Source organism: Arthrobacter sp. D1-17 (assembly GCF_054130535.1).
This window is the reverse complement of record NZ_CP096382.1, coordinates 1,024,818-1,254,419: the sequence shown is the minus strand read 5'-3', so window position 1 is coordinate 1,254,419 and position 229,602 is coordinate 1,024,818. Positions and strand designations below refer to the sequence as shown.

General features: G+C 64.5%; 213 protein-coding genes, 4 tRNA genes and 4 pseudogenes (1 of these 221 cut by a window edge). 80 read left to right on the top strand and 141 right to left on the bottom strand.

All coding sequences use genetic code 11. From position 1 onward, the window contains the following. The 5 genes from glgX (M1E01_RS05910) to M1E01_RS05890 form a co-directional block, all read right to left on the bottom strand. Positions 1–618 carry the 5' portion of a glycogen debranching protein GlgX gene (gene glgX, locus M1E01_RS05910; protein ID WP_457974150.1) on the bottom strand. Its footprint begins 1,881 nt before the window's first position, so 618 of the gene's 2,499 nt are visible here — the first part of the coding sequence; the start codon lies at positions 616–618; its stop codon lies beyond the left edge, outside the window. 68 nt (positions 619–686) lie between these two features. After that, on the bottom strand, positions 687–2,258 hold the full coding sequence (locus tag M1E01_RS05905) for an NAD(P)H-hydrate epimerase (RefSeq protein ID WP_457974149.1): 1,572 nt from the start codon (positions 2,256–2,258) through the stop codon (positions 687–689). Between the two features lie 14 nt (positions 2,259–2,272). Beyond that, on the bottom strand, positions 2,273–2,620 hold the full coding sequence (locus M1E01_RS05900) for a holo-ACP synthase (RefSeq protein ID WP_457974148.1): 348 nt from the start codon (positions 2,618–2,620) through the stop codon (positions 2,273–2,275). Between the two features lie 4 nt (positions 2,621–2,624). Beyond that, positions 2,625–4,517 (bottom strand): glutamine--fructose-6-phosphate transaminase (isomerizing), encoded by a 1,893-nt coding sequence (glmS, locus tag M1E01_RS05895; RefSeq protein WP_457974147.1) that lies wholly within the window; start codon positions 4,515–4,517, stop codon positions 2,625–2,627. Positions 4,518–4,594: 77 nt separating this feature from the next. Then, positions 4,595–5,248, bottom strand: coding sequence for a S26 family signal peptidase (locus tag M1E01_RS05890; RefSeq protein ID WP_457974146.1), 654 nt, complete (start codon positions 5,246–5,248; stop codon positions 4,595–4,597). Positions 5,249–5,511: 263 nt separating this feature from the next. Here M1E01_RS05890 and coaA point away from each other — a divergent pair, with 263 nt between their 5' ends. Beyond that, positions 5,512–6,477 (top strand): type I pantothenate kinase, encoded by a 966-nt coding sequence (gene coaA, locus M1E01_RS05885; RefSeq protein WP_457974145.1) that lies wholly within the window; start codon positions 5,512–5,514, stop codon positions 6,475–6,477. On the opposite strand, the gene M1E01_RS05880 is transcribed toward coaA, so the two are convergent. Then, complete coding sequence (locus M1E01_RS05880; RefSeq protein ID WP_457974144.1) at positions 6,464–6,913, bottom strand: hypothetical protein; 450 nt, start codon at positions 6,911–6,913, stop codon at positions 6,464–6,466. The genes coaA and M1E01_RS05880 overlap by 14 nt on opposite strands. Between M1E01_RS05880 and M1E01_RS05875 the strand changes: the two genes are divergently transcribed. Both M1E01_RS05875 and mscL read left to right on the top strand, forming a co-directional pair. Further along, positions 6,903–7,472, top strand: a complete 570-nt coding sequence (locus M1E01_RS05875; RefSeq protein WP_457974143.1) for a M15 family metallopeptidase — start codon at positions 6,903–6,905, stop codon at positions 7,470–7,472. The two genes, M1E01_RS05880 and M1E01_RS05875, sit on opposite strands and share 11 nt — an antisense overlap. A 62-nt stretch (positions 7,473–7,534) precedes the next feature. After that, the gene (gene mscL / locus M1E01_RS05870; protein ID WP_457974142.1) at positions 7,535–7,930 is read left to right on the top strand and encodes a large conductance mechanosensitive channel protein MscL; all 396 of its coding nucleotides are present in this window, start codon (positions 7,535–7,537) and stop codon (positions 7,928–7,930) included. 100 nt (positions 7,931–8,030) lie between these two features. Here the strand turns inward: mscL and glmM are convergent, their stop codons facing one another. From glmM to rplM, 3 genes are all read right to left on the bottom strand, one after another. After that, positions 8,031–9,386 carry a phosphoglucosamine mutase gene (gene glmM, locus M1E01_RS05865; RefSeq protein ID WP_457974141.1) on the bottom strand — a complete coding sequence of 452 codons (1,356 nt, stop codon included), beginning with the start codon at positions 9,384–9,386 and terminating at the stop codon, positions 8,031–8,033. A 233-nt stretch (positions 9,387–9,619) separates the two neighbouring features. Beyond that, on the bottom strand, positions 9,620–10,126 hold the full coding sequence (gene rpsI / locus M1E01_RS05860) for a 30S ribosomal protein S9 (RefSeq protein WP_457974140.1): 507 nt from the start codon (positions 10,124–10,126) through the stop codon (positions 9,620–9,622). 38 nt (positions 10,127–10,164) lie between these two features. Beyond that, positions 10,165–10,608, bottom strand: coding sequence for a 50S ribosomal protein L13 (gene rplM, locus M1E01_RS05855; protein ID WP_011692756.1), 444 nt, complete (start codon positions 10,606–10,608; stop codon positions 10,165–10,167). Between the two features lie 306 nt (positions 10,609–10,914). On the opposite strand from rplM, the gene M1E01_RS05850 reads away from it, so the two are divergent. The 18 genes from M1E01_RS05850 to M1E01_RS05765 all read left to right on the top strand — a co-directional run bounded on the left by M1E01_RS05850 (position 10,915) and on the right by M1E01_RS05765 (position 26,964). Next, positions 10,915–11,580: a prepilin peptidase gene (locus tag M1E01_RS05850; protein ID WP_457974139.1), complete on the top strand. Its 666-nt coding sequence runs from the start codon at positions 10,915–10,917 to the stop codon at positions 11,578–11,580. Positions 11,581–11,850: 270 nt separating this feature from the next. Further along, entirely contained in the window at positions 11,851–12,063 is a 213-nt protein-coding gene (locus M1E01_RS05845) for a Flp family type IVb pilin (RefSeq protein WP_457974138.1), read from the top strand. Positions 12,064–12,149: 86 nt separating this feature from the next. After that, a complete protein-coding gene (locus M1E01_RS05840; RefSeq protein WP_457974137.1) occupies positions 12,150–12,539 on the top strand; it encodes a TadE family protein in 390 nt (129 codons plus the stop codon). After that, the gene (locus tag M1E01_RS05835; protein WP_457974136.1) at positions 12,527–13,624 is read left to right on the top strand and encodes a pilus assembly protein TadG-related protein; all 1,098 of its coding nucleotides are present in this window, start codon (positions 12,527–12,529) and stop codon (positions 13,622–13,624) included. The genes M1E01_RS05840 and M1E01_RS05835 overlap by 13 nt, the downstream gene beginning before the upstream one ends. Positions 13,625–13,644: 20 nt before the next feature. After that, positions 13,645–14,412, top strand: a complete 768-nt coding sequence (gene cpaB / locus M1E01_RS05830) for a Flp pilus assembly protein CpaB (RefSeq protein ID WP_457974135.1) — start codon at positions 13,645–13,647, stop codon at positions 14,410–14,412. Next, positions 14,409–15,614, top strand: coding sequence for an AAA family ATPase (locus tag M1E01_RS05825; RefSeq protein WP_457974134.1), 1,206 nt, complete (start codon positions 14,409–14,411; stop codon positions 15,612–15,614). Before cpaB (M1E01_RS05830) ends, M1E01_RS05825 begins: the two co-directional genes overlap by 4 nt. Next, positions 15,611–17,104, top strand: a complete 1,494-nt coding sequence (locus M1E01_RS05820; protein WP_457974133.1) for a CpaF family protein — start codon at positions 15,611–15,613, stop codon at positions 17,102–17,104. Before M1E01_RS05825 ends, M1E01_RS05820 begins: the two co-directional genes overlap by 4 nt. Positions 17,105–17,250: 146 nt before the next feature. After that, positions 17,251–18,051 carry a type II secretion system F family protein gene (locus tag M1E01_RS05815; RefSeq protein ID WP_457974132.1) on the top strand — a complete coding sequence of 267 codons (801 nt, stop codon included), beginning with the start codon at positions 17,251–17,253 and terminating at the stop codon, positions 18,049–18,051. Positions 18,052–18,067: 16 nt separating this feature from the next. Beyond that, entirely contained in the window at positions 18,068–18,946 is an 879-nt protein-coding gene (locus M1E01_RS05810; protein ID WP_457974131.1) for a type II secretion system F family protein, read from the top strand. Positions 18,947–19,220: 274 nt separating this feature from the next. Then, entirely contained in the window at positions 19,221–19,460 is a 240-nt protein-coding gene (locus tag M1E01_RS05805; protein WP_457974130.1) for a Flp family type IVb pilin, read from the top strand. A 99-nt stretch (positions 19,461–19,559) separates the two neighbouring features. Continuing rightward, positions 19,560–19,964 carry a TadE/TadG family type IV pilus assembly protein gene (locus tag M1E01_RS05800; RefSeq protein ID WP_457974129.1) on the top strand — a complete coding sequence of 135 codons (405 nt, stop codon included), beginning with the start codon at positions 19,560–19,562 and terminating at the stop codon, positions 19,962–19,964. A 2-nt stretch (positions 19,965–19,966) separates the two neighbouring features. Next, positions 19,967–20,983 carry a Tad domain-containing protein gene (locus M1E01_RS05795; protein ID WP_457974128.1) on the top strand — a complete coding sequence of 339 codons (1,017 nt, stop codon included), beginning with the start codon at positions 19,967–19,969 and terminating at the stop codon, positions 20,981–20,983. Positions 20,984–21,024: 41 nt separating this feature from the next. Beyond that, the gene (gene cpaB, locus M1E01_RS05790; protein ID WP_457974127.1) at positions 21,025–21,807 is read left to right on the top strand and encodes a Flp pilus assembly protein CpaB; all 783 of its coding nucleotides are present in this window, start codon (positions 21,025–21,027) and stop codon (positions 21,805–21,807) included. Then, positions 21,804–22,997, top strand: coding sequence for an AAA family ATPase (locus tag M1E01_RS05785; protein ID WP_457974126.1), 1,194 nt, complete (start codon positions 21,804–21,806; stop codon positions 22,995–22,997). The genes cpaB (M1E01_RS05790) and M1E01_RS05785 overlap by 4 nt, the downstream gene beginning before the upstream one ends. Further along, the gene (locus tag M1E01_RS05780) at positions 22,998–24,575 is read left to right on the top strand and encodes an ATPase, T2SS/T4P/T4SS family (protein WP_457974125.1); all 1,578 of its coding nucleotides are present in this window, start codon (positions 22,998–23,000) and stop codon (positions 24,573–24,575) included. Between the two features lie 5 nt (positions 24,576–24,580). Beyond that, a complete protein-coding gene (locus tag M1E01_RS05775; RefSeq protein WP_457974124.1) occupies positions 24,581–25,513 on the top strand; it encodes a type II secretion system F family protein in 933 nt (310 codons plus the stop codon). A 5-nt stretch (positions 25,514–25,518) separates the two neighbouring features. Beyond that, positions 25,519–26,403, top strand: a complete 885-nt coding sequence (locus M1E01_RS05770; RefSeq protein ID WP_457974874.1) for a type II secretion system F family protein — start codon at positions 25,519–25,521, stop codon at positions 26,401–26,403. A 105-nt stretch (positions 26,404–26,508) separates the two neighbouring features. Continuing rightward, positions 26,509–26,964, top strand: coding sequence for an Hpt domain-containing protein (locus M1E01_RS05765; RefSeq protein ID WP_457974123.1), 456 nt, complete (start codon positions 26,509–26,511; stop codon positions 26,962–26,964). 66 nt (positions 26,965–27,030) lie between these two features. Here the strand turns inward: M1E01_RS05765 and M1E01_RS05760 are convergent, their stop codons facing one another. Beyond that, entirely contained in the window at positions 27,031–27,822 is a 792-nt protein-coding gene (locus M1E01_RS05760) for a response regulator transcription factor (protein WP_457974122.1), read from the bottom strand. A gap of 270 nt (positions 27,823–28,092) precedes the next feature. On the opposite strand from M1E01_RS05760, the gene M1E01_RS05755 reads away from it, so the two are divergent. Beyond that, positions 28,093–29,763 carry a sensor histidine kinase gene (locus M1E01_RS05755; protein ID WP_457974121.1) on the top strand — a complete coding sequence of 557 codons (1,671 nt, stop codon included), beginning with the start codon at positions 28,093–28,095 and terminating at the stop codon, positions 29,761–29,763. A gap of 14 nt (positions 29,764–29,777) precedes the next feature. Here the strand turns inward: M1E01_RS05755 and M1E01_RS05750 are convergent, their stop codons facing one another. The 33 genes from M1E01_RS05750 to rpsJ form a co-directional block, all read right to left on the bottom strand. Continuing rightward, on the bottom strand, positions 29,778–30,260 hold the full coding sequence (locus M1E01_RS05750; protein WP_457974120.1) for a sensor histidine kinase: 483 nt from the start codon (positions 30,258–30,260) through the stop codon (positions 29,778–29,780). Between the two features lie 88 nt (positions 30,261–30,348). Continuing rightward, positions 30,349–31,095: a response regulator transcription factor gene (locus tag M1E01_RS05745; protein WP_457974119.1), complete on the bottom strand. Its 747-nt coding sequence runs from the start codon at positions 31,093–31,095 to the stop codon at positions 30,349–30,351. Between the two features lie 106 nt (positions 31,096–31,201). Then, positions 31,202–32,092: a tRNA pseudouridine(38-40) synthase TruA gene (truA, locus tag M1E01_RS05740; RefSeq protein ID WP_457974118.1), complete on the bottom strand. Its 891-nt coding sequence runs from the start codon at positions 32,090–32,092 to the stop codon at positions 31,202–31,204. Between the two features lie 31 nt (positions 32,093–32,123). Further along, entirely contained in the window at positions 32,124–32,708 is a 585-nt protein-coding gene (gene rplQ / locus M1E01_RS05735) for a 50S ribosomal protein L17 (RefSeq protein ID WP_457974117.1), read from the bottom strand. Between the two features lie 74 nt (positions 32,709–32,782). Next, entirely contained in the window at positions 32,783–33,793 is a 1,011-nt protein-coding gene (locus M1E01_RS05730; RefSeq protein ID WP_003803733.1) for a DNA-directed RNA polymerase subunit alpha, read from the bottom strand. Positions 33,794–33,923: 130 nt separating this feature from the next. After that, complete coding sequence (rpsK, locus tag M1E01_RS05725) at positions 33,924–34,325, bottom strand: 30S ribosomal protein S11 (RefSeq protein ID WP_102973678.1); 402 nt, start codon at positions 34,323–34,325, stop codon at positions 33,924–33,926. A 101-nt stretch (positions 34,326–34,426) separates the two neighbouring features. Further along, positions 34,427–34,801 (bottom strand): 30S ribosomal protein S13, encoded by a 375-nt coding sequence (rpsM, locus tag M1E01_RS05720; protein ID WP_090950898.1) that lies wholly within the window; start codon positions 34,799–34,801, stop codon positions 34,427–34,429. A gap of 180 nt (positions 34,802–34,981) precedes the next feature. Beyond that, entirely contained in the window at positions 34,982–35,095 is a 114-nt protein-coding gene (gene rpmJ, locus M1E01_RS05715) for a 50S ribosomal protein L36 (protein WP_009358722.1), read from the bottom strand. 71 nt (positions 35,096–35,166) lie between these two features. Further along, positions 35,167–35,388, bottom strand: a complete 222-nt coding sequence (gene infA, locus M1E01_RS05710) for a translation initiation factor IF-1 (protein ID WP_011775571.1) — start codon at positions 35,386–35,388, stop codon at positions 35,167–35,169. Between the two features lie 305 nt (positions 35,389–35,693). Next, a complete protein-coding gene (locus M1E01_RS05705; RefSeq protein WP_457974116.1) occupies positions 35,694–36,659 on the bottom strand; it encodes a P1 family peptidase in 966 nt (321 codons plus the stop codon). Positions 36,660–36,806: 147 nt separating this feature from the next. After that, the gene (map, locus tag M1E01_RS05700) at positions 36,807–37,634 is read right to left on the bottom strand and encodes a type I methionyl aminopeptidase (RefSeq protein ID WP_457974115.1); all 828 of its coding nucleotides are present in this window, start codon (positions 37,632–37,634) and stop codon (positions 36,807–36,809) included. A gap of 136 nt (positions 37,635–37,770) precedes the next feature. Continuing rightward, a complete protein-coding gene (locus tag M1E01_RS05695) occupies positions 37,771–38,340 on the bottom strand; it encodes an adenylate kinase (RefSeq protein WP_400479056.1) in 570 nt (189 codons plus the stop codon). Between the two features lie 5 nt (positions 38,341–38,345). Beyond that, positions 38,346–39,656 (bottom strand): preprotein translocase subunit SecY, encoded by a 1,311-nt coding sequence (gene secY / locus M1E01_RS05690; RefSeq protein ID WP_400479004.1) that lies wholly within the window; start codon positions 39,654–39,656, stop codon positions 38,346–38,348. Between the two features lie 213 nt (positions 39,657–39,869). Beyond that, positions 39,870–40,361, bottom strand: coding sequence for a 50S ribosomal protein L15 (gene rplO / locus M1E01_RS05685; RefSeq protein ID WP_457974114.1), 492 nt, complete (start codon positions 40,359–40,361; stop codon positions 39,870–39,872). After that, positions 40,362–40,568, bottom strand: coding sequence for a 50S ribosomal protein L30 (gene rpmD, locus M1E01_RS05680; RefSeq protein ID WP_267275868.1), 207 nt, complete (start codon positions 40,566–40,568; stop codon positions 40,362–40,364). A 3-nt stretch (positions 40,569–40,571) separates the two neighbouring features. Then, a complete protein-coding gene (rpsE, locus tag M1E01_RS05675) occupies positions 40,572–41,291 on the bottom strand; it encodes a 30S ribosomal protein S5 (protein WP_457974113.1) in 720 nt (239 codons plus the stop codon). Beyond that, positions 41,288–41,671 (bottom strand): 50S ribosomal protein L18, encoded by a 384-nt coding sequence (gene rplR / locus M1E01_RS05670; protein ID WP_457974112.1) that lies wholly within the window; start codon positions 41,669–41,671, stop codon positions 41,288–41,290. Before rplR ends, rpsE begins: the two co-directional genes overlap by 4 nt. A 2-nt stretch (positions 41,672–41,673) precedes the next feature. Next, positions 41,674–42,210, bottom strand: a complete 537-nt coding sequence (gene rplF, locus M1E01_RS05665; RefSeq protein ID WP_309076383.1) for a 50S ribosomal protein L6 — start codon at positions 42,208–42,210, stop codon at positions 41,674–41,676. An 18-nt stretch (positions 42,211–42,228) separates the two neighbouring features. Next, on the bottom strand, positions 42,229–42,627 hold the full coding sequence (gene rpsH / locus M1E01_RS05660; protein ID WP_457974111.1) for a 30S ribosomal protein S8: 399 nt from the start codon (positions 42,625–42,627) through the stop codon (positions 42,229–42,231). Positions 42,628–42,709: 82 nt separating this feature from the next. After that, a complete protein-coding gene (gene rplE, locus M1E01_RS05655) occupies positions 42,710–43,291 on the bottom strand; it encodes a 50S ribosomal protein L5 (protein WP_457974110.1) in 582 nt (193 codons plus the stop codon). Further along, positions 43,291–43,650 carry a 50S ribosomal protein L24 gene (gene rplX / locus M1E01_RS05650; protein ID WP_400479011.1) on the bottom strand — a complete coding sequence of 120 codons (360 nt, stop codon included), beginning with the start codon at positions 43,648–43,650 and terminating at the stop codon, positions 43,291–43,293. Before rplX ends, rplE begins: the two co-directional genes overlap by 1 nt. A gap of 3 nt (positions 43,651–43,653) precedes the next feature. Next, positions 43,654–44,022, bottom strand: a complete 369-nt coding sequence (gene rplN, locus M1E01_RS05645; RefSeq protein WP_003803789.1) for a 50S ribosomal protein L14 — start codon at positions 44,020–44,022, stop codon at positions 43,654–43,656. Between the two features lie 507 nt (positions 44,023–44,529). Beyond that, complete coding sequence (gene rpsQ, locus M1E01_RS05640; RefSeq protein WP_400580287.1) at positions 44,530–44,835, bottom strand: 30S ribosomal protein S17; 306 nt, start codon at positions 44,833–44,835, stop codon at positions 44,530–44,532. Next, a complete protein-coding gene (gene rpmC / locus M1E01_RS05635; protein ID WP_457974109.1) occupies positions 44,832–45,167 on the bottom strand; it encodes a 50S ribosomal protein L29 in 336 nt (111 codons plus the stop codon). Before rpmC ends, rpsQ begins: the two co-directional genes overlap by 4 nt. A 2-nt stretch (positions 45,168–45,169) precedes the next feature. Continuing rightward, entirely contained in the window at positions 45,170–45,586 is a 417-nt protein-coding gene (gene rplP, locus M1E01_RS05630; RefSeq protein WP_003803795.1) for a 50S ribosomal protein L16, read from the bottom strand. Then, complete coding sequence (rpsC, locus tag M1E01_RS05625; RefSeq protein ID WP_457974108.1) at positions 45,587–46,429, bottom strand: 30S ribosomal protein S3; 843 nt, start codon at positions 46,427–46,429, stop codon at positions 45,587–45,589. Then, a complete protein-coding gene (gene rplV, locus M1E01_RS05620; protein WP_009358304.1) occupies positions 46,430–46,795 on the bottom strand; it encodes a 50S ribosomal protein L22 in 366 nt (121 codons plus the stop codon). Between the two features lie 38 nt (positions 46,796–46,833). Then, a complete protein-coding gene (rpsS, locus tag M1E01_RS05615; protein WP_003803803.1) occupies positions 46,834–47,115 on the bottom strand; it encodes a 30S ribosomal protein S19 in 282 nt (93 codons plus the stop codon). A gap of 12 nt (positions 47,116–47,127) precedes the next feature. After that, the gene (gene rplB, locus M1E01_RS05610; protein ID WP_457974107.1) at positions 47,128–47,967 is read right to left on the bottom strand and encodes a 50S ribosomal protein L2; all 840 of its coding nucleotides are present in this window, start codon (positions 47,965–47,967) and stop codon (positions 47,128–47,130) included. Positions 47,968–47,996: 29 nt separating this feature from the next. Further along, positions 47,997–48,302 carry a 50S ribosomal protein L23 gene (gene rplW, locus M1E01_RS05605; protein WP_400479015.1) on the bottom strand — a complete coding sequence of 102 codons (306 nt, stop codon included), beginning with the start codon at positions 48,300–48,302 and terminating at the stop codon, positions 47,997–47,999. Continuing rightward, positions 48,299–48,919: a 50S ribosomal protein L4 gene (gene rplD, locus M1E01_RS05600; RefSeq protein ID WP_457974106.1), complete on the bottom strand. Its 621-nt coding sequence runs from the start codon at positions 48,917–48,919 to the stop codon at positions 48,299–48,301. The genes rplW and rplD overlap by 4 nt, the downstream gene beginning before the upstream one ends. Before the next feature lie 4 nt (positions 48,920–48,923). After that, the gene (rplC, locus tag M1E01_RS05595; RefSeq protein WP_354215548.1) at positions 48,924–49,574 is read right to left on the bottom strand and encodes a 50S ribosomal protein L3; all 651 of its coding nucleotides are present in this window, start codon (positions 49,572–49,574) and stop codon (positions 48,924–48,926) included. 17 nt (positions 49,575–49,591) lie between these two features. Beyond that, positions 49,592–49,900, bottom strand: coding sequence for a 30S ribosomal protein S10 (gene rpsJ / locus M1E01_RS05590; RefSeq protein WP_003803825.1), 309 nt, complete (start codon positions 49,898–49,900; stop codon positions 49,592–49,594). A gap of 416 nt (positions 49,901–50,316) precedes the next feature. On the opposite strand from rpsJ, the gene M1E01_RS05585 reads away from it, so the two are divergent. Then, on the top strand, positions 50,317–51,828 hold the full coding sequence (locus M1E01_RS05585) for a GH1 family beta-glucosidase (protein WP_457974105.1): 1,512 nt from the start codon (positions 50,317–50,319) through the stop codon (positions 51,826–51,828). A gap of 34 nt (positions 51,829–51,862) precedes the next feature. Here the strand turns inward: M1E01_RS05585 and M1E01_RS05580 are convergent, their stop codons facing one another. The 8 genes from M1E01_RS05580 to rpoB form a co-directional block, all read right to left on the bottom strand. After that, positions 51,863–51,988, bottom strand: a complete 126-nt coding sequence (locus M1E01_RS05580; RefSeq protein ID WP_457974104.1) for a hypothetical protein — start codon at positions 51,986–51,988, stop codon at positions 51,863–51,865. A 59-nt stretch (positions 51,989–52,047) separates the two neighbouring features. Then, positions 52,048–55,986 (bottom strand): hypothetical protein, encoded by a 3,939-nt coding sequence (locus M1E01_RS05575; RefSeq protein WP_457974103.1) that lies wholly within the window; start codon positions 55,984–55,986, stop codon positions 52,048–52,050. A gap of 405 nt (positions 55,987–56,391) precedes the next feature. Continuing rightward, positions 56,392–57,582, bottom strand: a complete 1,191-nt coding sequence (gene tuf, locus M1E01_RS05570) for an elongation factor Tu (RefSeq protein WP_400479021.1) — start codon at positions 57,580–57,582, stop codon at positions 56,392–56,394. 252 nt (positions 57,583–57,834) lie between these two features. Next, on the bottom strand, positions 57,835–59,949 hold the full coding sequence (fusA, locus tag M1E01_RS05565; RefSeq protein WP_457974102.1) for an elongation factor G: 2,115 nt from the start codon (positions 59,947–59,949) through the stop codon (positions 57,835–57,837). A 69-nt stretch (positions 59,950–60,018) separates the two neighbouring features. Then, positions 60,019–60,489 carry a 30S ribosomal protein S7 gene (gene rpsG, locus M1E01_RS05560; RefSeq protein ID WP_003803829.1) on the bottom strand — a complete coding sequence of 157 codons (471 nt, stop codon included), beginning with the start codon at positions 60,487–60,489 and terminating at the stop codon, positions 60,019–60,021. 1 nt (position 60,490) lies between these two features. After that, entirely contained in the window at positions 60,491–60,865 is a 375-nt protein-coding gene (gene rpsL, locus M1E01_RS05555; RefSeq protein WP_018773658.1) for a 30S ribosomal protein S12, read from the bottom strand. Between the two features lie 439 nt (positions 60,866–61,304). After that, positions 61,305–65,204 (bottom strand): DNA-directed RNA polymerase subunit beta', encoded by a 3,900-nt coding sequence (locus M1E01_RS05550; protein WP_457974101.1) that lies wholly within the window; start codon positions 65,202–65,204, stop codon positions 61,305–61,307. Positions 65,205–65,322: 118 nt separating this feature from the next. Continuing rightward, complete coding sequence (rpoB, locus tag M1E01_RS05545; RefSeq protein ID WP_457974100.1) at positions 65,323–68,838, bottom strand: DNA-directed RNA polymerase subunit beta; 3,516 nt, start codon at positions 68,836–68,838, stop codon at positions 65,323–65,325. Between the two features lie 492 nt (positions 68,839–69,330). Between rpoB and M1E01_RS05540 the strand changes: the two genes are divergently transcribed. Both M1E01_RS05540 and M1E01_RS05535 read left to right on the top strand, forming a co-directional pair. Continuing rightward, on the top strand, positions 69,331–70,530 hold the full coding sequence (locus M1E01_RS05540) for an acetyl-CoA C-acetyltransferase (RefSeq protein ID WP_457974099.1): 1,200 nt from the start codon (positions 69,331–69,333) through the stop codon (positions 70,528–70,530). Next, complete coding sequence (locus M1E01_RS05535) at positions 70,530–71,066, top strand: aminoacyl-tRNA deacylase (protein ID WP_457974098.1); 537 nt, start codon at positions 70,530–70,532, stop codon at positions 71,064–71,066. The genes M1E01_RS05540 and M1E01_RS05535 overlap by 1 nt, the downstream gene beginning before the upstream one ends. A 62-nt stretch (positions 71,067–71,128) precedes the next feature. On the opposite strand, the gene rplL is transcribed toward M1E01_RS05535, so the two are convergent. The 9 genes from rplL to M1E01_RS05490 all read right to left on the bottom strand — a co-directional run bounded on the left by rplL (position 71,129) and on the right by M1E01_RS05490 (position 77,811). Then, positions 71,129–71,506 (bottom strand): 50S ribosomal protein L7/L12, encoded by a 378-nt coding sequence (rplL, locus tag M1E01_RS05530; protein ID WP_457974097.1) that lies wholly within the window; start codon positions 71,504–71,506, stop codon positions 71,129–71,131. Between the two features lie 74 nt (positions 71,507–71,580). Beyond that, positions 71,581–72,165, bottom strand: a complete 585-nt coding sequence (gene rplJ, locus M1E01_RS05525) for a 50S ribosomal protein L10 (protein ID WP_457974096.1) — start codon at positions 72,163–72,165, stop codon at positions 71,581–71,583. 296 nt (positions 72,166–72,461) lie between these two features. Further along, the gene (locus M1E01_RS05520; RefSeq protein WP_457974095.1) at positions 72,462–73,577 is read right to left on the bottom strand and encodes an N-acetyltransferase family protein; all 1,116 of its coding nucleotides are present in this window, start codon (positions 73,575–73,577) and stop codon (positions 72,462–72,464) included. Positions 73,578–73,667: 90 nt separating this feature from the next. Continuing rightward, entirely contained in the window at positions 73,668–74,759 is a 1,092-nt protein-coding gene (locus tag M1E01_RS05515; protein ID WP_457974094.1) for a GNAT family N-acetyltransferase, read from the bottom strand. A gap of 152 nt (positions 74,760–74,911) precedes the next feature. Further along, on the bottom strand, positions 74,912–75,619 hold the full coding sequence (gene rplA / locus M1E01_RS05510; protein ID WP_457974093.1) for a 50S ribosomal protein L1: 708 nt from the start codon (positions 75,617–75,619) through the stop codon (positions 74,912–74,914). 192 nt (positions 75,620–75,811) lie between these two features. Further along, positions 75,812–76,243, bottom strand: coding sequence for a 50S ribosomal protein L11 (gene rplK, locus M1E01_RS05505; protein WP_003803853.1), 432 nt, complete (start codon positions 76,241–76,243; stop codon positions 75,812–75,814). 130 nt (positions 76,244–76,373) lie between these two features. Beyond that, the gene (gene nusG, locus M1E01_RS05500; protein ID WP_457974092.1) at positions 76,374–77,255 is read right to left on the bottom strand and encodes a transcription termination/antitermination protein NusG; all 882 of its coding nucleotides are present in this window, start codon (positions 77,253–77,255) and stop codon (positions 76,374–76,376) included. A gap of 115 nt (positions 77,256–77,370) precedes the next feature. Next, entirely contained in the window at positions 77,371–77,640 is a 270-nt protein-coding gene (gene secE / locus M1E01_RS05495; protein WP_457974091.1) for a preprotein translocase subunit SecE, read from the bottom strand. 98 nt (positions 77,641–77,738) lie between these two features. Next, positions 77,739–77,811: transfer RNA gene (locus tag M1E01_RS05490), tRNA-Trp, on the bottom strand. 289 nt (positions 77,812–78,100) lie between these two features. Here M1E01_RS05490 and M1E01_RS05485 point away from each other — a divergent pair. After that, positions 78,101–79,318, top strand: a complete 1,218-nt coding sequence (locus M1E01_RS05485; protein ID WP_457974090.1) for a pyridoxal phosphate-dependent aminotransferase — start codon at positions 78,101–78,103, stop codon at positions 79,316–79,318. A 106-nt stretch (positions 79,319–79,424) separates the two neighbouring features. On the opposite strand, the gene M1E01_RS05480 is transcribed toward M1E01_RS05485, so the two are convergent. Together M1E01_RS05480 and M1E01_RS05475 are read right to left on the bottom strand one after the other, a co-directional pair. Beyond that, complete coding sequence (locus tag M1E01_RS05480) at positions 79,425–80,114, bottom strand: LuxR C-terminal-related transcriptional regulator (RefSeq protein WP_457974089.1); 690 nt, start codon at positions 80,112–80,114, stop codon at positions 79,425–79,427. Then, complete coding sequence (locus M1E01_RS05475; RefSeq protein WP_457974088.1) at positions 80,111–81,532, bottom strand: ATP-binding protein; 1,422 nt, start codon at positions 81,530–81,532, stop codon at positions 80,111–80,113. The genes M1E01_RS05480 and M1E01_RS05475 overlap by 4 nt, the downstream gene beginning before the upstream one ends. Before the next feature lie 124 nt (positions 81,533–81,656). Between M1E01_RS05475 and M1E01_RS05470 the strand changes: the two genes are divergently transcribed. The 5 genes from M1E01_RS05470 (at position 81,657) to M1E01_RS05450 (ending at position 86,140) form a co-directional block, all read left to right on the top strand. Further along, a complete protein-coding gene (locus M1E01_RS05470) occupies positions 81,657–83,309 on the top strand; it encodes a PspC domain-containing protein (protein WP_457974087.1) in 1,653 nt (550 codons plus the stop codon). A gap of 1 nt (position 83,310) precedes the next feature. After that, the gene (locus M1E01_RS05465; protein WP_457974086.1) at positions 83,311–83,664 is read left to right on the top strand and encodes a hypothetical protein; all 354 of its coding nucleotides are present in this window, start codon (positions 83,311–83,313) and stop codon (positions 83,662–83,664) included. Positions 83,665–83,667: 3 nt separating this feature from the next. Then, on the top strand, positions 83,668–83,922 hold the full coding sequence (locus M1E01_RS05460) for a PspC domain-containing protein (protein WP_457974085.1): 255 nt from the start codon (positions 83,668–83,670) through the stop codon (positions 83,920–83,922). Between the two features lie 289 nt (positions 83,923–84,211). Next, positions 84,212–85,237 (top strand): 6-phosphofructokinase, encoded by a 1,026-nt coding sequence (locus M1E01_RS05455; RefSeq protein ID WP_457974084.1) that lies wholly within the window; start codon positions 84,212–84,214, stop codon positions 85,235–85,237. Between the two features lie 186 nt (positions 85,238–85,423). After that, on the top strand, positions 85,424–86,140 hold the full coding sequence (locus tag M1E01_RS05450; RefSeq protein WP_457974083.1) for a GNAT family N-acetyltransferase: 717 nt from the start codon (positions 85,424–85,426) through the stop codon (positions 86,138–86,140). A 47-nt stretch (positions 86,141–86,187) separates the two neighbouring features. Here M1E01_RS05450 and M1E01_RS05445 read toward each other — a convergent pair whose 3' ends face one another. From M1E01_RS05445 to M1E01_RS05420, 6 genes and pseudogenes are all read right to left on the bottom strand, one after another. Next, positions 86,188–87,669, bottom strand: coding sequence for a DHA2 family efflux MFS transporter permease subunit (locus M1E01_RS05445; RefSeq protein WP_457974873.1), 1,482 nt, complete (start codon positions 87,667–87,669; stop codon positions 86,188–86,190). 78 nt (positions 87,670–87,747) lie between these two features. Continuing rightward, the gene (locus M1E01_RS05440; RefSeq protein ID WP_457974081.1) at positions 87,748–88,152 is read right to left on the bottom strand and encodes an ankyrin repeat domain-containing protein; all 405 of its coding nucleotides are present in this window, start codon (positions 88,150–88,152) and stop codon (positions 87,748–87,750) included. Beyond that, complete coding sequence (gene ygfZ / locus M1E01_RS05435; RefSeq protein WP_457974080.1) at positions 88,149–89,234, bottom strand: CAF17-like 4Fe-4S cluster assembly/insertion protein YgfZ; 1,086 nt, start codon at positions 89,232–89,234, stop codon at positions 88,149–88,151. The genes M1E01_RS05440 and ygfZ overlap by 4 nt, the downstream gene beginning before the upstream one ends. 70 nt (positions 89,235–89,304) lie before the next feature. After that, a pseudogene (locus M1E01_RS05430) lies at positions 89,305–89,805 on the bottom strand (flavodoxin family protein); the annotation flags it as partial. Positions 89,806–89,974: 169 nt separating this feature from the next. After that, entirely contained in the window at positions 89,975–90,604 is a 630-nt protein-coding gene (locus M1E01_RS05425) for an FABP family protein (protein WP_457974079.1), read from the bottom strand. A gap of 168 nt (positions 90,605–90,772) precedes the next feature. Further along, positions 90,773–91,507 carry a permease gene (locus M1E01_RS05420; protein ID WP_457974872.1) on the bottom strand — a complete coding sequence of 245 codons (735 nt, stop codon included), beginning with the start codon at positions 91,505–91,507 and terminating at the stop codon, positions 90,773–90,775. A gap of 394 nt (positions 91,508–91,901) precedes the next feature. Here M1E01_RS05420 and M1E01_RS05415 point away from each other — a divergent pair, with 394 nt between their 5' ends. The 8 genes from M1E01_RS05415 to asd all read left to right on the top strand — a co-directional run bounded on the left by M1E01_RS05415 (position 91,902) and on the right by asd (position 100,372). Further along, a complete protein-coding gene (locus M1E01_RS05415; RefSeq protein ID WP_400479470.1) occupies positions 91,902–92,603 on the top strand; it encodes a winged helix-turn-helix transcriptional regulator in 702 nt (233 codons plus the stop codon). A 304-nt stretch (positions 92,604–92,907) separates the two neighbouring features. Beyond that, positions 92,908–93,879 (top strand): mycothiol synthase, encoded by a 972-nt coding sequence (mshD, locus tag M1E01_RS05410; protein WP_457974078.1) that lies wholly within the window; start codon positions 92,908–92,910, stop codon positions 93,877–93,879. 100 nt (positions 93,880–93,979) lie between these two features. Further along, positions 93,980–96,229, top strand: a complete 2,250-nt coding sequence (locus M1E01_RS05405) for an RNA degradosome polyphosphate kinase (protein ID WP_457974077.1) — start codon at positions 93,980–93,982, stop codon at positions 96,227–96,229. A 9-nt stretch (positions 96,230–96,238) separates the two neighbouring features. Continuing rightward, the gene (locus tag M1E01_RS05400; RefSeq protein ID WP_457974076.1) at positions 96,239–97,210 is read left to right on the top strand and encodes an NUDIX hydrolase; all 972 of its coding nucleotides are present in this window, start codon (positions 96,239–96,241) and stop codon (positions 97,208–97,210) included. Positions 97,211–97,236: 26 nt separating this feature from the next. Next, the gene (locus M1E01_RS05395; RefSeq protein ID WP_457974075.1) at positions 97,237–98,040 is read left to right on the top strand and encodes a thymidylate synthase; all 804 of its coding nucleotides are present in this window, start codon (positions 97,237–97,239) and stop codon (positions 98,038–98,040) included. Continuing rightward, positions 98,037–98,621 (top strand): dihydrofolate reductase, encoded by a 585-nt coding sequence (locus M1E01_RS05390; protein WP_457974074.1) that lies wholly within the window; start codon positions 98,037–98,039, stop codon positions 98,619–98,621. The genes M1E01_RS05395 and M1E01_RS05390 overlap by 4 nt, the downstream gene beginning before the upstream one ends. A 4-nt stretch (positions 98,622–98,625) precedes the next feature. After that, complete coding sequence (locus M1E01_RS05385; RefSeq protein WP_457974073.1) at positions 98,626–98,844, top strand: NF038396 family protein; 219 nt, start codon at positions 98,626–98,628, stop codon at positions 98,842–98,844. 397 nt (positions 98,845–99,241) lie between these two features. Then, positions 99,242–100,372, top strand: a complete 1,131-nt coding sequence (gene asd, locus M1E01_RS05380; RefSeq protein WP_457974072.1) for an aspartate-semialdehyde dehydrogenase — start codon at positions 99,242–99,244, stop codon at positions 100,370–100,372. A 643-nt stretch (positions 100,373–101,015) separates the two neighbouring features. Here the strand turns inward: asd and M1E01_RS05375 are convergent. The 5 genes and pseudogenes from M1E01_RS05375 to M1E01_RS05355 all read right to left on the bottom strand — a co-directional run bounded on the left by M1E01_RS05375 (position 101,016) and on the right by M1E01_RS05355 (position 105,489). Beyond that, positions 101,016–102,140 carry a winged helix DNA-binding domain-containing protein gene (locus tag M1E01_RS05375; protein WP_457974071.1) on the bottom strand — a complete coding sequence of 375 codons (1,125 nt, stop codon included), beginning with the start codon at positions 102,138–102,140 and terminating at the stop codon, positions 101,016–101,018. A 59-nt stretch (positions 102,141–102,199) separates the two neighbouring features. Further along, positions 102,200–103,267, bottom strand: coding sequence for a UDP-N-acetylmuramate dehydrogenase (locus M1E01_RS05370; protein ID WP_457974070.1), 1,068 nt, complete (start codon positions 103,265–103,267; stop codon positions 102,200–102,202). A gap of 47 nt (positions 103,268–103,314) precedes the next feature. Further along, positions 103,315–104,576: pseudogene (locus M1E01_RS05365) on the bottom strand (MFS transporter). 11 nt (positions 104,577–104,587) lie between these two features. Beyond that, positions 104,588–105,025, bottom strand: a complete 438-nt coding sequence (locus M1E01_RS05360) for a MaoC family dehydratase (RefSeq protein WP_457974069.1) — start codon at positions 105,023–105,025, stop codon at positions 104,588–104,590. 2 nt (positions 105,026–105,027) lie between these two features. Continuing rightward, a complete protein-coding gene (locus M1E01_RS05355) occupies positions 105,028–105,489 on the bottom strand; it encodes an FAS1-like dehydratase domain-containing protein (RefSeq protein WP_457974068.1) in 462 nt (153 codons plus the stop codon). 169 nt (positions 105,490–105,658) lie between these two features. On the opposite strand from M1E01_RS05355, the pseudogene M1E01_RS05350 reads away from it, so the two are divergent. Further along, positions 105,659–106,016, top strand: a pseudogene (locus M1E01_RS05350) (ArsR/SmtB family transcription factor); the annotation flags it as partial. Positions 106,017–106,169: 153 nt separating this feature from the next. Here M1E01_RS05350 and M1E01_RS05345 read toward each other — a convergent pair. The 7 genes from M1E01_RS05345 to M1E01_RS05315 form a co-directional block, all read right to left on the bottom strand. Then, positions 106,170–106,394, bottom strand: a complete 225-nt coding sequence (locus tag M1E01_RS05345) for a DUF3188 domain-containing protein (RefSeq protein WP_457974067.1) — start codon at positions 106,392–106,394, stop codon at positions 106,170–106,172. 182 nt (positions 106,395–106,576) lie between these two features. Further along, positions 106,577–107,440, bottom strand: coding sequence for an HpcH/HpaI aldolase/citrate lyase family protein (locus M1E01_RS05340; protein WP_457974066.1), 864 nt, complete (start codon positions 107,438–107,440; stop codon positions 106,577–106,579). A 106-nt stretch (positions 107,441–107,546) separates the two neighbouring features. Further along, entirely contained in the window at positions 107,547–108,527 is a 981-nt protein-coding gene (locus M1E01_RS05335) for an aldo/keto reductase (protein ID WP_457974065.1), read from the bottom strand. A gap of 109 nt (positions 108,528–108,636) precedes the next feature. Then, on the bottom strand, positions 108,637–110,346 hold the full coding sequence (locus M1E01_RS05330) for a glycoside hydrolase family 13 protein (RefSeq protein WP_457974064.1): 1,710 nt from the start codon (positions 110,344–110,346) through the stop codon (positions 108,637–108,639). A gap of 52 nt (positions 110,347–110,398) precedes the next feature. Beyond that, on the bottom strand, positions 110,399–111,265 hold the full coding sequence (locus tag M1E01_RS05325; protein WP_457974063.1) for a carbohydrate ABC transporter permease: 867 nt from the start codon (positions 111,263–111,265) through the stop codon (positions 110,399–110,401). Beyond that, positions 111,265–112,218 (bottom strand): carbohydrate ABC transporter permease, encoded by a 954-nt coding sequence (locus M1E01_RS05320; protein ID WP_457974062.1) that lies wholly within the window; start codon positions 112,216–112,218, stop codon positions 111,265–111,267. The genes M1E01_RS05325 and M1E01_RS05320 overlap by 1 nt, the downstream gene beginning before the upstream one ends. Before the next feature lie 26 nt (positions 112,219–112,244). Beyond that, on the bottom strand, positions 112,245–113,570 hold the full coding sequence (locus M1E01_RS05315; RefSeq protein ID WP_457974061.1) for an ABC transporter substrate-binding protein: 1,326 nt from the start codon (positions 113,568–113,570) through the stop codon (positions 112,245–112,247). 226 nt (positions 113,571–113,796) lie between these two features. On the opposite strand from M1E01_RS05315, the gene M1E01_RS05310 reads away from it, so the two are divergent. Continuing rightward, positions 113,797–114,999 carry an ROK family transcriptional regulator gene (locus tag M1E01_RS05310; RefSeq protein ID WP_457974060.1) on the top strand — a complete coding sequence of 401 codons (1,203 nt, stop codon included), beginning with the start codon at positions 113,797–113,799 and terminating at the stop codon, positions 114,997–114,999. 184 nt (positions 115,000–115,183) lie between these two features. On the opposite strand, the gene M1E01_RS05305 is transcribed toward M1E01_RS05310, so the two are convergent. Then, positions 115,184–115,843 carry an NAD(P)H-binding protein gene (locus M1E01_RS05305; RefSeq protein ID WP_457974059.1) on the bottom strand — a complete coding sequence of 220 codons (660 nt, stop codon included), beginning with the start codon at positions 115,841–115,843 and terminating at the stop codon, positions 115,184–115,186. A 42-nt stretch (positions 115,844–115,885) separates the two neighbouring features. Further along, positions 115,886–116,467: a dihydrofolate reductase family protein gene (locus tag M1E01_RS05300; protein ID WP_457974058.1), complete on the bottom strand. Its 582-nt coding sequence runs from the start codon at positions 116,465–116,467 to the stop codon at positions 115,886–115,888. Positions 116,468–116,815: 348 nt separating this feature from the next. Between M1E01_RS05300 and M1E01_RS05295 the strand changes: the two genes are divergently transcribed. After that, on the top strand, positions 116,816–117,490 hold the full coding sequence (locus tag M1E01_RS05295; protein WP_457974057.1) for an HNH endonuclease family protein: 675 nt from the start codon (positions 116,816–116,818) through the stop codon (positions 117,488–117,490). A gap of 105 nt (positions 117,491–117,595) precedes the next feature. On the opposite strand, the gene M1E01_RS05290 is transcribed toward M1E01_RS05295, so the two are convergent. The 5 genes from M1E01_RS05290 to M1E01_RS05270 all read right to left on the bottom strand — a co-directional run bounded on the left by M1E01_RS05290 (position 117,596) and on the right by M1E01_RS05270 (position 122,374). Continuing rightward, positions 117,596–118,489: an LssY C-terminal domain-containing protein gene (locus M1E01_RS05290; RefSeq protein WP_457974056.1), complete on the bottom strand. Its 894-nt coding sequence runs from the start codon at positions 118,487–118,489 to the stop codon at positions 117,596–117,598. Between the two features lie 140 nt (positions 118,490–118,629). After that, positions 118,630–118,706 (bottom strand) — tRNA-Met (locus tag M1E01_RS05285). 60 nt (positions 118,707–118,766) lie between these two features. Then, positions 118,767–118,838: transfer RNA gene (locus M1E01_RS05280), tRNA-Thr, on the bottom strand. 422 nt (positions 118,839–119,260) lie between these two features. Continuing rightward, complete coding sequence (locus M1E01_RS05275) at positions 119,261–121,321, bottom strand: DEAD/DEAH box helicase (RefSeq protein ID WP_457974055.1); 2,061 nt, start codon at positions 121,319–121,321, stop codon at positions 119,261–119,263. A gap of 399 nt (positions 121,322–121,720) precedes the next feature. Next, positions 121,721–122,374: an MOSC domain-containing protein gene (locus tag M1E01_RS05270; RefSeq protein WP_457974054.1), complete on the bottom strand. Its 654-nt coding sequence runs from the start codon at positions 122,372–122,374 to the stop codon at positions 121,721–121,723. Between the two features lie 179 nt (positions 122,375–122,553). Here M1E01_RS05270 and M1E01_RS05265 point away from each other — a divergent pair, with 179 nt between their 5' ends. From M1E01_RS05265 to M1E01_RS05250, 4 genes are read left to right on the top strand one after another with little or no spacing between them, the layout of a single operon-like run. Beyond that, positions 122,554–123,177, top strand: coding sequence for a Tat pathway signal protein (locus M1E01_RS05265; protein WP_457974053.1), 624 nt, complete (start codon positions 122,554–122,556; stop codon positions 123,175–123,177). A gap of 2 nt (positions 123,178–123,179) precedes the next feature. Continuing rightward, positions 123,180–124,391 carry a glutathionylspermidine synthase family protein gene (locus M1E01_RS05260; RefSeq protein WP_457974052.1) on the top strand — a complete coding sequence of 404 codons (1,212 nt, stop codon included), beginning with the start codon at positions 123,180–123,182 and terminating at the stop codon, positions 124,389–124,391. Further along, on the top strand, positions 124,388–125,911 hold the full coding sequence (locus M1E01_RS05255) for an APC family permease (protein ID WP_457974051.1): 1,524 nt from the start codon (positions 124,388–124,390) through the stop codon (positions 125,909–125,911). The genes M1E01_RS05260 and M1E01_RS05255 overlap by 4 nt, the downstream gene beginning before the upstream one ends. A gap of 27 nt (positions 125,912–125,938) precedes the next feature. Next, complete coding sequence (locus M1E01_RS05250; RefSeq protein ID WP_457974050.1) at positions 125,939–127,159, top strand: acyl-CoA dehydrogenase family protein; 1,221 nt, start codon at positions 125,939–125,941, stop codon at positions 127,157–127,159. Positions 127,160–127,318: 159 nt separating this feature from the next. Here M1E01_RS05250 and M1E01_RS05245 read toward each other — a convergent pair whose 3' ends face one another. The 6 genes and pseudogenes from M1E01_RS05245 to M1E01_RS05220 all read right to left on the bottom strand — a co-directional run bounded on the left by M1E01_RS05245 (position 127,319) and on the right by M1E01_RS05220 (position 133,691). Further along, positions 127,319–128,158 (bottom strand): SDR family oxidoreductase, encoded by an 840-nt coding sequence (locus M1E01_RS05245; RefSeq protein ID WP_457974049.1) that lies wholly within the window; start codon positions 128,156–128,158, stop codon positions 127,319–127,321. A gap of 80 nt (positions 128,159–128,238) precedes the next feature. After that, positions 128,239–129,040, bottom strand: a pseudogene (locus M1E01_RS05240) (MFS transporter); the annotation flags it as partial. Positions 129,041–129,254: 214 nt separating this feature from the next. Next, positions 129,255–130,610, bottom strand: coding sequence for a glycosyltransferase 87 family protein (locus M1E01_RS05235; protein WP_457974048.1), 1,356 nt, complete (start codon positions 130,608–130,610; stop codon positions 129,255–129,257). Further along, positions 130,607–131,770: a cystathionine gamma-synthase gene (locus M1E01_RS05230; protein ID WP_457974047.1), complete on the bottom strand. Its 1,164-nt coding sequence runs from the start codon at positions 131,768–131,770 to the stop codon at positions 130,607–130,609. Before M1E01_RS05230 ends, M1E01_RS05235 begins: the two co-directional genes overlap by 4 nt. A gap of 33 nt (positions 131,771–131,803) precedes the next feature. Continuing rightward, positions 131,804–133,189 carry a cystathionine beta-synthase gene (locus tag M1E01_RS05225; protein ID WP_457974046.1) on the bottom strand — a complete coding sequence of 462 codons (1,386 nt, stop codon included), beginning with the start codon at positions 133,187–133,189 and terminating at the stop codon, positions 131,804–131,806. 37 nt (positions 133,190–133,226) lie between these two features. Further along, the gene (locus M1E01_RS05220) at positions 133,227–133,691 is read right to left on the bottom strand and encodes a VOC family protein (protein ID WP_457974045.1); all 465 of its coding nucleotides are present in this window, start codon (positions 133,689–133,691) and stop codon (positions 133,227–133,229) included. Between the two features lie 184 nt (positions 133,692–133,875). On the opposite strand from M1E01_RS05220, the gene M1E01_RS05215 reads away from it, so the two are divergent. Both M1E01_RS05215 and M1E01_RS05210 read left to right on the top strand, forming a co-directional pair. Continuing rightward, positions 133,876–134,856 carry a DNA-3-methyladenine glycosylase family protein gene (locus M1E01_RS05215; protein WP_457974044.1) on the top strand — a complete coding sequence of 327 codons (981 nt, stop codon included), beginning with the start codon at positions 133,876–133,878 and terminating at the stop codon, positions 134,854–134,856. A gap of 156 nt (positions 134,857–135,012) precedes the next feature. Beyond that, the gene (locus tag M1E01_RS05210; protein WP_457974043.1) at positions 135,013–135,291 is read left to right on the top strand and encodes a putative quinol monooxygenase; all 279 of its coding nucleotides are present in this window, start codon (positions 135,013–135,015) and stop codon (positions 135,289–135,291) included. A gap of 89 nt (positions 135,292–135,380) precedes the next feature. Here the strand turns inward: M1E01_RS05210 and trxA are convergent, their stop codons facing one another. Continuing rightward, a complete protein-coding gene (gene trxA / locus M1E01_RS05205; RefSeq protein WP_309109004.1) occupies positions 135,381–135,818 on the bottom strand; it encodes a thioredoxin in 438 nt (145 codons plus the stop codon). Positions 135,819–136,661: 843 nt separating this feature from the next. On the opposite strand from trxA, the gene M1E01_RS05200 reads away from it, so the two are divergent. Continuing rightward, a complete protein-coding gene (locus M1E01_RS05200; protein ID WP_457974042.1) occupies positions 136,662–137,150 on the top strand; it encodes a hypothetical protein in 489 nt (162 codons plus the stop codon). 138 nt (positions 137,151–137,288) lie between these two features. Here the strand turns inward: M1E01_RS05200 and M1E01_RS05195 are convergent, their stop codons facing one another. Then, on the bottom strand, positions 137,289–137,987 hold the full coding sequence (locus tag M1E01_RS05195; protein WP_457974041.1) for a hypothetical protein: 699 nt from the start codon (positions 137,985–137,987) through the stop codon (positions 137,289–137,291). A 34-nt stretch (positions 137,988–138,021) separates the two neighbouring features. Here M1E01_RS05195 and M1E01_RS05190 point away from each other — a divergent pair, with 34 nt between their 5' ends. Beyond that, positions 138,022–138,207, top strand: a complete 186-nt coding sequence (locus M1E01_RS05190) for a hypothetical protein (RefSeq protein WP_457974040.1) — start codon at positions 138,022–138,024, stop codon at positions 138,205–138,207. 577 nt (positions 138,208–138,784) lie between these two features. Here M1E01_RS05190 and M1E01_RS05185 read toward each other — a convergent pair. The 4 genes from M1E01_RS05185 to M1E01_RS05170 all read right to left on the bottom strand — a co-directional run bounded on the left by M1E01_RS05185 (position 138,785) and on the right by M1E01_RS05170 (position 142,380). Then, a complete protein-coding gene (locus M1E01_RS05185; protein ID WP_457974039.1) occupies positions 138,785–140,203 on the bottom strand; it encodes an ABC transporter substrate-binding protein in 1,419 nt (472 codons plus the stop codon). 214 nt (positions 140,204–140,417) lie between these two features. Continuing rightward, complete coding sequence (locus M1E01_RS05180; protein ID WP_457974038.1) at positions 140,418–141,461, bottom strand: hypothetical protein; 1,044 nt, start codon at positions 141,459–141,461, stop codon at positions 140,418–140,420. Between the two features lie 442 nt (positions 141,462–141,903). Continuing rightward, positions 141,904–141,985, bottom strand: a tRNA-Tyr gene (locus tag M1E01_RS05175). 116 nt (positions 141,986–142,101) lie between these two features. Then, positions 142,102–142,380 carry a hypothetical protein gene (locus M1E01_RS05170; protein ID WP_457974037.1) on the bottom strand — a complete coding sequence of 93 codons (279 nt, stop codon included), beginning with the start codon at positions 142,378–142,380 and terminating at the stop codon, positions 142,102–142,104. Positions 142,381–142,569: 189 nt separating this feature from the next. On the opposite strand from M1E01_RS05170, the gene M1E01_RS05165 reads away from it, so the two are divergent. Further along, complete coding sequence (locus tag M1E01_RS05165) at positions 142,570–143,061, top strand: YajQ family cyclic di-GMP-binding protein (RefSeq protein WP_457974036.1); 492 nt, start codon at positions 142,570–142,572, stop codon at positions 143,059–143,061. Positions 143,062–143,141: 80 nt separating this feature from the next. Here M1E01_RS05165 and htpX read toward each other — a convergent pair whose 3' ends face one another. Together htpX and M1E01_RS05155 are read right to left on the bottom strand one after the other, a co-directional pair. Further along, complete coding sequence (gene htpX, locus M1E01_RS05160; RefSeq protein WP_457974035.1) at positions 143,142–144,011, bottom strand: zinc metalloprotease HtpX; 870 nt, start codon at positions 144,009–144,011, stop codon at positions 143,142–143,144. Between the two features lie 135 nt (positions 144,012–144,146). Continuing rightward, entirely contained in the window at positions 144,147–145,418 is a 1,272-nt protein-coding gene (locus M1E01_RS05155) for an MFS transporter (protein WP_457974034.1), read from the bottom strand. Between the two features lie 76 nt (positions 145,419–145,494). On the opposite strand from M1E01_RS05155, the gene M1E01_RS05150 reads away from it, so the two are divergent. The 3 genes from M1E01_RS05150 (at position 145,495) to M1E01_RS05140 (ending at position 148,034) form a co-directional block, all read left to right on the top strand. Then, positions 145,495–145,962, top strand: a complete 468-nt coding sequence (locus tag M1E01_RS05150) for a Fur family transcriptional regulator (RefSeq protein ID WP_457974033.1) — start codon at positions 145,495–145,497, stop codon at positions 145,960–145,962. Positions 145,963–146,021: 59 nt separating this feature from the next. Beyond that, entirely contained in the window at positions 146,022–147,521 is a 1,500-nt protein-coding gene (locus tag M1E01_RS05145) for a catalase (RefSeq protein WP_457973541.1), read from the top strand. A 216-nt stretch (positions 147,522–147,737) separates the two neighbouring features. Then, the gene (locus M1E01_RS05140) at positions 147,738–148,034 is read left to right on the top strand and encodes a DUF2461 family protein (protein WP_457974032.1); all 297 of its coding nucleotides are present in this window, start codon (positions 147,738–147,740) and stop codon (positions 148,032–148,034) included. Between the two features lie 55 nt (positions 148,035–148,089). Here the strand turns inward: M1E01_RS05140 and M1E01_RS05135 are convergent, their stop codons facing one another. The 4 genes from M1E01_RS05135 to M1E01_RS05120 all read right to left on the bottom strand — a co-directional run bounded on the left by M1E01_RS05135 (position 148,090) and on the right by M1E01_RS05120 (position 158,611). Continuing rightward, positions 148,090–149,649 (bottom strand): amino acid permease, encoded by a 1,560-nt coding sequence (locus M1E01_RS05135; RefSeq protein WP_457974031.1) that lies wholly within the window; start codon positions 149,647–149,649, stop codon positions 148,090–148,092. Positions 149,650–149,907: 258 nt separating this feature from the next. After that, complete coding sequence (locus tag M1E01_RS05130) at positions 149,908–155,526, bottom strand: peroxidase family protein (RefSeq protein WP_457974871.1); 5,619 nt, start codon at positions 155,524–155,526, stop codon at positions 149,908–149,910. Between the two features lie 583 nt (positions 155,527–156,109). After that, on the bottom strand, positions 156,110–157,543 hold the full coding sequence (locus tag M1E01_RS05125; RefSeq protein WP_457974030.1) for an FAD-dependent oxidoreductase: 1,434 nt from the start codon (positions 157,541–157,543) through the stop codon (positions 156,110–156,112). Positions 157,544–157,612: 69 nt separating this feature from the next. Continuing rightward, positions 157,613–158,611 (bottom strand): DNA topoisomerase IB, encoded by a 999-nt coding sequence (locus M1E01_RS05120; RefSeq protein ID WP_457974029.1) that lies wholly within the window; start codon positions 158,609–158,611, stop codon positions 157,613–157,615. Between the two features lie 273 nt (positions 158,612–158,884). Here M1E01_RS05120 and rarD point away from each other — a divergent pair, with 273 nt between their 5' ends. Further along, positions 158,885–159,817: an EamA family transporter RarD gene (rarD, locus tag M1E01_RS05115; RefSeq protein WP_457974028.1), complete on the top strand. Its 933-nt coding sequence runs from the start codon at positions 158,885–158,887 to the stop codon at positions 159,815–159,817. A gap of 53 nt (positions 159,818–159,870) precedes the next feature. On the opposite strand, the gene M1E01_RS05110 is transcribed toward rarD, so the two are convergent. From M1E01_RS05110 to M1E01_RS05100, 3 genes are all read right to left on the bottom strand, one after another. Next, a complete protein-coding gene (locus M1E01_RS05110; RefSeq protein ID WP_457974027.1) occupies positions 159,871–160,737 on the bottom strand; it encodes a universal stress protein in 867 nt (288 codons plus the stop codon). A gap of 321 nt (positions 160,738–161,058) precedes the next feature. Next, the gene (gabT, locus tag M1E01_RS05105) at positions 161,059–162,414 is read right to left on the bottom strand and encodes a 4-aminobutyrate--2-oxoglutarate transaminase (RefSeq protein ID WP_457974026.1); all 1,356 of its coding nucleotides are present in this window, start codon (positions 162,412–162,414) and stop codon (positions 161,059–161,061) included. Between the two features lie 72 nt (positions 162,415–162,486). After that, entirely contained in the window at positions 162,487–163,917 is a 1,431-nt protein-coding gene (locus tag M1E01_RS05100) for a gamma-aminobutyraldehyde dehydrogenase (RefSeq protein WP_457974025.1), read from the bottom strand. Between the two features lie 144 nt (positions 163,918–164,061). Here M1E01_RS05100 and M1E01_RS05095 point away from each other — a divergent pair, with 144 nt between their 5' ends. Next, positions 164,062–165,492 (top strand): PucR family transcriptional regulator, encoded by a 1,431-nt coding sequence (locus M1E01_RS05095; RefSeq protein ID WP_457974024.1) that lies wholly within the window; start codon positions 164,062–164,064, stop codon positions 165,490–165,492. A gap of 6 nt (positions 165,493–165,498) precedes the next feature. Here the strand turns inward: M1E01_RS05095 and M1E01_RS05090 are convergent, their stop codons facing one another. After that, the gene (locus M1E01_RS05090) at positions 165,499–167,091 is read right to left on the bottom strand and encodes a CYTH and CHAD domain-containing protein (RefSeq protein ID WP_457974023.1); all 1,593 of its coding nucleotides are present in this window, start codon (positions 167,089–167,091) and stop codon (positions 165,499–165,501) included. Between the two features lie 142 nt (positions 167,092–167,233). Here M1E01_RS05090 and M1E01_RS05085 point away from each other — a divergent pair, with 142 nt between their 5' ends. The 3 genes from M1E01_RS05085 to M1E01_RS05075 all read left to right on the top strand — a co-directional run bounded on the left by M1E01_RS05085 (position 167,234) and on the right by M1E01_RS05075 (position 170,503). Next, entirely contained in the window at positions 167,234–168,466 is a 1,233-nt protein-coding gene (locus M1E01_RS05085) for an MFS transporter (RefSeq protein ID WP_457974022.1), read from the top strand. A 6-nt stretch (positions 168,467–168,472) separates the two neighbouring features. After that, positions 168,473–169,153: a FadR/GntR family transcriptional regulator gene (locus M1E01_RS05080; protein ID WP_457974021.1), complete on the top strand. Its 681-nt coding sequence runs from the start codon at positions 168,473–168,475 to the stop codon at positions 169,151–169,153. 156 nt (positions 169,154–169,309) lie between these two features. Continuing rightward, the gene (locus M1E01_RS05075) at positions 169,310–170,503 is read left to right on the top strand and encodes an AI-2E family transporter (RefSeq protein ID WP_457974020.1); all 1,194 of its coding nucleotides are present in this window, start codon (positions 169,310–169,312) and stop codon (positions 170,501–170,503) included. A 181-nt stretch (positions 170,504–170,684) separates the two neighbouring features. Here the strand turns inward: M1E01_RS05075 and M1E01_RS05070 are convergent, their stop codons facing one another. Further along, positions 170,685–171,224, bottom strand: a complete 540-nt coding sequence (locus M1E01_RS05070) for a hypothetical protein (protein ID WP_457974019.1) — start codon at positions 171,222–171,224, stop codon at positions 170,685–170,687. A gap of 169 nt (positions 171,225–171,393) precedes the next feature. On the opposite strand from M1E01_RS05070, the gene M1E01_RS05065 reads away from it, so the two are divergent. The 3 genes from M1E01_RS05065 (at position 171,394) to M1E01_RS05055 (ending at position 174,062) form a co-directional block, all read left to right on the top strand. Next, complete coding sequence (locus tag M1E01_RS05065) at positions 171,394–171,684, top strand: hypothetical protein (protein ID WP_457974018.1); 291 nt, start codon at positions 171,394–171,396, stop codon at positions 171,682–171,684. A gap of 7 nt (positions 171,685–171,691) precedes the next feature. Then, positions 171,692–172,519 (top strand): DUF1206 domain-containing protein, encoded by an 828-nt coding sequence (locus M1E01_RS05060; protein ID WP_457974017.1) that lies wholly within the window; start codon positions 171,692–171,694, stop codon positions 172,517–172,519. A gap of 82 nt (positions 172,520–172,601) precedes the next feature. Continuing rightward, a complete protein-coding gene (locus M1E01_RS05055) occupies positions 172,602–174,062 on the top strand; it encodes an SRPBCC family protein (protein WP_457974016.1) in 1,461 nt (486 codons plus the stop codon). 120 nt (positions 174,063–174,182) lie between these two features. On the opposite strand, the gene M1E01_RS05050 is transcribed toward M1E01_RS05055, so the two are convergent. The 7 genes from M1E01_RS05050 to M1E01_RS05020 form a co-directional block, all read right to left on the bottom strand. Then, positions 174,183–175,649, bottom strand: coding sequence for an FAD-dependent oxidoreductase (locus M1E01_RS05050; RefSeq protein WP_457974015.1), 1,467 nt, complete (start codon positions 175,647–175,649; stop codon positions 174,183–174,185). Between the two features lie 101 nt (positions 175,650–175,750). Then, entirely contained in the window at positions 175,751–177,031 is a 1,281-nt protein-coding gene (cobA, locus tag M1E01_RS05045; RefSeq protein ID WP_457974014.1) for a uroporphyrinogen-III C-methyltransferase, read from the bottom strand. A gap of 116 nt (positions 177,032–177,147) precedes the next feature. Next, positions 177,148–178,059 (bottom strand): PLP-dependent cysteine synthase family protein, encoded by a 912-nt coding sequence (locus tag M1E01_RS05040; protein WP_457974013.1) that lies wholly within the window; start codon positions 178,057–178,059, stop codon positions 177,148–177,150. A gap of 240 nt (positions 178,060–178,299) precedes the next feature. Beyond that, a complete protein-coding gene (locus M1E01_RS05035) occupies positions 178,300–179,307 on the bottom strand; it encodes an ABC transporter permease (RefSeq protein ID WP_457974012.1) in 1,008 nt (335 codons plus the stop codon). Then, positions 179,297–180,022, bottom strand: coding sequence for an ABC transporter ATP-binding protein (locus M1E01_RS05030; RefSeq protein ID WP_457974011.1), 726 nt, complete (start codon positions 180,020–180,022; stop codon positions 179,297–179,299). Before M1E01_RS05030 ends, M1E01_RS05035 begins: the two co-directional genes overlap by 11 nt. A gap of 52 nt (positions 180,023–180,074) precedes the next feature. Next, positions 180,075–181,208, bottom strand: coding sequence for an ABC transporter substrate-binding protein (locus M1E01_RS05025; RefSeq protein ID WP_457974870.1), 1,134 nt, complete (start codon positions 181,206–181,208; stop codon positions 180,075–180,077). Between the two features lie 147 nt (positions 181,209–181,355). After that, positions 181,356–182,537 carry an RtcB family protein gene (locus M1E01_RS05020; RefSeq protein WP_457974010.1) on the bottom strand — a complete coding sequence of 394 codons (1,182 nt, stop codon included), beginning with the start codon at positions 182,535–182,537 and terminating at the stop codon, positions 181,356–181,358. Between the two features lie 79 nt (positions 182,538–182,616). Here M1E01_RS05020 and M1E01_RS05015 point away from each other — a divergent pair, with 79 nt between their 5' ends. Next, positions 182,617–183,075: an SRPBCC family protein gene (locus tag M1E01_RS05015; RefSeq protein ID WP_457974009.1), complete on the top strand. Its 459-nt coding sequence runs from the start codon at positions 182,617–182,619 to the stop codon at positions 183,073–183,075. Between the two features lie 99 nt (positions 183,076–183,174). Here M1E01_RS05015 and M1E01_RS05010 read toward each other — a convergent pair whose 3' ends face one another. The 5 genes from M1E01_RS05010 to M1E01_RS04990 form a co-directional block, all read right to left on the bottom strand. Further along, complete coding sequence (locus M1E01_RS05010) at positions 183,175–184,590, bottom strand: sulfate adenylyltransferase subunit 1 (RefSeq protein ID WP_457974008.1); 1,416 nt, start codon at positions 184,588–184,590, stop codon at positions 183,175–183,177. Next, positions 184,590–185,537 (bottom strand): sulfate adenylyltransferase subunit CysD, encoded by a 948-nt coding sequence (gene cysD, locus M1E01_RS05005; protein ID WP_457974007.1) that lies wholly within the window; start codon positions 185,535–185,537, stop codon positions 184,590–184,592. The genes M1E01_RS05010 and cysD overlap by 1 nt, the downstream gene beginning before the upstream one ends. Continuing rightward, positions 185,534–186,325 carry a phosphoadenylyl-sulfate reductase gene (locus tag M1E01_RS05000; RefSeq protein WP_457974006.1) on the bottom strand — a complete coding sequence of 264 codons (792 nt, stop codon included), beginning with the start codon at positions 186,323–186,325 and terminating at the stop codon, positions 185,534–185,536. The genes cysD and M1E01_RS05000 overlap by 4 nt, the downstream gene beginning before the upstream one ends. Then, a complete protein-coding gene (locus tag M1E01_RS04995; RefSeq protein ID WP_457974005.1) occupies positions 186,322–188,061 on the bottom strand; it encodes a nitrite/sulfite reductase in 1,740 nt (579 codons plus the stop codon). Before M1E01_RS04995 ends, M1E01_RS05000 begins: the two co-directional genes overlap by 4 nt. Positions 188,062–188,230: 169 nt before the next feature. Next, entirely contained in the window at positions 188,231–188,995 is a 765-nt protein-coding gene (locus M1E01_RS04990) for a sirohydrochlorin chelatase (protein WP_457974004.1), read from the bottom strand. Positions 188,996–189,055: 60 nt separating this feature from the next. On the opposite strand from M1E01_RS04990, the gene M1E01_RS04985 reads away from it, so the two are divergent. Together M1E01_RS04985 and M1E01_RS04980 are read left to right on the top strand one after the other, a co-directional pair. Beyond that, entirely contained in the window at positions 189,056–189,727 is a 672-nt protein-coding gene (locus M1E01_RS04985) for a trimeric intracellular cation channel family protein (RefSeq protein WP_457974003.1), read from the top strand. Positions 189,728–189,741: 14 nt separating this feature from the next. After that, positions 189,742–190,167 (top strand): hypothetical protein, encoded by a 426-nt coding sequence (locus tag M1E01_RS04980; RefSeq protein ID WP_457974002.1) that lies wholly within the window; start codon positions 189,742–189,744, stop codon positions 190,165–190,167. A gap of 298 nt (positions 190,168–190,465) precedes the next feature. Here the strand turns inward: M1E01_RS04980 and M1E01_RS04975 are convergent, their stop codons facing one another. The 3 genes from M1E01_RS04975 to M1E01_RS04965 are packed head-to-tail and all read right to left on the bottom strand — an operon-like array spanning position 190,466 to position 193,721. Then, the gene (locus M1E01_RS04975) at positions 190,466–191,566 is read right to left on the bottom strand and encodes a polyprenyl synthetase family protein (protein WP_457974001.1); all 1,101 of its coding nucleotides are present in this window, start codon (positions 191,564–191,566) and stop codon (positions 190,466–190,468) included. A gap of 9 nt (positions 191,567–191,575) precedes the next feature. After that, a complete protein-coding gene (locus M1E01_RS04970) occupies positions 191,576–192,937 on the bottom strand; it encodes a geranylgeranyl reductase family protein (RefSeq protein WP_457974000.1) in 1,362 nt (453 codons plus the stop codon). Between the two features lie 4 nt (positions 192,938–192,941). After that, positions 192,942–193,721, bottom strand: a complete 780-nt coding sequence (locus tag M1E01_RS04965; protein WP_457973999.1) for a demethylmenaquinone methyltransferase — start codon at positions 193,719–193,721, stop codon at positions 192,942–192,944. A 131-nt stretch (positions 193,722–193,852) separates the two neighbouring features. Here M1E01_RS04965 and M1E01_RS04960 point away from each other — a divergent pair, with 131 nt between their 5' ends. The 4 genes from M1E01_RS04960 to M1E01_RS04945 all read left to right on the top strand — a co-directional run bounded on the left by M1E01_RS04960 (position 193,853) and on the right by M1E01_RS04945 (position 197,975). Continuing rightward, complete coding sequence (locus M1E01_RS04960; protein ID WP_457973998.1) at positions 193,853–195,274, top strand: isochorismate synthase; 1,422 nt, start codon at positions 193,853–193,855, stop codon at positions 195,272–195,274. A 175-nt stretch (positions 195,275–195,449) separates the two neighbouring features. Then, entirely contained in the window at positions 195,450–196,259 is an 810-nt protein-coding gene (locus M1E01_RS04955; RefSeq protein WP_457973997.1) for an ABC transporter substrate-binding protein, read from the top strand. A 105-nt stretch (positions 196,260–196,364) separates the two neighbouring features. Beyond that, positions 196,365–197,159, top strand: a complete 795-nt coding sequence (locus M1E01_RS04950) for an amino acid ABC transporter permease (protein WP_457973996.1) — start codon at positions 196,365–196,367, stop codon at positions 197,157–197,159. Positions 197,160–197,171: 12 nt separating this feature from the next. Continuing rightward, the gene (locus M1E01_RS04945; RefSeq protein ID WP_457973995.1) at positions 197,172–197,975 is read left to right on the top strand and encodes an amino acid ABC transporter ATP-binding protein; all 804 of its coding nucleotides are present in this window, start codon (positions 197,172–197,174) and stop codon (positions 197,973–197,975) included. Between the two features lie 118 nt (positions 197,976–198,093). Here M1E01_RS04945 and M1E01_RS04940 read toward each other — a convergent pair whose 3' ends face one another. The 7 genes from M1E01_RS04940 to M1E01_RS04910 form a co-directional block, all read right to left on the bottom strand. Beyond that, entirely contained in the window at positions 198,094–199,047 is a 954-nt protein-coding gene (locus M1E01_RS04940; RefSeq protein WP_457973994.1) for a hypothetical protein, read from the bottom strand. A 227-nt stretch (positions 199,048–199,274) separates the two neighbouring features. Then, the gene (menD, locus tag M1E01_RS04935; protein ID WP_457974869.1) at positions 199,275–200,954 is read right to left on the bottom strand and encodes a 2-succinyl-5-enolpyruvyl-6-hydroxy-3-cyclohexene-1-carboxylic-acid synthase; all 1,680 of its coding nucleotides are present in this window, start codon (positions 200,952–200,954) and stop codon (positions 199,275–199,277) included. Positions 200,955–201,433: 479 nt separating this feature from the next. Beyond that, positions 201,434–203,527: a PhoX family protein gene (locus M1E01_RS04930; protein WP_457973993.1), complete on the bottom strand. Its 2,094-nt coding sequence runs from the start codon at positions 203,525–203,527 to the stop codon at positions 201,434–201,436. A 107-nt stretch (positions 203,528–203,634) separates the two neighbouring features. Next, positions 203,635–204,567 carry an o-succinylbenzoate synthase gene (locus tag M1E01_RS04925; RefSeq protein WP_457974868.1) on the bottom strand — a complete coding sequence of 311 codons (933 nt, stop codon included), beginning with the start codon at positions 204,565–204,567 and terminating at the stop codon, positions 203,635–203,637. Between the two features lie 325 nt (positions 204,568–204,892). After that, a complete protein-coding gene (locus M1E01_RS04920) occupies positions 204,893–205,549 on the bottom strand; it encodes a class I SAM-dependent methyltransferase (RefSeq protein ID WP_457973992.1) in 657 nt (218 codons plus the stop codon). A 211-nt stretch (positions 205,550–205,760) separates the two neighbouring features. Beyond that, the gene (locus tag M1E01_RS04915) at positions 205,761–207,221 is read right to left on the bottom strand and encodes a sensor histidine kinase (RefSeq protein WP_457973991.1); all 1,461 of its coding nucleotides are present in this window, start codon (positions 207,219–207,221) and stop codon (positions 205,761–205,763) included. Further along, complete coding sequence (locus tag M1E01_RS04910) at positions 207,214–208,788, bottom strand: response regulator (RefSeq protein ID WP_457973990.1); 1,575 nt, start codon at positions 208,786–208,788, stop codon at positions 207,214–207,216. The genes M1E01_RS04915 and M1E01_RS04910 overlap by 8 nt, the downstream gene beginning before the upstream one ends. Before the next feature lie 498 nt (positions 208,789–209,286). On the opposite strand from M1E01_RS04910, the gene M1E01_RS04905 reads away from it, so the two are divergent. The 4 genes from M1E01_RS04905 to M1E01_RS04890 all read left to right on the top strand — a co-directional run bounded on the left by M1E01_RS04905 (position 209,287) and on the right by M1E01_RS04890 (position 212,587). Further along, positions 209,287–210,885 (top strand): sensor histidine kinase, encoded by a 1,599-nt coding sequence (locus M1E01_RS04905; protein ID WP_457973989.1) that lies wholly within the window; start codon positions 209,287–209,289, stop codon positions 210,883–210,885. Further along, complete coding sequence (locus M1E01_RS04900) at positions 210,882–211,640, top strand: response regulator transcription factor (protein ID WP_457973988.1); 759 nt, start codon at positions 210,882–210,884, stop codon at positions 211,638–211,640. The genes M1E01_RS04905 and M1E01_RS04900 overlap by 4 nt, the downstream gene beginning before the upstream one ends. 105 nt (positions 211,641–211,745) lie before the next feature. Beyond that, positions 211,746–212,222 carry a hypothetical protein gene (locus M1E01_RS04895; protein ID WP_457973987.1) on the top strand — a complete coding sequence of 159 codons (477 nt, stop codon included), beginning with the start codon at positions 211,746–211,748 and terminating at the stop codon, positions 212,220–212,222. A gap of 41 nt (positions 212,223–212,263) precedes the next feature. Next, the gene (locus M1E01_RS04890) at positions 212,264–212,587 is read left to right on the top strand and encodes a hypothetical protein (RefSeq protein WP_457973986.1); all 324 of its coding nucleotides are present in this window, start codon (positions 212,264–212,266) and stop codon (positions 212,585–212,587) included. Between the two features lie 36 nt (positions 212,588–212,623). Here M1E01_RS04890 and M1E01_RS04885 read toward each other — a convergent pair whose 3' ends face one another. The 3 genes from M1E01_RS04885 to M1E01_RS04875 all read right to left on the bottom strand — a co-directional run bounded on the left by M1E01_RS04885 (position 212,624) and on the right by M1E01_RS04875 (position 213,644). Continuing rightward, positions 212,624–213,019 carry a hypothetical protein gene (locus tag M1E01_RS04885; RefSeq protein WP_457973985.1) on the bottom strand — a complete coding sequence of 132 codons (396 nt, stop codon included), beginning with the start codon at positions 213,017–213,019 and terminating at the stop codon, positions 212,624–212,626. A 67-nt stretch (positions 213,020–213,086) separates the two neighbouring features. Continuing rightward, a complete protein-coding gene (locus M1E01_RS04880) occupies positions 213,087–213,332 on the bottom strand; it encodes a hypothetical protein (RefSeq protein ID WP_457973984.1) in 246 nt (81 codons plus the stop codon). 48 nt (positions 213,333–213,380) lie between these two features. Continuing rightward, positions 213,381–213,644, bottom strand: coding sequence for a hypothetical protein (locus tag M1E01_RS04875; RefSeq protein WP_457973983.1), 264 nt, complete (start codon positions 213,642–213,644; stop codon positions 213,381–213,383). Between the two features lie 90 nt (positions 213,645–213,734). Here M1E01_RS04875 and M1E01_RS04870 point away from each other — a divergent pair, with 90 nt between their 5' ends. From M1E01_RS04870 to M1E01_RS04860, 3 genes are all read left to right on the top strand, one after another. Next, entirely contained in the window at positions 213,735–214,670 is a 936-nt protein-coding gene (locus M1E01_RS04870; RefSeq protein ID WP_457973982.1) for a phosphatase PAP2 family protein, read from the top strand. Between the two features lie 269 nt (positions 214,671–214,939). Continuing rightward, complete coding sequence (locus M1E01_RS04865) at positions 214,940–215,758, top strand: class I SAM-dependent methyltransferase (protein ID WP_457974867.1); 819 nt, start codon at positions 214,940–214,942, stop codon at positions 215,756–215,758. Beyond that, positions 215,755–217,029, top strand: coding sequence for an aminotransferase class I/II-fold pyridoxal phosphate-dependent enzyme (locus M1E01_RS04860; RefSeq protein WP_457973981.1), 1,275 nt, complete (start codon positions 215,755–215,757; stop codon positions 217,027–217,029). The genes M1E01_RS04865 and M1E01_RS04860 overlap by 4 nt, the downstream gene beginning before the upstream one ends. 161 nt (positions 217,030–217,190) lie before the next feature. Here M1E01_RS04860 and M1E01_RS04855 read toward each other — a convergent pair whose 3' ends face one another. The 5 genes from M1E01_RS04855 to M1E01_RS04835 all read right to left on the bottom strand — a co-directional run bounded on the left by M1E01_RS04855 (position 217,191) and on the right by M1E01_RS04835 (position 223,859). Further along, positions 217,191–219,071: an ATP-binding cassette domain-containing protein gene (locus tag M1E01_RS04855; protein ID WP_457973980.1), complete on the bottom strand. Its 1,881-nt coding sequence runs from the start codon at positions 219,069–219,071 to the stop codon at positions 217,191–217,193. Next, on the bottom strand, positions 219,064–219,912 hold the full coding sequence (locus tag M1E01_RS04850) for an ABC transporter permease (protein ID WP_457974866.1): 849 nt from the start codon (positions 219,910–219,912) through the stop codon (positions 219,064–219,066). The genes M1E01_RS04855 and M1E01_RS04850 overlap by 8 nt, the downstream gene beginning before the upstream one ends. A 52-nt stretch (positions 219,913–219,964) precedes the next feature. Beyond that, complete coding sequence (locus M1E01_RS04845; protein ID WP_457973979.1) at positions 219,965–220,906, bottom strand: ABC transporter permease; 942 nt, start codon at positions 220,904–220,906, stop codon at positions 219,965–219,967. Positions 220,907–220,949: 43 nt separating this feature from the next. Further along, complete coding sequence (locus M1E01_RS04840; RefSeq protein ID WP_457974865.1) at positions 220,950–222,473, bottom strand: ABC transporter substrate-binding protein; 1,524 nt, start codon at positions 222,471–222,473, stop codon at positions 220,950–220,952. Positions 222,474–222,644: 171 nt separating this feature from the next. Further along, positions 222,645–223,859, bottom strand: coding sequence for an MFS transporter (locus M1E01_RS04835; protein WP_457973978.1), 1,215 nt, complete (start codon positions 223,857–223,859; stop codon positions 222,645–222,647). 212 nt (positions 223,860–224,071) lie between these two features. On the opposite strand from M1E01_RS04835, the gene glgX (M1E01_RS04830) reads away from it, so the two are divergent. From glgX (M1E01_RS04830) to M1E01_RS04815, 4 genes are all read left to right on the top strand, one after another. Further along, positions 224,072–226,210 (top strand): glycogen debranching protein GlgX, encoded by a 2,139-nt coding sequence (glgX, locus tag M1E01_RS04830; protein WP_457973977.1) that lies wholly within the window; start codon positions 224,072–224,074, stop codon positions 226,208–226,210. A 289-nt stretch (positions 226,211–226,499) separates the two neighbouring features. Continuing rightward, the gene (locus tag M1E01_RS04825) at positions 226,500–226,730 is read left to right on the top strand and encodes a hypothetical protein (RefSeq protein ID WP_457973976.1); all 231 of its coding nucleotides are present in this window, start codon (positions 226,500–226,502) and stop codon (positions 226,728–226,730) included. A gap of 71 nt (positions 226,731–226,801) precedes the next feature. Next, a complete protein-coding gene (locus M1E01_RS04820) occupies positions 226,802–227,545 on the top strand; it encodes an MBL fold metallo-hydrolase (RefSeq protein WP_457973975.1) in 744 nt (247 codons plus the stop codon). A gap of 269 nt (positions 227,546–227,814) precedes the next feature. Continuing rightward, positions 227,815–228,759, top strand: a complete 945-nt coding sequence (locus M1E01_RS04815; protein ID WP_457973974.1) for a hypothetical protein — start codon at positions 227,815–227,817, stop codon at positions 228,757–228,759. A 53-nt stretch (positions 228,760–228,812) separates the two neighbouring features. Here M1E01_RS04815 and M1E01_RS04810 read toward each other — a convergent pair whose 3' ends face one another. Further along, positions 228,813–229,559, bottom strand: a complete 747-nt coding sequence (locus M1E01_RS04810) for a GAF and ANTAR domain-containing protein (protein ID WP_457973973.1) — start codon at positions 229,557–229,559, stop codon at positions 228,813–228,815. Between the last annotated feature and the right edge of the window lie 43 nt (positions 229,560–229,602).

The window sequence follows — 229,602 nt, the reverse complement described above, 5'->3', positions numbered from 1 at the left end:
CTGGTGCACGGGAAGGAGTTCAATGGCGGTGACGCCCAGCTTCTGCAGGTGCGAGATGACGGCCGGGTGTGCCACGCCGGCGTAGGTGCCGCGCTGCTCCTCCGGAATTTCCGGGTGGAGCTGCGTCAGGCCCTTCACGTGGGCCTCGTAGATGACCGACTGGTGGTACGGGATCCGGAGGTTCTGGTCCCCGGCCCAGTCGAAGAACGGGTTGATGACCACGCCCATCATCATGTGCGGCGCGGAGTCGGCGTCGTTCCGCGAGCTGGGGTCTCCCATGTTGTAAGAGAACAGGGCAGGGTCCCAGTCGATCTGGCCGTGCACTGCCTTGGCATACGGGTCCAGGAGGAGCTTGTTGGGGTTGAAGCGGTTACCGGAGGCCGGGTCGTAGGGCCCGTGCACGCGGTAGCCGTATTTTTGTCCGGGCTGCACGTGCGGCAGGTAACAGTGCCAGACGTATCCGTCCACTTCTGCGACATCAACCCTGGTTTCGGTGCCGTCGTCGTCGAAGAGGCACAGCTCAACTTTCTCTGCCCGTTCGCTGAACAACGCGAAGTTGGTTCCGGTTCCGTCGAAGGTGGCGCCAAGGGGATACGCCGATCCGGGCCAGATTTCCATTCGTGCTCCTATGCTTGTCCAACAGTGTTTCCAGCAGGTATGAAGTCCCACCCACGGGGAACTTGGTTTTACCGTAGCGGGCGGGACTGACTATTTCGGTCTCCCGCTCGCTGTTTGCTAAGCATGCTGACTTTACCCCAAATTTGGGGAAGCGCGTCGGCGATTCGCCCCGCCGTCAGCGGTGCGCCCTCTGCTGCGGCCGCTCCGGCACGGGCATGCAGGCTCGCGGCCATGGCTGCAATGGCCGCCCAGCGCTCGTCCGGATCGATGCCCGCGGCACGGAAACGCCCGACGTCGGACCCCACCTGCGCGAGGAGCGCGCCGATGACGCCGGCCAGCACGTCGCCGCTTCCGGCTGTGGCCAGCCAGGGGGTCCCGTCGGACTGGCTGTAGAAGTCCTGGTACGGGGAGGCCACCAGGGTTGTGGCCCCTTTGAGCAGGACGGTCGCCTCCGTCAGGCCCGCGGCCTGACGGGCCGCTGCGAGTGTTGAGGCCTCCACAGCCCCGCGTTCCAGTCCTGCTCCGAGGCGCTTGAGCAGGGTGGCGAGCTCGCCGGCGTGCGGGGTCAGCACCACCTGGGGCGCCAGGACGTCCGGCAGCACCGGGAGGGCGCCTGCGTCAGCCACGGTGGGCAGCCCTGATTCGGCTGCATCCCGTACGCGCTGCATCTGCTCGCGGTCCGCGCCGTCCATTCCGGATCCCACGAGCCACGCCTGCACGTGGGTTTCGGCCACGGTGCCGTTGCTGCAGACGACTTCCGGGCAACTCTGCCGGATCAAGTCGGCGACGCCGGGCGGGCCGACGTAGCGCACCATGCCCGCACCGGCGGCAAGGGCTCCCCGGCAGGCGAGCACGGCAGCCCCGGGGTAAGCGGACGATCCTGCAATGATGCCCAGGACGCCGCGGGAGTACTTGTGTGAGCGGCGTTCAGGGGCAGGCAGCAGCGCAGCGAGGTCATCCGTTTCGAAGCGGCGCAGCGCGGGCCAGGGAAGGTGGTCCTCGATCCCGATCGGAACCACCCGGACGGCGCCTGAATAGTCGGCCCCGGGGTCCGTCAGGAGCCCCGCTTTGGCGCCGCCGAAGGTGACAGTGAGGTCGGCCGGTAACACCGGCCCTTCAGCTTCCCCAGTGTCAGCGTTCACACCGCTCGGAACGTCGCAAGCTACCACCAGTCCGCGCGGCCGGCGGGAAAGCACGGACACGAGTTCCGCGGCGGGTCCGCGGAGCCCTCCCCGGGCGCCGGTCCCCAGCAGGGCATCAATAACGACGTCGGCCCGGGCGGCTAGCGCCGTCAGCTCAACCGCGTTGGCACCGGTCAGGTAGAGGACCCGGCCGCCGGCCCGCTCAAAGGCGGCCAGGCCTTCCGGATGGGCGCTGTCCGAGGCGAGTAACGCCGTCGTACGCATTCCCCGTCCGGCAAGGCGGGCGGCGGCGAACAGGCCGTCCCCGCCGTTGTTGCCCTTGCCGGTGAGCACCACAACGCTGCTGCCGTACAGCCGCCGGCCGCGGGAACGCAGCTCCGTGGCCACGGCGTTGGCCAAGCCGTAGGCAGCCCGCTGCATGAGAACAGCGCCCATACCTGAGTCCAGCAGGGGCTTTTCAGCCTCCCTGATCTGGGTTCCGGTATAGGCGCTGATCATGGGTCAGTCCGGGGTCAGCCCTCGGCCAGGACCGTTGCGGTGGCGATGCCGCCATCGTGGCTCATAGACAGGTGCCAGCGTTTGACGCCCTTGGCCTCGGCCACGGCCAGCACGGTGCCCTTGACCTGGATGGTGGGGCCGTTCTGGTCGAGCCCGATCCAGCAGTCCTGCCAGTTCATGCCCGCCGGCGCGCCGAGCACCTTGGCCACCGCTTCCTTGGCCGCAAACCGCGCCGCCAGGGAGCGCGTGTGCAGCTCCCGCTCGGCCGGTACGAACAGCCGGTCGCGCAGCCCGGGCGTGCGCTCGAGCTGGCGGCCGAAGCGGTCAATGTCCACGACGTCAACGCCGATGCCAATAATCATGGGCTTACTCTACGGTGACGCTCTTGGCCAGGTTGCGCGGCTGGTCCACGTCATAACCCTTTGCGCCGGCCAGCTCAGCGGCAAAAATCTGCAGCGGAACGGTGGTGAGCAGCGGCATCAGCAGGGTCGGGGTCTCCGGGACGTAGAACACGTGCTCAGCGTAATCCTTGACCGACTCGTCGCCTTCCTCGGCGACCACCAGGGTGCGGGCACCACGGGCACGGACTTCCTGGATGTTGCTGACAACCTTGGAGTGCAGCGAGTCCCGGCCGCGCGGGGACGGCACTACCACGAAGACCGGCTGGCCGTCATCGATCAGGGCGATCGGGCCGTGCTTGAGCTCGCCCGCAGCGAAGCCCTCAGCATGGATGTAGGCGATTTCCTTCAGCTTCAAAGCACCCTCAAGGGCAACGGGGAAGCCAACGTGGCGGCCCAGGAACAGCACGGACTTCTCGTCCTTCATGCTCCGCGCGAGCTCACGCAGGGGCCCCGCGTTGTCCAGGATCTTCTGGATCTTGGCCGGGATCTTGCCCAGGTCCGCCAGTACGTCCTTGATCTGCCCGGAGAAGATGTTCCCGCGCAGCTGGGCCAGGTACAGGCCCAACAGGTACGCGGCGGTGATCTGCGCCAGGAACGCCTTCGTGGAGGCGACGGCGATCTCAGGACCGGCGTGCGTGTACAGCACGGCGTCGGACTCACGCGGAATGGTCGAGCCGTTGGTATTGCAGATGGAGATCGTTTTGGCGCCCTGCTCACGCGCGTAGCGCACGGCCATCAGCGTGTCCATCGTTTCACCGGACTGGCTGATCGAGACCACCAAGGTGTTCGAATCCACGATCGGGTCCCGGTAACGGAACTCGTGCGCGAGCTCGACCTCGGTGGGGATCCGGCACCAATTCTCGATCGCGTACTTCGCCACCAGGCCCGCGTAGGCTGCAGTGCCGCACGCAAGCACAATGATCTTGTCCACCTGCTTGAGCAGCTGCGGATCAATACGGACCTCATCCAGCGTGAGCTTGCCGTTCAGGTCCGAACGCCCAAGGAGGGTCTGTGCCACGGCATCAGGCTGGTCGTGGATTTCCTTCTCCATGAAGGAGCTGAAGCCACCCTTCTCGGCCGAGGCAGGGTCCCAGTCCACGTGGTATTCCTTACCCGAGGCCGGGGCACCGTAAAAGTCGGTGATCTCCACCGCGTCCGCGGTGATCGTCACGATCTGGTCCTGGCCAAGCTCCACCGCGCGGCGGGTGTAGTCAATGAACCCGGACACGTCCGAGCCCAGGAAGTTCTCGCCCTCCCCCAGGCCGACCACCAGCGGGGAGTTCCGGCGCGCAGCGACCACCACGTCCGGCTGGTCAGCATGCACCGCAAGGAGCGTGAACGCACCCTCAAGACGCTGGCAGGCCAGCTCCATCGCCCGGGTCAGGCCGCCGTTGGAGACGTCACCGCCGAGCTTGTTCCGGAAAATGTCACCCAGTAGCGCCGCGGCTACCTCGGTGTCCGTCTCCGACGCGAAGACAACACCCTTGGACAAAAGCTCCTGCTTCAGCTCCGCGAAGTTTTCAATGATGCCGTTGTGGATCACCGCAAGCTTCCCGCCATCAGACAGATGCGGGTGCGCGTTCTGATCCGTCGGGCCGCCGTGCGTAGCCCACCGCGTGTGCCCGATCCCGGTCAGCGATTCCGGCAGCGGCCGCGCCTCCAGCTCGGCGAGCAGATTGCTCAGCTTCCCGGACTTCTTCCGTGAGGAAATCTCCCCGTCAGCCACCACCGCCACACCCGCGGAGTCATACCCCCGGTACTCCAGACGGCGCAGCCCCTCAAGAACAACGTCCAACGCACCATGGCCGGCGTTAGCCCGGCCAGACGAACTGCCTACATAACCCACGATTCCACACATGGGTATAAGCCTAACCGGCTTTGGGAAGAACCGACGTCGGACCACCTCTGTTACGGGGGTCTTGCCGGCTGCCCCTTTCACCGCCCAATGCTGGCGTATGCAGCCCGTCGGCGCCGGCTGGCAAGGAGAGCCGCGAGCGCAGCCTGAGCTGCGAGACCGGCTGCGGCAAGCCCAAGCCAGAGCTTCCGGTCGGCGGTGGACACAGCGTCGGTAAGGTAGCCGACGACCGGAACCGCGTACAGCAGCTTCCCCCTGACCTGGCGGGCACGGACAGGCACGCCATCGTTATTCACCCCCCGGGTGATCAGCACCTGCTCACCGTCGAGACGTGCCCCCACGCCAGTGATCCGGCGCACCCCCACCTCGGGGCGACCAGGTGTGAGCTGGAAGGCCACGGTGTCGCCGTTCCTGAGCTGGCTGAACGCCGCTGGCTGCACCACGAGGAAGCTGCCGGCGGGATGCGTCGACGTCATGGCACTGGCCGGCAGCGTATAGGTCTGCCAGCCGAGGGCTTGAGGCATGACAACAAGGACTATCGCGGTGAGAACCAGGAGCAGAAGCACCAGAAGGCTGGTGGCACGGCCGGCACCGGTGAAGCGGAACCGCCCACGTTTTTCGACAACTGCGGTGGAACGGACACTGCCGCGCCTTCCGCCGAAGTCCCGGGCTGTCCGCTTCGTTTCCTCCGTGCCTCCGGCCCCGCTTCCCTTAGTTACTGACTTGTCCCCCATGAATGATCCTTCCGACCCGGCGGCAGATCCGCATTCTGCTCAGAACCCTTGCGTGCCAAGCTCAGGATTAGGTGGCGGAAAGGATCAAGATTCGGCCAAGAAACGGGAGTGAGTGCCTGTCCAGGTGGTGCGCCTCCGGACCCGCCCCCGCTGCCCGGTCCGCAGGAGCACCCCTGCCGACGCCCGCGTGTACGCCGGCTCAACAGGCACGTTACGTTCAGCCCCATTTCGCTCTGGGCGTTGCGAGGGGCAGAATCTCTAGGGTGACTTCGCAACGCAACGAAGCGAACGGGGAGGGTGTATCGCCGTTCGTGGAGCTGGACCGGCAGACCTGGTCCCGGCTCGCAGCCCAGATGGAGCAGCCCCTTAACGAAGAGGACGTGCTGCGCCTTCGCGGGCTCGGTGACCCCTTGGACATCAATGAGGTCCGGGACGTCTACCTGCCGTTGTCCCGCCTGCTGCACCTGTACGTGGAGGCCGCCGGCCAGCTGCATGCCGCCACCACCACGTTCCTCGGTGAACAGACCCAGCGGACGCCCTTCGTGATCGGCGTGGCAGGGTCCGTTGCGGTGGGCAAGTCCACCATCGCCCGCGTGCTGCGCGAAATGCTCCGCCGCTGGCCCGGAACCCCGAACGTTGAGCTCATCACCACCGACGGCTTCCTTTATCCTCTGGCCGAGCTCAAGCGCCGCCAGCTTCTGGAGCGCAAGGGCTTCCCGGAATCGTATGACCGCCGTGCACTCCTGCGGTTCGTGAGCGAGATCAAGGGCGGAGCGGAGGAAGTGCGGGCGCCTTGGTATTCCCATGTCACCTACGACATCGTCCCCGGCAAGGAAGTGGTGGTCCGCCGCCCCGACGTCCTCATTGTGGAAGGCCTGAATGTCCTGGCTCCCGCACGCCCTCGGCATGACGGCCGCCAGGGCCTGGCGCTGAGCGACTTCTTCGACTTCTCCATCTACGTGGACGCCAAGACGTCCTATATAGAGGAGTGGTATGTGGACCGCTTCCGCAAGCTCCGCTCCACGGCCTTCGCACAGCCGGAATCCTACTTCCACCGCTACGCCACGCTCTCTGACGAGGAAGCCGAGCACACCGCGCGCGACATTTGGAAGCGGATCAACGAGCCCAACCTTGAGGAGAATGTGCTGCCCACCAGGGGGCGCGCACAGCTTGTCCTGACCAAGGAAGCGGACCACTCTGTCCGCCGCATGCTGCTCAGGAAGGTCTAGCCCACATGTGCGGTGACTGCTCCCCCACCCCGGGCCGGCGCACCGTCACCCGGCTCCTTCTCTCGGGAGCGGGACTGACTGCGCTGGCGGCCTGCACGCCGGTCGGTTCCGGCCCGTCACCGTCAGGTTCCAACGCGTTACAGTCCGCAGCGGAAAGTACGACGTCGGCACCTCCGTCGCCTACCGGCTCACCGGCGGTGCCCCGCGGGACAGCGTCGCCGACGGGAGCCGCGTCCACGGCACCTTCCGCGCGCCCTGCGGAGTCGTCGGCCCCGCAGGCCACCCGCCCGGCGCCAGCACCGGGCACGGCGAAAGCCTCAGCGTCGCCGTCGGCCACCGCCCCCGCAACCGGCGCGGCAGCTCCGCCGTCGGCCGCGTCCCGTCTCTCGAGGCAGTATTCGCTGACGGATCCAGCCAGCCCCTGGGTGGTGGTCAACAAGCGGCGGCCGTTGAAGCCCGCGAACTTTGCGCCGCGGAACCTGGTGCAGCCACGGGTCGCCCTGGCCGTTTCCGGCGAGGCGGCGCTGCTGAACCGGACCACGGCGGCGGCAGCCGAGAAAATGTTTGCCGCAGCGGCCGCCGAGGGCGTGTCCATGACGCTGGCCAGCGGCTACCGCTCCTATGCCTCCCAGACGGCCACGTACAACGGCCATGTCAGTGCGCGGGGACAGGCCGCGGCGGATACCGTCTCCGCGCGCCCGGGGTTCTCCGAGCACCAGACCGGCTGGGCCTTTGACATCGGTGACGGCGGAGGCGCCTGCGCATTCCAACCCTGCTTCATTGAACAGCCCGCAGCCATATGGGCCAGGGCAAATGCCCACCGGTTCGGCTTCGTGGTGCGCTACCCCTGGACGTTCCACCAGATCACGGGGTACTACTACGAGCCCTGGCACCTGCGGTACGTCGGGGTCGAGGCGGCCACCGATATGAGGAAGCGCGGAATCGCCACGTTGGAGGAGTATTTTGACGTGGGGCCTGCGCCGGCGTATTCCTGACCTCCCTCACCGCGGTACCCGTCCCCGGAGATCCGCGGTGCTCGTGCGATAGTTTGGATCCCATGCTCTCTGGATTCAAAAAGTTCATTCTCAAAGGCAACGTGATCGACCTGGCGGTAGCCGTGGTTATTGGCGCGGCCTTCAGCTCCGTTGTGGACGCACTCGTCAAGAGCGTGCTGATGCCGCTCATTTCCCTGCTGGTAGGCCAGCCGAACTTTGACGACTTCCTGGCTTTCGGGGACGTCCGCTTCGGGGTCCTGCTGACCGCAGTGGTCAACTTCCTGTTGGTCGCCGCCGCAATTTACTTTGTCATTATCGTTCCCATGAACCACCTGATTGAACGCCGCAACCGCAGGTTGGGCATCAACCAGGACGTCAAGGAGGAATCCGCCGAAGACCCGCAGATCGCGCTTCTGAAGGAGATCCGCGACGAGCTGCGCAATCTGCCGACTAAGTAGGCACTGACTCTTACACTGCTGGGCCAACAAAAGCGGTCCGCCTCCCCTGCGGGAAGGCGGACCGCTTTTGTAGTTTTCGCTCAGTCACCAGTTGGCTGGCCTAGGCTGCGGTGAGGGCCAGCTCAGTCTGGACAACCTGCGCCAGGCGCTCGGCAATGACCTGGGCCGTACCCTGGTCCCCGGCCTCCACCATGACGCGGACAACGGGCTCCGTGCCGGAGGGTCGGAGCAGTACGCGGCCGGTGTCGCCGAGCTCGGCCTCAGCGGCCCTAACTGCGTCCGCGAGCACTGCGTCACCGCTTACCCTGCTGCGGTCCACGCCCTTCACGTTGATGAGCACCTGGGGGAGCTTGGTCATCACCGTCGCGAGTTCCTTGAGCGGCTTGCCGGTGAGGGCCACCTGCGCCGCGAGCTGCAGGCCGGTCAGGACGCCGTCGCCGGTTGTGGCGTAGTCGGCGAGAATCACGTGGCCGGACTGTTCGCCGCCGAGGTTGAACCCGCCGTCGCGCATTTCCTCCAGGACGTAGCGGTCCCCCACGCCCGTCTCGCGGACTTCGATGCCGGCGCCCTTCAGGGCGATCTTCAGGCCGAGGTTGCTCATTACTGTTGCCACCAGGACGTTGTCCGTGAGCTTGCCGGCCTTTTTCAGGGCGATGGCGAGGATGGCCATGATCTGGTCGCCGTCCACCTCGTTGCCTTCGTGGTCCACGGCGAGGCAGCGGTCGGCGTCGCCGTCGTGGGCGATGCCGAGGTCAGCGCCGTGGGCCACCACGGCAGCCTTCAGGGGGCCAAGGTGGGTGGAGCCCACGCCTTCGTTGATGTTCAGGCCGTCGGGCTCGGCGCCGATGACCACGACGTCGGCGCCGGCGTCTTTGAAGACCTGGGGTGAACAGCCGCTGGCGGCGCCGTGGGCGCAGTCCAGGACCACTTTGAGGCCCTCGAGGTTGTGCGGAAGGGTGCCCAGGAGGTGAACGATGTACCGGTCCTCGGCGTCGGAGAAGCGCTGGATACGTCCCACCTCACCGCCCTGCGGACGGACAGGTTCCTTGCCCATCTGTGCCTCGATGGCGTCCTCCACCTCGTCGGGCAGCTTCTGGCCGCCACGGGCGAAGAACTTGATGCCGTTGTCCGGGGCAGGGTTGTGGGAGGCGGAAATCATCACGCCGAAGTCCGCGTCCAGGTCCGCCACAAGGTAGGCCGCAGCAGGGGTGGGAAGGACGCCGGCGTCGTAGACATCGATTCCCGAGCTTGAAAGCCCTGCTTCCACGGCTGCGGCGATGAATTCGCCGCTGGCCCGCGGGTCCCTCGCCACCACGGCGCGGGGGCGTGCACCGCTGCTGGTGCGTTCATGGCCGAGCACGACGGCGGCGGCCTGGGCCAACCGCATTGCGAGCTCGGCGGTCAGCAGCCCATTCGCCAGGCCCCGGACACCGTCTGTTCCAAATAATGTAGACATCGGGTCAAGTTTAGACGATCTGGGTCCGCCTCCCTGCCCCGGGCCGCCTGCACTTAGCCATGTGGCGGCGTTTGCCCTGCTCAGGCGCTTCTTCGCCGGATCACGTAGCGCCGCCGGCCCCGATCTCGGCTGGGGACCGAGCGGGTTCCCCGACTGCGTTTAACGGCAGAAGCCCGCCCCGCAACATGGCGGAACGGGCTTCTCTGAAGCGGAATTGCGCTTCGAAAGCGGGATTAGCGCTTGGAGTACTGCTGGGCCTTGCGGGCCTTCTTGAGACCGGCCTTCTTACGCTCGATGACGCGGGCGTCACGGGTGAGGTAGCCGGCCTTCTTCAGCGTCGCGCGGTTGTTCTCGACGTCAATCTCGTTCAGCGAACGGGCGATGCCGAGACGCAGTGCACCGGCCTGGCCGGAGGGGCCACCGCCATGGATGCGGGCAATGACGTCATAGGCGCCTTCGAGATCGAGGATCTTGAAGGGCTCGTTGACGTCCTGCTGGTGCAGCTTGTTCGGGAAGTAGTTCGACAGCTCGCGGCCGTTGATGATCCACTTGCCGGAGCCCGGCACAACGCGGACGCGTGCAACGGCTTCCTTGCGGCGGCCAACAGCTGCGCCGGCAACGGTCAGCGCCGGGCGCTCCTTCTTCGGGGCGGCAGCTTCGGCAGCGCCGCTTTCCGAGGTGTAGCTGGTCAGGTTTTCCTCAGCCTCAACGGCTTCGGTGGTCTCTTCGTTCTGAGCCACGGTTCTCCTTGTATAGATAAGTTGTTTGGTGGCCAGGACTACTGGGCGACCTGGGAAATTTCGAAAGTCTTGGGCTGCTGGGCGGCGTGCGGGTGCTCTGCACCGCGGTAAACCTTCAGCTTGCCCAGCTGCTGTGCAGCGAGGGAGTTCTTGGGAAGCATGCCCTTGATGGCCTTCTCCACGGCGCGAACCGGGTTGGATTCCAGCAGTTCCGCGTAGTTGACGGAGGTCAGGCCGCCCGGGTAGCCGGAGTGGCGGTAGGCGCGCTTCTGCTCGAGCTTGGCGCCGGTGAGGGCAACCTTCTCGGCGTTGATGATGATGACGAAGTCGCCCATGTCCATGTGGGGAGCAAAGGTGGCCTTGTGCTTGCCGCGCAGCAGGATTGCGGTCTGGCTGGCAAGACGACCAAGGACAACGTCTGTGGCGTCAATGACGTGCCACTGGCGGTTGATATCGCCGGGCTTCGGGGTGTACGTACGCACGGTGTTTGCCTCGTTCTTGTTCTGGCGTTCTTGTCTAGGTGTCACGTAAGGGTGTGCACCTACTATCTATGCGCTACCGGAACAGAGGTGAGGGCTCTATGTATCCAGTGGTCCTGGAGTCCCGAATATGCCCGAGGAGTAGTTATCCTGCAACCGGATTCTCAGCGGGCACGCATCATCGAGAAAGGACACGCACAACGACTGTCAAATATACCGTGGGAGGACGGTCCGGGTCAAAATGGTGTATCCGGTGGCGGGGGCTGGGAGGCCCGCCAGCGCGCCGGGCCGGTCCAGCAAGGAGATTTCGTGCCGACAGTAAGCATCGCCGCAGGATCCGAGCCACTTTTCGCCGTCGCGGCCGGCCTGCTCGGCGTGCTCCTCTGCACGGTCACGGAAGTGCTCATCGCCCGGTCACTCCCCCGCCTGGGCGGCCTTCCGTCTGGAAGGACAAGAATCACGACGGCGGCCCTCACCGGCGCCCTTTGTGTTGCCTTGGCGCTTCGCGTGGGGAGCGACTGGTCCCTGCCGGCCTTCCTGGCTCTTGCGGTGCTCGCCGTGCAGCTGGCGCGGATCGATCTTGCCCACCACCTACTCCCCAATCCCCTCGTTTTGGCTCTGCTCATCGCCGGCGTTGCACTCTTCGCCATGAGCAGCACGGCCTCCGCAGACTGGTCCCCGCTGCTGCGGGCAGCCATCGGAGGGGTCATTTTGTTCCTCGTCTACCTGATTCTTGCCCTTATTTCTCCCAGCGGCATTGGAATGGGCGACGTGAAGCTCGCCGCGCCCGTAGGCCTGTACTTGGGCTACTTGGGCTGGAGCCACCTGTTCTACGGAGGCGCCCTGGGCTTCGTGCTGGGCGGTATTTTCTCCGCCGTTTTGATTTCGCTAAAGTGCGCGGAGAAATCCTCGGAAGTCGCCTTCGGGCCATCGATGCTGGCCGCGACGCTCGGCGTCGTCTTATTCACCGCCTAAGCATTTGCCCGCCTGATGTAAGGGCGATTTTCACAGCATAGAAGCCAGCTTGGCTTACCAATCCAAGTATTTTTCGTACCTTGGAGTTTCCCGACTGAGTACTTTCTTGGGGGGATTACTTATGATCCCCCTGACGAAATCGGGTATAGCTACGCATTGTTGCTTTTCCGCCTCGGTGCAATTCTTTTGCTATCGAAGCGCCGGCCCTTCGCGGATATGGGGGGAGCCGGAATTCGATGAAATTATTCCATCGAATTTAAGGAAATCACAATGACTACTCTCATGGTCTCGGTTCTTGCTTTCGTTTCTGGAGTTAAGGACCGTCTCTCATCCGAAAAGGGCGCCACGGCGACAGAATACTCGTTGCTCATTGCCTTCATCGCCTTCCTCATCATCGGCGGCGTGACGGTGTTCGGCAACGCGCTCGATAAGTGGTTCACCGACCTCGGCGGCGAAGTCGCCAAATGGAAGATCGTCCCTTAGTCCAGGGCCCCTAGGGTGTGCCAATTCCTCTGTCCTGGAAGCGGCACACCCTACACCGTCCTTGACACAACTACTTCTGGGGACCAATGAAAATCAAACCATGGCGCAGGGCGGAAAAGTCCCGGGGTGCTGTTGCCGTCGAGTTCGCCCTTGTTGCACCTGTTCTTCTGGCTCTGGTCGCCGGCATTGTTGAGTTCTCCCACGCCTACAACCTGCAGATTTCCGTCACCCAGGCAGCGCGTGAGGCAGCTCGGACCATGGCGATCAAGGACGACCAGAGTAAAGCTGCACTGGCTGCTATTGCCGGAGCCCCTGGATTGAGCGGCGAGGACTTCGAGCTCATCTTCACACCATCCACCTGCAGCGACGAGGACGACATGACGGTGACTGTCACGTATCCAGCAGCCACCATGACCGGCCTCTTTGGCAGCACCGTCACCGTCACTGGAGTAGGAGCAATGCGATGCGGCGGCTGAAAGAAACGCCACGCCTACCCGAGAATGAACGCGGCGCGGCCGGCGTCCTCGTTGCGGTCACGATGCTGGTGCTCATCGGCGCCGGCGCCTTGGCAGTGGATGTGGGTCAGATCTATGCCGAACGTGCGCAATTGCAAAATGCCGCGGATGCCGGCGCACTCGCGGTGGTTGAAGCGTGCTACGAGACTCCCTGCAGTCAAGGTGACGCGGAATCCATTGCGGAAAGCCTGGCCAACGCCAACTCCAATGACGGCGAATCAAGCGTTGCCGAGGTCGACATGACCGTGGCGAACCACGTGACGGTCCGGACCACAACTCAGAGCGGCGGCAACAGCTTCCTCACAAAAATGTTTGCGAGTGCTCTGGATGCACCGGCGGTGACCGTCGGTGCGCACGCCACCGCTACCTTCCGTTATCCCCCAACCGGTGTCTCCGTCCTGCCGCTGGTGTTCGCTACCTGCGAGTTCGTAGAGGACGGACAGCCGCACAAGATACTCACTCACAGCGGTTCTGGCGGCGGCCCAAGTCCGGACAAGGAAAGCCCGGCCAAGGAAAGCGACGACAAGGGCAAGGGCAAGGCTAAAGACGACAGTTCCGGATCCGGGCCCAAGAACCCAGCGGACTGCAACTCCACGAATCCCTCCGGGCAAATCGTCCCGGGAGGCTTCGCCTGGCTCAACCCTAATCGCGACGTGGAGTGCGAAGTGCGAGCCACCGTCGGTCAGTGGAGTGACGGCAGCGAGGGGCTGGCAATACCTACCGAGTGCAAAGACCTTTTCGATCCTGACGCGACACCCTCGCTGAAGGACCAGACGGTGGCACTCCCCGTCTATGCCTACACCTGTGAAGGAATGGCTAAATGCACCGGCAGCCACACGAAATACATGATCGAAAAATGGGCCGGATTCAAAATTGAACGCTGGAACTTTCCAGGGCACAGTTATGACCCATCCCCTGGAGTATTTGCAGGCGGGGAGACCGGGCTATACGGAACATTCGTTGGATACGCTGCAGACCCCGCTCTTTTCACTGGTGGGTCATCAACTCCAAATGGCAACGTCGTTGCCATTGATCTCATCGACTAATCCTTTTCAAGGGGGATAAAGTGAAAGCTCGCCTACTGGGAGGTATCGCCGCATTAATTGTGGCAATAATTGGAACGGTATTTTTGGTCAATTACGTCCAGAGCGCGGACAAGCGTGCCTTGGCCGACACCGAAACGGAAACCGTCTACGTCGTCGAAAAAGCCGTTGCTGCAGGCACCGGCGTGGACAAGATGTCAGACGCCGTGGTCAAGAAGGAAGTCCCTAAGCTAGCCATCGCAGCCGGTGCGGTGACTGACCTGAACGACGTCAACGAGAAAGTCACGGCAGTGGCCCTGGTGCCGGGCGAGCAGCTCCTCACCACCCGCTTCGTGGAGGCCAGTGCCTTCCTCGGCCCTTCCAGGGTGCAGGTGCCGAACGGAATGCAGGAAATCACTCTTAAGCTCCCCATTGAGCGCGTTGTCGGTGGCAAGATTGCCGCTGGTGACACTGTAGGCGTCTTCCTCTCAGCAGAGGCCGCCGCTGGCGGCGCCAGAGGGACGCAGCTGACGTTCCACAAGGTTCTGGTGACCGCGGCCCAGTTCAGCAATGGCAGCACAGCGAAGGTGCAGGAAGAGCCGGCAGAAGGCGAAAAATCGGCCGGCGCCCTGACAGCCAAGAAATCAGATACCTCGGATGACACGTACCTCATCACCCTGGCCCGCAGCTCCGCCGATGCAGAACGCATTGTCTACGCGACCGAATTTGGCAGCGTGTACCTCTCGAAGGAACCGGCCAACGCCCTCGAAGCGACCTCGGGCGTCGTCACCAGCGCAAGGTTGTTCCGATGAGCCGCTTCGTCCTCATCACGCCAAGCGCTGACTTCGAACACCGGATGCAGTTGGCCGTAGCTGGCATGCACGGTTCCCTCCAGGTGTTTCAGGCGGATTATCTTCCCGATGGTCCCCAGGAATTCCTCCGCCAAATGGTGGGCGAACCTCCCGAAGTTCTCATACTGGGACCGGGACTTAACGAGGAGGGCTCCCTCAAACTCGCTGCAGTCATGGACCTGCAGTACCCGGAGATCAGTGTGATCCTCGTTGTCCCGGAGTCCACCGAAGTGGTTTTGCAGGCCATGAGGTCCGGGGTCCGGGACCTCCTTGATCCCATGGCAGACCCTGACTCCGTCCGGATCATGCTGGAGCGCGCCAGTCTGGCGGCTGCCGGTCGCCGTCGGGGTCTGGCGCCTGGAACGTCGGAGCACGCCGACCACGGAGCGGGCGGAAGAGTCATCGCGGTCATGTCCCCCAAGGGTGGGGTCGGCAAAACGACCGTGGCGACGAACTTGGCGGTTGGTCTTGGGAAATCCGCTCCGATGAGCGTGGTGATTGTAGATCTGGACCTGCAGTTCGGCGATGTCGCCAACGGGCTGATGCTTGACCCGGAACACACCATTACCGATGCCGTCGTGGGTGCGGCCAGCCAGGACTCCATGGTTCTAAAGACCTACTTGACGGTGCACCCGGCCGGGATCTACGCCCTCTGCGCCCCGCGGAACCCTGTGGAGATGGACAGGATTTCCGGTGAGCACGTCACCCGGCTCCTCAATCAGCTCCGTGAGGAGTTCCACTACATCGTGGTGGACACCGCTCCCGGTCTGGGAGAGCACGTTCTGGCAACGCTCGAGCAGGCGACCGACGCTGTATGGATCTGCGGGATGGATGTGCCAAGCATTAAGGGTCTCAAGACCGGATTCCACATCCTGACAGAGCTCAACTTGCTGCCCGAAAAGCGCCATGTGGTCCTCAACATGACGGACCGCCGCGCTGGGCTCACGCTGCAGGACGTCGAAGCGACCATCGGGGCCCCTGTCGACGTCGCGTTGCCCCGCTCCAAAACGCTGCCCTTTTCTACGAACAAAGGCGTTCCCATTCTGCAGGACGGCAGCCGGGACTCGGCCGCAAAAGGTCTCCGGCAGTTGGTGGAGCGGTTCAAGCCCGACTGGGAAGAAAGACCCCATAAGAAGCTCCACCGAAGGGCGGTAGTGCAGTGAGCCTCACAGACCGGTTTCAGCTCCTCCGCGGTGAGGCGAAGACCGAACCCCAATCACCCAAGCCCTTCGAAGGCGTCTATGAACCGAAGCTGGCTCCGGCCACCCTTGGGCAAAAGCATGAGGCGCAGACCGCCGAAGCAGCTGCGAGCGCCACAGCAGTCTTGGAACAACCGCAAACCGCTTCCGCCGCCAGTGAAGCCTTGAATGCCCTCAAGGAACGAGCAACCCAAGCCCTGTTTGAGCGGCTTGGCTCACGAATCACCGATTCATCACTTGAGGACGAGGAGCTCCACCAATTCGTCCGTGGCGAACTCAAGATCGTAGTAGACGAGGAACAGGTTCCGCTGTCTACGTCCGAGAGGCAACGGCTGATGCGTGAAATTATTGACGACGTGCTGGGCCACGGACCCATTCAGCGTTTCCTGGATGATCCAACCATCACTGAGGTAATGGTGAATCGCTACGACCAGGTGTACGTGGAACGTCAAGGACGCCTCCTGATGACGGACACGAAATTCAGTTCGGATGGGGCGCTCCGTCGTGTGATCGAGCGCATCGTCTCGAAGGTGGGCCGGCGCATCGACGAATCGTCGCCTTTGGTGGATGCCCGGCTTACGGATGGTTCCCGCGTCAATGCGATCATTCCGCCACTTGCTGTCAACGGGCCAGCCCTCACCATCCGCAAGTTCGGCCGTGATCCCCTGACTGTGCAGAATCTGATCGCATTGGGCAGTCTCTCCCCCGAGATGGCGGAGCTCCTCCAGGCCTGCGTGCTGGCCCGGATGAACATCATCGTTTCCGGCGGTACCGGTACCGGAAAAACGACTCTCCTCAATGTGCTGTCCTCATTCATCCCAACGGACGACCGCATTGTGACCATCGAGGACGCCGTGGAGCTCCAACTGCAGCAGGAGCACGTCGTGCGGCTCGAGAGCCGGCCTCAAAACATTGAGGGCAAAGGTGAGGTGTCCATCCGGGACCTGGTCAGGAATTCCCTTCGCATGCGGCCGGACCGGATCGTGGTGGGCGAAGTCCGTGGCGGCGAGTGTCTGGACATGCTGCAGGCCATGAACACCGGCCACGACGGCTCCATCTCCACAGTGCACGCCAACTCCCCCAGGGACGCGATTGCCCGTCTTGAAACTCTGGTCCTGATGGCCGGCATGGACATCCCGCTTCGCGCCATCCGCGAGCAGGTTGCTTCTGCCGTGAACCTGATCGTACAGATCACAAGGCTCCGTGACGGCTCGCGCAGGGTCACCCACATCACGGAAGTCCAGGGCATGGAGGGTGACATCGTAACTCTTCAAGATGCCTTCGTTTTTGACTACTCGGCAGGCGTCGACGCCAACGGGCGCTTCCTCGGCAAGCCGGTGCCCACCGGTGTGCGTCCCAGGTTCACTGATCGCTTCGCCGAGCTGGGCATTGAGATCTCGCCAACGGTGTTCGGGGCTGCATTGTCCGCTCGAGCGCCCGCAAGGGGGCGGTAACGGTGGCAAGCGACACCACCTTTTTAGTCGTCGGCTTGGTCCTGCTGTATCTAGCGATTTTCCTGGTCTTCGGCGTGGCATTGCGGTCAAGATCCGCCTTGCCATTGTCCCGTCGGCGACCCGATGCACCGGCGGAGCGGTCGGTATTGAACCGGCTGACCGAACAGGCCGTGGGAGCGTTGGGCAACGGCATCAAGAGGCGGGGTCCCGGGCCGCTGAGCCAGGACCGGCTGGATGAATGCGGACTGAAGAAAGAACCTGGGGACTATTTGCTGATGGCAGGCGTCATCACCCTGACTCTTGCAGTCCTCGGATTCTTCCTGGGTGGTTTCTTCGCGGCTTCCTTGCTCGCCCTGCTGACCCCCGCTGCACTCCATCTCCTGCTGAACGTTTTGGCCGGCCGCCGCCGAGCCCAGTTCGCCGGCCAGATCCCGGACACCCTGCAGATGTTCTCCGGAGGCCTGCGGGCCGGGCACAGCCTCCTCCGCGCTGTCGACGCCGCCGCCCAGGAAAGCCAACCTCCCATGTCAGAGGAACTAAGCCGGGTCGTCAATGAGACCCGTATTGGCCGCGACTTGGGGGAATCGCTGGAAGATGTGGCAAGGCGGACACGAAGCGAGGATTTCCTCTCCATCTCCCAGGCCATCGATATCCATAGGGAGGTAGGCGGTGACCTGGCAGAGGTGCTGGACCACTTGGGCGATACCGTCCGTGACCGTAACCAGGTGCGGGGCCAGATCCGGGCCCTTAGTGCCGAAGGACGAATGTCAGCCATTGTTCTCATGGCGCTCCCCGTCGTGATGTTCATCGGACTCACGATGTTCAATGACCTCTACTCCCGCGTCTTCACCAGCACCCTCCCCGGCTACTTGATGATTGTCGCCGCCTTGTTACTCCTTACCGCTGGCGGATTTTGGCTCAGCCGCATCGTCAAGCCCAGGTTCTAGAAAGGACGTGATTCGAATGCAACCACTTGCTTACGCGGCGATCTTGGCAGTAGTCGCACCAGTTACGGCCATGACATGGTTTGCCTTCACCGGCGACCGCGCCGGCCTTCGCAATATCCAAGCCAACCTCGGCAAGACGTCAAAAGCTAAGGGTCCGGCGCTCAGCACCAACGAGAAGCTGGTGCTTGCCAGCCAGCGGATGATGCCCAAGGGCTACGCCGGCTGGCTGGACAAACAACTCGCAGGTGCCGGACGCCCGAAGGATTGGCCGCTGGCCAGGCTCGTCATGGTCAAACCACTCCTGGCCTTTGCCGGGGCAGTCGTGGGGTACCTGCACTTTGCTGGCTCTCCTTCTCCTCCCCGATTCCTCGCACTGCTGTGTGTCACCGCCTTGTGCTACTTCACGCCTGATTTTCTGGTGCGGAACCGTGCCCAGAAACGCCGGGCCGCTATCCGCCTGGAGCTGCCTACTGCACTGGATCAGATGCTCATTTCCGTTCAGGCCGGCTTGGGATTCGAAGCGGCCATGGGACGGGCCGGTGCGAACGGCTCGGGACCAATGGCGGAGGAGCTCATCAGGACCCTTCAGGACATCCAGGTAGGACTCTCCCGCAAGGATGCATATCTTGCCATGGCAGAACGCGTAGATGTACCCGACGTACGTAGCTTTATCCGGGCGGTAGTCCAGGCCGATACCTATGGCGTGGCCATCGCAGGAGTTCTGAAGGCACAAGCAGGCGACATGCGCATTAAGCGGAAGCAGCGGGCAGAGGAACATGCCATGAAAATGCCGGTGAAAATGCTCTTCCCTCTGATCTTCTTCATCCTGCCGACCCTTTTCATCGTGGTGCTCGGACCGACCGTGATGAGCATTATTTCGATTTTCAGCGGCTGATCATGGTTATTGGGCGCAACGCGGTCATCGTTGCCGGCCTGATACCAACTCCAGAGACCGGACCCCTCGGACCCCAGCACCGAGGGGTCCTTTGGTGTGTGCCAAAGGCGCAGGTAAATGCAAGGTTGCCGCAGTTAAACCGCAGGAAATGCAAGGATTCGTAAATCTTGGCACAAGATGTGGCAAATTCCGTGCCGTGGGAGGAAATAACGTTGCATGCTGTTTACAGAGCTGGTGACGGACCAGCTTCCCTTCACTCGCTCAGGAGTTCAAAATGATTTCTCTCTACACCAACCTCTCTGCCCGCCTTCGTCGCGAAGAAAAGGGTGCCACCGCAGTCGAGTACGGCCTCATGGTCTCCCTCATCGCAGTCGCCATCGTCCTCGCCGTCACCTTCCTTGGGGGGCAGATCGCCACCATGTTCCAGACCGCTGCCTGCGGCGTCCAGGGCAAGACTTACACGGCCGCCAGCACAACCAATGGCACCACCACTCCGGCTGCATGCAACGCTTAATCATTACCTAAGCTGCGGGTGGCGGAAGTCTCAAAGCTTCCGCCACCCTTTCGCTGGTTCCTAGTCGACCGACAAGGGCGCACTTTGAAAGGCATCAGGATGGAGAAGGCAACTGAACGCGGGGCGGTTGCCGTCGAGTTTGCATTGTTAACGCCTGTCCTGGTGATGTTGCTCCTCGGCATCATGGAATTCGGCCGCGCCTACAATGTCCAGGTTGCGCTGACCAATGCAGCCCGCGAAGGTGTTCGTAACATGGCGATCAACAACAGCCAAAGCGCTGCCATTAGCGCAACCAAGAACGCTGCCGACGCCCTTAACCCCAAACTAAAAGATTCGGATATCGTATTCTCCTTTCGGAATATACCCGAAACGACTCCCGCGCCCACGTCTTGCTCCGTTGGGCGGCAAGTTACAGTAACCGTCAATTACAGCCTCACCACGATGACGGGTGTCGCGGGCCCGTTTGCCATGTCGGGAACTGGGGCAATGCTGTGCGGCGGGTAGCAGTGTCCGTCCATGGGGAGCGCGGCGGCGTTGCCGTCCTCGTCGCAATGGTCATGGTGGTGCTGCTCGGATTTGCCGCCATCTCCATCGACGTCGCCATGCTCTACTCAGAGCGTGCGCAACTGCAGAACGGAGCGGACTCAGCGGCCTTCATGCTGGCCCAAAAATGCGCCAAGGACGAAAGTGATCCTGAATGCTCTCCGTCTTCACCGCTGGCAACAGATTTGGCCAACAGAAATGCAGTGGATGGCCTTAGCAATGTGAAATCTATCACCCTCGATAAGGTCAGCCGCACTGTGGTTGTGACAACAGGTGCAAAAGAGCTCGGCGGTACCACGAACAGCGTGTCCCTTTTGTTTGCCCGTGCTCTCGGCTTTCCCAGCAGTGAAGTAAACGCCAGGTCAAGCGTACGGTGGGGTAGCCCGGAAAAAGGCATAACACCCTTCCCCATAACTGTTTCCATTTGTCAGGTGCGCGACAAGAGCGGAACGATGCAGCTACTACAGCTGCATGGCAAAATGAAGAATGAGGGTTGCAACTATGGCCCTTCGGGCGCCCCAGTCCCCGGTGGATTCGGCGGCCTGAACCAAGACACCGGCGGCTGTGGGGCGATTATCGACATAGCAGCCAGCGAAAGTGGCGGAGACACTGGCAACAATCCGCCTCCATATTGTGAAGCTCTGCTTAATTCTTGGGCGGCAGACATCAATGCGGGACGCGACGTCATTGTGCTGCTGCCAGTTTTCAATGCCGTTACTGGCACCGGGGCTGGCGCCGTGTACAAGCTAAAGACACTAGCCGCTTTCAAAGTAGCTGGTTGGAAATTCAGCGGCGGCAGCACACTTCCATATACCTTTCGTAATCGTTTCCCAGACGTCCCTGCCGAGTTTGAGTGCCGCGAGGCTACTCAGTGCAAGGGGATCATTGGGACGTTTGTAGAGTATGCGTCCCTGGTCGACGGATATCAGTTGGGGGACGTAGACCCAGACGGTGCGACCGTCGTCGAACTCGCCAGCTAGACCTATGCAATTCCATGAATCAAGATCCTCAGGAGAAGTAAGTGAAGTCTCGGTTGTTGGCGGGAGCGGCAGCAGTTATCCTCGCCATCTTCGGCGCACTGTTAGTCATTTCCTATGCCCAAGGCGCAGACCAGCGGGCCGTCGAGAATCTCGAGCCGGTGGACGTCTTGGTGGTCAAGGCGGCCATTCCTGCCGGCACACCTGTTGAGTCCATGGCTGCTTCCCTGGTTACAGAACAGGTACCAGCCTCTGCCGTAACTGGCTCTTCCCTAAAGTCCTTGGACTCCTTTAAAGGCAAGGTTGCCGCAGTTGACTTGGTTCCCGGGGAGCAGCTGGTTTCCGAGCGACTTGTTGCTCGGGAGGATGTCAAGGTTGGGGGCACTGTAAAGATCCCCTCCGGGCTGCAGGAAGTCTCCTTCAAGCTGGAACCGGACCGCGTCGTCGGAGGCCGGCTGGTTCCCGGCGACCACGTCGGCGTCTTCGTCTCCATGGATAAAGGCGGCCTTGAGGACAGGGCGGATAAGGAAACCACCAAACTGACCGTGCGCAAGGCCCTCGTAACGGCAGTGCAGCGAGCGCCGGAAGCGGCCCCCACTGCCTCCCCGGCTCCGACGGCCACCGCCGGCGCTGACGCCAATGCAGCCGATCCCCGGGATACCACCCTTCCCGTGGGGTCGCTCATGCTCACTGTTGCCGTCAGTGATGTGGATGCAGCCAAAATCGTATTCGCCGCCGAATACGGCAAGATCTGGCTCAGCAAGGAACCCATCAACGCCAAGGACAGCGGTCCCCGGATCATTGAGCGAAGTGAGGTCTACAAGTGAGCCGCTTCGTCCTGATCACGCCGAACGCAGATTTCGACGGACGCCTGCGGCAGGCAGTGGCGGGCGGGCTGCAAGGCGGAGTGCAAACGTTTTTCACGAATGTCCTGCCTGCCGGCCCCTACGATTTGTTCGCCCAGCTGAACCAGGAACAGCCCGAGGTCCTCATCCTCGGCCCGGATGTGCCCATCGACGAAGCGCTGCGCCTAGCCACCGTGCTCGACGTGCAGGTTCCGGACCTTACAGTTCTTCTCGTCAGCGAGCCTGACCCGGAACTCATTCTGCAGGCAATGCGGGCCGGCGTGCGGGATATCCTCAATCCGTCTGCCGATCCCGCCCAGCTGCGCGTGTTGTTGGAACGAGCTTGCCAGTCCTTCGCCAGCCGTCACCGAATGGGACAGCCGCAGCAGGTCCAAAGCAGCAAGGGACGTGTGATTGGCATCTTCTCGCCCAAGGGCGGGGTAGGCAAGACGACTATCGCTACCAACCTCGCCGTGGGGCTGGGCAAAGTTGCACCGATGAGCGTGGTGGTGGTGGACCTCGACCTCCAGTTCGGTGATGTTGCCTCAGGGCTCTACCTCAATCCGGAGCACACCGTTACGGACGCGGTCTCCTCAGCAGCCAGCCAGGACACGCTGGTGCTCAAAGCATTCCTCACGGTGCATCCTTCGAGCATCTACGCCCTGTGCGCGCCGGACAACCCGGTCGAAGCCGACCACATCACCCCCGAACAGGTCACCCGCCTGCTGGAACAACTGGCTGATGAATTCCAGTATGTAGTTGTGGATACCGCACCCGGACTGCCTGAGATAGGACTGGCGGCCATGGAAGCATGCACCGACGTGGTCTGGGTCAGCGCCATGGACATTCCCAGCGTCCGCGGCCTGCGCTCGGGCTTGGATGTCCTCCGCCAGCTCGACATCCTGCCCGAGGGGAGGCACGTGGTGCTCAACATGGCGGACCCCAAATGCGGCCTCACTGTCCAGGACGTTGAATCGACCATTGGCGCTCCGGTCGATGTCAGTGTCCCGCGCTCACGTGGGGTTGCCTTTTCCACGAACCGTGGGGTTCCGGTCCTCCAGGAACGTATGAAGGATCCCGCGGTGAAAGGACTTGCCCAGCTCGTGGAACGGTTTAGCCCTGCCGGTCAGGCCAAGGGCCAACGGAAAAGCCACCGACGGGTGGTTGTTTAGATGAAGCTGTCCGAACGCATCCGAGCCGCCCAAGCGAAGTCACAACCCGCCCTTGCCCCGGCCGCAGCAGTGGCCTCCATTGCTGTTCCTGCCCCGGCACCTGCGGTGACAGCCCTCCGGCCCAGAACGCGGGCAATCCCTGAGTCACAAGCACAGCCTGTGCCAGTCCCGCCAGCGGTGCGCCGTGAACCAAACCAGCCAAGAGCGGCGCGGCACGAGCCAACTGCGAGGCCCTCACAACCTACAGCCACACAGAAGGAAGGCTTCAAGCCTAAGGTTCAGCAGCCGGTTGACGCCTTCGCGGCACTCAAGCAGCGGGCGGCGACCGCGCTCTTTGAACGTATGGGAGCACGCTTCAATGATTCCGGCGTCACCGAGAGTGAGCTGCGCAGCACTGCACGGGAGGAGCTTATCCGCATTATTGATGCCGAGCAGGTGCCGCTGACACTTGAGGAGCGCTCGCGCCTAGTCGCAGACGTGGCCGATGATGTGCTGGGTTACGGTCCTCTGCAGCGATTGCTGGACGACCCGGCTGTCAGCGAGATCATGGTGAACCGGATGGACCAGATTTATGTGGAGCGCAAGGGCAAGCTGACGTTGACTGAATCCCGATTCAGCTCGGAGGAGCACCTGCGCAAGGTTATTGAGCGCATTGTGTCAAAGGTGGGACGGCGCATCGACGAGTCATCTCCATTGGTCGATGCGCGTCTGGAAGACGGCTCTCGTGTAAACGCCGTGATTCCTCCCCTGGCCGTAGGCGGTTCCTCCTTGACCATCCGTAAGTTCAGCAAAGTGCCTCTGACTGTTCAGAACTTGATTGAGTTTGGTACGCTCACCCCTGAAATGGCCGAGTTGCTGAACGCTTGTGTCAAGGCGAAGCTGAATATCATCGTCTCAGGCGGCACGGGAACCGGTAAGACCACCCTCTTGAATGTGCTGTCATCGTTCCTCCCTGCCAACGAGCGTATCGTGACCATAGAGGACGCCGTGGAACTGCAGATCCAGCAGGACCACGTGGTGCGTCTGGAAAGCCGGCCGCCTAACACTGAGGGCAAGGGCGAAGTGACGATCCGCGAGCTGCTTCGCAACTCGCTCCGCATGCGGCCGGACCGCATCGTAGTGGGCGAGGTTCGTGGCGGGGAGTCCCTTGACATGCTTCAAGCAATGAACACCGGCCACGACGGCTCCCTCTCCACTGTGCACTCGAACTCACCACGCGATGCGATCGCCCGTCTTGAAACCCTGGTCCTCATGGCCGGAATGGATTTGCCGCTGCGTGCCATCCGGGAGCAGATCGCGTCGGCTGTCAACTTGATCATCCAAATTTCCCGTCTGCGAGACGGCACCCGCCGCATAACTCATGTGACCGAGGTCCAAGGCATGGAGGGCGACATTGTCACCCTCCAGGACGCCTTCGTGTTCGACTATTCTGCGGGCGTGGATCAGCACGGCCGTTTCTTGGGAACTCCGGTCCCCACCGGCATTAGGCCACGGTTCATCGACCGTTTCGAGGATATGGGCATTCGCGTCTCGGCGGGCGTCTTCGGTTCCCCAGTGGTCTCTAGCGGAAAGCACTGACGTTCATGGTCCTAGCCCTTGGAATCTTCCTGGTGATCACCGCTATTGCGTTAGCAGGCCTCGCGGTCATGATCCCAGGCACCCCGACTGTCCCGTTGGACCGTCGTCGGCCGTTCCGTACAGAAGCAGACTCACAGCTGACGCGGTTTGCCGATTCAGCCGTGCAGGGAGTTCAGAGACTCCTTGCCAAACGGAACGTTCGTTTCTTCAATCGGGACGTGCTGGAGAACGCGGGTCTGCGCCTCAGCCAGGCAGAATTCGTTCTCCTCGTCATTTTCGGCGCATTAGTTACTGCGTCGATGGGACTCCTCGTCGCCGGCCCACTGCTGGCGTTCTTGCTCGCTACGGCCGCACCGTTCATAGCCAATTTCTTGCTCAATGTCTTAGCCGCTAAGAGGCGAGCAAAATTCGACGAACAGCTCGGTGACACGCTGCAGCTGCTATCCGGCAGCCTTCGCGCGGGCCACAGCATTCTCCGCGCGATTGATGCGGCGGCCACTGAATCGCAAGCTCCCACCTCGGAGGAGATGCGCCGGGTCATCACGGAGACAAGCCTGGGGCGCGACCTGCTCGTTTCGCTCAACGACACTGCAGAACGCATGAAAAACGAAGACTTTGTCTGGATAGCGCAGGGGATTCAGATCAACCGCGAAGTCGGCGGAAACCTTGCGGAAGTTCTGGATCAGGTCAATGAGACCATCCGTGAACGCAGCGAGATCAAGGGCCACATCAAGGCGCTAGCTGCCGAAGGGAAATTTTCTGCTTACATCCTCATGGCACTGCCGGTTGCAATCGTAGTCCTACTCCTGGCAACAAACCCCTCTTACATGAACAAGATGTTCACCACGCCGCTGGGGTGGATGATGGTTGTCGCAGCTGCTGTACTCATGACCATTGGCGGTCTTTGGATGCGCAAGATTATTGACCTGAAGTTCTGACCGTGATGGATCCCCTGATACTCATCGCCATCCTGCTAATCTGCCTGCCATTCGGCTACCTGACCTGGATCCTGCTCTCTTCAGACAATAAGGGCCAGTCGATTGCTCGCGAGATCCTGTCCAGAGGTGCCCACCGCGCCGACGTGGAGAAGACAACCAACGCAGGCTTGCTGGAAACGATCGGCCGCCGGCTCACTCCTGTCAGTTATGTACAAAAGATCGACCACTTGCTGTCCCTCGCTGGGCGCCCCACAAACCTGCCCCTAGGCCACGTGCTTTCAGCCAAGCCCGCGCTCGGCCTCGTGGGGGGTTTGGTGGCGCTGTGGCTTAACTCCATTGGCACAACACCGATCATCAAGCTGGTGGGACTGTTCATTCTCTTCCTGGGCTACTTCATTCCCGATCTGCTGCTCTACAGCAAGGGACAGGAACGACAGAAAGCCATGCAGCTGGAGCTCGCGAACACTCTGGACCAGATGCTCATTTCCGTGGAAGCGGGCCTGGGCTTCGAAGGTGCCATGGCACGGGCAGGCGAAAACGGCAAAGGCCCGTTGGCGGAGGAACTGGTGCGCACCCTGCAGGACATGCAGGTGGGCCGCAGCCGACGGGAGGCGTATATTGCACTGGCCGAGCGCACCAACATCCCCGAATTGCGCAGCTTCGTTCAGGCGGTGGTTCAGGCTGATACATATGGCATCGCCATCAGCCGTGTACTAAGAGTCCAAGCAAAAGTAATGCGAGTTAAGCGGCGCCAGCGGGCCGAAGAGAAGGCGATGAAACTACCCATCAATATTTTGTTCCCACTCCTGTTCTTCATCTTTCCCGTGCTCTTCATTGCTGTATTGGGCCCTGCCGTCATCAACATGATCGAAACCTTCAGCGGTCAGTAGGCCGGGGATTCCGCAGGTATTCCCCCAACACAAGGAAGCCGCAGGGTTTCCACAGGATCCAAGGTAGATCAGCCTTTTCACAAGGTCAGAAAGTAGCCTTAAGCCATGTCCACTTCAGGTTCCAGCACAGGCGACGGCGGCGCTAACGGCGTCTGCATGCCAGAGGCCGGGGCCCCCGCCGAGGACGAGCCGGAACAGCCGCAGGGCCTCCCCGTCCTGGACCTTGCAGTCCTTCACGAGCTGGAGGAGGACATGGGCGGCGCCGGCGCCGCCCGCGCCTTCGCCAAGGACTACCTCGGCATCTGGGAGAAACGGCTGGGGTATTTGGAGCGATCAGTCCGGAATAACGATCCCGAGCTCGCGATGGACGCGGTCCTGAGCATGAAGAATTCGGCGTTCATGGTGGGAGCATTGCGTCTCGCCAGCCTGGCAGTGGAACTGGAGCGCCTTCTCAGGACAGGTGACCTGCCCGCCGTGAAGGGGCTGTTGCCGGTGGTCGCGCAGACCGGCCAGGACACAGTCGCCACGCTGAGGAAAAACTATCTTCGGCACGGGCGCTAATTAGCAGCCTGATCGGGGGCAGGACCGGAAGCGGTGCGGCAGGACAGCACCAGATAGCAAGGAGAGTCAGTCCGCCTGCTGAGGCGCCAGCCGGTACCCCACGCCGCGGACGGTGACGAGCCAGCGCGGATTGGTAGGATCTTCGCGGAGCTTGCGGCGCAGGTTGCCGATATGCACCTCAACTGCCCGTTCGTCTGCTTCGCTGATATAGGTGTCCTCGCCGTAGTATTCCCCACGGACTACCCGGACCAGGTCGCCACGGGTGCGTACGGCCCCGTTCCCCTTGAGCAGCTCCTGCAGAAGGTCGAACTCGCTTCTCGTCAGGCCCACCGGCGTCCCTCGCAGGGCGACCGTCCGGGTTTCCGTGTCGAGGACCAGACCGTTGTGCTGGAGCACCTTGCCCCGCCGCAAGGTTCCGGTTCCGCCAACGCCGGCAGACCGCGACACCGGGACGACGGCTTCTTCGGTGGCTTCCTCTGCCGCGCCCTGCCGGGGCCGGCGCATCATCGCCGAAATGCGCGCCCGAAGTTCACGTGGCCGAAAGGGCTTGGTGATGTAGTCATCAGCCCCGCCCTGCAGCGCCGTAATCGTATCCAGTTCCTCGTCCCTGCCCGTGAGCATGACGACGTAAGCATCACTGAACTGCCTGATTCTGCGCAGCACCTCAAAACCGTCGATGTCCGGAAGTCCCACGTCAAGCGTGATCACATTGACCCGTTGCTGACGCGCGACGTCTACACCGTCACGTCCCGTGGCTGCCGAGCGCACCTCGAAGCCAGCCTGCTGAAGGACCGCATCAAGCAAATTACGGACGTCCTCGTCATCCTCAATCACCACGGCCACGCCAAGATCGCCCACGACTACCCCATATCAGGTAAAACCACCGCATCGCCCAGCGCAATGCGGGAAGCACTACCAGATTACCTAGGCTACAACGTTCAGACAGCAAGAGATCGTAAATTCTGCATATCTTTTGCAAACAACGGCCGGAAGCTATTGCCGGGGAAGGGCGGGAAGCAGCAAGGCACTGCAAACTAAGAAGAATTGGTGTGCATAATGGCACTATGGGTGGGTATAAAAAAATACGGTCTCTCGCTGCACAAAACCGCCCCAAGGGTGGGTGCCCCGGTGGGTGAACATGTACTGGTCGGTGACACTGACCGCTTTTTCAGACGGCTTCGGCGGAGAGTCCAGGTTGCGCTCTGCCAGCTTCCGGTGACGCTTATTCTTGCTGCCTTCGCCATTGCCGCGCCTGCCGTCTGGCCCACGCTTATTGAAAGCCCCGTCTTCATCGCCTCCATTATCCTGATGGTTGGGTTGTTCCTCGCCTGTTTCTTAATTCCGTGGGAGCGGCTTCCGGCCAACGCCTATCTGGTCATCCCAATTCTTGACCTGCTGGTCATCGGACTGGCCCGCAACGGTGCCGTGCCGGCAGTCCCAGGGCTGGGTGTGCTGGCCATCTTCCCTGTCATTTGGCTTTCAGCCTCCGGGTCATATGCACGCACCAGTGTCTTCCTGAGTTTCTTCGGAACCCTGCTCATCACAGCGCCGTCGGTGGTGCAAAAGTTTCCCAACATTTCACCTTCGGACATCGCCACGGCAATTCTGTTGCCATTGATGATGCTCGCGGTATCCCTGGCAATCCGGTTTGCCAGCGCCAACGTCCGCATCCAGCGCCGGCGGCTGGAAATAAAGGACGCGGAACTCCGCGGACTGCTCGTTCAGAGCAGGAACCGTGAAAGGCTCCTCAAAACCATCCTGGACACCATCGACGTGGGCATTGTCGCCATCGATGCCGACGGCCGTAAAGTGCTTGTCAACGATCAGCAAAAGGCGTTCCAGCAGGCCGCTTCCCCAGCCGGTTCGGTCCAAGCAATGCAGGAATCCCGCCAGCTGATGTTCGGCCAGGACAAGGTCACCCCGCTACCCGAGGACAGACGCCCCATCCAGCGAGCCGTTGCCGGTGAGACGTTTGCGGACTACCTGGTGTGGCTCGGTGAGGGCCGTTCCCGCCGCGCCGTTTCCACGGCTGCACGGATGATCAAGAACGACGATGGCGGGTTCAGCGGCGCTGTTATCGTCTACACCGATGTGACGGGACTTGTGGAGGCCCTCGCTGCCAAGGAAGAACTGATCTCCAACGTCTCCCATGAATTCCGCAGCCCGCTGATGTCCATCTTGGGCAACGTTGACCTGGTGCTGGACGAAGCGGATGCCCTGCCTGCGGCAGCAGCGCAGCGGCTGGAGGTTGTGCAGCGAAATGCCGAACGACTCCTCGAACTCGTCTCTGACCTGCTCGTCTCAGCCTCCACGGTGCTGGCGGTCCACCCACGGCGAACGGATCTGGCCAGCCTGGTCCAGACAACCATAGGATCGGCCCAGGCGCAGGCCGACGCGTCCCACGTGTCCCTGCACACCGACGTTCCGGCCCCCCTCTGGGCGAACGCGGATCCCCTTCGCATCTCGCAGGCCCTGGACAACCTCGTATCCAATGCCATCAAGTACTCGCCCGACGGCGGCGAGGTCACCGTCAGTGCCAGAACCGGCGATGACTGGGTGCAGCTGCAGGTCCAGGACACGGGGATGGGAATCAGCGAAGAGGAAGCGTCCCGGATCTTCACGCGATTCTTCCGGACAAAGGCAGCCCGCCAGGCAGCAATCCCCGGAGTGGGCCTGGGCCTTTCCATCACCAAGACCATCGTGGAACGCCACGGGGGCAATATCACCTGCCAAAGCAAACCCGGAGCCGGGACCACGTTCACCATGACGCTGCCGGCCGAAGACGCCCCGCTCTCCTAGAACACCAGCGGGACCTAGTCCAGCGGCAGCGTAATGCTCACCCTCGTTCCGGCGGAGGATGAGTCAATCGCCATGCGGCCGCCGGCGGTTTCCACGGCAAGCCGCATCAGACGAAGTCCCATCCCGGAATGCCTGCCCTGCGTCGCAGCCTGCACATCGAATCCGCTGCCGTCGTCGATCACTTTGAGCTGAACCTCGTGGGAGAGGGCAGGATGGCAGACAAATCCCAGACAAACGGTCACGGCTGAGGCTTGGGCGTATTTGTGGACGTTGCTCAGCAGCTCCTGCGCCGCCCGGTAGAGCAGGGTGGCGGACTTCCGATCCACTTCCATGCCGTGGTGTGGAGCCTCCACGTGCACCACGGTCCCGCGCTCCCGCAGCGGAAGGGTCAGACGGTCAATCGCCCCCGCGACGCCAAGCACATAGAAATCGACTGGATGCGTATCGGTGAGAACGCCTCGGACTGCAACAACCTCGTTGCTTGATACTGCTTTCATGCTTCTACGGTGCTCCCGCACCCTTGGCATTTTCCTAGGGTTTTCCGAGCCGCTCCCCCGTTTGCAGGGGCCGGGATCCAGCCAACTCCTACGTCAGCGTGTACCCCAGCCCACGGACAGTTTTCAGCCACTTCGGTGACCGCGCGTTGTCCCCAAGCTTGCGCCGCAGATTTCCGATGTGGACTTCGATAACGCGGTCCGGATCGACTTTCCGGGGGCGTCCCGGGCCCAGATCCTCGAGCTGCAGGTGGCGGGCCAGCTCGGCCTTCGTCACCACCCGCTTCCCCTGCCGCAGGATGATGTGGAGCAGGTCGAACTCAGTCCTGGTTAGCTCCAAAGGCCGGCCCGCGAGGCGCACAGAACGCGTGACGGCGTTGACCTCCAGGCCGTTGTGCTGCAGGCGGAGATCCCGGGGCGAGACCGCAGGCGGCACCCGCGGCGTCACGATCGGAGGGAGAATGAGCTTCGGTGGCCTTCGCAGCATTCCGTCGACGCGGACCCGGAGTTCGCGGGGCCGGATCGGCTTGACCACATAATCGTCAGCGCCGGCGTCAAAGGCCTCCACTGTTGCTGCAAGATCACTGCTTGCACTGACAACCAGCAGGTAAGCGTGGCTGAACTTCCGGATGCGCCGTGCCGCCTCAACGCCCTCCATGTCCGGCAGCCCCATATCCAGCATGACGGTGTCCGGCTGTTTCGCGCGCACCAGCGCAATCCCCTCTTCGCCGGAGGCTGCAGAAAAAACTTCAAAGCCGGCATCACCAAGGGTCGCGTACAACAGTGCGCGGACATCCCTGTCCGGTTCGATAACGACAACAACGCGGCGCTCATCCATCCCTTACCCCCTGTAAGGACCACATGACTTTAAGACTGCGCACCAGCCTAACTCGCCACAGCGCCGTAAGTGAGGCCGGACCCTCAGAAGGGGTTAATGTAGGGACTTACTCGCGCAGGGCGCGTGTCCGTTCCGCCCGGGCCAGCAGTTCAGCGTCTGACGGATAAGCCACTTCTTCCAGCACCAGCGGGTGGGGGGCGGCCAACACGGAACGGGCATCGCGTTTCCTGGCCAGCAGCCGCTCCTGCAGCCACTCCGGGCGCTCCTGTCCCTCCCCCACGTACAGGGCGGAGCCCACGAGGGCGCGCACCATGTTGTGGCAGAACGCGTCAGCCTGGACTGTGGCTACGATGACGCCGTCTGTGCCACGCGCGAACTCGAACCGCTGCAGTTCGCGAATGGTGGTGGAGCCTTCGCGCGGCTTGCAGTAGGACAGGAAGTTGTGCAGGCCCAGCAGCTGTGCCGCCCCTGCATTGAGCAGCTCCACGTCCAGCGATGTTTTGTGCCAGAGTGTGTCATAGCGGCTGAGCGGATCCCACCTTTCCAGCCCGTCCGCAATCCGGTAGCTGTAGCGGCGCCACAGGGCGGAGAAGCGCGCGTCGAACCCCTCCGGAGCCACGGCAACCTCATGCACCACGATGGCACCGGTGAGGTCCCCCAGTCCTCGGCTCAGGGCACCCCGGAGCCGGCGCAGGAGTGCGACGGCGGGATCAAGGTCAGCGCCGCGGTTCAGTCCCAGCCACTCGGCGTCGGTCAGGTCGAGGTGGACCACCTGCCCCCGGGCGTGGACGCCCGCGTCGGTGCGCCCGGCGACGGTGACTCGCACCGGGCGGCGGACCAGCAGCTCCAGCGCAGCTTCCAGGGTGCCCTGGACTGTGCGCCGCCCGGGCTGGACTGCCCAGCCGCTGAACGGCCCGCCGTCGTACGCCAAATCAAGCCGGATACGCAAAAACCCGCCGCCCCCCAAAACGGGGGCCGCGGGTTTTTGGTCGTTCATAGACTCAAGTCTATGCGAAGGAACTAGCGAATTACTTCGCGTCCTTTGCCTCGTCAGCTGCAGGCTCTTCGGCCGGGGCCTCTTCGGCAGCAGCTTCCTCAGCGGCCGGGGCCTCTTCGGCAGCAGCTTCGGTCTCAACAGTCTCAGTCTCTGCAGCTTCGGTTTCAGCAACCTCGGCCTCGGGAGCTTCTTCAGCCGCAGGGGCAGCAGCAGCGGCGGCCTGGGTGGCCTCGGCTACAACGGCCTGCTTGGCGGAAACCGGCTCAAGAACCAGCTCGATGACAGCCATGGGAGCGTTGTCGCCCTTGCGGTTGCCGATCTTGGTGATGCGGGTGTAGCCACCGTCGCGGTTCTCGACTGCCTGCGCGATGTCGGTGAACAGCTCGTGGACAACGCCCTTGTTGCTGATCAGGCCGAGAACGCGGCGGCGGGAAGCGAGGTCGCCGCGCTTGGCGAAGGTGACCAGACGCTCTGCGTACGGCTTCAGGCGCTTGGCCTTGGTGACCGTGGTGGTGATCCGCTTGTGCTCGAACAGGGCGGAAGCCAGGTTCGCGAGCATGAGACGCTCGTGAGCCGGGCCGCCACCGAGGCGCGGGCCCTTAGTGGGGGTAGGCATAATTGTTTCTCCTCATATGGAAGCCGGTGGGGCTGGCACACCATGGTGCATCCCTGCCGGCCAAGATCTGCTTGTTAGAGCTCGTCGTCGCTGAACGCGGCGTCGTCCTCTTCGATGGCTGCGGCGCGGGCGGCAAGATCGAAACCGGGAGGCGAGTCCTTGAGGGACAGTCCCAGTTCAACCAGCTTTGCCTTGACCTCATCGATGGACTTGGCACCGAAGTTACGGATGTCCATCAGGTCAGCCTCGGAGCGGGCAACGAGTTCACCCACGGTGTGGATGCCCTCACGCTTGAGGCAGTTGTAGGAACGGACGGTGAGGTCCAGATCCTCGATCGGCAGTGCCATGTCTGCTGCCAGGGCAGCATCCGTCGGCGACGGGCCGATCTCGATACCTTCAGCTGCGGTGTTCAGCTCGCGGGCCAGACCGAACAGCTCCACCAGGGTGGTGCCTGCCGAAGCAACCGCATCGCGCGGGGCGATGGCCTGCTTGGTCTCGACGTCGACAATGAGCTTGTCGAAGTCAGTGCGCTGCTCAACACGGGTGGCTTCCACGCGGAAAGTAACCTTCAGCACCGGCGAGTAGATGGAGTCAACCGGGATACGGCCGATCTCTGCGTCGCCGGACTTGTTCTGAGCTGCCGAAACGTAGCCGCGGCCGCGCTCGATGGTCAGTTCGAGTTCGAACTTGCCCTTCGAGTTCAGCGTGGCAATGTGCAGATCCGGGTTGTGGAATTCGACGCCGGCCGGCGGAGCGATGTCCGCGGCGGTGACGACTCCGGGTCCCTGCTTGCGCAGGTAAGCAACAACCGGCTCGTCGTGCTCGGAGGACACGGACAGGTTCTTGATGTTCAGGATGATCTCGGTGACATCTTCCTTGACACCCGGAACCGTGGTGAACTCGTGCAGCACGCCATCGATCCGGATGCTGGTTACAGCGGCACCGGGGATGGAGGAGAGCAGGGTACGGCGGAGGGAGTTTCCGAGGGTGTAACCGAAGCCCGGCTCCAGCGGTTCAATGATGAAACGGGAGCGGTTTTCGGAGACGACCTCTTCGGAGAGGGTGGGGCGCTGTGCAATGAGCACTTAGGTTTCCTTTCGGCGAGCATCCGCTATATGACGCAACACAGGTGGTGGAAAATCGGTCTGAGACTTAACGCGCTGGGCTTGCCCGGACCCTAGGAGGGTCCGGGCAAGCTCAAGGCAGCGGAAAAGCTTAGACGCGGCGGCGCTTCGGCGGACGGCAGCCGTTGTGGGCGGCGGGGGTGACGTCCTGGATGGAGCCAACCTCGAGGCCGGCAGCCTGCAGCGAACGGATCGCGGTTTCGCGTCCGGAGCCCGGTCCCTTCACGAACACGTCAACCTTCTTCAGGCCGTGCTCCTGTGCACGCTTGGCGGCAGCTTCGGCAGCCATCTGTGCAGCGAACGGGGTGGACTTACGCGAGCCCTTGAATCCAACCTCACCGGCGGAAGCCCAGGAGATGACAGCACCGCTCGGGTCCGTGATGGACACGATGGTGTTGTTAAAAGTGCTCTTGATGTGCGCCTGGCCAAGCGCGATATTCTTCTTGTCCTTCTTACGCGGCTTGCGAACCGCGCCACGAGTCTTCGGGGGCATTTCTTCTCCTACAGAAAGTTATTTGGGGGAAGCCATCGCTTGGTCCCACATGTGCCTTGTTCCTGGAAACCGCACCAGCGGCGTCAGGGGGCAGATGGGATTTAGCGAGCCTTCTTCTTGCCGGCGACGGTGCGCTTCGGGCCCTTGCGGGTACGAGCGTTGGTCTTCGTACGCTGACCGCGTACGGGCAGGCCCTTGCGGTGACGCAGGCCTTCGTAGCTGCCGATCTCAACCTTGCGGCGGATATCTGCTGCCACTTCGCGGCGAAGGTCACCCTCAACCTTGTAGTTGCCTTCAATGTAGTCACGCAGCTGGACCAGTTCAGCGTCGCTCAGGTCCTTAACGCGGACGTCAGCGCTGATGCCGGTGGCAGCCAGGGTTTCGTGTGCACGGGTCTTGCCCACGCCGTAGATGTAAGTAAGCGCAATTTCCAGCCGCTTTTCGCGGGGAATGTCTACGCCAGCGAGACGAGCCATAGTGGCGGTACTCCTTGAATAAACCGGAGGTCGTAGGCAGTACACCCGCACTGTCAGTGCGGCCCCAGCCTCCGACCGGGGGTTAGCTGTCCGGACTCTTTAGAGCTCAATGTTCCAGTTCAGCTTGTGCTGCCTTTATTTACTTGCGTGGGTTGCAACCCAGGATTCCCCTAAGGGAAATTAGCCCTGGCGCTGCTTGTGGCGCGGGTTCTCGCAGATCACCATGACCCGGCCATTACGGCGGATCACTTTGCACTTTTCGCAGATCTGCTTGACGCTCGGCTTGACCTTCATGGCGTTCCTTTGCGTGATAGCAGTTGGGTCCGATAGACCGGCCTTCGGCAGTTCCTCTGGCCGCCCAACGTTTACTTGTAGCGGTAGACGATACGACCACGCGTAAGGTCGTAAGGGCTCAGCTCCACCACTACCCGGTCCTCAGGGAGAATCCTGATGTAGTGCTGACGCATTTTTCCAGAGATGTGTGCGAGGACGACGTGCTTGTTGGTGAGCTCAACACGAAACATCGCGTTGGGCAGCGCCTCAGTCACTACGCCCTCGATCTCTATGACCCCGTCCTTCTTGGCCATATCCTCCGCTAACTGTTGGTTGCCTCAGCCTGCCGGTTTGCACCGGGCATGGCTGCGGACGTTTTTGATGTGATTTCGGCTGGCGCCCCTGCCCGCAAAAGGGCGTGGCGGGGCAGACAACCAACAAGCAACTTTACGGCATTTGCCCCCGAATGTTAAATCCAGCAATGGTAGCGCACAACGCGCCTCCGCGCATCAACTATCCTCGCCTTCACGGTACGGGCCCATCCGGGTTGAGGCCATCGGGTCCGCATCACTGCCCTCAGGCAATAATTTGCCCGTAGGCAATCACTGTCCGTAGGCAATCACTGTCCGTAGGCAGGAAAGGTGCCTGCCGGAGTCGTGACTGTCTCCGCACTGATGATTCCGTCCAGGATCGCCAAGCGGACGACGTCGGCTGCCGCACTTTGCAGGGTGATGAGACTTACGTATCGGGCTTCATCTGTGCTTCGGTCCAGTGGCAACTGGCCCGTCGCCAGCGCAAAGACGACGTCGCCGTCGGCGAGGGTGTGGGACGGGTTCAACGCCCGGGCGATGCCGGCATGGGCCGCCGAAGCGGTGCGCTTGCACTCGGCCTTGTCCAGAACCGCATTGGTGGCGACGACAGCAAGGGTGGTGTTCAGCGGGGGAACCCCTCCCCCCTGATTGAGCTTGCCGGTCTCAGGCTCAACCGGCGGACTGAACCACATCCCGAGTGCATTGACCACCGCGAGGGCGCCGACGACCACGCCATCCTCCAGCGTCATCGATGCTGTACCGACTCCCCCTTTAAACTGGCGGCGCCCGAGCAGGGCGCCGGTGCCCGCGCCCACGTTGCCACGTCCGACGTCGTGCCCCTCCGTCTCGGCGCCGGCGGCGGCGGCAGCGGCGTAGCCCATGGCCTCATCCGGGCGGGCGGTAAACTCCCCGCCGCGCCCCAGATCGAATATCGCGGCCGCCGGGACAATAGGGACCACACCGCCCTCGACGGCGAAGCCCCTGCCCTGCTCCTCGCACCAGCGCTGGGCGCCGCTGGCCGTGGCGAGGCCATAGGCGCTGCCACCGGTCAACACCACGGCATCCACGGTGGGGACCAGACCGGTGGCGTCCAGGGCATCGGTCTCATGGGTGGCGGGGCCGCCGCCGCGGACATCGACCGAACCGACTGTTTCCGGCGGCGGCAGGACCACGGTCACTCCGCTCAGCCAGCCGCCGTCGGTCCTGTGCCGGTGCCCGACCCGCAGGCCCGGCACATCCGTGATCTTTCCCCGCGCTCCAGCCGTCGTTCCCATGGCTCCCATTCTGGCCCACCTGCTGCCCTACAACACGGGAATCTATCCATGACACGCAAAATCCCTGGCACTACGGGAATTCCGGTAGCGCCAGGGATTTTGCGCGTCGTCAGGGAGAAAGCGTGTCGTCAGCGAGAATGCACGTGGTCAGGGAATCGGGACGGGCACAACGCCCAGCGGCGCGAGCTGGGCCACACCGCCGTCGGGCGCTGAAAGGACCCAGATGCCCTTCTCGTGAACGGCAACCGAGTGCTCCCACTGGCAGGAGCGGCTACCGTCGGTGGTGACCACGGTCCACTCATCATCCAGGACGGCGGTTTCGATGCTGCCGCGGACGAGCATGGGTTCGATGGCCAGGCACAGGCCGGGACGGATCTTCGGCCCGCGGTGGCTGGTGCGGTAGTTGAGAACGTCCGGGGCCATGTGCATCTCGGAACCGATGCCGTGGCCGACGTAGTCCTCGAGGATCCCCAGCGGCTTGCCCGGAACGGAGGAGACGTAGTCGTCCACGGCGCAGCCGATGTCCCCCACGAACTTGCCGGTCGCCAGCGCGGCGATTCCCCGCCACATGGCCGCCTGGGTGACGTCGGACAGGCGCTGGTCCTCGGGGTCCGCCGTACCGACGATGACCGTCCGGGCCGAATCCGAGTGCCAGCCGTCCACAATGGCCCCGCCGTCGATGGAGATGATGTCACCGTCGTTCAGTACACGGCTGCCCGGGATGCCGTGCACCACTTCCTCGTTGACCGAGGTGCAGATGGTGGCGGGGAACCCGTGGTAGCCGAAAAAGTTCGACTTGGCGCCCGCCTCGAGGAGCACCGCCGCGAACACGTCGTCGAGGTGCTTTGTGGTGACGCCGGGGACGGCGGCCGCAACCGCTGCGTCCAGGGCACGGCTCAGGACCAGCCCGGCCTCGTGCATGGTGCGCATCTGGGCGTTGGTCTTGTACTCAATCCGTGGCTGGCCGAATGCCATCTGGTTTTCCTCTCAATGGTGCCCCAGCCGCATGGTTGCCGGCGGGGCAGGCCCTGTAAGGCCATTGGCCGTATAGGCCAAAAACCGTAAGGCCCCTCCCGATGAACCGGGAGGAGCCTCGTGGCGTGGATCTGGCTCAGGCTGCCTGAGCGGACTTGATGGCCTGCATGACGCGGTCGGTGACTTCGTCGATCGCGCCGATGCCGTCAACCTGGGTCAGGATGCCGCGCTCGGCATACTTGGCCACAACGGCCTCGGTCTGCTCGTGGTACAGGTCCAGCCGGTGGCGGATGACGGCCTCGTTGTCGTCGCTGCGTCCGGTTTCCTTGGCGCGGCCCAGGAGCCTGGCGACCAGTTCCTCGTCGTCAGCAGTGAGCTGAAGGACCACGTCGAGCTTCTGGTCACCGTTGGCCAGGATCTGATCAAGGTAGTCAACCTGCGCGGTGGTGCGGGGGTAGCCGTCCAGCAGGAAGCCGTCCTCGACGTCGGCCTCGCTGAGACGGTCGCGGACCATCTTGTTGGTCACGCTGTCCGGAACAAAATCTCCGGCATCCATGTACTTCTTGGCTTCGACGCCCAGTGGGGTCTCGCCTTTAACGTTGGCACGGAAGATGTCGCCGGTGGAAATCGCAACGACGCCGAGGCGCTCCGAAATGCGTTCCGCCTGTGTACCCTTGCCGGAACCCGGAGGTCCGATAATCAACATTCTGGTCATCGCAATAGCCCTTCGTAGTGACGCTGCTGTAGCTGCGCGTCAATTTGCTTGACGGTTTCCAAGCCAACGCCCACCATGATCAGGATCGAGGTGCCACCGAACGGGAAGTTCTGGTTTGCGTTGATCAGCACGAGCGCCACCAACGGGATCAGTGCCACGAAGCCAAGGTAGATGGCGCCGGGCAGCGTGATCCGAGACAGGACGTACTGCAGGTAATCCGCGGTCGGCTTGCCGGCACGGATACCCGGGATAAAGCCGCCGTATTTCTTCATGTTGTCCGAGACCTCTTCAGGGTTGAAGGTGATCGCGACATAGAAGTATGTAAAGAAAACAATCATGGCGAAGTAGAGCGCCATATAAATCGGGTGGTCCCCGCGGGTCAGGTTGTTGTTGATCCACTCAACCCACGGCTGCACCTGCTCCCCCGCCCTCGGCTGGTTGAACTGGGATATCAGCGCCGGCAGGTAGAGCATTGAGGAGGCGAAGATTACCGGGATAACGCCGGCCATGTTCACCTTGATGGGAATGTAGGTGCTGGTGCCGCCCACAGTCCTGCGTCCGATCATCCGCTTCGCATACTGCACCGGAATACGGCGCTGCGACTGCTCCACGAAGACAACCAGGGCCACCGTCAGGAGGCCGATGGCCAGGACGATGAAGAAAGTGCCGGGACCCTGAGAGGTCCAGATGGCGCCCAGCGAGGTGGGGAAGCCGGCAGCGATGGCCGTGAAGATGAGGAGGGACATGCCGTTGCCGACACCCTTTTCGGTCACCAGCTCGCCCATCCACATGATGAGGCCGGTGCCGGCCGTCAGCGTGATGATGAGAAGGATGGTGGTGATGACGCTGTTATCGGGGATGATCGGCAGCGCACAGCCTGGCAGCAGCTGGCCGGAGCGCGCGAGGGACACCAAAGTGGTGGCGTTCAGCAGGCCCAGGGCGATGGTGAGGTAACGCGTGTACTGCGTCAGCTTTGACTGGCCGGAAGCACCCTCTTCATGCAGCTGCTGGAAGCGGGGAATGACCACCCGGAGCAGCTGCACGATGATGCTTGCCGTGATGTACGGCATGATTCCCAAAGCAAAGATGGAGACCTGCAGCAATGCACCGCCGCTGAAAAGATTGACGAGCTGGTAGATCCCGCCCGAGGTCTGCCCGGTCGACAAGCATTGCTGGACATTCTGGTAGTTCACACCAGGCGAGGGGATGAAGGCTCCCAAGCGGAAGATTGTGATGATTCCCAGCGTGAACAACAACTTGCGTCGCAGATCAGGCGTTCGAAAAGCCCGGCCGAATGCGCTAAGCAAGCGTCCTCCTCAGAAATTAATAAGTCATGTGGTGCGGAACAATAAACCCAACAACCGAGTCTAACGGTTGTTTGCACCATGCGGAGAATCCGCAGTAGTGAACATGCGCCGAATGGCGGCCGATATACGCCCGGCGGATGTGAAAAACTCCCGGTGACCGGGGCCGTGGCCCCGGTCACCGGGAGTTTAACAACGGGCTTTCGCCCACCGGCTCTAGAGAGCGGTGGTGCTTCCGCCTGCTGCAGCGATCTTCTCAGAAGCGCTGGCGGAGAATGCGTGGGCGGTGACGTCAACCTTGACGGTGATGTCGCCGGTGCCCAGCACCTTCACGGGCTGGTTCTTGCGAACGGCGCCCTTTGCAACCAGATCCTCGACGGTGACAGTGCCACCTTCCGGGAACAGCTCGTTGAGACGGTCCAGGTTAACAACCTGGAACTCAACCCGGAACGGGTTCTTGAAGCCGCGCAGCTTCGGCAGGCGCATGTGCAGCGGCAGCTGGCCGCCGGCAAAGCCAGCCTTGATCTGATAACGGGCAGCAGTACCCTTGGTACCGCGACCGGCGGTCTTACCCTTGGAACCTTCACCACGACCCACACGGGTCTTGGCGGTCTTGGCACCCGGGGCGGGACGCAGGTGGTGAACTTTCAGTGCGTTCTGCTTCTCAGCAGCGCCCTGTGCCTCTTCGGCGGTGTTCTTCTCAGCCATTTACTTCGCCTCCTCTACCTTTACCAGGTGCGGAACCGTGTTGAGCATTCCAACGGTCACGGCGTCTGCGGTGCGGACAACGGTGTGTCCAATCCGCTTCAGGCCGAGGGACCGCAGGGTGTCGCGCTGGTTCTGCTTGCCGCCAATGACGGACTTGATCTGAGTGATCTCCAACTGGGCGTCGGAGGGAATCAGGTTCTTAGCCATTGCTTAGACACCCGCCTTCTGGTTCATCAGACTGCGCACCAGAGCGGCCGGAGCGATCTCGTCCAGCGGCAGGCCACGGCGTGCTGCCACGGCTGCCGGCTCTTCGAGGCGCTTCAGGGCATCAACGGTCGCGTGAACGATGTTGATGGCGTTGGAGGAACCGAGCGACTTGGAGAGGATGTCGTGGATGCCCACGCACTCCAGTACTGCACGGACCGGGCCACCGGCGATAACACCGGTACCGGCGGAAGCCGGACGCAGCATTACGACGCCTGCGGCAGCTTCGCCCTGGACGCGGTGAGGGATGGTGCTGCCAACGCGGGGAACGCGGAAGAAGGACTTCTTGGCCTCTTCAACGCCCTTCGCGATAGCAGCGGGAACTTCCTTGGCCTTGCCGTAGCCGACGCCGACCATGCCGTTACCGTCACCAACGACGACGAGTGCGGTGAAGCTGAAGCGACGACCACCCTTGACGACCTTGGAAACGCGGTTGATGGTGACAACGCGCTCTACGAACTGGCTCTTCTCGGCTTCACGGCCGCCGTCGCGGCCGCCACGGCCACCACGGTCGCCGCGGCCCTGGCCGCGGTCGCCACGCTCGCCGCGACGGGCACCGCCACGACGGTCGTCGCCAGCGGCGGGAGCGGTGGCCTCAGCAGCTACGGCTTCAGGCGCCTTCTGATCTGCAGACACAGTGTCCTTTTCCTTGTTTGCTTCCGTCACAGTGACAGCCCACCTTCACGTGCACCGTCAGCGACGGCGGCGATCCGGCCGTGGTACTTGTTACCACCACGGTCGAAGACAACCGCTTCGACTCCGGCAGCCTTGGCGCGCTCGGCTACGAGCTCACCAACGCGCTTGGCCTTGGCGGTCTTGTCACCGTCGAATGCACGAAGGTCAGCTTCCAGTGTGGATGCGCTCGCTACGGTCTGGCCGATGGTGTCGTCGACAACCTGGACAAATACGTGGCGTGCGGAGCGGTTCACAACCAGACGGGGACGTGCAGGCGTTCCGGAGATGCGCTTGCGGATACGAAGCTGGCGGCGGCTGCGCGAAGCAGACTTGCTCTTGTTCGTGCGCTTCTTGTTAATTGAGATGGCCATGGTTACTTACCAGCCTTTCCGACCTTGCGGCGGATGACTTCGCCGGCGTAGCGAATGCCCTTGCCCTTGTAGGGGTCCGGCTTGCGCAGCTTGCGAATGTTGGCAGCAACCTCGCCGACCTGCTGCTTGTTGATGCCTGAGACAGAGAGCTTGGTCGGCCCCTCTACTGCAAAGGTGATGCCGGCCGGTGCCGTAACGCTGACCGGGTGGCTGAAGCCGAGAGCGAACTCAAGGTCAGATCCCTTGGCCTGAACGCGGTAACCGGTACCAACGATTTCAAGCTTCTTTTCGTAGCCCGCCGTGACGCCCTGGATCATGTTGGAGATCAGGGTGCGGGTCAGGCCGTGCAGCGAACGGGAGGCGCGCTCGTCGTTCGGGCGGGTGACGGTCAGGGTGTTGTCTTCCAGGGCAACCTCGATCGGGCTGGCCACAGTGTGGCTCAGCTCGCCTTTGGAACCCTTGACGCTGACGACAGAGCCGTCAACCTTGACCTCAACGCCGGCAGGAACGGTGATGGGGAGACGTCCAATACGTGACATTATTCTCTTCCTTTCCCGTTACCAGACGTAAGCGAGGACTTCGCCGCCCACGCCCTTCTTGCCGGCCTGCTTGTCAGTCAAGAGGCCGGAAGAGGTGGACAGGATTGCGATACCCAGGCCACCCAGCACGTGCGGCAGGTTGGTGGACTTCGCGTAGACGCGGAGACCTGGCTTGGAGATGCGACGGACACCGGCGATCGAACGCTCGCGGTTGGGACCGAATTTCAGCTCGAGGGTCAGCTTCTTGCCGACTTCAGCTTCCTCTTCCTTCCAGCCGGCGATGTAACCTTCGGCCTTGAGGATGTCGGCAACGCGTGCCTTGAGCTTGCTGTAAGGCATAGACACGGAGTCGTGGTATGCCGAGTTTGCGTTGCGCAGACGCGTGAGCATGTCTGCGACAGGATCTGTCATTGTCATTTGGGCTCTTGCCCTTCCTCGTAACGGTTTCCTTCGCGCCGATCCTCGCGGATCAGTGCAACCGGACCTTTTACGTAGCTAATTAAGCTTCGGTCTTAAACGGGAAACCAAGCGCCTTGAGCAGCGCGCGGCCTTCGTCGTCGGTCTTGGCGGTGGTCACAACCGTGATATCCATACCGCGGGTGCGGTCGATCTTGTCCTGGTCGATCTCGTGGAACATAACCTGCTCGGTCAGACCGAAGGTGTAGTTGCCGTTGCCATCGAACTGCTTGCCGCTAAGGCCGCGGAAGTCACGGATACGCGGCAGGGCCAGCGTGACCAGACGGTCCACGAATTCCCACATGCGGTCGCCACGCAGGGTTGCGTGTGCGCCGATGGGCATGCCTTCGCGCAGCTTGAACTGTGCGATCGACTTACGGGCCTTGGTTACCTGCGGCTTCTGGCCGGTGATCAGGGTGAGGTCGCGGACAGCGCCGTCGATCAGTTTGGAGTCCTTGGCGGCATCTCCAACACCCATGTTCACAACAACCTTGACCAGACGGGGAACCTGGTTGACGTTCTCGTACTTGAATTCATCCTGCAGAGCAGATTTGATGGTTTCTGCGTACTTGGTCTTCAGACGAGGAACGATCTTCGTTGCCGGAGTCTCGAGAGTCTCAGTCATTAGATGTCCTTCCCGGAGCTCTTGGCCACGCGGATACGGACGGTCTTCTGGACGCCGTCCTTCTCAACGGTGTCGAGGCGGAAACCGACGCGGGTCGGCTTCTTGGTCGACGGGTCCACGAGAGCCACGTTGGAGATGTGGATCGGGGCCTCAACGACCTCGATGCCACCGGTCTTGGTGCCGCGCTGCGACTGACCGACCTTGGTGTGCTTGGTTACGCGGTTGATGCCCTCAACCAGCACGCGGTTGGTGTCGGGGAAGACGCGCAGAACCTTGCCCTGCTTGCCACGGTCACCGCCGCGCTCAGCCTTGGCGCCAGTGATGACCTGAACGAGGTCACCCTTCTTGATCTTAGCCATGGACTAGAGCACCTCCGGAGCCAGAGAAACGATCTTCATGAACTTCTTGTCACGGAGCTCACGACCAACCGGTCCGAAGATACGGGTGCCGCGGGGGTCACCGTCGTTCTTCAGGATCACAGCTGCGTTCTCGTCAAACTTGATGTAGGAACCATCCGCACGGCGGCGTTCCTTCTTGGTACGGACGATGACAGCCTTGACCACATCGCCCTTCTTTACGTTGCCGCCCGGGATTGCATCCTTGACGGTGGCGACGATGACGTCACCGATGCCTGCGTAGCGACGGCCAGATCCACCGAGAACGCGAATGGTAAGGATTTCCTTAGCACCCGTGTTGTCGGCGACCTTGAGTCGCGACTCCTGCTGAATCACTATTTACTCCTTGCGTCGCGCCGGTTCTCAGACCGAAAATCTTCCTACGGAATGAGCCTTGCGGAACGGTTGATCGGGGTGTCTCTTGACCTGCCTGGATTTTGCCAGACCAGGCCTAAACGCCCGTGCCAAAAACATTTGCTTCCCAAGCGGCCCGGACGGAGTCCAGACGCAAGGGGGCACTATGCCGTGGCACGATTGTTTACGAGGTTTGCTGACGGCGCACGAAAGGCGCCATACAAACTCAAAATCTTAGCACAGTTTGCGCCCATCCCCATATCACAGCTGACGCCGTGCTGTTAAGCCGGCGGGCCGCCGTCGGACATCCACGCACCCAACCTAAGAGCGCGCGAACGTACACTTGGGGCCCCAGATAGCGCGTGCTTTGGGGCCACAAGTGTACGTACGCGCGTTCGACGGCGGGATCCCCGCTTAACGAGGAAGCCCCCGCTCCCAACGGGAACGGGGGTTTCCGGCGCAGCTACTGCAAACAGCCGGCTGCAGGTATTACTTGGCCTTTTCGAGGATCTCGACCAGGCGCCACCGCTTGCTGGCGGACAGCGGGCGGGTCTCGGCGATCACGACGAGGTCGCCGATGCCGGCAGTGTTCTCTTCGTCGTGGGCCTTCACCTTCGACGTGCGGCGGATGACCTTGCCGTACAGGGCGTGCTTCACGCGGTCCTCAACCTGGACAACGATGGTCTTTTCCATCTTGTCCGAGACCACGTAGCCGCGACGCGTCTTACGGTAACCGCGCTCGGCAGCTGCCGTTGCGGAACCAGTTTCCGTCACGTTCTCGTCCTTTTCACTCACTTGGCGTCCTCCTCAGTCTCAGCTTCGGCCGGCTTCTCAGCCTTCTCAGCCTTGGCTTCGGACTTCTTGGACTTCTTCTCTTCCTTGGCTTCCGCAACCGGTGCGGCAACCTCGGCACGAATGCCCAGCTCGCGCTCACGGAGAACGGTGTAGATGCGTGCGATGTCCTTCTTTACCGCGCGCAGACGACCGTGGTTCTCCAGCTGACCGGTGGCGGACTGGAAACGCAGGTTGAACAGCTCTTCCTTGGACTTGCGGAGTTCTTCAACGAGACGCTCGTTGTCGAAACCGTCCAGCTGTGCGGGTGCGAGATCCTTCGACCCTACTGCCATTTCTATTCACCACCTTCGCGACGCACAATGCGTGCCTTCAACGGCAGCTTGTGGATTGCCAGGCGCAGGGCCTCGCGAGCTACCTCTTCATTGACACCGGAGAGTTCGAAGAGAACCCGGCCCGGCTTGACGTTGGCGACCCACCACTCCGGAGAACCCTTACCGGAACCCATGCGGGTTTCGGCCGGCTTCTTGGTCAGCGGACGGTCCGGGTAGATGTTGATCCAGACCTTACCGCCACGCTTGATGTGGCGGGTCATCGCGATACGTGCAGACTCGATCTGACGGTTCGTGACGTATGCCGGGCTCAGAGCCTGGATACCGTACTCACCGAAGGAGACCTTGGTGCCGCCCGTGGCAGCGCCGGAACGACCCGGGTGGTGCTGCTTACGGTGCTTGACTCGACGTGGGATAAGCATTTAAGCCTGTCCTCCTTCTGCTGCCTGTGCCGGAGCGGCAGAAGCAGCCTCGGCTGCCGGAGCTGCAGCAGCAGGAGCTGCGTCGGCTGCCGGACGGTCGGTACGACGGCGGCGGTCACCGCGGTCGGCGCCACCCGGGCGGCCCGGACGGTCGCCGGCACGTCCGCGGGACGGGGCAGCAGCTGCCTGCTGTGCCAGTTCCTTGGAGGTGACGTCGCCCTTGTAGATCCAGACCTTCACGCCGATGCGGCCGAAGGTGGTCTTGGCTTCGTAGAAGCCGTAGTCGATGTTCGCACGGAGGGTGTGCAGGGGCACACGGCCTTCGCGGTAGAACTCCGAGCGGGACATTTCTGCGCCACCCAGACGGCCCGAGCAAGCGATACGGATACCCTTGGCACCGGCACGCTGTGCGGACTGCATGGCCTTCTTCATCGCACGGCGGAAAGCCACGCGGGAAGTCAGCTGCTCAGCAACGCCCTGGGCAACAAGCTGGGCTTCCATCTCGGGGTTCTTGACCTCGAGGATGTTCAGCTGGACCTGCTTGCCGGTGAGCTTTTCGAGCTCGCCGCGGATGCGGTCTGCTTCTGCGCCGCGGCGGCCGATGACGATGCCCGGACGTGCCGTGTGGATGTCCACGCGGACACGGTCACGGGTGCGCTCGATCTCGACCTTGGCGATGCCGGCGCGCTCCATGCCCGTGGACATGAGCTGGCGGATACGGATGTCTTCGCGAACGAAGTCCTTGTACCGCTGACCGGACTTAGTGCTGTCAGCGAACCAGTGCGATACGTGATCGGTGGTGATGCCGAGTCGGAACCCGTGCGGGTTTACTTTCTGTCCCACTTAGCGAGCCTCCTCTTTCTCAGGGGTAGCGACTACCACGGTGATGTGGCTGGTGCGCTTCTTGATCTGAAATGCGCGACCCTGAGCACGCGGCTGGAACCGCTTCATGGTCGGGCCTTCATCAACAAACGCTTCGCTGATGATGAGGTCGCCTTCGTCAAACGCCACGCCGTCGCGGTCCGCGAGGACGCGGGCGTTGGAGATTGCCGACTGAACTACCTTGAATACCGGCTCCGAAGCTGCCTGGGGGGCAAACTTCAGAATTGCCAGAGCCTCATTCGCTTGCAAACCACGAACAAGGTTGACGACGCGCCGGGCCTTCATAGGCGTTACGCGGATGTGACGCGCAATTGCCTTGGCTTCCATTGCTTTCCTTCTCTCGTCTTTGACGTAAGTGCAGGCGCCTAGCGGCGCTTGCCCTTACGGTCGTCCTTGACATGGCCGCGGAATGTCCGCGTCGGAGCGAATTCGCCGAGCTTGTGCCCGACCATCGACTCGGTGACAAACACCGGGATGTGCTTGCGTCCGTCGTGCACGGCGATCGTGTGCCCGAGCATGTCGGGGATGATCATCGAACGGCGGGACCAGGTCTTGATGACGTTCTTGGTGCCCTTTTCGTTTTCCCTTGCTACCTTCACAAAGAGGTGCTGGTCAACGAAAGGACCTTTTTTCAGGCTGCGTGGCATGTGTCCAGGCTCCTATCGCTTGTTCTTGCCAGTACGACGGCGACGAACAATAAGCTTGTCGCTCTCTTTGTTGGGACGGCGGGTACGGCCTTCAGGCTTACCGTTCGGGTTGACCGGGTGACGACCACCGGAAGTCTTACCTTCACCGCCACCGTGCGGGTGATCGACCGGGTTCATGGCGACACCACGGACGGTCGGGCGAACGCCCTTCCACCGCTTACGGCCAGCCTTACCCCAGTTGATGTTCGACTGCTCGGCGTTGCCGACCTCGCCGACCGTTGCGCGGCAGCGCACGTCGACGTTGCGGATTTCGCCGGAGGGCAGGCGCAGCTGGGCGAAGCGGCCTTCCCGGGCGACAAGCTGAACAGAAGCACCGGCGGAACGGGCCATCTTGGCGCCGCCACCCGGGCGCAGTTCAACTGCGTGGATGACGGTACCGACGGGGATGTTGCGCAGGGGCAGGTTGTTGCCGGGCTTAATGTCAGCGTCGGCGCCGGCCTCGACGAAGTCGCCCTGGGCGAGCTTGTTCGGGGCGATGATGTAACGCTTGGTGCCATCAACGTAGTGCAGGAGGGCGATGCGAGCCGTACGGTTCGGATCGTACTCGATTTCGGCAACGCGGGCGTTGACGCCGTCCTTGTCGTGGCGGCGGAAGTCGATCAGACGGTACTGACGCTTGTGTCCACCACCCTTGTGACGGGTCGTGATCTTACCGGTGTTGTTACGGCCGCCCTTTTTGGGCAGCGGACGTACCAACGACTTTTCCGGCGTCGAACGCGTGATTTCGGTGAAGTCCGCTACGCTCGAGCCACGACGGCCCGGGGTAGTCGGCTTGTATTTACGGATTCCCATAATTCATTTCCTCGTTAAAGTGGTCTCCGCTACGCGAGCGGACCGCCGAAGATGTCGATAGTGCCTTCTTTGAGGGTGACAATCGCACGCTTGGTGTTCTTGCGGGTTCCCCATCCGAATTTGGTGCGCTTGCGCTTACCGGCACGGTTGATGGTGTTGATCGATTCGACCTTGACGGAGAAAATCTTCTCCACGGCCAGCTTGATCTCGGTCTTGTTCGAGCGGGGGTCCACCAGGAAGGTGTACTTGCCCTCGTCGATCAGGCCGTAGCTCTTTTCCGACACGACGGGTGCAATGACGACGTCGCGGGGGTCTTTGATGGTGGCTGCGCTCACTTGGCATCCTCCTCGTTCTTTGCAGCCTTGTCAGCAACGAATGCTTCGTAGGCAGCCTTGGTGAAGACTACGTCGTCAGAAACGAGAACGTCGTAGGTGTTCAGCTGATCTACATACAGAACGTGAACTTCCTCGATGTTGCGCACGGACAGTGCAGCAACATCGTTGGCGCGCTCAATGACAACGAGCAGGTTTTTGCGCTCGGAAACGCCGCGCAGCGTTGCCAGTGCTTCCTTGGTGGACGGCGTGGAGCCGGCAACCAGATCAGCAACGACGTGGATGCGTCCGTTACGGGCGCGGTCAGACAGTGCTCCGCGCAGTGCAGCAGCAATCATCTTCTTGGGGGTGCGCTGGCTGTAGTCACGCGGGGTCGGACCGTGGACAATGCCACCGCCGGTCATGTGAGGAGCACGGATCGAACCCTGACGGGCGCGGCCGGTACCCTTCTGCTTGAACGGCTTGCGGCCTGCACCGGAAACTTCGGCGCGTGTCTTGGTCTTGTGGGTACCCTGGCGAGCAGCAGCGAGCTGTGCAACGACGACCTGGTGCAGCAGCGGCACGTTGGTCTGAACGTCGAAGATCTCTGCAGGCAGGTCAACCTGGACAGTGTTAGCCATTGAACTAGGCTCCCTTCACGGCGGTGCGTACGAGTACGACCTGGCCGCGGGCACCGGGAACGGCGCCCTTGATCAGGAGCAGCGACTTCTCGACGTCAACCGCGTGAACGGTGAGGTTCAGCGTGGTGTGACGAACGGCGCCCATGCGGCCGGCCATTTTCATGCCCTTGAAGACGCGGCTCGGGGTGGATGCGCCACCGATAGAACCGGGCTTACGGTGGTTCTTGTGGGCACCGTGGGAAGCTCCAACGCCGTGGAAGCCGTGACGCTTCATAACACCGGCGAAGCCCTTACCCTTGGTGGTGCCGATAACGTCGATCTTCTGGCCGGCTTCGAAGACCTCAACAGAGAGCTCCTGGCCCAGCTCGTACTCTGCAGCATCTGCGGTACGAAGTTCGACGACGTGGCGGCGAGGCGTGACGCCTGCCTTCTCAAAGTGACCAGCCAGCGGCTTGGTGACCTTGCGGGGATCGATCTGGCCGTAGCCGATCTGAACGGCGACGTAGCCATCAGTGTCTGCATTGCGCAGCTGGGTGATGACGTTCGAGTCAGCCTGGACGACAGTGACGGGGATGAGCTTGTTGTTCTCGTCCCAGACCTGGGTCATGCCGAGCTTCGTGCCCAGCAGGCCCTTTACGTTACGGGTTGCGGTCATAGTTTCTCAGCACCTCCCTACAGCTTGATTTCGATGTTCACGTCGGCCGGCAGATCGAGACGCATGAGCGAGTCAACAGCCTTGGGCGTGGGGTCAATGATGTCGATAAGACGCTTGTGCGTGCGCATTTCGAAGTGCTCGCGGCTGTCCTTGTACTTGTGGGGAGAGCGGATTACGCAGTAAACGTTCTTCTCCGTCGGCAGCGGCACGGGGCCGACTACCGTTGCGCCTGCGCGCGTGACCGTCTCAACGATCTTCCGTGCTGAAACGTCAATGACCTCGTGGTCGTATGACTTCAGCCGGATGCGGATTTTTTGTCCCGCCATGTCGCCTGACTCTCTTTCAGTCTGTGCTTCCCCTGATTAGGGCTGCCCTGTTTACTTACTCGTTGTGTGGCTGCCGAAGCATTTGAAGTCTGAACTACCACCCGCCGCACAAGCTGAATCCGGATTAATCCGGGTTCCTCAACCTGCCGGCGTAACCGACCCCCGCGGTCGGGCGTGTCGCACTTTTTATAACATGCAAGCCCGCAGTTCCATGGGGAGTGGGTTATGTTTGGGCTTCGACCTGGACCCTGGCACCCGGCATTATCCGGATCGGGACGCGAAGAAGCGCTTGAACAACTCATCTAGTATGCCGGAATTTGTCCGCGGATGCGAATCCGGCCCCTTGCGTGGTCCCTGACGCGCGTGCAGCCGTGCCCGCCAAACCCATTACCCTCATTGCTCCAGCTCATTACCGAATGGATGATAGATCCATGGCCGGGCAGAACGCTCACCCCGTAGGTGGCTCTTCTCAGCACGATGCTGCGCACGAGGCTGACCACGAGTCTGTGTTGGACACTGTGAAGGACCTTGCCGGACGGCTCCGGCCGGGCTTCACCCTGGGTGTTGCGGCGGCTGCGTTCCAGATCGAAGGCTCCCTGACCGCTGGCGGCCGCGGACCATCTGGCTGGGACGCGTTCGCCCAGAAGCCAGGGAGTATCGTGAACGGCCACTCCCCCGCAGTTGCCTGTGACCACTTCAACCGGTCCTCGGAAGACGTCGCTCTGATGCAGGAGCTCGGCGTCGATTCCTACCGCTTTTCGCTCTCCTGGCCGCGGATCCAGCCCGACGGCCGCGGTGCCATTAACACCCAGGGCCTGGACTTCTATGACAGGCTGATCGACCAATTGCTGGCCGCTGGGATCTCCCCTATGGCGACCCTCTACCACTGGGACACCCCGCTCCCCCTTGAGTACAGCGGAGGCTGGATGAACCGGGTCACAGCCCAGCATTTCGCGGAGTACGCGGCAGCAGTCGGCAAACGGCTGGGCGACCGCGTGGCGCAGTGGGTCACCCTCAACGAGCCGGTCTCCGTGACCCTGAACGGCTATGCCCTCGGCGTGCACGCGCCCGGGCGGGACCTGCTGTTCAAAGCCCTTCCGTCGGTGCACCACCAGCTGCTGGCACATGGACTTGCCGTTCAGGCACTGCGCGCGGTGGGAGTAACCGGCGGGGTCGGTGTCACCAACCTGCATTCACCTGTGCGTCCGGCCTCAAGGGCACTCGTGGACCGGCTGCTGGCCAAGGTGTTCGATCTGGTGCTCAACCGCATCTACGCCGACCCCATTCTCCTCGGCCGTTATCCCAGGCCACCCGCCGCTGCCCGGCCATGGTTCAAATACCTCGCCAAGGCGTCCGACGACGACCTCCGCCTCATCAGCCAACCGCTGGACTTCTACGGGGTGAACTACTATTACCCGGTCAGGGTGGCAGCCGGCCAGGGCCCCGCCACCAGCCCTGCCGGCACCGCCGAGGCCCTGACCAGGGTACCGTTCCACCTGGCTGCCTTCCCGGAGTATGGCACCACGGGCTTCGGCTGGCCCGTTGCGCCCGAGCACCTGGGGATCCTGCTCCGTGAGCTCAAGGACAGGTACGGGCCTGCGCTTCCGCCGCTCTACATCACGGAGAACGGCGCCAGCTTCCCGGAACCGGAACACGTCTCTGGCCCGCTGGCAGATGCCGGGCGCATCGACTACCTCGCGCACCACCTGCACCAGGCGATGGTGTCCACCTCGCCCGGCGGGATCGCGCACGATGTGGAGCTGCTGGGTTACTACGTCTGGACGCTGATGGACAACTTTGAATGGGCGGCCGGATATTCGCAGCGTTTCGGATTGGTCCACGTCGACTTTGACACGCTTAAGCGCACGCCGAAGAAGTCCTATTACTGGTTGCAGGCCTTGAGCCGCGCGCGCAAGGCAGGGGCCTAAAAGGCCCGGCACGCGGCGGTTCAGCTTCCTTGGACTATTTCCTCTTGTTGGACCGGTTAATGCGCTTTGCGCGGTCAATCTCGCGGCGGAAGTACTTCCTGGCCCGGACAAGACCGAACACAACGGCAGCGGCCACAACCAGGAAAATCAGAAATTCCATGACGCGCCTCCTCTCTTTTCAGCAACGATAGCAGGGGCCCAGGGCTCTCCATGGTGTCCTTATTCTGGTCCCGCCGGCTTGCTGCGGCTGAGTTTCCACAGCGCCAGCGCGATCAGTGCGCCCGCGATTATGGCGAGCAGCATGTACGTGTAGTGGCGCACCGCCCACAGGATGCACAGTGCCACACCGGCTGCTCCCCACCAGACAAACATCCGCTCGCTGAATGTCAGTCCAGCCACCAGCAGCATCGCGAAAAGCGCCAGTACCCAGAGCTGCTGGTTGCCGTCACCGCTGAAGATCACCAGCAGGCCACTCACCGAGAGCAGTCCGGCAGCAATACCGAGGTATAACTTGCCGGCGTCGCGCTGGCCTACGCCGTATCTAAGTACGCCGAGCATCGCGGCGAGGACCACGTACCATTGCACAGTCCAGAAAGGATCGGGCCCCGTGGCGTAGTACCAGGGGCCATCCGGGATGATTCCCGGAAGGCCAGGCTCCGGCTCTGCCCGATATAACGCTGCCCGCTGGACGGCAGCGGTAACGGCCAGCGCACCAACTTCCGCTGCCCGCCGGCGCGCCGCGGTCGGAACTTCCAGCCAGACCACTACGGCGGCAACGGCTACCAGCGCTGCTCCTGCCCACGATGTTGTGCTGTGGAGCAGCCCCCCAAACCCGGTGACCGCCAGGCCCAGCACCGCAGCCCCGACCAGGGAGCGGTAGCGGTCGTCTCCGCCGCCCACAGCCGGCCAAAGGATGCCCCCGCGGATCCTTGCTGCCGCGTACATCGCTGCGGCCGCAATTCCGCCGCCCGCCAACCACGGAAGGTATGAGCCCCAAGGCCCCTCTGCGTCCCCGACGACGCCCTCCGCCGTCCTGACGGCACCGGCCAGGGCAGCCAGGGCAGCCGGCCGGTAGAACCAGGGCCTCTGTTCCACATGTGAGGCTGCGAAGCATGCCCCCGAAAGGGCGAGCACGGCGGCACCAATGATCCAGTCCGAGGACGACGGGGCCAGACCGGCTGATGCAGTTCCGAAGGAACCCGCCGCTGCCAGCCACAGCCAGTGGTCCGCGCCGCCGGTGTTTCTGCGCCGGAACACTATTCCGGTGGCGGTGGCCACCAGGGACATTCCAAGAAGTGCCAGGGCCACTCCTGCATGGGTCAGAACCGGCGCGGCGAGGAATGTTGACGGGGAAGACTCCGGAAAGGACGTTAGCGGCCCCAGAGCTACAGCTCCGAACAGCGCCGCGTAGACGGCCAGATAGGCAGCGCCCAGCGCTGCGAACAGGCGGCTGGCCGCAACGGCGGAGAGCAGCAACAGAAGCAGAGACAGCAGCAGCACCCAGCGGCCGCCGTCGTCCGCCCGGAGTTCCGCTCGAAAAGGCTGGGCCAGGTACACGAGCGGAAGAACCGCCTGGCCCGCGAGCGTGATCCAGACGGCCGCCTGTTGGAAGGGCACTTCCAGCAGGCGGTGCCGCATGAGCCAGCGAATGATGTGTTGCACGGCGAAAACGACCGCGAAAGTGACTGTGACAGCCGTGGGCGAGGCTGCAACGTCATAGCTCAGCACAAGGGCCAGCACAGCCGTGAGTACCCGGGCAGCTGCAAAATAGGAGCCCCTCAGAATGCGGGATCCCACAGCCGCCACCATCGCTGCGCTGAAGACCGCGAAGATGGCCAGGGAGATCTCGACGTGCCGAAGTGTCTCACCGCGCAGCATCACCAGCACTACCAGGGCAGCCGGAGCAAAGGCGGCGGCCAGGTGCTGCCGGCGCAGCAGATATCCTGTCCCGGCAGCACCGCCCGCCAGGAGCACCGTCGTCAGCGTGGACTGCCAGGAAGCCGGCGGGGAATCGAATGCCCTGGCCGATACCTCTGTGATGGCCATCGGCACCGCCTGCAAGGCCAGGAGTACGCCCGCATCCACTGCATCGGGTCCCCCCTCCCTTCCCCGGAACGCCATCCACAGGGGAAAGGCGAGTTGAAGGGACAGCGCGGCAGCGAAGACCGTAGACGGGCTGATCATCTCACCGCCCACCAGCACGGGGCCGGCGTCGCGCTGCACCTGGTGGAACACAGTAAGTGCAAGCACTGTGCCTGCGGCCCGGCAGAGCCACCAATAGCAGCGCTGCCGCATTGGCACGGCCGGCAGGGCTGGCCCGGTGATTCCCCACACCGGCGTCCCGGGAACAGGCACCCGCTTGGAGCGGACCGCCGACGCAGCAAGGTACCCGGTGACGAACATCAGGAGCGTGTTTCCCACCGGAAGCGAAAGGGCGTCAAAGGCCAGGGGCAGGGCGGCGAGTGAGACTCCGAGCGGTACAGCCTCGCCAACCGTGGGGCGCCATTGCCCGTTATTTCCATCGACGGGAAACAATATGAGCCCGACGACCAGCGCTGCCACGAACTGAACGCCGATTGCCACTGCCCCATAGTGTTCCGCGGGCGGAAGGAACGCAGCCTGAGGCGTGGCGCGAATGTGGTCGACCAGCGTCAGGATGGTCATCGCCCCTACACCGGAGGCGGCAAACAGGGCAAGGCTCAATTGTGGCGCCAGCGCTCGTTTCTGCCAGCGGATCTGGACAGCGGTGACCAACTGCTGGACTACGAGGGCAAGGCACAGAACCAGGACTGCTGCCGAGAAGCGGGAGTCATCATCCGCGACAGCTGCCGCCGTCATGGTGGGCGCTGCCACTGTAAGCGCAAGGCGGCCCGCGAGGACGAAATGGAGCCGCAACGGCTCAGTGGCGGGCATGGACCGTGCCAGCCAGAAGACCGCTCCGGCGACGAGCAGTCCGGTCAGCATCCAGGCACCCAGCGCATCCGCCAGCAGGATGCCCAGGCATAGGGCGGCAACAGGAGCCCACTCCGCGGCCGCCCTATGCCGGACTGCGAGCACCATGCCTGTCAGCAGTGCGAGCACGGCGAGGCCTCCCGGGGGAACGTTCAGCTCAGCCCCAGATGATTCCGGCAAGACTTCCAGCTGGTGCCCCATTGCAAAGCCGGCGGTCATCAGCAGCTGCAGCGCGAAGGTGAGCGCCACATCGAGCCGCCACCGGCTGTGGCGCAGGACGCTGGCGAACACAGCCGGGAGCCGTCCGGGTCCCGGGAACGTCAGGAGAACCTGGAATGCCAGCAGTACGGCGGCAACGGCCAGGCCGGCGCTCCCCCGGCCGGTCTGGTTCCAGACAGCCACTGCGGCAGCAACTGTCAGGCTGGCCCGGGCTGCCAGGAACTGTCCGCTTCTGAACCGGACCCCTGGTGCCACAGACGATGCCGCAAAGTAGAACCCGGAGATGGCCATGATCAGTGCATAGTCCGCGCGCTCCAGCACTTGCGGGACCACCGTGGCGGCCATGGCTACCGCCGGAACCATAAAGGGATGCAGCCTCGCGAGGGGCCTGAGGTACAGCGGCGGCAGCCAACGCGGCTTCACTACGGCCAGAAGGGTGAAGAGCGCCGCCACCCCGATGACGGCCGTGAAGTACCACATGAGCGCCCCGCCCAGAACGGAGACGCCCGACCATGCAGTGGAGGCGACGAACGTCAGCGACAGGTATACGAGGACCCTGCTGTCCAGCCGGACTGCCGCGAGGACGTAGGCCGCGGTACCCGCAAGCGATGTCAGCAGCCACGCGAGCGGAGCGTGGTGAAGTACAAGGGTATGCAAGGCCAAGCCTGTAACAGGGACCAGGGCCAGGCCCGTTCCGGAGAATGCAACGGCTGCGGGCTTCAGCCGCGGGGCACGTGCATGCAGCAAAAGGCCTGCCGTGTAAAACAGCGCGGTGACGGCGCAGACGCCCGCAAACCGCAGGGGCACCGGAAGGCCCGCGCCAATGAACAAAGCACCGGCCGCGACCAGGAGCAGGCTGGCGACGTAGAGCGTGACATTGATGTTTTGCTGCTCGCGCCGCTCCCGCGCCTTCTCCCGCTCGGCGTGCAACTGGGCGGTCGTCTTCACCGGGACGGACGACTGCGCCGCCGCGGCCGGCGCCCACATGGGAGGAAACGCCGGGCTCCGGTGCGCAGGTTCCGCCTTGGACGCTGCCGGTAATGGCGGTGGCGGCGCAGGCCGCGCAGTCACCGGCTCAGCAGGCTCCGCCGCTGGGCGTGGAGGGACTGCCGGCGCCGGCGCCGGGGCTCCAGCGGTCGCGGCGGCTGCAGCCAAGGCATCTTGCCACCCCTGGTAATGCCCTGCCCGGTAGCCATCCTTGTATGCCTCGCCTATGGAGCTCCACATTTTGCAGCCTTCCGTCCGTCGCCAGGCACAGCAAGCAGTGGCGGGGGTTAATCCAACGAATGGATGAATAGTAGCAAAAAACAGCCCCGCTGCAATAGCAGCGGGGCTGTCTCTAGGTTCATCGAGCCGTTAGCTGGCCGTCAGATCTATAAACCAGTCAAGTAGTTACTTGATGATGTTGGTGACACGTCCCGAACCAACGGTGCGGCCGCCTTCACGGATAGCGAAGCCGAGGCCCTCTTCCATAGCGATCGGCTGGATGAGCGCAACGGTCATCTCAGTGTTGTCGCCAGGCATAACCATTTCGGTGCCTTCCGGCAGCGTGATAACGCCGGTCACGTCCGTGGTACGGAAGTAGAACTGCGGGCGGTAGTTCGAGTAGAACGGGTTGTGACGTCCGCCTTCGTCCTTGGAGAGGATGTAGACGTTAGCCTCGAAGTCGGTGTGCGGGGTGATGGAACCCGGCTTGACGACAACCTGGCCACGCTCTACGTCATCGCGCTTCAGACCGCGGAGCAGGAGGCCACAGTTCTCGCCGGCCCATGCTTCGTCGAGCTGCTTGTGGAACATCTCGATACCGGTGACCGTGGTCTTCTGGACCGGGCGGATACCGACGATCTCGACCTCGGAGTTGATCGCGAGGGTACCGCGCTCGGCGCGGCCCGTAACAACGGTGCCACGGCCGGTGATGGTGAAGACGTCTTCGATCGGCATCAGGAACGGCTTGTCGCGGTCACGTACGGGGTCCGGAACGGACTCGTCGACAGCAGCCATCAGGTCCTCAACGGACTTGACCCACTCGGGGTCGCCTTCCAGGGCCTTCAGGCCGGAAACGCGGACAACCGGAGCTTCGTCGCCGTCGAAGCCCTGCGAGCTCAGGAGCTCACGAACTTCCATTTCGACGAGGTCGAGGAGCTCCTCGTCGTCAACCATGTCTGCCTTGTTCAGCGCGACCAGCAGGTAGGGAACGCCAACCTGGCGGGCAAGCAGAACGTGCTCGCGGGTCTGGGCCATCGGACCGTCAGTGGCGGCAACCACGAGGATTGCACCGTCCATCTGAGCAGCGCCGGTGATCATGTTCTTGATGTAGTCAGCGTGACCCGGAGCGTCTACGTGTGCGTAGTGACGCTTTTCGGTCTGGTACTCAACGTGGGAGATGTTGATGGTAATGCCGCGCTGACGCTCTTCGGGAGCAGAGTCAATCGACGCGAAGTCACGCTTCTCGTTGAGAGTCGGGTACTTGTCGTACAGCACCTTGGAAATGGCGGCCGTCAACGTCGTCTTACCGTGGTCAACGTGACCAATGGTACCGATGTTAACGTGCGGCTTAGTCCGCTCGAACTTTGCCTTTGCCACAGGTTCCTCCTAGAACGTTTTTCAAATGACTTACCCTTCGACCGCGCTTGTCGCGGCAGAAACTCCAGTAAGTCTACTTGGGGGGCTTTGGATTGGTGAAATTGCAGATTCAGGAACTAATACTAGTCCAGTCCCTAGAGCCTGTTCGCGCAGACGGCCGGATCCGGTCTGGACCGGTGGCCGGCCGCCTGCGCCAGGCGGGCTTCCGTTACCGGAAACGCACCCGAGTTTGTCGCTGGAAGAGTCGGAAGACTATTCGCCGCGGGTCTTCTGGATGATCTCGTCGGCAACTGCCTTCGGGACCTCGGCGTAACTGTTGAACGTCATGGAGTACACAGCGCGGCCCTGGGTCTTCGAACGCAGGTCACCGATGTAGCCGAACATGCCGGACAGCGGGACGTGCGCGCGGACAACCTTGACGCCCTGGGCATCCTCCATGGACTGCATCTGGCCACGGCGGGAGTTGAGGTCACCGATAACTTCACCCATGTATTCCTCAGGGGTGCGGACCTCGACATCCATCAGCGGTTCGAGCAGAACAGGGTTCGCCTTGCGTGCGGCTTCCTTGAAAGCCATACGGCCGGCGATCTTGAACGCCATTTCCGAGGAGTCAACATCGTGGTAAGCGCCATCAATCAGCGTTGCCTTGATGCCGACGACCGGGTAACCGGCCAAGACGCCGTCGTTCAGCGCGTCCTGGATACCGGCATCGACCGACGGGATGTACTCGCGCGGAACGCGGCCACCGGTGACCTTGTTCTCGAACTCGTACAGCTCGCCTTCAGCGGTGTCCAGCGGCTCGATCGCAATCTGGATCTTTGCGAACTGGCCGGAACCACCGGTCTGCTTCTTGTGCGTGTAGTCGTGACGCTCTACAGCACGCTTGATGGTTTCGCGGTAAGCAACCTGCGGCTTGCCAACGTTCGCCTCAACCTTGAACTCGCGGCGCATGCGGTCCACCAGGATGTCCAGGTGGAGCTCGCCCATGCCGGCGATGATGGTCTGGCCGGTGTCTTCGTTGAGGGAGACCTGGAAGGTCGGGTCCTCAGCGGAGAGCTTCTGGATGGCCGTGGAGAGCTTCTCCTGGTCACCCTTAGTGTTGGGCTCGATGGCAACCGAGATCACGGGCTCCGGGAAGCTCATGGACTCGAGGACGATCTGGTTGCTGGCATCGCACAGGGTGTCGCCCGTGGTGGTGTCCTTCAGACCGATGGCTGCGTAGATGTGGCCGGCGGTAGCGCCCTCAACGGGCATTTCCTTGTTGGCGTGCATCTGGAACAGCTTGCCGATGCGCTCCTTCTTGCCCTTGGTGGAGTTGACCACCTGTGCGCCTGCTTCCACGTGACCGGAGTACACGCGAATGAAGGTCAGCTGACCGAAGAACGGGTGAGCAGCAATCTTGAACGCCAGAGCTGAGAACGGCTCTTCCGAGGAAGGCTTGCGGGTCAGCTCCTTCTCTTCGTCGCGCGGATCGTGACCGATCATCGGCGGGACGTCGAGCGGGTTCGGCAGGTAGTCCACGACGGCGTCGAGCATCGGCTGGACGCCGCGGTTCTTGAATGCAGAACCACAGAAGACCGGGTAGATCTCGGAGTTGATCGTCATCTTGCGGATGCCGGCCTTGAGCTCGTCGATGCTGATTTCTTCACCTTCGAGGTACTTGTCCATGAGTTCCTCGGAGGACTCAGCAACAGCCTCAACGAGGTTGGCCCGGTATTCCTCGGCCTTGGCCTGGAGGTCTGCCGGGATTTCGCGGATCTCGTACTTGGCGCCCATGGTGACATCACCCTTGGCATCGCCGGGCCACACCAGTGCGCGCATGTAGAGCAGGTCCACGACGCCGATGAAGTCGTTCTCGGCACCGATCGGCAGCTGCATAACCAGCGGCTTGGCACCGAGGCGGCTGATGATGGTGTCAACGGTGAAGTAGAAGTCAGCACCGAGCTTGTCCATCTTGTTGACGAAGCAGATGCGCGGAACGTTGTACTTGTCAGCCTGGCGCCAAACGGTCTCGGACTGCGGCTCAACGCCTTCCTTGCCGTCGAAGACGGCAACTGCACCGTCGAGGACGCGCAGGGAGCGCTCAACCTCAACCGTGAAGTCCACGTGGCCCGGGGTGTCGATGATGTTGATCTGGTTGTTTTCCCAGAAGCAGGTCACGGCGGCAGACGTGATGGTGATGCCGCGTTCCTTTTCCTGTTCCATCCAGTCAGTGGTCGACGCGCCGTCGTGCGTTTCGCCGATCTTGTGGTTCACACCTGTGTAGAACAGAATGCGCTCGGTGGTGGTGGTCTTGCCGGCATCGATGTGGGCCATGATGCCGATGTTGCGGACCTTACTAAGGTCTGTAAGCACGTCCTGTGCCACGGTGTCTCCCTTTCGGATGGACTACGCGTTCGCCGCCGGCTCATCTGAGCCGGCGGCGTACGGGAAGTTTTACCAGCGGTAGTGGGCGAAGGCCTTGTTGGACTCGGCCATCTTGTGGGTGTCTTCGCGACGCTTCACAGCGGCACCGAGACCGTTGGAGGCATCCAGGATTTCGTTCTGGAGGCGCTCGGTCATCGTCTTTTCACGGCGGGCCTTGGAGTAGCCGACCAGCCAACGCAGGGCGAGGGCGGTGGAGCGGCCCGGCTTGACCTCAACCGGAACCTGGTAGGTTGCGCCACCGACACGGCGGGAGCGGACCTCGAGGGAAGGCTTGACGTTGTCCATGGCCTTCTTGAGGGCTGCAACGGGGTCGCCGCCCGACTTCGCGCGTGCACCTTCGAGGGCACCGTAGACGATGCGCTCAGCGGTGGACTTCTTGCCGTCAACCAGCACCTTGTTGATCAGCTGAGTGACCAGCGGGGAGCCGTAAACGGGATCTGATACGAGCGGCCGCTTGGGGGCCGGACCCTTGCGAGGCATATTACTTCTTCTCCATCTTTGCGCCGTAGCGGCTGCGGGCCTGCTTACGGTTCTTGACACCCTGGGTATCGAGGGCGCCACGGACGATCTTGTAGCGGACACCGGGGAGGTCCTTCACACGACCACCACGAACGAGCACAATCGAGTGCTCCTGGAGGTTGTGGCCTACACCGGGGATGTAGGCGGTAACTTCAATGCCACCGTTGAGGCGCACACGTGCAACCTTACGCAGAGCCGAGTTCGGCTTCTTCGGGGTCGTGGTGTAGACGCGGGTGCAAACACCGCGGCGCATCGGGCTGCCGTTAAGCGCGGGAGCCTTGGTCTTTTTGACCTTCGGCGTGCGGCCCTTGCGGACCAGCTGGTTAATCGTAGGCACTTTCGTGTTCTCCGTTTTATCCGGAACGGCCTCTGACAGCCGCTCTCCTGTTTCTTTGCCCCGCCGCCCGAGCTTTGAAGAAGTCTCCAGAGCAGCTGAGGCGAAGCCTTAATAGTCGGATCGCACTCGTAGAGGATAATGTGGCTCTTCGCCTCAAATATCCCTAGGCATGCGAAAATGTGGCATACGTTGCACAAGAACCCTGCAAACCGGAAACGTCGCCCTGGTTCCACCTTTCGGCTGATACAGCCGTCTAGCAAATACCGGGCGCACTCATCCACTGCCACAATAACAATTGGTCTCAAGTCTAGCATGGACGGCTCCCAGCCCTTAATCGGCGCAGAAGCACCGCCTTGAGCAGTAGCACTGCCTTAAACGGGGATGGTCCCGCACCTTTCGGTGCGGGACCATCCCTTGTCAGGCTGGGTCTATCCGGCTGTTACCGGAAGTCATTGCCCAGGTCGTAGTCATCCAGCGGGATGGCGTGGAACTCAGGAGCTCCGTCGCCGCCCAGGGAATCGTAGGAGAAGTCGCTGAACGCGCTCGGGCCGGTGAACAGGTTGGCCTTTGCTTCTTCAGTCGGCTCCACCGTGATCTCGGTGTAGCGCGGGAGGCCCGTGCCGGCCGGGATCAGCTTACCGATGATGACGTTCTCCTTGAGGCCGAGCAGCGGGTCGCTCTTGCCTTCCATGGCCGCCTGCGTCAGGACGCGGGTGGTTTCCTGGAAGGAAGCGGCGGACAGCCAGGACTCGGTGGCCAGGGAGGCCTTGGTGATACCCATGAGCTCGGGACGTCCGGAAGCCGGAGTCTTGCCCTCGGATACGACGCGGCGGTTGGCGTCCTCGAACCGGCTGCGCTCGGCCAGCTCACCGGGGAGCAGGTCGGAGTCGCCGGATTCGATGACCGTGACGCGGCGCAGCATCTGGCGGACGATGACTTCCACGTGCTTGTCGTGGATGCCAATGCCCTGGCTGCGGTACACGCCCTGCACTTCGTCCACGAGGAACTTCTGTGCCGCACGCGGACCCATGATGCGCAGGACCTGCTTCGGGTCGACCGGACCGTTGATGAGCTTCTGGCCCACCGTGACGTGCTGGCCGTCCTCGATCAGGAGGCGCGACCGGCGCAGGACCGGGTAGGCGATCTCTTCGGAACCGTCGTCCGGAGTGATCACGAGTCGCATCTGGCGCTCGGACTCTTCGATGGTGATGCGGCCGGCTGCTTCCGCAATCGGCGCCACACCCTTCGGAGTACGGGCTTCGAAGAGCTCCTGGATACGGGGCAGACCCTGGGTGATGTCGTCGCCACCGCTGGCGGAAACAGCACCACCGGTGTGGAACGTACGCATGGTCAGCTGGGTACCGGGCTCACCGATGGACTGTGCGGCGATGATGCCCACAGCTTCACCGATGTCTACGGTCTTGCCGGTGGCCAGCGAACGGCCGTAGCACAGGGCGCAGGTGCCGACGCTGGACTCACAGGTGAGCACAGAGCGGACCTTGACCTCGGTGATGCCGGCTGCGAACAGCTCGGCGATCACGACGTCGCCGCAGTCGGTGCCGGCCGGAGCCAGGACGTTGCCCTTGGAGTCGACGACGTCCACGGCCAGCGTGCGGGCGTAGGCGCTGTTCTCGACGTTCTCGTCCAGCATCAGTTCACCGTTTGCATCCGCGACGGCGATCGGGGTCACCAGGCCGCGCTCGGTACCGCAATCCTCTTCGCGGACGATCACGTCCTGCGAAACGTCCACCAGACGACGGGTCAGGTAACCCGAGTTGGCGGTACGCAGAGCCGTGTCAGCCAGACCCTTACGGGCACCGTGCGTGGCGATGAAGTACTCCAGCACCGACAGGCCCTCGCGGTAGGAGGACTTAATCGGACGCGGGATGATCTCACCCTTCGGGTTGGCCACCAGGCCACGGATACCCGCGATCTGACGGACCTGCATCCAGTTACCACGTGCACCGGAGGACACCATGCGGTTGATGGTGTTCATCGGCGACAGGCTGTCACGCATGGCCTGGGCAATCTCGTTGGTTGCCTTGTTCCAGATTTCGATCAGTTCCTGGCGACGCTCGTCGTCGTCGATCAGGCCCTTGTCGTACTGGCCCTGGATCTTCGCGGCGCGCTCCTCGTAACCGGCAAGGATCTGCGGCTTGGCAGCGGGCACCTCGATGTCCGAGATGGCAACGGTGACGCCCGAGCGGGTGGCCCAGTAGAAACCGGCGTCCTTCAGGTTGTCCAGCGTTGCCGCGGTAACAACCTTCGGGTAGCGCTCGGCCAGATCGTTGACGATGCGGGACAGTTCGCCCTTGTCGGCAACAGCCTCAACCCAGGGGTAGTCCTCAGGCAGGGTCTCGTTGAAGAGCACCTGTCCCAGCGAGGTTTCCACCAGCGCGGGCTGGCCCGGCTCCCAGCCTTCCGGAGCCTCCCAGCCGGCGTACGGCACGAAGCCGTCGAGGCGGATCTTGACCTGGGAGTTCAGGTGCAGCTCGTGAGCGTCGAACGCCATGATGGCCTCGGACACCGAACCGAAGAGGCGGCCTTCACCTGCTGAACCGACACGCTTGGTGGTCAGGTGGTACAGGCCGATGATCATATCCTGCGAGGGCAGGGTCACGGGACGGCCGTCGGACGGCTTCAGGATGTTGTTCGAGGACAGCATCAGGATGCGGGCCTCAGCCTGAGCTTCGGGGCTCAGCGGCAGGTGGACTGCCATCTGGTCGCCGTCGAAGTCTGCGTTGAAGGCGCCACAAACCAGCGGGTGAAGCTGGATGGCCTTGCCTTCAACAAGCTGCGGCTCGAACGCCTGGATGCCGAGGCGGTGCAGGGTAGGTGCACGGTTCAGCAGCACGGGGTGTTCGGTGATGATCTCTTCGAGCACGTCCCAGACCTGCGGGCGGTAACGCTCGACCATGCGCTTGGCCGACTTGATGTTCTGGGCGTGGTTGAGGTCAACCAGGCGCTTCATCACGAACGGCTTGAAGAGCTCCAGGGCCATCTGCTTGGGCAGACCACACTGGTGCAGCTTCAGCTGCGGGCCGACGACGATGACCGAACGGCCGGAGTAGTCAACACGCTTGCCGAGCAGGTTCTGGCGGAACCGGCCCTGCTTGCCCTTGAGCATGTCGCTCAGGGACTTCAGGGGACGGTTGCCGGGCCCGGTGACCGGGCGGCCGCGGCGGCCGTTGTCGAAGAGGCTGTCAACAGCTTCCTGAAGCATGCGCTTCTCGTTGTTGACGATGATCTCCGGAGCACCCAGGTCAAGCAGTCGCTTGAGCCGGTTGTTGCGGTTGATCACGCGGCGGTACAGGTCGTTGAGGTCGGAGGTCGCGAAGCGGCCACCGTCCAGCTGGACCATCGGGCGCAGTTCCGGCGGGATCACCGGGACGGCGTCAAGCACCATGCCAAGCGGGCTGTTGTTGGTGGTCAGGAAAGCGTTGACCACCTTCAGGCGCTTCAGGGCACGGGTCTTGCGCTGGCCCTTGCCGTTGGCAATGACGTCGCGCAGCGTGTCGGACTCAGCCTGCATGTCGAAGTTCTCAAGACGCTTCTTGATGGCTTCGGCACCCATGGAGCCTTCGAAGTAGATGCCGTAGCGGTCGCGCAGTTCGCGGTACAGGCCTTCGTCACCTTCGAGGTCGGCGACCTTAAGGTTCTTGAAGCGGTCCCAGACCTGCTCGAGGCGCTCGATGTCGGCGTCGGCGCGCTTGCGGACGTTCGCCATCTGGCGGTCAGCGGAGTCGCGGGCCTTCTTCTTGTCGGCAGCCTTGGCGCCTTCACCTTCAAGACGGGCAAGCTCGTTCTCGAGGTCGCGGGCGATCGTCGCGATATCGGAGTCGCGGTTGTCGATCAGCTGCTTCTTCTCGATGTCGTGCTCAACCTGCAGGTTGGGCAGTTCCGCGTGGCGGCTTTCCTCATCGACGCTGGTGATCATGTAGGCAGCGAAGTAGATGACCTTTTCGAGGTCCTTCGGAGCCAAGTCAAGGAGGTAGCCCAGACGGGAGGGCACGCCCTTGAAGTACCAGATGTGGGTTACGGGAGCAGCCAGTTCGATGTGGCCCATGCGCTCACGGCGGACTTTGGCACGGGTGACCTCAACGCCACACCGCTCGCAGATGATGCCCTTGAAGCGCACGCGCTTGTACTTACCGCAGTAGCATTCCCAGTCACGGGAAGGGCCGAAGATCTTCTCGCAGAAGAGGCCGTCCTTCTCGGGTTTGAGCGTGCGGTAGTTGATGGTTTCCGGCTTCTTAACCTCGCCGTACGACCAGCCGCGGATGTCTTCCGCGGTGGCGAGGCCGATCTGCATGAGGCCGAAGGAGGATTCGCTGGACATATGGTCCCTGTTCTCTCTTGTTCTCTAAATTCTGAAGTCTTGGGTGCGGGATGAGGGAGGTGGTTACCGGGAAAAGTCAGCGCGGCGGGGCCGCTTGCTTTTCCCGGTAAACCCCCTGCTAAACCTCTTCTACAGAACTGGGCTCTGCACGTGACAGATCGATGCCCAGTTCTTCCGCAGCCGTGAAGACTGCGTCATCAGAGTCACGCATTTCAATTGTGGTTCCGTCCGTGGAAAGCACTTCCACGTTCAGGCACAGCGACTGCATTTCCTTGATCAAGACCTTGAAGGACTCAGGAACGCCCGGCTCGGGGATGTTTTCGCCCTTGACGATCGCTTCGTAGACCTTCACACGACCGTGGATGTCATCGGACTTGATCGTGAGGAGTTCCTGGAGCGTGTAGGCGGCGCCGTAAGCTTCGAGCGCCCACACTTCCATTTCACCGAAGCGCTGGCCACCAAACTGTGCCTTACCACCCAGCGGCTGCTGCGTGATCATGGAGTACGGGCCGGTGGAGCGCGCGTGGATCTTGTCGTCCACCAGGTGGTGGAGCTTCAGGATGTACATGTAGCCGACCGAGATCGGATCCGGGAACGGCTCGCCGGAGCGGCCGTCAAACAGGCGGGTCTTGCCCGAGGAGTCGATCAGGCGGTCGCCGTCACGCGTCGGGTTGGTGGAGTCGAGCAGGCCCGTGATTTCCTCTTCGCGGGCACCGTCGAAGACCGGCGTTGCAACAGTGGTCTGGCCACTTTCGCGCGGCAGGTTCGGCAGCTGCTTGGCCCACTCGGGGTCGCCTTCGATCTTCCAACCGGTCTTGGCTACCCAGCCGAGGTGCGTCTCGAGAACCTGGCCGACGTTCATACGGCCTGGGACACCCAGCGGGTTCAGGACGATATCGACGGGGGTGCCGTCGGCAAGGAAGGGCATGTCCTCGACCGGAAGGATCTTGGAGATAACGCCCTTGTTGCCGTGGCGGCCGGCGAGCTTGTCGCCGTCGGTGATCTTGCGCTTGGCAGCCACATAGACACGGACCAGCTGGTTGACACCCGGGGGCAGCTCGTCGTCGTTGTCGCGGTCGAAGACGCGCACGCCGATGACCGTGCCGGACTCGCCGTGCGGCACCTTCAGGGAGGTGTCGCGCACTTCGCGGGACTTCTCACCGAAGATGGCGCGGAGCAGGCGCTCTTCCGGGGTCAGTTCGGTTTCACCCTTCGGGGTGACCTTTCCGACCAGAATGTCGCCGGCTTCTACCTCGGCACCGATGTGGATGATGCCGCGCTCGTCCAGGCCTGCCAGGACTTCCTCGGACACGTTGGGGATATCACGGGTGATTTCCTCGGCACCAAGCTTGGTGTCGCGGGCATCGATCTCGTGCTCCTCGATGTGGATGGAGGAAAGGACGTCCTCAGCGACGATGCGCTGGGACAGGATGATGGCATCCTCGAAGTTGTGGCCTTCCCATGACATGAATGCCACGAGCAGGTTCTTACCAAGGGCAAGCTCGCCCTGGTCCGTTGCCGGGCCGTCGGCGATGATGCCGCCGACTTCCAGGCGCTGGCCTTCGTTCACCAGAACGCGGTGGTTGTAGCAGTTGCCCTGGTTGGAGCGGGCGAACTTGTTGATGCGGTAGTTGGTTTCCGTGCCGTCGTCGTTGAGCATGACAACGAGCTCAGCGGAGACCTCGGTCACCACACCGGCCTTCTTGGCGATGACAACATCACCGGCGTCAACAGCAGCGGCGCGCTCCATGCCGGTGCCCACGAACGGGGCCTCGGAACGGACCAACGGCACAGCCTGGCGCTGCATGTTGGCACCCATGAGTGCGCGGTTGGCGTCGTCGTGCTCAAGGAACGGGATCAAGGCGGTTGCCACGGACACCATCTGGCGCGGGGAAACGTCCATGAACTGCACATCCTCGGCGGGAACGAGCACGGGCTCGCCTCCACCACCGCGTGCACGGACCAGGACGGTCTCTTCAGCGAAGCGCTTGTTCTCGTCGAGCGGAGCGTTGGCCTGTGCAATCAGGACCTCGGCCTCGTCGTCGGCCGTCAGGTACTGGACGTCATCGGAAACGACGCCGTCCTTGACGAGCCGGTAAGGCGTCTCGATGAAACCGAACGGGTTGATGCGTCCGTAGGATGCCAGCGAGCCGATCAGACCAATGTTGGGGCCTTCAGGGGTTTCGATGGGGCACATACGTCCGTAGTGGGACGGGTGGACGTCTCGAACTTCCATGCCTGCGCGGTCACGGGACAGACCGCCCGGGCCCAGCGCCGAAAGACGGCGCTTGTGGGTCAGACCCGAGAGCGGGTTGTTCTGGTCCATGAACTGGGACAGCTGGGACGTTCCGAAGAACTCCTTGATGGCTGCCACCACGGGACGGATGTTGATCAGGGTCTGCGGCGTGATGGCCTCGACGTCCTGCGTCGTCATGCGTTCGCGGACGACGCGCTCCATGCGGGACAGGCCGGTGCGGACCTGGTTCTCAATGAGTTCGCCTACAGCGCGGATGCGGCGGTTGCCGAAGTGGTCGATGTCATCGATCTCGACACGCAGCTCGTGGTCCTGGCCGTCGCGCTTGCCCATGAGGGTCTTCTCGCCGGCGTGCAGCGCGACGAGGAACTTGATCATGGCGACGATGTCTTCAACATGCAGGACCGAAGCTTCCTTGTCGCCAAGGGAGCGGTCGATGCCAAGCTTGCGGTTGATCTTGTAACGGCCAACCTTGGCCAGGTCATAGCGCTTGGAGTTGAAGTACAGGTTGTCCAGCAGGGACTGGGCAGCCTCAACGGTGGGCGGCTCGCCCGGACGCAGCTTGCGGTAGATGTCCAGCAGGGCGTCTTCGCGGGTTTCGGTGGCGTCCTTCTCCAGCGTGGCACGCATGGAGTCGTACTGGCCGAACTCCTCGAGGATCTGGCCTTCGGTCCAGCCGAGGGCCTTCAGCAGCACCGTGACGGACTGCTTGCGCTTGCGGTCGAGGCGAACGCCGACCTGGTCGCGCTTGTCGATTTCGAGCTCGAACCAGGCACCGCGGGACGGAATGATCTTTGCGGTGAAAATGTCCTTGTCGCTGGTCTTGTCAGCGGCACGCTCGAAGTAGGCGCCCGGGGAACGGACCAGCTGGGAAACGACGACACGTTCGGTGCCGTTGACAACGAAGGTGCCCTTCTCGGTCATCAGCGGGAAATCACCCATGAACACGGTCTGCTGCTTGATTTCGCCCGTGTTGTTGTTCATGAATTCGGCCTTGACGTACAGCGGTGCCGAGTACGTAGCGTCCCGGTCCTTGCATTCGGCCATGGTGTACTTCGGGTCAGCGAACTCCGGATCGGAGAAGCTCAGGGACATGGTGCCCTGGAAGTCCTCAATCGGGGAGATCTCTTCGAAGATGTCGGAAAGACCGGAGGTGGTGGCGACGCTCAGGTCGCCTTCTTCGACGGCTTTCGCTACACGGGCCTGCCAGCGTTCGTTTCCGACCAGCCAGTCGAAGCTGTCCGTCTGCAGGGCGAGCAGATTCGGAACGTCAAGAGGTTCGTGAATCTTTGCGAATGAGAGCCGGCGAGTGGCACCGTCGGTGCTTTCGGCATTGATAGCGGTAGCGTTGTTTTCATTAGAGGTGCTCGAGGCGACCAAGAGGGATCCTTCCACAGACCTTCAGGCGTTTTCAGATCTCCCCCGCTTTCACCCTGCGAAGTGACTTCGCAGTGCTACCATCCGGTTCCGCTATATGACCCGGGACCTGGTCTGCCCATGCTGGTGACGTTGTATACGGCACATTGATGGAGCAGCTGCCAAGAGAAGCCCACCGCTATATGAAGGCTGAAGGTAAACAGGGAAGACGCAAATATCTACGATACGGCAAAACCCCACACGTGTCTACCCCACTTCGGTTCGTATTGCAAGCACCGATTCGCCGGGCACGTCTTGCAGCCGCGATCTTGCATCCGCGATCTTGCATCCGCGATCTTGCAGCCACGTCTTGCAGCGTGCAGTCGTGCAGCCACACCTTGCAGCGTGCAGCCTCCAAAGCACTTGCTGCCAGTCTGATGTCGGGGTGATTCGCGTCACGATAATCTATACCTATATCGCCTCAGATACCGCCCCAGATCGGAAGAGATAAAAACAATGAGCAACTCCGCAGACAACAGCGACGTTGTCATTCTGTCCGGTGCACGCACCCCGCAGGGCCGTCTCAACGGGCAGCTGGCGAGCTTCACCGCCGTCGAGCTCGGGACACATGCGATCACTGCGGCCCTGGCCGCCAGCGGACTCCGCGCCGACCAGGTCGAGGCAGTCATCATGGGCCAGGTGCTGCAGGCCGGCGCCGGCCAGAACCCTGCGCGCCAGAGTTCGATTGGTGCCGGCATCGGCTGGAACGTGCCCGCGGTGACCGTCAACAAGGTGTGCCTGTCAGGGCTGACGGCGGTGATCGACGCGGCGAGGATGATCCGCAGCGGTGATGCCCGCGTCGTCGTCGCCGGCGGCCAGGAGTCCATGACCCGGGCCCCGCATCTGCTGCCCGGATCGCGCCAGGGCTGGACCTACGGTGCCATTCAGGCGCTCGACGTCGCCGCACATGACGGCCTGACCGACGCCTTCGACGGGCAGTCCATGGGCCTCTCCACTGAAAGCAAAAATCTCGTCCTCGGCATCGATCGGACCTCGCAGGACAACGTCGCCGCACACTCCCACCAGCGCGCAGCCATCGCGTCCAAGAACGGTGTTTTCGACGAGGAGATCGCGCCGATCAGCGTCAAGCAACGCAAAGGCGATCCCTTGGTGGTTTCCACCGATGAGGGCGTCCGCCCGGACGCCTCCATCGAGTCCCTCGCCGGGCTGCGCGCCGCGTTCGTGACAGACGGCACCATCACCGCCGGAAACTCCTCTCCCCTGTCTGACGGCGCCTCCGCCCTGGTGCTGACCTCCCGCAAATATGCGGAAGCCAACGGGCTGGACTACTTGGCGGTTGTAGGCAAACCGGGCCAGGTGGCCGGGCCGGACAATTCCCTGCACTCCCAGCCCTCCAACGCGATCCGCAACGCCCTGGAGCGGGCTGGCTGGACCACAGCGGAACTGGACTTCATCGAAATCAACGAGGCATTCGGCTCAGTTGCCGTGCAGTCCCTCAAGGATCTCGACTACCCCTTGGAACAGTGCAACCTGCACGGCGGCGCAATCGCCCTCGGCCACCCGATCGGCGCCTCCGGCGCCCGGCTTGCACTGCACGCCGCCCATGAGTTGCAGCGCCGCGGCCAGGGCAAGGCGGCGGTTGCGCTATGCGGTGGCGGAGGCCAGGGCGAAGCCCTGCTGCTGTACAGGGACTGATGGAGGCCCTACCTGCGGGCAGTCCGGGCACAGGCGGTTCGGGCACAGGCGGCGGCTCCGGCGGAATCGGCTCCGGCAGGGAGCGGTTCCTTGCCGACGCCGCCGCGCGGGGGCTCGACGTCGAAATCGTGGAGCGGCTCGCCGCCCACAGCCTGGAGGAGGCCGCGTTTATCCTCGGCATCACGCCGGCCGACATCGTGAAGTCCCTCGTGGTGAAGCACAAGGACGGCAGCTTCCTGTTCGCTCTGATTCCGGGCGACCGCCAGATTTCCTGGTCCAAGCTGCGCGGCCTCGTGGGAGTGAACAAACTCTCCATGCCCCCGGCGGACGTGGCGCTGGAAGCCACCGGTTACGAGCGGGGAACTATCACTCCGCTCGGGAGCACCACGGCCTGGCCGGTCTATGCCGATCAGACCATTGCCGGCCGGCGCATTTCCATGGGCGCAGGCCAGCACGGCTACAGCGCGTTCGTGGACGCCGATGCCCTTGTCGCCGCGCTCGGAGCCGTGGTGGCTGACATCAGCGATCCAAACTAGGTCACTGTTAACGCAGGAATCCCCGCCCACCGAAGTGGACGGGGATTCCTTTGAAGCAGTTGTTACTTGAGGGTAACGGTGGCGCCAGCTTCTTCGAGCTGAGCCTTTGCCTTCTCGGCGGCTTCCTTGGTGGCGCCTTCGAGAACAGCCTTGGGAGCGCTGTCAACCAGGTCCTTGGCTTCCTTGAGGCCGAGGGAGGTGATGGCGCGGACTTCCTTGATCACTGCGATCTTCTTGTCGCCAGCAGCTTCGAGGACGACGTCGAAGTCAGTCTTCTCTTCAGCTTCTTCTGCAGCGCCGCCGGCAGCGGGGCCAGCAACAGCAACAGCAGCAGCGGTGACGTCGAAGGTTTCTTCGAAGAGCTTGACGAACTCGGAGAGCTCGATGATGGTCAGTTCCTTGAAAGCTTCAATGAGCTCTTCGTTGGTGAGCTTCGCCATGGTTGGCGTCCTTCCTATAGTGGTGGGCGGCGGCGTGATGCCGATCGTTCCACCGGAGTCTGTTTGGGAGAGAGTTAGTTCTCTTCGGCGGCGGCTTCGGCCGGAGCCTCAGCTGCTGCGTCTGCGGCGGGAGCTTCTTCAGCGGCGGGAGCTGCGGCTTCAGCCGGAGCACCGTTCTCTTCTTCAAGCTTGAGGCGCAGTGCGTCGATGATGCGTGCAGCAGCGGCAGCAGGGGCCTTGAGGACGCCTGCAACCTTGGCGAGCTGCAGCTCGCGGGACTCGAGTGCTGCCAGGGCGGCAACTTCGCTGGCGTTCAGTGCCTTGCCCTCGAAGTAACCGGTCTTGATGACCAGCTGCTTGTTGGCCTTGGCAAAATCCGTCAGGCTCTTGGCAGCTGCAACTGCGTCACCCTTGATGAACGCGATTGCAGTGGGGCCGGCAAGCTGGCCGTCGAATGCTTCGACACCAGCTTCCTTGGCTGCAATGGCGGTCAGGGTGTTCTTAACGACCGCGAACTTGGTGTCCTGGCCGAGAGAAACACGCAGCTGCTTGAGCTGTGCAACGGTGAGCCCACGGTATTCGGTCAGGACAGCGGCGTTCGATTCCTTGAAATCGTTAGTGATCTCAGCTACTGCTGAAACCTTGGTAGGCGTTGCCATAACCCTCCTTCCGGGGATAGTGCCGGTATTCCGGGTCCCCGCTCAGGTGAGCTAAAACTAAAAACGCCCCGCGCAGATGCACGGGGCTTGGCTCAACGCGGTCAGAACCGCGGAGCTTTGCTTCGTTCACCTGCGCCGGCCGCCCTATGTTCAGGGTCCTTCGTCCAGAAACCCACTGGCTCTTCCGCACACAACTGCAGAGTTGAGCTGAGCTCGAAAGAGTGGATTTCCAACAACCGACGGTCTTTGGTAGTTCAAGCTTACGGGACAGCACTGCGGACCACCAAATCGCCGGGCTAGCTCCTGCTGGGGCCGAGATCGGGAAGTTCCTTCTGCCAGATCCCGGTGACACCCGCCGTCGTAAATCCCAACTGGCGGTTGACGGTCAGGAGGTACCGGTTTTCCGGTGCATTCCAGGTATAGATCACGCGCGCATCCGGGAACTGCTCCGTGAGCCGTTCCATGTTGGCCACCTTGATGAGCAGGCCGAGCTTGTTGCCGCGGTGTTCCTGCAGCACCACCGTGTCGTCCTGGAAGACGACGTCCTGCCGCTGCGCCAGGACACTGATGGTGGTCAGCCCCACCAGAGTTCCGGTGGCGATATGTTCGACGGCGGTCACCACCGTCCGACGTCCCTGCGCTATGGTCGCGGCTTCCGCTTCCCGCAGAATGCGGGCGTCCATCACCATGCCGTCGTCCCCGCCGCCGGCAATGGGCAACGCGCCCCCGCCGGCCTGGTTCTCGAGGGCAGCAACAGATTCCAGCCAGCGGTCCGGGCAGCGGTCCGTCCAGTGATGCAGGCGGTACCTGCCGTTGTTGGCCTCCTGCGCCTCAGCCTCCAGCTCCGCCACGAGCTTCGTATCAAGCGGCAGTGCGCAGGAACTGAACTGCTCGATGTGCTGGAGCGTGTAGCCGGTACGCCGGGCGAACTCCACTTCCCTGCTGCCCAGCGGCACGAAACCCTGGCCGGACCCCGGCACCAGCTGGTCGACGTCGAACTCATGCAACGACGCCCCGGGGTGGTTTGTGTCGATCAGGATCATGGTCCGCCCCTCGTCGCGGGCAAAGGCCTCCGCGGCTTCCAGCAACTGCCGCCCCACGCCCTGGCCCTGGTACTCCGGCAGGATGTCGAGCGTGAACTCGGCCAAGTCCAGGTTGTCGGTCAGGGGCAAGGCGATATCCGCGGTGCCGACAATCTCGCCGTCGACCTTGGCCACCAGGATGACCTGGCGCTCGTAGGGATCGTCCAACTCAAGGAGCTTCTCCAAGGGTGCGTAGGCGAGGTCATCACTCCCCCACGTCTGCATCCGGACCTTGCGGCTGACTTCCACTGCGGCAAGAAAATCCGCAGCGTCGGGCGCATCGATGGAGTTCGGTATGAACAGCTGCTCAATCCGCACATCGCTAGTCACAGGGGCATCTTCCCAGCCGCTTCCGCCTCTCACCCTCCTAGGCTACGGCCTGAGCCGCCGCGAAGTACCTGTTGCCCGTATAAAGGTTGGTTAACGGCGGCGCTGCCACTCACCGTCGTACCCGGCAGGCCGGAAACCGAGGGACTCGTTGATGGCCAGCATGTGCTGGTTCTCGGAGGCGTTGAACGTCAGGACGCGTTCCACTGAAGGGTGTTCCCGCGCCAGCCGCCGCAGGTTGAGGATCTTGACCAGCATGCCCAGCCGGTTTCCCCGGTGCTCCTTCGTCACCAGGGTGTCCTCCTGTTCAGCGGCCCAGGGCTTTAATGCGGAATACTGCAGCACGGAGTAAGCGGCGGGTTCGCCGCTTGCCTTATGCCTCGCCATAGCAACAAGGGACTCCAGTCCCGTCTGCTCCCACTCTTCCTCGGCATGGCGTACCCGCTTGGCATCCCAGACTTCCGGATCATAATGGAGGGCACCGGCAGGGCTGTCGGTGCTCATCCGCGACATGAGCACGGCGAACTGGTCCACATAGTCATCCGGGCAGCGGTCCGTCCAGGTGAGGAGTTCGTAGCGTTCCCCGGCGACGGCGGACGCCTCGCGTTCCAGCGCGTCAAGGACCGCGTCCGACGGCGGCATGTCCAGTGCGCTGAAACGCGTCACCTGCTCAAGCGCGTAGCCGGCCGCCAGGGCGAATCGTGCCGCCCTGGATCCCGCCGGAATCCCTCCCGTGCCCGTTCCGGGTTTGAGGATTCCGGGCCCATCGGGGTCGAAGCCGGGAGCATGTTCAGTGAAGCTCTGCAACGTGGTCCGGCCGTGGCGGGCGGCGAATTCTTCGAGGTGGCGCAGCATCAGCCGTCCGATCCCCCGGCCGCTAAACCTGTTCAGCACGTCAACCCGGAGCAAGGCGTCCTGGAGGTTCTCCTGCAGCGGCAGCCTGATCCAGGACCTCGCCACCATGCGGCCGTCCAGCCGGAGGAAGAAGAGCCGCGCCTGCTGGTACTGGTTGTCGCGCCAGCCTTCGAGTCGCGCTTCGCGGGGAGTGGCACGGTCGAGGTTGCCCCAGGTTTCCATGATCAGGGCGTCGGTAAGCTCGCTGTACTCCAGGAAGTCGCCGGCGTCGGCAGCATCCACAGCGGCAGGGAGGGTGAGCGGTTCTATGCGGTAGGACGTCGTCGTCACGGGCCCAGCGTAGCTTTATGGCCCGTGTGGTTCCAGAGTGGCTTCCTCAAGGCACCCCCGGCGTGAATCGCTGCCAGCAAGACGTCGGCCACCAAGACAAAAGACCGCCCGGCGTGATGCCGGACGGTCTTTTTGCCAGTGGTTCACGAGGATTAGGCCTCGGCCAGCACCTTGGTGACGTTGGGATCCACGGTGATGCCGGGACCGAACGTGGTGGCAACCGTAGCCTTCTGGATGTAGCGGCCCTTGGAAGCGGACGGCTTCAGACGAAGCACCTCTTCCAGGGCGGCTGCGTAGTTCTCCGCCAGCTTGACGGCATCGAACGAGACCTTGCCGATGATGAAGTGCAGGTTGGAGTGCTTGTCGACGCGGAAGTCGATCTTTCCACCCTTGATGTCGTTGACGGCCTTGGTGACGTCGGCGGTCACGGTGCCGGTCTTCGGGTTCGGCATCAGGTTACGCGGGCCGAGGACCTTACCGAGGCGGCCAACCTTGCCCATGAGGTCAGGGGTGGCAACGGCGGCATCGAAGTCGGTCCAGCCGCCGGAGATCTTTTCGATCAGGTCGTCGGAACCAACGAAGTCAGCGCCGGCAGCGATTGCTGCTTCAGCCTTGTCACCGGTTGCGAAAACGAGGACGCGGGCGGTCTTACCGGTGCCGTGCGGCAGGTTGACGGTGCCACGGACCATCTGGTCGGCCTTACGCGGGTCAACGCCCAGGCGGAAAGCGACCTCAACGGTTGCGTCGAACTTGGAAGGGTTGATTTCCTTCGCCAGGCTAATGGCCTCGAACGGGGCGTAAACCTTGTTTGCCTCGATCTTGGCTACGGCTGCCTCATATGCTTTGCTGCGCTTTGCCATGCTGCTTATTTCTCCTTGTGCAGTTGTGGTCTGCGGACCGCGCTGGGCCCTGCCACAGCCGCAAGTCCGGCTGTACGTATCCGTACTGGACGTGCGGCATTTCAATGTTTCAGTGGTGCCGGTTATCCCGGCGGTGCTGCCCGGCGTCGTTCTCGGTGTTCCGAAACCGGCGCCGCGTCAGCCGTGAGGAAATTAACCCTCGACGGTGATGCCCATGGAGCGGGCGGTGCCGGCGATGATCTTCGCGGCGCCTTCGAGGCTCGTGGCGTTGAGGTCTTCCATCTTGGTGGAGGCGATCTCGTTGACCTGGGCCTGGGTCAGCTTGGCAACCTTGACGGTGTGCGGGGTTGCTGAACCCTTGGCGACGCCTGCAGCCTTCTTGATGAGCTCTGCAGCCGGCGGGGTCTTGGTGATGAACGTGAAAGAACGGTCTTCGTAGACCGTGATTTCAACAGGAATAACGTTTCCGCGCTGGGCTTCCGTCGCAGCGTTGTACGCCTTGCAGAATTCCATGATGTTGACACCGTGCTGGCCAAGCGCAGGACCGATCGGCGGGGCCGGGTTAGCGGCACCTGCCTGGATCTGCAGCTTGATGAGGCCGGTGACCTTCTTCTTGGGAGCCAATGTAGGGTCCTTCTCTCAAATACGTCCTGGGACACAGGAGCGTGCCTCAGGTGGTTGGCCGCCATGGCGAGGCGGCCGGCCGTCCCGGAACTGCTAAAGCGGACAGTCCGGGACGAAATCTGTGGTGGAACTAGATCTTGGTGACCTGGTTGAAGCCCAGCGTGACCGGCGTCTCGCGCTCGAAGATGGACACCAGGACCACGAGGGTCTGGGAATCCACCTTGATTTCGGAGATCGTGGCGGGAAGGGTCTCGAACGGGCCTTCCTTGACGATGACAGACTCGCCAACCTCGAAGTCGACGTTCACCGGAGCGGAAGGCTGCTTGGCGGGCTTGCCCTTCTCGGCCTGCTCCTCTTCGAAGACCGGTGCGAGCATGGAGAAGACCTCGTCCAGACGCAGCGGCACAGGGTTGTGAGCGTTGCCGACGAAGCCGGTGACACCCGGGGTATGGCGGACGGCGCCCCACGAGGCGTCGGTCAGGTCCATGCGGACGAGCACGTAGCCGGGGATGCGGACGCGGTTGATGACCTTGCGCTGGGCGTTCTTGATCTCAACGACTTCCTCCATGGGCACCTGGATTTCGAAGATGTAATCTTCCATGTCCAGGGTCTGGATGCGCGTCTCGAGGTTGGCCTTCACACGGTTTTCGTAACCGGCGTAGGAGTGGATGACGTACCAGTCACCCTCCTGGCGGCGCAGCTTCGCCTTGAATTCTTCAGCAGGATCAACCTCCGCCTTGGCGGCAGCGGCGGCCAGGGCATCCGAGTCCTCGCCGTCAGCGCCTGCTTCTGTTTCATCCGCAGCTTCGTCCGCAGCGTCTGCTTCTGTTTCATCCGCAGTGGCTTCTTCTGTTACATCCGCAGCGGCGTCGTCGGCGTCTGAGGCGGCGTCAGCAGCGCCGTCGAAATCGGGTGCAGCAGACTCAACCCCAGACTCCGCAGCGGGTTCAGCCGCCGGGTTCCGCGTTTCATCCAGCTCAGTCTCAGTTACCTCGAGCTTGTGCTCAGACACTTGGTCTCCTGCTTCCTCATTGCCTAACATGCCTATTTAAATGGCTCAATTCCGCACACTCCGCAGCTCCTTCCGAATTCCGGAAGTGCCCGCGCAGTCTGCGGACTGGTCGCCCTTAGCGGTCCGCGGGGGCCGTACCGCCGAAGATCCAGCTCACCGCGCTGCCGAAGCCGAGGTCCAGCAAGGTAACGATGACCATCATGATGACCACGAATACGAGCACCACGAGCGTGTAGTTGATCAGTTCCTTGCGGGTCGGCGCCACGACCTTCTTCAGTTCACCGATGACCTGGCGGACGAAGAGTGCGATGCGAGCGAAGAAGCCGGCTTTGGCGGCATTCTTTGCGGGGCGGCCCTTGGAGCTGCTTGCAGCTGTTTCGGTCACCTGGTCCCTCACTCATCCTCGCAAATGTCGGATTACCCGGCTCTGAACTGAACCATGGTTGCTGCGCTGGTTCCGGCTTTCCACCGGAACAGCTTGCGCAGGGCAGACAGGACTCGAACCTGCAACCTGCGGTTTTGGAGACCGCTGCGCTACCAATTGCGCCACTACCCTATGGACCAAAGCTGGCCCGTGGAGTGAAAACCTCCATGCCGCGCTTGACTCAGGCTTTCCTGAGGCGCACGCCATCAATCGTGTTTTCAACACCGGAGAACCAGTCTACGCAAGAAGTTCGCTTACGTCGAACCAGCCTCTTTCGGAGCATCCGTGAGACAGAGAAACCCGGCTGGACTGCAGTCACATACCCGGGTCCCACCTCGAACGATCCGGTGAACAGCATAGAGTAGTTTCCGTCGAATCCCATCATTCAGCTACCCAGCTGCAAGCGAAGAACGGACCTGCCATGTCTTCCGCCCGCGTCTCCCAGCGCATATCCGCCATTGCCGAATCCGCCACCTTGGCTGTCGACGCCAAGGCCAAGGCGCTGAAGGCGGCCGGCCGGCCGGTGATCGGCTTCGGCGCAGGCGAGCCCGACTTTCCGACCCCGGACTACATCGTGAAGGCCGCCATCGAAGCCGCGAGCCAGCCGAAGTACCACCGCTACTCGCCTGCCGGCGGACTGCCGGAGCTGAAGAAGGCCATCGCTGAGAAAACCTTCCGGGACTCCGGCTACAAGGCCGATCCTTCCCAGGTGCTTGTGACCAACGGGGGCAAACAGGCCGTCTACAACACCTTCGCCACGCTGGTGGATCCGGGCGACGAAGTGATTGTGCCCACACCGTTCTGGACCACCTACCCGGAAGCTATCCGCCTGGCCGGCGGCGTGCCGGTGGAGGTCTTCGCGGGCCCCGAGCAGGATTACCTCGTGACCGTTCAGCAGCTGGAGGCGGCCGTGACGGACCGCACCAAGATCCTGCTCTTTGTTTCTCCGTCCAACCCCACGGGGTCGGTCTACTCACCGGAGCAGGTTGCCGAGATTGGACAGTGGGCTGCCGCCAAGGGCCTGTGGGTGGTCACGGATGAGATCTACGAGCACCTGACGTACGACGGCGTCCCGTTCACCTCCATCGCCACCGCCGCCCCCGAACTGGGTGACAAGGTAGTCATCCTCAACGGCGTTGCCAAGACGTACGCGATGACCGGCTGGCGCGTGGGCTGGATGATCGGCCCGGCCGACGTCATCAAGGCCGCCACCAACCTGCAGTCCCACGCCACGTCCAATGTGTCCAACATCCCGCAGATCGCCGCCCTCGCGGCCGTCTCCGGTCCCCTGACCGCCGTTGACGAGATGAAGGTCGCCTTCGACCGCCGGCGCAAAGCGATCGTGGCCGGCCTGAACGCTATTGAGGGCGTTGAATGCCCGACGCCGAAGGGCGCCTTTTACGTTTACGCCGACGTCCGCGCGCTGCTGGGCAAGGAATTCCCGACGGCGAACGGTCCTGTCAGCCCCGCAACCTCCGCAGAGCTCGCTGCGCTGATCCTCGACGAGGTTGAGGTTGCCGTCGTCCCCGGCGAAGCCTTCGGCCCGTCCGGTTACCTGCGGCTCTCCTACGCCCTCGGCGACGATGACCTCGCCACCGGCGTGGCCCGCCTGCAGGACTTCCTGGGCAAGGCCAAGTAACCCGACGCTCTCTCACTTCCTGCAAGGAATACGCAAACGCTCCCTCACCCAGTGATGGAGCGTTTGCGGTTAAGCGGCAGGAAGTGAGAGAGCGTCCGGAGTGGGGCTAGAGGAGACGGCGCTCCGCAGCCCACTTGGTCAGTTCGTGCCGGCTGGACAGCTGCAGCTTCCGCAGCACTGCCGAGACGTGGGTTTCCACAGTCTTGATGGAGATGAACAGCTCCTTGGCCACTTCCTTGTAGCTGTAGCCCCGGGCGATCAGGCGCATGACCTCGAGTTCCCGGGCGGAGAGCTTGTCCAGTTCGTCGTCGGCGATGCCGGCCGGGGCGGTGCCGAAGGCATCCAGCACGAAGCCGGCGAGGCGCGGCGAGAAGACAGCGTCACCCCCGGCAACCCGGAAGACCGCGTCAGTGATCTCCGGACCGGAAATCGTCTTGGTCACATAACCGCGGGCGCCGGCCCGGATAACAGCAACCACGTCCTCCGCCGCATCGGATACACTCAGCGCCAGGAACCTGGTACTCCCCAGCAGCGGTGCCGATCCTGCAATGACTTCCCGCCCGCCGCCGCCCCGGCCCCCGGGCAGATGGACATCGAGGAGCACAACATCAGGTCGGGTGCGGGCAATGACGTCGATGGCCTGCTCCACAGTGCCCGCCTCTCCCACAACGCCCACCCGCGGATCCAGGTCGGCCTTCAGGCCGGAGCGGAAAATGGCGTGGTCGTCAACGATCACCACCCTCACTGTTTGCCGGTGTTCCCCCGCGCTGGTTCCGTCCGTTGCCGGCGTGGTCATGGCTTTCCTTCCGCATTCCCGGCGGCGGGGGCGGGCAGCGTTAGCCGCACCTCGGTGCCGTCCGGCGTGCTGTCAATTTTGGCTGTTCCGTCATGCCGCCTCATCCGGCCAATGATCGATTCCCGGATTCCCAGCCTGTCTCCGGGAACGGCCTCGGGATCGAATCCGGGGCCGCGGTCCTTGATGAAAACCTCCACGCCGCTGTCGGCCGCTTCAACGTACACGGAAACTGGTCCGCCGCCGTGCCGTGAAGCATTCAACATGGCTTCGCGGCTGGCCTGGACCAGTGCCTCGTGACGCTCAGTCATGCCGGTATCTCCTACGCTCACTACATCCACCGCATTGCCGAGGCCGTCCTCCACTTCAGCGGCGGCTGCCTTGATCCGGTCGGACAACTGGCCCGCGTCCCTGGCAGGGTCCTTGAAAAGCCAGCCGCGCAGTTCCCGTTCCTGCGCCCGTGCCAGCCGGATGACGTCTTGCTCGTTGCCTGCGCGGCGCTGAATCAGCGCAAGTGTCTGCAGCACCGAGTCGTGCAGGTGGGCGGCGATCTCGGCGCGCTCCGTTTCCCGTACCCGTCCGGCGCGTTCGGTTTCGAGGTCCCGCCAGAATTTCAGGCCCCAGGGCAGCAGAACCAGGGCAACGCCTCCGAGGACTGCCACGGACGCCAGGAGGGCCAGCCAGGTCTGCTCCCAGGATCCTGAGCCGGACACCATGATGAGCACTCCGGCCACCACCAGCGCCAGGCCCGCGGCCAACCGCGCCCAGCCGCCTGCCTGGTCCGCCTTGGTTTTGTCCACGAGGCCGGCGCGGCGCGTCTCATCCAGCTGCATCCACGCTATGGCGGCGCCGCCGAGGATTGCGGCCACCGGTATCAGGGTCCCCAGCGGGACCTCGGCCCCGAGCAGTCTCGCAATCAGGATCCCGGCCACGAGCAGCAGGCCCGAACCGAGGAGGATTTCCTTGCCGTAGCGCATCCTCCGTCCCCGGAACCAGGGACCGCCAGCAGCGGCGGCCGCGGCGCCTGCGCCGGGTCCAGCGCCAGGCGTGACCGGCTGGAAGGAGGTCCCGGCGTCGTACGCTGCGGACGGAAAGACGTCCGACGGCAGGTTCCCGACCGCGGGCTGCGGCACCGGGGCGCCGCTCGCGGGAGTGTCCGGCGCCGGGCTGCTCACGGCTGGGGCGATGGCCGACGCGGGCCGCTTGGCGTTTCGGCGGGCGGCTTCGTCGGCGGTGGGAACCATGATCCACAGCCAGGCGTAAAACACCAGGCCCGCTCCGCCGGCGAGCGCGGCCACCGTCATTCCGATTCTCACCATGCGCACCGGCCAGCCAAGATGGGCTGCGAGCCCGGCGCATACTCCGGCGATTATGCGGTCGCCGCTGCGGACCAGCGGCGGGCGGACGGGAACGGTGGTCATGCATCAATCCAAGCACGGATCAGGGTTCCGGGGACCGCTTTCGGCCCCGGACCAGGGGCAGGTCAGGGGCGGCTCAGGGTGTTCCCCAATGTCGGTGGGAGCGGTGCAACGGCAGTATCGAAGTATGAACTCGCACAACCCCGACCCCGACGACGGACAGCAGTCCGCCACCCCCTCTGATGAGCAGCCCGGCCTCCGCGAACCGCATCCTCCAGGCGGCCCGGCCGGTGCCGGACGGCCTGCGGAACCTTCGAGCGAAAGCACCGCGGAACCTTCGAGCGGAAGCACAGCGGAACCGCAGAAAGAGCCCCTGCTTCCTCCGCCACTTTACGGCACCCATGCTGTCCCAGACAGCCGCGGTACCCCGGCTGGTGCCGGCGTTCCCGGCGCCGGCGGCCCCAGTGCCGGCGGTCCCGGTGCCGGGAGTCCCGCCGGCGCTGCAGGCCAGCCGGCCCAGCAGCTCGATTTCTTCGGCTGGGTCCGCAGCCACGGCATATACCGCGGACGTGACCGCTGGATCGGCGGCGTCTCCAGCGGCATCGCCCAGCGCATGGGCATCGATCCCCTGATTGTCCGCGGCATCTTTATTGTGCTGACCCTGTTCGCCGGCATCGGTGTGCTGCTGTATGGCCTCGGCTGGGCGCTGCTTCCCGAACCCGACGGCCGGATTCACACCCAGGAAGCAGGCGCAGGTCGCTGGACCACCGGCATGACAGGTGCCCTGGTCACCACGCTTATCGGTTTCACGGGCATGGGCGGCGGCTTCTGGGGCTGGGGCCGTGACGGCTCCGGCTTCTTCTGGGCCCTGTTCTGGATCGGTGGCCTCATCTACCTCGTGTACTACCTCACCCAGCGCAACAGGAACAGCGGCGGAGCAGGCCCGCGCGATGTTTCCGCAGCTGAATGGACCGCCGGTTGGCCCGCGGCGACGGCCGGAGCCAGTGCGGCGACCGAACCCAACGCGCCGTACGTCCCGGAAACGTCGTACACAGGACCGCCGTATACAGCCGGAATGTCGTACGCGCCCGGCACTCCGTACGCGCCGGGAACCCCGTACGGCGGCGGCAATCCTTCTTCCGGCGGCTTCGGCAGCGTTCCGCCCGGCAGACCCGCACCGGTGCCCGCCCCGGGCTCGTTACCGAAACAGAAACCGGGAGGACCGGGCACGCCGGCCGTAGCCATCACCGCGGGCCTCGCCCTGCTCGTTGGCGGCGCACTCAAAGCACTTGACGCCGGCAACGTGGTCGATCTCGGCACGTCGGCAAATGCCATCGTCTGGGCCAGCGGCGCGGCTGTGCTGGGCTTGGGAATCCTGCTTGCGGGCCTCCGCGGCAGGAGCTCGGGAATCCTCGGCTTCTTCGCCGTCGTTGCGCTGATCGTCGGCGGCGTCATCAACGCCGTCCCCAACGGTGACCGCTTCCGCTTCCACAATGCCGACTGGTCTCCGGCCAGCATCGAGCAAGCCCGCGACGGCTTCCAGATTACTGGCGGACGCGGAACCGTTGACCTCACCGGGCTGAACCTGGAAGCACCGCTGCCCTCCGACGTCGTGGTTCCCATGGACGTCACGGCCAGCAATGTCACCGTCCTGCTGCCGCGGGCCGTACCGGTGGACGTCCGGGCGGACATGACACTGGGAAACCTTAATGAGGGCACCGACCGCCGCGGGGGCATCACGTCCCGGGAGAGCAGCTACAACACCGACCGGCCTGGTGCCCGGCTGATCCTGCAGATCGACGGGACCGTCAGCAACATCACCATCCAGGAAGGAAACTGACATGAGCAGCTTCGACCCCGCACCGGAATCCTCACGGGCAGAAACCTCCGGGTCGCCTGCGCCGCACGGCACAAGTCAGGACCAGACGGGTCAGGGCCGGCCAGGTCAGGACCAGACGGGTCAGGACACAGCGGCTTCGGCGGCGGACTCGACGGCCCGCGTCAGCACCATCGTCTGGGGACTGCTGGTCCTCGCACTGGCGATCCTGATCATCATCTCCCAGCTGGGGCTCGTGGTGCTGAACGGCACCTACGTGCTGATCGGCCTCATGATCGGCGCCGGCGCCGCCCTGGTGATCGGCGGGCTGCTTTCGGCCCGCCGGCGTGACAACGGCTCCACAAACGGGAAGGCTTGAGATATGGAACAGTTCTATAGCATTGTCAGGGGCCTCGGCCTGAGGCGCGGTCCGCAGCGATGGCTCGGCGGAGTCTGCGGCGGAATCGCCGACAAGTTAAACGTGGACGTGGCTTACGTCCGGATCGCTTTCCTCCTCTTGTGCCTCCTGCCCGGCCCGGCCGTGGTGTTCTATCTGGCCGCGTGGCTGATCCTGCCTAACCAGAACGGCACCATCGCCCTGCAGTCCTTCCTCGAGAAGCGCGCCAACCGCCGGTGACACACGACGGCGGGCTGCCGCCACTGCCCGTGGACAGCGGGCGGCGACTTTAACGGGTCCCCTGCTCTAATGAGCAGGGGACCCCCGGTTTATGCCCCTGCTTGTGCCCTCCTGCTTGGGTCATGGCCGGGGAAGAGTGCCTGGTATCACGCCAAGCGGCAGGCGGAACCCCACCGGTGGCGCTGCATGTAACCGTTTGTGTCCTTGGCCACACTCCACACTAGACTCTATGTGAGCTCAGCGTGGCGCTCTGCCCGTACACCTTCGAATCAGGATTTGAGCCGAAATAATGAAAATTGGAATCCTCACCAGCGGCGGCGACTGCCCCGGACTGAACGCCGTCATCCGCGGCGCCGTCCTAAAGGGCATCGCCATCCACGGCCACGAATTCGTGGGGTTCCTCGACGGATGGCGCGGCGTGGTTGAAGGGGACATTATTCCCATCCCCCGCACGCTCGTCCGAGGCATCGCCAAGCAAGGCGGCACCATCCTTGGCACCTCCCGCACCAACCCCTTCGAGAACGGCGGCGGGCCGGACGTCATCAAGGCCCACATGGAACGGCTCGGCATCGACGCCATCATTGCCATCGGCGGCGAGGGAACCCTCGCCGCCGCCAAGCGCCTCACCGACGCCGGCCTGAAGATCGTCGGAGTTCCCAAGACAGTGGACAACGACCTGGACGCCACGGACTACACGTTCGGTTTCGACACCGCCGTGCAGATCGCCACCGAGGCCATCGACAGGCTGCGGACCACCGGTGAGTCGCACCACCGCTGCATGATTGCCGAGGTCATGGGCCGCCACGTTGGGTGGATCGCCCTGCACGCCGGCATGGCCTCGGGAGCCCACGCGATCCTGATTCCCGAGCAAAAGGTCAGCATCGAGCAGATCACGAAATGGGTGAACGAGGCCCATGACCGCGGCCGTGCCCCGCTGGTGGTTGTTGCTGAAGGCTTCGTGCCGGAACACATGGAGTCACCGCACTCCGAGCGCGGCCTGGACACCTTTGGCCGGCCCCGCCTTGGCGGCATCGCAGATCAGCTGGCTCCGGAGATCGAAGCCCGGACCGGTATCGAGACCCGCTCCACGATCCTTGGCCACATCCAGCGCGGCGGCGTCCCCTCGGCCTTCGACCGCGTGCTCGCTACCCGGCTCGGAATGGCCGCGGTCGACTCCGTGGTCGAGGGCCGCTGGGGCACCATGGTTTCGCTCAGCGGCACCGACATCGACCACGTGGGCTTCGAAGCAGCCCTGGGCAAGCTCAAGACAGTCCCCCAGCACCGGTACGACGAAGCGGCCGTCCTCTTCGGCTAAACACGAATTGCCTCTCTGCTACAAGTGGATTCCCGGCCGTCCCCTTTCGAGGGCGAGCGGGCAGATAAGGCCCTAATTCTTTGGTTTTTGAGGGCATTATCTGTCCGTTCGCGCTGGTCTGGAGGGGCTTAAGTGTCCGTTCGTGCTCCGGGTCCGCGGGGATGCCGGGATCGGTAGGCTTGAGGCATGAGCCTTGAGCCCCATTCCGCCGCCGTCATCCAGCTGGCCTGGGCGCGCCATCTGGGACTCGACGATGGCGCCTTCGCCAGCGCTTTGGAATCTGGCGAGCGTATCACCAGGGCGGACGAATCGGCCCGCTCCCTCGAGTTCGTCCGCTTGTTCGGTAGCTCAGCGCTCGTAGGACCGCAATGGGCGCTGGACGCGGCTGCCGGTATTTCCGATGAGGACATGGCCCAGCACGTCACGCTGCTGACCATCACCCGGAGCCACGGCGGGCACGGGCAAGGCTCCGCCGCACTGTTTTTCGCCGACGATCTTCCCCTGTTGCAGTCTCCCGAGGAACTCACCGTCTCGCATGGCAATCCGGAGGCGTTAGAGCTCGAGGGGCTTTGCCCGCCGGATGATGTCAACGAGGTAGGGCTCTCCCACCTGGAGAACCGGTACACCATCATGCTCGATGAGAACGGCCGGAAGGTGCCTGTGGCCTGCGGTGCCTACACGGAGTGGGAAGGAATCCTGGCCCACATGGGCGTGCTCGTGGCACCCCAGTGGCGGCGTCGGGGCGTCGGATCGCTGGCGGCGTCAATCGCAGCCCACGAGGCCCTGGCGTCCGGGCTGACGTTGCAGTGGCGCACCGATGTCAGCAACAAGGGCTCGCTGGCCACGGCCCGCAGCCTGGGCTTTTCCACGGGCGGCATCCAGACCAGCGTGCTTTTGGGCTGAGACCCCGGGTCTGGGCTGACGCACAGGTCTGTACCAAAGGCGCCCGGCTACGGCGCCTTCGCCGCGCTGTCCTCGGTTCGCCCGGGCTGCACCGTGCCCCAGCCCTGCACCGGTATTGGTTTGGTGAAGAACAGCGCCACGCCTGCGCCGAACATAATCACGGCCGCCGGCAACAGTATCGACTGGCCCATCGCCGTCGAAAATCCCGCATGGAGAGCCTCGGGAAGCTGGCCTCCGAAGCTCACGCCCGCACCCTCCGGGACGCCCGGCTCCCCCGCTATACCCGACTCCCCCGCCGCGCCGGGAGGAAGTTCCGCAGCAAGCCGGGCCTGCATCAGGACGGCGATCCCCGCACTGCCGACGACGGCGCCGATTTGGCGAGTGGTGTTGTACACGCCGGCCCCGGCTCCCGCCTGCCGCGGCGGGAGGTTCCGGGTGGCAGTAGAGCTGAGGGGCGCCCAGATGCCGGCGTTCGCGAAGCCCATCACGGCACTGGGCAGCAGGAACAGCCACACGGGGGTTTCGGGATGCATGAGCGCTGAATTCCAGAACAGCGCCACGGCCATGAGCAGCAGCCCCGCGACCGTGATATACCTCGGATGCACGCGGTCAACAAACCTGCCCACCACCGGGGCAAGACCGCCGGAAATCAGCGCCATCGGCACCATCATGAGGGCCGACTGCGTGGGCGTCATGCCGCGTACCATCTGGTAATAAAAAATAAGGGGCAGGCCAAAGGCAGTAACGGTGAACCCCACTGCGGTGATGCCGACGTTAGCCAGCGAGAAGTTCCGGTCCTTGAAGAGGCCCAGCGGAAGCAGCGGCTCGCCCTTGTTGATGGCCTGCCAGCCGACGAACAGCGCCAGCACCACGCTTCCGCTGATGATCAGTCCCCACACAGTGACGGGACCGGTGATGGTTCCCCAGTTGTACGTCTCGCCCTCCTGGAGGCCGAACACGAGCAGGAAGAGCCCGACGGCGCTCAGCACCACACCGGGGAGGTCAAACTTGTGCGGGTGGGTCGTCAGGGACGGCACCAGGCGCCACGCGAGGATGAAACCGACGACGCCGATGGGCACGTTGATGAAGAAGATCCACTCCCAGCCCAAACCGTCAACCAGCACACCACCGAGGATGGGCCCCACAAGCGTGGCCATGCCGGCCGTGGCACCCCACAGCCCCATCGCGGCGCCCCGCCGGTCCGGCGGAAAGATACGGGTGATCACGGCCATGGTCTGGGGTGTCATCAGCGCCGCACCGAGGCCCTGCAGCACGCGCGCCGCGATCAGCAGTTCGATGGTGCCCGAGAGCCCGCACCAGAGGGAGGCAAGGGTGAAGACCAGGAGCCCCGACAGGTAGAGCCGCTTCGGTCCGAACCTGTCACCGAGCCGGCCCGTGACGAGAAGAGGAACGGCATAAGCCAGCAGATAGGCGCTCGTCACCCAGATGACGGCGTTGATGTCGGTGTTCAGTCCCGCCATGATGCTCGGGTTGGCCACCGACACGATGGTGGTGTCGATCAGGATCATGAAGAAACCGATGACGAGGGACCAGAGCGCCGGCCAGGGCCTGCTGACGTTCTCGAAAAGATGCGTCACAGCTCCGGCCTACGCCAGCAGCTCCTGGATATCCTTGCGCGCGAACATGTCCGCGGCCGCACGGGCTGAAGGAGTCCCGGCATCGGGATCGGCGCCGGCGTCCAACAGCACGCGGGCCACGTCCGTGTAGCCCTTGAACACCGCACCCGCCAAGGGTGTCTGTCCGCGCCCGTTCGCCTGGTTGGCGTCGCCGCCGTGGTACAGGATCAGCTGCACCGTTTCTGCGTGACCGTGGTAGGCGGCGAGCATGAGCAGCGAGTCCCCGGCAGAGTTGGTCAGGCCCGCGGGGGCACCGGCATTGAGGTAACTGCGAAGCAGTTCCGTTTCGCCGTTGCGGGCGGCGTCGAAGAGCCGGTGCGCCAGTTCGAGGGTCTCCTCGTCCATCTGTGCGGCGGCTTCGGGCTGGTCTGTCATTTGTGGGTCCCCCTCAGGAATCCGGTCTGCCGGCCAACAACCTGCCCGGCATCGGGAGCCACGATCACTTCCTGCGCGGCTGTGTACGGTTCTTCCCCGTCCATGACAGTCAGTATTTCATCCGGCGCGACGGAACGTTTGATGACCGCCAGGGCCACGGGGCCCATCTCGTAGTGCTGCGCCACGGATGTGACGGTTCCCACCCTGCGCTCCCCCAGCAGTACCGGGCTCCCCGCCTGCGGCATGGTGTGCTGGGAGCCATCCAGCTGCAGGAACACGAGCCGCCGAGGAGGATGACCCAGATTGTGCACCCGAGCAACGGTCTCCTGCCCCTTGTAGCAGCCTTTGGCCAGGTGGACGGCCGTCCGAAGCAGGTCCAGCTCGTGCGGAATGGTCTTGTCGTCCGTTTCGGCGCCGAGCCGGGGTCGCCAGGCGGCGACACGCAAAGCTTCGGACGCCGACACTCCGGCCAGTGCCCGTTCCCCCACTGTCGATTCCAGCTCCGCTGCGGGGACGAGGTATTCGAACCACGGGCGTTCGGCGCCGGGGTGGGCGTCCTCGGCCACTAGCGAGTAGGCATATCCGCCGGCAGCGACGTGCGGCCACGGGTCCTGCCAGACCTTCAGCCCGGACCACTCGGGCACCGCCCTGGTCGAGCCCAGCACCGCCCATTCGTCCGAGACGTCGGCGATGTCAACCCGCAGCATGAACTTCATTCTGTTCAGCCACTCGGCCAACGGAGCGGCTTCAGCGGCCTCGACGATCAGCCAGGTAGTCCCGCCGTCGTCAATTACCCGCGCATCAAATTCAATACGGCCCTGCAGGCTCAGCAGCAGAAGCTCACTGGACTCACCAGGCTGCAGGTTGGCGACCTGCTGGGAGGACAGAGTGTTCAGCCAGCTCAGGCGGTCCGGGCCGGTGACCGTCACCACGCCGCGGTGGGACAGATCGACGACGGCGGTACCGGCCGCGAGGGCGCGCTGCTCGCGCAGCGGCTCACCGTAGTGGGACGCGACGCCGGCATCGGCGCCGGCCGCTTCGACGGATCCGGGGCGCGACAACAGAGGGCTCTTGATAGTCATATGAAGGGAACGTCCTTGCTCTGGCGGGTATTCCGGCGGTTCGAATCCACCAACGGCGCCGCCACCACAGTCAGCGGTACTCAGGGTTTTCGAAGCCGTACGGGTTTTCGAAGCCGTATCTGGATCCAGCCTTACATTCTTGCGGAAGGTTGCCGTAGGCGGGAATCCCGCCGGCGTCCTTGTAGATTCTGGCCAGATGCAGGAGATTCCACGTCATAAACGTGGTGTTCCTGTTGGTGAAATCACTCTCCGGGCCGCCGGATCCTTTATTGAGGTAGCCCGGGCCCGACCCTACGGGGCCAATCCAGCCGGCGTCGGCCTGGGGAGGAATGGTGAATCCGATGTGCTGCAGGCTGTAGAGGACGTTCATTGAGCAGTGCTTGATGCCGTCCTCGTTGCCGGTGATCAGGCAGCCGCCCACTTTGGGATAGAAGGCCCATTGGCCCTTGCCGTTGAGCTGTCCAGAATGAGGGTACAGGCGCTCGATGAGTTTCTTCGTCTGGGAGGAGTTGTCCCCGAGCCAGATGGGCACGGCGACCACAACGATGTCCGCCTCCTGCACGGCAGGATAATAGCTGTAGTTCGCCGGCGGGTTGGCTGCATCCATGTGGAGCTCAAGGTTGCGTTGGCTGAGGAAACGGGACCTCAGGCCAAACGTAGACCATGGGGAGATACAGGGACAGGGCTGGAAGGCCCTGCCGGAAAACGGTCTGTTAAGGAAGCCCTGGCAGGGAATGCTGCTAAGAGACGCGTTTCAGGAACGCCGAGGCGTGGGCTTCGAGGCCGTTGCCCGGCTCCGAGGAACTGGCCGGAGACGCACCGCCGGTGGCCACGTCCCAGCGCCACAACAGGTTCCCGTCGACGAGTCCGAAGATCCGGGTGGCGGCGCTGTAGTCCTTGGAGTGGCTGCCCCGCATTACCATGTCTGTGCTCAGCTGGATCTGCGGGCCCTTGATCTGGCCGTAGTACAGCTCGGATATGCCGCCGGGGTGCGAGATGGAGACCGAAATGTCAAAGCCGCCGTCCTTGTTTCGCAGCGCCTCCACCTCGTCGGCGCTCTTCAGCGCCGGCACTATGTCGGCCGGAATCAGGCCAGGGCCGCCGTCGGCATCCAACTGTTTACGTTCCAGCGCCCAAAAGCCGGTCTCGACGGTAAGGGGCCGGAGTTTGTTGCCTTCTTCGTCGGTGAGCCAGCTTTCCGCGCGATACTGCAGGTACGGCAACCCGTTGTGGGTGAACGATACGTGCTGGAGGAAATGCTCGGAACTTTCGTCGCCGGCCCCAAGCCGTCCACGGCCCTCCCACTCACCAATGAGCCAGGACAGCGGGACCAGTTCGGGAGTCAGGTCTGTGGGTATCTCAATAGGCACGGCTGTTACCTCGTGAAGCAGCTAACAGGGGGCGGTTCTACTTCTGTCCCTTGAACAGGCGGTAGACCACGTAGCCGGCAAACCAAGCCATGGAAAGGCTGGCAATGCCAAGCAGGACAAGGAAGAAAATTTCATATGCAAGTACGGACATGGTGCCATCCTAACGCTTTAGTAGATGAGTAGTTTGTCTATGAAGTAGGCAAGCGAACCGACCGCGGCGACGGGTGCCAGGCCCATCCCCAACGCGCCCGGAAAGTTCAGCGCGGTACCGCGCAGAGTCACAAGCCGGCGGAAGCTGACAAGGACAGCCCCGACCACCACCCCGACTATGGCTGCGGGGAGAACGGCGATATCCGAGAACACCAGTCCCGCGAGCGGCCCGGCAAGACCGGCAAGGGCTATGCCCAGCGGAGCCACGATGCTGTCCGGCCAGCGGATGAGACCGGCGAGCAGGGCCACGGCGGCGCTGACGCCGGCTACGAGCATCATTTCCTTGACGCCGTTGAACCGGGCGGCGGCGATCCAGCCTGCCCCCAGGCAGGACAGCAGGACACCCACGCAGCAGCCCAGAGTGGATTCCAGGCGCTGGGCCTGACCGGTTCCGCGCACCAGCTGGACGACGAAAACGGACATGACACCGAGTGCGATGAAACCGGGCGCCCAGTCAAGGTAGCCGGGAGCGGGAATGCTGGCAGCGGCCACTGCCGAACCGGCGCCGCAGAGTCCGATAACCGCAGCGAGCGTCTTCTTGGCGGGTATCCCCAGGTAGTGCGGCCAGCCAACGCCAACGGCCAGGGCTATGACCACCGAGACGGCGAGGAGTACGTCGGGCGTCCGGTAGATGCTGGCGATAATGACAGCCAGTCCGGCCAGGCCAATCACCTCGATGCTCCAGGACTTCACAGCGGTCCCCGAGGGCGCCGCTGCGCTCACCTCAGGCGCGGCCATGCGTACTCCTCTTCGACTCTGCACTCAACTTCGCTGCGTCCTCATCTGGCTATGGCCTCATCCGGCTGTCTTCGACGGGCTGTGCCGGTTTGACGGGCTGGGTGGCGCCCTGACGTTTCAATCCTGCCTTATGTGACTGGCATATGTCGCAAATGAGGCGCGTTGCCCGGCCGGATCAGTGTCTGGACGGGGGCCGTTAGGTATACTCAGAGCTCAGCTAGGCTTTCCGCAAGGCGAACGGAGACACTGGTCCGCCAGGGTGTCCGGACCTCCTGCGGCCAGCACAGTACGGCCGGTGGAAGCCCGGTTCAGTCGCCCAATGATGCGCGGACGGCCCCTTGGAGGAACAATGTCGCACATCCTGTTACTGACCAACAGCACCGGATCATCGGTGGACATCCTGCCTGCCCTGGAGCTCCTGAACCACCGCGTTCACATCCTCCCGGCCGAGCCGACTGCCCTGCTGGAAACAGACCCCTGCGACATCGTTCTCCTTGACGCGCGCAAAGACCTGGTCGGGGCCCGGTCCCTTACCCAGCTCCTGAAGGCCACAGGCCTCAGCGCGCCGCTGGTGCTCATCCTCACCGAAGGCGGCATGGCTGCTGTATCGTCTGCCTGGGCTGTCGATGACATCGTGCTCGATTCCGCCGGCCCGGCCGAGGTGGAGGCCCGAATCCGACTGTCTGTGGCGCGTGCTGTACCGGAGCAGGAGGACACGCCGTCCGAGATCCGGGCTGCCGGCGTCGTGATCGATGAAGCGAGCTACACCGCCCGCGTCAACGGCGCGGCACTCAACCTGACCTTCAAGGAATTCGAGCTGCTGAAGTATCTGGCACAACACCCCGGCCGCGTGTTCACGCGCCAGCAGCTCCTTACCGAGGTGTGGGGCTATGACTACTACGGCGGCACCCGCACTGTGGACGTTCACGTCAGGCGGCTCCGCGCCAAGCTCGGCGCCGACCACGAGAACCTGATCAGCACCGTCCGCAACGTCGGCTACCGGCTCACCCTGGTCCGCCAGCAGGAGGACGAGCAACTCGCCGAAGCCTGACCGGTCCCGGTCCTCCAAGGGCTGCATTCGCGGGCTGAATTCGCAGGAGAGATTCCCGCAACGCAAAAGGCCCGGACTCTTTCGAGTCCGGGCCTTTCCCGTTGTTCAGTGGAGGACATACGGGTCGAACGTATCGAGGCCACCCCAGTGGTGGATCCCCCTCACATTCAGCTCAGGAAGCCGAACGAGATACCGACTATACCGGGCGGATCCGATGGCCACAAATCGGGGCCAGCGGCGGGCAGCCACAAGTTGGAAGGCGCAATCGCAAGGCACAATCGGCACAACGTATAGCCTTGACAGCATGAGTCCTGCGCATCCGGAGAATTGGCCCGTCACCGTCATCAGGGGCGGGGTGGGAGAACAGCTGCTGCAGGACATTAAAACCCTGCTCGCAGCCGCCGAGGAATCGGACGGCAACCCGTCCATCTCCGAACAGACGCTGGTGACCCTGCGCGCTGCTGACGCCGGCCCCCACTCACTGCTGACCCTGGCTCTCTACGCCCCGGACGAGGACTCGGATCCCGCCACAGCCCAGGACCTGGCAGGCTTCGCCGTCGTGGTTGAGGAGGAGGACGGCACAGGCATCCTGGAGATTGCCGTGCACCCCAGCTATCGGAACCAGGGCGTGGCGGGCCGGCTCGTGTCCACGCTGAAGTCCACCCGCGGGTTCGGCGGGCTGAAGGCCTGGTCCCACGGCAACCACGAAGCGGCTGCGGACCTCGCCGCCCGCTACGGCTACGGCCCCATCCGGGAACTCTGGAAGATGCGGCTCGCTACCGCCTCGGCAGAACTGCCCGACGTCGGACTGCCGGAGGGCATTACGCTCCGGTCATTTGTGCCCGGCAAGGACGAGGAGTCCTGGCTGGCGGCCAACCGCGCGGCCTTTGCACATCATCCCGAGCAGGGCTCCCTGACCAGGGCGGACCTGGAGGCCAGGATGGCCGAACAGTGGTTCGATCCGGCCGGCTTCCTGCTGGCCGAGGACCGTGACGGCCAACTCCTCGGGTTCCACTGGACCAAGGTCCACCCCCGGCACGGCGACCATCCCGCGATCGGTGAGGTTTACGTCGTCGGTGTGGCGCCGGCGGCGCAGGGCATGGGCCTGGGCAAAGCCCTGACGGTCGCCGGCATCCGGTATCTGCAACAGCAGGGCCTGCACGCCGTCATGCTCTACACGGATGCGGACAACGCCCCGGCCGTCTCCCTGTACCGCCGGCTGGGATTCACCCGGTGGGACGTCGACGTCATGTACGGCCCGGTTGACGAAGGCTGACCGGGTCCCGACGCGCGCGCCGTTTCCGCTGAAATCTGACGGTCGCGCGGAGGCGAATGCTTGTAAGGTTGAAGCTAAATCCAGCCACCAAGGAGAGAGCATGCAACCGGAATCTGCCGGATCAGCCACTACCGCTATCAAGACGGCTCCGGCGCGTGCCCGTTTCGGCTCCTCTGAAGTGCCCGCGTCCCGCGCCACCCAGGACCGGATCGACATTCCGGAGTTCGCCGCCATCCTCGAGCCCGAGGGTGAGATCAGCCCCGACCGCTTCCTGGACCGGGAACTGAGCTGGCTGGCCTTCAATGCACGGGTCCTTGAACTCGCCGAGGACCCCACCCTCTACCTGCTCGAGCGCGTCGGTTTCCTCTCCATCTTCGCCTCGAACCTTGACGAGTTCTTCATGGTCCGCGTCGCCGGCCTGAAGCGCAGGATTGCCACCGGACTCGCGGTGCCCTCCCCCGCGGGCCTGAGCCCGGTCCAGGTCCTCGAACAGATCGGCGACGCGGCGCACAAGCTGCAGCAGCGCCACGCCCAGGTCTACGCGGAGCAGATCCGCCCCGCCTTGGCATATGAGCACATCCACCTCATGCAGTGGGACGAACTCGACGACGAGGCCAAACACCGCCTCAGCGTCATGTTCGCGGAAAAGGTCTTCCCCATCCTCACGCCGCTGGCCGTGGACCCCGCACACCCGTTCCCCTACATTTCCGGACTCTCCCTGAACCTGGCCGTAGTGGTCCGGAACCCGGTCAGCGACAAGGAGCTGTTCGCCCGAGTTAAGGTGCCGGACCAGCTGCCGCGCCTGATATCCATCGACGGCCCGCGCGCCGGGTCCGTTCCGGGGCGCGTTGCCCGGTTCATCGCCCTTGAGGAAGTCATCGCCGTCCACCTCGACCAGCTCTTCGCGGGCATGGAGGTCCTGGAACATCACACGTTCCGCGTCACGCGGAACGAGGACGTTGAGGTGGAAGAGGACGACGCCGAAAACCTCCTGCAGGCCCTCGAGAAGGAACTCCTGCGCCGCCGGTTCGGCCCTCCCGTCCGGCTCGAGGTCACCAATGACATCAATCCCAACATCCGTGCCCTCCTGATCCGGGAGCTCGGCGTCGAGGAATCCGAGGTTTACTCGGTGCCCGCGCCGCTCGACCTGCGCGGCCTGTCAGTCATCGCCGGGATCGACCGGGCGGACCTGCACTACCCCAAGCACGTGCCCCACACGTCCCGCTACCTGAACGAATCCGAGACTTCCAAGGCCGCCAATGTCTTCGCGGCGATGCGCCGGCGGGACATTCTGCTGCACCACCCCTACGATTCCTTCTCCACATCGGTCCAGGCATTTCTCGAGCAGGCAGCCGCGGACCCGAAGGTGCAGGCCATTAAGCAGACCCTGTACCGGACGTCGGGCGATTCCCCCATCGTGGATGCCCTTATCGACGCAGCAGAGGCGGGTAAGCAGGTCCTGGCGTTGGTGGAGATCAAGGCCCGTTTTGACGAGCAGGCCAACATCTCCTGGGCCCGCAAACTGGAGCAGGCCGGCGTACACGTTGTGTACGGCATCGTGGGCTTGAAGACGCACTGCAAACTCTCCCTCGTGGTCCGCCAGGAAGTAGACGGCCTGCGCCGCTACTGCCACATCGGCACGGGCAATTATCACCCGCGCACGGCACGCTACTACGAGGACCTCGGACTGCTGACATCCAACGAGCAGGTGGGAGAGGATCTCTCAAAGCTCTTCAACCAGCTCTCCGGCTACGCCCCGAAGTCAACCTTCAAACGACTCCTCGTTGCGCCGCGCTCGGTGCGCTCCGGGCTCATCGACAGGATCGAGACCGAGATCCGCAACGCCCGCGCCGGCAACAGGTCCTGGGTGCAGATCAAGGTCAACTCCATGGTTGATGAGGCGATCATCGATTCCCTCTACCGGGCGTCCCAGGCCGGAGTGAAGGTCGATGTTATTGTCCGCGGCATCTGCTCGCTGCGGCCGGGTGTCCCCGGACTGAGCGAGAACATCACCGTCCGGTCCATCCTTGGCCGCTTCCTGGAACACTCGCGTGTGTTCGCGTTTGGCAACGGCGGGGATCCTGTGGTCTACATAGGGTCGGCCGACATGATGCACCGCAACCTCGACCGGCGCGTTGAAGCCCTGGTGCAGCTGTCCGGAGGCGAAAACACCACGTACGTCCTGGACATGCTCCGCCGCTACATGGATCCCGAAACGTCCAGTTGGCACCTTGACGACCAGGGCATCTGGACGCGCCATCACCTGGACGAGAACGGGCGGGAGCTGGACGACGTCCAGTCCTGGCTTCTCGCGTCCCGTTCCCGCCAACGTGCCACTGCCCGGCGGTAGGACCAGGGCTTGAAGAGCGATTCCCTCATAGCGGATCAGACTGACCACCCCGGCGAGCCCGTAGCCGTAACGGCCGCCGGCGCCCTGCCGTGGCGCGTCAAAAAGGACCAGCTGGAAGTTCTCCTGATTCACCGGCCCAAGTACGACGACTGGTCCTGGCCTAAAGGCAAGCTCGACGCCGGCGAGACTGTCCCCGAGTGCGCTGTCCGGGAAGTCGAGGAAGAGATCGGACTGCAGGTGCCGCTGGGCATTCCCCTTCCGCCGATCCACTATCACGTCCCCGCCGGCCTGAAGGTGGTTCACTATTGGGCGGTGGAGGTCCCCAACGGCACGCGCGTGCGTCCCGACGGCAAGGAGGTGGACAGCATCCTGTGGTGCACACCGGAGCGGGCCGCGTCCATGCTGTCCAATCCTACGGACGTAGTGCCCCTGCAGTTCCTGGTGGAGGCCCACTCCCGCAATGAACTGCACACCTGGCCGCTGGTGCTCGTGCGTCATGCCAAGGCCAAGCCGAGGTCCTCTTGGACCAAGGCGGAAGGCGAACGTCCGCTCGCCGCCACGGGCGTCCGGCAGGCCCAGGCCGTGGGCAGGCTGCTGCGCGCGTGGAAACCGATGCGCGTGGTCACCAGCCCCTGGCGGCGTTGCGTTGCCACCATCGCGCCGTACGTCAAGGTCTCAGACGCCAAGGTCAAACTCGTCGACGCGCTAACGGAACACCGGCACGCCAGGAATCCCAAGAAGACCGCCGCCGCCGTGGACGCGCTGTTCGACAAACAAAAACCGGTCGTGCTGTGCACGCACAGGCCCGCGCTGCCCACCGTCCTGAACAAGCTCAACGAGTACATGAACGAAAAGCTGAAGGGTGTGCTGCCTGCGGCTGACCCTTATCTCTCGCCAGGGGAAATGATCATCTGCCATGTGGCGCACGCGAGCAAGAGCAAGATCGTGGCGGTGGAGCAGTTCAAGCCGTTCGACGATTAAACATTTCAGCCGACTAGACTGGACGCGTGAGCATACCAACGCCCTATGAGAACCTCTTGCGCGACGTTCTGGCCCACGGCACGCACAAGTCCGACCGCACCGGAACGGGGACCAGCAGCGTTTTCGGTCGTCAGATGCGCTTTGATCTCAGCGAAAGCTTCCCGCTGATCACCACCAAACGCGTGCATTTCAAGTCGGTCGCCGTCGAACTGCTGTGGTTCCTGCGCGGTGACACCAACGTGAAGTGGATGCAGGACCAGGGCGTCACCATCTGGAATGAGTGGGCTGATGCCGACGGCGAGCTCGGCCCGGTCTACGGTGTCCAGTGGCGCAGCTGGCCGACTCCGGACGGTGGCCACATTGACCAGATTGCGGAACTTGTCGAGAACCTGAAGGCCAGCCCCGATTCCCGCCGGCACATCGTGTCCGCCTGGAATGTGGCCGAGCTTAAGGACATGGCGTTGCCGCCCTGCCACGCCTTCTTCCAGTTTTACGTGGCCGACGGCAAGCTGTCGTGCCAGCTCTACCAGCGCTCGGCGGATATGTTCCTGGGTGTGCCGTTCAACATCGCCTCCTACGCCCTGCTGACCTGTATGCTGGCGCAGCAGACGGGGCTGGAGCCGGGAGAGTTCGTCTGGACCGGCGGCGACGTCCACATCTACGACAACCACATGGACCAGGTTCTGAAGCAGCTGGACCGCGAACCCTATGAGTACCCGCAGCTGAAAATCACCCGCAAACCTGCGTCGATCTTCGACTACACCCTGGAAGACTTCGAAGTGGTGGGCTACCGGCACCACCCCACGATCAAGGCGCCGATTGCCGTATGAGCACCGAGGAGACCATGGATCCGCAGGCCTTCAGCGACGGGATCGCCGCGAACACAACAGGGCTCGGCCTTATCTGGGCCCAAACCACGTCCGGGGTCATCGGCCTGGACGGCGACATGCCATGGCACCTGCCGGAAGACCTTAAGCACTTCACCAGGGTTACCAGCGGGCACCCCGTCATCATGGGCCGCAAGACGTGGCTGTCCTTCCCTGAGAAGTACCGTCCCTTGCCCAACCGCACGAACATCGTCATCACCCGGCAGGAAGGCTGGGCCGGAACGCCCGAGGCGGAGGGCGCCGTCGTCGTCAAATCCCTTGACGACGCGCTGCTGGAGTCACAGTTCGTGCCCGGCTCCGAGACGATCTGGATCCTGGGCGGCGGCGAGATTTTCGAGCAGTGCGTAGATCTCGCCGACACAGCCGTGGTCACCACCATCGATGTGGAGGCGGACGGCGACACCTTCGCTCCCGAACTCGGCGCGCCGTGGGTGCCGGAAGAGTCAGTTCCCCAGGATGGCTGGCTCACGGCAGCCAACGGCACGCGCTACCGGTTCACCAAGTGGAACCGTAAAGAAGGCTAGACGGATGCTTAAAAAACCCGAAACACTGTTCGTGCTCGGCTACATGCTGCTGCCCCTGCTCGCGCTGCTGTCAGCGATCGTCGGCCTGACGATGATCCTCGGCGGCAACAAGATCGCCGGTGTCATTGTCCTGGTTGTGGTGACCCAGGCGTTTGCCTTCGGCGCATTCTATGCACTGCGCGCCCGCAGGAACGCCGTCCCGGAAGAGCGAGACCGGCAGTAGCGGCGTTTACCCGGGGCCATGGGGGGCTTGCGCATCGCGGCGCCGGCCGGGCTTCACGACAGTGGTGCCGGGGCTCAGCAGCACCCGCTTAGACGCGGAACGAACAGATGCTTGTTTACGGCGGGATCCAAGTTGCCGTCACCGGTCAGTGGCACACTCTTGCGAAGCATCGTGGGTCTTCCCGGCCTGCCTCTTTCCTTTCTGCCTCTTTCCTTTCCTCGCAGCCTGGGCCGGCTACTACAAGGAACGCAAAGCTGAGAAGCTCCGAGAGGCCCGGAACCTCGCCCGGCCGGTGGAATAGCGCCTTCAGCACGGGCCGGGCCAGGACGCCCTGCGGCTGCCGACCAAAGTGACGTAACCGACTGCGGGCTGCCGGATCCGAAGATAAACTGTACGAATGACTACAGCAGCTACCCCCTCCGTCGGCCTGGTCGGATGGCGCGGCATGGTCGGCTCCGTCCTGATGCAGCGCATGCAGGACGAGGGCGACTTCGCCAACATCAACCCGGTGTTCTTCTCCACCTCCAACGCGGGAGGTGCCGCGCCTTCCTTTGCTGAAGGGGCCGGCAAGCTCGAGGACGCGTTCGACGTCGAGACGCTGGCGAAGCTGCCAATTATTGTCACCGCCCAGGGCGGAGACTACACCAAGCAGGTCCACGGCGAACTCCGCAGCCGCGGATGGGACGGTCTTTGGATCGACGCCGCCTCCACCCTGCGCATGAACGACGACTCGATCATCGTGCTGGACCCCATCAATCGCGACGTCATCGACAAGGGACTCGTGAACGGCACCAAGGACTTCATCGGCGGCAACTGCACGGTGTCGTGCATGCTGATGGGACTGGGCGGCCTCTTCAAGAATGGCCTCGTTGAGTGGGGCACGTCTATGACCTACCAGGCAGCCTCCGGCGGCGGCGCGCGGCACATGCGCGAGCTGCTGAGCCAGTTCGGCACGCTCAATGCAGAGGTCAGCACGGAACTGGACGACCCGGCGTCGGCCATCCTGGACATCGACCGCAAGGTCCTCGCCCACCAGCGCAGCGACATCGACGCCACGCAGTTCGGGGTGCCGCTGGCCGGATCCCTGATCCCCTGGATCGACGCGGACCTCGGCAACGGCCAGTCCAAGGAGGAGTGGAAGGCCGGCGTCGAAACCAACAAGATCCTCGGCACCTCGGACGACAACCACATCATTATGGACGGCCTCTGCGTGCGGATTGGCGCCATGCGCTCGCACTCGCAGGCGCTCACCCTGAAGCTGCGCGAAGACCTGTCTGTCGCGGAAATCGAGAAGCTGCTCGATGAGGACAACGAGTGGGCGAAGGTTGTGCCCAACACGAAGGAAGCCTCGATGGCCGACCTGACCCCGGTCGCGGCTTCAGGCACCCTCGACATCCCCGTTGGCCGGATCCGCAAGATGGAGATGGGTCCGCAGTACATCAGCGCCTTCACCGTGGGTGACCAGCTGCTCTGGGGAGCAGCCGAACCGCTCCGGCGCATGCTGAACATCGCGACCGGGACGCTGTAACCCCACTCCTCATGAGCGGCCCCGCCCCGCATGACCGGCCCTGCCCACGGCCGTCTATGCGGGTCGGGGCCGTTTCTGCATCTCCGCACGGGCCAGCGTGGCCAGCACCCGGCGCCGCAGCTGCGTGGGACGCGTCCAGCTGGTTCCAGTCCACACGCAAGAAGATCCGTCCTGCTTCGGCCAAGGCGTTTTCACGGGATCGCTCCGCGAGCAGCACTTGAGCCGTAGGGCGGTAATCGCTGTACTTGACCTTTCCGTCGAATTCGATGATCACGCAGTGGCCGAGATCCGCGAAGTTAGCCCTGAACAGGCCGGACCTTGTTGGCAGTTCGTTCTGCGGCCGGAAACCATGTATCCCGAATGAGTACAGGAGCAGTCGGGCCCGGGTTTCACCGGCCGACTCTGCCCGCCCGTCCAATGACGCCAACACGTCCACGGCCCTTCGGCCCCCCGTTTCACCGGGCTTTCGTCCAGGACTCTCGACATCGCAGTGGTCCAAGGGTGCACGTTTGGGCGAGCGGGGCAAAGCCGTCCAGCCGGGGTCAGGCCGTCCAGGCGGGGCAAGGCCGTCCAGGCGGGGCAAGGCCGTCCAGGCGGGGCAGAGCCGTCCAAGCGGGGGCCAGGCAGGCGGCCCGCACCATGGCTAGGACGCGAGGAACTTCTCGTACTGCCTGATGGAACGGTTGAATCCCGCCACGATCGCCGGGTCCAGGGGCTTTGAGGTGTCGAACGGCTCAGGCACATAGGACCCCGTTCGTCCTGTCCCCTGCCGCGCCCATGTTCCGACGACCTCGCCGCCTGCCGCAATCGCCTTCTTGAACACCCCGTTCCCGCCCGGGACGATCTTCTGGGCGTGCTCCGGTGGGAGTACCAGGCTACGGTCCGTGTAGCCGAGGATGAACTCGTCGAACCCGGGCAGTGCCAGAACAGTGCGCTGGCCCGGCACGCGGCCGTCAAGCAGCTCGGCCGTCTGCGGCGACATCCAGTAGTCCGTCCCGCCAAATTCCAGCTTCACGACCTCTCCCCGGATCAACACCAGCGCAGCCCGGGCCTCTGTCAGGGTGATGTTGGACCACCAGGCGAAGTCGCGCACGGTCGCCGGCCCGTGGCTGCGCAGATACCTGAGCAGCAGTTCTCCGATGCCCTGCCCGCGGTCGAGATCGCGCGAAGTGGTGATCCAGTCATCGAACGCCACGAACTTCTGCTGGTTTCCGTCCAGCGGCCCCGGCACGAGCGTAGCGCTTTGACAGAGCAGTCCCAGCAGGTGGATGCCGCGTTGCCCGGCAGGCGGCTGGCCGCCCGCCGCGAACGCCTCGAACAGCTCGCGCCGCGTGGCACCGCGCCTGCTGCCATCACCCGGTGCTCCGGAAAGCAGGTCCAAGGCAATCTTCTTGCAGACTTCAACGTCGCCCGCGGTGATCTCGAGCTGGCGGTGCCGGCTCGACATCCCTTGGACCAGCCGCGGCGTGGTGATATTCAGGATCCAGCGCAGATCCTCGGGTGCGAGCAGGTGGAGGGTGCCGCGCATCGACCACGACCGCACTACGGCCCCCGAATTCAAGGCCGCCCGCACGTCATTCACGCCGGCTCCGGGGACGCGCAAGCCCACCGCCCAGAGCACCGCCTGAAGGTCCTGCGCCTGCATAGCAGTCATTCCGCGGACGGCCTCAGGAACACTGGGAAATCCTCCAGCCAGCAGACCTTGCGAAGCCAGCCGCAGCCGTCCCATGATCCGGGGAGTTACCCGTACCCGTGTCTCCGTTGCCATGCCCCAATCCTAGGACCGCCCGGGCCGCCGTCCCCGGACAGTGACAAGGGAAGGTAAAGCTAGAGGGCAACGCCGATCAACAGCGGCTCGGGGTGAAGTTCAATGCCGAAACGCCCGACGACGCCGTCCCTCACCTCACGCGCAATGGCCACCATATCCGCGGCGCTGGCGGAACCACGGTTGGTGATGGCCAGCGTGTGCTTGGTGGACAACGAGGCCCGTCCGCCGGACACGCTTCCAGCGTCCAGGCCGAAGCCTTTGCCGAATCCGGCCTGGTCGATCAGCCATGCGGCGGAAAGCTTCACGAGGCCGTCGGAACCGGCGGGATAACGGGGGGCGTTCTGGGGCAGTTCGTCCGCCACGGCTGCCGGGACGATGGGGTTCGTAAAGAAGGAGCCTGTGGAGTACGTGTCCCGGTCAGCCGGGTCCAGCACCATACCCTTGGAAGCCCGCAGCCTCAGCACTTCCCGGCGCACGTCATTGGAGTAAGCCCGTTCCCCCTGCTGAACGCCGAGCACCCTTGCCAGCTCCGCGTAGCGGACCGGGGCGCTCATCCTCCCCAGTGGCAGCTGGAACTCGACCGTGAGGACCACGTATCGGGGTGACCCGTTGACCGTGGTCTGCTTGAGGATGGAATCCCGGTAGCCGAACTTCAGCTCGGAGTTGGTGAAGGTCTTCACCACGTTGCCTTCCCGGTCCCAGGTACGGACGGCAGCTATGGTTTGCGAGACGTCGGAACCGTACGCTCCCACATTCTGCACGGGGGTGGCGCCGGTGGCGCCGGGAATCCCGGCCAGGGCCTCTACCCCCGACCAGTTGTGCAGCACGGCATGCTCCACAAGGGCATCCCAGTTGTGGCCGGCCTGCACCACCACGGACACGCCACCGCAGGAGTCCTCGGCGTTGACGGTGAACCCCTCGGAGGCGATCTTCACGACGGTTCCGGGGAACCCGTCGTCGGAAATCAGCAGGTTGGACCCGCCGCCGAGGATGAGCACGGGCTCGCCGGCGGCGTCGGCCGAGCGCACGGCGTCGATGATCTCTGCCTCGGTGTGGGCATCGACGTAGTTGGCGGCAGGGCCTCCGACGGCGGCCGTGGTCAGGTCAGAAAGCATTGTGGGGGTCACCAGTCCAGCCTAGGGGAAGGGGAACGAAACAGGCTAAAACAGTTGAACTAGGAAGCCTTGCGGGCCACCGGCGACAGCAGGAAGCTCACCACGAGCACCGCCATCACGGCCAGCAGCGAATGCAGGATCCCGACGTGCTCGGCCAGCAAACCCAGCAGCGGAGGACCGCATAGGAAGGCGCCGTACCCGATAGTGGACACGAGCGATAAGCGGGCGGCAGCCTTGGCCGGATCATCGGCCGCGGCGGACATGCCCACTGGGAAGCCGAGGGACGCACCCAGGCCCCAGACTGCCAGGGCCGTGTAGGCAAGCCAGGGCTCGGGGGCGAACACGAACAATCCCAGCCCCAGAATGGCCAGCGCGGAACACAAGCGCATCACGGGGACACGGCCGAAACGGTCGAGCACGGATGTTCCGGCAAAACGTCCGATGGTCATGAGGGTGACAAAAAGGCCGTACCCCGCGGCTCCGGCGGCATCTGACTGCTGGTGTCCGTCTGCGAGGGCCAGCGCCACCCAGTCCCCCGCCGCGCCTTCCGCCAGCGCGAGGCCAAGCACCATGACGCCCAAGAGCAGCGTCCGCCTGTCCCGCCAGGCCTGGGCAATCTTGCGTTTGTTGTCAGCGGGGCGTCATCGATTCCCGGGCGGATCACAGGAATGGGCCCGGTGGACGGGTCCTCGAAGGTGTCGGGGCGGTACGCGGCCGCAGGTTCCACGGGGGTAACGTCCGCGCGGAACCAGCGGGCCGCCGTCGTCACGGAAGCGGCTACCACCAGCCCGGCCGAGGCAAGGTGCCAAAACACAGGGACGCCTGCTCCGGCTGCCCACGCCCCGAGTCCCGCACCCGCCACGGTGCCCAGGCTGAAGGCGCCGTGCAGGCGCGGCATAATATGGCGCCCCACGGCGCGCTCCACCGCGGCACCCTCAACGTTCGAAGCAGTGTTCCAGCTCGCTGTGCCCAGCCCGATGACAGCCAAACCCAGTGCTACGGCGGGCGGGCTGGCGAGCACGGACGTGCCGAAGCCGGCGGCCGCCAGGCCGAGCCCCACCATGATGCTCCCGGTCCGCATCGTGCGTTTGGAACCCAGCCGGAGCACGATCAGCCCCGACGCCGAAACGGAAAGGAACGACCCCGCGGTCATGCACAGCAGCAGCAACCCGACAGTCCCCGGGGTGAGTTCGAGCCCGTCCCGAATCGCCGGCAGGCGGGAGACCCAAGAGCTGAAGGCAAGGCCGCTGGCGGCATACGCCAGCGCGACGGCGATACGCCAGTGCGTGACCTCGCGCTCTGTTACGGCGGCGGAACTCAACGCAGCATCAGTCAGGCCAGCTTCACAAGGGCCTGCGCCTTCATGAGGACTTTCTGCCCGTCGAAGACCACTGCGAGGTCAACCCGTGCCGTCCGCGTCTCAGCATCCAGCGCGCCCACGGCTCCGCTGACATCGATCACGGCACCTGCGTCACCGGTTCCGGTGGTGTCGGCAACCAGCACCGGCTTGGTGAAGCGGGTCTGGTAATCGACGACGGCGGCGGGGTCGCCTGCCCAGTCGGTCACCAGCTGCACGGCTGCGCCCATGGTGAACATGCCGTGCGCGATGACGCCGGGGAGCTCCACCCCGGTGGCGAAGGCTTCATTCCAGTGGATGGGGTTGAAGTCCCCAGAGGCGCCGGCGTACTTGACCAGGTCCTGGCGCGTGACGCCGATGCTGCGGCTGCCGATGTCCTGCCCGATTGCCAGTTCTTCAAAAACAGGATTCATGGTTACTGTCCCTCCCCGCGGACAAGGATGGATGACTTGGTGGTGGAGACGGGCTCACGGCCGTCGCCCTCGCCCAGGGCGAAGATCTCGGCCCGGGTGGTGATCATGGCACCGCCGCCCATGGCGCGGACGCCGTCAACGTGCAGCTCTGCCACGAGGCGGTCGCCGGCAAAGATGGGGCGGTGATGGGTGAAGCGCTGGTCGGCATGGACCACGCGGGAAAAGTCGATTCCGGCCTCCGGATCCTCGATCAGCTGGGCATCGGCGCGCTGCGCGACGATGATCGCGAACGTCGGCGGGGCCACGAGATCGGGGTGGCCCAAGCCCTGGGCGGCCTCGACGTTAAAATGGGCGGGGTGGGTAGCCTTGACCGCGCGGGCGAACTCGCGGATTTTCTCGCGACCGACGTCGTACACCTCTGCGGCAGGGTAGCTCCGGCCCTGCAGATCCGGATTGATAGTCATGGGCTCAAGCCTACTGGGGGCCGCCGCGGACTACCCAGTTCGCGGCGGCCGACGCCGGGCATCCCCTGCGCGGGTTGCCCGCCGGGCCGCGCATTGTGAGTAATGTGATGGATTGATCATGCCAGCAGTTCGCGCCACAGACCGGCATGGACAGGAACGGCAGGTCACGTTGATTTCCGCAGCCCAGGCACCCTTGTACGAAATCAAGGCGAACCTCTTCAAGGCACTAGCTCATCCGGCGCGGATCCGGATCCTCGAGCTGCTGTCGGCCGCCCCGGACACGCTGCCCCTGTGAGCTTCTTGCTGTCCGAAACAGGCCTGGAAGCCTCGCACCTGTCCCAGCACCTGGCAACGCTGCGCCGGCACAGGGTGGTCACCTCCGTCCGCTCAGCGAACCTGGTGACGTACCGCATTGCCCACCCAAGATCGCCGAGCTTCTGGCGATTGCCCGGGCATTCCTGCTGGACACGCTCAGGGATTCGAACGAGCAGCTCCTGCTGGCGCAGGAGTTGCCCAGCACACACCTTTCCGCGGATACCCGGCTGGCACCCCGGCATGAGCGCCGCTCCGGAAGCGGCGGCAAGGCAAAGCTGCATCGCCGTTGTAGCCGCGCGGCATCACCTCTTCACGGTCCTGCTGTCGGCGGTAACGCGCCCACTCCATGTCCGAAGGAGCGCCGGCTACCTCTTGTAGCTCTTCCGGATGTGCTGGCCACGGACCACCAGCGCCACGACGTGCAGCACCAGACCAAGGCCGATCACGGGCAGCGACGCCACCATGAGCCCTTGGTTGTGGGCGGCATTTCCCGCGAGGTTGAGGATGATGCCTGCGGCGATCAGACCCATCGCGCTGAAAACCAGGACTTTGTATGAGGCGGGCGCTGTAGCCCAGAATTCGTTCAGCACCGTGCCAGTTTACCGAGTTCCGAAGAGCTGGCCCGTCCGTAGGCCCGGCGAAAGCTGCTGAAGGCGCAAAACCGGGCTGCCGCTGTCGGCCGCTGGAAACACCGGGGCGGGCCATCCCAAAAGACCCCGTGCACCAGATAGCGGGTATCGGTCACGGGGTCTGCTGGCAAAACTGGTGCGGGTTACGGCGCCGGCTGCACGCCGAACGCTACCGCGAGCTTCATAATCTTCTCTGCCCGGCCGAGGCGGGGCAAATCCGAGCCGTCACGGATGACCCGCCCGCTGGCCTCAAAGTCAGCCATAAAGTCGGTGGCCCACGCGACGTCGGACGGCGTGGGGCTGATGACCTCGTTGATGACGCTGGTCTGGTCAATGGCCAGGCACAGCTTGCCAGTCATGCCCATCATCACCGTGATGCCGGTCTGCTCGCGCAGGATCGGGTGGTTGGTGCCGACGGTGGGGCCGTCGATGGGACCGGGCAGGTTGCCGACGCGGCTGGCAACCACAAGCTTGGCGCGCGGGTAAGCCATGGCTTCCTGGGTGTTCGCCATGCCGGTGTCGCGGCGGAAGTCACCGGAACCGAACGCCAGGCGGAACGCGCCCTGGGCCTTCGCGATCTGGTTGGCTTCCTCGATGCCCACGGCGCTCTCCACCAGCGGGATCACGGGGGTCTTGCCATCCATGCGGTGGAAACTCTCCGTCACCTGGTCGGCCGATTCGGTCTTTGCGAGCATGACGCCGAGCAGGCCAGGCGTGCCGCGGAGGCCTGCGAGATCGTCGGCCCAAAACGGGCTGAGAGCGTCGTTGATCCGGACCCAGGCCTGGCCGCCGGCGGTAAGCCAGTTCACCACGTTTTCGCGCGCTGCGTCCTTCTGCGACGGGTCAACCGCGTCTTCGATATCCAGAATGATGGAATCCGCGCGGGACACTGCCGACTGGTCGAAGAGCTCGGTCTTCATTGCGTTGACCAAGAGCCACGAACGGGCGATTTCGGCAGGGATGTTGCGTTCGTGCCGGGTGATCTCGGCAGTGGAAGTAGACGTCATACATCTACCGTATCCGGCCTGCGCCTGCTAATGCGAAGATGACCGGTCCGGCGGAGGCGACCAATACGACCAAAAGCGGAACGTTAGAGCCAGCTGGCTTCCGCGCTTAGGGGATGTTGCTCCCCCGGGCCGTGACCCACAGCCGGTACCACTCTTCGCGGGTCATGGTCTGCGCCACCCTGGCGGCGCCGGCGCAGGCACGGATCCGGTCGGGGTTCGCCGTTCCTATCACCGGGGCGATACCCGCCGGATGCTTCATGAGCCACCCCAGCAGCACGGCCTCCCGGGTGGTGCCCCGCTCCCGCGCCATGTCGGAGAGGAGTTGCGCCGTGGCGGACTCCGCAAGCGTGGGCCGTTCCGGCGGGTTGCCGGTGTAGTGGCCCCGGGCCAGCGCCCCATAAGCCTGCAGCGCGATCCCCTGGCGGGCGCAGTATTCGAGTGTCCCGTGCGGAAAGCTGTAGTCCGCGGCGCCCGGGTGGTTGACCAGCACGGTGCTTTCCAGCCAGTCCCGCTTGAGCAGGCTGAGTTCGAGCTGGTTGGCCACCACAGGCGTCTCGAGGCTGTCCTGCAGGAATTCGATCTGCGCCGCCGACATGTTGGACACGCCGAGCGCGCGCACCTTGCCTTCCGCCATCAGTTTCCCGACGGCGGCCGCCACCTCGGCAGGGTCCATCAGCGGATCCGGGCGGTGCAGCAGCAAGATGTCGACGTAGTCCGTCCGGAGCCGTTCCAGGCTGCCGTTCACGCGCTCAATGATGGCGTCGCTGCTCAGGTCATAGTACGTTTCCAGACCCCGCTCGTTGAGCCGGATGCCGCACTTGGTCTGCAGCTGGATGCGTTCCCTGAGCCCGGGGGTGGCGGCCAGGACCTCGCCGAAGACGGTTTCGGACTTGCCGTTCCGGTAGATGTCCGCATGGTCGAACAGCGTGACGCCGACGTCCATGGCGGCCTCCACCGCCTCGGCGGCAGTTTCAACGTCGGTGATGTCATGGGGCTCATCAGACCAGGTTCCACCCAGGCCCATGCACCCGTAGATCAGCCGTCCGGAGGTCGTTCCCTGGAAGGGCGTCGAGGTTTGTTCAGTCATTGCATCACTCTTTCACTTCGGCTCGTAAAGGCCCAGTAGTTAAACGCCGCGGTGGCGGTGCCTGGCAAGAGGCACCGCCACCGGGGCGGGTGTCAGTAGGATTCGCGGATCAGCGGAGCCAAGCGGTGGTGTTGCCCGGCAGCCTGCCATCCTCGAGCGGGGCGCTGCTGACCAGCACCGTGCCCGCCGGAAGGTCGACGGCAGTCTCGCCGAAGTTGGTCACGGACTGCCAGCCGCCGGGCCGGCTGAAGTGCAGGACCTCGGGGTTGCCGGTCTCGATCCATTCGAGTTCTTCTGCGGTTTGCAGTTCGCGCCGCAATTTCAGAGCGGTGCGGTACATCTCAAGGGTGGAGCCTTCGACGCCGTCCTGAACCTCAACGGCGTACTTGCTGAACCATGCCGGCTGCGGAAGGTGGGCGCCGCCGTCGCCGAATCCGAAGGAGCTGCCCTCGGCGGCCCAGGGCAGGGGCACGCGGCAGCCGTCGCGGCCGACCTCCACGCCCCTGTTGCGGAAGAACGAGGGGTCCTGGCGCTCAGACTCCGGGATCTCCGCGACTTCCTGCAGGCCCAGTTCCTCGCCCTGGTACAGGTAGGCCGAACCGGGAACGGCCAGCATCAGCAGGGTGGCAGCCCGGGCGCGGCGCTCGCCGAGCTCCACGTCCAGTTCCTCCTTGGGCCCGCCCGCCAGCAGCCAGGTCTTGCCGTCCTGCCCCTTCGGGTGTTTGCCCTTGCTTCCCTTGGGCAGCCCGTAGCGCGTGGCGTGGCGGACGACGTCGTGGTTGGAGAACACCCACGTCGAGGAGGCGCCGGTAGCGGCGGCCTCGGCAAGGTTGCGGGTGATGATTTCCTTGAATTCCTCCGCGTCGAAGTCTGCCTGCAGGAGGTCGAAGTTGAACGCCTGGCCCAGGCCCTGGGGGCTGGCGTAGCGCGGGCGGCGCGTGGCGTGGACCCAGGCTTCTGCAACAGCAGTCCGCGGGGGGTTGTATTCGTTGAAGACCTCGCGCCACTCGGCGTAGACCTCGTGGACTTCGTCGCGGTCCCAGAACGGGTGCGAACCGTCGTCGAAGCCGTCAGTGCCGGTGTTGGCAGCGCTCAGCTCTAGCTTGGAGAGCAGCGGTTCGGTGAGGTCCTTGACGAGGGCGTGCGCCACGTCCACCCGGAAACCGTCCACGCCGCGGTCGGACCAGAAGCGCAGGGTCTTCAGGAAGTCGTCGCGGATCTCGCGGTTGGCCCAGTTCAGGTCCGGCTGTTCCTTGGCGAAGATGTGCATGTACCACTGGCCAGGGGTGCCGTCCGGTTCGGTGATGCGCTCCCAGGCGGAGCCGCCGAAGACGGAGTCCCAGTCCGACGGCGGGAACTCACCGTTCGGGCCCTTGCCGTCACGGAAGATGTAGCGGTCGCGGGCAGGCGATCCCTTCGGCGAGGCGAGGGCTTCCCGGAACCACTCGTGCCGGTCGGAGGAGTGGTTCGGGACAATGTCGGCGATCAGCTTGATGCCGGCGGCGTGGAGCGCCGCAGCCATCTCGTCGAAGTCGTCCAGCGTGCCGAGCTTTGGGTCCACGTCGCGGTAGTTATCCACGTCGTAGCCGCCGTCGGCAAGCGCCGAGGGGTAGAACGGGCTCAGCCAAACAGCGTCGATCGCCAGTGACTGCAGGTACGGGACCTTGGCGGTGATGCCCTTGATATCACCCAGGCCGTCCCCGTTGGAATCGGAGAAACTGCGCGGGTAGATCTGGTACACGGACGCCTGGCGCCACCAGTTCGGATCGGCGAAACGGTGGTCATCGGACAAGGTTGCCAGGGTGGCAGTGGTGGACAAGGGATGCTTCCTTTACTTGTGGGGTGTTTCGTTGCTGGATGGAATGTTGGGTCTACTTGACTGCACCACGCATCACTCCGGACAGTACCCAGCGCTGGGCCAGGATGTAAACCACCAGGGTGGGCGCCATGGCCATGAGGTACGACGCGAATGCGAGGCTGTAGTTGGTGTTGAATTCGCCCTGGAAGAGCATCTGCACGACGGGCAGCGTCTGAAGGGCCGGGTCGGCGATCATCATCTGGGGCAGCAGGAAATCGTTCCATGAGTTGAGGAAGGCGAAGATGCCCACCGTCGCGTTCATGGGGGCCAGCAGCGGGAAGATGATCTTGCGGAACACCTGCCAGGTGGTCGCACCGTCCATACGGGCTGCTTCCTCCAGCTCCACCGGGATGGAGCGGACGAAGGCGATGTACAGCAGGGTGTTGAAGGAGATGCCGCCCAGCACGTGGAGGAACACCACGCCGGCAGGATTGTCCAGGCCAAGCAATGCCGTCTGTTTGATGAGGGGCAGGATGATCACCGGGAACGGAATGAACATCGCGGAGAGCAGGTAGACGAAGGAACCCCGGAAGAACCTGCGGTTCCAGTTGCGGGCGATTGCGTAGGCCACCAGAGAGCTGCAGGTCAGCGATCCGAGGACGCTGAACACGGTGACGAATGCCGTGGACAGAAAGGCCCGGGGGAAATTGGTGGCCACGTAGGCGGCGGCGAAGTTTTCCCAGTTCATCGGGTTGGGCCAGGCGAGGCCGGTTCCGCCGATCTGCTCCGGGGACTTCAGGGCCATCGCCACGGTGAAGTACAGCGGCAGCAAAATGGTCAGGGATGCCACCAGCATCAGTGCGGTGAGCCACCAGTTGACCTTGTAGCCTTCCCGGCTGGATCTGCGGATCTTGAGGGCTGGAAGCGTGGATGCGGTCATTAGAGAGAAACCCCCCGGCGCTGGATGAGGCGCAGCTGGATGACGGAGATCAGCAAGGTGATCATGAAGTAGATGACGGCGTTGGCCATTTGATAGGAGTAGTCCCCGCCCGTGAAGCCGGAGAAGATGCGCATGGCCACTGATTGAGTCGCCATGCCGGGACCGCCGCCGGTGAGTCCGACGATGATCTCGTACGTTCCCAGGAAACCCTTGAACCCTAGGATCACATTGATCACCAGGTAGCCCATGATCAGCGGCAGCGTGAGGCTGAGGAACTGGCGGAAGCTGCCGGCCCCGTCCAGGTCAGCCGCTTCGTACACTTCCGAGGGAACGCTTTGCAGGCCCGCCAGGTAGATGATGGTGGCGCCGGGCGCCGCCTGCCACACAGTGACGATCACGATGGCGAGCCAGGCGAGATTCTCGTTGGCGAGGATGCTCGTGGCCAGCGGGGTGTAGCCGAGCCTGTCCATCAGCACTGGGAGGGTGTTCGAGAAGAGGTAGTTGAACACAAAGGAGACGATCAGCGCGGACAGCACCATGGGGATGAAGAACACGGTGCGGATGCCGGTCCGCCACTTGATCTTCGCGTTGAGGCCCAGGGCGATGGCGAGCGCCACGACGTTGACCACCACTGTTGTGGTCAGGGCAAAGACGAACGTGAAGATGTAGGACTGGAGGACTGCCGGATCCTTGAAGATGTTGACGTAGTTGGACAAGCCGATGAACTTCCAGTCACCGTAGCCCGCGTAGTTCGTGAGGCTGAAGAACACGCCCACGAGGGCCGGCAGGGTGATGAAGAAGGCAAACAGTGCCAGGACCGGCACCACCATCCAGTAATACGTGGGATCAATCGTGTCCTTGCCGCGGAACATGCCTTTTTTGGCCGGGGCGGATGTTGGGGTCTGCGGGGATGCGGGAGGGGCTGTCTGGGCCACCCTGGCAGTTGTGGTCATCTGGGGCTCCTGGAATCGGGGTGGGATCAGACTGCGGTGCGCTCGGCAACGCGGCGCCACTCGTCGTCGAGGGCGGCGAGGAACTGCTCGCCGTTCTTTGTGTACACAAAGGACTGGACGTAGTTGTTCAGCGGCACCGACGGCGGGAAGTACGTGGTGGCACCCTGGTAGTAGCGCCCCTCCTTGACGGAGGCGTTCAGGCCGCTGATCTGCGGGTTTTCGACGGCGGGAGCATCCTTGAGCGGTGAGTACGCTGCGTTCTTTTCGTTGTACGCGTTCACCACCGACGGCTCCAGGAGGTAGTTCACGAAGCGTTGCGCCGCGGCCATGTTGGGGGTGTTGCGGGTGATGGACAGCGCCATGTCCACGTTCACGCGGGCTTTGGTGTCGGCGGGGTTGTTAGTGACCGGCAGGGGGAAGCTGCCGAGCCTGATCTTCTTGTTGGCTGCCACAAGCTGGGACAGTGCCCACGGACCCTGCAAGTACATCGCCGCCCCGCCCTTGGCGAAGGCCGCGTTTCCGTCCGCATAGTTCTTGCTGGTGGCGCCCTTTTGGGAGAACGCGGCGAGCTGCAGCATTTTGGGCAGCGCCGGGCCGAAATTGTTGGCGAATGATTCCGGGGCGCCGGGGCTGATGGCGGCGCCCTTGGCGGTGAGTTTGGAGAAGAAGCCTGGTACGTCCAGCGAACCGCCGGCGACGTAGTCGAACATGCCCTGGCCCAGGGTCCAGTTGTCCTTGAAGGTGCCGTAGATCGGGGTGATCCCCGCCGCCTTGAAAGTTTCGCACGCGGCAACGAACTCGTCCCAGGTGGCCGGCACGGCGACGCCCTTGGCTTCGAAAATGTCGCGGTTGTAGATCACTCCAGCGGCGGCCAGTGAGAACGGCAGGGCACTGATCTCGTTCCCCTTGTACTGGCCCCAGGAGCTGATGAGGCGCTGCATCTTCGGGTTGATCGTCGCGGCCACCGGCATATCGGAAAGGTCCGCGAAGACGCCCTTGCGGACGAAGTCCGCGGTGGCCTGCGCGAAGCCGCGGGTCACGACGTCGGGCGGATCGTTGCGGACCAGGCCGGGAACGAAGTTGCCCTCGTTGAAGTCCTGGATCACGCGGATGTCCGGGTTCAGCGCCTCGAAGTCCTTGATGACCTGGTTGAAGTAGGCCACCACCTCGGGCTTGTTCTGCATGAACCGCAGGGTGGTGACGCCGTTCTGCACGCTGGGCGTGGCACCGCACGCCGTCAGCGGAAGCATGGCGGCGGCGCCGGCGAGGCCGGCAGCCTTCAGGAGCGTGCGGCGACTGACCGGCGCCGTCCGGCTGGCTCGGGCGAATCGGCTGAGCGGAGCGGCGTTCACAGGACAAAAACCGGAACGTGGGAGTGCTGCTGGCGTGGTTGGGGTCCGGGCGGGCAGTGCTTCAGGATGCTGTTCACTGTTGCTCCTTTGCAAAAGGCTGGGTGAAGGACTGGGAGGGAAGCCAGTGGTCGGCGGCCGTCCGGCCCACCGTGCCTCATCTTTTATATGGACTCTAAATTTAGTTCCTCAAGTATTATGTGGTGGGAAGCACAGAGAGGTCAACACCATGTCGGAAATGACGGCGGCAACGCCTCAGCTGTTGCGGCGCGTGAGCGCTGGAGCGGTCCTGAATTTTATGCGCGCCTCGCAGGCTGTCACTGTCACTGAAGTCATGCAGGCCACCGGACTTACGCGGGCAACGGCGATCTCGGTGTGCGAGGACCTCACGGAGCGCGGCTGGATCAGGGAGCTGGAAAACCAGCGGGCCTTTGGCGGCTACCAGAAGGGCCGGCCGGCGCGCCGTTTCGAGCTCAACGACCGCGCCGGCTACGTCCTCGGAATGGACGTCGGCATCGCCAAAGCCACGGTGGTGGTATCGGATCTCCGCGGAAAAGCGCTGGGCCGTTCCAGCCAGCCCTTCGCCAGCGCCGAGATTCCGGCGGAGGAGCGCATCGCCGTCATTGACCGGACGGCCATAATGGCCCTGCACAGCGTCGGGGCCTCCCCCGACGCTGTGCTTGCCGTCTGCGCCGGCATCGCGGCGCCGGTGGACCGCAACGGGGACATTCTGGTCACCCAGCACTTTTGGGGACTGTTCGACGTCGGCCTGAAGTCCGCGCTGAAGGACCTTCGGGGGTGGACGGTTCTCCTCGAGAACGATGCCAACCTGGCTGCTTTGGGCGACCGCTGGCGTGGAGCAGCAGCGGGCGTGGACGACGTCGTGGTGATCCTGGCGAGTGAACGCTTTGGTTCCGGGATCATCGATGACGGGCGCCTGCTGCACGGCGTCGGCGGCGGCGCGGGCGAGCTCGCGTTCCTCGACATGGTGGACGGCGTGGGAGACACCTACGGCATCGCCACCCTCGCCCGGCTCTGGGCCGCCGAGGCCCTCGCGGGCAAGGCCAAGACGTCACTCCGGGAGCATGCCGACGAAGGCCCGGAGGCGGAGCACGTTTTCGCCGCTGCGGCCGCCGGCGATGCCGTGGCCCTGGCAATCCTGGAGCGGCTGTCCGACCGGATGGCGCGCGTGATCGCACCCGTCGCCACTTTCATGAACCCCGAACTGGTCGTCATCGGCGGTGCTGTGGCAAACTCCGCCGGGGTGCTGCTGGAGGACATCGCCACCCGGCTCAGGAAGTTCACCGTCACGCCGCCGCGGTTGGCCGTGTCGCCGCTGGGCGACGCGATCGTGACCGTGGGCGCAGTCCGCTGCGCTCTGGACTACGTGGAGAAAAACAGCCTGGACCTGGAACTCAACGTCCCCGCGTGAAGCACCGCCCTGTCCCGGACAGGTCAGGCCCGCCCGGGGCAGACCAGCGCGAACGTACAAATCAGCCCCGCTCGCCGGACAGACCAGCCCCGCCGCCCCCAGACAGACCAGCGCGAACGTACAGATGTGGCCCTCGGAAGTGGGGCCGCAAGTGTACGTTCGCGCTGTGCGGTTGGCGCGCCTGCTACTGCGCCGGTTCCAGCGCAGCGGGCACGGGAACGGAGCCGTCCCGGAATTCGATGGTCCGTCCGGCAGTTTCAGGCATCTCCAGGACGGCGGCGGCGACGATCGCCACGTTGGCCCGCGACGTCTCCGTGCCCGTGGACGCGTCTTGCGGGTCTACCTCGATCAGGCCGTTCCCCGGCCCCTCTGTCAGTGAGCCGGGGCCCAGGATAGTCCATGCCAGCCTCGTGCCCCGGAGGTAGGCGTCTGCCGCTGCCTTGGCCTCGGCATAGGCGTGGAAGCTGTGGTCCGCCGGCACGCCGTGATCGGGGCCGGCGCCGAAGTAGGAGACCATGACGTAGCGGTCCACTCCGGCTTCCTCCGCGGCATCCATGGAGCGGATGGCGGCGTCGCGGTCAACGGCCTGGGTGCGTGCGGGGTCCCCTCCCCCGGCGCCCGCAGACCAGACCACGGCGTCGTGGCCGCGCAGCGCCGCGGCGATCTCCGCCGTCGTCGAATTTTCGACGTCAAGGACCGACGGCGACGCACCCGTTGCCGCGACATCCGCCGCGTGGTCAGGGTTGCGGATGAACGAGGTGACGCTGTGGCCCTCGCCTGTGAGCAGGGCGGACAGCCGAAGGGCCACTTTTCCGTGGCCGCCGATAATTGCGATGCGGGACATCCCCCCATTCTGTCCCACGGCCTGGTTTTGTCCCAGCCGGAGTCAGGCCCGGCTGGCGTAGCGGAGGAAAACCACGCCGTTGCCGAAGCGCCGTTCCTCCAGCAGCTCCAGGTTCAGGCGCACATCCTCCGGGAGGTAACGCTTGCCGCCGCCCACGGCCACAGGAGAAACGAACAACTGGTACTCATCCACCAGTCCCGCCCGGATGGCCGCGGCGGCGAGCTCCGCGCCGCCCACCGCCAGGTCCTTGCCGGCGTCCGCTTTAAGGCGCCGGACGGCCGTGGCGTCGAAGTCCCGCTCGATGCGGGTCCGTTCGCTGAACGGACCCGGCAGCGAGCGCGAGTAGACCACCTTGTCCGCGGCTGTCCAGAGCTCCGAGAAATCACGGATGTACGGCGGCGCCTCTGCAAAGGCGGACGGGTCCTCCCACGCGAGCATCACCTCGTAAAGCCGGCGGCCCAGCAGGTAGGTGCCCACCGAGCCCTCAAGTCCGTGGATGAACGTGTGCACTTCCTCATCCGGCTCGCTCCAGTCGAAGCGGCCGTTCCGGTCCGTCACATATCCGTCCAGCGACTGGATGCCTGAGTAAATCAGCTTGCCCATGCCGGCCTCCGTTGTAGGCATTGCCCCCTGCAGCCCGTTTCCGGAAATGACCCTGCCCAGTGCTCCGGAAGCCGAACCTTTGGATTCCCGACAATAGATGCAGCCCAGGTCCCTGGCAACGCCTGTTACACAGGAGACAGGGGCAGCCACAACGTTGGCACAGGATTCCATCAAGACCTCCTCAGGAATCGGGTTCAGGCACTTCCGCACTGGCATGCTGGTGTTCGCAGCCATCGTGCGCATCACGTCTCATGACCTTCTCAGGGGGAAACCATGCCGGTGAACCGGTTCCCGCACGCCCGAAACAGGGCGGCATCACTTGTTATCTCCCTCCGGGCCGCGGCCATGCGTCCAGCGGCACTTCGTCCAGTGCCCCTGCGTCCAGCCGCCTTGTTCAGGACCCTTGCCGCTTCCGCCGTAGCCGGCGGCCTGCTGCTCGCGGGCCTCGCTGTCCCGGCCGAGGCTGCCACCTACTACTCGGCGCCCCTGCGCACTGCTGCCCGGGCCCTGCCGGTGGCAGCGGAAAACAACGCCGGCTACGACAGGAACCGCTACTTCGGTTACTGGAACGACACGAACCGGGACTGCCAAAACACCCGCGCCGAAGTTCTCCTTCAGGAGACCAAGGCCGCCGCCACGTACACCACCTCACGGAGGTGCACTGTGCGCACGGGCCGCTGGGTTTCACCGTGGGACAACCGGACACACACCTACGCCTCGGCAGTAGAAATCGATCACACCGTCCCCGTCCACGAGGCCTGGGGTTCAGGGGCACGCTACTGGTCGCAGGCGCGCCGCGTTGCATTCTACAACGACCTCGGCGACACCCGGTCCCTCAATGCAATGACGGCGGCGCTCAACTCCGCCAAACAGGCCCGGGGACCTGAATCATGGATGCCACCCGCAAACCGCTGCGCCTACATCGGCCAGTGGATTGCGGTAAAGCTCCGGTGGGGCCTGCGGGTGGACAGCGCGGAGAAGGCCGCCCTGATCCGCTATGCAGACTCCTGCTCGAACGTGCGCATTAGCGTCACCCGGGTGTAGGGGCTGCGCCCCTGCCGGAATCCAGGGCCCGATCTGCCCTGCTGAATGCCCCGCACTGCCCGACGGCGGTGCGGGGCTTTTCCATTTCCCGGCCCGGTCACGGGGCTACCGGCGGACCGGCCCGCTCCGGGGGTTCAGGTCAATGACCGGAAGATGACCGTCCGTGCGGATCGAGTCACCCCCGCCGTTGCGGTGGTGGTAGCCGGACGAATAGTTCCGAATGATATGCACTGACTCCACGGCGTCGGCTGCCTGCAGGGTCTGGATGATGAAGTCCCGCTCTTCATCGGTGCGGTCGGCTATTTTGTGGGTGATCTGGAATGTGAAGAGGGATAGGCCGACGCTTCGGTCGTATGTGCCAGCCCCTACCCAGTCCACGGCCAGCCCGCCGGGCAGCATCCATCCGTCCGGGCACCTCCAGAACCGGACGTGGTGCCTTTTGCGGGGGTTCCCGTCGATCTCCCGCTGGAACGCCATATCCTGCTTGTTCCCGAACACGTACAGCGAACTCACGGGCGCCGCGGGATAGCTGCGTCCGAGAATCGTGGATTCGAGGGTCTTCCACGCCGTGGCCGGCGTTATCGGGTCAGCTTCGACCCACCCGGCAGTAAGCATGGCGTGCTTTAGTTCCTCTGCGGGACCAATGACGGCCAGGTTGACCGGGTCACCGAGGACGCCGTCGCCTGTCCGGGTGCGGCCAATGAAGTAGTCCGGAATGTAGAGGCTGCTGAGGATCTTGTGGATGCGTGGCAGCAGCGCGTAAGCGATGATCAGCCACACGGGCAGGAACACCCAGACCTGCTCGGGACCGCGGGCCAGGCGGGCCAGCAGGAAGTAGTAGACCGCCCAGCCCACTGCCACGGTCACAGCCCCATACAGGAGCCGCTGCAGGACAGCCAGGACGGTCGCCCATCGGCTCTGCCTGCGTTCTGTCCGGTCCTCCAGCCGGGAATGATCCGGTTCGGCCGGAACGGGCCTGCTGGCCTCACCCGAGGTCATCGTCGGTTCTCCTTCTGTGCCGGTTCGTCCAGTCGTCACCATGGTTCATCCATCATGCGGTCCTGATGCTCATCTTCAGTCAGGAGGTGGACTTAAACCAAAAAGCAGGCCAGTGGCTTCATGCCTCTGACCTGCTGTTTTGGTAGCGGTGGGGAGGCTCGATCTCCCGACCTCACGATTATGAGTCGTGCGCTCTAACCAACTGAGCTACACCGCCATGAATGAGAAAACCTGTGTCAAGCCGGTCAAGACCGCCTTGACACAGGCCCTCATTCAGAGCCCCCCACCGGAATCGATCCGGTGACCTCGTTCTTACCAAGAACGCGCTCTACCACTGAGCTAGGGGGGCAACGAGTAAATACTCTACCGGAAGATTTCATCGTCAACAAATCGGGGGAGGAAGAGGGACTCCGTGGCCGACAAGGCCGGAAATTCGGGCCTGGCGGGGACTCCGGGACCCCTCAAGCAGACCATGGGACCACCATGCCGGACAGATGTGACCAAGCGAACTAAAGAGGAGTCCAGCCGGCACCAGCCAGCAACGGCTCTCAGCAGGAACAGCCGCAGCACGAACGGGCCCGACGCCACCAGGCACTGCGTTAAAGGCACTGCCTTAAAGGCTGCGTTAAAGGTCTTGCGTTAAAGGCATTGCGTTAAACAGAAACGGGCCGGCTGTTCGGCCGGCCCGCTTCTAGACGGAACTCTCGTTCACGACGCTGCAGTGGTCACCAATTCGCGGTGAACCATGCAACAGTGGCTACCACCTGTCGGCTACCACTTGCCCTTGCGGTTGAAGTCGCGGTGTCCGCCTTCACTGCCGTGGCGGGGCTTGCGGGTGCCGTCGCCATGGCCGCCGTAGCGGGAGTCGCCCTGGCCGCGGTTGGCTCCGCTGTCAGCGCCAACGCTGCGTTCTGAACGGTCGCTGTACGAGCGGCCGCCGCGGTCCGCGGAGGAACGCTCGCCGTCGCTCTTGCGGAATTCCTTCTTGAAGCCGCCGGTGCCCTTGAAGTTGCCGCCGCGGTCGCCGCGGCCGCCCTGGTAGCCGCCGCGGTCGCCTGACGGCCTGCGGCCGTTGTCCAGCTCGAGGTTAATCAGCTCGCCGCCGATCCGGGTGCGGGACAGGGCCCGCAGCTGCTCGGCGCTCAGGTCCGCCGGAAGCTCCACGAGGGAGTGGTCCGAACGGATGTCGATGCCGCCGATCTGGGACGAGGAGATACCGCCCTCATTGGCAATGGCGCCCACGATGGAACCCGGCATGACGCGCTGGCGGCGTCCGACGGCGATCCGGTAGGTGGCGTTGCCCTCGGTGAGGGTACGGGTCGGTCCGCGGGAGCCGAAGCCGTCCTTGGAGCGTTCGCGCTTCTGGAACTCGGGAGCAGCGGGCAGTTCCTTGACCAGAAGCGGCTGTCCGCCCTGTGCCATCACGGCCAGCGCCGCTGCGATCTCCGACGCCGGAACGTTGTGCTCTTCCTCGTAGGAGGAGATGAGGTCACGGAACGGAGCAACATCTTCGGACGCGAGGGTCTCGGTGATGCGCTCGGCGAACTTGCCCAGGCGCAGCGTGTTCACCGTCTCGGCCGTGGGCAGGTGCATCTGCTCCACCGGCTGACGGGTGGCCTTCTCGATAGAGCGCAGCAGGTACTTCTCCCGCGGCGTCATGAACAGGATGGCGTCGCCGGAACGGCCTGCACGGCCGGTGCGGCCGATGCGGTGGACGTAGGACTCGGTGTCGTGCGGGATGTCGTAGTTGACCACATGGCTGATGCGCTCAACGTCGAGGCCACGGGCCGCAACGTCGGTGGCCACCAGGATATCGATGCGGCCTTCCTTCAGTGCATCGACGGTGCGCTCGCGCTGCTGCTGCGGGATGTCGCCGTTGATGGCAGCCGCCTGGAAACCGCGCGACTTCAGCTTGTCGGCGAGGTCCTCCGTAGCCATCTTGGTGCGCACGAAGGCGATAACGCCGTCGAACTCTTCCACCTCGAGGATGCGCGTCAGGGCGTCGAGCTTGTGCGGGCCCATGACCTGCAGGTACCGCTGGCGCGTGTTGGCGCCGGTGGTGGTCTTGGACTTTACCGAGATCTCTGCCGGGTTGTTCAGGTACTGCTTGGACATGCGGCGGATCTGGCTCGGCATAGTGGCAGAGAACAGCGCGACCTGGCGGTCGGACGGGGTCTGCTGGAAGATCTGCTCCACGTCTTCAGCGAAGCCCATGCGCAGCATCTCGTCAGCCTCATCCAGCACGAGGTACTGGAGTTCGGAGAGGTCCAGGGAACCCTTGGAGATGTGGTCGATCACACGGCCGGGGGTACCAACAACAACCTGGGCGCCGCGGCGCAGGCCGGCGAGCTGGGGGCCGTAGGCGGAGCCGCCGTAGACGGGAAGGACGGTGAAGTCATCGATGTGCTTGGCGTACGAGGTGAAAGCCTCGGCAACCTGGAGCGCAAGCTCGCGGGTCGGGGCGAGAACCAGGGCCTGGGTCTTCCGGGAGGGGCCGTTGAGGTCGTGGAGCTCGGCCAGGCGGGACAATGCCGGTACTGCGAATGCTGCAGTCTTACCGGTGCCGGTCTGGGCGAGGCCCACGACGTCGCGGCCTTCAAGCAGCAGCGGGATGGTCGCTGCCTGGATGGGGGAAGGCTTTTCGTAGCCGACGTCCTGCAGGGCGGCGAGGACGCGGCCGTCGATGCCAAGATCGGCGAAACGGACGCCTTCGTCTTCTGTGTCCGCGGCCGGGGCAGCTTCTGCTGCTGCGGTCTCCGGGGCGACAGTGTTCTCGGTGTCGAAGGCGTCGTTGTTCTCGGTGTCGATGGCGTCGTTGTGGTTTTCGGGCATAGGGAAGAATTCCTCATCCATAGGGGGCCAGGCGGCACAACCCGAGGTGAGCGGAGCCGCAGTACATGTGCCGTGGTTGCCGGGCATACATTGACCGGCCGGTCACGTAGAAGTCCGGCGCTTTCGCAATCCCGTGGCAGGACTTCCCGCTGCATCTCTTGGCTGCTATCTCAGCAGTCTGTACAGCGTTTTCTTTAGCCGGCTCTCCCTATGAAAATGCCCGCATCACAGTTGCGGACTCCAACACTTGCCAGTCCTGCCTCAAAAATTGGGCAGGAATAAGGGATTTCCGGAGTGGGGGATATTTCAAGTGTAGGGCATGTGTCCGCCCAGCGGTAATTGAGGGCTTCGACGGAGCCAGTGACGTTGCGCACACAGCGCCTTCATCGGGGCCTGCCGTCAGCTGCCCGGGCGGCGGAGCAGCGCCGCGAACGCGTCGTGGTACTCGGGCTGGAGCCGCACTTCCCCATCCGCCTCGGCGTCCCTGAGCGCTTCCATGGCTTCCACGCTCGGCTCGCTGAACCAGCGCCCGATGGTCACGCCGTGGCCGGGGACAAAAGTCCGGTGAATGTGGTCGCCGGCCTGGATGGACCCGGTGCGGATGACACGCAGGTAGGTGCCGACCAGCCCCGCGTCCGCGAAGCGCTTGACCCAGCTGCTCTCCCCCATCCGGCGCTGGAAAGTGGCACACGGGGTCCGCGGCGAGGTGACTTCAACCTCAACGTCCAGGCCGATTTTCCACCGCTCGCCGATGACCGCGCCTGTGGTTTCGATCCCCGAGACCCTCAGGTTCTCTCCGAAGGTACCCGGGGGCAGTTCACGCTGCAGCTCGCCCGTCCAGTAGTCGGCCTCGCGTTGGGAGTACGCGTACAGGGCCTGGTCTTCGCCGCCGTGGTGGATCCTGCTGGCCTGGATGTCGCCGCGCAGCCCGAGTTTGTGCACCTTCACGGGGCCTTCGACGGGACGTTTGTCGATGGCGGTGACACCGACGCTCCCAGCATCGGGAAGGAGCTGGTGTACTCGGCAGACGGCAAGCAGAGTGGCGGTGTCCATGGCATCAGTCTAGATACCTCCCGCGCTTTGGTCCGCAGGGGTCGGCGCCGACTGCATAAAGCTCTTAGCCGGGCAGGGGTACAGCCACTAGGCTGGCTGGAGGATTACGGACAGCATGGGCCTGCCGGCTAGGCGACGGAAGCGGCCGGGAATGACATCGGGATGGAGCAGCAGGGGGAATGGTGGACCCGGAGAAAGACCAGCCCAAAGAGCGCGACGGCGGGCCGCAGGGCGACACTGCCGGTAGCCCCAAACCTGCCGGCGCCCCCAAGCCTCCGCCCTGGCAGGTACCCAAGCCGGAGCTGCGGCCTGAGCTCCGACACCCCGAGGAGATCGGTGGTTCGGGCCAATCCGGATTTCCCCAGCCTGGTCCCGTCTTCGATCCCCTCGCCCGCGAGCGCGAGCGGGAGGCGGGTGCGCGGAAGAAACGCTCGCAGCGCCGCACCGTCGCCGTGGGACTCGGCGTGACGGCGTTGCTGGCCGGAACCATCACAGCGATCGTGGCCAGCAATGAGCAGGACGCCGATTACGCCCAGGTGTGCTTCAACGAAGAAACGGGCGAGCGGGTGGAGGACACCCAGTGCAACAGCTCCGCCGGCCGCGGCGGCGCCCTCTACGCCTGGTACTTCTACGCCCGCGGCGCCACCGTTCCCGCTGTCGGTCAGAACCGGACCGCCTATCCCGACTTCACCAGGACCGTACCCCAAGGCGCCAAGGCCTCTACGGGCTACAGCACCAAGGGCGGAACGGTCAGCAGGGGCGGCTTCGGGAGCAGCTCCAAGGGCGGAAGCACGGGAGGCTAGGGGTGAAAAGACTGACCGTTGCACCCCGGCCGGACTGGAAACAGAAAATCGAAGAGCAGGGCCTGGTTTTCTCGACCACCACCATGCCGGGCGGCCGGAAGATCGAGTACTGGAACGAGTCCGCTTATTACGAATTCACCATGGACGAGGTGGAGGCGCTCGAAGTCACGGCCGAGGACATGCACAAGATGTGCCTCGAGGCGGCTAAATTCCTCGCCACTGGAGCCATGGGGCCAATCGGCATAGGGCAGCAGGGGCTGGAGCTCGCCGCCGAGTCGCTGCAGGCCGGGGACATGGACATCTATGGCCGGTTCGACTTCATCTACGACGGCCGGGGCGGGGCGGCGAAGATGCTGGAGTACAACGCTGACACGCCCACCGGCCTGATCGAGGCGGCCGTGGCCCAATGGTTCTGGCTGCAGGACCTCTTTCCTGAGAAGGACCAGTGGAACGGAATCCACGAGGCGCTCATCCGGCAGTGGAAGAAGCTCCAGTACCGCACGGGCATGAGCACCCTCCACGTGGCCCATTCGGAGGCCGAAGAATCTGGCGAGGACTGGATGACGGCCGCGTACATGCGGGATGTGGCCAGCCAGGCAGGCTGGACCACCATCGGCATCAACATGTCCGACATCGGCTGGGACCCCAACCTGAAGCGGTTCGTGGACCTCGACAACTACATGATCAGCACCATGTTCAAGCTCTATCCGTGGGAGCTGATGCTGAAGGAACCTTTCGGGCACCGCCTCCTGCAGCGTGCCCACAATCCGCGGTGGGTGGAGCCGGCCTGGAAGATGCTGCTTTCCAACAAGGCCCTGCTGGCCGCGCTGTGGCACCTCTATCCGGGCCACCCGAACCTGCTGCCGGCATACCTTGACGAACCGGGTCCCCTGAAGGACTGGGTCGCCAAGCCCCTCCATGGCCGCGAGGGTGACAACATCAAGATCCATGCCCGGGGCATCAGCTTGGAACAGCCCGGCGGGTACGGCCGCGAAGGCTGGTGCTACCAGCAGTTCCACCCGCTTCCGGACTTTGACGGCAACCACCCCGTCCTGGGCCTTTGGGTGGTGGACGGTGAATCGGTGGGGTGCGGCATCCGGGAGTCCGACGGCCCGGTCACCGACTACTTCTGCCGGTTCGTGCCGAACACCATTGATGCTCCCGCGCCGCCGGCCGCCGGAACCAACTCGAACAAGGCAGGTATTGCATTATGAGCACCGGAATCACGACGGCGGGCGGCGGCGCCGGGAACCAGCCGGGCGGCCCGGTCCCCGCCAAGGGCCTACGCGCCGGAATCCTGGACCTGGGCGATTCTGTGATGCTGGGGCTGGCTTCCACTGCTCCGGTGTATTCACTCGCGGCCACCTTGGGCCTCATCGTGGCCGTGAACGGTAACTACACTCCCCTGATCCTGGTCCTGGGCTTCATCCCGGTACTGTTCATCGCGTATGCATTCCGCGAGCTCAACAGTGCCATGCCGGACTGCGGAACCACGTTCTTCTGGGTCCGCCGCACGTTTGGTCCGTGGGCCGGTTGGCTGGGCGGCTGGGGCGTTGCCCTGGCCGGCGTCGTCGTCCTGGCCAACCTGGCCCAGGTAGCAGGACAGTATCTGTGGCTGCTGATCGGAGACGGGTCGTTGGCGGAAAATGCCCTGCTTGTCGCAGCGACAGGTGTGGTGTTCATTGCCCTCATGACCCTGGTGAACTACCGGGGCATCCGGCTCGGCGAGCACGTCCAGCGTGCTCTGACGTACGTCCAGTACGTCTCGTTGGGCGTCTTTGCCGTGGCCATCATCGTCGGCATCGTGGGCGGGACCGGGAGCGCCACCACCGTGCAGCCGTTCGACGTCGAGTGGTTCAACCCTGCCGGGGCTTTCGCCGATCCGGGCGCGGTGGTCCACGGGTCCCTGCTGGCACTCTTCATCTACTGGGGGTGGGACACCTGCCTTGCCGTGAACGAGGAAACGGAGAACCCGTCGAAAACGCCCGGCCGCGGCGCGGTGATCTCAGCCTTCGTCCTGGTGGCCATTTACGTGTCCGTGGCTCTCCTGGTCATGATGTACGCCTCGGTGGGAACAGAGGACATGGGCCTCGGCAACACCGAGAACCAGAATGACGTCTTCCTCGCCTTGAAAGACGTGGCGCTGGGCCCCTGGGGTTGGCTGATCGTCCTGTCCGTCCTGGCTTCAGTGCTGTCGTCCACGCAGACCACCATCCTTCCGACGGCGCGCGGCACCCTCTCCATGGGGGTCCACGGGGCTTTGCCGCGGAGGTTCGGCCAGGTCCACCCCCGTAACCAGACGCCGGGATTCTCCACCCAGGTGATGGGCGCCGCGGCGATCGTATATTACGTGGCGATGAGTGTCCTGAGCGAGAATCTGCTGTCCGACTCCATCAGTTCCATCAGCCTTTTCATCGCCTTCTACTACGCGCTGACCGGTTTTGCCTGCGTCTGGTACTTCCGCGGAACGCTCCGCGCCTCGGCCAGGAACCTCTGGTTCCGGGGGATCCTGCCCCTGCTGGGCGCGGTGTCCCTGACAGCCGCGTTCTTCATTTCCGCTGTCCAGATGTGGGACCCGGCGTACGGCGATACCGAGATTTTCGGCGTCGGCGGCGCGTTTGTGAGCGGCGTGGTGCTGCTGGCCCTGGGCGTGGTGCTGGCCGCCCTCTGCCGGTTCCTGCCGTCCACGCGGGACTACTTCCGTGGCAGGCAGCGCGTCAATGCCCGGCTCTGAGGAGCCGGACCCCCGTAGGATGCTGGCATGAGCAACGATGCCCTTGACCCCGTGGCAGCAACGGCAGAGTACGGGCTCCCCGACCCGTCCGACATCATGGCCATTGATTCGCTGCTGACCCCCGACGAGCTGAGCCTTCGGCAGCGGATCCGGGACTTCACCGACCAGCAGATCCGGCCGGACATCGCCGACTGGTACGACCGCGGCATCTTTCCGCTGCACATCGCAGCGCAACTCGGTGAGCTGGGAGTCCTTGGCATGCACCTTGAAGGTTACGGCTGCCCCGGCCGCAGCGCTGTGGAGTATGGCCTCGCCGCGATGGAACTTGAAGCCGGCGACTCCGGAATCCGCACCTTCGTCTCGGTCCAGGGCTCGCTGGCCATGTCCGCCATCCACAAGTGGGGCTCGGAGGACCAGAAGCAGGAGTGGCTGCCCCGGATGGCGGCGGGCGAAGCGATAGGCTGCTTTGCGCTGACCGAACCCTCCGCTGGATCTGACCCGTCTGCCATGACCACCACGGCCCGCCGCGACGGCAGCGGCGAGGACGCCGGCTGGATCCTGGACGGTGCCAAACGCTGGATCGGGCTCGCATCGATCGCCGACGTCATGGTGGTGTGGGCCAGGACCGACGATGGCGTCCGCGGTTTCCTCGTGCCTGCCGGCACCGCGGGGGTCACCGCCGTTCCGATCGGCCGGAAGCTTTCGATGCGCGCTTCAATACAGTGCGACATCACGTTCGACGGCGTCCGGCTGGGGCCGGACGCCCTTCTCCCGGGCGCGCGCGGACTCAGCGGCCCCTTCTCATGCCTCAACGAAGCCCGCTACGGCATCGCGTGGGGCGCCATGGGCGCGGCCCGTGACTGCTATGAAGCTGCCCTGAAGTACGCGATGGAGCGGCTGCAGTTCGGCAGGCCGCTGGGCGGCTACCAGCTTACTCAGGAGAAGCTGGTTAACATGCTGCTGGAGATTCAGAAGGGCACCATGCTCGCCCTGCAGCTGGGCCGGCTGAAGGACTCCCGCGCGCTGCGCCCGGAACAGATCTCGCTGGCCAAGCTGAACAACGTCCGTGAAGCCATCAAGGTGGCCCGAGAGGCGCGGACGATCCTGGGCGGCAACGGCATCACGCTTGACTACTCTCCCCTGCGTCATGCAGCCAATCTGGAGTCGGTGCGGACCTACGAGGGAACGGACGAAATCCACCTGCTGATTCTCGGACAGCACCTCACCGGCATTTCGGCGTTCCGCTGAGGGGCACACCTCAGCCAAATCCGGCGCCAGGGTCTGCCACCAGGGAAAGCGCGAACGGACACTTAGGCCCCGAGGCTTAAGTGTCCGTTCGCGCTCGTGCCGGCTTGCGGCAGCTCGCAGCGCGGTCCAGAATGGCCAGCATGGCGGAGGTCGGGAAGGTCAGGCGGAGAAGCCGCCATCAGCCTTGATCAACTGGCCCGAGACCCAACGCCCCTCTCGAGAGAGCAGGAAAGCAACCGTACCTGCCACGTCCGCCGGCGTGCCAAGCCGGCCACCGGGTTGGCGGCGGATGACTTCCGTCCGGACTTCAGGGCTCATCCAACCCGTGTCCACCGGGCCGGGGTTCAGCACGTTGGCAGAGATGCCGAGCGGACCGAGCTCCCGGGCGGCGGCAATGACGATCCGGTCGAGCGCTCCCTTGGACGCGCCGTAGGGCAGGTTGAAGGCTGTATGGTCACTGGTCAGCGCAACGATCGCGCCGCCGCCGGGCCCTGCCTGGCGTGCGAAAGCAGCGACCAGCTGCCAGCTGGCCCGCGTGTTCACGGCGAAGTGGCGCTCAAAGCTTTCCAGTGTGGTGTCCAGAACGCCCGAGTCGACCGACTCCGCATGGCTCAGCACCATGCCCTGGACCGTCCCGGCCTGCGCCGAAACCTCCGCCATGAGTCGCTCCACGGCGTCCGGGTCCTGGAAATCCACGGGCAGGGACACAACCTTGGCCCCAATGTCCTCAAGTTCAGCAGCAAGCTGTTCGACGTCGTCAGGCTGGACGCCCCACGGCATCCGGGCGTCATACTCCTGCCAGTGATTCAGCACCAGGTCCCAGCCATCGGCCGCAAGCTTGCGGGCGATTCCGGCGGCGATGCCGGCCTGGCGCCCGGCGCCGGTGACAAGGGCAGTGGGGCGCTGAGGCTCCGCGCCAGCTGTTTCAGCCCCGGGCGGCTCAGCACCAGTTGATTCAATGCCAGCTGATTCAGTGCCGAGATTATCGTTCAGAGCCATCTCAACGTCCCCCCCGTTGCTGCCAGTGTGGTGCAGTGCCGGGGCTCATTCTACTGATCGCGATTAATGCCTGCTGCGGGTCAGCCTGCCTCCGCAGACTGCGTCGTCCGGCTGCCGGCATCCTTGCGGATGGAGGCGCTGATGACAGCGGCGACGGTGCACATGGCGGCAGCCCCCGGCCAGGCGTAAGTGTAGTGGCCCGTGGCGTCCCTGATGGCTCCGGCCGCCAGGGCCGCGGCTGCCGCACCGAGCTGGTGCGCAGCGAAGACCCAGCCGAACACCACACCGCCGTACGCACCGAACGCCTGGCGGCAGATGGCCGCGGTCGGGGAGACTGTGGCCACCCAGTCAAGGCCGTAAATGACCACGAAGACGATCATGCTGGGCTGCACGGTGGCACTGAGCAGCAGCGGCAGCACCAACAGCCCGATGCCGCGGAACTGATAGTACACCGCCAGCAGGATCCTCGGATTGAAGCGCTCCGTCAGCCACCCAGAGGCGATGGTGCCCACGATGTCGAAGATCCCGACGACGGCCAGCAGCCCTGCGGCGGTGGTTTCGGGCATGCCGTGGTTGTGTGCTGAGGGGATGAAATGTGTGCCGATGAGAGTCCGTTGGTGGTCGCCCCGCAAATGGCGAAGCGGCGGCGAGGGCTCAGAACGTGCGCACCTTGCTGGCCCGTTTGAGCACCTGTATGGCCCGGATTGCGGCGTTCCTGGATGGCTCTCCGGCCGTCGGCGGGGCCGACTCCGGCTCAGCGTCCGCCGTTGGCGCTTCCGCACCGTAAGGCAACACCCCGGCGTCGGCGGGTGAGTTCTTCAGGAATCTCAGCACCAGCGGCACCACGGCCAGGGCACCGGCCGCGACCAGCAGGGAAGCTCGGGGCTGCTCATGCTGCAAGCGGGTCGCACAACCTCGGTCCGGCCGGCGCGGTGGAAAGCCTGAGGGGCTTAGCGGTCCGGGTGAGGCTGTGCCAGCCCGTGTTTTCCGCCGTGAGCCGCTCGCCACAGGCCATGCAGGTGGCGGCCGAGCTGGTCCGGTGACCGCAGGTCGGATGAATCACGTACATGCGGGCCTGGCTAGGGCAAGCGGGGGGTCACTTCGCGCCGGGGATCCGGCGAAGCCTGATGCGGGACGGCCGGTAGGCGAGCGCCCAGTACCCGAGGAGCGCAATGCCGCAGAAGACACCAAGGCTGGCCACCATGAGAGGCCACTGCGTAGACGGGTCCTTCCCCCACTCTTCCGCACCCGCCATCATGGCCAGGTCCTTGGGCGCGAGGTAGAAAGCCACCGCAGACGCAATCACGATGATCCATCCGGCCAGCTGCATCCGTCCGCTCCGTGTGGGGACCCGGTGCATCGCGAAGGCCATGCACGGCAGTGCGACGGCCATCCAGACCCAGTGGTGTGACCACGAAACCGGGCTGATCAGGAGCATCAGCACGGCCGTGGCAGAGACAGCCACAAAGTTTTCATCCACGGCAAGGGCCCACTTGATCACCAGTGCGGCCACCGCCACCAGGCCAAGCGAGAGAACGAGCCACACCACACTGGTCAGGCCAGAGTCGGGCATTCCGAAATGCAGCAACAGGCCCTTGAGAGACAGATTGTCCACGTATCCAGGACCGCCGATGCGGCCAGTGTCCGGCAGGATCCTGGTCCAAAAGGAAACCGAGGCCTGAGGCAGTACGGCCCACGCCACCGCGATGGAACCAAAGAACCCGCCGGCCATCCAGGCAAGGGCCTTGAAGTCGCGCCGGACCAGGAAATAGAGACCGAACGCCAGCGGCGTGAGCTTGATCCCTGCAGCGATGCCGATCAGCAGGCCTGCCGGCCACCGGATCTCACCGGCCCGGGCCTTTCCGTGCAGGGCGAAGTCCGCCAGGATCAGGCCCATCAGGACGATGTTGATCTGCCCGAAAACAAATGTGTCCCGCCAGGGTCCCAACAGCAGGATCGCCGCCGTTCCCGCCAGGGCGAGAGCCCGAAAACGCCAGTCCGCGAATGCTTCACGCCAGCGGCGCAGACCGAAGTAGTGGCGGCTGAGCCAGGCAGACACAACGCCCGCCCCTGCGAGTGCAACGGCGATGAACAGCAGGCTGCTTTCGCTAAAGCTCAGCGTGGCGAGGCCGGCAAACAGCAGCGCAGCGAACGGCGGGTAGGTAAACGGCAGCCCGTCCCGGACTGCATAGAGGGCGCCCGCTCCGGCCTCACCTGTCTGCAGCACTTTGGTGCCGCCGTAGTAGTAGACCTCAAAGTCATTCATCGCCGGGGCGTAGTGCACCTTGAGCACCGCCAGGGCGGCGACGACTGTGAGCGCACCTGCCGCCGTCGCCAGCCAGCCGAGGAGCAGTGCGCGCCGGGCGGCGTGCATTGAGTCCGGCAGGGCCGGGTCTGTCCGCGTTGCGCCCGGTTCTTTGAGCCCGGCTGAAGCCTCGGGTGTCACATTCACGGGATGAAAGTGAAGGCTTGCTCGAGATCCGCAATGAGGTCCTCGGCGTCCTCAATGCCGCAGGAAAGCCGGATGAGGTTGACGGGGACAGCCAGCTCGGTTCCTTTCACCGAGGCGTGCGTCATTTCCGAGGGGTAGTTCATGAGGGATTCGATGCCGCCCAGGGACTCGGCAAGGGTGAAGACCGACGTCGATTCGGCCACCTTGCGCGCGGCCGCTTCGCCGCCCTTGAACTGCACGGAGACCATGCCGCCGAACTTCCGCATCTGCTTCCGGGCGAGGTCGTGGCCCGGGTGCGAGGGCAGGCCCGGGTAGAGTACGGCCTCCACCTCCGGCCGTTCCAGCAGCCACTCGGCCACGGCCTGGCCATTATCGCTGTGCCGGTCCATGCGGACCCCCAGTGTCTTCAGTCCGCGGGTGGTGAGGAAGGCGTCCATGGGCCCGGAGACGGCGCCGACGGCGAACTGCACGAAGCCGATCTTCTCTGCCAGTTCGGCGTCCTTCACCACGATCGCGCCGCCCACCACGTCGGAGTGCCCGCCGATGTATTTCGTAGTGGAGTGAACCACGACGTCGGCACCCAGGGCGAGCGGGGTCTGCAGGTAGGGGGACGCGAAGGTGTTATCGACCACCAGGAGCGCCCCGGCGTCGTGCGCCACCTTGGCAAGCGCCTCGATGTCGGTGATCTTCATCAGCGGGTTGGAGGGGGTCTCCACCCAGACGAAGCGGGTCTTGTGCGCGGCCACGGCGGAGGCAACGGCGTCGAGATCCGACATGTCCACAGGGGTGTTGCCGATGCCCCAATCCCCGAGCACGCGGCTGATTAGACGGTAGGTGCCGCCGTAGGCGTCGTTGCCGAGGACGATGTGGTCGCCGGGGCGGGTCAGGGCGCGGATGAGGGAGTCTTCCGCCGCGAGCCCGGAGCTGAAGGAATAGGCGTGCGTGCCTCCTTCGAGCGCCGCGAGCTGTTCCTGCAGCGAGTCGCGGGTGGGATTGCCGCCGCGGCCGTACTCGTAGCCGTCGCGCAGGTTGCCGATGCCGTCCTGGGCATAGGTGGAGCTGAAGTGCAGCGGCGGCACCACGGCGCCGGTGCGGGGCTCGAAGTCCTGGCCGGCGTGCACGGCGCGGGTGTTGAATCCTTGGTTTTGTGAGGCAGACATGGGGCTCCTTGACTTTGACGAAGCAGGAAACGGTCAGTTGCTGAGGTACGCGAGAAGGTCGTGGCGGGTCAGGATGCCCACAGGGGCGCCGACGAAGGTGACCATGACGGTGTCCACGTCGGACAGGAGTTCACGGGCGGCGGAGATAGTTTCCAGCGAACCGATCACCGGCAGCCGCTCCCCCATGTGTTCCGAGATTTTGTCCGTCAGCTTGGCCTCGCCGCGGAACAGCTTCGCGGTCAGCGACCGCTCATCCACCGCTCCGAGGACCTCGCCCATGACCACGGGCGGTTCCTGGGACAGCACCGGGATGTGGCTGACACCGAACTCGTTCATGATGTTGATGACATCGCGGACAGTCTCGTTGGGGTGGATGTGGACCAGGTCCGGAAGCTCGCCGGTCTTGGACTTGATGACCTCGCCCACCGATGCTTCCTCCCCGCCGGAGAGGAAGCCGTAGGAGCGCATCCATTGGTCGTTGAAGATCTTGGCGAGGTAGCCGCGGCCGGAGTCCGGCAGGATCACCACCACCACGGCGTCCTCGGGAAGATCCCGCGCCGTCCGCAGCGCAGCGACCACGGCCATGCCGGAGGAACCGCCCACGAGCAGTCCTTCCTCCCGCGCCAGGCGCCGGGTCATCGCGAACGAGTCCGCGTCGCTGACGGCTAGCACCTGGTCCGGAACGGATTTGTCGTAGTTGGCGGGCCACATGTCCTCGCCGACGCCTTCTACGAAGTATGGGCGTCCGGTACCGCCCGAGTAGACAGAACCTTCGGGATCCGCCCCGATGATCTTGACTCTGCCGCCGTCGGACTCCGGACGGTCAGCCGAGACCTCCTTGAGGAAGCGGCCGGTGCCGGTGATGGTGCCGCCGGTTCCGGCGCCGATGACGCAGTGCGTCACCTTGCCGTCCGTGTCGCGCCAGATCTCCGGGCCCGTAGTCTCGTAGTGGCTGCGCGGAGCCGCGGGGTTGGAGAACTGGTCTGGTTTATACGCCCCGGGAATCTCGGTGACCAGACGGTCTGAAACGCCGTAGTAGCTTTGCGGGCTGTCCGGCGCGACGGAGGTGGGGGTCACCACCACTTCCGCCCCGTAGGCCTGAAGGACGGCACGCTTGTCCTCCCCCACCTTGTCCGGGACAACGAAGATGCACTTGTAGCCTTTTTGCTGCGCTACCAGCGCGAGACCGACGCCGGTGTTGCCGGACGTCGGCTCGATGATGGTGCCGCCGGGCTGGAGCTTGCCGTCCCGTTCAGCGTCCTCGATCATCTTGGCCGCAATGCGGTCCTTGATGGAACCGCCGGGGTTCACGTATTCCAGCTTCACGAGGACGGTGGCTTTGATGCCGTCGGTGACGTGGTTGAGCTTGATCAGCGGGGTATTGCCGATAAGGTCCAGAACGGACTGGGCGTACTTCATGGGTACAAACTTACCGTCTTGCCCGCCCGCCGGGGTTTCAGGCGGTGGCCGCGCCGCCGGCAGTTCCTTCCACACCACCGGCAGTTCCTTCCACACCACCGGCAGTTCCTTCCACACCACCGGCATGGAGGTTCTGCCACAGCCCCAGGGTGTTGCCTTCGGTGTCCTTGAAGTAGGCGTAAAAGCCCATGCCCGGGATGGCATCCTTCGGCCTGACCACCGAGCCGCCGAGCTGCTCGACCGTCGCGAGGGTGGCGTCAATGTCTTCCACGTCCACTGTGATGACAGGGGTGGTCAGCTCACCCTCCCTCGCCATCATGCCGCCGTTGATGGCTCCCGGCTCCGTCGGCCTGCCGGTCTGTTCGTCCATCGGTGTGGTGATGACGATGTTGTAGTCCATCTCCGGCATGGGGTCGATCCTCCAGCCGAGAGCCTGCTTATAGAAGTTCCTGGCCCGGTCCTGGTCGTCCGCGGGGATTTCGAAATGCACCACTCCACCCATTGCAACCACCCGATTTTAGAAGGGAAGGACGCGGCGGACCCGCGCCACACCTGGGATTCTAGTCCTCCGGGCCGCGCACATTAAGGCCCCGGCGGTGGCCCTCTTGCCTGCTTGGCAGCCACACCGGGGGCTCCGCCGGATGAGCGGGACCGCGGATGGTGGTGGTCCGTGGGACGATGATTCCATGACCATCACGGACGTCCCCGCCAGCGTTGCCGCTGCCGCGGACGGCTCGTTGCGGTGGTACGCCGGCGGCCCCTACAGCCTGCGTCAAACCCTCGGGCCGCTCAGGCGCGGCAACGGGGACCCTTCGTTCGCCTCGCGGCCGGACGGTCTCTGGATGGCATTTACGACGCCGGATGGCCCGGTCACCCTTCGCCTCACCAGTGCGGAACTGGGACCGGACCCGCACGTCGATGCGCAGGCCTGGGGTCCCGGTTCCGGGTCGGCCCTTGCCGGCGTGCCCCGGCTCCTGGGCGCGGGCGACGATTGGTCCGCTTTTGATGAGCCCGGCTTCCACGCGACGCTCCCGCGGATGGTCCGGGAAGCACGACGCCGGAATCTGACGCTCCGTCTCCCATCTACCGGGCGGATGGCGGATTCCCTCGTGCCCACCGTTCTGGAGCAGAAGGTCACCGTCATCGAGGCCAGGAGGGGCTTCCGCTACCTCATGTACCGCCATGGCACCCCTGCGCCTGGCACCTCCACAGTGGTACCGGCCGGATTGCTGGTGCGGCCCACCCCGGAGCAGTGGCTGCGCATCCCGTCCTGGGAATGGCACAAGGCCGGCGTGGGGCCCCAACGTTCGGCTACCGTCATGCGTGCGCTGCGTTCCGCCGTCGCGCTTGAACGGCTGGCCGCCCTGCCGGCAGCGGAGGCTGCCGCGAAGATGCAGACCATTCCGGGGATCGGCGAGTGGACTGCAGCGGAGGTGGTGCAGCGGACGCACGGCTGTCCCGACTCCATTGCGGTGGGCGATTTCCATCTCGCTGCGGATGTCGGAGCCGCCCTGACTGGCCGAAGGACGGACGACGCCGGAATGCTGGCCCTGCTTGAACCTTGGAAGGGGCACCGGCAGCGCGTCGTCCGCATGATCGGGCTCAGCGGCTTCCGGAAACCCACGTTCGGTCCGCGGATGACCATCCAGGACCACCGGGGGCACTGAAGCCCTCGTGCTGGAAAACGTTGCCGGACAGGCGCGAACGGTTCGTGCCGGAGCAGCGCGAACGGGTAGTTGTGCCCCGACTAAGCCTGGGCCTAGACCAGGCGGCCGGGAGACACAAGACAAGAGCCACCCGTGGAGGCCGGTATTGTGAAATCCATGAGTGCACCCATCGACCTGCAGGCAACGTTCATCCCCAACGACGGCGAATTCTTCCGCGTGAAGCTCGCCCTGGAAATCGCAATCGACGAGGTAGTCAATGAGCCCGGCTGCATCCGCTACGAGCTCACTGAGGCTATCGAGGAAAAGCTGGTGCTCACCGAGCGCTGGGCCTCCGAAGAGGACCTTGACAAGCACTCCAAGGGCACAGCTGTCCAGGACCTCAATGAGTCCCTGAGCGCGCTGCTGGCAGAGCCCGTGAGGCTTGAACGCCTGTAGCAGCTACGACAAACAACGCGGGGCCGCTCCCGCCCGAGAACCGAGAGGTCCTGGGCGGGAAGCGGCCCCGCATCACGTTAAACGGGCGCTTAGAAGTCCGGGATCTGGGAGCCGTCCTGCGGGCCGGCACTCTTCCGCTGGCCGTCACCTGCCGCAGCAGCAGCCTCTGCCTGCGAGCGGGCAACGTGCGCGTGCACTTCCTCCATGTCGAGAGCCTTGACAGCTTCGACCACCTGTTCCAGCTGGGGGGCGTTCAATGCCCCAGGCTGGGAGAAGACGAGTACCTTTTCGCGGAACGCCATGAGCGTGGGAATCGACGTGATGCCGGCCTCCGCGGCCAGCTGCTGCTCGGCTTCGGTGTCCACCTTGGCAAAGACGACGTCGCCGTGCTTTTCCGAAACTGCGGAATACGTGGGTCCAAACTGCTTGCAGGGACCGCACCATTCGGCCCAGAAGTCAACGAGGACAATGTCGTTGTTCTCGACGGTCGATGCGAACTGTTCACCTGTAATGTCTACGGTTGCCATGGGTCCACGCTACGCGAGCCCGGTCCCGATGTCCCCACTCAGCCGGCTTTGTTCGCTACCCGCGTCACAGGGAATATTCCTCCGCCCGTCGCTGTGTAGCCGCGGCTTCGGTGGCAGCGGCCCGCCACGACCTGCGGGAGCCAAGTAGGCGCAGCGGGTAAAGACAGGTATTGCCTACGCGGGCGCCCCTGGTGCGGCGCCTCCTACACTCAACATTGCTGGGCAGACGCGTTAGCGAGCGCGTCCCTCTCTCAATATGAATTGGTCAGGTTGACCCACGCGTTTTCGGCAATCCGCCGGGCGCCTCCCCGGCCTGGCCGCCCAGCACGCGGCCGCAGGTTCTGCCCGCCGCACTACACGGTTCAGGGGTCAGCCATGAATCATCAGGAGAGCAACAGGCACCAGGCCGAGGCCCGCCTTTCTACTCCACAGCACGTGAATCGAAAGCATCTGGATTCACCGGAAGGGACGACACCCCAGCGCGGAACGCTGCGAACAGGCTTTGATGCCGGGCCCCTGATACTTGCGGGAGTCCTGCTGGCCACGGTCGCCGCCCCCATTTGGCCAGCTGCTCCCGCGGGCAGTCCCGGCGCAGCTGCCCAGTCTGCTTCGACCACGGATGATGCCCTGCCCTGGCCATCCAGCGCTCGGTCAGTATGGGATACGGCGGGAGGGGCGGCCGCATCCGTAACCCGGCCAAGCGCGCGGGGAACAGCCGATGAGCGGCTCTCCGCAGATAAGCGGGCCCCAAAGCACGTCCCGCCTGCTGCGAAACCGGCGGCAGCCGTCGCGGCCCCCACAACTGCCGACACGGTGGCCCCTAAACCGGCGACGCCTGCACCTGTGGCGGCGCCCAAGGCGGCTCGTGCCGCCGCGCCCGCGGTTCCGCCCAAAGCGCCCGCCCCTGCACCGGCGGCGGCGGCTCCCAGGATTGCTGCACCCGTCGCAGTGCCTCCTCCGGCGCCTGCCCCCGCCCCGCCTCCCGCACCCGCTCCCGCCCCGCCAGCCCGCACGATCTACGTGGCCGGAGCGGGAGGACAGGCACTGGTGGACAGCTGCATCGGTCCGGTCCATTTCACACCGACCGACGGCTACTCGCTCTTCATCACCGAGCACGACTTCTGCGGCGGCTGGGCGCGGTTTTCGGCTATCAAGGTTGGAGAGCGCGTGGATCTTCCGGGCTATGGCTCTTATACGGTGGCGGCACGGGGGCAGGTTCCCAATGGAGGCACGACGAACGACGTCGCCGCAGTGTTCGGCGGATTCCCGCGGGCCGTCCTGCAGACCTGCATTCCAGGTACCACCCAGATGCTGGTGATAGCCCTGAACTGATGCGGCGCATTGCGCAGCTCAGGCGCATTGCCTCCGAATGCGCAGGTCACGCACGTTGCCAAATGCACAGGTCAGGAGCGGGCCGCCTCCTTGGGCAGCGCCGCTCCTGAAAACCCCGGTTGGCCCGTCAGTTACCACCTAACCTACGGTCTTCGTAGTGACTTCCGCCCGGGGTGTCTTGGCATAGACTTCCTTGCTGACCGTGTAGCCATGCTCGTCCAGCTTGAGTGCTTCCTTATGGACCTCTGCCAGCTTGGCATCGGTAAGCTGCTCTATCTTGACGAGATCCAGGGTTTCCTGGTCGGTGCCACCCTCCGCTGTTACTTTCACGAGTCCCGTCCCGGCCGAATAAAACTTGCGCTGGTGGCCCACCGCGGGTTCGAGCGGATTGTGCTCATCGATCACCAGCACGTTCTCATAGCAGCCGGTTGGCACGCACACGCGCTCATCCTGCTTGAAGACCTCGCCGCAGTCGAGGAAGTCCACAGATGGTGCGTGTGCTTGGACATAGGCAGGAGTACCAGTCTTTGGCTCGCCCTGCATGGCGATGCCGGCCTGGCTCTCGTCAATGCTGTGAATGAAAGTGTTGGGTGCGCCGATGAACTTGTCGTTTTCGAATTCTTCCGGATACTCACCGAAGAGCCAGACAGTACCGGCGTTGTCCTGCGCGAAGAACGCCAGTTCGGATTCGACCAAGGACCCATCGGCGTAATCCCGGTCCCACATCACCAGAGTCTTCACACCATCGATGACTTTGGTCAGTCCGGTCACCGTGTGTGTGACAGTCCGCTCGGTGGTGCCTTCTGCGTTGACGACCTTGCCGGTGGTCGTGTACACGGTCCCCGGCTTCAGTGAGAACCATTTATTGTCTATGGAGGGAGATTCCGGGAAGGCTCCTGCGTCGAAATTTATGGCCGAGCCGGGACCGCACAGCTCTGATGCGTTGGGGGTCTCGGCAGCTGTTTCCGTCGGCGACGCCGTGCCCGTTGCTGTTGACGTTTCCGTAGGCGAAGCTGCTCCCGTTGCGGCCGAGGTGGCCGCCGTGGTCGGCGTCTGACCAGCATTTGGCGCTGCGCATGATGCCACCGTGGATATCGCCACCAGCAGCGTAAATGCGGAACCAAGGGCCGATAGTCTTTTTGGCTGGAACATCAGTATTGCCTTTCGCGTTAAATTATTCTGCTATCAGCGCTGCCGGTGACCCACGTCATTGGGGAAAATTCAAAGAGCAGCACTGCCAAAAAACACGCGGGCCACAGGCGGACCGAAGGTGCCGCCGGTTGGACGCGAAGCAGGTTTCCCGGGGGGACTCACCGGGCAATGGACCAGAAGGTTACGTTCCGCCTCCTCAACCTAAGACCTTGCTAATTCGCGGACAGGCTTAGAACAGATCATGGTCCTATTTCCCCTGTTTGGAAAGAGTGTCTAATGCGTCTTTTTACGCAAATCAAACGCCGTGATGGCAGCGCTGCGCGCATCCTTCTATTCTGCTAAAGAATGCAGCCCTGAAACTTCAGGATGCAACGTTCCATCACGGAAAAAACGTCATAGACGACTATTCAGTGACGTATTCGGGGAGGTACGAGGAGGATTCGGGACAGCGACCGAGATGGCCGGGCCCAACCCGTTGTCTATCAGTTCAGGGAGCGCAGGATGGAGCGGAGGGTGCTCGCAGCCTTGCTGGCTGCTGTGCTGGGATCGGCCGTGCCGGCAGTGACCTCACCGACGGCTTCGGCGATCGGCAGTTCAGTCATCGCAGCACCGGCCAGATCGCCCCTACCCTGGAGAATGCCCCAGTGGCTGAGGTCGTTGACGCCTTCGAGCAGGGTGGAGAGAACTTCAGCCGAGTAGAACCTGCCCAGAGGTTCCCTCTTGCCGACGCCTACAGGCATGGCGCGCCAGGTATCGGCATATTCTGAGGGCTGGGCCGCTGTGCCTGAACGAACCGGGATCCGTTCATCCGGAGCAGCGGACAGCCACTTTGAGTAGCCGTCACTCAGGAGATATTCCACGAATTGCCGCGCCTGTTCAACGTCAGAGTCGTTGGTGACAGTCCAGGAACTGATCTCGCCAAAATGGGCCGGCGGGGCGCCGCCGTGGCCCTGGATACCCGCCACTACTCCCGTGTTCCTGACCAGGAACCCGGAATCAAGCTTGCATTCCAAACAACTGGGCCTGGCGTCGCTCCGCAGCCCTGCCAGGTCATCCAGCATGAAAGTGGGCCAGATGGCCATTGCTGCCCTGCCGGCAAAGTAGGCACTCCGGACGCTGCTGATGTCCTGGATACCAGGAACGGAGTAGTTCGTGAGCAGGTTGCTGTAGAAGCCGAGCGCACCCACGCACTGCGGACTGTCAAAGGTGATGATGCCCTGCGCGTTGACCAATTCACACCTGTTGCCTTGAGCGATGTGCTCAAATGACTGCTGGGTGAAGGGCTGGCCCGCCTTATTGGCCGCAACGAAGCCCGCGAGGTGGGGCGTGTGCAGCTTCTTTGCGGCCGCCAGGATATGGCCATACGTCGTGGGGGCAGCCAGGCCGGCCTGCGCGAACAGGTCTTTGCGGTAGTACAGGACCTGCTGCCAGGAGGCGGCAGGCACAGCCAACTGGCGTCCGCGGTCGCGGGTCAGCTCGAGGGAGCGTCGCGACCATGTCTCTTCCCCGAGGTTTTTGATCACCGCGGCATTGGCTTCTGGGTTGACATATTTGCTGGCTGCGAGGGTGCGGACATTTCCCAGTGAAATCGCGCCAATGACGTCGGGGAGGTTGCCGGCCGCTGCCGAGGAGGTCAAGGTCTGGTTAAACTCATGTTCCGGAACCCTGATCAGTTCCGCTTTTAGGCCGGTTTCAGCGGTGAACTCTCCGGCGATCGCCTGCATCCTTTCGACCCTGTCGGGAAGTGTGTCCGTGATCCATACCGTGATGTCGTAGACGTCCGGTACATTGGCCGGGGCAACTCCCTGCCCGGCGTTCGGCGTACAACCGGCAACGAGGGCTGCCGCCAGCCCAGCTGCAGTGAGGATGCTGACCTTGGCGCGGCCTCTGGTTCTTTTCACCTCGGTGGTCCTGCCTCGGAAGTGCCGCTGGGGCTGAAAGCGACCGGCAGCTGACGGAGACCCGCCGCGTTCGGGACTTACACTTCAAGGTTATCGCCGGGTATAGCGGATGTCAGTAGCGATCCCTGACGCAGAACTCAGTGAGGGGAAATCGAAGGGAAGATGAAAACCGGCCCAACTGGTGTTTCCACTGCCTGGGCCTGGTGGTTCTTGGCTAGGGTGCGGAACGCGTACCTGCGTCCGTGCCCGACCCCGACGTTGGAACAAACTCCCAGTCGAAGGACCCGTTGTCTCGTAGTGTCATCCGAAGGAACCCGTGGGTGTCGCTGAACCGCTTCACGATGTACTCCGGGCTGCTGGTGAAGGAGCGGAGACCGATACCTCCTGTGGAAACCTGGAACGCTGTCATCCCGTCACTGACGCACTGGTCAGCGTTGTTCACCGGACATGAGCGTTCGTAGTTGTGTTGTGACCCTGACAGGGTCAGACGGACCCGGTGCTTCCACATCACGTCGATCCACGGCTTGTGGTCACGGGCCCGCTTATGTTCTTTCGTGTTCGAGGTGAAGTACGGTTCGTGGTGCACGACGGCCAGGTGTTTACCTGCCGCCTTGGCAGCAGCCAGGTCGTCGTCCAGCCACGTCGTCAACGCCCGAGCCTCCTCAGGGTTGTACCGCCAATGCGCCGATGACAGGAATGCGAAGTGCCAGTTTCCGAAGTCCTTCGAGTACGGTTTCCCGTTCCCGATGAATCCACGCTGCTGGTTGATCGCAGCCTTCGCCCGAGACCCCGGGCATTGGCCATTCATAAAGTTGTCGAGGTCTTCGTTCCGGCCGGGTTTCCAGTCGTGGTTGGGCGCGGACACCCAGTACAACTTGGGCTTCGTGCCACCCCACAGCGGCGTCCAGTACTTCACGTAGTCAGCGCAGTACGCAACGTCATACTGGAAGTCCCCGAGCCCCAGGAACGCGTCAATCTGGTTGTTCCGCACGAGCCGGGTGATTGCCGCACCGTTTCGGCCGGACGGGCTGTCAGGATCAACGTTCCTGACGCCGTTCATGTCACCGACAGCAGCGATCCGAACGTCACGCGCAGGCGTCCTGTTGGGGGATTGTGGCGAACTCGCTGCGACAGTCGTTGTGGCTTGCGACTCTCCCCCGGCAGTGTTCCCACCGCCGATAGAGAGGGCCACGCCCGAAAGGATAGCCACGCCTAAGAGAAATGCGGACGTTCCGGCGATAACACGATTGCGGCGCATGAGGGCGTTCCTCCCTTCGGGGCTGGTGCGGTGAACCACTTAGGGCATATCGGGCGGCAGGCCCGGTAGGTCCATTTCCGAGTGTAGAACAACCGCGAACGATCACAGAACGCCACGGTTCTGCCCGGAATCCGGCACAACCAGCTCTCCGAGTCGTGCATGAACTCGCGGAGCTCCTGGGGCACCGGCAGGCAACCGTAATCTTCCTGGCCCACCCGATCGCGTCCTGGCGCGTCGGCAGCTCCAGCAGGTGAACCCGCTCTTGAATGCCGAGCCCGGATAGATCCCGGTGCTCACCGACCCGTCGGCGGAGACCAGCACGGGGACCGGCTTCCTCCTCGACCCCGCCGTCGAATACCATTCGGGCGTCATCCTCCTGATCGAGGGCATGAAAAAACCCGCCCTCCCTACGTTTCGCAGGTCAGACGGGTTTTCCCGTGGGTGGCAGATGAGGGATTCGAACCCCCGTAGGCGTTGCCAGCTGATTTACAGTCAGCCCCCTTTGGCCGCTCGGGTAATCTGCCGAACTTCAAAGAAGTTACCCGGGTCATTGCTTCCAGCAACCGCGGGCAAGACAACTTTACAGAACTTCTGCCGAAGAATCGAATCGAGGCAGAAAGGCCCGGAAATCCGCTGAAAATCAGGCTTCACCGAGGATGCGCCCGGCAAGTTTCTCCTCGAAGCGCAGAGCCTGCTCCTCGGTGATTTGGTTGAGCTCCACGGCGCGCTGGAGGTCGGCGTGGACACCGTCCAGCCTGGAGGAAGCGTCAGCCGCCGGGCTGAGGATGATCGATGCGGCCACCGCAGCGGCCGTGACTGAAGTAGCTGCAGCGGCTGTGACTGAGGAGGCCGCGGCGCCGATCGCGCCGGCAGCGGTTGCGGTTGATCGGCTGACAGAGCGGACTGCCTTGTGGGTCATTGCGTTCCTTCCGGGCCTGCTTTTCCGACTTCTACAACTTTGCGCGGCTTGTCTTCGTTCCCGCCGTGCCTCCGCTGTGAGTGAACTGTGAAAGGAGGTGCACCGTCACAACCCGCCTATCCGTACTACGCTGGAATGCAGATATCAACGCCCCGCACCGGCGAAGCAAGCACGAGCAAAAGGAGAGTCATGGCAGGCGAGTCCACATTCGACGTCGTAAGCAAAGTAGACAAGCAGGAAGTGGCGAACGCACTGCACCAGTCCCAGAAGGAGATCGCCCAGCGCTACGACTTCAAGGGCGTTGGGGCGGAGATTGACTTCAGCGGGGACAAGATCCTGCTGAAGGCAAACTCGGAGGACCGCGTGCTGGCCGTGCTGGACGTTTTCCAGTCCAAGCTCATCAAGCGCGGCATCTCGCTGAAGTCCCTTGAGCAGGGCGAGCCGTATCCGTCGGGTAAGGAGTTCCGCCTGGAATGCTCCATCAAGGAGGGCATTGCGCAGGACCTCGCCAAGAAGATCAACAAGCTGATCCGCGACGAAGCCCCCAAGTCCGTCAAGTCCCAGATCCAGGGTGACGAGCTCCGCGTGACTTCCAAGTCCCGCGATGACCTTCAGGCTACGATGGCCCTGTTGAAGGACTTCGACGAGGCCGACCTGCAGTTCGTCAACTTCCGCAGCTAATCTGCAAAAGCTGGCGTGCAGCGTCGGAGCGACCGGGGTGACGTGCTGGGGCGGCGGGCCAGGGAGTACGACGGCGGCCGTCAGCGAAGCGGCCGGGCCGCCATCCGCTCCAGCCGGGCAATGCGGTCCGGCATGGGCGGGTGGGTTGCGAAGAGCTTGGTCATCGTCCCGCCACGGAATGGATTGGCGATCATCAGGTGTGAGGTGTTGACCAGCCGCTGGTCCTGCGGTAGCGGTGCCACTTGGACCCCTCGATGGATTTTTCGCAGCGCCGAGGCGAGCGCCAGCGGGTCTCCGGTCAGCTTCGAGCCGTCCTCGTCGGCGTCGTACTCCCTGGTCCGCGAGATGGCCACCTGGATGAGGGAGGCCGCCAGCGGAGCGAGCAGTGCCATGGCAATGAGCGCGAGCGGGTTCGAGTTCCTGCGGTCGCCGCCGCCGAAGAACAGCAGCATTTGACCCACCGAGGTGATGACGCCGGCCACGGCGGCAGCCACGGACGACGTCAGGATGTCGCGGTTGTAGACGTGCATGAGCTCATGGCCCAGAACGCCGCGCAGTTCGCGCGGATTGAGAAGTTGCAGGATCCCTTCCGTGCAGCAGACGGCCGCGTTTTTCGGGTTGCGGCCGGTTGCGAAGGCATTCGGCGTCATGGTGGGCGAAACGAAAATCCTGGGCATGGGCTGGTTCGCGCGGACCGAGAGCTCCCGGACCATCTGGTACAGCTGCGGCGCCTCCAGCTCGGATACCGGATACGCCTGCATCGAGCGCAGTGCGATCTTGTCGCTGTTCCAGTATCCGTAGGCAGTGGTTCCCACGCCTACGAGTGCCATAAGCCAGATGGGCGCCGAACTGCGCATGCTCGTCCCGATCAGCGCGCCAAGGCCGAGAAGCACCGCCCACAGCACTCCAAACAACGCCGCCGTCTTAAGTCCGTTGTAATGCTTGTGCACTCCGATTCCCTTCCTTCCTGCACTTGAATTCTCCGCCGGCGGGCCCACATTGATACCGCATTCACTACAACGAGATCCGCAGTGAAAAATGTTCCACGTGCAGAGTTGGCCGGGACCTGAAACCTGTTGCCGGAGTCAGGGAACCGGGTGCCGGGCGTCGTACTGCAGGAAGCCGGATTGCCGCTGTGCCACCGCCCAGGCGACCACAATGCACAGGATTCCGCCGATCAGCAGGACCCAGCCTTCACTTAGGATTTTAGTGCCGCCGCCGGCCAGCATGTCCCCGATTCTCGGCCCTCCGGCGACCACAACAATGAAGACCCCTTGGAGCCTCCCGCGCATATGGTCGGGCGTCGCGGCCTGCAGGATGGTGGTGCGGAAGACTGCACTTACGGAGTCGGCGATCCCCGCCAGGGCGCAGCACAGCGCGGCGGGCAGCAGCCACAGGGTTGCCCCCTCGCTTTCGGACCGCCCGGCCAGCACCACCACCAGGCCGAACCCGCCGATGGACGCGCCCCAGCCCATGACCGCCCACACCACGGCGCTGCCCTGCCTCCGCACCGAGCCCAGGGGGCCGGAAAAGAGTCCGGCGAGGAATGCACCGATGGCGGTGGACGCGAGCAGTATGCCCACCGTGGTTTCACCGCCGCCGATCATGAGCGCCGCAACGGCAGGCATCAGCGCCCGCGGCTGGGCCAGGATCATGGCGACCAGGTCGATGATGAAGGTCATCCGCACGTTGGGCCGCGTGCCCAGGAATGTGAAGCCCTCGACGACGGAGCGGAGCCCGGCCCTTCCCACCTTCCCAGCAGGCGGCATGGGCGGGAGCCTGAGGAGCGCCCAGAAAGCGAACGCGAAACTCACCACGTCGATCGTGTACGTCCAGCCAAAGCCAACGGATGCCACCAGCACACCGGCGAGCAGCGGGCCCGCGGTCATGGCCAGGCCGAAGGTCACCATGCTGAGGGCGTTGGCAGCAGGCAGGAGTTCCTTGCGGACCAGCATGGGGATGATTGCGCTGCGGGCAGGCTGGTTGATCGCCTGGGCGCCGCTTTGCACAGCCACCAGCCCATAGAGCAGCCAAACGTTTCCCACCTCCAGCCAGGCCTGCACTGCCAGTCCGGCCACGGCTGCCCACATCACCAGTGACGAGATCAGGGCTACCTTGCGCCGGTCGTGGGCGTCGGCGATGGCGCCTCCCAGCAGCCCGCCCGCCACCAGCGGAATGAGTGCGAAGATGCTGAGCAGGCCAACGTAGAGGCTGTCCGAAGTGACCCGGTACACCTCCAGGCTGACGGCAACGAGGGTGAGCTGGCTTCCCACACTGGCGACCGAGGATCCCACCCACAGCCGGCGGAATTCGGGGCTTTCGCGCAGCGGAGTGATATCAGCCAAAAGTTTGCCCACCCGGCAACTCTAGCCGCGCCGGGAAGTTAGCTCACCCTTATTGTGATCTAGTCAAAATAAGTGCTTCAATGGACTCATGATGGATCACCCGGAAAGCCACGAAGCATGGGCCGCTGCCCTGCGTGCCCACGGCCGCCGGGTGACCAAGCAGCGGCTGGCGGTGCTGTCCGCCGTCGAACACCACCCGCACTCCCCGGCGGAGAACATCCTGGCTGCGGCCCGTGAAGAACTGCCGGAACTGACGGCGCAGTCCGTCTACGTGGTGCTCGGCGACCTGACAGACCTACAGATGCTGCGGCGCTTTGAACCACCGCACTCCCCCGCCCTGTACGAAACCCGTGTGGGCGATAACCACCATCACGCGATCTGCATCAGCTGCGGACGCGTGGAGGACGTTGACTGTGCCGTCGGCCATGCTCCCTGCCTGACCCCGCACTGGAGCGAGGATTCCAAGCCCATGACCATCCAGATCGCGGATGTCATGTATCAGGGGATCTGCACAGAATGCCAGCGGGCCCAAAAACTTCCTGCAAAACGTAACTGACCAGACCTCGGCAGACGTCGAAAACTGACACTGTCGAAAAACCAACAATGAGGAGAAAGATGACCTTGAACATCTCTGCGCCTGCCGTGTCCACCACCCAGTCAGGTGCCCCGGTCACGTCCGATGCCCACTCGAAGTCCGTCGGCGCCGACGGCGCCATCATTCTCACGGACCACTACCTGGTGGAGAAGCTCGCGCAGTTCAACCGTGAGCGCGTTCCGGAGCGTGTGGTGCACGCCAAGGGCGGCGGCGCGTTCGGTACGTTCAAGACCACCGAGGACATCTCCAAGTACACCAAGGCCGCGTTCCTGCAGCCCGGCGTCGAGACCGAGATGCTGATCCGTTTCTCCTCCGTTGCCGGTGAGAACGGCTCCCCCGACACCTGGCGTGACCCGCGCGGTTTCGCCGTGAAGTTCTACACCTCCGAGGGCAACTACGACCTGGTGGGCAACAACACCCCGGTGTTCTTCATCCGCGACGGCATCAAGTTCCCGGACTTCATCCACTCCCAGAAGCGCCTGCCGGGCACGCACCTGCGTGACGCTGACATGCAGTGGGACTTCTGGACCCTCTCCCCCGAGTCCGCGCACCAGGTCACCTGGCTGATGGGTGACCGCGGCCTGCCCGCGTCCTGGCGCGAAATGCAGGGCTACGGCTCGCACACCTACCAGTGGATCAACGCCGAAGGCGAACGGTTCTGGGTGAAGTACCACTTCAAGTCCAACCAGGGCGTGAAGAACATGACGTCCGAACAGGCCGAGGCCCTCGCCGGTTCGGACGCGGACTACTACATCCGGGACCTGCACGAAAACATCGAAGCCGGCAACCTGCCCTCCTGGGACCTGCACGTGCAGGTCATGCCCTACGAGGACGCCAAAACCTACCGCTTCAACCCCTTTGACCTGACCAAGGTCTGGCCGCACGCGGACTACCCGCTGATCAAGGTCGGCACCATGGAACTGAACCGGAACCCGGAGAACTACTTCGCGCAGATCGAACAGGCCACCTTCGCGCCGTCGAACTTCGTGCCCGGCATCGCCGCGTCCCCGGACAAGATGCTGCAGGCCCGCATCTTCTCCTACGCCGACGCGCACCGCTACCGGGTGGGAACCAACCACGCCCAGATCCCGGTGAACCAGCCCAAGAGCCAGGTCAACAACTACAGCCAGGACGGCGCGGGACGCTACCTGTTCAACGCCCCCTCCGTGCCGGTCTACGCACCTAACACAATGGGCGGACCGGCCGCCGTGGAGCCGCAGAACCCCGCCGGCGGGTGGGAGAACGACGGCGAGCTGACCCTCGCCGCGCACTCCCTGCACGCCGAGGACGGCGACTTCGTCCAGGCCGGCACGCTCTACCGCGAAGTCTATGACGACGCCGCCAAGGCCCGACTGCTCGAAACCATCACCGGCGCCGTGGGCGGCGTGAAGAGCCCCGGCATCAAGGAACGCGCCATCCAGTACTGGACCAACGTCGACGCCGACCTCGGAGCCAAACTCCGCGCCAACCTCGGCGCAGCCACCCTCTCCGAGGCAGAAGCAGCCAACAAAATCGGCTAACCACCCAACCTGAGGACACGTCCACGGACTCCTCCAACAACACGTCCAAAGACACGGAAACCCCGCTGCAGCACAACCGCAGCGGGGTTTCCTGCGTCCGACAGTTCTGCGCCACGCCGCGGCCGCAGATGAGAGTGTGCTTGCACAGCTGGAGTCCCAGTTCGGACCAGGCAGAATTTTCCGCCTCAGCCGGGAAGCAGCTGCAGCGCATCGTGGATGCCCATAGCGGCAGCAGGATTCGCTATCGACGGCGACAAGCTAAAAACGGTTCCGCGAGGCTTTCCGGAGGACCATCCCCGCGCGGAACTCCTGAAACACAAATCACTGTCCGCCAGCCTTCTTCTCGGCGAACCGGACTGGCTGGACTCTCTGGAGGCCGGGAGTCACATCGCCGTACTGTGGGAACAGCTCCGACCGGTGATCGACTGGGTCAGCCGCGCCGCCCTTGAAACCGCCAACGCCGCCCCACCGGCACCGCATGAGGACGGCACCGGCAGGGCGGCGTTTGAATAATGCGTGGTGTGTGACGGCGGCTTGCGTCACGACGTTAGAGTGACGCTGCAGTTGGTCAGACCTTCGTCAGGAGGTTCTGATCGTCGTCGTCGCGGTCGGCGTCGGCCGTCCGGGTCCGGCCGTCCACGGCTGCTTTAGCGTCGGCAAATTTCTCGTTGAGGCGGGAGTGTCGCTGCCCGTAGGCGACGTAGATGGCCATGCCCACGGCGAGCCAGATTCCGAAGAAGATCCAGGTTTCCACTGCCAGGTTTGTCATGAGGTACAGGCACAGCAGTGCGGAGACGACCGGGAGCACCTTGCCGAAGGGCACGCGGAAGGCCGGCTTCAGGTCCGGACGCTTCTTCCGCAGCACCAGGATTCCCAGGCTGACCATGACAAACGCGGAGAGGGTTCCGATGTTGATCATTTCTTCGAGCAGGTCCACGTTGGTCAGACCAGCGACCAGTGCTACGGCGGCGCCGCAGATGATCTGCAGGCGGGCTGGGGTCGCACGCTTTTCGCTGGTCTTGGACAGAGAGCGCGGCAGGAGACCGTCGCGGCTCATCGCCAGCACCACGCGGGAGAGACCCATCAGCAGCACCATGATCACGGTTGTCAGGCCAATCAGCGAACCGAAGGCAATGATCTTTGCCGCGTCGGTGTTTCCCACGGCCTCGAAGGCCGTGGTGAGCGTCGGGTTCTCGACCTCGGCAAGCTGCTTGTAGGAGACCATGCCGGTAAGGGCCAGGGACACCAGAATGTACAGCAGGGTGACGAGGGCCAGGCCGCCGAAGATGCCTCGGGGAAGGGTCTTCTGCGGGTTCTTGACCTCCTCAGCCGAGGTCGCCACGACATCGAAACCAATGAACGCGAAGAACACCAGGGCTGCGCCGGCGAAGATGCCGAGCGTTCCGTACTGGGCCGGAGCGGCACCGGTGAGGAAGCCGAAGAACGACTGCTTCATCACATCCGCGGCGCCGGCACCTGCTGTGGGTTCGGAGGCGGGAACGAACGGCGCGTAGTTGGCAACCTTCAGGTACGTAAAGCCGACAACAATCACGAAAATGACCACGCCGATCTTGATCAGCGTGAAGATGTTGCCCACGCGTGCGGAGAGCTTCGTTCCCAGCACGAGCAATACGGTGAAGACCGCAACGATAAGGAACGCCCCCCAGTACAGGTCGACGCCGCCGAGTGAAATGGCAGGCGGAATCTCCATGCCCATGAGCGCGAAGACCTTACTGAGATAGATGCCCCAGTACTTGGCAATAACGGCGGCGGCCGTGAAGAGCTCCAGGATGAGGTTCCAGCCGATAATCCAGGCCAGAACTTCACCCATGGTGGCGTAGGTGAAGACATATGCGGAACCGGCCACGGGGATTGCCGTCGCAAATTCTGCGTAGCACATGATGGCGAGGGCGCAGGTGATCGCGGCCACCACGAAGGAGACCGTGACGGCAGGGCCGGCAAAATTGGCTGCGGCCTTGGCGCCCACAGAGAAGATGCCGGCGCCAACTGCAACGGCGACGCCCATGATCATCAGGTCCCAGGTGCTCAGGGAGCGCTTTAGCTGGCGTCCGGGCTCATCGGCGTCAGCTATTGACTGCTCGATGGATTTGGTCCGGAAAAGGTTCATAGGAGGTCCACAATCCTGGTTGGGTGGGAAACAGACCTAGCAATAATAGTGTCCATGCAGTGGACGCCTACATTTGTCCCGCATGGTGAGACAGCGAGGGTTGTTTCGAACCCAAAACCACGCCCGGGCCTCCTCCGCGCTGCGGCTGCGCGGTGTTGTGAAGGCCCGGGCGTGGTGTCCGGGGGCACCAGCCGGGAAGCTGATGCCGGAACCGCCGCCCAGGTCCAGGATGGGAGCCGGGCAGCAGTTCCTCAGCGGCTAGCTGATGGCGGTCATGGTGTTCCATCCCCCGCCGGCCGAACTCCGGGTCGGGAAGACGCCAGTGCCGTTGCCCAGGTAGGACCACAGCACACCACTGGAATCCCTGGCCACCAGGTCGGCTCTTCCGTCACCGTTCACGTCGCCGGTTCCGCTGATGACGTTCATGACGCCCCAACCGGCGCCCACACGGACCCGTGTCGGGAACGTCCCGGAACCATTGCCCAGGTAGGACCACAACACACCGCTCGTATCCCTGGCCAGCAGGTCGTTCCGGCCGTCACCGTTCACGTCCCGAATGGCACTGATGGCGTTCATGACGCCCCAACCTGCGCCGACACGGACCCGTGTCGGGAACGTGCCGGAACCGTTGCCCAGGTAGGACCACAACACGCCACTGGTGTCCCGGGCCAGCAGGTCAGCCCTGCCGTCACCGTTCACGTCACCTGAGGCGGTGATGGCGTTTATGATGTTCCAGCCGCCGCCGACCCTGGTGCGGGTCGGGAATGTACCGGAACCGTCGCCCAGGTAGGACCACAGGACGCCACTCGTATCCCGGGCCAGCAGGTCAGCCCTGCCGTCACCGTTCATGTCGCCTGCGGCGCTGATGGCGTTCATGATGTTCCAGCCGCCGCCGGCCCTGATGCGGGCCGGGAAGGCGCCCGATGCATCGCCGATGTAGGTCCAGAGCACACCGCTCGAATCCCTGGCCAGCAGATCGGCGTTGCCGTCACTGTTGAAGTCGTGCAGCGCGGTCAAGAGGCCCACAACGTTGGCTGGCGTAACTGCCGCCGATGTCTGGGAGGCCGTTACATAGCCGGTTTTGGTGCCGGTTACCCGGACGGTCACGGCCTTGCCCGCATCACCCGCCTTCAGGGTGTAGCTCGATGCCGTGGCTCCGCTGATCGCGACGCCATCGGCCAACCACTGGTACGTCAGCGTCACCGGAGCAGGTCCCCAGATACCGGTATTGGCCTGCAGGACGGCGCCTACGACAGGCGTTCCCGTTATGGTCGGGACGGCGGTCACCAGCACCGGCACTGCTGGGGTGACCGTATTGGTGACTACTGCCGTGCTCTCGCCGTGCACGTTCGTGGCCTTGACCTCGAACTTAACCGCGGTGCCGTTGGGCAGGCCGGTGATGACCACGCTGGTGGCATCCCCCTCTGCCTGTGCTGTCCCACCGGTGGGTGTCCCATCCGCGTTCAGTACCCGGATGGTGAAGCCCTCCGTGATGCCGCCGGTTTCGGCAGCACTGAAGTTCACCGTTGCCGAAGCATTCCCGGCAGTTGCCCTAACACCGGTGGGTGCACTCGGTGCCACGGAGTCCGCGAAGACCAGGGTTTCAATGTTCCGAAGGGTGTCGGTTCCGTCGGGACCCGCGTTGTTGTGCGTCACCGTGGTCACGCCGTTGCTTTCGGTAACGGTGTAGTTGGCCTCGATGTCGGAGAAAACGGCCTTGTCGCCGGCGCCACTGGCTGTGAGGATCTCCCTCACCACCACGATGTTGCCTGGATTGACCTTGCCGGCGAAAACATCCGCCTGGAGGGTCGCGCCTGTCAGGGCTCCGGCCTCGTTCTTGAGGTACTGGACATTCATTCCGCTGGCGCTGCCGATCTCTGCGCCGGTGTCGTTACGGACGCTGAGCCGGACACTGAGATAACGGTCACCATCGATGATGTCGTTGCCGCCGCGTCCTTCCAGGATGTCACTGCCGCCGCCGCCGAGGAGGATGTTGCCTGCTCCCCAGGCCATGGCGTTCTCGGACTTGTCCAGAATCGGGCAGTCCTTCGATGCCGAAGCTGCGATCACGTCCGCGATCGGTGTGGTCCGTGCTGTATCCGGGACCAACTCGTTGAGCCCGGCAATACGGTTGACGCCGTGCACATCCAAGACGTTGCAGCCGATGAAGCCGCCGCCGCCGCGCTGGCTCGGGATGATGTCATCGCCGCGGAGCTTGTCGTTGAGCGGGCCCCCGGAGAGTGCCTCGACTTCGTTGTACCTGTCGCGGACGCCAACGGCGAGGATGTCCAGCGGCAGGATGGGCAGATCGAGGTCGGCGTCCTGCGGCTGCGGATCGTGCAGGCCGATCTCCCAGTCGTAGCCCGACGCGCCGGCGATCTTTTCGATGCCCGGACCTGCAAGGCCGATGTCGTCGCCGCCCTCCATGTCGTAGTCATCGTCGCCGCCCTGGCCGATGAGGATGTCGTGGCCCGGCTTCTGCGAGTCGTCCAGGAAGAAGAGGTTGCTGGAGTCACCGATCATGAGGTCCGGCTCGTCACCGCCTTCCTGCCAGTCGTCGCCGCCGTCGCCGAAGACAACATCTTCACCCTGTCCGGCGATGGCGAAGTCGTTGCCTTCACCCAGGAACGTTTCGTTGAAGTTGGCTCCGCCGTTGGTAAAGTCGCTGCCGTCGCCGCCCATGATGATGTCGAGTCCGGGTCCGGCGTCGATCGCGTCGTTGCCGGGTCCGCCCTTGTGCACGTCGTCACCGGCGATATCGGTGATGATGTCATCGCCTTCGCCGCCCAGTGCGACGTCGGCTCCGTCGCCGCCCTCGAAGACGTCGTTTCCTTCGCCGCCCCAGAAGGTGTCGTTGTCGTTGCCGCCGTAGGCGCGGTCAGCATTGAAGGTACCGTTGAAGACGCTTTGGCCATTGATGCCCGAGGGGTCAACCGTGTTGGTCATCCGGTACTTGATGGTGCCGTCGGGCATGCGGATCAGGACCTTGCTCTCGTTGCAGTCCGAGGCCGTGTCGTCGGCGACTGTGTTGCCGAAGCTGTTGAAGCCGTCACGCGTGCCGGCCAGGTTCTTCAGTTCGAACTTGCAGTCGGCAGTCGCGAAGGCGTCCGCCTTAAGCGCCTGGGCGTTGGTGTTGCGCATCACGAGCTCGGCGAAGGAGTTGCCTTCGAGCTGTGCACGAAGGTTCATGCCGGGCGTGCGTGCCAGGTAGTAGAACCGGTCGCCGTTCTGGAGCTCCGTCAGCTGCTGTTCGAAGACGAAGTTGAAGGTGCTGCCCAGCAGGCCGCCGAACATGTTGGTGCGTTCCGCGAGCCCGCCCATCCACAGCTCCACGTCGTCCAGTCCGGTCTGCGAGTGCCCCTCTTTGTCCGACCAGGTCTCGCCGACGCTGTTCATGAAGGCAGCAGCGTCTGCCGGAGCAACATCCCCTGCCGCGGTGTCCGGGTTGACGATGGCACGTGCTGCGTCCCGGCGTGACTTCAGCGACGCTGGCTTGTCGTCCGCCGTGCCCACAGCGTTGTCCGCTCCGGCGTCCGTGAGGATCGTGGGGTGCTTGCCGTAGGCGGCAACAAAGTTGATCAGGGATTCCGGGTGCTTGAGGTTTTCCCCGAAGTCAATCCAGTTGACGTACGGCTTGAGCTGGCCGTCGTTGGTCTTGGCGTGCAGTTCCTTCCGGAAATTATTCAGCGTTGGCACGCCTTCAGACCTGGCCCGCGTCATGTTGATCGCGGCAAGGTCCAGGGGAAGTCCCAGCAGGTTGTTCCGAAGCGTGTCCGTGACGAACTCGTCCAGCTCATTGCCTACCTGGTCAGACATGCCCATCACGATGCTGCCGGCTGCCTCTTTTGAAGTCAGAGCTCCGGCATCGCCGCCGTCGGTGTAGGCCGGCGGGTTGAGGAAGCCCTCAAGCAGGGAAATGTCGTTCTGGGAACCGCGGATATCATCGGACGTTCCGTGAATCGTGTCCGTTCCGGGCTTGTCCTCGTTCCGCCGCGAGATCGTCTCGGTAAGCATCGAGTGGCCGAACCGGTACACGGCATGCGCAAATTCAGCCTTAACTGCGGGGTTGATGTCCGTCTGGGTGAAGGCGAACGGCTGGAAGGGGTTGATCAGCGGCTGGATCTTGCGGGCAAACTCTTCGAAGACCAGGTGCTGGTACTCCATCTCCGTGATGAAACGGGCTGCTTGGAAGAGGCGTTCGCCGAAGTCGAAGGTAGCGTCGCCGACGGCCTTGTACTCTGCCAGCAAGGACTCATTTTCCGGCTTGGCCAGCGTGGCGTTGATGTCGTCAACCAGGCGGTCGTGCTCTGAGTGGAACACCTGGTGGATGGCGGTGAGGCCGATGTTTTCGTTGACGCGGCCGTCACCGGCGATGAAGTGCGCATTCAGCATCTCGTCGTCGTAGGTTCCCCGTGGCTGCTTCGCGAAATCGGCAGAGGCAGTGGTGTCGGTGTCCTTGGTAGGGGCCACGGGGGCTGTGGCCGGGTTGTGATCGAGGTCCTTCGGTGACGGATCGGCGTTATGCGCGATGTCCGTCAGGAACGGGGTGTTGAAGTACCGCACGTCGGAGGGAACAAGGGTTCCCGTCCCGCCGTTGTCAGCCGGATTGGCCTCGACCTCGCCGCTGGCGGTCATGAACACTGGCAAGCCGCGAGCCGGCCCGGGGATAAAGTTGCCGTACAGGTCGACCTTGAGCATCGGGACGTTCAGGGCGTCCTTGTCCTCCAGCCGGATTCCCAGGACATCCTTGGCCTGCTGCTTGGTCACAGCCCATGTGGCCATGCCATCTTCGCCGGGGCCTACAGGGCCGCCCAGGAGCTTGCCGGTGGCGCTCGGCTTTCCGGTGGCGTCCTTGACATACTCCCGCAGGAATACCTGGTGGGAGGGGTGGGAGGCGTACGTCTGGCTCTGGTCCACCCAGGGGGAATCGGTGTTAAGCGCGTCCTGGACGTCATCCTTGCTTTCGTCCACGTCAGCTGTCTTAGGGTCGTCGCCCAGGATGCCGTCTGCCCCCGGCTGGTTCAAACCGCGGGTAAGGGCCATGAAGCGCATGTGCACGGGCAGGTCATCGCCCTCCACAACGTCACGCGTTGCGGGGTTATCGACCCCCTCAACCGTGGTTGTCGCCGGATCGTCGTCGAATTTATGGTTCGGCCCCGCGATCAGCGGGTCATCGGCCTTCAGCGGAACATAGACTGATCCGCCGCCCTTCACCGTCTGGTCGATGCCGTGGTCGAAGAACTGGCCGAACAGGGTGAAGAGGGAGTTGTACGGCGGCGAGAGACCGACGTCGGTGGTGATGTTCGGGATGAACAGGGTGCTGTAGGACGGAACGCAATCAGCCGGATCGGCGGCAACGGGCGGCTCGGCCAGCGGATCGGGATCCGTTTTGCAGGGGACTACACCCTCATTGTTCTGGCTCCGCACGGGGTTGCCGGCTGCTGAGACTGCTGCCGGGTTGGTGGAGGTCTGGTCGGCGATCAGGTTGCTGATGACTCGCGGCTGCGAGTCATACACGTCGCCCTTCTTTTGGGCGTACGTCGACTCCACCGATGGATCGCGCATCGCGTTTTCGGCAGCTTTGTACGTGGGGGTGGCGAGGCGCGGGAAGACCTGGTCCGCGGCGCCGTAGTTGTCCTGTCCGGGCTCGAGGTGGTTGCAGCTTCCGTCGACGGTGCGCAGCCCGAGCGATAGCATCGGGCTCGCGAGCTGGTTCTTCAGCGCGCCGCAGGGGCCGGTCTCAAAAGTCGTGTCCGCCACGTGCTTCTCGGCGATCTTGATCTGCTGCAGGATGAATGAGAGATCTGAGGGGGTGACGTTGAAGCCCGCTCCTTCCGGAGCCTGCACGGCGTTCGCAGCGACCACCGGAAGCCCCATTGCCGCCGGCAGCGCGAGGGTCGTTACAGCCGCAATCAGCCGGAAGGACACCGGCCGGCTACGTCGTTTGTTGCGGCGTTCCCGCCGGTTCAATGGTGGATCCGTGGGGGCTCCGGATCTGTTGTGATCCGCGCCCCCGTCTGACTTCCAGGCTGAGAGTTTCATGGCGCACCTGCCGCTAGGAGGGATGTAACGCTTGCCATCGTGCGTGGGACGGCCCGTGAAAACCTTGGGGGGACAGCCGGCTGGCCCGCGGCGCCACCCAAATTGGGGGTTCCCAATCGCGTAGGAAACATGCAAAAGCCCGGGTGAGGGCCGCTTGTCTGGGGCCCCACCCGGGCGTCATATTCATGAAATTTTGCGGCGGATTTCTTGCAGGGGCCTGTACGGATCCTGGGGGCTAGGCCCGCCAGTCCAACAGGGTGGAGCGAATCAGGAATTACTTCCCCTCGGGTGCCTCCATCAAGAATCCGCCCCCTGCCGGGCACCACGTCCACCGTAAGGTGGGCCCTAAGCGCGAACGGACAGTTGTAGCCCCAGCTGCGGGGGCCTCAACTGTCCGTTCGGGCTGTGCTTGACGTTGTCACGGGCGGGAGATCGCGATCATTTCCTCGCGCGGCACCACTTTGATGCGTTCACGCACGACGCCGTCCGCCGCCGTGGATTCCGACCACGCCGCACCGAGTGCTGCTTCATGCGCGTTGAGCTTGTTCCAGCCCTCCCACGTGGTGTACTCGATGCCGCGCTCCTCCAGCAGCTCGATGATCGCCTGCGGGTCAGGATTCTTTGCGGGCGGCAGGGTCAGCCTGTCCTCGAGGAGGAACCCGATCGTTTCCAGGGCGTCACCCTTCGTGTGGCCGATCAGGCCGACCGGCCCGCGCTTGATCCAGCCCGTGGCATAGATGCCCGGGACGGGCCTGCCTTCGGCATCCAAAACACGGCCGCCCTCGTTGGGAATCACGCCGCGCTTGGCGTCGTACTCCAATTCATCCAACGGGGATCCGTGATAGCCAATGGCGCGGTACACGGCCTGCACTGGATAGTCGATGAAATCACCGGTGCCCTTGACGTTCCCGGTGCCGTCCAGGTGCATGCGTTCAAACTTGATGCCGGCAACCTTGCCGGACCCGCCGTCGTCGAAAATCTCAACCGGGCTGTGCAGGAAGTGCAGGTGAAGGCGGCGGGAAGACGGCTGCTCCGCTTCGGCATGCTCCTCCACGAGCCAGTTGGTGAGGGTGTTCACCATGGTCTTGATCTGGTTGTTGCTGCGGATGGCCTCGTCCGAGGCTTCATCGAACTCGAAATCCTCCGGGTAGAGCACGATGTCCACGTCGCGGGCATGACTGAGTTCGCGCAGCTCCAAAGGCGTGAACTTGACCTGGGCTGGGCCGCGGCGGCCAAAAACGTGGACGTCGGTGACCGGCGAATTCTTCAGTCCCCGGTAGACGTTGTCCGGTATCTCGGTGACCAGGAGTTCGTCGGCGTGCTTCACGAGCATCCGAGCCACGTCCAGGGCCACGTTGCCGTTGCCGATCACCGCAACTTCCTTCGCATCAAGTGGCCAGTCACGGGGCACGTCCGGGTGGCCGTCGTACCAGGACACGAAGTCCGCGGCGCCAAAGGACCCCTCGAGATCGATCCCGGGGATGTCCAGGTCGGCGTCCTTGATGGCACCGGTGGAAAAAATCACGGCGTCGTAGAAGGACCGGAAATCGTGCAGGGTCAGGTCCCGGCCATAGGTGACGTTGCCGAGGAAGCGGATGTCGCCGCGGTCCAGGACTTTATGCAGCGCGTTGACGATGCCCTTGATGCGGGGATGGTCCGGGGCGACGCCGTAACGGATCAGTCCGTACGGCGCAGGGTAGGCCTCGAAGAGGTCGATGCTGACCTCGAAATCCCCGCCCTTCACCTCATTGGATTTGGTCAGGATGTCCGCTGCATAGACACCGGCAGGCCCGGCACCGACGATAGCGACGCGGAGTGGCCTCTGGGAAGCGGATTCAGCTGTAGTGGACACCGGTAGCCCTTCTGGTACGGAGCTGCGCCTTCTGCGCGCAGTTTCCAATTCTAATTGTCGCGCTGCCGCTCAGCTGCTTTTCCGCAGGGCCACCACTTTGCCTTCGCGGTACAGGAGCGCCCGCAGTTCCGATTCGGCGGAGTCCAGCCGTTTGGGGTCGATGGTTTCTCCGGCCGCGAAGTGGTCGAGCAGCCGGGGGTCCACATAGCTTTTGCGTGCAATTGACGGCGTGTTACCCAGCACCGCCGCGGCCTCTATCATGGCGACGCTGATGGCACGCTTCCTCTTCGACACGGTTTTTTGCGGGCCGCTGCGGGCCAGGCTTACCGCTGCTGCAATGGTTCCGCGGAGAGTTCGGAAGTCCTTGGCGGTGAAGTCCGATCCCGTCCGCTCCTTGACGTAGCTGTTGATGTCCGCGCTGGTCACGGGATGCCAGCTGCGGCCGTTTTTGTACGCCAGCAGCCGGGCGTTGCCCCCGCGCCGCTTCAGGACACGGACCAGGGCCGCGAGGTCGTCGTCAACGATTTCCGATTCCCAGTTCTTGCCGCTCTTGGCGGGAAAACTGAGCCGCAGCCGGTTCTTGCGGACCTGCACGTGGGCGCACAACAGGGTGGCTAGGCCATGGCTGCCGTTCTCATTTGTGTACCGCTCGGAGCCAACGCGCAGCGAGCCGGAGTCGAGCATCCGGAACGCGCCGGCCAGAACGCGTTCCCGCGTGAGGCCCTCGCTCCTCAGGTCCATGGTCACCATCCGGCGCGCAGACGGCAGGGACTCCGCGAGCTGGAGCGCGCGGTCAAACTTCAGCCGGTCTTTCCGCTCCCGCCATTCGGGGTGGTAGATGTACTGCCGTCGCCCCACCGCATCCACGCCTGTCGCCTGAATATGGCCGTTCTCGAACGGGGCAATCCACACGTCGGTCCAAGCCGGCGGGATGCCGATGCTTTCCAGCCGGTCCCTCACCGGTCCCGGCGGCAGCGTTGAGCCGTCAAGGTCCCGGTAGCTAAAGCCCTTGCCGGCCCGCACCCGGCGGTAACCGCGCCCCGAGGCGTTGCTGTGGCGCAGCCTCATCGAGCAACACCTGCCGCATTGTTCCTGCTCATAATGGCAAGCCTACTGACTAATTCTGCGATTAACGCCATAACTCATCCTGGCCGGCGGAATACCCCGGAGCCGCGGGGCGTTATCGCCCTTGTGCCTACGCCCGACGGATCAATCTCCTCCGCTGTCCCTGCTTCAGCCCCGCCTCCTGTTGAGCCGCGCGGGCGTGGTGGTTCGAACCCGGCGGATCCGGGTTCCGGTTCTGCCGGGACTGCATCCGGCAGGCCCGCCGGGCTCAAGGCCGTGGATAAGGACACGACGGCGGGCGTCCTGTTTGGCATCGGGGCTTACGGGCTGTGGGGCATGCTTCCCCTGTACTTCTTCGTGCTGCAGCCCGCCGGCGCCGTCGAAATCGTTGCCAACCGCGTCGTCTGGTCTCTGCTGTTCTGTGCCCTGCTGATCACGGTGACAAGGACGTGGCGGGTTCTGGGCGCGGCCTTCCGGAACCGCTCTGTGCTCGGCCCGCTGGCCGTCGCCGCGGCACTGATTGCCGTGAACTGGCTGACCTACACGTACGGGGTCACCACGGGGCAGGCCGTAGAGGCGTCGCTGGGCTACTTCATCAACCCGCTGGTCTCTGTCCTGCTCGGCGTGTTCGTCCTGAAGGAAAAGCTTCGGCCGCTGCAGTGGGCCGCCGTCGGAATCGGCTTTATCGCCGTGGCGGTCCTGACCGTATCTTACGGTAAGCTGCCGTGGATCGCGCTGACGCTGGCCGTCAGCTTCGGGCTGTACGGGTTCGTCAAGAAGCGAGTGGGGCCCAAGGCGGAAGCCATCACGAGCCTCACTGTCGAGACCATCGTGCTCGCTCCCCTGGCGGCAGCCACCATGGTTTTCCTCGCAGCCAGCGGCAGCGCGACGCTGACCAGCAACGGCGCCGGGCATTTCTGGCTTCTGGCGGCCTCAGGCATCATCACTGCGGTGCCGCTACTGTTCTTCGGCGCCTCCGCCCGCCGCTTGCCGATGACCACGATCGGCCTGCTGCAGTACTTCGCACCCGTCCTGCAGTTTGTTGTTGCGCTGGCTGTCTTCCGCGAGGCGATGACACTGGAACGGTGGATCGGGTTCGGCGTCGTCTGGCTCGCGCTGCTGGTGCTGACGGCCGACATGCTGGCTGCCGCACGCAAGAACTCCGCTGCCCGCAAACTCGCCCGCCAGGAAGCGCGAACGGACACTTAGGCCCCTCAAAGAAATGGGACCTTAAGTGTCCGTTTGCGCTCTGAAGTCCCAGCCTAGGGGGCCGAATCCACCCGGTCGTAGTCGCGCGGGACGACCACCATGGGCACCGGCAGCGCGCGCAGGACCTTGTTGGCGGTGCTGCCCAGGAACATGCGGTTCTTCTCCGCAAGGCGCGAGGAACCGACAATCATGATCTCGCCGTCGTCCCATTCAAGGCCGTCAATGGCTTCCTCAATAGTGCGGCCGTGGGCGACGGCGACGCTGACCTCATGGCCGGCGGGCACTCTGCCGGAGGCATCAGAGAGCACTGTGTTGGCATGGATATGCGCGGCGTTGACCGCTTCCCCGGCATCACCGGCGGCGTCCAGCTCCACAAGGGACACCAGCCGCAGCGGCACCCCGCGGCGCCTGGCGGCACTGATGGCCGCCCGGATCGCGGCTTCCGCTCCCTCCCGCTGCCCCACAGCGAGGGTCAGGCGGGTAATCGGCGCCGTCCGCTGATAGCCGCGCGGGGCTAAGGCCACGGGAACGGGTGAGGCGTGTAGCAACGCGTTGGCCACGCTGCCCACGGTGTACCGCTTGAACAGGCCGGCACTGGCAGCACCCACCACAATCAGCCCGGCCTGGAGCTGCGCAGCTGCCTCGATCAGGCCGGAGGCAAAGGACTCGGCTTCCCGGGCATGGAACGTGGCGGACAGGCCCTGCGGTACGAGGGCCAGCGCCTGCCGTTCAGCCGTCAGCACCTCCTGCTCCGCGGCGCTCACCCTGCTGCCCTCCGGATTCAGGGCCACGTACGGGGCGCCCTTCTTTACAACGTAGACGAGGTCCAGGTGGGCGCCCTGGGCCAGAGCGAGCGACGTCGCCAGGGCCACGGCGTCCGCGCCGCGCTCGGTGGGTGTGTAGCCGACTACGTATCGCATGCAGAACCCCTCTTCGGGTGAGGCAGACACAGGCGCGCCAGGATCTCCGCGCGGCCCCGGTCTGCGATGGTTGCAGTGGTGACGATGACTCTACCGGAGCATACGACGGCGGGCCGGGCACCTTTCGGTACCCGGCCCGCCGTCGAACTTTCCACCCTCGGTCACCCTGCACTGATAACCCCGCGCTGATAACCCCACGCTGATAACCCGGCGCGAACGGGCAGATAATGCCCCGCTTGGCTTCTTTTTGAGGGCCTCAAATGTCCGTTCGCGCTCGGCTGGGGGGGCTTAAGTGCCCGTTCGCGCTCGTGGGGGGTGGGGTTAGGCGTTGGCCTGGATGGCCGCTGCCAGTACGTTGAGGCCGTCGAGCAGCAGCTCATCGCTGATGACCAGCGGCGGGAGCAGGCGGATGACGTTGCCGTAGGTTCCGCAGGTGAGGATGATGACGCCTTCCTTCAGGCAGGCGGCAGCAACGGCCTTGGTGAGCTCGGGGTTGGGCTCCTTGGAGCCGGCCTGGACGATCTCGATGGCCAGCATCGCGCCGCGGCCGCGGATGTCGCCGATCACCGAAACCTCGGCCGCAAGCTCACGAAGCCGGCCGACGGCCAGCTCCTCGATGTGCTTGGCGCGGGCGTTGAGGTTGTACTCCTCCATGGAACCGATGGACGCGAGGGCTGCGGCGCATGCGACCGGGTTGCCTCCGTACGTCCCGCCGAGCCCGCCCGGGTGGACGGCGTCAAGCAGGTCGGCGCGCCCTGTGATGGCGGACAGCGGCATGCCGCCGGCAATGCCCTTGGCCATGGTGATGATGTCCGGGACAACGCCCTCGTGGTCCACGGCGAACCACTCACCCGTGCGGCAGAAGCCGGACTGCACCTCATCGGCGATGAAGACAATACCCTTTTCCTTCGCCCATGCGGACAGCGCGGGGAGGAATCCCTCGGCCGGGACGATGAAGCCGCCCTCGCCCTGGATGGGTTCGATGATGACCGCGGCAACCTGGTCCCCGCCGATCTGCTTTTCGATCATGGTGATGGCGCGCTTTGCAGCCTCGACTCCCGTGATGGCAGGGTTCTCCTCCCGGTACGGGTAGCTCATGGGCACGCGGTAGACCTCAGGGGCGAATGGCCCGAAATTGGTCTTGTACGGCATCGCCTTGGCGGTCAGCGCCATGGTGAGGTTGGTGCGGCCGTGGTAGGCGTGGTCAAAGGCGACGACGGCGTCACGGCCGGTGGCGAGGCGGGCCACCTTGATGGCGTTCTCAACCGCTTCCGCGCCTGAGTTAAACAGGACCGTACGCTTCTCGTGGTCGCCCGGCGTCAGGCGGTTCAGCTGCTCGGCGACGGCAACGTAGCCTTCGTAGGGCGTGACCATGAAGCACGTGTGCGTGAAGTGCTCCACGGCTTCTTTCACGGCACCGACGACGGCGGGATCCGACGCGCCGACGCTGGTCACCGCGATGCCTGAGCCGAGGTCGATGAAGGAGTTGCCGTCAACGTCGTGGATGATGCCGCCGTCCGCATCGGCAACGTAGACGGGGACTCCCGAGGCGACGCCCGCAGCGACGACGGCGTTGCGGCGTTCGGCCAGCGCGAGCGACTTGGGGCCGGGAAAGTCGGCCTGGATGTTGCGCTTCTGCTCGAGGCGGTAGGTGATCTCGTTGGCAGTGGTAGTCATGGGAAGGCCTTTCGGTGCCAGGTGGTCGAACCTGTCGGGATCTTGGTTTCGACGGGCTCGAACAGGAAATTATTAGGAGTCGAGTGCACTCATCACGTGCTTGATGCGCGTGTAGTCCTCGACGCCGTACATGGAGAGGTCCTTGCCGTAGCCGGACTGCTTGAACCCGCCATGGGGCATTTCGGCGGTGAGCAGGATGTGGGTGTTGATCCAGACTGCGCCGAAGTCAAGGTCGCGGCTGAGCCGCATGGCGGTGCCGTGGTCGGAGGTCCAGACGCTGGACGCCAGGGCGTAGTCGACGTCGTTCGCCATCTCCACGGCTTCCTGTTCCGTACTGAACTTCTGCACGGTGATGACCGGCCCGAAGGTTTCCTTCTGCACGATGTCATCGGTCTGCTTGGCACCGGTGATGATGGTGGGCTCGAAAAAGTAGCCCTTGTCTCCGGCGCGGTGGCCGCCGGTCTCGATCCGGCAGTAGTCCGGCAACGCCCCGACGGCGGCGCTGACCGCTGCGAAGTGGTTGGCGTTGTTCAGCGGGCCGAAGTAGTTCTCGGCGTCATTCTGAGAGCCTGTATGCAGGGTCCTGGTGTGCTCCACCATCGCGGCGACGAGGTCGTCGTGGACGGAGTCCTGGGCCAGCACACGGGTGATGGCGGTGCAGTCCTGGCCGGCGTTGAAGAACGCGAACTCTGCGATAGCAGCGGCACTCTTCTTGATGTCGGCATCCTTGAAGACGATGGCCGGGGCCTTGCCGCCGAGCTCCAGGTGGGCGCGCTTGAGGCCCTTGGCAGCTCCGGAGGCGACCGCGATGCCGGCACGGACGGAGCCGGTGATGGAGACCAGTCCGGGGACCTTGTGCTCCACCATCATCGCGCCGGTCTCGCCGGTGCCGAGGATGACGTTGAGTACGCCGGCAGGGAAGATGTCCTTGGCCAGCTTCGCCAGCACCAGGGTGGATTCGGGCGTGGTGTCGGAGGGTTTGAGGACCACGGTGTTGCCAGCGGCGAGCGCGGGGCCGATCTTCCAGATGGCCATGAGGAACGGGTAGTTCCACGGGGCCACCTGGGCTACGACGCCGATCGGCTCGCGGCGCACAAAGGAGGTGTGGCCCTCAAAGTACTCCCCCGCGGACTTGCCTTCAAGGATGCGGGCGGCGCCGGCAAAGAAGCGCAGCTGGTCCGCGCCGGCGGCGACTTCCTCCGAGGCGATGAGCGCGCGCACCTGCCCGGTGTTGCGGTGCTGCGCCTCAACCAGTTCGTCGCTGTGGGCCTCAACGGCGTCCGCCAGCTTGAGGAGCATCAGCTGTCGCTGGCCCGGGGTGGTGTGCTTCCAGGTCCGGAAGGCGTCCTTGGCGGCGGTCATGGCGGCATCCACGTCCGCCGCATCGGAAACGGGAGACTTCGCGACGACCTCCCCGGTGGCAGGGTTCACGATGTCAAGCAGGCCGGTTCCGGCAGGCGTCTCGAACTCGCCGTTGATGAAGTTCTGCAAGGTTTGAACCACGGTGTACAACCTCTTTCGTCCTGAATGATCTGATGCAGCTGCTCCGAGCCTATGCCAGGCCCCCAAATGCGGGGAATAGCCACCTGCACACCTTGGTACGAAAGTTTTAGTGCGATCGGCCAGCGCCCGGCTACCCTTGGAATCATGGCAATTTCCCTCGCTGCGCTGCTCGGCGTGCAGTCCCTTGGACTCAAGAAAATCGGTCTCGCCGAGACTACGTCCCACCATGACATCCACTGGGTCGCCGTCGCCGAGCAGGAGGATCCACAGCGCTTCCTCAATGGCGGCGAGCTCGTGCTGACCACGGGCCTGCGGCTGCGAAGCGCGCCGGAGCAGCGGCGCTTCGTGCGCCAGGTCCAGCGCGCCGGCGCAGTCGGGATCGGTTTCGGCGTGGGCCTGACGCACGACGACGTTCCGCCGGCTTTGGTGGCTGAAGCGAACCGGTGGGGCCTGCCGGTGGTCGAGGTTCCGTACGCCACGCCCTTCATCGCCATCAGCAAGCTCGTGGCGGATGCCCAGTCGGCGGACCACTACGCCAAGCTGGAACGGCTCATCGCCGGTCACCAGGTCCTGGCCCGCGCCCTTCTCACCGGCGGCGGACTCGCCGAACTGCTCAAGCACCTGGGCGGCATGCTCCGCACGGACATCATCCTCACCCAGTTCACGGCAGAGCTGTACAACAGCGGCTCCGAGCCGGCGGCGGCCGACTCGTGGGCGTCGTATCCCATCCCCACCGGCCGCCGCGACGCCTGCACGCTGTGGGTCAGGCAGCCGTTCGAAGACTCCGGCATCATCGGCTACGCCCAGAACCTCATCAGCGTGGAGCTAAACAACATGGTGAAGCAGCGCCAGGCCGAGCGGGCGCTGTGCGGCCAGGTGCTGGAGGACGTCATCCACGGGACCCTGGACCAGAGCGAAGCGACCCGCCGCCTTGCGGGAACGGGCATCAACAGTACCCGCAAGAACGTGGTGCTGCTGGCCGGTTCCGAGGCGCACCACAAGCAACTGGTCACCTCATCGTTGCCCCGGGCGCTGGAGAAGGCCGTGACCGCCGTCGTCGGAAAGGACCTGATCACGGTGATTCCCGACGACGGCCGCGGCGCCGCGGCGCTGGCCCGGAGCCTTAGCGACCACCTCGCCGAGGCGGGAATCCACGCGACCATCGGCATCGGCGGAGCGTACACCAAGCCCAACGGCCTGCGCTGGAGCTACTTCGAGGCGCGTGACGCGGCCAGCCACGGCTTGCCGGTCAATGAGCCCGAGCGGCTCAGCCTGACCTCGCTGCTGCTGGCAAGCGAGGACGTGCCGCTAGCGGACATGGCCAACGAGTCGCTGAATCCGCTGCGCACATTCGACGCCGCCCACGGCTCCGAACTGATGACCACGCTTGAGAGCTACCTGAACAACAACGGCTCTGTCGCGGCGGTGGCCGAGGCCCTGACGCTGCACCGCAACACAGTCCGCTACCGGCTGGGCCAGATCACCGAGCTCACGGGCTACGATCCGTCCATTACCGCCGACCGCGTGCAGCTGTGGTTAGCCCTCGCGGTGGCGCGCCTCGGGTCACGGCGCTAAACCCAGCTACGCCACCCCGCGCTTCAGGAGCTTGCGGGCCTTGCGCCGCTCCTTGCGGTACTTGGCTTCGGCGCGGGCGGCGGCCTTTACCTCTTTCCTGAGCAGGCGTGCGTAGGCTGCGCTCACGTGTTCGGACTGCTGCGGCCCGCGCGCCAGCTTGCCCAGCAGTGTCCGCGCCATCACGCTGTCGTGGTGGTCACCCAAAATCTTCTGCTGCCGGTGCGCAGCGTCGGCGAGCCTGGCGGCACGCTTTCCGTAAAGCGGGATGGCGGATTCCGCGGCGTGCCGCAGCCGTTTGGCGTCCTTGCGAACCTGGTGCAGGGCCGCGTCATGGGCCGGACCTGCCTTGTCCTGGCGTGCCGCTTTGGCGGACCGGCGCAAGCGCCGGATTGTGCGCCCGATGCGTTTGCCTGTGACCCGGGCCGCGGGCGCGGCAGCCGCGGGAAGGGCCGGCGGATTGTCGCGGAATTCCTCGAGGTCGTCCAGCAGCCGGTAATAGCGCTCGGACACCAGCACTTCCTGCACGCGCCGGTAGCCCGCGGCGAACCGGTCGCCCAGTTCCCGTTCCAACCGGTCTTTCACGGCATCAGCCTGCTCCGGGGGCAGCGCGCCGACGCCTGCGAGGATCCGCTCCCGGGTCACCTCCGCATCGCGGGGCGCGCCCAGGATGCGGCCGAGCCATCTGAGCTCATCGCGGAGCCTCCTGACCGCAGCGTCGCCGAACAGCTTGCGGTACACGGCCAGGGCCGAGCGCAGCCGCCGCGTGGCTGACCGCATTTGGTGCACCGCGTCCGGCTCCTCCAGCCGCACAGCAGGATCGGTGCGCACAAGTTGAGCGATGTGCGCACCGAGGTATGCGGTGACGACGTCGGAGGCCGGCTCCTTCTTTCCGGCAGCCTTTGAGCCCGGCTGCTTCGCTCCGGCATTTCCGCCGGCCTCCGCACCGGGCGCGGTGTCCTGCCGCTCCGGCCAGGCATCCCCCAGCGCCCGCCCCAGTTTGGATTCGTGGGATGCCGGCCGGGCGCCTGCGGCGGCGAAACACGCCTCCGCGGACGGGAAAAGGTCAACATTCCCCCGGACGAGCTCCAGTTCCCATTCGCGCCACTCCTGCTTCAGCCCGCTGCCCAGCGCCTGGGACTCGACCCTGTCGTCGGCAAAATCGGCCAGGTGCATGCCGTCGTCTCCGTACAGGGGATATGTGGTGCGCCTGGTCTTCAGCCTGGCTGCGGGGGCAGCCGCAGCTCCACGGAGGTAAGCGTGCAGATGCACGAGCAACTGATCAGGAACAACGTCTGCCTGCCCCAGGGGCGCGTGAATCTCCCGGCGCTGAGGCACCGGGTCAGTGCCCCCGTCAGAGGACCCCTTGAGTTCAGGTGCCAGTTTGAGGTGCCAGCCGGCGTCGGCCCCTCCGGTCCGGCGGCGCAGGGTTATGCGGCGCGCGGCGAGCGCGAAATCGGACGTGTCGAAGTACACCGCTTCGAGCACGGCCTCGGACGGCTCCCCCACCCTCCCGATACCGGCAATCCTCTGCAGCGCTGGCAGCGCGGCGCCGGGATCGACGTCGTACTTCTTCTCAGCTTCGAGACCTTCGGGATTCATGTCCGGTACGGCATCCTTTCGCAGCGGGACCGGCATCCGGCCCCGGAACTCCCTGGCCTGAGTCTATTCTTAGGCCAGGTGGGCCGCGAGAGGTTTGCCACAAAACCCTAGACGTCAAACGTCTAACGTCTAACCTTAAGGAATGGCCTCCGTTACCTCAGCTGCCCTCGTTGCCGCCCGCCCGCCCAGGTCCCGGGCCGCCATTGTCGTGAGCATTGTGGCGCTGGTCCTGATCGGCCTTAACCTGCGTGCGGGAATTACGGGCGCATCGGCCCTCCTGCATGACCTTCAGCTCGTGCTTGGCTACGGCCCGCTGGTGGCATCCGTCATCCCCTCTATCCCGACGCTCTGCTTCGCCGTCGCCGGGGCAGCAACGTCCTGGCTGACGGGCCGGCTTGGGGTGGAGAAAGCGATTCTGCTGGCCCTCGCTATGCTGACCGCGGGGCTCCTGCTGCGCGGCGTCCCCTCCACCGGCATGCTGCTGGCTGGAACGGTAGTCGGGATGTCCGGCCTGGCCGTCTGCAACGTGGCGATGCCGTCCTTCATCCGGGAGCACTTCGCTCACCGCACTTCCCTCATGACCGGCCTTTACACGGTAACCATGACAACCGGCGCCACCGTCACCTCCGTGGCCGTAGTGCCGCTGGCCCAACTGCTCGGTTCGCCGTCCGCCGGAGTGGGCGCAGTTGGGCTTCTCGCCGTCTCCGCTTTCCTGGGATTCCTGCCCGTGGCGCTGCAGGCGCACCGCAACCGTGCGGCGCGCGGCGTCAGTCACGTCTCGCCGTGGCCGCTGCTCCGGACCCGCAAGGGCGCCCTGCTGACAGCCATATTCACACTGCAGGCGCTGCTCGCCTACGCCCTGCTGAGCTGGTTCCCGTACATGCTGACCACCATGGGCCTCAGCGCCGCCGAGAGCGGCCTGCTGTACGCGCTCCTGCAACTGGTCTCCGTTCCGGCCGGCATGCTGCTGATCGCCATCGGTTCCCGTCCAGGCATGCTGCGCCCCGCGTTTTACCTCGTCAGCATTGCCATGCTCGTCGGGATGGCTGCGCTGCTGCTGCTCCCGCTGTCCCTTGCCGCGATCCCTGCGGTGCTGCTCGGGTTCGGGCTCGGCATCTTCCCGCTGGTCATGGTGATGATCAGCCGCAGCGGCGATAACACGGCCGAGACCACCGCGCTTTCGACCCTGGCGCAGTCCACTGGTTATCTCCTGGCCACAGTGGGCCCGTTCGGAATGGGTCTGCTGCACAGCGCGACGGGCGGGTGGACGTTGCCGCTGGCCTTGCTGGTGGTGATTGCGTTGGCACAGATCGTGGTGGCCCACCATCTCACTGCCAAAACCAGCGCCAAGACCACCGCCACACCGAAGGGTTAGGAAGCAATGACGCTCAGCACCTCGCACCGCCAGCCGCTGGCGGATGAAATTACGGACAAACTCCGTGCCATGGTCCATTCGGGTGAGTGGCCGCTGCAGCAGCGGATTCCCTCCGAGACAGAACTGATGACCCGGCTCGGCGTCTCACGCGGAACCCTCCGGGAGGCGGTCAAGGCCCTGGCCCACAGCGGCATGCTCGAGGTCCGCCGCGGTGACGGAACCTATGTCCGCGCCCTCAGCGAAATTTCCGGCGCAGCCCGCCGGCTGTACCGGGACCACACCGACGAGCACGTCCTCGAGGTCCGGGTGGGACTGGATACCCAGGCAGCCCGCCTCGCCGCCCGCCATGCAAGGCCCGACGACGTCGCCGCCCTCCGCGCGCTCCTCGCCGACCGCGACGCTTCCTGGAAGGCGGCCGACTATGCAGCGTGGGCCAGGGCCGACTGGGGCTTTCACGACCGTGTAGCACAAGCCTCCGGCAACCCGCTGCTGCATGAGCTGTATGCCAGCTTTGGGGAGGTATTCCACCATGAACTGCTCAAGCAGCACCGGCGCCCCGGGTTCCAGGGTCTGCCGCACGAAGGACACGGCGCTCTCGTGGACGCCATCGAAGCCCATGATGAGGAGGCGGCTGTGCTGAGCGTGACCCGCAACCTCAATTCCTGCGCGGAGTGGCTGAGGGAGTAGCGAAGTGGCTGCGGGAGTAACTGTTCGGGCACAGGGAGACTGCTTCGCCGTTACCCTCCGGTGCGGGTTTCGCCGCCATCCAGTACATCAGTAGGCTTACTATCTGACTGGGGAGCTTGATGCTGTCCGACTGCCCGCTGATGACTAGGAGTTCCCATGGCCCGTGCAACACACGTGTCCGAGCAAGAATTACCTCACGAGCACCAACAGCCCGCTGCGGACACCACCCTGGCAGCACAAACCCAGCATGAAAAAAAGCCTGCCCGCGAACTCTGGGCCGACGGCCTGGGCCGCGTGGGCATCCGTTCCGCGCAGGTGCTCCTGATCCTGGTCCTCGCCACCGTGTCGGTCTACGCCCTCCTGCAGATCCGGCTGTTGGTGATTCCGACATTAATTGCGCTGATTCTCGCTGCCGCCATCGGGCCCTTCGTGAACCTGCTCCGCCGCAGGGGCGTGCCCGGCGCCGCGGCCACAGGCATATCTTTCGTTGGCTTGCTGGCGCTGCTGGCCGGCGTCATCACAGTGATTGTGATGTCAGTGCGCAGCCAATGGAGCGAGCTGGTGCAGCAGGCCGCCTCCGGACTCGACGAACTCGAAAAATTCCTGCTCACCGGGCCCTTCCCCCTGGACCAGGCCCAGCTGGACCAGGCGAGGGAAGGCATCATTCAGTTCGCCACCAGCAGCCAGGTCCGTTCCGGCGCTATCTCCGGGCTCTCCGTGGTCACCGAATTCATCGCCGGCGCCAGCCTCATGGTGGTAATCCTGTTCTTCTTCCTGAAGGACGGTGAGAAGATCTGGAACTTTTTCCTCCGCCCATTCAATGGGCGTCGCGAAGCCAAGCTTCGCCGGGTGGGCCGCCGCACCCTGGAGGTGCTGGGCGGCTATGTCCGCGGCACCGCAATCGTGGCACTAGTGGACACCGTGGCGATCGGTGCCGCACTGCTGATCATGCAGGTGCCTCTGGCCATACCGCTTGCCATCATCGTGTTCATGGGGGCCTTTATTCCCCTCGTCGGCGCGACCGTTGCCGGCATCCTCGCTGCCCTCGTGGCGTTGGTGGCCAACGGGCCGGTGGTGGCGCTGATCGTGGTCGCCGTGGTCATCGCAGTGAACCAGCTGGAAGGCGACCTGCTCCAGCCGATCGTCATGGGCAACGCGCTCCAGCTCCATGCCCTTGTCATCCTCATGGCCCTGACCGCCGGCACTATCCTGGCCGGCATCATCGGCGCCGTCCTGTCCGTGCCGCTGGCGGCTGTGGCATGGGCCGTGATCCAGGTCTGGACGGCGGAGGACCCGCGGCTGGAACCAATGAATCCAAACCTTCCTGCGGCGAACAGCCAGCCTGTCTAGGCGAACTGTGGCGCCGGAGCCTGTGGCATCACAGTCTTCGGCGCCACAGTCTTCGGCGCCACAGTCTTCGGCGCCACATGGCAACGGCGCCACATGGCAACGGCCGGGTCCCCGCTTGGGGACCCGGCCGTCGTCGTTCACTGACTCCTCAGCAAGCGGCAGAGGATCAGCTCCCACAGCATCAGTGGTCGCGGAGGCCCTTGAAAACGTTCTTGGGCCGCTGCATCTCGCCGTGCTTGGCTCCCAGCACAATGACCCAGGCCGCAAACGCCGGGATGGTCCACTGCAGAGCCTTCAGCTGCTTCTGTGCTGCCTGCAGCTGCTCCGATGCCCCGGGACGGGGTTCGGTGGCGCCTTCGGCCCCCTCGTCCGCCAGCTTGTCAACTTTCTTGCCCAGAGCGCCGGCATAGAGCGTGACGGCGGCACCCGCCAATGTCACTGCGGTCTTATAGATCGTGTCAGCGGCCACGCCGTCCTGCTTGGCAATCCGTTCCTTGTTCTCCAGGGCAATGAACAGGTCAGCGATGAGGTGGGTCGCAAACGCTGCGGTCTGCACCGGGGCCCACTTCATCCAGCCCCGGCTGGAGAGCCGCGTACGCTCCGCCGGGTCCTCTGCCTCGGCGGCTGCTCCATTCAAACCGATGGCGCCCATCAGCGAACCGCCGAACCAGGCAGCTGCCGTCAGGTCGTGGACGGATCGAGCCAGTAGATTTCCTGCCATGATGTGCTTCCTAACATAGAGGTCGGATCCGGACTAACGGCTTCCATGCCGCCTTCGGTTTTCCCTTCGGCGGCAGCCGCACCAAAGACATGGTTTACACATGGTAAGCACACTTACTAATGTTACGGAAGACCGTAACAGGTTCCGACTTGCGCGTAAGATCTTCGCCATGGAAGCAACAGGAACATTGTTTGGTTGGGCCTTCGGCGACGGGTCCCGCGAAGATGATGAAAGCTACCTGGAAGGGCTCCGCCGCGAGGCGCTGGAAAACGCCCGGCAGGCCGCCGCCGCCCGAGGCTTTGGGGTGGAGCCGGGTTCGGAGGGCTTCATGGTGCTCAACGCCGGCGATGCCTTGGTGGAGGTAGACACTGCACCTGATTCCCTGGTGGTCCGCTGCACGGTGAAGCTGACCGGAGAAGGCGCTGGGAAAGTTCACGCCGAAGGCCCCATGAACGGCTAGCGTGGACATGACGGACAAGGCAGCGCCGCTCGGCGAAGCGGCCGACGCGGCAGAGGCGGTATCGAATACCAAGACGCTCGACGTCCTCGCCCGTACCGGCTTCGCCGTCATGGCACTGCTGCATATAGTGGTGGGGGCCATCGCGATCGCCCTCGCGCTGGGCCAGCCCGGAGAGGCCGAGCCCACCGGTGCTATCGAGCAACTCGCTGCCAACGCATGGGGCCCTGCCCTGATGTGGGCGGGAATGGCCGCCTGCATCGGCCTGGCTCTCTGGCAACTGAGTGAGGCAACCCTGCGGGCCCGCCACCTGCCCACCAAGGAACGAGTGGGCAAGCACATCTCCTCCGGCTTCCTGTCAGTCGCGTACGGCAGCGTCGCCTTGACGTTCGGAGGCTTCGCCGTCGGACTGCGCGGCGATTCCGGAGAGTCAACGAGGGACGTCAGCGCTGCGCTGCTGGCCGCACCGTTCGGCACGGTCATACTAAGCGCCATAGGGCTCACCATTATGGGGATCGGAATTTACTTCATCCTGAAAGGGGTCCGGCGCCGGTTTAAGGAAGAACTCTTCCATTTCGACGGCTCCCGCCGCGGCCGCATCATCGATACCCTCGGCGTCATGGGGCATGTGGCCAAGGGCATTGCGCTGATCCTTGCGGGGCTCCTGTTTGTGATCGCGGCAGCCAAGCACACTCCGGAGGAGTCCACCGGGCTGGACGGCAGCCTCAAGGCACTGCGTGAACACCCCTATGGCCCTTATCTCCTTCTGGCGATCGGCGCCGGTTTTATCTGTTACGGCATGTTCGCGCTGGTCAGATCCAAGTTCGGCCGGATGTGACACTGGTGGTGACGCGATGATTAGGACCCGGTAGTTATTGGGACGGTGATCGAAAGTTTGTACACCATGAGGGAGGAACCGCATGACGCACGACCGCATGACACGTGGCCGCATGATGCATGGGCCGGGCGGGGCCGCCGGTCTGGGAACGGATTTGGCAGGGCGGGCCTTCGCCGCCGGCTTCAAAGCACTCAAAGCGCTCCGTCCCAACCGGCCGATCCATCCGAAGGGCATCAGCCTTATCGGTGAGCTGACCCGGCATGGCCTTGGCGACGCAGCCGCCTCCACGGGTTTGCCTCGCGAGCGGAGCGGCATCAGTTGGCTCGACTCCCCCGGCATCGACCAGGTGCAGGCCCGCTTCTCCCGCTCGATCGGCTTGCCGGCTACCCTCCCGGACATCTTGGGCCTTGCACTGCGCCTGGAGTCCGGACCCGGTATTGGTTCCGACGGCGGTCCCGCCGGCGGTTCCGTGGGCGGCAGTGGCGGTGACGTTCTCTTTGCAACAACCGGCTGGGGCTTTCCAGCGCGGTTCCTGCTGGTCCCGAAACTGGATGTCAGCGCCGCAAAGTTCACCACCCTCATGCCCTACAAAGGCGCGGACGGGCCGGTGCTCCTCGGGCTTCGAACGCTGTCCCTGCCGCCCCGGGCCACAGGCCGCGCGGAGACCGGTGGAGACTTCCGCGAGTCCCTTGCCGAAGGCGAGTGGGTCCTCGCACTGTCCTTCGCAAGGCCCGGCGGACGGTGGGTCCATGCCGGAACGCTCAACCTGAGGGCGGCCCCCGGCCAGGACGACACCGCTGACCGCTTCGACCCCATCGAACACCCGTTGCCGAGCGCTGAGACCTACCCGTGGACGCGGCGCCTCCGGGAGCATTCATACCGTACGGCGCGGGGGCCGGCCCCGCATCTTCCCGGAAACCGGGCACTGACGCCGCGTCTGCTAACGCCACGCCTGCTCACGCCGCGCTCTTCCGGCCGGCGGCGCCGGGCGGGCCGCGATGCCGCCCCCAGGCATGACCCGCAACAGGGCGGGCACCAGACTGAGCACCAGCGCGGGCACCAGCCTGGGCAGACCGAGAGGAAACCGATGGCCACAGTTACGCAGACCTTCAACTCTCCCGCCGCCGACGTGTGGAAGATTATTGCCGACGGCTGGCTTTACTCGGGCTGGGTGGTCGGGGCCTCAAGGATCCGCGCCGTCGACGCCCATTGGCCGGAAGTTGGCTCACGCCTGCATCATTCCGTCGGCGCCTGGCCGCTCGTGATCGACGACAGCACCAAGGTGACCGCGGTGGAACCCGGGAAGTCGCTGGAGCTGATCGCCCGGGGATGGCCGATGGGCGAGGCCAAGGTGCGGATCACCTTGGAGGATGAGGGGACCCAGTGCCGCGTCTCCATCATTGAGGACGCCATCCACGGGCCCGGGCTGGCCGTCCCGAAGATGCTGAGGGATCCGGCCATCACCATCCGCAACCGCGAGACCCTTAAGCGGCTTGAACTGATGGCCGCCGGGGGCGCGGGCGAAAAGACCACTGGAGCTTAAAACCACCGGAACTCAAAGACCACTGCAGCTTAACGCAAACGCGGGCTTACCCGGCGCCCCATTCCGTGAGTGGAACAGGCGCTGAGTAAGCCCGCTGTAGAGACGTCAGCGCTTCCGGAGCTAGACCCCGGCGGCAACACCGTCCCGGGAGATGGACACCATGTCCTCGCGCGGCACGACCTTGATGCGCTCACGCACAACCTGAACACCGTGCGAGCCGCCGGCGGCGGTCGCCTCGGCGCCCAGGGCGAGTTCGTGCGCGTCGAGGGCCAGCCAGCCTTCCCAGGTGGTGTACTCCACGCCGCGGCCTTCCAGCAGTTCGACGACGGCGCCTGCGGCGGGTGCCTGGGCGACCGGAAGGTTTTCGCGGTCTTCCAGCAGGTAAGTCACCGTCTCCAGGGCGTCGCCCTTGGTGTGGCCGATGAGTCCGACCGGACCGCGCTTGATCCAGCCGGTGGCGTAGATGCCCGGCACGTGCTCGCCGGAAGCGTCCAGGACGCGGCCGCCGTCGTTCGGGATGACACCCTTCTTGTGGTCAAACTCGATGTCCGGGAGGGCGGAGCCGAAGTAGCCGATGGCGCGGTAGACAGCCTGCACCGGGTAATCGATGTACTCGCCGGTGCCGCGAACGTTGCCGGTGCCGTCCAGTTCGGTGCGCTCAAACTTGATGCCGCTGACGCGCCCGGGGTTCTCGGCGTCGTCGTAAATCTCCACCGGGCTGTGCAGGAAGTGCAGGTGGAGGCGGCGGGAGGCCTTGAGTTCGGAAACGTCCTCGGGCTGCTCGGCGATCCAGTTGGTGAGCGTGCCGACCATGGTCTTGGTCTGGTTGTTGCTCTGGATCTGGCGGTCCGATTCCTCGTCGAACTCGAAGTCCTCCGGGTACAGGATGATGTCCACGTCCTTGGAGTGCGACAGTTCGCGCAGCTCCAGCGGGGTGAACTTGACCTGGGCGGGCCCGCGGCGGCCGAAGACGTGGACGTCGGTGACGGGAGAAGCCTTCAGCCCCGCATAGACGTTGTCCGGAATCTCGGAGACCAACAGGTCATCGGCGTGCTTGGAGAGGACGCGGGCCACGTCAAGCGCCACGTTGCCGTTGCCGATGACGGCAATTTCCTTGGCCTCCAGCGGCCATTCACGGGGAACGTCCGGGTGGCCGTCGTACCAGGACACAAAGTCAGCGCCGCCGAAGGAGCCGTCGAGTTCGATGCCCGGGATGTTCAGGTCCGCGTCCTTGATGGCGCCGGTGGCGAAGATGACGGCGTCGTAGTGCGTGCGCAGGTCCTCGATGGTGAGGTCCGTGCCGTAGTCAACGTTGCCGAAGAAACGGATGTCGCCGCGGTCCAGGACCTTGTGCAGGGCGTTGACGATGCCCTTGATGCGGGGATGGTCGGGAGCGACGCCGTAGCGGATCAGGCCGTAGGGTGCCGGGTAGCGGTCGAAGAGGTCGATGCTGACGGTCAGCTCGCCGCTCTTCACGGCCTCGCTCTTGGTGAGGATGTCCGCTGCGTAGACGCCGGCCGGGCCGGAGCCGATGACGGCCACGCGCAACGGGCGGGCAGCTGTTCCTACGGTGGTGCTGGTTGACACGGCTGTGTTCCTTTTCTTCGGTCCCGCCCAACTGACTCGCAGTTGTGGTCGTTTTGACGGCTCAAAACGACACTTACTGCCGGCCGTTGGGATATTGGGGGCTAGGGGGTGAGAACGCGGGTAGTGCTCGTGGTTCTGGTGCGGGGCTTGTTGGGGCTGGTGGTGCTGTAGTCAGCAGTTTTGAAGTGCGACGGCGCGAACGGGCTCACGCGCACAACGTCACCGATGACGATCACTGCAGGATTCGCGACGCCGGTGGCCTCGGCCTGGTCGGCGATGGTTCCGAGGGTACCGATGGTGACGCGTTGGTTCGGCAGGTAGCCGTTTTCCACAATACCAACCGGAGTGTCCTCGGGCAGGCCGGCTTTGCCCAGAGCGGACGCGGATTCGCGCAACTGGCCAACGCCCATGAGGAGCACCACAGTGTGGTCAGGGCGGGCGGGAACCTCGGACAGTTCCTCGTGACCGGTGACGACGCTGAAGCCCTTCGCCAGCCCGCGGTGCGTTACGGGAATACCGGCGGCCGCCGGGACCGAGATCGCCGACGTTACGCCGGAAACCACTTCAACCTCGACGCCGTGCCGGCGGCAGAATTCAGCTTCCTCGCCGCCGCGGCCCAGTACGTAGGGGTCGCCGCCCTTGAGCCGCACCACGCGGTGGCCTGCGAGGGCTTCGTCTACGAGGATCCGGTTGATCTCGGCCTGCGGGACGGGGTGGTGGCCGGGGGTCTTGCCGACCTCGATGACACGGACATCGGGGGCAAGTTCGTTTAGCAGGTCGCGGGGGCCGAGGCGGTCGGTGACCACGACGTCGGCCTGGCCAAGGAGCCGCCGTCCGCGGACGGTGATGAGGCCGCTGTCGCCGGGACCGCCGCCCACCAGGGCAACGGTTCCTGCAGAGGCACGACGGCGGCGGAGCGGCAGGTCCCCGGACTCCAGAGCAGTGGCGACGGCGTCCCGCAGGGCCATGGCGCGGCGCGGGTCTCCCCCGGCGTTGACCGCGATCTTCACGTCGTCCACGACGGCGACGGCGGGGGTCCATGCGGCGGAGGCTTCGTGGTCAGAGGCGTTGACGCACCAGACGCGCTGCGCCTCGGCGTCCGACGACACCTGGGCGTCCGCAGCGGAATCGCCGGTGGCAGTCTGGACGAACCAGACGCCGTCGACGTCCTCAGAGCGGTAGGTGCGGGGCTCCCAGGTGAGCAGGCCGGCGTCGGCGAGTTCGCTGAGGGCAGCGGAGGCAACGGGGGCAACCACGGTGACCCGCGCGCCGGCGTCGAGCAGGCCCTTTGCGCGGCGTGTGGCGACGGGCCCGCCGCCCACCACGAGCACGGGGCGGCCGAGCAGTCGCAACGCCGTGGGATAGATGTCCTGAATTGCCATAGATCAACGGTAGGGCCGCGTCACACGCCCCAACAACGGCGGGGAAACACCAGTTCACGCAAGGTAATGCTGCGTCACAATGCGCCGGGTGGCGGCGGGCCGGGGCAATAGAACCCCTATCCGTAGAGGCTGGTACTGAGATAGCGCAACCCGGAGTCAACGATGACTGTGACAACGGTTGCGCCGGGCCCGAGCTGCTCGGCTACGCGCAGAGCGGCAATAATATTGCCTCCCGAGGAAGTGCCCGCGAAGACGCCTTCCTCGCGGGCGAGCCGACGGCTCATTGCCATAGCGTCGTCTGAGGAAACCCGTTCAATCGCATCCACTTCCTCGGGTTCCCACAAGGGCGGAAGGAAGCCGATGCCGATTCCTTCAATCCGATGGGAACCGGTAGGGCCTCCGGAAAGGACGGCGGACTCGGCGGGCTCGACGGCGACTACGCGTAGCCCCGGTATATGGGCACGCAGGGCCCGTGCTGCGCCATGGATGGAGTGCGCGGTGCCAACCGACTGGACAAGGGCGTCCACCTGTCCGCCCGACTGCTGCCAGATCTCCTCTCCCAACGCCAAGTAGCCGGTGACCGCGTCACGATTGTTGAGCTGGTCGCAGGCCCAGTAGCCAGGCAGGGCACTGAGTTCACCAGCCCGGGCGATCATCGCCTTGATCAGCCGCTCAGTGATCCGTCCGTGGTCGCTCGGCATGTCCTCCACGATTGCCCCGAGCGCCTCCATGGTGCGGCGTTTCTCGCTGCTGAACGCGTCCGAGAAGACGACATGGAGCTTGTAGCCCTTGGCAGCGCAGACCAGGGCGAGGGAGATGCCTGTTGTGCCGGCCGTGTACTCCACGACGGTATAACCCGGAGCGAGATCACCGCGGGCTTCGGCACCTCGAATCGCCGCTATGGCCATCCGGTCTTTCATGCTGCCGGTGGGGTTTGCGAACTCGAGCTTGGCGAGCACCCTGGCCGATCCCGGGGGCACCACCTTGCGAAGCTGAATCAGCGGTGTGGAACCGATCGCCGACAGCACTCCTATGCCTGGTCCAATTGTGCGTGGTCCAATTGTGCCTGGTCCAAATGCATGTTCCACCGAATGTCCTCTCGCCGCACTGCGAGCTTGCCCTGCTGACGGCCAAGGTACACCCTTCCCCAGAGGGAAGCGAGCAATCTCCGCCATGGCCGCCCGCCGCAAACCTGGACAGAACGGACAGCAGAAAGCCCGACGGCGGTTACCGCCGTCGGGCTTTCTTGTCCAGTGCGCTGCAGGTGCTTAGCGGGTGCTGCCGGACAGGAGGCCGCGGCGCTGGAGCAGTCGCTTCTCCACGGGGCCGAAGACGAGCAGCTCGATCAGGATGCCGACCGCGAGGATGAGCAGGATCGCGGACATCACGATGGTCATGTCGGCGAGGTCCCGGCCCTGGTTGAGCATGGAGCCGAGACCGAAGCCGATGGTGCCGCCCACAGCGATGATTTCCGCGGCCATGAGCGAACGCCAAGAGAACGCCCAGCCCTGCTTGAGGCCGCTCAGGTAGCCGGGAAGGGCTGCCGGGAGGATGATCTGCACGGCCATCTGCAGCCGGGAGGCGCCCAGGACTGTGCCGACGCTGCGGTACTGCGGCGGGATCTGGTCCACGCCGGAGATCAGGCCGTTGATGATGGAAGGGATGGCGCCCATGAACACCACGAAGTACACCGTGGCGTCAGTGAGGCCGAACCAGATGATGGCCGCCGGCACCCAGGCCACCGAAGGCAGGACCTGCAGCCCGGAGATGAGGGGGCCGAACGCGCGGCGCAGCGGAGCCACCTGGGCCAGCAGCAGGCCGACCGGCGTCGCGATGACAACGCTGATCAGGAAGCCCAGCAGCCCGCGCTGCAGCGATGTCCATACGGCGTCCAGCAACGACCCTTCGGCCCAGAGCGCGCCGAACTGCGCCGCCACATCCAGCGGTCCCGGCACCTGGTCGCGGCGCTTGAGGCCGAGCGAGACGTAGAACTGCCAGATGATGACGAGCACCACGACGGCGGCGATCGGCAGCAGGACCCTGCTCCAGTCGACACGCACCTTCCGGGCGGCGTCGGACTGCAGGGAGTCCAGCCCGGATTCGAGTTCGCGCAGGTCGGCGGAGCCGGTGGAGGACCGCGTCAGGGCAGCGTGGACCTTTTCAGAGCCTGACGCAGCGCCGGTTGAGCTCGTCGAAGCCTTTGTCCCGGCAGGCTCGACTAGCGGGGACCCGGTTGTCTCTGGCGACTCCGCCACGGGAGATGGGTTACTTGGCATGGCGGCGGATCTCCTCTCGCAGCCGGGCGGTGATGACCCCGGTCAGCTGTCCGGCAAGACCGGCGTCGGTACGGCGTTCTTCAGTGACTGCCCATTCCTGCACGACGCGGCCGGGCCGTGAGGAGAGCAGCAGCACGCGCTGGCCCAGGCGGACCGCCTCGCGGACGTTGTGCGTCACAAAGACGATGGTGCGCCCGGTTTCCTTCCAGATGCGCTCAAGTTCGTCGTGGAGCAGGTCCCGGGTGATGGCGTCCAGGGCGGCGAACGGCTCATCCATGAGGAGCAGCTGGCGGTCCTGGGCGAGCGAACGGGCCAGCGCCACACGCTGGCGCATCCCGCCCGACAGCTCGTGCGGGCGCTTGTCGGCGGCCTCCGCCAGGTGCACCAGGTCCAGGAGCTCGGCGGCCTTCACGCGCCGCTCGGCCTTCCCCACGCCGCGCAGCTTCAGCGCCAGCTCCACGTTTTCACGCGCCGTAAGCCACGGGAACAGTGCGGAGTCCTGGAACATGAAGGCGGCACCGTCGCTGGGCACCTCCAGAGCGCCCGACGTCGGGAGCTCCAGTCCCGCCATGATGTTCAGCAAAGTGGACTTGCCACAGCCCGACGCGCCGAGGAGGGCGACGAACTCGCCCTTGGCGATGGTCGCGTTGACGTCGTCCAGCACCGGGGCGCCTTCGCCGAAGCGCTTGCCCAGGTTCTCCAGTACGACTGGCATGGTCCCGTCCTTTGTTCGTGTGCGTTAAATGCAGTGGTGCGGAGGGCGGGAGCTAGTCCTGCCCCAGCCCTGCCGCCGAAATTTTGTTCTTGGCTACGGAGTTCAACGCCCTGAGGTCGAAGAGGCCGGAGAGGTTTGCCTCCTTGGTGGTGCCAGCATCCACGCCGTCCTGCAGCAGCTTCTTGTAGGTTCCTGCCAGTGGGTCCACTGTGAACACGATGTTCTGCAGTGAGCGGTCGATGACGTCCTGCGACAGCGCTTTGCCCGCGTCCTGCTTCAGGGCCGCGTTGACGACGCTGGCCTTTTCGGCGGCCGGAGTGTCATTGAGCCACTGCACCGCTTCAACGTGTCCCGTGAGCAGCGCCTGCACGGTCTCCGGATGTTCGGCCGCGAATTTCTTATTCACGATCAGGATGGTGGTGGGGAACTCTCCCGGCTTGCCCGTCCCGGAGCCGTCCCACAGGTCCTTCTCATCCACCAGGACCTTGGCACCGGCCTGGAGCACCAGACGGGACGCCCACGGCTCAGGCAGCCACGCGCCGTCAAGCTTGCCGTCCTGGAACAGTTTCAGCGTCTGCGCGTTCTCGGTGGGATTGATGGCAACGTCTCCGCCGCCGTCGGGAGTGGTCTTGTAGCCCTGTTTGCCCAGCCAGGCGCGCAGCGCCACGTCCTGGGTACCGCCCAACTGGGGCGAGGCCAGGGTCTTGCCCTTCAGGTCTTTTGCGTTATTGATCTCCGGCTTCACCACCAGCTGCGCGCCGCCGGATGCTGCCCCGGCGATGACGCTGACGGACTCCCCGTTGCTTTTGACGAATGAATTAATCGCCGGGTTGGGACCGATATAGGCGGCGTCGATCGCACCGGCGTTCAGTGCCTCGATTGCGGCGGGCCCGGCATTAAAGACCTGGGTGCTGAGCCTGGTGCTGCCAAGGTTCTTCTCGATGAAGCCCTGCTTCACGCCGACGAGCGCTGCGGCGTGCGTGATGTTGCCGAAGTACCCCAGCTTTAGCTCACTCGCGGGACCTTCAGAGGAAATTGAGGCGGCCGAGGCGTTTGAATCCCGGGCCACAGCGGAGGCCATCACAGCGCCCACGATGATCAGCAGGACCAGGCCAAGGGCCAGCGCGACTTCCAGGCCACGGCGGCGCTTGGGCGTCTGGCTTTCGCCGGCCACAATGCGGGTCATACCCGGCCTGGAAGTAGTCATGAATTCACCATAGGGAGTGCGGTAAACCGGGTTCAACGGATCGGAAACCCGGGGTCACGCAGGTTCATGCAGCGTCACATTCGGCCACGAATTCTCCGAGCCCGCGGCCCGAGGGAACTCGAGGAGTCAGTCCCCCTTGACATTGACGAGCTGCCGCAGCCGGTGCCGCACCCTGACGAGGTCGGCAGCATCGCGCATCACCTGGTCGATGGGCTTGTACGCTGCCGGAATCTCGTCGATGAACGCCTCGGTGACGCGGAACTCGATGCCGTGCATGGCTTCCTTCAGCTGAGCCAGGGAGAACGCCTTGCGCGCCGCTTTGCGCGAGTACTCCCGTCCGGCGCCGTGCGGAGACGAATTCAGGGACACCGGGTTACCCAGGCCTTCAACCACATACGATGCCGTGCCCATGGAGCCCGGAATCAGCCCCGGATCCCCTGCCTCGGCTTTAATGGCGCCTTTGCGGGAAACCCAGACGGACTTGCCGTAATGGGTCTCCCGCTGTGTGAAGTTGTGGTGGCAGTTGATCCGTTCCATTTCTTTGACGGCGCCTTCTTTGACGGCGCCGGCCACCCATTTGCCGAACTGGGTGATGACGCGGTCCATCATCTCTTCGCGGTTCAGCAGGGCAAAGTGCTGGGCCCATCTGAGCTCTTCCATGTACCTCGTGAACTGGGGTGTGCCCTCCTCGAGGTAGGCAAGGTCCCGGTCCGGCAGGGTCAGGCGCTTATCCCAGGCCACACCCTGCGCCACTGAGATGTGGTGCTGGGCTATCTTGTTGCCGATACCCCTCGACCCGGAGTGGAGGAACAGCCAGATGCCGTCGTTCTCGTCGGCACATACCTCGATGAAGTGATTGCCGGAGCCGAGGGACCCCAGCTGCAGGTCCCAGTTCCCCATGTACCGTCCGGGGTCAAACCCGGCCTTGTCGGCCCGCCTCCGCAGCTCGGCGACCCGCGGTGCCGCAGAGGCCGCTATCTTCTTGTTGTTGTGGCCGGCTGACAGCGGAATAACGCGCTCAATGTCCTCGCGCAGCGGGCGACGGTCCCGCGGCAGCTCCTTGAGCGTGTACTGGGTCCGCACCGCGATCATGCCGCAGCCGATGTCCACCCCTACCGCCGCCGGGATGATGGCTCCGAGCGTAGGAATGACGGACCCCACCGTTGCACCCTTGCCGAGGTGCGCATCCGGCATCAGCGCCAGATGCGGGTAGATGAAGGGCAGCTGCGCGGTCGCCAGGGCCTGCTCGCGGGTCTTGTCGTCCAGGATCGAGGCCCAGTTGATGAGCCGGCTGCTGATGGTTTCCACGGCTTCCCCTCCACGGACTGAACGAGGACTAACGTAATTTCTAGGCTAACCCTCGGCCTTTTCAAAAGGAGACACAAGCATGGTGAACGTCCAGACAGAGATCCTGATCCGGCGGCCGCGCCCGGAAGTTGCGGAATTCGCGGCAAATCCGGACAACGCCCCGCGGTGGTACTCGAACATCCACTCGGCGCAGCGGTTGACGGCGGGTCCCATCGACGTCGGATCCAAGGTCGCCTTCACCGCCAGGTTCCTCGGCCGGGACCTGAGCTACACCTACGAATTCGTCGAGTACATCCCGGGCGAGAAGCTGGTGATGCGCACCGCCCACGGTCCATTCCCGATGCAGACCAGATACATGTGGGAAGAGGTCAGCGGCGGGACCCGTATGACGCTGGGCAACACGGGAAAGCCATCAGGCTTCTCAAAGCTCGCGGGGCTGTTCATGGCACCGATGATCCGCAGGGAAACGCGCAAGGACCTGCAGAAGCTCAAGACGCTCCTCGAAGCCGGCGAGGCAACGGGCACCGGTCAGGCCTAAACCCTTGGCTTAAGCGGCCTTAGCCCGCTCAAGCGGCCCTGGGCAGGGCCGCTTGAGCTGGGCAGGGCCGCTTGACCTGGGCAGGGCCGCTTGTGCGGGTCAGATGCTGTAGCGCTCGTCCTCGTGGTCGCCCGGGTGGTCCTTGACCAGTCCCGCGGCGAGGGTGTTGCCGTCGAGCGGGTCGATCACCAGGAACGCGCCCGTGCGGCGGTGGTGGAGGTAGTTCTCCAGCGGCAGCGGGGCGGCGAGCCGGAGCTGCGCGTGGCCGATGTCGTTGAGCTCAAGGCTGGAGGCGCCTTCGAGCTTGAAGGTGGCCAGGTCCAGCTTGCCGCTCACGCTGCGGACCAGTGCCTGGACGGTGCGGGTGCCGTGCTTGACCAGTACTTTGGCGCCCTCGCGCAGCGGCTTCGGGGACAGCCAGCACAGCGCGGCGTAGAGGTCGGCCGAACTTTCACGGACTGTGCCGGCTGCGGCGATGGTGTCACCGCGTGCGACATCGAACTCGTCAGCCAGTCGGATCGCCACCGACTGGGGCGCGGCTGCCTCCTCCAGAGAGGTACCGGCGAAGTCGATGCCGGTCACCGTAGTGGTACGCGGGTCCTGGCCGGGAGTCAGCACGCTGACCTTGTCCCCCACCTTTACGGAGCCCTCGGTGATCTGCCCTGCGTAGGCGCGGTAGTCACGGTACGCCTCAGGGTCGAGGCCGCCGGCCACAGCATCGGGCGCCAGCGCACCCTGCGGCCGGATGACCAGTTGCACCGGGAACCGGAAGCTCTCCAGGTGGCTTTCCAGCTCGTCGGCGGCCGGCAGCGTCTCGAGCACCTCGAGCAGCGCCGGGCCGGTGTACCAGGGGGTGCGCTCCGAGCGCTCCACCACGTTGTCGCCGTCGAGCGCGGAAACCGGAACCACCAGCAGATCCGTAATTCCATCCGAACCAAGCCCTAGTTCGCGGCCCACCTGCTGGACGTCAGCTTCGATCTCACGGAACACCGACTCGCTGAAGTCCACGAGGTCGATCTTGTTCACGGCCACGATCACGTGCGCAACCCGAAGGAGCTGCAGCACGGAGAGGTGCCGGCGGGTCTGCTCCAGGACACCCTTGCGGGCGTCAATGAGCACGACGACGGCATCCGCAGTGGACGCGCCGGTCACCGTGTTCTTGGTGTACTGCACGTGCCCGGGGCAGTCCGCGAGGATGAAGCTGCGCCGGTCCGTGGCGAAGTAGCGGTAGGCGACGTCGATGGTGATGCCCTGCTCGCGCTCGGCACGCAAGCCGTCTGTCAGCAGGGCCAGGTCGATGCCGCCCTTGTCGCCACCGAAGCCGCGGTCTGCGGAAGTACGGGCAACGGCGTCGAGCTGGTCGGCGAGGATCGCCTTGGAATCGTGCAGGAGGCGGCCCACCAAAGTGGACTTGCCGTCGTCGACCGATCCTGCGGTGGCGAACCGGAAAAGCGTCGTGGGCAGGGCCGTTTCCAAGGCGGACTCGGTGACTGAGCCTGTCGAAATCGTGCTCATTAGAAATACCCGTCCTTCTTGCGGTCTTCCATGGCTGCCTCGGAGATGCGGTCATCTGCGCGGGTGGCGCCACGTTCGGTCAGGGTGGAGGCGGCGACTTCAACAACGACATCAGCCACCGTGTACGCGTCGGACTCGACGGCGCCGGTGCAGGACATGTCCCCCACCGTGCGGTAGCGAACGGTCTTGGTGATGACGTTCTCGTCGGGGCGCGGCTGCGAAACCTCGCCCACTGCGCGCCACATCCCGTCACGGGCGAAGACCTCGCGCTCGTGGGCGTAGTACAGGCCCGGCAGCTCGATGTTTTCGCGCTCGATGTAGCGCCAGATGTCCAACTCGGTCCAGTTGCTGATGGGGAACGCACGGACGTGCTGGCCCACGGTGTGGCGCCCGTTGTAAAGGTTCCACAACTCGGGGCGCTGGTTGCGCGGATCCCACTGGCCGAACTCGTCACGGAGGCTCAGGATGCGCTCCTTGGCGCGGGCCTTGTCCTCGTCACGGCGGCCGCCGCCGAAGACGGCGTCGAACTTGTTGGACTGGATGGCGTCCAGCAGCGGAACGGTCTGCAGCGGGTTGCGGGTGCCGTCGGCGCGCTCCGCGAGCTCGCCCCGGTCGATGAACTCCTGAACACTGCCGACGACGAGCTTCAGGCCCAGCCGTTCGACGGTGCGGTCGCGGAAGTCGATGACCTCGGGGAAGTTGTGGCCGGTGTCCACGTGCAGCACGGGGAACGGAACCTTGCCCGGCCAGAATGCCTTCGTGGCCAGGTGCAGCATCACCACGGAGTCCTTGCCGCCGGAGAACAGCAGGGCAGGCTTCTCGAACTCGGCAACAACCTCGCGGATGATGTGGATCGCTTCGGACTCGAGGGTGTCCAGGCTGGAGAGGCGCGTGGAGGCTGCGACTTCGGTCACCTGGGTGGGCTCCTCGGTTAGGAAAGTGCTCATACGTGTAGTCCGCATTCTGTCTTGTTGGTTCCTGCCCAGCGGCCGGCGCGGGGGTCCTCGCCTGGAGCCACCTTGCGGGTGCAGGGCTGGCAACCGATGGACGGGTAGCCCTGGGACAGGAGCGGGTTGACTGGCAGGAGGTTGTCGTCGGAGTACTGAACAAGCTGGTCAAAAGTCCAGGCAGCCATCGGGTTGACCTTGACCAGGCCGTTGGCTTCGTCCCACGTCACCAGCGGGGTGTTGGTGCGCGTGGGGGCCTCGTCGCGGCGGACGCCGGTGAACCAGAGTTCGTAGCCGGAGAGCGTGCGGCGCAGCGGGGCAACCTTGCGGAGGGCGCAGCACTGGGCGGCGTCACGGGCAAAGAGGTCCTTACCCAGGAGCCGGTCCTGCTGCTCCACGGTGTTTTCGGGGAGCACGTCCACCACGTTCACCCGGAGGTTTGCAGCCACCTCGTCACGTGTGGCGTAGGTTTCCGGGAAATGGTAGCCGGTCTCCAGGAACAGGACGTCGACGCCGGGAAGCTGATCGGCGACGAGCGCCGGCAGCACGGCGTCGGCCATCGAGCAGGCGACGGCGACGGCGGGCAACTCGAAGTTGCGCTCCACCCAGGCGATCACGTCGCGTGCGGGAGCGTCCCAGCCGAGCTCGGCGGCGCCGGCGTCGGCCAGGGCCTTCAGCTCCTCCGTGGAACGCTTGGCGGGCGATGCGCCGGCGACCGTGGCGGCAACCTGGGCTGCGGCGGCACCTGGACCGGCGACGGGGTCGACGCCAAGGGCGTGCTTGCTCACTGGAGTGCCTCCTCGTCAGCTGCGTGGGCCCACTCGGCGAAGGTCTGGCCTTCGGCGCGGTCTGCGACGAAACGCCGGACAACCCGCTCGACGTAGTCGGGCAGGTCCGCGACGTAGACCTTCAGGCCGCGGACGGTACGTCCGAGGCCGGCCTCTTCACGGTCGGAGGAAGCCAGCCCGCCGCCCAGATGGACTTGGAAACCCGGGGTGGGGTCGCCTCCCGGCGTGGGAAGCATCATGCCCTTGAGTCCGATGTCCGCGGTCTGGATGCGGGCGCAGGAGTTTGGGCAGCCGTTGATGTGCAGGGACAGTGCCTGCGGGAGCTGGCCGCTGTCCGCGAGGTCCGCCAGGCGGCGTTCCAGTTCGGCGACGGCGGTGGCAGCGGTGACCTTGGTTTCAACGATGGCCAGCTTGCAGAACTCAATGCCGGTGCAGGCGATGGTGCCGCGGCGGAACACTGATGGGCGGGCGGAGAGGCCCAGGGCGTCCAGCTCGGCGACCAGGGGTTCCACTTCGTCCTTGGGGACGTCGAGGACCACGAGCTTCTGGTGGGGGGTGGTGCGCAGCCGGTATGAGCCGCGGGATTCGAGGGTGTCCGCGAGCTTCACCAGCTGGGAACCGGAGAGGCGGCCCGCAATCGGAGTCGCGCCGATGAAGAACTTGCCGTCCTTCTGCTCGTGCACGCCCACGTGGTCGCCCGGGGTGGACGGCTTGGGGGCGGCGGGACCGTCGGCCAGCTTGTAGCCGAGGTATTCGTCCTCGAGGATCTGGCGGAACTTCTCGGGACCCCAGTCGGCCATGAGGAACTTCAGGCGGGCCTTGGTGCGCATGCGGCGGTAGCCGTAGTCGCGGAAGATGCTGGTGACGCCGAGCCACACGTCGGCAGCCTGTTCCGGCGTGACGAACGCGCCGAGGCGCTTGCCGAGCATCGGGTTGGTGGAGAGGGCGCCGCCGGCCCAGAGGTCGTAGCCCACACCGAGCTCAGGGTGCTTCACGCCGACGAGCGCAAAGTCGTTGATCTCGTGCACCACGTCCTGGCTCGGGTGGCCGGTGATGGCGGTCTTGTACTTGCGCGGCAGGTTGGACAGGATCGGGTTGCCAATGAACCGCTCCCCCAGCTCTTCGATGAGCGGGGTGGGGTCAATGAGCTCGTCCTTGGCGATGCCGGCCACCGGGGAACCGAGGATGACGCGCGGGACGTCACCGCAGGCTTCGGTGGTGGACAGGCCGATGGCTTCGAGGCGGCGCCAGATCTCCGGCACATCCTCGACCCGGATCCAGTGCAGCTGGATGTTCTGGCGGTCCGTGAGGTCGGCGGAATCCCGGGCGAAGTCGACCGAGATCCGGCCGATGACGCGGAGCTGCTCGGTGGTGAGCGCGCCGCCGTCGATCCTCACGCGCAGCATGAAGTACTTGTCCTCAAGCTCGTGCGGTTCGAGCGTGGCGGTCTTACCGCCGTCGATCCCGGGCTTGCGCTGGGTGTACAGACCCCACCAGCGGAAGCGGCCGTGCAGGTCCTGGCCGGGAATGGCGTCGAAGCCTTCCTTCGAGTAGATGGACTCGATACGCTCGCGGACGTTGAGGCCGTCGTCTTCCTGCTTCCAGGTTTCGTTGGCGTTCAGCGGGGTGGTTCCGTCCACCTTCCACTGGCCGTGAGGCTTTGCGGCGGGGCGGGAGGAACGGGCTGGGCGCACGGGCTTGTCCGTCGCCGCTCCGGCTAGAGCTGTATCAGTCATGCATCGACTGTAGAGCCGCCTGGAAACCCGTCACAAAGCCCCGGAAACGCTAAGTCACCTAGGGAAATATTTCGTCATGAATCGCCGAAGGGCCTTGAACAGGCCCGGTGGCTGTGCATCGCCGGTGTGTTTCAGAGGGCGCTTTGAGCCCTGCTCGAGCCGTGCGGATTCAGGCTCTTGCCCCGGCGGCCGCCAATGCTGCATCGAAACGTTCGAGGGCGATCTCGGCGAGCACCGGGGACGGCAGCAGTGGTGCGGTGACGAGGTCGGCTCCGGCCTTGGCGAGCTGGTCGTGGAAGTATCCGGGCGCGAGAAGGTAGGACGCAATGACCACCCGGCCGCCCATGTCCACGCCACCTGCAGATTCCCCTGCGCCTGCACCGCCGGCGGCTTCCTCCCGGAGCATGGCCACTGCTTCCGGCACCGAGGGCTTGGCGGAGGCACCATAAGCGGGCGCGATCCGGTTCGAGCGCAGCGCCCGCAGCTGCCCTGTCAGCTCCTCAACGCTCAAAGCGGCGTTGGGGTTCGAGGAGCCTGCCGCGGCGAGGACGATCGAGTCGTTGTCGGTGACGCCTGCTTCGCGGAGCCGCTGGTCGAGCAGCGCCGCCAGCCTGGGATCGGGACCGAGCGGCGCCGCGGCCAGGGTCCCGGGCCGGCTCTTGACCGCCCGCGCGATGTCCACCTTCACGTGGTACCCCACACTGAGGAGGAGCGGCACCACCACAGCGGAAGCGCCGGCCGATCCGCCGTCGGGATCCTCGGGAAGGCCTGTCACGACGTCCACGAGGTCGGGCTGCTGGACGTCCACATACGCTTCCCGGACGTCGAGCCCGGGGCGAAGCGCCGCGATGGAGTCGCGGAGGGCGTTGACCTCGGCCGCTCCCTGGGCGTTCGAGGTCCCGTGGGCACAGGCGATCATGATCGGGCTATTCATAGGGGCTAGCGTAACGTTGGAGCCGCACTGTCCGCCCCTCTGCACGAGCCGGGACGCTCCATGACATTCCCCTTTGACATTGCCCTGGTGTGGCTGGACCTGACCGGCGTCTTTTTCTTCGCGGTCTCCGGGTCACTGCTGGCCGCGCGGAAGCAGTTCGACATCATCGGCTCCCTCCTCCTGGCGTCCCTCGTCTCCCTTGGCGGCGGCGTAATCCGCGACATCGTCCTCAACACGGGCCCGCCAGCCGCCTTCACCAACCCCGCCTATCTCGCACCTCCCGTGCTCGCCACCGTCTTGGTCTACTTCCTGTTCTCCAGCGCCCAGCGCTTCACCTCTCTGCTCACCCTGTTCGACGCCGGCGGCCTCGCACTGTTCTGCATCACCGGCACGCTGAAGGCGCTGGCGCTGGGGATGAATCCGGTGGCGGCCGTCCTGCTCGGCGTCACCACCGCGGTGGGCGGCGGCCTGCTGCGCGACATCACTGCCAACGAGGTTCCGCAGCTGTTCGATGCCCGGGACCTCTACGCGCTGCCCGCCTTCACGGGTGCTGTGCTCACTGCCATCCTGTGGGTTTCGGGCGGCTTCAATGCGTTCTCAGCCTGCGCCATCGCGGCCGTTGTCTTTGCCTTCCGGGTGGTGGCATGGCGCCGTTCCTGGCGGATTCCGCTGGCCGTTCGCGGGTGGCATCGGCTTGGCCCTGACGCCGGGAATTCGAGGGGCCGGGATTAGCTAGGATAAGAGCCATGACTGACATGTTCCTCGAGAAGTTCCGCGCGCTCGTTCCGAAGTATCTCGAAGACGAATGGCAGGAAGAGGACGGGCTGCCTGAGGAAGACCTCGATAAGGCCCTCGCCGACCACCAGTTCACCATTCCCCTGGTGCTGCGCGAGTTTTACCTCGCCCTCGGCGGCTGCGAGGACCTCATGGAGGCCTACCACTACTTCTGGGATCCCGAGGAACTCGAGGTGGACGACGAAGGCTTCCTCATGTTCCTCGAGGACGAGGAAGAAAACTTCACCTGGGGCTTCCGCGTGGGCGACCTCAGCGTCCCGGACCCGATCGTGTACCGCCGCAACAACGTCCGGGGCCAGTGGAAGAGTGAAGAGGGAACCTTCTCGGAGTTCGTCTTCGACATGTTTGAGTGGGCCTTCGAGGACGAGGACAACTAGGGCTGCTTGGCCGTCGGCGCCGGGTTTCCTCCGGTCGCCGCGGAATTTCCCCACCTTCGGAGTTCCCCGGCGGTGTGTCTGCCGGAAACGCCGTGCTGCGCCCGGGTAAGGGCTGCCGGGGATAATGCAGCTGTGACACGCCTTTTAACAAGTGACTTGAATAATGTGACAAACCTGTCATAGGCTGGTTCATGGATCCACCAAATGCCTCCGGTGGATTTGATGCGAACGGAGAAACGGCCCCGGTTCCTGGCAGTGTGGCGCTGCAGGGAACCGGGGCCGTTCCGGTTAACGGAAGCTAGCTTGCGCGGTCCACTACGGCCCGGGCGAAGCTGGACAGCGAGTCCTTGACTACTCCTTCGGGCAGCGGTGCCAGGGCGGCGATCGCCTCGTCAGCCCAGGCCCTGGCAACCACCCAGGATGCGGCGGTGACCGGGTGCTCCCGCAGTCCGGAAACCGCTTCGGCGAGTGCCTCATCGGAGGAGAGATCGCCGTCGATCAGGGTGAGAAGTTCGACGGCGGACTGGTCGCCTTGCGCTGCGGCGTTGCGCAGGAGCAGGACCGGAAGGGTGGGCACGCCTTCCCGCAGGTCCGTGCCCGGGGACTTGCCGGACTTGACCTTGGCCCCGGTGACGTCGATGACGTCGTCGGCCAGCTGGAAAGCTACGCCGACCTTTTCGCCATACTCCACCAGGACCTCTTCGTAGGACTCGTCGGCGCCGGAGAAGATGGCGCCGAGCTGGCCGGATGCCGCCACCAGGGAGCCGGTCTTATCCGCGATCACTGACAGGTAGTGCTCCACCGGGTCCTCATCCGGGCGTGGGCCAACGGTTTCGTGGAGCTGGCCCAGGCACAGCCGCTCGAAGGTGCGCGCCTGGATGCCAAGGGCGCGGGAGCCCAGCTCGGACACCAGGATGGAGGCGCGGGCGAAGATCAGATCGCCGGTCAGAACCGCCACGGAGTTGCCCCACACCTCGTGTGCAGTGGGGGCGCCGCGGCGGAACGGAGCGGAGTCCATGACGTCGTCGTGGTACAGCGTGGCAAGGTGCGTCAGCTCCACGACGACGGCGGCCTGCACGACGGAGGGCAGGGAGGCGTCGCCGAGGTGGGCACAAAGCAGGGTCAGCAGGGGGCGGATCCGCTTGCCGCCGGCCTCCACGAGGTGCCGCGACGTTGCGTCAGCCAGGGGGTCCGAGTTGGCGATGGCTTCGCGGAGTTTCTTCTCCACGCGGGCCAGATTGGTGGTGATCGCAGGCCCGAGTTCGGGGTCTTCCGCGATGGCCGCGAAGCCTGCCGGCAGCTGCAGTCCGGTGGCTATTGCGGTGGTGTTGAGGCTGGGTTCTGAATCCGGCAGGCCGTGCCCGGCGTGCGTCCAGCTGTGGTTCGCGGAGTTTGTCACGGGTTAACCCTAACTTTTTGTTGCGGAAACCGCTGATTTGAGGCCGGACGGGGCGTGGGCTGAGGTGTTGGACGTGGCCGGCACCAGCAGTTCCAGGACGCGGATGGCCCGGTCCTCGAAACCCTTGGCCGACGGATCGGTGAGGTTGGCCAGCAGCCGGACCACGAAACGCATCAGCACGGGGACCGGCATTCCGGTCCGCAGCGCGAGCTTCATGACCGCGGGCTTTCCGATGAGCACGGCAAACGCCCGGCCGAGCGTGAAGTGCGATCCCCACTGGTCGCGCACATAGTCCGCGTATCCGGCGAGGCGGGCATCGGCGTCGGACGCGCTCCAGCCTGCGGAGGCGGAGTCCATGGAAGCGGACCGGCTGGAGGCCTGCCGGGAGGCGTCGATGATGAACTCCGCCGCGAAACGGGCGGACTCCATGGCATAGGAAATTCCCTCACCATTGAACGGGGACACCATGCCACCGGCGTCGCCGAGAAGCAGCAGGCCGGGCGAGTAGTGCGGGGTGCGGTTGAAGCCCATGGGCAGCGCGGCCCCGCGGATCTCCCCCACCTGGTTCTCCGGGGTGAAGCCCCATTCGGAGGGCATTCCGGCGGTCCATTCGCGCAGGACCTGCTTGTAGTCCAGCTTGCCGAATTCCTTGGAGGAGTTCAGGATGCCGAGGCCAACATTTGATGTGCCGTCGCCGACGCCAAACACCCAACCGTAGCCGGGCAGCAGCTTGCCGTCGCGCCCGGGAAGCTCCAGCCAGCCTTCCATCCACTCGTCATCGTGGCGGGGCGACGTGAAGTAGGTGCGAACGGCGACGCCAAGCGGGCGGTCATCGCGCTTGTGGATTCCGAGTGACAGGGCGGTTCGGGTGGAGTTGCCGTCCGCTGCGAGCACGACGTCGGCACTGAAGTCGCGCGTTTCCCCCGTCTTGCGCCCTGACTCGTCGAGGATCGCTGCGCGTACGCCGGTCACCCGTCCGTCCTCGTTGCGAAGCGCCTCGGTAACGCTGTGGCCTTCCAGCACGACGGCGCCCGCCGCCTGAGCGTGCCGGGCCAGCTCCTCGTCGAAGCCAAGGCGTGTGCGGATCAGGCCGTACTGCGGAAAGTCGGACAGCTCGGGCCAAGGCAGTTCCAGGCTGCGCCCACCCGCGAGGAGGCGCAGGCCCTTGTTCCGGCGCCAGCCGTCCTTCTCAGGATGCGGCAGGCCAAGCTTCTGGATCTCGCGGACAGCGCGGGGCGTGAGCCCGTCGCCGCACACCTTTTCCCGCGGGAAGCTGGTTTTCTCCAGCACGGTGACGTCGATGCCGGCCTTGGCCAGGTAGTACGCGGCGGTGGATCCGGCCGGACCCGCGCCAACAATGAGTACGTTCACAGTGTCAGCGGGCGTTGCGAGGGATGTTGCGGCGCAACTTGGCAACCGGACCGGTGTGGGCAGCGATGGCGTCGGCTGCACCGTTGCCGGTGACGGGCTTGTGGGCGCGGTGCACCGCCACGATGCCGCCGCTCAGGTTGCGGTAGGTGACATCCTGCCATCCGGATTCCTGCAGCCAGGCAGCGAGGTGGTCCTGGTCGGGCCAGGCGCGGATTGATTCGGCGAGGTACACGTAGGCGTCGGGGTTGGAGGAAACCTTGACGGCGATGGCGGGCAGCGCGCGCATCAGGTACTCGGTGTACATCGTGCGCCAGAGCGGCACCACTGGCTGGGAGAACTCGGCAATGACGAGCTTGCCGCCGGGCTTCGTCACGCGCAGCATCTCAGCGAGGGCCTTCTTCGGCTCGTTGACGTTGCGCAGGCCGAAGGAGATGGTGCTGGCGTCGAAGGTGTTGTCCGCAAACGGCAGGTTGGTGGCGTCGCCGGCAACGAAGTTGATGTCGGGCCGGCGGCGCTTACCTACCTTGAGCATGCCGAGGGAGAAATCGCAGGCCACCACGTCTATGCCTCCATCGGCATACGGCTCGCTGGAGGTCCCCGTTCCGGCGGCCAGATCGAGCACCCGCTGGCCGGGCCGCACATCCATGGCTTCCAAGACGACCTTGCGCCAGCGGCGCGTCTGCCCCATCGAAAGGACATCGTTGACGACGTCGTATTTCGGTGCGACGTCGTCAAACATCGTGGCTACTTCGTCCGGACGCTTTTCCAAGGATGCTCGGTTCACCCAGTCATTGTCTCAAATGTTCTGCATCCTTCGTGACCACGGTGCGCACGGCGCGGTGCGCTGGGCCTGGGTACTTGAAGCCACTCCGGCCGCTCAGTACCTTCAAGTACACGGAGTAGTGTTGATCCATCATGACCAGAACGCTCCGCACTCTGACAGTCCCTTTGGATGGAGAATCGACTCCCGGAGGGCTGCCGTCGTATCTGGTGAGGGACGACGTCCTGTGCTGGACCCGGCGCGAAGCCGGCCTGGTCGGCTTCGGCGAGGTGGCCCGCTTTACTGCCACTGGCCCGGAACGCTTCCTCGAAGCCGACATCTGGTGGCGCCATCTGGTCATCGAGGCCGACATCACCGACCACGTCGAGTGCCCTGGCACGGGCCCGGTCGCCTTCGGCTCGTTCGCGTTTTCGAAAGCATCCCGTCACCAGTCACGACTGATTGTGCCGGAGATTGTGGTGGGCGTCCGGGACGGCCGCAGCTGGCTCACCCACATCAAGACCGACGACGGCGAGCTCACCGAAGAGGGGGCCCTCGCCGCCCTGCGGGGCTGGCTGGAGAATCCGGCTGAGGCCGGCGCTACTCCCCCGGACCCGTCCCCCTCCGGTAAGTCGCCCTTCGGCGAGATGACCGCAGAGGCGGGTGCTGGCGTCGTGCCTTCCGCGACCGTAGATTCCGAAGCCGCACATGCAGCAACCGCGCCCTCCGAAGGTGCCACAATCCGAACCGGTTCATTGAGCGAAGAGGACTGGATGGCCGCCGTCGCGGCCGGCGTCGCAGAAATCCGCACCGGCAAGCTGCAGAAGCTCGTCTTGGCCCGGGACGTTCTGGCCACGGTCCCCGACGGCGTGAACGCCGCCGAGGTACTGCGGCAGCTCGCCACCCGATACCGCGAATGCTGGACCTACGGAGTGGACGGGCTGGTCGGCGCCACGCCGGAAATGCTGATCCAGGTGGAGGGACGCACCGCCCAGGCCCGTGTGCTGGCCGGAACACTGGACCGCCGCGACGCCCTGGGCGAGGCCGGGCTGCCCCTCGACTACGCCGAACGGGTTCTGGCTGGCTCAGAGAAGCAGCGGCACGAACACGAGATCGCCATCCAGTCGCTGACCAGCCAGCTCGCTCCGTTCTCCGAGGCGATGAACGCACACAGCGAGCCCTTCATTCTGGAACTGCCGAACGTGTGGCATCTGGCATCGGACGTAAAGGCCGAACTGACCGAGGTGGAAGGCCATGTTCCCACCTGCCTTGCCCTGATTAACGCCCTGCACCCCACCGCGGCCGTATGCGGCACGCCCACAACCGTGGCCGGGGCCCTGATCCGGAAGCTCGAGCACATGGACCGCGGGCCGTACGCGGGGCCCGTTGGGTGGCTGGATGCGGCAGGCAACGGGGAATGGGGTATTGCGCTGCGCGGAGCCGTCATCGAATCCCCCACCACCGTTCGGTTATTTGCCGGGTGCGGAATCGTCGAGGGTTCGCATCCCGAGGCGGAGCTGGCAGAGACGTGGGCGAAGTTCAGGCCCATGCTGGAATCACTCAACATCAGCCATTAGCCGCGCTTGGAGCCGTCCGGAGTTTCAGACACTCGGATGCTTTTCCAGCTTGCCAAGAGTGCCCTTTTAGTTATCCAATGGTGAAACTTAGTTTTCTGTGATGCACATCTCACGATCAGCGTTACACTATAAGCCGTCTTAGTTCCGCATACTCCTGCAACAAAAGGTAAGAAACATGCAGCTCAAGTCCCTTGCCACGGCCAAAATCAGTGCCAAGGCAGCCGCGCTCCTCGCCGTCGGGGCACTTAGCCTCACGGCCTGCGGCGGCGGCAACACCGCTCCAGCGGCCACAAGCAGCGAAGGCGGCGTGACGCTCATCAACGCCGGCAAACTCACGGTCTGCTCCGACGTCCCCTACGAACCCTTCGAATTCCAGAAGGACGGCAAGATCGTCGGCTTCGATATGGACATCGCCGGCGAACTGGCCAAGGACGTGAAGGCTGAACTCAACGTCGTGGACAGCTCCTTCGAGGCAATCGAGACGGGCACGGCCCTAACCCAGTGCGACGTTTCCATCTCCTCCGTGTCCATCACCGACACCCGCAAGGCCGTTATGGATTTCTCCGATCCTTACCTAAACGATGACCTGACCCTGGTGGCATCGGAGACTTCCGGCATCACGAACCTTGACGCCGCCAAGGGCAAGAAGGTGGGCGTGCAGCAGGCCACCACGGGTGCCCAGTACGCGAAGGACAACGGCATCGACGCGCAGCAGTTCGAAGACACCGGCCTCCTGGTCCAGGCGCTTAAGGCAGGCACCATCGATGCCGCCCTGGGGAACCAGTCTGTCCTCGGCTACGCCATTAAGGATGACTCCAAGTACAAGCGCGTGGAGGACTTCGCCACCGGTGAAAAGCTCGGCATTGCCGTCAAGAAGGGCAACACCGTCATGCTTGAACAGGTCAACACCACGCTGCAGCGCCTGAAGGACGACGGAAGCCTCAAGAAGTTCGAGACCGCCTGGTTCGGCGAAGCCACAAAGTAACCGGCGCGCGTCCGAAACCTTCGCAGCTGAGGCCCCGTTCAGGATCTGTACTGCAGTCCGTACGGGGCCTCAACTGCGCACAATGAATGTGAGACAACGATGGCAATGACCGCAATGACCGCACGACAGCGGGCCAGAGTAAGCCTGTACGTCCAGGCAGGTATCTTTGTCGTGGCCGTGGCCGCGCTGATCCTGGCCACCGACTGGAAGACCATCGGGAACAGCGTCTTCAACTTCGCCAGGATCGGCCCGATATTCCCGGACATCTTCGTCGTCGGCCTGACGAACACCCTGCTCTACACGGCACTCGGCTTCATCGTCGGCCTCTCCGGCGGCCTGCTGCTGGCCCTGATGAAGCTCTCCAGCTTTCCTCTCTATCGGTGGATTGCGACCGGCTACATCGAATTCTTCCGCGGCATCCCTGCGCTGCTGGTGTTCATTGCCTTTGGCTACGGCGTTCCGCTCGCGTTCGGCGTCCAGTGGAATGTGACGGTCATCGTGATGGTTTCCCTCGGCATGGTGGCTGCGGCCTACATCGCGGAGACGCTGCGCGCCGGCCTGCAGGCCGTACCGAAAGGGCAGATGGAGGCCGCCCGTTCCCTGGGCATGCCGCAATGGCGGGCGATGGTCACCATCGTGATCCCGCAGGCATTCAGGATCGTCCTCCCGCCGCTCACCAACGAGATCATCCTGCTGACCAAGGACTCGTCGCTGATCTACGTGCTGGGCCTGACAGCCTCGCAGTACGAGCTCACCAAGTTCGGCCGTGACGGCATCTCCAGTCTGGGCGCAGGCCTCACGCCGCTCCTGGTGGCCGGCGCGTTCTACCTGGTGATCACCATCCCGCTGAGCCTCCTGGCCCGGAAGTTCGAAAGCCGCTCCGCGCGGACCAAGCGTTAGGCAGAGAAGTCAATGAACGACGTCGTAATTCACTCCCGCAACCACACCGGGCTCGTCCATGCCGCCGGGGTTGCAATCAAGGACCTGCGCAAATCGTATGGTTCCAACGAGGTCCTGAAGGGCATCAGCCTGGACGTGGCGCCCGGCGAAGTGGTGTGCCTGATTGGCCCGTCCGGCTCCGGCAAGTCCACCCTGCTGCGCTGCGTCAACCTCCTTGAGCAGCCGAACCAGGGCACCATCCATGTGGGCGGCTTCAACGCCACCGATCCGGACGTGGACATTGACCGGATGCGCCGCAAGGTGGGCATGGTCTTCCAGCAGTTCAACCTATTCCCGCACCTGAGCGCGCTGAGGAACTGCACCATCGCGCAGACCAAGGTACTCAAGCGCTCCCAGGCCGAGGCGGACAAGGTGGCGAAGGCCAACCTGGAGCGTGTGGGGCTGGGGCACCTGGCGGACCGTTACCCGGACCAGCTTTCCGGCGGCCAGCAGCAGCGCGTCGCCATCGCCCGTGCGCTGAGCATGGACCCGGAGCTGATGCTTTTCGATGAGCCCACGTCCGCCCTGGACCCCGAGACGGTGGGCGATGTCCTGTCGGTCATGCGGAATCTGGCCAAGGAAGGCATGACCATGCTGGTGGTCACTCACGAAATGGGCTTCGCGCGCGAAGTGGCCGACCGGGTCGTATTCATGGACGGCGGCGTGGTGGTGGAGGAAGGCGAGGCCGAGCAGGTCATCAGCGCACCCACCCAGGACCGCACCAAGGAGTTCCTGCGCCGCGTCCTGGACCCGACGCACATCGACCTCTCGGAGTAGGTTCGCGGACGCGCACCTTCCCTGGCGACGCGCACCTTCCCTGGCGCTACTGGAATTCCGGTAGCGCCGGGGCATTTGCGCGTCATGGAGCAATCTGCGCTTCGTCAGCGCAACCGGTTCACTGCGCTGACCGAGCACGACGGCGGGGCACGCCGGCCGCCGCCAGCTTGCGTTCCAGCCTCCCGGGCGCCATAAGGTCTGCCCAGACCCACCGGACCATGCCGCAGCCCGTTGCACGGATTCGGTCCTCGCGGTGCTTCTCGTCGACCACTGCCTGCGACGGGCTCCGGCCCTTCAAGTATTCCGGCTTCAGGTACTTGTCCACGCCATCGAATTCCCCCACAATCCGGGCACTGTGCCAGTAATAGTCGGAGTAGCCTACCAGTCCGCGATCATCACGAATCTCATGCTGGAGCACAGGGGTTTCGAATCCTGCGGCATGCATGAGTGCCCTGCTGTAGGACTCGCCCGCTGAGGCGGACGAAGGGTCGGCGAACTCGACGGCGGTGAGGATCCGGCGGGTTGCTGCGGCGGTGTAGTTGCCTTCGATGCCTGCCATCAGGTCATCCTTCGACAGTGCCGGCAACCCTCGGACCTTGTCCGCCCGGAGCACATGATCCAACGGGACGACTGCTTCCGCGAAGGGCGTGAATGCTGCAAGGTCGAGGACAGTGCGGACCCGGCCCGTCACCAGGAGCCCGTCGTGCCGGTACGCCTTCATGCCGGCGGGGTCGGCGTAGTGCCGGCGGACCCCCGCCCGCGACCGGCCTCCGTCGTTCTGGAACGTCAGTACATGCACGGGGTGGTGGTGACCGATGGTCGGGACACCCCAGACACTGGCTGCGGAATGCCGGGCGAAGACGGTAGGTGCCGTGAACGTTTCCGCCGCCGCCTGGACCCGCAACCGATACTGATCCCAGGGCGTGAGTATCCCCCAGGCCGCCGCGTCCACATAGACACCGTGGCGCAAGCGGACCAAGGCACCCGCTGCGCAGCGGTGGGCGAGCATCTTGGCAGTCCATCCCTGCTGAATGCTGTCACGGGCGAGGATCAGCCTCGGTAGGTCCGTCATGGCTCGTACACTCTCATGGTGTAACAGCCGTCAGACAGAGGCGGTGCGGGCCATGTGGATATCCTCCGCGGCCTCGTTTATGAGGCGGCTTAAGCCCGGCGACGCGGAAATTACCCTGCGCGCACGGAATTCGGGTAGCGCCAGGTTATTTGCGCGTCGCCGGGGCACGTGCGCGTCGCCAGGCTATTTGCGCGTCGCCGGGGCACGTGCGCGTCGCCAGGTTATTGTTACTTCGCGAGGACCGCGGCAACCGCTCCGCCCACCGCAGCCTTGATCCGGCGGTGCAGGTCCCGGAGCCCGTGCCGGTCGGCGCGTACCTCGATGATGGTGCGCCCGGCGAACGGTGCGGCGAGCGCTTCGGCGAGTCCCGCCGTCGTACTTACCGTGCAGTGCCCGACGCCGTACGCTGCAGCGAGTGCCGCCAGGTCCACTGAGTGGGGGGTTCCGAAGAGGCGTTCGACGGCGTCTCCGTAGCCCCCTGACTCGGCCACGGCCCCGTGCTCCAGGAGGCTGAAGATGGCGCCGCCGGAGTCGTTAAGCACCACGATGCGCAGCTGCGGCTGGTCCTCGCCGGCGCCAAGGAGGAGGCCGCCGGCGTCGTGCAGAAAGGTGATGTCGCCCAGCAGCAGGGTGGTTTCCTGGTGGCCGCCGAGTGCGATGCCCGTGGCGGTGGAGATGGTGCCGTCAATGCCGGCGAGGCCGCGGTTGGCAAAGACGGTGGCAGCGGGTTCGGGGGTGGGCTGCCCGGCGAGGTCCACGTCGCGGATGCCGTTGGAGGAGCCGAGCACCAGCTGGCCGCGCGAGTGCTGCCAGACGAGGGCTCCCACGGACGGGCCGCTCGCCGCATCGGCAGCGGCGAGCACACCGTCGAGCGCGTGCTGGGCAGCGGCGCTGGCGAGCAGCCACGCGTCGAGCCAGGCTGCGGAGCCGCGGCCGGCGAACTCGGCCAGCTCGGCGAGGCTGGCCATGGGAGTCTCGCGGCGGCGGCCGGGCTCGTGCCAGGCAACGGGAACCGGCTCGTACAGGGCTGCTGGAACGTCGGCCATGGCCAGCAGCGCGGAGACAGGCCGCGACAGGGTGGGCCGGCCGAACACCACCACGCGCTCGATCGGCAAACCAGACTCGGGACCGAAGTGCTCCAGCAGCAGCCGGTAGGGGCCCACCGCGTTGGGGCCGAACCGTGAGTTCGAGGACGGCTCCGCGAGCAGCGGCAGGCCGTGGGCTCGGGCGAACGCCTCGGCGACCGGCCCGGCGTCGTGCCCGGCGAGCACCACGGTCCCCCGCTCCGGCAGGTCGGCGGTGGCGTGCGTCAGGTTCATGGTGAGCGGGTCGGTGCCGATACGGAACGGGCCACGGCCACGCGTCCCGGTGAGCCGCTCCCCCGCTTCCGGGACCAGCGGATCGCGGAAGGCGAGGTTGAGCTGGACCGGCCCCGGAGGCGTGCCCTCGAATGCTCCGGTGGCGGCGGCCAGCGCAGTGTCGACCGCACGCTTCGGGCTCTCGCCGGCCGGGACGTCGACGGCGAAGCGCACGTGTTCGCCGAAAAGGTCCAACTGGATCGTGGTCTGGTTCGCGCCCGTCCCGCGGAGCTCCTCGGGCCGGTCCGCCGACAGCACTACCAGCGGGACGGCGGCGTGGTTGGCTTCCATGACGGCCGGCAGGAGATTCCCGACGGCGGTCCCCGACGTGGTGAGGACGCCTACCGGAGCGCCGGTCACCAGGGCCAGGCCAAGAGCGGTGAAGCCCGCGGAACGCTCGTCGATCCGCACCAGCAATTCCAGTCGTCCCGCCGCTGAGGCCTCGGCCAGCGCGTAGGCCATGGGAGCTGAGCGTGAGCCGGGGGCCACCACCACGTACCGGACGCCGCCGTCGAGCAGCGCCGAAACGGCAATCCGCGCTGCCGCCATGGATGTCAGCGAGTCCGGGCTTTGGCTGTGTCCGACGTGTGGGCCTACGTCAGATACCGTGTCCTGGCCGTCTGTAGCGGCAGCGCCCTGCCCGTGCTCGCGGGGCGCAACCTGACCATGCTCTGCGGACGGGTAGGCGCCGGAAGCAGGGGCAGAAGGCTGAGTTGGTTCCTCGGAAGTCACCGAACCAGTCTGCCACCATCCGACGCTCTCTCACTTCTTGCCGCCCCAGCCCGGATGCTCTCTCACATCCCGCCGCCAAAACACCAACGCTCTCTCACCGCCCAAGAGGTGAGAGCGCGTCAGCAAGAAACCCGCAGGACGTGAGAGAGCGTCAGCAAGAAACCCGCAGGACGTGAGAGAGCGTCAGCAAGAAACCCGCAGGACGTGAGAGAGCGTCAGCAAGAAACCCGCAGGACGTGAGAGAGCGTCAGCAAGAAACCCGCAGGAAGTGAGAGAGCGTTGGAGGGTAGGTGGGGTTAATCGTCGGTGCGGAAGACCTGGATCACCGAGGGGCGCGGGGCCCTTGCCTGGCCGGCCTTCACCGGCAAGCCAGCGCGGACGTAGTCCGGGAACAAGGAGTTCGGTGCCTCGAAGGTGCCATCCTCCCCCGGGTGCTGCACCGAGACGAACACGGTACGCTCGTCGTCGTGAATGATCGGGCCGCAGGTTTCGGCGTCACGGGGAACGGCGAGGAACTGCTCCACGCGGCCGCGCTCGGCCCCTTCAAGGGTGACCTTGAACAGGCCGTCGTTCTTGCCGATGCCCGAGGGCGCGCCGTCGGTGGAGATCCACAGGTTTCCGACAGAGTCGAAGGCCAGGTTGTCCGGGCAGGAGATTGGCGAGACCTTGTCCGTCGGGAAGCCGGAGAAGTAGGTGACGTCGCCCTGGGCCGGGTCGCCGCAGACCATCAGGAGGTTCCAGGTGAACTTCCTTGAGGTCTGGTCACCGATCTCAGTGATTTCCACGATGTGGCCGTCACGGTTTTCATTGCGCGGGTTAACCTCGGTGGCGCCTTCCTTGCCCAGCTTGCCGCGCTCGGAGTTGTTGGTGCACGCGACGTAGACCTTGCCCGTGTGCAGGCTCGGCTCGACGTCCTCGCAGCGGTCCATCTTGGTGGGTCCGACCTTGTCCGCGGCAAGGCGGGTGTAGACCAGAACTTCCTCTACGGACATGCCCTTGACCTTCGACTTGCCGTCGACAACGAGGGGCAGCCATTCGCCCCTGCCGTCAAAGGCACCGTCAGTGGGTACCGTGCCCTTGCCGTCGATTTCGGAGGCCGGGGAGTCACCCGTGAACTTGGCCACGTACAGGTCACCCTCAGAGAGGAGCGTCATGTTGTGCTTGCGGTCGCCCTCGCGATACTTGGCCTTCGAGACAAACTTGTAGAGGTAATCGAAACGCTCGTCGTCGCCGGAGTAGGCGACGACGCGCCCCGACTTTGCCACAATGACGTTGGCACCCTCGTGCTTGAATCGGCCCAGCATGGAGTGCTTCTTCGGGGTGGAGGTGGGGTCGAAGGGGTCAACTTCCACAATGTAGCCGAACCGGTTGGCCTCGTTCTCGTAGCCCGCATTGTTCGTGTTGAAGCGCGGGTCGTCCAGTTCCCACTGGCGTGCAGTCGCCTTGTTGGTGAGACCGTAGCGCTTGTCCCCGGCGGAGGTTCCGGGTGCAACAAAGTAGCCCTGGAAGTTCTCCTCGCCGGAGAGGATGGTGCCCCACGGCGTGGTGCCGCCCGCGCAGTTGCCCAGAGTGCCCTTGATCCAGCGGCCGTCAGGGTCGTCAACGGTCTTGACCAGAGACGAGCCAGCGGCCGGACCGGTCAGCTCGTAGGTGGTGCTGTTGAGGAAGCGGCGGTTCAGCGGTGCACCCTGCACGTAGCTCCATGGCGTGCTCTTGTCCTTGCGCTCCAATTCCACCACCGTGAGCCCGTGGGCCGCCTGGCTGACGGCGCGCTCCTCGTCCTCAGGCATGGACGGGGGGAACATGATGGCGTCGTTGGTGTACTCGTGGTTGGCGAAGAGCACCGCGCGGCGGCCCTTGCTGCCGGGGATTTCGAGGATGTCGGTGTAATCGTTGTTGTAACCGAACTGCTTCTCCTGCTTGGCCGCAGTCTGGGAGTTGAGGTCGAACTCCGGGACGCCATTGAAGATCGGGTCACCCCAGCGGATGACCGGCTGCCAGGTGAAGCCGGCAGGCACGGTAACGGCGTCGACGTCAGCCGGGACCGGAGGGATGGCGGTGAAGCTCAGCTTGGAGGCACCCGCACGGCCGTAGCCGTTCTTCGCGGCGGCCGAAAGGCCGGCCCCGCCGTCGGCTACTGCCGTTTCCGAGGAAGCCAGGGAACCGCCAAGCACGACGGCGAGGGCACCGGCGGCGCCGAAGCCCAGGGCGGCGCGGCGGGACATGGTGGTGGAGGCGATGTCGCGGAAGTAGCTGTTGGAGCTTGTGTTGCAGACGTCGCCCGAGCAGGCATTGTCGCATTTCAGCGCGCAGGTGACGGGGCTGCGCTTGCCTTTGGTGTGGCCGAGCATGGGCAGCAGGGCAAACTTGCGCCCGGGGGTTTCAGACATGGAGGACCTTCCAAGGGATGTGTTGCGGTCCCGCCCACCCTCCCAGCGAAAACTAAATGTGAGAGGTCACTCTGGTTAAGATCCGGTGAACTTACAGGATTGTAAGTTCACCTCCGCCGCAGCTCTGCGTAGGTCCTGCGCAGCCGTGCCAGCCACCACTCCTTTCGGTCGTCAGCAGCGGCATACCGGGCCAGCAGCTCCTCGTCAGGTACGGCATCGCGCAGGCGGATGGCGCCGTCGTTAGCCACCAGCGGATCGGTGGTGACGTCACCGGCGAGCAGAGAGACCGTCCCCAGGCCGCACGCGTATGGCAGTTCCGGCAGTGCGGCGGCGAGCGCCAGGCCGGCCCGGATGCCGACGGAAGTGTCCAGCGCAGAGCTTACGACGGCGGGCATTCCGGCCTCCGCGACGATGTCCAGTGCGCGCCGCACTCCGCCGAGCGGCGCCACTTTGACGACGATCAGGTCCGCGGCGCCGGCCCGCGCCACTTTCAGGGGGTCGTCCTCCTTGCGCACGCTCTCGTCCGCCGCAATCAGCACAGGGATGCCCGCCCCGCGCAGGCGGCGACGCACCTCGGCCAGACCATCGATGCCCGGAACGGGCTGCTCGGCATATTCCAGGTCGAAGGCGGCGAGCCGCGTCAGAGCCTCGACGGCTTCCGGCACGTCCCAGCCGCCGTTGGCGTCTACCCGTATCGCGGCCTCAGGAAGCTCGGAACGCACGGCGGCTACCCGGGCCGCATCGTCGTCGAACGATTGTCCTGCCTCAGCCACCTTGACCTTTACGGCGTCCACCCGCCCGAACCGTGCCAGAATGTCCGGCACACGTGCCGCGGGGACTGCCGGCACGGTTGCGTTGACAGGAATCCGGTCCCTAAGCGGCTTCGGGAATCCCTGCCAACCCGCTTCAATGGCGGCGCGGAGCCAACGGCTGGCTTCAGCATCACCGTATTCCGGAAAGGCGCCGAATTCACCCCAGCCAGCAGGTCCGTTGAGCAGCAGCGTTTCGCGCTCGAGAATGCCCCGGAATTTTACGCGCATGGGAATGGACACCACGTGCGCCGCGCTAAGCAGGTCGGCAAGCGGGGGCAGGTCGGCAAGCGGGGGCAGGTCGGCAAGCGGGGGCAGGGTGTCCGGCCGTGGCAGGGCGTCCCGGGCGGAGAGCCCCGGGGTCGGGGGAAAGCCGGAAGCCCCGGAAGTCGATGTGGCAGGCATGAGTTCACTGTACCGGCGCCCCTCTGCGGACCTTTGCCGAGAAGCCAGCTATGTGGAAAAGGAGCCGCCGGGCAGCTTTGTGGAAACCGGGTTGAGGATTCGACGACGGGGAGCCCGGTTCGGGCGCAACTACGCAGGGCGCCCGGCGGGATCAGCTAGGGCGGATGGCATGGCCCAGAATGTGCGCCGCCGGTGGAACCAGCGGCCGCGGCGCGAAGCCGAAGCGCTCGTTGTCCTGCACCTGGAACCCGGCGTCCGTGATGGCTTGGAGCGTGTCCCTGTTGGGATGGCAACCGCCCGCGAGCCGCTGCCAGCCCGGCGTCAGCGCGTCCTCCAAAGCCGAGATCCACCGGCTGTCGGAACGGACATGTTCGTAGAAGGCCAGAGTACCGCCAGGACGCAGCACTCGGTACATTTCCGCGAGCGCCTTGGGCTGGTCCGGAACACTGCACAGGACCAGACTGCAGACCACGGCATCGGCACCGGCATTCGGGGCAGGGAGATGCTCGGCTGAGCCCGCCACCACAACGACCGGGACGGACGCGGATGCGGCCCGCTCCTCCGCCAGGCCGCGCAGGTAGTCGTCGGGTTCCACCGCGAGAACATCTGTGACGGCGGAGGGGTACAGCCTGAACGAGGAGCCTTCGCCGGCACCCACTTCGATGACGCTTCCCTGCAGGCCGGACAGCAGACGGCGGCGGTGTTGCGTGCCGCCGCGGCGGTTCATTCCGACGACGGCCCTTGCATAGACGCGCGCGAACCGCGGGTGCTGCAATGCAGCGGGCCCGACCGGTTCCTGCGATGGCATGGCAGCGGTGCTTTCTCTGGACGTGTTCTGGCTGCTCGACTGCAGACCGCTGGACTAACTACCGTTGGACTGCATACCGGCAGAATGCGCCGGCCCCTGCGCCATTGAAGGGACCGGCGGCTTGTAATGGGTGGTGCTGCGCGGCACCACCCATGCACTTTCAGAATGTTGAGCAATCTGGAAGTGCAGGGCTGGGACGGGTACGCCTCCGCTACGGCACCGGTTGCGGCACCTCCGCGGAGCCGCCCGCGCGTTTGTTGTCCTCCCCGCGCGGAATGCCCGTAACGCTGAGACGGTCAGCGGTGTGGGACACATCGTCCTCACACTCACCGCCGATGGGCGCCCCAAACCGAGCCACCACGGTGGTGCCCTGCCCCGGCGCCGACTGAACGTGCAGCGACCCACCGGCTTCACCAATGGTGTCGCGCATGATCCGCAGGCCGAAGTGTCCTTCGGGTGAACCCAGAGCCTGGTCAAAGCCGCAGCCGTCGTCTGAAATCCGTATCTCAGACCGGTTCCCCACCTGCCGCAGCTGCAGCATGGCGTGCTTTGCCTTGGAGTGCTTGGCCGTGTTGGCCAAAGCCTCCCGCGCTATTCGGTACAGGAGGGCGGCACGGTCACGATCCATGTCGCATGTGGCCGGCAGGTCCAGCGCGAGGCTGATCCCGCGTTCCTCGAGCGGATCACCCAGCCGTACCAGCGCCCCGCACAGTCCCAGCCTGTTCAAATCCGGCGGGTACAGCTCCGTGGTCATGGCGCGCAGGTTCCGTACGTTGTCCTGCAGGATCCTGCGTGCGTCCGAGAAGAGACGCCGCTGCCCCACCGGGCGGTGAAGTTCCTCCGACTCCAAAACGTAGGACAGCCCCGAGAGATCCTGGATCACTTCATCGTGCAGGTCACGGGCAATCCGCTGGCGTTCCAGTTCGGAGGCTTCGATGGCGCGGTGTAGCAAGCGTGTCCGGCCTGCCTCGTAGGCCTGGATGCGGCGTGCCAGCCGCACGGCCGGAAGGAGCTGGGCCAATTGCAACACGCCCAGCGCAAGGAGGAACGGCGGAGCCATGTCCAGCAGAACCGCGGCCTGCTCCTGACGGACAGCGTCGTCGTCGTAATAAGCCTCAAACGCTAGCCGCTCACCGTTGGGGGCCGTGACCGGGACATACACTTCCACGAGTTCCCCGGTGTCGACGCCGTCGGCCTGCACCTCGTCTGCCTGCAGTTCCAGCGTGGCTTTGATCTCCTTGCCCGCGAGGACATCGGTGGCCTCATGCGGCAGGTTGAACGTCTGGCCGATGAGCTTCTCGTCGTCGGAATAGACCATCCGCCCCTTGGCATCCCAGAGCCTGATCTCGAACACCGACCGCTCCCCTACCCAGGGGCGCAGCCGCTCGTCCAGGCGGGCAATGCCGGCGGGGTCCCCCTGCAGGACGCCGTCGTCCAGCAGCGGGGCAACCAGGTTCTGTGCCAGGTTCTCCGTGGCCTGCTTCGAGTTCTCCAGGGCGTGATGTTCCGCCTCCGACCAGATCCAGAACGCCACGGGGGTGGTGACAACTACCAGGGCCACCAGCCCCATGATCAGGAATTGCCTGACCGCTTTGAAGACCTCAGACCGGCCGGGCTGGGGTGTTTCAAGCGGGTGGAGCAGAGCAGGCCGTCGAAGGGATGGCCTAGCCATCGGACGGCTGCTCGAGCATGCCGCGCCGTGAAGCTTCCATGACCGATTCCAGCTGGGAGTGCGTTCCCAGCTTCGCGAAAATCGCTTTGACGTACCCGCGGCAGGTGTTCAGTGAGATGTCCAGCTTGCTGGCGACCTCCTTGGACCCGTGGCCGCCTGCCATGAGGCGGAGAACATCCAGCTCGCGCGGCGTTAGCACCGGCCCCCCAGGCTCCAGCTCGCGGACAACCGGGGCCGGCTTCGGAGTGCTCATGCCAAGCTGCGCTACGAGGGACGGGTGGACCACCATGTTGCCGGCCCGTGCATACCGCAGGGTGTCCAGCAGCGTGGACAGTGAGCCGCCCTTGGGAAGGAAGGCGCAGATGCCCATTGATGCTGCGGTGCGGAGGGCCTCCGGGGTCGGATCCCCTGTGAGCATGACGATCCGGGTCTCCGGGGCGTCAGCCAGAATCCGGGCAGCGGCGGTGAGGCCGTCGCCGTCGGGCAGGTGGTAGTCCATGATGACGACGTCGGGCTTGAGCGCCATGCTCTGCTCCACGCCGCTCTTGGCGGTGGTGGCCGAGGCCACACTGCGCAGGTCCGGCTCACGGTCCAGGGCGGCCGTCAGCAGTTCCGTGAAGGTGCTGTGGTCGTCAATGGTCAGAATGCTGATTTCGCGCATGCTCTGTGAACTAACGGGAGGGAGCGGGGAATCGACGTCGGAGAGATCGGACGCATCGTCGTCGCCCGCAGCCGTGGCCTGGAGCAGCCTGGCATGGGCATCGCGGAGGGCACGGCCCGGCAGGCAACCGATTTCCTGGTCCATGACCCGCCGGCACCGTCCGTAGGCGCGCAGCGCTTCCATGTACTGTCCGGATTCCTCGAGCCCAAGCACCAGGGCCGTCCAGGCCCGCTCGTTGATGGAATCCTCCAGGAGGAGTTCGCTGGCCAGTGCGACGGCGCGTTCCGGCTGCCCCACAGCCACGGCGGCTTCGGCAGCACGGGCTTTGATGCCAGCCACGCGGGCTGCGTGCAGTGCCCGCTCCTCTTCGGCCCAGCCGGCCAGGAGCTCGTCGCCGAGCAGGGGCACGGAGGCGATCTCCAGTGCCTTCTCGAGCATCTTGTAGGACTCCTCAGGAGTGGCATGACCTGCCTGCTTCAAGAGTTCGTCGAACCGGTCAAGGTCCAGGTCCACCATGCTGCGTTCCATCATGTAGCCGCCGGTGACCGTCCGGAGGGCGCCGCCCTTGCCAGAGCCGGGCTGCAGGTGCCGGCGCAGTACGCTGACGTAGCTTTCGAGGGTGGACAGCGCCTCGGCGGGAGGCTGCCCGTTCCACAGGACGTCGATCAGGTGGTTCTTGGAAACCGGAGTGCCCAGCTTAAGGAGCAGGATTTCCAGTACCTGGCGCGGCTTCGGGCCGCCAAGCTCGTGCGATCCGATGACCACGTCCCCGCGGCGGACCTTGAGCGGACCCAGGATGTTGATGGAAAGCCGCGTCGGCGTTCCACCCTCTGTGAGTGTTGGAAGGTAATCGTCTTCGCGGACTCCGCGTGACCAGCGGGTATCCTCTGCAACGGTCTGAACCATTAGTGCACCTACTATCCCCATGAACTGCATTCCCCATGAATGGCTTGAACCCATAGTTGTCACTGGGGCAAGTACGGGCACGAGTAGCGAGTACTCGATTTTTGGCAGGGGGACTACTTGGTTGTGTTTCTGATAGGCGGCTCCCTCCCCGTTTCCTGGCCCGGGAACTGCCCTGGCCTCCCCTGCAACCGCAGGGGGAGGCGCAGTGGAGGATGGCAGGGTTGCCAAGTTTTTCCCAAGAATCCGGGGCTATCTTGGAATAACCGCAGTTCCCGGCGGCTTTATGCCGCCCTCGATCCGCGGAGGACCGCCGGATAAGCGTGGAATGGATGGTTCGATGGCGCGGATGGTGGCAGTAGCGGGTGGAACCAAGTACTCCGAGTACCCGGTTCTGAGTAGCGTGGCTGACGTGCCCGCGGCCAAAAAAAAATTTGTGGGCTGCGGGGAAACAAACGCGGTAATACCTGGGCACACGGAACGCCTAGCCAAGGCCGCGCCATGAAACCGCCCCGGATTCTGCTGGGCGAGCTGCGTGCGGAGGTCCACTCCGTCCGGTTCCGCGTGCTGGCCACCCTGCTGCTGTTAATGGCGATGGGCCTGATGGTTTCCGGCGCTGTCACCTACGTCGCGCAGCTTCGGACCCTCGACGACCGCGTAAACGAGGAACTCCAGCACCCCAGGAGGAACCTGGAGACGCTGGTGAAGCCGGACCCCAGCAATCCCGGGTTCACATCGCTGGACGAGCTGTTCACCCTGTTCCTGCGCTCAGAGACGCCCGGCGGGCACGAGTCGCTGCTGACCATGGTGCGTGATGGCAACATGATCTTCCCTGGCGGAATGCAGCCCACGAACCTGCGCAGCGACGCAGTGAGGGAACAGATCTGGTCCCTAAGCCGTCCCGGCGAGACTGTAGTAAAGGACACCGTGATCGACGGGCGGGCCGTCCGGCTGTCCATCACGTCAGTGAGGCTGCAGGGCCGGCCCGGAGAAGGGCTCCTGGTGGTCTCCAATGAGATCGGGCGGCAGCGGGACGAGGTCATCCGGTCCATGTGGACATACGCTTTGGCCGCCGTGGCGACACTCGCGGTGGCGGGGTGGATGGGCTACGTGATCACAGGGCGGCTGCTCAGCCCGATCCGCCGCCTCCAGGAAGCCACCCAGAACACAACGTTCGAGGACCTGACGAAGCGCGTGGAAGTCACTGCCCCCACGGACGATGTTGCCCAGCTGGCCATGAACTTCAACCACATGCTGGAACGGCTTGAGTCCGGCTTCGAGAACCAGCGCCGTTTCGTGCACGACGCCGGCCACGAACTCCGTACCCCCATGACGGTGATCCGCGGCTATCTGGAACTCCTGCGCGCCGGTGACCCCGAGGATGTGGACCAGACCCGGATCCTGCTCCTGGATGAACTCGACAGGATGCACGTTCTCGTCGAAGACCTGCTCATCCTTGCCCGCAGCGGCAGGCCAGACTTCGTGTCACCGGAGTGGATCGAGGCGGACATCTTCCTGGAGAACATCCTGAACCGCATCAAGGTCTTCGCGCCGCGCATCTGGGAGCTGGACGCCAAGCCGGGCGGGCTGGTCCGGGCTGACCGGCACCGGCTGATGCAGGCGCTGGAACAGCTCGCGGTCAACGCGGTGCGGCACACCACCGAGGGTGACAAAATTTCCGTGGGGGCAGCCTGGGCAAAGAACGACGACGGCGGAACGGCTTTGGGCGGACGGCCTCACCTTGCGTCGGACCTGGAAATTTGGCTGTCGGACACCGGCAGCGGCATCCCTGACGAGGATCAGGAGCGCATCTTCGAGCGCTTCTTCAAGGGCCGTAATGCTGCGGGAGCGTTGGAGGGCTCCGGCCTGGGACTTTCCATCGTCAAGGCGATCGCAGAAGCGCACGGGGGGACTGTGCGGGTGGAATCGGCCGTGGGTCAGGGCAGCCGCTTCATCCTGACCATTCCGTCCGGCGGCGGCGTCACCGAGGATGAAGAGGCCAGTGAAGCAAAAAGGCCGGCACGTCCCACGGGGAAGACCAAGGCGACCCGATTGGCGTTGGGAGCGGCGATCCTTCCAAACCCCGGCGGCAGTCCGTGACCCGCATCCTCATCGCAGACGACGAGCCGCGCATCGCCGCGTTCCTCGTCAAGGGCCTCACCGCGGCCGGATACACCACCACGCAGGTCTCGGACGGAGTAAAGGCGCTGGATTATGCCTCGTCCGGTGAGTACGACCTGCTCATCCTGGACATCGGAATGCCACGAATGGACGGGCTCGCGGTCCTCCGGAACCTTCGTGCCATGCAATCCACCGTCCCGGTGATCGTCCTTACCGCGTCGGACAGCCTGGAGAGCACCGTCGCCGCGCTGGAGGGCGGAGCCGACGACTACATGACCAAACCGTTCAGGTTTGAGGAGCTGCTGTCGCGCGTGAAGCTGAGGCTCCGGGGTACCTCACCGGTCACCGCGGCGCCCACGCTTAAATGTGGGGACCTGACACTGAACATCGACCTGCGGACAGCAGAAATCGGCGGGCGCACCATTGACCTCTCAGCCCGCGAATTCGTAATGGCACGAACGCTCATCGAGAACGCCGGCCGCGTGTTGAGCCGGGAGCAGCTGCTCAGCCGCGTGTGGGGTTACCACTTTGAAGGCTCCTCGAACGTGGTGGACGTCTATGTGAGGTACCTGCGGAACAAGCTCGGCCAGGACCGGATCCAGACCATCCGGGGCGTGGGCTACCGCATTGTGTGCCAACCCGAGGATGACGACGGCACCGGCGGGACCGGTGGAACCGACGACGGCGCCACGGGCTACGGCGGCTCGGGCTACGGCGGGGCCGCTCCCGGCTAAGACGCGCCACCCTCACAGCAGATGAGAAGAATCTCATCTGCGTCTCATCCCTGCTTCACCTTCCCGGCCGAGAGTGGAATCACACCAGCTAGGGAAGGCGGAGCAGTGAAGAAGTGGTCAGTGCTCAGCATTCCCGCGATCGGCCTCGCCGGTCTTGGGATCTGGGCACAGTCGCTGGCGGCGGCGCCGACCAACCAGCCCACAGGAGTGGTCGTGGCCGATCCCGCCGCATCTTCCAGCGTGTCCGGTTCGTCCGCGCCGGCTCCTGCTTCCAGCTCCTCTGCGTCCGCACCTGACAGGTTCCGCTCCAGCGAAGCTCCCCGGCGCCTTGATATGGCCCAGCCGCAAACCACAGAGCAGGCCGAAACCCAGGACGCTGACGACGATGGCCCGGGCGTTGTTCAGCACGTCATACCAACACAGGTCACGTCACCCGCTGCTCCCCCTCCAGCCGGGTCTGCCTCCGCTAAAACGGACGACACGGATGGCACGGATGACAGCCAATCGAACGACACCGGACCGGATGACAGCGGTCCGGATGACAGTGCGGGCCTGGCCGACAGCGGCGGCAGAGATGACTAAACGCACCAGCACCCCAGTTCTTCCCGAAGAAGGAGTCAGTGATGCACACGAACTACCGTGACCTGCATGAACACATCCCGCCGGAGCGGCGGGGCTACACGGTTGGTGTGCCGAACAGCCAGCCGTCCACCATCACTATCGACGACTCCGAGCTGCATCAGCAGGTCCTGGATATCATCCAAAGCGTGCTTTCGACTACTGATCCACGGTCGGACGTCCGGCGCCGGCTGTTGCGGCACTTGGCGGAGAACCCTGGCCATCCAGAGCAGGCGCTGCTGAACCACCTGCGGGAGAGGAACCGGAACGGAGGCGCACCGCGGGCCGCACGGAGGCAGGGCATGGGCAGCACTGCCGGCCACGAGTAACGCCTGAAACGGATTCGGCTACTGGAACGGACCTGGCTAAAAGAGCAAGAGCACGAACCCGCCCGCCGTGCACAGCAGGCCCAGACCGGTGAGGATCCAGCCGAGGATCAGCACGGTGTTGTCGTGTTTCGGCGGCCTCAGCCCCCAGCGGGAGGGGTGACAGACGTCGTAGTGGAGTTGCACGTGGTTTCCGGCCTCAAGCCCGCGCGCCACGTCGGCATCAACGAGTGTTTGCCGCGGCGTATTTTCCTGGTCCACCCAACGGAATCCGGTGAAGCCCCCGGCGGTGTAGACCTCACCGGTGGTGGTGGTCCAGTCGCACCGCCGCTTGCTGATGACCAGGCCCCATACGAGCAGGGGCACGCCGGGAATGAACCCCACCCACGACATCAGTTCCAGGATAGGGCCCAGAACATCCGCGAGTCCGGCCATGCTCAAACTCTATCCGGCGGGGGCCCCTCAACAGTGAACTGTGAACAGCGGCCGCGCCTGAATCCCGTCAGCTGCCGGTTTCCTCCGGGTGTTCCCTGGTCCGCTCCACTTCAGGCGTATCGCCCTGCTGCGGAATGACGTCCGGGTCCAGCCTGGTGCTCAGGTCTCCCTCGGGCGAGGTACTGCGGACGTCGTCCTTGTCGCGGACGGTTTTCTCAGCGTCACCGCCGGTATCGCGCCCAGTGCCGGAACCAGTGCCAGAACCAGGTCCGGTGCCAGAGCCAGTGCGTGTATCGTCCAGGTTTTCGCTCATGTGGCCAACGTAATAGGCCCTCCTTGCACTGTCGACCCCCGGCGTTTATCACCAAGTTTCAGGCCGCAACCCACGAGGACGGTTCCGGTGATGCTGTCGATGGTACGGATGCTTCGGGGGTACGGATGCTTCGGGCCCCTTGAGCCCGCCGGCGGCGTAGCCAGTGCCGAAGATCAGCAGAATGAACCAGACCGTGGCCAGCAGGCAATGGACGCCGGCGAGCAAAATGCCCATCAGCAAGGGTGAGATGCGTGCGGGGATGAACTGGGGAATGGTGGCGATGTGGAAGACGCCCGCCTTGGGATTGAGCAAGTTAGTGGGCATCCGGAGCCGCACCACAGACAGGCTGCATTCACCCCAACGAACAGGCAGTTCCCAGCAACCTGTGACACCCTTGTTACGATGACTTCCCAGCTCAGGAACCAGCTCAGGAATCCCGGACGCAGCAAGCGCCCGGGCCCGATGCGCCTCGCAAGGGGCGCCGGATTCCTTTTCGCCCTGGCTACCCTGGCCTGCATGGCGGGGCTTTCCGCCACGTACTACTACTTCGTCCGGACCACCACCGGCCAGTTCATCGATGAGTCCGCGCTCGTCGAGGCTGTGGCTATCCACGGGCCTGCCGGCAAGGCCACCACCCGGTTCCTGGATTGGCTGCCCACCATCTCACTGGTGATGGCCGCCGTCGTGGTTCTTTTTGTCACCCTGATCCACCGCCGCTGGCGGGCCGCCGGTATTGCGCTGGTGGCGTGCGTGGCGGCTAACGTTGCGGCGCAGGTGCTCAAGCACTTGCTGCTGGTGCGGCCGGACCGCGGCGTGGAGACGCTCGAGTTCAACTCGCTGCCGTCGGGGCACACCACGCTGGCGGCGTCGTCGGCCGCGGCCGTGTTCCTGATGGCCTCACCGCGCTGGCGGCCGATGGCGGGGTTCGTGGGCGGCAGTTTCGCGGTTGCCTCCGGGATGTCCACGTTGGTGAACCAGTGGCACCGGCCGGCCGACGTGGTGGCCGCGTTCCTCCTCGTGGGCTGCTTCATGATTCCTGCCGGCTGGCTGATCATCCGCACGGGCAGCCACGAGTGGAATACATGGGACGCCTTCAACGGGCATTGGGCGTCGTCGCGGCTGTGGATCGGGCTGCCGGTGGTGCTCGGGCTGGCGTCGGCGGCTGTCGCGCTGTATTCGCTGGTGAAAATCGCGCCGCTGCCGGGCCAGGAGGAGAGCACCACCAACTACTTTTGGGCGGGGATTTCGCTGATCGTGATCGCCGGGTATCTGGCCACGGTGGCCACCACTGCTCTGTTCGCCTATGCCGCTCGACGGCGGGACGCACCCGCGCGGTAAGCGCACTTCAGCGCAAGCACCTTTACAAGCCCCGCGCCGGGGCCGACAATAAGTCGCACCACAGCGTCCACTGGGTCAGCAGTGCGCTGTCAGTCAAGCCTGCATCAGCAATGTCCTGCAGCAGAGAGGCCGACGTGGACGACAAGACGGAAGCAAACCAGGCTGAGCCGGCGGGGGCGCAGTCAGCCCAGTCAGACACAGTCCAGTCAGGCGCGGTCCAGTCAGACGCGGTCCAGGCAGACCGGGCGCTCAAAGAAAAGCACAGGGCCATGTGGGCGCAGGGCGATTACCCGGCCCTCGCAAGCGAGCTGATCCCGGACCTTGGCGCCATCCTCGTGGAGGCGTGCGGTATCCATCCCCGGCAACGGGTGCTGGACGTCGCAGCGGGAGCCGGAAACGCCGCCATCCCTGCGGCCATGATGGGGGCCGAGGTAGTGGCCAGCGACCTCACCCCGGAGCTGTTCAATGCCGGACGCCGCCTCGCCGCCGACCGCGGCGTGGAGTTGGAATGGATGGAAGCGGACGCGGAGGACCTGCCGTTTCCGGACGGTGAGTTCGATGTGGTGATGTCATGCGTGGGTGTCATGTTTGCGCCCCACCACCAGAAGAGCGCCGACGAACTGCTTCGGGTCTGCCGCCCGGGCGGCACGATCGGGCTGATCAGCTGGACCCCGGAGGGCTTCCTCGGGAAGATGTTCTCGGCCATGGGGCCGTTCGCGCCCCCACCCCCACCGGGAGCGCAGCCTCCGCCGCTGTGGGGCAGCGAGGAGCACGTGCGCGAACTTCTGGGCGGCAACGTCACGGACGTCCAGGCCCGGAAACAGACGGTGACCATCACCAGTTTCCACCAGCCTGACGACTTCCTGCATTACTTCAAGTCCCACTACGGCCCCACCATCTCCGTGTACAAGTACCTGGCCGGGGACGAGGAGAAGGTCAGGGCCCTGGACCAGGCCCTCACCGAGTTGGCCGCAGCCTACAGCGATGCACACGGCGACGCGCCATCACAGATGGATTGGGAGTACCTGCTTCTGACCGCCAAGAAGGTCCGTGCCGGCGAAAGCCATGGGGATCGGACCGGGCCGTGACCGGTTCCCCTGCTTCCCGGCGCGCGCTCGGCGTTGCGTCGATCCCGTCCTTTCAACGGATCAATGCGTTCCTCAACGATTCCATCTACTCACGACGGCGGTACCTGTCCGGCATCTGTGACTTCACCTTGGGAAACCCGCACCAGATGCCGCAGTCCGCGTATGTTGAGACACTGGCGGACACGGTCCGCCCTCGCAACGACCAATGGTTCGCCTACAAAACCAACGAGATTGACGCCCGGGAGGCCGCCGCCGAATCGCTGACCCGGCTGCTGGAGGTTCCTTTCCGTCCTGAGGACCTGTACCTCACCACTGGAGGTTTCACTGCCCTTACGCTGGCGCTCAAAACCGTGACCGATCCAGGCGACGAGGTCATCTACAGCCTGCCGCCATGGTTTCTCTACGAGCCGCTCGCCGTCGAGGCCGGCCTGGTGCCCGTCAAGGTTCCGATCAACCTCAAGACGTTCGACCTTGACCTGGCCGCAATCGATGCCGCCATTACACCGCGCACACGCGCCCTCATCGTCAATTCTCCGAACAACCCCACAGGCCGGATCTATCCGCCTGAACTGCTGCAGAGCGTGGCAGAACTGCTCGAGGAGGCGTCTGTCCGGATCGGGCGGCGCATTTACCTGATCTCGGATGAGCCCTACAACCGGATCGTGTTCGACGGCGCCCGCTTCCACAGTCCCACGGAGTTCTACCCATACACCCTGCTGGCTTACTCGTATGGGAAGACGCATCTGGCACCGGGGGAACGAATAGGATATCTGGCTTTGCCTTCCACCATGCCGGACCGAGAGGAGCTCCGTCCGGCAATTGAGGCGCTGCAGGTGGCCATGGGCTGGATTTTTCCGAACGGGTCCCTGCAGGTCGCGCTGCCCCGGCTGGAGCAGTTCACCATCGACGTGGACCAGCTCCAGCGCAAGCGCGACCGTCTCGTGGAGGAATTGTCGGGCATGGGCTACCGGCTGCGGCCGCCCGAGGGGTCCTTTTACCTGTTCGTCCAGTGCCCCATTTCCGACGACGAGGCGTTCACCGAAGCCCTCGGCCATGAGGACGTCTTCGTCCTCCCTGGCGTCCTCTTTGAGACACCCGGCTACTTCCGCATGTCACTCACGGCCAGCGAGGAAATGGTGGAGAACAGCCTGCCGCATTTTCAGGCTGCGATCGAGAGGGCGAGCCAGGACCGCCCCGAGGACGCCGAGATCGGCCTCCCCACGGGGCTTATCCCCGTCATTCCCCCGCCGCATGGGCCGGCCGTACTCTGACCCGCGGCTTCGGCGAGCTGGCGAGCAGGCTGCGCCTCCGTCTGCTGATCGCGCTCAGCATCTCCCGGGCGTGCTGGGGGACGGCCGCCCTGATCGGTCTGGTCAACAGCACCCTCCGCCGCTGGGCCGGGGCCTGACGGGGGCTTAAGTGTCCGTTCGCGCTACCTGCTGCTGATGAGCGCGTGGCTGGTAACGGCTGCCCGAGGCTCCGGCCGGGCCGCAGCGACGAGCTGCTTGCTGTGCCGGTGCAGGGGGTTCGCGAAGAAGTCCGTGGTGCGTGCCAGTTCCACCAAGGCTCCCTGGTAGAGCACTGCCACCCTGTGGCTCATGTACCGGATGACGTTCATGTCGTGGGAGATCATGATGAGCGCAAGCCGGCGGTCGCCGTGCAGGCGCAGCAGCAGGTCCAGGACCTTGCGCTGGGTAACCGCGTCCAGCGCCGAAGTGGCCTCGTCGCAGATGAGCACCGCCGGATCCAGCAGAAGCGCGCGGGCGATCGTTAGTCTCTGCAGCTGGCCTCCTGAGCACTGGCCCGGATACCGGTCCAGCAGGTCGGCTTCCAGTTCAACATCCCGGACCGCCCTGTGGATGCGCTCCCGGCGCTCGTCCCCGGTCAGGTTCCGGCGCCGCAGCAGCGGAGCTTCGAGGCTGGCGCGCAGTTTCATGCGCGGGTCGAAGGCATCGTGCGGCTCCTGGAAGACGAGCTGCACGGCCGTTCCGTCCTCACGGGCGCCGGACTCACCCGCTCGGAGTGACCGGGTGATGATGCCGCCGTCCGGAGCCTCCACCCCGACGAGCAGCCGGGCAAGGGTACTCTTCCCGGAGCCGGACTGGCCCAGCACGCCAAGAACCTCACCCTCGCGCAGGCTGAGCGACACTCCCGCCAAGGCTGGCCGGGCGCCACGGCCATTGGACGAGAACCGCTTGGTGACATTTTCCAGCGCCAGGATGGTGCGTGCTGCCGCGGGCTCGGCTGCGGATCCTCCAGGCCTGTGGACCGGAGTGCGGAGCGGTGTCCGCACCGACGTCCCCTCCGTCAGTGGGCGCGCCGGGATGCGGACCGGCGTCCGCAGCGGGGTCGCGGCCGCCGGGGTCCCTGCGGCCGGGGTCCGCACCGACGGGGCCTGGAGCAGTGCCCGCAGCGGAATGCGGACGGGGGGCCGCGCGGTGGTCGGTGCAGCGGTGAGTGCAGACGCCGCCAGGAGGTCTTTCGTGAACGAAGTCCGGGGTGTGTCAAGGACCGCCCTGACCGGACCTGCTTCCTGGACGCGGCCGCCGTCCATCACCACCACGCGGTCAGCGAACGCGGAGACGGTGGCCAGGTCGTGGGTGATGTAGAGAACCCCGAGCCCGTGCTGGCGCCTTTGCCTGTCGATCAGCTCCAGGATCTGCCGCTCCAGCACCTTATCCAGCGCCGAGGTCGGCTCGTCGGCGAGCAGCATCTCCGGCTGGCCGGCCATGGCCAGTGCAAGCATGGCGCGCTGGGCCATGCCTCCCGAAAGCTGATGGGGATAGGCGCGGGAACACCGGGCCGGATCCTCAAAGCCGACGTCGGACAGCAGGTCCAGCGTCTGCACCTTGGCACCCCGACCGCGCAGTCCGCGGTGCAGCTTCAGCGGTTCGGCCAGATGGCTGCCCATGGTCATCCGCGGGTTGAACATGCGCTTGGGCTGCTGGTACAGCATGCCCAGCCGGCCGCCGCGAATACGGTTGAGCTCCTTGTCATCGGACTCCAGGAGGTCTGTCCCGCCCAGCCGGATGGAACCGGATTCAACGTGCATCTGGGGCGGCAGCAGTCCCAGGACAGACAGTGCGGTCAGGGTCTTGCCGCTTCCGGAGGCGCCCACAAGGGCGACAAATTCGCCAGGTGCCACGGACAGGCCGACGCCGGAGAGCACCGGACGCCCGGCCGGTTCTTCCCGGGACGGCGCCTTGCGGGACAGCGCCTCCCGGGACGGCGCTTTGCTGGACAGCGCCCTGCCGGACGGCCGCTTGCCGCACAGCATGAGGTGCAGGTCCTCGATGATCAGGCCCTCACGCATGGCTGACCGCCGGTGCGGGGACTGAGGTAGCCAGCAGCAGCCGGCTGCTGGACATCCGCGCCAGGTGCTGGCCGAGAAGCGTAACGCACAGCGCCACCGTGAAAATCACCAGGCCGGGGGCGAGAATGGTCATCGGCGACCTCACGGCGTAAGGCTGGGCCGCGGCGAGCATCGATCCCCAGTCCGACTGCGGGGGCTGCACTCCGAGGCCAAGGTAGGACAGGGCGCCGACACTGATCAGGAACTGCCCGAACCGCAGCGTGGCCTGGCCGAGCAGCGGCCCGGCGAGATGGGGCAGGATGTGCCGCATGACGATGAACCAGGGCGGGCAACCGAGTACGCGGGCGGCATCGATAAACCCGCGTGCCGAGACGTCGTACGCGAGTGCCCTGGCCAGTCGGGCGAAGGGGGTCCAGCCGGTCACTGTCAGCGCCAGCAGCAGCGACGGATAGCCGGCACCCATTGCGGCCACCAGGAACAGTGCCACCACCATTTCCGGCATTGCCAGCAGGACGTCGCTGGTGCGGGTGAAGAACTCATCCAGCCAGCCCCGCCGGCGTGCACTGAGTACGCCGATCGCGGTGCCGATTACCGCGGTGAGCACCGTCGCGAGGGCAGCGATGGTCAAGGAGAACTGCCCGCCGTCGAGCAGTCGGCTCAGGGTGTCGCGGCCCAGGTGGTCGGTGCCCAGCCAGTGCGTCCAGCCGGGCGCGGCCAGCCTGGACGCGAGGTCCTGTTGGGCCGGCGGATAGGGAGCGACCCAGCCGGCCAGGGCAACGGACAGAACAATCAGGGCGAGCACCGAAACGGCAATCCGCAGGTGCACCGGCAGGTTCCGCACGCCTGGGATGCGCAGGCGCCGGATAGGCGTAGCCAGGATTCGCAGGGCTAGGTCACGCATGGCGCATCCTGACTTGGGGGTTGAGGAGCCCGTGGACGAGGTCAGCTGCCGTCGTCAGCAGGACGGCGAGCCCCACGACGACCACCACCGCGCCCTGCGCCAGCGGGATGTCGCTGTTCAGGACGCCGTCGAAGAGCAGCCGGCCCATGCCCGGGACCGCGAAGATGACCTCGATGATGACGGACCCGCCCAGCAGCCCGGCGAACCAGACGGCAACCAGGGTGGTCAGCGGCAGCAGGCCGTTGGGGATGACGTGCTTCCGCACGGTATGGAAGTGGCTGAGTCCGCGTGCCCGCGCAGCTGCCACGTGGTCGGCGGCCAGCGCTTCGAGCATTCCGTCGCGCACGGCGGACGTGAAGTGGCTCGCCGGGCGCAAGGCGAGGACGGCCACGGGCAGCACTGCCGACGTCGGGCCTTCCCATCCGGCGGAGGGCAGCACGGAGAGCTGGATCGCGAAGACGAGCACCAGCATCGGCGCGAGCCAGTATTCCGGCATCGCGATGAGTGCCTGGTTGAGCGCGGTGATGGCCTTGTCCGCCACCCGCCCCTCGTTCAAAGCGGCTGTGATGCCCAGGACCACGGAAACCAGGGCCGCCACGGCCAAGGTCATAACCACAAGGCTGAGCGTAATCCAGAGGGCGGGCAGTACCTGCTCCACCACCGGGGTGCGGCTGGTGTAGGACAGGCCCATGTCGCCGCTGACCAGCCGGCCCAGCCAGCGCAGGTACTGCGTCCACAGCGGATCCTGAAGACCCAGTTGAAGGGCTAGGGACTGGACGTCGGAGTCGTCCACCATGTCCCCGGCCACCCGGGAGCGGATGATCTTCCGCACGGGATCGCCCGGGGTCACGTAAGGGATGAGGAAGACCACGAAGGACGCCAGGAGAACGGCGGCCACCAGGGCCGCCGTTCTCCTGGCGAGGAACAGCATCATCGGCGGCCCTGCTCTGCGGGCCGGCTAAGGTAATTGGTCACGGTCAGGATCCGGACTTCGCCGTTTCAGCGCGGAGCACGTACCGGGCCAGCGGGTCCTGGACGTGGGCCTGGAGGTCGGTGCGGACAGCGTCGATGGCCTGTTCGTTGACGAGCCAGACGTTCACGGCCTGGTCCTGGAGGATCTGCCCGGCTTCGGCGTACAGCCGGTAGCGCTCCTTCGCGTCGGCCGTCTTCGCTGCCTGAACCACCTTCTTGTCGTAGTCCAGGTTGCAGAAGTGGCTGAGGTTGTAGCTGCCGTCGCAGGTGTAGTCGGCGGTGAGGAAGCCGATGGGGTCGGCGATGTCGATCAGGCGGTTGCGCTGGCTCAGCACCATGTCGTAGGTGCCGGCCAGGAGGTCCGGTTCCACGGCCGCGTATTCCTTGGTCGTGATCTTCACGGGCACACCCACGGCCTTCAGGTCCTCCTGGATGACCGTGGCCACGTCGGCGAACTCTGCGCGTTCCACGATGGCGACGATCTCCAGCGGCCGGCCGGCAGTGTAGCCGGCGGAGGCGAGGAGCTTCTTGGCGGCCTCGACGTCCTGCTTCGGCGCCTCGGCACCTTCAATCGCCCACGGCTCAGACGGAGCGAAGGGGCCGGTAGCCGGAAGGGCCGCACCTTCATAGACGCTGGCGGCAAGGGCGTCCAGATCGAGAGCCGAGCGGACCGCCTTGCGGAAATTGACGTCGTCGAACGGGGCCTTGCCGTTGTTCATGTACAGCGTCGCGGTCCGCGGGGAGTCAGCCTTCAGGAGCTTGACGTTGGAATCCGATTCCAAAGCGGCCAGACCGGAGACGGGGATGGAGAGGGAGACGTCGGCTTCGCCGGTCTGGACCTGGGCGGCGCGGGTGGCGCCGTCGGTGATGAACCGGATCTCGGCGCCGGCAAGCTGCACCTCGCCGCCCCAGTAGTCCTCGTTGCGGTCCAGGGTCAGGGACTGCTTCGGCTTTTCGGACACAGGCTTGAACGGACCGGTGCAGTGGCCAAACGGATTCACTGTTTCGCCCTTGAAGGCGGCCGGTGACAGCACACCCGTGTTGACGCTCGCCAGGCGGTAGGGAACCAGGGGGCTTTCGGTGGGGGTGGTCACGCGAACCGTGGAATCGTCGGTCGCCTTGACCGCGCTGACCACCTTGGTGCTGAAGGCGCGGGCCGGGACGTCGGCGTCGAGGACGTTCTGCAGGGAAGTGACCACGGCGGCAGCGTTCAGCGCAGTCCCGTCCTGGAATTTAACGCCCTCGCGGATCTTGAAGTCCCATTCGAGGGGGGAGACCTGCTTCCACTCAGTAGCGAGGGAGGGCACGATCTTTCCCTGCGACTCGTCATAGCGGGTCAGGGTCTCCAGGCAGCCGGAGAGGGAGAGGATGTAGGCGGCGTCACTTTCCAGCGCCCAGTCAGCGACCGGGGCGCGGAAATTGTCCACGACGATCCGCTGGTCGCGGTCGGCCGCCTGGCCGGTCTTTTCCGACGTGCCGCTGAAGCCGCAGCCGGACAGTGAAAGAAGCGCCACGAGTCCCAGGGACATAGACGACGCGAGTGAGTAGCGCAACGGGAACCACCTAGTGTGAGCGCCTGCGACGCTGCAGGCGGAATGAAACGACCGGAGAGGCCAGAGAAAGTGTAGGCTAACCTAACTTTGCGTTCAAAACTGCCGTAACCACCGCGTAATATATCAACCGGTTATCAGGTGGTGGCCTCAGTAGTTCCGGCGGTGCTTTAGCCTCGGAAGCACGACGGCGAACACGGCTGCCGCGGCGAACCCCAGGAAGCCTGTGGCCACTACGCCTGCAGCGAGCGAGGCCGCCGCCGTCACAGCGGAGAGCAGCACGGGGCCGCCGGTCTGGCCGGCGTCGGCGATGAACCGCCACAGGCCCAGGAACTGTCCGCGGCCGTTGTCCGGCGAGAAGTCCGCGCCGAGGGTCATCACGAGCCCCGAACTGATACCGTTGCCGAACCCGACCAGCAGCACCACAAGCAGCAGGCCGGCGAACCCTGCGGTCAGCGGGATCAGCATCAGTGCCGTCCCCATGATCAGGGTGGACGGCAACGCCACCCACAGGCGCCCGCGCCGGTCCATAACCTTGCCGGCCGGGTAGAACACCAGCATGTCGATCGCCCCGGACAGCCCGTACAGCAGCGAGGCCTGCGACGCGTCCAGCCCCACGTGGTCTGCCCACAACGGGATCACCACCTGCCGCGAGGCGCGCAGGGCGGACAGCAGCAGGATCCCCGCGCCCGCACTGAGGAACACTCCGGCGTGCGAGCGAGCCACGCCGCGCAGTGTCGGCGCCGGTCCAGCCGGATCCGACGCGCCGCGGGCAACGGCCAGGTCCGGGATGGTCACCGCGATGACGGCAGCCGCCGTCATGCCCGCAACACCCACCCAGTAGGCGCCGCTGATGCCGGCGAACTGCATGACGCCCGCGCCAACGAACGGGCCGATGAATATCCCTATCCGGTTCACGCCGCCCAGAGTGGACAGTGCCCGCGCCCGGAACTCCACCGGCACGGCTTCGGTGAGGTACTTCTGCCGGGCCAGGCTGAAGACGCTCGCGGACATCCCGACGACGGCCATCGCCACGGCCAGCAGCCACAGTCCGTCCGGTATCACCGAGGACAGACCCGCTGCCAGGAGCGCCAGCGCCCCGGCCGCCGCGGCACCCACGATGGACCAGCGCTCCCCGAATTTGAGGGTGATCATGGAGGCCGGCAGGTTGAAAAACCACGAGCCCAGCCCGATCAGGGTGACGATCAGCGCTGCCACGGCCACGGACGCGCCCAGTTCCCGGGCGGACAACGCCACCACCGGCAGCACTGCCCCTTCGCCGAAAGAGAACAAGAGCGCGGGTCCGAACGCCGGAACAGCGATGCCCCGCAGGCTGAAGGGCGGCGGGCTGTCGGGCGGGCTCATCCCGTTCATCCTAGGTGTATTGACCTGGGAGGTTAGTGGCGCGGCCACGGCAAATCTGCAGCATACTCCTTGCAAGTGAACCAAGATCACCCTGGAAAGTGCCGTCCGTCATAAAGTGATATTGCTAGGTCACCTTACTAAGACTGCTTAGCATTGCCGTACCAAACCGGGGCCGCGAGGTTCCGGATAACTGAACAGCCGCAGGAGTGATCATGGAAGTTTGGCCGGGCAGCCCGTATCCGCTGGGTGCGACCTTTGACGGGGTGGGGACAAACTTTGCGCTGTTCAGCGAGGCGGCTACGGCGGTGCAGCTGTGCCTGATCGCCAGTGACGGCACCGAGACGCGCGTGGACCTCATCGAAGTGGACGGTTACGTCTGGCACTGTTACCTCCCCCAGATCCAGCCTGGGCAGAAGTACGGATACCGGATTCACGGGCCGTACGATCCGGCGAGGGGCCACCGCTGCAACCCGAGCAAACTGCTCCTGGACCCCTATGCCAAGGCCATCTCCGGGCAGGTCAACTGGGACCAGGCGATGTTTTCCTACAACTTCGGCGACCCTCTGTCCCGCAACGACGAGGACTCTGCCCCGCACACGATGCTGGGCGTGGTGATCAACCCGTTCTTTGACTGGGCCGGCGACCGCCCGCCCAAGATTCCGTACCACCGCTCCGTCATCTACGAGGCGCATGTCAAGGGGCTCACCCAGCTGCACCCGGAGGTGCCCAAAGAGCAGCGCGGCACTTTTGCCGCCGTTGCGCACCCCGCCGTCATTTCGCACCTGCAGCGGCTGGGCGTCACCGCGATAGAGCTGATGCCGTGCCACCAGTTCGTCAATGACGGCACGCTGCAGGAGAAGGGCCTGAGCAACTATTGGGGCTACAACACCATCGGATTCTTCGCCCCGCAGAACACGTACAGCTCGATCGGTCAGATGGGCCAGCAGGTCCAGGACTTCAAGGCGATGGTCCGCTCCCTGCACCGTGCGGGGATCGAGGTGATTCTCGACGTCGTCTATAACCACACGGCCGAAGGGAACCATCTGGGCCCGACCCTGAGCTTCAAAGGCATCGACAACTCTGCGTACTACCGTCTGGTGGACAACGACAAGCAGCACTACATGGACTACACCGGCACGGGCAACACCCTGAACGTGCGGCACCCGCATTCGCTGCAGCTGCTCATGGACTCGCTGCGGTACTGGGTGACGGAGATGCACGTGGACGGGTTCCGCTTCGACCTCGCCTCGGCGCTGGCCCGGGAATTTTACGACGTCGACCGGCTCTCCACGTTCTTTGAACTGGTGCAGCAGGACCCGATCGTGTCCCAGGTGAAGCTGATCGCGGAGCCGTGGGACGTGGGGCCGGGCGGCTACCAGGTGGGGAACTTCCCGCCGCAGTGGACGGAATGGAACGGCAAGTACCGGGACACGGTGCGGGACTTCTGGCGGGGCGAGCCGGCAACGCTGGGCGAGTTCGCCTCGCGCCTGACAGGGTCAGCGGACCTGTACGAGCGCTCGGGTCGGCGTCCGGTGGCCTCGATCAACTTCGTCACGGCCCACGACGGCTTCACCATGCGGGACCTGGTCTCCTACAATGAGAAGCACAACGAGGCCAACGGCGAGGGCAACCGGGACGGCGAATCGCACAACCGGTCCTGGAACTGCGGCGTGGAGGGCCCCACGGACAACCCGGAAGTCCTGAAACTGCGGGGCCGGCAGCAGCGGAACTTCATTGCCACCATGCTCCTCTCGCAGGGCGTGCCCATGATCACGCACGGCGACGAGCTGGGCCGCACGCAGCTGGGCAACAACAACGTGTACTGCCAGGATTCGGAGCTGAGCTGGATCAACTGGGATTCGGTGGATAAGCCGCTGATGGACTTCACCGCCGCGGTGAACAAGCTGCGCGCCCAGCATCCGACGTTCCGGCGAAGCACCTTTTTTGACGGTCGTCCGGTGCGCCGCGTCAAAGGCGAAAATCTGCCGGACATTGTGTGGCTGAATGAGGACGGCACGGAGATGCTGCCCGAGGACTGGGGCCGGGGGTTCGGCCGGACCATCGGCGTATTCCTGAACGGCGACGGCATCCAGGGCCAGGATGACCGGGGCCGGCGGATCTCGGACGTGAACTTCCTGCTGTACTTCAACGCCCACGACGACGACATCAAGTTCACGCTCCCCTCCGGAGAGTTTGCGGAATCCTGGGACATGGTGATCAACACCGCCGGGACCGGAGTCAGCCGCGGACCGGTCGAGGCCGGCCGCGTGCTGAAGGTCTGCGCGAAGTCGATGATCGTGCTCCGTGCCCGTCTGCTGAACCAGCCCGAGCCGAACCTCTGGACGGCGTAAGAAACCCTCTCTCACTTCCTGCCGCTGCAACCCCAACGCTCTCTCACTTCCTGCCGGTCCAACCCCAACGCTCTCTCAACCATGGGCGAAAGGTGAGCGCAATTGTGCTCTCGGGCGTGAATGGGTCGTACGGGAAAGTAGGTCACCCGGAAATGACGCTCACGAAACACGGCCGCAATGTATGGGCCCCATTCTGAAAGAGCGCCGCAAGAGCGTGACGCACCGGCCGGCTGCACACGCGCCGGCCGGTGCAAGCCAAGGGTGGAGTACTGATAGGGGACGGTGCGGCATGGAAAAATCACTTGCATGGCGGATCACAGACTGCCGGGAGCTGCGCCCCGGCGACGTTGTGGAAGCGCATCACAACGGCCTGCTGTACTACGCCGGGAAGGTCACCGAAACAGTGCCCGTCCTGGGCATGTTCTGGATCCTCGAAATCCGCACGGGAACCAGGAAGCTCATTGATCCGCTGGCCTACGTGGTGGTCCGCTCAGCCCGAAGCGGGGAGCAGCGCACCTAGTTGCACAGTGATGCCCAGCGCAGTAGGTTGCCGGACAAGGACTGCCGAATCAAACGAGGGGCTGGTGCGCGATGGCGGTACAGACGGTAGCGGAGGGGGTACACCGCATCTCCGGGGCCTACGTCAACTTCTACCTTGTGGAAGCCGCGGATGGGCTGACGATGGTGGACTCAGGCCTGCCAGCGATGTGGAATGTGCTGCAGGGTGCCCTCAAGGATCTTGGGCATTCCCTGGAGGACATCAGGGCACTGGTGCTGACCCACGCCCACTTCGACCATTTGGGCCTGGCACGGCGAATGCACAGCGAGCACGGTGTCCCTGTCTGGGTCCATCCCGAGGACGCGTTCCTGGCCCGTCACCCCTACCGGTATAGCCACGAAAAATCCCGGGTGCTCTTCTCCCTCACACACCCTGCGGGAGTTCCGGTGCTGGCACGGATGGCCGGCGCCGGTGCCCTGAAGGTGCACGGCGTAGAGGAGTTCGCCTACCTTCCCGGGAGCGGCATTCTTGGCGTGCCCGGCGCTCCCGAAGTGATCTTCGCCCCCGGCCACACCCACGGCCACTGCGGGCTTTTCCTCCGCGACCGCAAGGTGCTATTCAGCGGCGACGCCCTCGTCACTCTGGACCCCTACACGCGAAGAACAGGCCCTCGGATCGTGGCAGGTGCAGCCACGGCAAACAGTGCCCAGAACCTGGAAACCCTCAGCGCACTGGCAGCCACAGGCGCCGAACTCGTCCTGCCGGGGCATGGCGAACCGTGGACGGAGGGCATCGAAGAGGCGGTTTCCATCGCCCGGCGGATCGGCCCTGCTTGAGTTGCCTCCTGCCTGACCTGCGAAAATGCGGCACTGCAGTAATTGCGGCTGGCGGGTTTGCTCTGTACCTTTAGCTCACAGCGATCCTTCGGGCGGTTCCAGACAAGTCTGGGGTCTCACCGCATCAGACCGAGGATTAGCAGTACGAGCGTGGCACCTGCTTGGACAGTCCCCTCCCCGGAGGAAACCATGAGGGCCCGCTCTATCGCGCGCTGAACTCCGTGGGGGCGGTCCCTGCGGCCGCACCGTGTTCAGGAGACGTAGTTCCTATGGCCTCAGTATCTAAATGGGTCGCCGCTGGGTCGTCAGCGGCAGTTCTCGCCGGGGGACTTTTTATCGGAACCCCGCTGGCCGCGGCAGCACCCGGTGACGCCGCCTGCGTGGAGGCAGGCGTCCAGTACGAGGCCGCCTTGGCGGCAGCAGGAATCACCGAGGACACCATCGCCAGGCTTGAGGCCGCTTCCGAGGCTGTCGCCGCAGCCGAGGAAACGTACATGCAGCTTGTCCAGGAGGCTGAGGCGAGTGCCGCGGCTGCCGTGGACGCTGCCGTGGCCGAGCTTGAGGCCGCCCGCGCCGAGGTCGAGGCAACGGACCGCGCAAAAGACGCGGCGGACGCCTCGGGTGACGCTGCGGCCAGGAGGGCCGCCCGGCAGGCCCACGACGCCGCGGAAATAAGGGAAGCGAACGCCCAACTGGCCCTGGAGGAAGCCAATGCAGCGTTCGACGCTGCCACGAACACGGAGGGAATCCGCGCTGCGCAGGAAGCACTGGATTCGGCCGTGGCGGCCTTCGAGCAGGAGCTGGCTCGCGTCTCCCTCGATGAGGCCACCGCCATGGAGATCATGCGCCTTTTCGAGGCTTTCCTCGCGGCCTGCAACCCGGATCCGGTCGGCGTCGATCCGGTGGACTCTCCCGTTGTCACTCCTCCGTCAGTCACCACTCCGGTCGACATGTCGGGGGGCACCCCGCCAAGTACGACGCCGGCAGGCACCAACCCGGTCGGCGCCACCCCAGTGGGCGCTGCTCCTGTCGGGGGCACCACTGCTGTCCCCGTCGCCGGCGTGAACAGGGGGCTGAACGTGCAGACGGCCGCCCCTGCTGAGCCTGACGACCACCCCGGCCTGGCACTGCTGGCCGGGCTGCTGGCCGCCGGCATCGGGGTCCCCGCAGCCGTGGCTGTTAGGATGCACCGGCTGGAGCGCAGGCACCGCTAACCCAGCCTTGCACGTGTCAAACCCCCATTTCCGATCCGGGCGCTGGTGAAAGGTTATTCCTCAAAGTAAGTCCGTACGCCCGGTTTCGGGGCGATGGACTCAATAACACCCGCTGCCACATCGCGAAGTTTGACGTTCCGGGTACTTGAGGCTCTTTTCAGGATGGACATCGCGGCTTCCTGGCTGCATCTGTTCTGCGCCATGATCGCACCGGTGGCAATGTCAATTGCTGTCCGGGACGGCATCGCCGCGGCCATGTCCTCCTTGGCATCTTTGAGCTTGGCCAGGCGCAGTTTGAGTCTGAGTGTCTTAGCGGACTGCTCGCCGAAGAGTTCGGCCCGAGCAATGTCTTCCCCAGTGAATGCGTGGGCTTGTGAAGAGTAGATATTCAGGGCCGCGGCCGAGTCTCCTTCCAGTGTGAGGGGCACTCCCAAGATTGAACCTACTCCCTGACCAGCGACGGCACGGATGTATTCCGGCCAGCGGTGCTCGGTTGCAACATCGGGGACGTGCACCTTTGTCCCGGTCCGCATTGCTGACAGGCACGGCCCGTCACCGAAGGCGTACTGCAACTCGTCCATCACCCGGGCCCGGGCTGAGCTGCACGATACGATGACCGGCTTCTTGCGCCGGACGACGGTGACGTTGCAATAGAATTCACCCCCGGGCGGCGCGAGCAGGGAGGCGGAGAAGACAGCCAACTCCTGGAAGAGCTCCTCGGCGTCATAGGTTTCCAGGACCAGGTCCTGAAGCCGGGAGACGATCCCGTCCTGAAGTACGGGCTGGCGTTGACCATCCATAAGAGCACATCCTAGAAGTCGAGGGGTCCTCGAACTCCGCCAA

Bases quoted from the DNA above. Each gene is read 5' to 3' on its own strand.
- glgX (WP_457973977.1), top strand. From the start codon at position 224,072: ATGGAAGTTTGGCCGGGCAGCCCGTATCCGCTGGGTGCGACCTTTGAC.
- M1E01_RS05130 (WP_457974871.1), bottom strand. From the start codon at position 155,526: ATGGGGCTTCCGGTGGTCGCTGCGAACGCCGTGCAGGCTCCGGAAGGA.
- M1E01_RS04835 (WP_457973978.1), bottom strand. From the start codon at position 223,859: ATGAGCCCGCCCGACAGCCCGCCGCCCTTCAGCCTGCGGGGCATCGCT.
- M1E01_RS05335 (WP_457974065.1), bottom strand. From the start codon at position 108,527: ATGACTGAACAAACCTCGACGCCCTTCCAGGGAACGACCTCCGGACGG.
- rpsJ (WP_003803825.1), bottom strand. From the start codon at position 49,900: ATGGCGGGACAAAAAATCCGCATCCGGCTGAAGTCATACGACCACGAG.
- M1E01_RS04925 (WP_457974868.1), bottom strand. From the start codon at position 204,567: ATGCGCGTAAAATTCCGGGGCATTCTCGAGCGCGAAACGCTGCTGCTC.
- rplQ (WP_457974117.1), bottom strand. From the start codon at position 32,708: ATGCCTACCCCCACTAAGGGCCCGCGCCTCGGTGGCGGCCCGGCTCAC.
- map (WP_457974115.1), bottom strand. From the start codon at position 37,634: ATGGCATTCGGCCAGCCACGGATTGAGTACAAGACCAACGCCCAGATG.
- M1E01_RS05385 (WP_457974073.1), top strand. From the start codon at position 98,626: ATGCTTAAAAAACCCGAAACACTGTTCGTGCTCGGCTACATGCTGCTG.
- M1E01_RS04995 (WP_457974005.1), bottom strand. From the start codon at position 188,061: ATGACTGATACAGCTCTAGCCGGAGCGGCGACGGACAAGCCCGTGCGC.
- M1E01_RS05540 (WP_457974099.1), top strand. From the start codon at position 69,331: ATGAGCAACTCCGCAGACAACAGCGACGTTGTCATTCTGTCCGGTGCA.
- M1E01_RS04985 (WP_457974003.1), top strand. From the start codon at position 189,056: ATGACATTCCCCTTTGACATTGCCCTGGTGTGGCTGGACCTGACCGGC.
- M1E01_RS05265 (WP_457974053.1), top strand. From the start codon at position 122,554: ATGGTGGACCCGGAGAAAGACCAGCCCAAAGAGCGCGACGGCGGGCCG.
- rplP (WP_003803795.1), bottom strand. From the start codon at position 45,586: ATGCTTATCCCACGTCGAGTCAAGCACCGTAAGCAGCACCACCCGGGT.
- rpsH (WP_457974111.1), bottom strand. From the start codon at position 42,627: ATGACAATGACAGATCCTGTCGCAGACATGCTCACGCGTCTGCGCAAC.
- M1E01_RS04865 (WP_457974867.1), top strand. From the start codon at position 214,940: ATGTGGGCGCAGGGCGATTACCCGGCCCTCGCAAGCGAGCTGATCCCG.
- M1E01_RS05465 (WP_457974086.1), top strand. From the start codon at position 83,311: ATGAGCAGCTTCGACCCCGCACCGGAATCCTCACGGGCAGAAACCTCC.
- M1E01_RS05325 (WP_457974063.1), bottom strand. From the start codon at position 111,265: ATGACCGCATCCACGCTTCCAGCCCTCAAGATCCGCAGATCCAGCCGG.
- M1E01_RS05770 (WP_457974874.1), top strand. From the start codon at position 25,519: ATGGATCCCCTGATACTCATCGCCATCCTGCTAATCTGCCTGCCATTC.
- M1E01_RS05250 (WP_457974050.1), top strand. From the start codon at position 125,939: ATGAGCAACGATGCCCTTGACCCCGTGGCAGCAACGGCAGAGTACGGG.
- M1E01_RS04815 (WP_457973974.1), top strand. From the start codon at position 227,815: ATGGCCTCAGTATCTAAATGGGTCGCCGCTGGGTCGTCAGCGGCAGTT.
- M1E01_RS05085 (WP_457974022.1), top strand. From the start codon at position 167,234: ATGGCCTCCGTTACCTCAGCTGCCCTCGTTGCCGCCCGCCCGCCCAGG.
- M1E01_RS05110 (WP_457974027.1), bottom strand. From the start codon at position 160,737: ATGCGATACGTAGTCGGCTACACACCCACCGAGCGCGGCGCGGACGCC.
- rpmD (WP_267275868.1), bottom strand. From the start codon at position 40,568: ATGGCTAAGAACCTGATTCCCTCCGACGCCCAGTTGGAGATCACTCAG.
- M1E01_RS05230 (WP_457974047.1), bottom strand. From the start codon at position 131,770: ATGTCTGCCTCACAAAACCAAGGATTCAACACCCGCGCCGTGCACGCC.
- rplV (WP_009358304.1), bottom strand. From the start codon at position 46,795: ATGGAAGCCAAGGCAATTGCGCGTCACATCCGCGTAACGCCTATGAAG.
- rplL (WP_457974097.1), bottom strand. From the start codon at position 71,506: ATGGCGAAGCTCACCAACGAAGAGCTCATTGAAGCTTTCAAGGAACTG.
- trxA (WP_309109004.1), bottom strand. From the start codon at position 135,818: ATGGCAACCGTAGACATTACAGGTGAACAGTTCGCATCGACCGTCGAG.
- gabT (WP_457974026.1), bottom strand. From the start codon at position 162,414: ATGACTACCACTGCCAACGAGATCACCTACCGCCTCGAGCAGAAGCGC.
- M1E01_RS05890 (WP_457974146.1), bottom strand. From the start codon at position 5,248: ATGGGGGACAAGTCAGTAACTAAGGGAAGCGGGGCCGGAGGCACGGAG.
- M1E01_RS05305 (WP_457974059.1), bottom strand. From the start codon at position 115,843: ATGTCCCGCATCGCAATTATCGGCGGCCACGGAAAAGTGGCCCTTCGG.
- M1E01_RS05440 (WP_457974081.1), bottom strand. From the start codon at position 88,152: ATGACAGACCAGCCCGAAGCCGCCGCACAGATGGACGAGGAGACCCTC.
- M1E01_RS05535 (WP_457974098.1), top strand. From the start codon at position 70,530: ATGGAGGCCCTACCTGCGGGCAGTCCGGGCACAGGCGGTTCGGGCACA.
- M1E01_RS05320 (WP_457974062.1), bottom strand. From the start codon at position 112,218: ATGACCACAACTGCCAGGGTGGCCCAGACAGCCCCTCCCGCATCCCCG.
- M1E01_RS05140 (WP_457974032.1), top strand. From the start codon at position 147,738: ATGCCCATAGCGGCAGCAGGATTCGCTATCGACGGCGACAAGCTAAAA.
- infA (WP_011775571.1), bottom strand. From the start codon at position 35,388: ATGGCCAAGAAGGACGGGGTCATAGAGATCGAGGGCGTAGTGACTGAG.
- rpsS (WP_003803803.1), bottom strand. From the start codon at position 47,115: ATGCCACGCAGCCTGAAAAAAGGTCCTTTCGTTGACCAGCACCTCTTT.
- rplD (WP_457974106.1), bottom strand. From the start codon at position 48,919: ATGGCTAACACTGTCCAGGTTGACCTGCCTGCAGAGATCTTCGACGTT.
- M1E01_RS04820 (WP_457973975.1), top strand. From the start codon at position 226,802: ATGGCGGTACAGACGGTAGCGGAGGGGGTACACCGCATCTCCGGGGCC.
- M1E01_RS05080 (WP_457974021.1), top strand. From the start codon at position 168,473: ATGACGCTCAGCACCTCGCACCGCCAGCCGCTGGCGGATGAAATTACG.
- M1E01_RS05310 (WP_457974060.1), top strand. From the start codon at position 113,797: ATGTCGGAAATGACGGCGGCAACGCCTCAGCTGTTGCGGCGCGTGAGC.
- rplA (WP_457974093.1), bottom strand. From the start codon at position 75,619: ATGGCAAAGCGCAGCAAAGCATATGAGGCAGCCGTAGCCAAGATCGAG.
- rplX (WP_400479011.1), bottom strand. From the start codon at position 43,650: ATGGCTAAGATCAAGAAGGGTGACCTCGTTCAGGTCATCACTGGCGCC.
- M1E01_RS05060 (WP_457974017.1), top strand. From the start codon at position 171,692: ATGACGGACAAGGCAGCGCCGCTCGGCGAAGCGGCCGACGCGGCAGAG.
- M1E01_RS04915 (WP_457973991.1), bottom strand. From the start codon at position 207,221: ATGGCTAGGCCATCCCTTCGACGGCCTGCTCTGCTCCACCCGCTTGAA.
- M1E01_RS05270 (WP_457974054.1), bottom strand. From the start codon at position 122,374: ATGGACACCGCCACTCTGCTTGCCGTCTGCCGAGTACACCAGCTCCTT.
- M1E01_RS05460 (WP_457974085.1), top strand. From the start codon at position 83,668: ATGGAACAGTTCTATAGCATTGTCAGGGGCCTCGGCCTGAGGCGCGGT.
- M1E01_RS05095 (WP_457974024.1), top strand. From the start codon at position 164,062: ATGGCAATTTCCCTCGCTGCGCTGCTCGGCGTGCAGTCCCTTGGACTC.
- M1E01_RS05475 (WP_457974088.1), bottom strand. From the start codon at position 81,532: ATGACCACCGTTCCCGTCCGCCCGCCGCTGGTCCGCAGCGGCGACCGC.
- mshD (WP_457974078.1), top strand. From the start codon at position 92,908: ATGAGTCCTGCGCATCCGGAGAATTGGCCCGTCACCGTCATCAGGGGC.
- M1E01_RS05750 (WP_457974120.1), bottom strand. From the start codon at position 30,260: ATGAAAGCAGTATCAAGCAACGAGGTTGTTGCAGTCCGAGGCGTTCTC.
- rpsG (WP_003803829.1), bottom strand. From the start codon at position 60,489: ATGCCTCGCAAGGGTCCGGCCCCCAAGCGGCCGCTCGTATCAGATCCC.
- M1E01_RS04945 (WP_457973995.1), top strand. From the start codon at position 197,172: ATGAACGACGTCGTAATTCACTCCCGCAACCACACCGGGCTCGTCCAT.
- M1E01_RS05575 (WP_457974103.1), bottom strand. From the start codon at position 55,986: ATGTGGGCGCCGGCCGCGGCGGCGCAGTCGTCCGTCCCGGTGAAGACG.
- M1E01_RS05075 (WP_457974020.1), top strand. From the start codon at position 169,310: ATGGCCCGTGCAACACACGTGTCCGAGCAAGAATTACCTCACGAGCAC.
- M1E01_RS04990 (WP_457974004.1), bottom strand. From the start codon at position 188,995: ATGAATAGCCCGATCATGATCGCCTGTGCCCACGGGACCTCGAACGCC.
- M1E01_RS05805 (WP_457974130.1), top strand. From the start codon at position 19,221: ATGATTTCTCTCTACACCAACCTCTCTGCCCGCCTTCGTCGCGAAGAA.
- M1E01_RS05745 (WP_457974119.1), bottom strand. From the start codon at position 31,095: ATGGATGAGCGCCGCGTTGTTGTCGTTATCGAACCGGACAGGGATGTC.
- rpmJ (WP_009358722.1), bottom strand. From the start codon at position 35,095: ATGAAGGTCAAGCCGAGCGTCAAGCAGATCTGCGAAAAGTGCAAAGTG.
- M1E01_RS05275 (WP_457974055.1), bottom strand. From the start codon at position 121,321: ATGCCCGAAAACCACAACGACGCCATCGACACCGAGAACAACGACGCC.
- rplC (WP_354215548.1), bottom strand. From the start codon at position 49,574: ATGACCGCAACCCGTAACGTAAAGGGCCTGCTGGGCACGAAGCTCGGC.
- M1E01_RS05480 (WP_457974089.1), bottom strand. From the start codon at position 80,114: ATGACCACGCCGGCAACGGACGGAACCAGCGCGGGGGAACACCGGCAA.
- M1E01_RS05375 (WP_457974071.1), bottom strand. From the start codon at position 102,140: ATGGCAACGGAGACACGGGTACGGGTAACTCCCCGGATCATGGGACGG.
- M1E01_RS05360 (WP_457974069.1), bottom strand. From the start codon at position 105,025: ATGAATCCTGTTTTTGAAGAACTGGCAATCGGGCAGGACATCGGCAGC.
- M1E01_RS05905 (WP_457974149.1), bottom strand. From the start codon at position 2,258: ATGATCAGCGCCTATACCGGAACCCAGATCAGGGAGGCTGAAAAGCCC.
- M1E01_RS05810 (WP_457974131.1), top strand. From the start codon at position 18,068: ATGCAACCACTTGCTTACGCGGCGATCTTGGCAGTAGTCGCACCAGTT.
- M1E01_RS05010 (WP_457974008.1), bottom strand. From the start codon at position 184,590: ATGAGCACGATTTCGACAGGCTCAGTCACCGAGTCCGCCTTGGAAACG.
- M1E01_RS04980 (WP_457974002.1), top strand. From the start codon at position 189,742: ATGACTGACATGTTCCTCGAGAAGTTCCGCGCGCTCGTTCCGAAGTAT.
- M1E01_RS04870 (WP_457973982.1), top strand. From the start codon at position 213,735: ATGACTTCCCAGCTCAGGAACCAGCTCAGGAATCCCGGACGCAGCAAG.
- M1E01_RS05210 (WP_457974043.1), top strand. From the start codon at position 135,013: ATGAGTGCACCCATCGACCTGCAGGCAACGTTCATCCCCAACGACGGC.
- M1E01_RS05800 (WP_457974129.1), top strand. From the start codon at position 19,560: ATGGAGAAGGCAACTGAACGCGGGGCGGTTGCCGTCGAGTTTGCATTG.
- rplR (WP_457974112.1), bottom strand. From the start codon at position 41,671: ATGGCCATCTCAATTAACAAGAAGCGCACGAACAAGAGCAAGTCTGCT.
- rplE (WP_457974110.1), bottom strand. From the start codon at position 43,291: ATGACTGAGACTCTCGAGACTCCGGCAACGAAGATCGTTCCTCGTCTG.
- M1E01_RS05225 (WP_457974046.1), bottom strand. From the start codon at position 133,189: ATGAAGTACGCCCAGTCCGTTCTGGACCTTATCGGCAATACCCCGCTG.
- M1E01_RS05255 (WP_457974051.1), top strand. From the start codon at position 124,388: ATGAGCACCGGAATCACGACGGCGGGCGGCGGCGCCGGGAACCAGCCG.
- M1E01_RS05030 (WP_457974011.1), bottom strand. From the start codon at position 180,022: ATGCCAGTCGTACTGGAGAACCTGGGCAAGCGCTTCGGCGAAGGCGCC.
- M1E01_RS04940 (WP_457973994.1), bottom strand. From the start codon at position 199,047: ATGACGGACCTACCGAGGCTGATCCTCGCCCGTGACAGCATTCAGCAG.
- M1E01_RS05120 (WP_457974029.1), bottom strand. From the start codon at position 158,611: ATGAGGCTGCGCCACAGCAACGCCTCGGGGCGCGGTTACCGCCGGGTG.
- M1E01_RS05845 (WP_457974138.1), top strand. From the start codon at position 11,851: ATGACTACTCTCATGGTCTCGGTTCTTGCTTTCGTTTCTGGAGTTAAG.
- M1E01_RS05065 (WP_457974018.1), top strand. From the start codon at position 171,394: ATGGAAGCAACAGGAACATTGTTTGGTTGGGCCTTCGGCGACGGGTCC.
- M1E01_RS05015 (WP_457974009.1), top strand. From the start codon at position 182,617: ATGGTGAACGTCCAGACAGAGATCCTGATCCGGCGGCCGCGCCCGGAA.
- M1E01_RS05165 (WP_457974036.1), top strand. From the start codon at position 142,570: ATGGCAGGCGAGTCCACATTCGACGTCGTAAGCAAAGTAGACAAGCAG.
- M1E01_RS05170 (WP_457974037.1), bottom strand. From the start codon at position 142,380: ATGACCCACAAGGCAGTCCGCTCTGTCAGCCGATCAACCGCAACCGCT.
- M1E01_RS05290 (WP_457974056.1), bottom strand. From the start codon at position 118,489: ATGACCTCGGGTGAGGCCAGCAGGCCCGTTCCGGCCGAACCGGATCAT.
- M1E01_RS05455 (WP_457974084.1), top strand. From the start codon at position 84,212: ATGAAAATTGGAATCCTCACCAGCGGCGGCGACTGCCCCGGACTGAAC.
- rplO (WP_457974114.1), bottom strand. From the start codon at position 40,361: ATGGCTGAGAAGAACACCGCCGAAGAGGCACAGGGCGCTGCTGAGAAG.
- M1E01_RS05035 (WP_457974012.1), bottom strand. From the start codon at position 179,307: ATGCCAAGTAACCCATCTCCCGTGGCGGAGTCGCCAGAGACAACCGGG.
- M1E01_RS05215 (WP_457974044.1), top strand. From the start codon at position 133,876: ATGACCATCACGGACGTCCCCGCCAGCGTTGCCGCTGCCGCGGACGGC.
- M1E01_RS05405 (WP_457974077.1), top strand. From the start codon at position 93,980: ATGCAACCGGAATCTGCCGGATCAGCCACTACCGCTATCAAGACGGCT.
- M1E01_RS05765 (WP_457974123.1), top strand. From the start codon at position 26,509: ATGTCCACTTCAGGTTCCAGCACAGGCGACGGCGGCGCTAACGGCGTC.
- rplB (WP_457974107.1), bottom strand. From the start codon at position 47,967: ATGGGAATCCGTAAATACAAGCCGACTACCCCGGGCCGTCGTGGCTCG.
- M1E01_RS05390 (WP_457974074.1), top strand. From the start codon at position 98,037: ATGAGCACCGAGGAGACCATGGATCCGCAGGCCTTCAGCGACGGGATC.
- truA (WP_457974118.1), bottom strand. From the start codon at position 32,092: ATGAACGACCAAAAACCCGCGGCCCCCGTTTTGGGGGGCGGCGGGTTT.
- M1E01_RS05780 (WP_457974125.1), top strand. From the start codon at position 22,998: ATGAAGCTGTCCGAACGCATCCGAGCCGCCCAAGCGAAGTCACAACCC.
- glmS (WP_457974147.1), bottom strand. From the start codon at position 4,517: ATGTGTGGAATCGTGGGTTATGTAGGCAGTTCGTCTGGCCGGGCTAAC.
- M1E01_RS04885 (WP_457973985.1), bottom strand. From the start codon at position 213,019: ATGGCCGGACTCGCGGATGTTCTGGGCCCTATCCTGGAACTGATGTCG.
- M1E01_RS04930 (WP_457973993.1), bottom strand. From the start codon at position 203,527: ATGTCTGAAACCCCCGGGCGCAAGTTTGCCCTGCTGCCCATGCTCGGC.
- M1E01_RS05245 (WP_457974049.1), bottom strand. From the start codon at position 128,158: ATGGCTCTGAACGATAATCTCGGCACTGAATCAGCTGGCATTGAATCA.
- rpmC (WP_457974109.1), bottom strand. From the start codon at position 45,167: ATGGCAGTAGGGTCGAAGGATCTCGCACCCGCACAGCTGGACGGTTTC.
- ygfZ (WP_457974080.1), bottom strand. From the start codon at position 89,234: ATGACTATCAAGAGCCCTCTGTTGTCGCGCCCCGGATCCGTCGAAGCG.
- M1E01_RS05355 (WP_457974068.1), bottom strand. From the start codon at position 105,489: ATGACTATCAATCCGGATCTGCAGGGCCGGAGCTACCCTGCCGCAGAG.
- M1E01_RS05150 (WP_457974033.1), top strand. From the start codon at position 145,495: ATGATGGATCACCCGGAAAGCCACGAAGCATGGGCCGCTGCCCTGCGT.
- rpsK (WP_102973678.1), bottom strand. From the start codon at position 34,325: ATGCCCCCGAAGACTCGTGGCGCGGTTCGCAAGCCGCGTAAGAAGGAC.
- glmM (WP_457974141.1), bottom strand. From the start codon at position 9,386: ATGTCTACATTATTTGGAACAGACGGTGTCCGGGGCCTGGCGAATGGG.
- asd (WP_457974072.1), top strand. From the start codon at position 99,242: ATGACTACAGCAGCTACCCCCTCCGTCGGCCTGGTCGGATGGCGCGGC.
- cobA (WP_457974014.1), bottom strand. From the start codon at position 177,031: ATGGCAATTCAGGACATCTATCCCACGGCGTTGCGACTGCTCGGCCGC.
- M1E01_RS05550 (WP_457974101.1), bottom strand. From the start codon at position 65,204: ATGTCCAGCGAATCCTCCTTCGGCCTCATGCAGATCGGCCTCGCCACC.
- M1E01_RS05340 (WP_457974066.1), bottom strand. From the start codon at position 107,440: ATGACGTCTACTTCCACTGCCGAGATCACCCGGCACGAACGCAACATC.
- M1E01_RS05090 (WP_457974023.1), bottom strand. From the start codon at position 167,091: ATGAATCCCGAAGGTCTCGAAGCTGAGAAGAAGTACGACGTCGATCCC.
- M1E01_RS04840 (WP_457974865.1), bottom strand. From the start codon at position 222,473: ATGTCCCTGGGACTCGTGGCGCTTCTTTCACTGTCCGGCTGCGGCTTC.
- M1E01_RS05415 (WP_400479470.1), top strand. From the start codon at position 91,902: ATGTCGCACATCCTGTTACTGACCAACAGCACCGGATCATCGGTGGAC.
- M1E01_RS05840 (WP_457974137.1), top strand. From the start codon at position 12,150: ATGAAAATCAAACCATGGCGCAGGGCGGAAAAGTCCCGGGGTGCTGTT.
- M1E01_RS04905 (WP_457973989.1), top strand. From the start codon at position 209,287: ATGAAACCGCCCCGGATTCTGCTGGGCGAGCTGCGTGCGGAGGTCCAC.
- M1E01_RS05695 (WP_400479056.1), bottom strand. From the start codon at position 38,340: ATGTTGATTATCGGACCTCCGGGTTCCGGCAAGGGTACACAGGCGGAA.
- M1E01_RS05825 (WP_457974134.1), top strand. From the start codon at position 14,409: ATGAGCCGCTTCGTCCTCATCACGCCAAGCGCTGACTTCGAACACCGG.
- M1E01_RS05900 (WP_457974148.1), bottom strand. From the start codon at position 2,620: ATGATTATTGGCATCGGCGTTGACGTCGTGGACATTGACCGCTTCGGC.
- M1E01_RS05025 (WP_457974870.1), bottom strand. From the start codon at position 181,208: ATGACCCGCATTGTGGCCGGCGAAAGCCAGACGCCCAAGCGCCGCCGT.
- menD (WP_457974869.1), bottom strand. From the start codon at position 200,954: ATGGCGGCAGCGCGGATTGCCGTTTCGGCGCTGCTCGACGGCGGCGTC.
- M1E01_RS04960 (WP_457973998.1), top strand. From the start codon at position 193,853: ATGACCAGAACGCTCCGCACTCTGACAGTCCCTTTGGATGGAGAATCG.
- M1E01_RS04880 (WP_457973984.1), bottom strand. From the start codon at position 213,332: ATGAGCGAAAACCTGGACGATACACGCACTGGCTCTGGCACCGGACCT.
- M1E01_RS05145 (WP_457973541.1), top strand. From the start codon at position 146,022: ATGACCTTGAACATCTCTGCGCCTGCCGTGTCCACCACCCAGTCAGGT.
- M1E01_RS05445 (WP_457974873.1), bottom strand. From the start codon at position 87,669: ATGATCCTGATCGACACCACCATCGTGTCGGTGGCCAACCCGAGCATC.
- mscL (WP_457974142.1), top strand. From the start codon at position 7,535: ATGCTCTCTGGATTCAAAAAGTTCATTCTCAAAGGCAACGTGATCGAC.
- M1E01_RS05705 (WP_457974116.1), bottom strand. From the start codon at position 36,659: ATGGGAACGACGGCTGGAGCGCGGGGAAAGATCACGGATGTGCCGGGC.
- M1E01_RS05220 (WP_457974045.1), bottom strand. From the start codon at position 133,691: ATGGGTGGAGTGGTGCATTTCGAAATCCCCGCGGACGACCAGGACCGG.
- cysD (WP_457974007.1), bottom strand. From the start codon at position 185,537: ATGAGCACTTTCCTAACCGAGGAGCCCACCCAGGTGACCGAAGTCGCA.
- M1E01_RS05775 (WP_457974124.1), top strand. From the start codon at position 24,581: ATGGTCCTAGCCCTTGGAATCTTCCTGGTGATCACCGCTATTGCGTTA.
- M1E01_RS05070 (WP_457974019.1), bottom strand. From the start codon at position 171,224: ATGGCAGGAAATCTACTGGCTCGATCCGTCCACGACCTGACGGCAGCT.
- M1E01_RS05580 (WP_457974104.1), bottom strand. From the start codon at position 51,988: ATGGAATTTCTGATTTTCCTGGTTGTGGCCGCTGCCGTTGTGTTCGGT.
- rpsM (WP_090950898.1), bottom strand. From the start codon at position 34,801: ATGGCTCGTCTCGCTGGCGTAGACATTCCCCGCGAAAAGCGGCTGGAA.
- M1E01_RS04855 (WP_457973980.1), bottom strand. From the start codon at position 219,071: ATGCGTGAGGGCCTGATCATCGAGGACCTGCACCTCATGCTGTGCGGC.
- M1E01_RS05180 (WP_457974038.1), bottom strand. From the start codon at position 141,461: ATGCGCCGCAATCGTGTTATCGCCGGAACGTCCGCATTTCTCTTAGGC.
- M1E01_RS05485 (WP_457974090.1), top strand. From the start codon at position 78,101: ATGTCTTCCGCCCGCGTCTCCCAGCGCATATCCGCCATTGCCGAATCC.
- M1E01_RS05135 (WP_457974031.1), bottom strand. From the start codon at position 149,649: ATGAACCTTTTCCGGACCAAATCCATCGAGCAGTCAATAGCTGACGCC.
- M1E01_RS05585 (WP_457974105.1), top strand. From the start codon at position 50,317: ATGGATGATAGATCCATGGCCGGGCAGAACGCTCACCCCGTAGGTGGC.
- M1E01_RS04950 (WP_457973996.1), top strand. From the start codon at position 196,365: ATGACCGCAATGACCGCACGACAGCGGGCCAGAGTAAGCCTGTACGTC.
- M1E01_RS05470 (WP_457974087.1), top strand. From the start codon at position 81,657: ATGAACTCGCACAACCCCGACCCCGACGACGGACAGCAGTCCGCCACC.
- rplJ (WP_457974096.1), bottom strand. From the start codon at position 72,165: ATGGCAACGCCTACCAAGGTTTCAGCAGTAGCTGAGATCACTAACGAT.
- rplF (WP_309076383.1), bottom strand. From the start codon at position 42,210: ATGTCACGTATTGGACGTCTCCCCATCACCGTTCCTGCCGGCGTTGAG.
- M1E01_RS05450 (WP_457974083.1), top strand. From the start codon at position 85,424: ATGAGCCTTGAGCCCCATTCCGCCGCCGTCATCCAGCTGGCCTGGGCG.
- M1E01_RS04955 (WP_457973997.1), top strand. From the start codon at position 195,450: ATGCAGCTCAAGTCCCTTGCCACGGCCAAAATCAGTGCCAAGGCAGCC.
- M1E01_RS05300 (WP_457974058.1), bottom strand. From the start codon at position 116,467: ATGCCTACAACGGAGGCCGGCATGGGCAAGCTGATTTACTCAGGCATC.
- M1E01_RS05055 (WP_457974016.1), top strand. From the start codon at position 172,602: ATGACGCACGACCGCATGACACGTGGCCGCATGATGCATGGGCCGGGC.
- M1E01_RS05190 (WP_457974040.1), top strand. From the start codon at position 138,022: ATGGAGGGAGATTCCGGGAAGGCTCCTGCGTCGAAATTTATGGCCGAG.
- M1E01_RS05835 (WP_457974136.1), top strand. From the start codon at position 12,527: ATGCGGCGGCTGAAAGAAACGCCACGCCTACCCGAGAATGAACGCGGC.
- M1E01_RS04890 (WP_457973986.1), top strand. From the start codon at position 212,264: ATGCACACGAACTACCGTGACCTGCATGAACACATCCCGCCGGAGCGG.
- M1E01_RS04920 (WP_457973992.1), bottom strand. From the start codon at position 205,549: ATGCCATCGCAGGAACCGGTCGGGCCCGCTGCATTGCAGCACCCGCGG.
- M1E01_RS04825 (WP_457973976.1), top strand. From the start codon at position 226,500: ATGGAAAAATCACTTGCATGGCGGATCACAGACTGCCGGGAGCTGCGC.
- M1E01_RS04910 (WP_457973990.1), bottom strand. From the start codon at position 208,788: ATGGTTCAGACCGTTGCAGAGGATACCCGCTGGTCACGCGGAGTCCGC.
- M1E01_RS04845 (WP_457973979.1), bottom strand. From the start codon at position 220,906: ATGATGCTGTTCCTCGCCAGGAGAACGGCGGCCCTGGTGGCCGCCGTT.
- M1E01_RS04810 (WP_457973973.1), bottom strand. From the start codon at position 229,559: ATGGATGGTCAACGCCAGCCCGTACTTCAGGACGGGATCGTCTCCCGG.